The sequence below is a fragment of the Pseudonocardia sp. EC080619-01 genome (assembly GCF_001420995.1).
Classification (GTDB): domain Bacteria; phylum Actinomycetota; class Actinomycetes; order Mycobacteriales; family Pseudonocardiaceae; genus Pseudonocardia.
The window spans coordinates 4575552-4803452 of record NZ_CP012184.1 but is presented as its reverse complement, the minus strand read 5'-3'; the positions used below and the strand labels follow the sequence as shown (position 1 = coordinate 4803452).

The window sequence follows — 227901 nt, the reverse complement described above, 5'->3', positions numbered from 1 at the left end:
CAAGGTGGTGGTATCCGCCGCGGACGCGGTCGCCGACATCGGCGACGGCGCGTCGCTCGCGGTCGGCGGGTTCGGCATGTCGGGCGTCCCGACGGTGCTGATCGCCGCCCTGCTGGAGCAGGGCGCGACCGATCTGGAGACGATCTCGAACAACCTCGGCGTCGACGGCTTCGGCCTCGGCACCCTGCTGTCCGCCGGCCGGATCCGGCGCACGATCGGCTCCTACGTCGGCAACAACAAGGAGTTCGCCCGCCAGTACCTGGGCGGCGAGCTGGAGCTGGAGCTGACGCCGCAGGGCACGCTCGCCGAGCGGCTGCGCGCCGGTGGCGCGGGGATCCCGGCGTTCTACACCCCGGCCGGCGTCGGCACGCTCGTCGCCGACGGCGGCCTGCCCTGGCGCTACGCACCCGACGGCTCCGTCGCGGTCATGTCGCCCGAGAAGGAGGTCCGCGAGTTCGACGGCGTGTCCTACGTCCTCGAGCGCGCGCTGACCCCCGACTTCGGGCTGGTCCACGCCTGGAAGGGCGACCGGCACGGCAACCTCGTGTTCCGGCGTTCGGCGCGGAACTTCAACCCGGACGCGGCCGCCGCGGGCCGGGTCACGATCGCGCAGGTCGAGCACCTGGTCGAGCCGGGCGAGATCGACCCGGACCACGTGCACACCCCCGGCATCCACGTCCAGCGCGTCCTGCACGTGCCCGGCGTGGAGAAGCCGGTCGAGTTCAGGACGGTGAGCGGCTGATGGCCCTGACACGCGACGAGATGGCCGCCCGGGTCGCCGAGGAGCTCCCGGACGGGTCGTACGTGAACCTCGGCATCGGCATGCCCACCCTGGTCCCCGGGCACATCCCCGACGGCCGCACGGTGGTCCTGCACTCGGAGAACGGGATCCTCGGCGTCGGTCCCTACCCCACCGACGACGAGATCGACCCCGACCTGATCAACGCCGGCAAGGAGACCGTCACCGTCACCGACGGCGCCGCCTACTTCGGGTCCGCGGAGAGCTTCGGCCAGATCCGGGCCGGGAAGCTCGACGTCGCCGTCCTCGGCGGCATGGAGGTCGCGGCGAACGGCGATCTCGCGAACTGGTCGGTCCCCGGCAAGATGATCAAGGGGATGGGCGGCGCGATGGACCTCGTGCACGGCGCCCGGCGCGTCGTCGTGATGATGGACCACGTCTCGAAGGACGGGTCGCCGAAGATCGTCGAGCGCTGCTCGCTGCCGATCACCGGCCTGGGCTGCGTCACCCGGATCGTCACCGACCTCGCCGTCATCGACGTGACACCCGACGGTCTCGCGCTGGTCGAGACCGCCCCGGGCGTCTCCGCCGACGAGGTGCGGGAGAAGACCGGCGCCCCGCTGGCCTGACGGCTCGTGAGTGGTTGACGCGGTCCTGACCGCGTCAACCACTCACGAGCGCGCAGCGCCCACAGTCACGGGCATCCCCGTCAGCCCGCGGACCAGGGTCGACTCGCGGTAGGTCAGCTCCGACGGATCGACGGCGAGCGCGAGGTCCGGGCGCTGCGCGACCAGCTTCCCGATCGCCACCCGTCCCTCGGTGCGTGCCAGCTGGGCCCCCAGGCAGAAGTGGATGCCGTGCCCGAAGAACACCCCGCCGGACGCGACCCGGGTGATGTCGAGTTCGTCGGCCCGCTCGGTCCACGCGGGGTCCCGGTTGGCCGCGGCCAGGCCGAGCATGACCGTCGATCCGGCCGGGATGGTCACCCCGGAGTAGGTGACGTCCTCGCTCGCGAACCGCATCGGCGTGTTCGTCACCGGCGACTCGAACCGCAGGAACTCCTCCACCGCCGACGTGATCAGTGACGGGTCGTCCTGCAGCCTCGCCCGCTCCCCGGGATGGGTCAGGAGGGCCAGGACGCCGTTGCCGATCAGGTTGACCGTCGTCTCGTGCCCGGCGATGAGCAGCAGCATCGCCATGGCGACGAGCTCCTCGTGGGACAGCGTGTCGCCGTCGGCCTCGCTGACCGCGAGCAGCGACGAGAGCAGCGCGTCGTCGGGCTCGGTGCGCTTGCGCTCGATGAGCTCGCTCAGGTAGCCGTGCAGGCTGCCCATCGCGGCGAACTTCTCCTCCTGCGGCGAGTCGTCGACCATCACCGACGACCACGCGGAGAACTGGTCCCGGTCCTCCGCAGGCACGCCGAGCAGCTCACAGATCACGAGCACCGGGACGAGGAACGCGTACTCCCGCATGAGGTCGACCGGCCGGTCGGCGGGCAGCCGGTCCAGCAGCTCCTGGGTGATCTCCTCGACCCGCGGCTGCAGCTCGTTCATGCGCCGGACGGTGAACGAGCGGCTGACCAGCTTCCGCAGCCGGGTGTGGTCCGGCGGGTCCATCAGGATCATCATCGGCGTCGGCGCCGCGGCGTGCTCGTCCCGCTGGTCCGCCGGCAGCGTGTAGCGCCAGTCCTTCGACAGCCGTGGGTCGACGAACGCCTCCCGGACGTCGGCGTAGCGGGTGATCAGCCACGCCTTCCCGTCCGGCAGCGCCAGCTCGCGCACCGGCTCGTCGTCGCGCAGCGCCGCGTAGGCGGGGTGCGGGTCGGTCCAGAAGTCGCCGGAGAACAGGGCGTGCGGCTCGGTGCCGGTGGTGGTCAGCGCCATGTCCCCATGGTGCCAGCGATGGGTAAGCGACCGCTTACATCAGCCGAGACGAGTGACGGAGCACACATCCGGGTCCAGCGCGACGTCCGCCGGGGCCGGCCGCCCGAGGATCACCGACGCGGCCAGGGCGGCCAGCGCCGGGGCGGACTCGATCCCGGACCCGCCCTGCCCCGCGACGAGGTGGAAGCCGGGGTGACCGGGGCGGGCACCCAGCACCGGGGCCCGGTCCGGGGCGAACGTCCGCAGGCCGGCCCATGCGGTCCGCACCGAGCGCAGGCCCAGCGTGGTCGCCTCGCCGACCCGGTCCAGCGCGAGCGCGACGTCGAGCTCGTCGGGCCGGGCGTCGCCGGGCGGCTGCGGGGTCTCGTCGGCGGGTGACACCAGGACGGCGTCGGCCTCGGGCTTGAGGTACCAGCGCTCGGCCGCGTCCGCGATCAGCGGGAGCGGTGCTCCGCCCGGGCGGAGCACCGACGGATCGGCGACCGGGCAGGCGGCGATCGTGCGGCGGTGCGGCACCAGCCCGGCGCCGGGGACGCCCGCCAGTGCGGCCACCTCGTCGGCCCAGGCCCCGGCGGCGTCGACGACGGCGCCGGCCCGCACGACGTGCCCGGCGACCGTCCGCGCGGTCCAGCCGTCGCCGTCGCGGGCCAGCGCGCTCACCCGGGCGTCGCGCAGGACGGTGCCACCGCGGGCGCGCAGGCCGCGCCGGTAGCCGTCGTGCAGGGCCGCGGTGTCGACGTCCGCCGCGCCGGCGGTCCAGGCGGCGGCCCGGGGCGGCCGGCGCAGGACGGGTGCCCGGCGGTGCGCCTCGTCCGGGTCCAGCGCGACCGGGGCGCCCGGCTCGCCGGCCTGGTCGGCGAGCATCGCGGCCAGGGCCGCGGCGCCGTCGTCGTCGGTGCCGACGTGCAGCACCGGGCGCGGCGTCAGCAGCGGCGGGGTGCCGAGCTCGTCGGGCAGCGCGGCGAAGCGCGGCCCGGACGCCGCGATCAGCGCCCGGAACGGCCCCGACCCGTGCCCGGGGATGTAGGTCGCCGCGGACCGTGCGGTCGAGTGCACCGGCATGTCGGTCTCGGCCTCCAGCAGCACGACGCGCGCGTGCGCGGCCAGCTCGTAGGCCACCGACACACCGGCGATCCCGCCGCCGATCACGACCAGGTCCGTCAGGTGCGCGTCCACCGGCGCGACGGTAGCCGCGGAAAACCGGTGGCACGCCGTGGCGGTGGTCTCCTACCGTTCCCGCCATGCTGATCCGGTTCCTCTGAGCGGCCCGCCGGGGCTCCTCCCGCGAGTCCCCGCGCCCGCCGGCCCGTGACGTCCGTCCCCGGGCCCGGAACCGATGCCGCGCGCTCCGCCGCATCCCGCCGTCCGGCGTTCCGGCACGTCACCGGCCCTCCTCGGTCAACGTCCGACCCGTCATCACCTGGAGGCCCGTATGCGCACCACCCGATCCCGCTCCACCGCCACGCCCGGCGACACCACCACGTCCGGCGGCACCACCGTGCCGTCCCCGGCCCTCCTGCCCGGACCCTCCGCGGCGGGCCCGGACACCGGTACCACCGGCACGGGTGCCGCGACCGTGCCCGGCACCGGCGCGTCCGACCGCCCGGCCAACCGCGCCGAACGCCGTGCCGCGAAGCGCGGGAAGGGCTCCGGCGGGGCGTCCGGCCCGGCCGCGCCCCGCACCGCGGGACCGACGCCGCACGTGAAGCCCGCGCACGTCCGCACGGACTTCGCCGCCCGCCGGTCCGGCTGACCGGTCTCCGTGGCCCGTGCCCGTCACCGGGCACGGGCCACGGACCGTGATCACACCCGAGCACCACCCCCGCTGTCGGTGGCCCGTGCGACGCTGTCCGCCGTGACCGTCTCCGTCTGGTGGGCCGCGCCGGTCGAGCCCTCCTCCCGGCCCGATCTCGTCGCGCTGCTCGACGACCACGAGCGCGACCGGATGGCCGCGCTGCGCCGCGACGACGACCGCGCCCGCTACCTCGCCGCGCACGCGCTGACCCGCCTCGTCCTGGGCACGCATCTCGACGCCGATCCGGCCGGGCTCGATCTCGACCGCACCTGTCGCTGCGGCCGGCCGCACGGCAAGCCCCGGCTCACCGGCCGGCACGACGACCCCGGCTTCTCCCTCACCCACTCCGGCGCGCTCGTCGGCGTGGCGCTGGGGGCCGGGCCGGTCGGCGTCGACGTCGAGCAGCACAGGCCCCTCCCCGACCTGGACGGCCTCGCCCGGCACGCCCTCTCCCCCGCCGAGCGCGACGCGGGCGTGCTCGCGGCCGACGGGTTCCTCGTCACGTGGGCCCGGAAGGAGGCCCTGCTCAAGGCCACCGGCGAGGGCATGAGCAGCCCGATGGAGGCGATCACGCTGTCCGCGCCGGACGCCGACGCCCGCGTCCTCGACTGGCCGGATGCGGGCGGGCCGTGGTGGGTCGCCGACGTCGCCACCCCGCACCCCGACCACCCCGGCGCGGTCGCCGGTGCCGGGCACGCCGCGCCCCGGATCGACGTCGCCGACGGCGACGCGGTCCTGTCGGTGGTCCGGGGCACCATGGGGCGGTGACGACACCGGACGGGAGGAGCCCGGGCGCCCCGCGGACCGCGTCCGCCCGATGGGTGCTGCACCTCGACATGGACGCGTTCTTCGCCTCCGTCGAGCAGCTCACCCGGCCGACGCTCGCCGACCGGCCGGTGCTGGTCGGCGGGGCCGGTCCGCGCGGCGTCGTCGCCGGGGCGAGCTACCAGGCGCGGGTGTTCGGGGCGCGCTCGGCGATGCCGATGGGCCAGGCCCGGCGCCGCTGCCCGCACGCGACCGTGCTGCCGCCCCGGTTCGCGCTGTACAAGGCGATCTCCGACCAGGTGATGGGGGTGCTCGCGGAGTTCTCCCCGGTGCTGGAACCGGTGTCGGTGGACGAGGCGTTCATCGAACCGCCGGTGCTGGCCGGGGCGGATCCGGCGGCGGTCGACGAGTTCTGCACCCGGCTGCGCGCGGCGGTGCGGGAGCGGACCGGGCTGCCGGCGTCGGTCGGGGCCGGGTCCGGCAAGCAGATCGCGAAGATCGCCTCCGAGCTGGCGAAGCCGGACGGGCTGCGGGTGATCGCCCACGCCGAGCAGGAGACCGTGCTCGCCGCACTGCCGGTGCGGTCGTTGTGGGGCATCGGACCCGTCTCCGGTGAGGCGCTGCGGAAGATCGGGATCGAGACGATCGGCCAGCTCGCCGCCATGGACGGGCGCGAGGTCGCCGGGGTGCTCGGCACCGCGATGGGCACCGAGCTGCACCGGCTCGCCCGCGGGATCGACGACCGCCCGGTCGCGCCGCGCGGCGCGGCCAAGCAGATCTCCGCGGAGACCACGTTCGACACCGACCTCACCGCGATGACGGCGGTGCACGACGCCGTCGCGTCGATCTGCGTCGCGGTGCACCGGCGGCTGGTCGCCGACGGGCGCGCCGCGCGCACCGTCACCGTCAAGGCGCGGACCGGGGACTTCACGACCCACACCCGGTCGGAGACGACCCCGTTCCCCAGCCGGGACCTCGCCACGCTGACCGCGGTGGCCCGCCGGCTGGCCGACACCGCGGTCGGCGAGGGCGGGGTCCGGCTGCTCGGGGTGTCGGTGTCCGGGTTCGGCGACGAGCCGCCGCTCGCGCTGTTCGAGGCGGTCCCGTCGGAGCAGGGCTGGCGGGCGGCGACGAGCAGCGACACCGCGGAGCCGGGCGGCACCGACGCCCCGGAGCCGGGCCCCGGTGGACCGGAGCGCGGCACCGGCGGAGCAGCGGCCGCGGAGCCCGGCGTCCCGGGCGGTACCGCGACGATCGCCGGCCACGCCGTCGTCACCACCGTGGCGGCGGCGGCCGACGAGCCGGCACCGCCGACGGTCGGCCCGGGCCCCACCCGTCCGGACCGGGTGCCCGACCCGGACCGGCCGTGGGCCGCGGGCGACGACGTCCACCATCCCGAGCACGGGCACGGCTGGGTCCAGGGAGCGGGGCACGGCCGCGTGACCGTCCGGTTCGAGACGGCGCTGACCGGCCCGGGCCGCACCCGAACCCTCGACGCGTCCGACCCCGTCCTGGCCCGCGCCGATCCGCTCAGCAGCTGGCAGGCACCCGCCTGAACCCCGGTCAGCCGATCAGCGGGCTCCGGTGCGGGGGCGCGACCCGGGTCCCGGCGGGGACGCGGACATCGAGGTCCGGGCAGCAGCGTTCGAGGCCGTCCAGCACGGCGCCGAGCGCGACGTCGGACCTCGGCTCCCCCGCCACGAGCAGCACCGCGGTGCCGGACGGGGCGGCGCCCGCCCAGGTGGTGAGGCGCGCCACCGCGTCGCGCGGGGACACCCCCTCGACCCGCCACGCCTCGGCGTAGAACAGCGCGACCGACTCGGGCCCGCGGGGGAACGTGAAGACGGTGTCCGCCTCGGCGAGCAGGTCGTCGGCCCCGGAACCGGCCGGGCCGGACCCGGCGTCGGGCTCGGTGCCGAGCACGACCAGGACCGGGCGCGCGTCGTCGCTCATCGCATGACCTCCTCGAGGGTCCTCGCCCTCACCAGTGGATCTCCTGCGACGACGGCCAGTCTCCTGGCTCGCGGATCGTCACGCGTCCCCGGCCTTCCCGCCCGTGGTGGGCCGTGACCGTGGGTGGGGACGCGCTCCCCGATGACAGTGGCGGGACCGCGCCGGACTCGCACCGGCTTCCTGCACCGTCGTCGTCACCGAGCCCATCACGCGGACGGGCGAGGGTCAACCACGGCCGGTGGAGCCCACACCCCGCAGATGATCGAGGACGTCGTGCTCGGCGAGCGTGCCCAGCAGCGGGCCGTGCGGTGTCTCCCGCACCGGGAGCCCGGCCCCGCGGTGCGCCGCGAGCAGGTCCAGGACGTCGTGCACCGGGGTGTCCGGGGTGAGCGGCCCACCGGCCCCCGGCTGCGGACGCCCGTCGGCCGGGGAGGCCCCGCCGTCGTCGGCGGGGTCGAGGGGACGCATCACCTCGCCGACCGTCACCCATCGCAACGCCTCGTCGGTGGGGGTGTCGGCGGCGAGGTCGATGCCGCGCCGGAGCAGCTTGAGCGTGTAGATGTCGTCCCGCGAGACCAGGTGCGAGAGCCCGGTGGCGAGCACGACGGCCGCCATCAGCGGCAGGATCAGGGCGTAGTCGCCGGTCAGCTCGAACACGATGAGCACCGCGGTGATCGGGGCGTGCGCGGCCCCGGCGAACACCGCCGCCATCCCGACCAGCCCGAACGCCCCGGGGTCGAGGTGCAGCGCGGGGAACGCGGCCGCGGCGGCGACCCCGAACGCGGTCCCGGCCGTCCCGCCGATGAACAGCGAGGGCGCGAACACGCCGCCGGACCCGCCGATCCCGATGGTCAGGCTCGCCGCGACGATCTTGCCGATCACCAGCAGGAGCAGGAACCCGAACACGTACCGGCCCTCGATCGCCCCCTCCAGCACCGGGTAGCCGACGCCGTACATCTGCGGCAGGGCCAGCAGCAACGCCCCCAGCAACAACCCTCCGACCGCGGGGCGCAGCCACTCCGGGCCGCGCCAGACCGCGTCGCACACGTCCTCGATCCGGTAGAGGATCCGCGCGAACGCCCAGCCGAGCAGCCCGGCGAGCAGCCCGAGCAGGGCGTAGAGCGGCAGCTGCGCGGCGCTGCCCAGCTCGAAGTGCGGCAGCGTGAGGATCGCGCGGTCCCCGGCGATCAGCTCGGCGGTGACGTTCGCGGTCACCGAGCTGATCACCAGCACACCGAAGGCCTCCGCGCCGAACGACCGGAGGATCAGCTCCAGCCCGAAGACGACACCGGAGATCGGCGCGTCGAACGTCGCGGAGATCCCGCCCGCCGCCCCGCAGGCGACCATCAGCACCAGCCGGGTCGACGGCACCCGCAGCCACTGCCCGATCGCCGAGCCGAGCGCGGACCCGATCTGCACGATCGGCCCCTCCCTGCCGACCGAGCCGCCGGTGCCGATGCAGATCCCGGACGCGAGCGCCTTCACCCCGGCCACCGTCGCCGGGATCCGGCCGCCGCGGCGCGCGACCGCGACCATCACCTCGGGGACGCCGTGCCCGCGGGCCTCCGGTGCGAACCGCTGGACCAGCGGCCCGTACACGAGCCCGCCGAGCACCGGCGCGACCAGCAGGAACCAGACCCCCAGCGCGGGCAGGTGCTCCGACGGGACGCGCCCTGCGCCGGAGTAGTCCTCCCGTCCGGTGACCAGCCAGGTCACACCGAGGATCAGCTCGTGGAACAGCACCGAGCCCACCCCGGCTCCGACGCCGATGATCACGGCGAGGCCGACCAGGCCGGGCCTGGTACCGACGAGCGCCCGGTGCAGCGCACGGAGGGCCGGGCGGGGGGCTGCGGCGACGGCGCTCACCGGGCTGCCCCGCCCTGGTCGTCCTGCTCGCCCACGGACAGCGGGGCGACGGCCCAGTCCGTCTCGGGCACCTCGCCCGCCGCGGCGGCGAACGTCCGCAGCGCGTCGCGCACGGCGGTCCGTTCCCCCGCAGGCAGCGTCGCGAGCAGCCGGTGCATCTCCGCACGACGGCGCCGGGTCACCTCCCGGACCAGGTCCCGGCCGGCGCCGCTGAGCGCGACGGCGACCTCCCGGCGGTCCGCACCGGTCCGGGTGCGCTCCGCCAGCCCGCGGGCCACCAGGCGGTCGCACATCCGGGTCGCGGTGGACGCCGACACCGCCAGCGCCACGGCCAGGTCCGCCGGGCGCCGGGTGCCGTGCTGGGCCAGGACGACCAGCGCCCGGTACTGGGGCACGGTCACGTCCTCGCCCGCGTGCTCACCGGCGGCGGCCAGGGACCGGGCCACCACCGAGAGCATCGCGCGGCTCGCGGTCATGACCGCGTCCACGACGTCGTCGATCTCGTCCGTCACGCCCTCATCGTTGCACACTGCAAAGTTGCAGTGTGCACGGATCAGTCGGCGACGGGTGCCTCCAGGCCCGCCACGGGCCCGATGACGATGATCGCGGGCGGGCTCACCTCGGCCTCGGCGGCGACCTTCTCGGCCGTCTCCAGGGTGGCGCGCACGGTGCGCTGGATGCGGGTGGTGCCGTCCTGCACGATCAGCACCGGGGTGTCCGCGGCGCGGCCGTGCGTGATCAGCGCGTCGGCGAACCGCCCGAGCCGCTCGACGGCCATCATCAGCACGATCGTGCCGGTCATCCGGCCCAGCGCGGTCCAGTCGGTGAGGCTGCGCGGGTCGTCCGGCGCGACGTGCCCGGAGACCACGACGATCTCGTGCGCCACCCCGCGGTGGGTCACGGGCGTCCCGGCGACGGCGGGTGCCGCGAACGCGCTGGTGATGCCGGGGACGACGGTGACCGGCACCCCGGCCGCGGCGCAGGCCTGGACCTCCTCGAACCCGCGTCCGTAGACGAACGGGTCGCCGCCCTTCAGCCGGACGACGAACCGGCCGGCCCGCGCGTTCTCGACCAGCAGCTCGTTGATCTTCTCCTGGGCCATGGCGCGGCCGTAGGGGATCTTGGAGGCGTCGATCACCTCGACGTCGGGCGGGAGCTCGTCCATGAGGTCGCGCGGGCCGAGCCGGTCGGCGACGACGACCTGTGCCCGGGACAGCAGCCGCCGTCCGCGGACCGTGATCAGCTCGGGATCGCCGGGCCCGCCGCCGACGAGCGCGACGCCCGCCTGCGGGAGCTCGGCGTCCTCGTCGACGACGCCGGACTGCAGCGCCTCCACCAGCGCGGTGCGCACGGCCGCGGAACGGCGGTGCGCACCCCGGGCCAGGACGCCGACGGTCAGCCCGTCGTGCAGGCCGGTGGCCGGGGTGACGGCGGTGCCGCGGCTGCCGTCGTCGGCCCGGACGCAGAAGACCCGTCGCCGCTCGGCCTCGGCGGTGACCGCCTCGTTGACGGACGCGTCGTCGGTGGCGGCGATGGCGTACCAGGCGCCGTCGAGGTCGCCGTCGGCGTACCCGCGGGCGGACCAGGTGATCTCACCGGCCGACACCATGCCCTCGACCGCCGGCGTGACCTCGGGCGAGACGACCTCGACCACGGCCCCGGCGGCGATCAGACGGGCGGTGCGGCGCTGCGCGACCTGCCCCCCGCCGACGACGACGACCCGTCGCCCGGACAGGTCCAGGCCGACCAGATACTGCTCGTGCTGCGCGCTCAACGACGTTCCTCTCCCGGGTGGTCCGCGCCCGGACGTGGGTTCCGCGCCGACGGCGAGGTCCGGCTCCCGGGCCCGCGGACCCGGTCACGGCGGCGGGACCGCCCCGGACTCTCACCGGGTTCCCGCTCGACGGCGACGATCGAGGATAACGACCGACGCATGCGTGTCCGCCCCACGGAGGCCAACCCCACACCACCGGCCAGGGTCGGATCCCCTTCCCTCCGTCCCGGGTTCGCACGGGATCGCTCGCCTCGCACGGGATCGGATCCCGTGCGAGCGGAGAAACTCCGTGCGAACAGGGGCGGGGAACCGAGGGGCGAGGGGCGGGTCAGGGGCGGCGGGCGACGGCGGCGGTCACGCCTGTGCCGGTGGTCTTGGGCACCACGAGCTCCGCGCCGGGGCCCGCGGCCAGGAGCGCCGCCGCCTCGGCGACCCCGGGCGTCCCGGTGGCGGCGGCGACCCGCGCGCTGGGGTGCGGCACCACGACCCCGGCCAGCTCGGTCGCGGTGAACCCCCGCGGCACCCGGGGTGCGACGGCCGCGCGCAGGCCGGGCTCGCCGGCCCGCCGGTCCAGGGTGGCGACGTCCGCGGAGGCCAGGTCCAGCCCGTGCCCCGCCGCGACCCGGTCCAGGAGCCGGCGCACCGCGTCCTCGGAGCATCCCGGCCGCGCCCCGATCCCGACGACGAGCCCGTCCGGACTCCCCGTGGTCACGGCCGGCCCGGCACGCACCGCCGGGGCAGGACCGCACCGATCCGCGGCCGGGGCCCCGCAGCCCCCGGGCAGGGCGACGCGGCCCCCGGCACGGCGACGCGGGCACCGGTCACGGCGATGCAGGCACCGGTCACAGCGACGCGGGCGCTGCTCACGGTGACGCGGGCGCCGTCGTCGCCCCGCGTGCGGCGGCGACGAACCGGGCCACCGCCTCCGGGACGCCCGCCGGGTGGGTGTGCAGGAACGAGGCGTGCACCCCGTCCACGACGTACCCCTCGGGCTCGCCGCCGCGCCACACCCAGGCCGGTGCCGCCCCGGCCCGCGGGGTGACGGCGCAGCGGTGGAACTCGTGCGCCCCGACCCGGGCACCCGCCGGGAACGGCGCGGACCCGGAGACGGCGACGGCGTCCCGGTAGCCCAGGGTGAGTCGTGGGGTCATCGCGGCGGACGCGTCGAGCACCCCGCACATCGGGGTCCCGTCGAGGTCCCGGCACAGGTAGAGGAGCCCACCGCACTCGGCGTGCACCGGCGCCCCGGAGGCCGCGAGCCGCGCCACCCCGGACCGCAGCGACGCGTTCTCCCCGAGCGCACCGACGTGCTCCTCGGGGAACCCGCCGGGCAGGACGAGCGCCGCCGTCCGGTCCGGCAGCGACGGGTCCCGCAGCGGGTCGACGACCGCCACCTCGGCCCCGGCCGCGGCCAGCAGCTCGGCGTGCTCCGCGTACCCGAACCCGAACGCGGGCCCACCGGCCAGTGCGACGACGGGCCGCTTCCCCGCACCCGGTACGGGGCCCGCCGCGGCGGTCTCGGCCGCCGGGTCCCACGCCGGGCCGTCCGGCAGCGGCCGGGCGAGTGCGAGCACCGCGTCGAGGTCGACGTGCGCCGCCACCAGCTCCGCCATCGCGTCCACCGCAGCGGTCGCGGCGGACCCGTGCTCGGCGGCGGTGACCAGCCCGAGGTGCCGGGAGGGCACGGCCAGCTCAGCGCGCCGCGGCACGGCGCCCAGCACCGGCAGGCCGACCTCGTCGGCCGCGGCCCGGCACACCTCGGTGTGCCGGTCGGAGCCGACCCGGTTCAGGATCACACCCGCGACCTGCACGGACGGGTCGAACGACCGGAACCCGTGCAGCAGCGCGGCGAGCGAGCGGGACTGCCCGCGCACGTCGACGACGAGCACCACCGGCGCTCCCAGCGCGGACGCGACCTGCGCGGTCGATCCGGCGCCGTCGGCGATCCGCCCGTCGAACAGGCCCATCACGCCCTCGACGACGGCGACGTCGGCCCCGGCCGCCCCGTGCCGGGCCAGCGGCGCGAGCCGGTGGGTGCCCTGCAGCACGACGTCGAGGTTCCGGCCCGGACGCCCGGCGGCCAGGGTGTGGTAGCCCGGGTCGATGTAGTCCGGCCCGACCTTGAACGGGGCGACGCGGGTCCCGCGCCGGCTCAGGGCCGCCATCAGACCGGTGGAGATGGTCGTCTTCCCGCTGCCCGACGACGGCGCCGCGACCACGACCGCCCGGGTCGGGTTCACCACTCGATCCCCCGCTGCCCCTTCTGGCCGGCGTCCATCGGGTGCTTGACCTTCGTCGTCTCCATGACCAGGTCGGCGGCGTCGACCAGGGCCTGCGGCGCGTCCCGCCCGGTGATGATCACGTGCTGCTGCCCGGGCCGGTTCGCCAGCACCTCGACGACCTCGTCGGTGTCGATCCAGCCCCACTTCAGCGGGTAGGTGAACTCGTCGAGCACGTAGACCCGGTGCCGCTCGTCGGCGATCCGGCGGCGGATCTCGGCCCAGCCCTCGCGGGCGTCGTCGGCGTGGTCGGTCTCGGTCCCCTGCTTGCGCGTCCAGGACCAGCCCGAGCCCATCTTGTGCCACTCGACGGGCCCGCCCTGGCCGGTGTCGTCGTGCAGCTTCCCGAGGGCGCGGAACGCCTCCTCCTCGCCGACCTTCCACTTCGCCGACTTCACGAACTGGAACACGCCGATCGGCCAGCCCTGGTTCCAGCCGCGCAGCGCCATCCCGAACGCGGCGGTCGACTTGCCCTTCATGACGCCGGTGTGCACCACCAGCAGCGGGCGGTTGCGGCGCTGGCGGGTGGTCAGCCCGTCGGCGGGGGTGACGCTCACCTGTCCCTGCGGCACGGTCGTTCTCCCTTCACGCGGCCTGAGCGGTGCGGGCGGAGCGCACGAGGTCGCCCACGCTGTCGGCGGTCAGCTCGTCGAGGGTCACCAGCTCGCCACCGGCCGCGGCGGCCAGCGGCGCGGCCAGCCCGAGCCGGACGTGCCCGCCCTCGCAGTCGACGACGACGGTGTGCACCCCGTCGGCGGCCAGCAGACCGGCGGCGCGGCGGGCGTCCGACACCGGGTCGCCGCCGTCGCGGGCGGGCACGGTGGCACGACCGTCGGTGAGCAGCACGACCAGCGGGCGGCGGCGCGGGTCCCGGCGGCGCTCGGCGTCGAGCACGGCGCGCGCCTTCAGCAGCCCTCCGGCGAGCGGGGTGCGCCCGCCGGTACGCAGCTTCGCGAGGCGCTGCTGCGCGGTCGGGACCGACGACGTCGGCGGCAGCGCGAGCTCCGCCGCGCGGCCCCGGAACGTCACCAGCCCGACCTTGTCCCGGCGCTGGTAGGCGTCACGGAGCAGGCCGAGCACCCCACCGGAGACCGCCGTCATCCGCTTCCGCGCGGCCATCGAGCCCGACGCGTCGACGACGAACAGCACGAGGTTGCCCTCCCGCCCCTCGCGCTGGGCGCGGCGCAGGTCGGTGCGGTGGACGAGCAGGCCCGGCCCGCTGCGCCCGCGCGTGGCCTGGTGCGGCGCCGCGGCGAGAACCGTGGCGGGCAGGTGCAGGTCGGCGGCGCGGGTCGTGCCGGAACCGGTCGGGCGGACGACGCGGCCGGTGTCGGTCCGGGCCCGCGACCGGCGGCCGGGCGCGCCGGCGCCCAGGCCCGGGACGGTGAACTTGCGGACGGTGGCCCGGCGCAGCCGTGCGGTGTCCCCGAGGACGACGGCGCGGCCCTCGCCGTCGTCGCCGCCCTGCGGGGTGCCGTCGGCCGGGTCCGGTGCGGGGGCGTCGGATCCCTGCGGGCCCTCCTCGCCCTCCTGGCCGCCGCCGGCGTCGTCGCGGGGCGCCGCCGGGTCGCCACCGGTCCCCGATCCGTCCGCCCCACCGGGATCGGTCCCGGGTGCGTCCGGGGCGCCGCCGTCGGAGCCACCCGGACCGTCGGGGCCGCCGTCGCCCGGGTCCTGGTCGCCGCCGGGCCCCCCGTCGTCCGGGCCGCCGTCCGGGTCGTCGTCCGGGTCGTCGTCCGGGTCGTCGGGGCCGTCGTCGGGGTCGTCGTCCGGGCCCAGGTGGTCCTCGGCGTCCCGCAGGGCCTCGTCGAGGTCCTTCTCGTCGAGGCCGGGCTCGTCGAACGGATCGCGGCGGCGGCGGTGCGGCAGCGCGAGCCGGGCGGCGACGCGGACGTCGTCCTCCGTCACCGCCGTCCGGCCCTCCCAGGCGGCGTGTGCGGCGGCGGCGCGGGTGATGACGAGATCGGCGCGCATGCCGTCGACGTCGAACCGGGCGCAGACGAACGCGATCCGCTCCAGCTCCCGGTCGGAGACGCGGACGGACCCGACGCGCTCCTGGGCGGCGCGCAGCCGCCCGGCGGTCGCGGCCTCGTCGCCGGCGTAGCGGGCCGTGAACCCGGCGGGGTCGTCCTCGAACGCCATCCGCCGCCGGGTCACCTCGACCCGGGTCGCGACGTCGCGCGACGCCCGCACCTCCACCGTCAGCCCGAACCGGTCGAGCAGCTGCGGACGCAGCTCGCCCTCCTCCGGGTTCATCGTCCCGACCAGCAGGAACCGGGCCGCGTGCGAGACGGAGACGCCGTCGCGCTCGACGTGCGCACGGCCCATCGCGGCCGCGTCCAGCAGCAGGTCGACGAGGTGGTCGTGCAGGAGGTTGACCTCGTCGACGTAGAGCACCCCGCGGTGGGCGTCGGCGAGCAGGCCGGGCTGGTAGGCGCGGCGGCCCTCGGACAGCGCCCGCTCCAGGTCCAGGGAACCGACGAGACGGTCCTCGGTGGCTCCGACCGGCAGCTCCACGAGCCGTGCGGGCCGGGTGGACGCGGCGGGCTCCGCGGCGTGCGGGCCGTCCGGGCACCCCGGGTCGGGGGCGGCGGGGTCGCAGCCGAACCGGCAGCCGTCGACGACGTCGTGCTCCGGCAGCAAGGCGGCCAGTGCGCGCACCGCGGTCGACTTGGCGGTGCCCTTCTCCCCGCGCACCAGCACCCCGCCGACGCCCGGGTGGACGGCGTTGAGCAGCAACGCCAGCCGCAGGTCGTCGTGCCCGACGACGGCGGAGAACGGGAAGCGGGGGGTGGTGCCGGCCGTGCTCGTCGAACTCACCCGCGTGAGGCTGCCAGACCGGACGCCAGCACCGGGAGGTCCGGCGGCGCTCCGTGTCCGATCACATGTTCAAGTGTGGACGTATCGAGATGATGTTCGACCAGGTCGGCGAGCAGATCGACCTGCCGGGTCCGCTCGGCGTAGAACGACGTGTCGTCGGCCACCCGGAAGCCGTCCCGCCCGGCCTCGGCGGCGAGCCGGGTGAGCAGCAGCCTGCGGAACCCGTCGTTCTCGGCGAGGCCGTGCCAGTGCGTGCCGAGCACGCCGCCGCGGTCGGAGCCCTCCCCGGCGCCGTCGACCAGCGCGGGGTCACCGGAGCGCACGACACGGCCGTGATGGATCTCGTAGCCGGTCACCGGCTCACCCCAGGCGGTCGCGGTGGGCGTGCCGAGGTGCTTGACCGGGTCGAACGCGATGTCGAGATCGAGCAGCCCGAGCCCGTCGACGACGGTGCCCGCCTCCGCCTCGGCGCCGTCCGGATCGGCGATCGTGCGGCCCAGCATCTGGTACCCGCCGCAGATCCCCAGCACCGGACGCCCGGCGGCGGCGTGCGCGCGCACCGCGTCCGCCATCCCGGACGCGTGCAGCCACGCCAGGTCGGACACGGTGGACTTCGACCCCGGCAGGACGACGACGTCGGTGTCCGCGATCCGGGACGGCTCGGACACGTACCGGACGGCGACGCCCGGCTCGCAGGCCAGCGCCTCGGCGTCGGTGGCGTTGGAGATCCGCGGGAACCGGACCACCGAGACCCGCAGCCACTGCTCGCCCCGCTGGGGCGCCGGGCTCCCGAGCACGCCGTCAGCGACCGCGGACAGCGAGTCCTCGGCATCGAGCCAGAGCCCCTCGGCGAACGGGAGCACCCCGAGCGTCGGCCGCCCGGTGAGCACCCGCAGCTGCTCCAGGCCCGGTTCGAGGAGGCGCGGGTCCCCGCGGAACTTGTTGATCACGAACCCGGCGACGAGCGCCTGGTCGGCCGGGTCGAGGACGGCGAGCGTGCCGAACAGGTGCGCGAGGACGCCGCCCCGGTCGATGTCCCCCACGACGAGCACCGGCAGGTCGTTGCGGCGCGCCAGGCCCATGTTCGCGAGGTCGGTGGCCCGCAGGTTGATCTCCGCGGGTGAGCCGGCGCCCTCGCAGACGACGACGTCGTAGCGGCTGCGCAGTTCCGCCAGCGACGCGGCGACGACGTCCGACAGCGCGGCCGTCCGGTGCCGGTAGGACAGCGCCGAGACCTGCCCGTCGGCGCGCCCCCGCACCACGACCTGCGACGTCCGGTCGCTGCCCGGCTTGAGCAGGACCGGGTTCAGGTCGACGCCCGGGGCGATCCCGCAGGCGAACGCCTGCATGGCCTGGGCCCGCCCGATCTCGCCACCGTCCGGGGTGACGACGGAGTTGTTGCTCATGTTCTGCGCCTTGAACGGCGCGACCCGGACGCCGCGCCGGTGCAGGAACCGGCAGATCCCCGCGACGAGCGCGCTCTTGCCCGCGTCCGAGGTCGTACCGGCGACGAGCACGGCACCCGTGAGGTCGGTGCCCGGAGGATCAGCAGCCACGGCGATCAGTATCCCCGCGCCCCCCGACTACCCTGGACGGCGTGCGTTTCCTGCTGCGGCCCGGCTGGCTCGCCTTCATCGGCGTCGTCTGCGCCTTCGTGGTGCTCTGCTACACGTTGCTCGCACCGTGGCAGTTCGACCGGGAGGCCGAGCGGGACGCGCAGAACCGCGCCATCGCCGCCGCCGACGCGACGCCGGCGGTCCCCTTCGCCGAGCTGGTCCCGCCGGGCCAGGGCGTGTCCGGCGACGACATCTGGCGCCGCGTCGACCTGACCGGCACCTACGAGCGCGACGCCGAGACGCTGGTCCGGCTCCGCGTCGTCGACGGCGCCCCGGCCTACGAGGTGCTGACACCGCTGCGGCTCGCCGACGGCCGTCTCGTCGTCGTCAACCGGGGGTCGGTCGCGGCCGGCGACGGCGGCGTCGTCCCCGGGTACGCGCCGGCCCCGTCCGGTCAGGTCACCGTCGAGGGACGGCTGCGCCTGAACGAGAGCGACCCGCAGGGCCGCCCGCCGCTGCTCGAGGGCGGCACCCACCAGATCTACGCGGCGGACTCCCGGGCGCTCGCCGGTGCGACCGGCGCGTCCCCGCTCGAGGGTGTCGTCTCGCTGGAGGAGGGGCAGGCCGGGGTGCTGACCCCGATCCCGATCGCCCCGCCCGGCGGCGGCGCGCCGTTCAGCAACTTCTCCTACGCCCTGCAGTGGCTGACCTTCGGCGTGGTCGCGCTCGTCGCGCTGGGGATCTTCATCCGGCTGGAGATGCTGCAGCGACGCGGGAGGCGCGAGAGCCGGGGCAGCCTGCGCGACCAGCTCTCCGGCCGCGACGGCTACTCCGCCGACGAACCCCGCGCCGACCGGGACGAGCACACGCCCAGCGGGACCTGACCCGGCTTTCCCCGGCGCTCGACCGTGCGCCGCGCGGGCGCGCGGGCCAGGAGCCGACGTCGAATGTCGGGCGCGCCGGAGGCAGGCGGGCCGGGCCGGGCCGGGCGGGCCAGGGCCAGGGCCAGGGCCCGGTCGGGGGCCAGGACCACTTCACCGAGAATCGCTTCCTCAGGAAGCGATCTCCCCCGAGTGCGTCCCTCCACGAGGGCGGGACGCCACGTCCGGACTGCTCCGCCGCCGGTCTGCCGGGCACGAGCCCGGTCGCTCCCGAGGGCCCGGACGATACCCCACCGCTCAGGCACGGGACCGACGGCACGAGGACCTGTTCCGAGATCGCTGCCTGAGGAAGCGATTCCACGGAACCCCCTCACCTCGGCCGGGACGCGCGCTCGACGGACGGCCCGAGTCGCCGACCGCCGAGCCACCGAGTCGCCGGGTGGCCGGGTCGCCGGGAGCCGGGAGCCGGGGCGCCGGGAGCCGGGAGCCGGGAGCCGGGTCCGCCGGAGCCGGTCACCCCGCCCGCACCCACGCCACGCCGACCGCCACCACCCCCGCTGCCGCGGCGACCAGGCGGGAGAGGCGGGCCGCGCGGTGCAGGTCCGGGACGCGGGGTGGGTCGCCGTCGCCCAGGGCGGGGCGCTCCTCGACGCCGTAGGCGTAGGTCGTCGTCCCGCCCAGCCGCAGGCCCAGGGCGCCGGCGGCGGTCGCCTCGACCGGGCCGGCGTTCGGGCTGGGGTGGCCCGCGGCGTCCCGGCGCCAGGTCCGGGCGGCGTCCCGCGGGCTGCCGCCGACCAGCGGCGCCAGCGCGACCGTCAGGACCGCCGTCACGCGCGACGGGACCAGGTTGACCAGGTCGTCGAGGCGCGCCGCGGCCCATCCGAAGCGCTCGTACCTCGCCGACCGGTAGCCGACCATCGCGTCCAGGGTGTTCACGGCGCGGTAGCCGAGGAGCCCGGGCACCCCGGCGACGGCGCCCCAGACCAGCGGGCCGACGACCGCGTCCGAGGTGTTCTCCGCCAGCGACTCGACGCCGGCGCGGGCCATCCCGTCGGCGTCGAGCAGCTCCGGGTCGCGGGCGCAGAGGCTCGGGATCCGGGCGCGGGCCGCGGCGAGGTCATCCGCGTCCAGCGCGGTGGCGAGCGCCGATCCCTCCCGGACCAGCGAGCTGCCGCCGAGCACCGCCCAGGTCGCGGCCGCCGTCACGAACACCGTCGGGGCCGGCGAGCGGGCCGCGCCGCGCCACAGGCCGTGCCGGGGACCCCGCCGGAAACCGCGCCGGAGAGCGTGCTCGGCCAGCGCACCGGCCGCGACCGTCCCGCCGACCAGGACCGTCGTGTAGGCGGCCCCGGCGGCGCGGGAGTCGCGGTACAGGCGCCGCTCCAGACCTGCGGCGAGCGTCCCGAAACCGGCCACCGGATGCCCGCGCCGGGGATCACCCAGCACCGCGTCGGCGAGGATCCCGATCATCAGTCCGGCCGCCCGGCCCCGTGCACGCACGACGACGACCGTAGATCGGCACGCCGGAGGCACAGCAGGCAGGATCAGCGGCATGCGCACGGACCTGAAGCCGGCCGAGGTGGGCGCCGGCCCGTTCTACAAGCTGCTGACCAGCGTCGTCGTCCCCCGGCCGATCGCCTGGGTGTCGACCCGCTCCGCGGACGGTGTCGACAACCTGGCCCCGCACTCGTTCTTCACCGTGTCCTGCGTCGACCCGCCGATGGTCCAGTTCACCTCGGTCGGGAAGAAGGACTCGCTGCGGAACGTGTCGGAGACCCGGGAGTTCGTGGTCTGCCTGGCCGGCGAGCCGATGTTCGAGAAGATCAACGCGACGGCCACCGACTTCCCCTCCGACATCAGCGAGTTCTCCTCGGTGGGCCTGACCCCGGAGCCGAGCGCGACCGTCGCGCCGTACCGGGTCGCCGAGTCACCGGTCGCGCTGGAGTGCGATCTGCACGCCAACATCGAGCTCGGCAACTCGACGGTCGTGATCGGCCGGGTCACCCACGCCGCGATCGACGAGAGCGTGTTCGTGACCGACGAGCGCGGCAACAGCCTGCCCGACGTCCGCCGGCTCGCCCCGCTGGCCCGCCTGGGGCGCAACGAGTGGTCCCGGCTCGGGGAGATCATCGAGATCACCCGCATCCCGTACCGGGAGTGGCCGGGCCACTACGAGAGCTGACGCCGGGCCCGCCGCGCGGCGCCTACAGCGTGTACTCCTTCGGCGGCTGCGCGGCCGGGTCGGCGTGGATCTCGCCCTCGCGGCCGCGCAGCTCGACCCGGCGGATCTTGCCGGAGATCGTCTTCGGGAGCTCGAAGAACTCCAGCCGCCGGACGCGCTTGTACGGCGCGAGGTTGTCGTAGGCGAACTGCAGGATCGCCTTCGCGGTCTCCTCGTTCGCCTCGTACCCCTTCGCGGGCACGACGTAGGCCTTCGGGACGGCGAGACGCACCGGGTCCGGCGACGGCACGACCGCGGCCTCCGCGACGGCCGGGTGCTCGATCAGCACGCTCTCCAGCTCGAACGGGCTGATCCGGTAGTCGCTGGCCTTGAACACGTCGTCGGCGCGGCCGACGTAGGTGATGTAGCCGTTCTCGTCGCGGGAGCCGACGTCGCCGGTGTGGTAGAAGCCGCCGGCCATCGCCTCGGCGTTGCGCTCGGGGTCGTCGGCGTAGCCGACCATCAGCCCGGTCGGCCGGTGGTCGAGGTCCAGGCAGATCTCGCCCTCGTCGGCCCTCGCGCCGGTGGCCGGGTCGACCAGCGCGACGACGAAGCCCGGGATCGGCCGCCCCATCGAGCCCGGCTTCACCGGCTGCCCGGGCGGGTTGCCGATCTGCACGCTCGACTCGGTCTGCCCGAACCCGTCCCGGATCCGCAGCCCCCAGGACCGCTCGACCTGCTCGATCACCTCGGGGTTGAGCGGCTCCCCGGCACCGACCACCTTCGACGGCGGCGTCGCCAGCCCGGACAGGTCGGCCTGGATCAGCATCCGCCACACCGTCGGCGGAGCGCAGAAGCTGTCGACGCCGCAGGAGTCGAGCACCGACAGGACGGACTCGGCGTCGAACTTCGCGTAGTTCATGACCAGCACCGTCGCCTCGGCGATCCACGGTGCGAACACGTTCGACCAGGCGTGCTTGGCCCAGCCCGGCGAGGAGATGTTCAGGTGGACGTCGCCGGGCTCCAGCCCGATCCAGTACATCGTGGACAGGTGCCCGACCGGGTAGGACGTGTGCGTGTGCTCCACCAGCTTCGGCTTCGCCGTCGTGCCGGAGGTGAAGTAGAGGAGCAGCGTGTCGGACGCCTTCGTGACACCGTCCGCCTCGAACACCGCCGACGCGGCGTACGCCTCGGCGGAGTAGTCGCGCCAGCCGTTCACCACCCCGCGCACCGCGATGCGGGTGTAGTCACCGTCGACGGCGTCGAACTTCGCGGCGTCACCCGCCCCGACGACGACGTGCCGCGCCCCGCCGCGGTCCACCCGGTCCTGCAGGTCGGCGGGGGTGAGCAGGGTCGTGGCGGGGATGACGACCGCGCCGAGCTTCATCGCCGCCAGCAGCGTCTCCCACAGCTCCAGCTGGTTGCCGAGCATCAGGATGATCCGGTCGCCGCGGGCGACGCCCTGGGCACGCAGCCAGTTCGCGACCCGGTTCGAGCGCTCGGCCAGCTCCGCGTAGGTCCAGTACGCCTGCGAGCCGTCCTGCTCGACGATCCACAGTGCCCGCCGGGCGCCCCGCTCCGGGTCGGCGGCGACCACGTCGAAGTGGTCCAGCGCGAAGTTGAACTCGTCGAGCTCCGGCCAGCGGAAGTCCCGGTAGGCGGTCTCGTAGTCCTCGCGGTGGGTCAGCAGGAAGTCGCGGGCGGCGAGGAACTTCTCCGTCGCCGCGGTACCGGTGGCAGACGCCATGGGTGTGCACCTCGTCGGGCTCGTGGGTCGTGCGCGCGGGGACCGGTCCCCGGCCGTCCCCGGCGACCCTAATCACTGCGGCCCGGCCGTGGGGACCGCGACGCCCGACCGACACCGATCACCGGAACGAGACCACGCTGCCTGCCGCAACGGTCAGGTCGAAGATCGTAAGGTGCCCCTGTGACCGCGCCGGACCTGCCGAGGGTGACGCCGTCCGCCCGATCCGTCCGGGGGCCGTCGCGGGCCGGGTTGTCGCGCGTCCGGGTCGGGAACCTCGGACCACGGTTGCTGCTGCGCACCGCGTTCGTCGGCGTCGCGCTGCTCGTCCTCGTCCTGCTGCTGAGCGGCTGCGGGAACGGCGAGCTGCCTGCCAGGACCACGGCCCCGGCGACGCCGTCACCGACGGCGGGCCCGACCCCCTCACCGTCGCCGTCACCGACCCGCACCACCCCCGCCCCGGAGACGACCCGTCCGACGACCGAGGCACCGCCGAGCGACCGGAGCGGTGGCACGGGCGGCACGGGTGGTGAGGGCGGCACCGGCGGAAGTGCCCCGCAGCCGGGCGCGGCCCCGCCGCTGTGGCCGGCGGGCGACGCGGCCACTGCGAAGCGGATGCAGCAGCAGGCCGACGACGGCGGCGACCCGTGGCTGCTGGACCCGGAGGAGGTCGCGATCTCCTACGTCGGTGCGGAGCTGGGCTACCGCGACCCGTCGATGACGGAGCTCGCGCCGGGACGGTTCGCCGTCACCGACGGCCGGTCCGCGGCGAAGTCCACGGTGTCGCTGGAGCAGACCGTCCGGAAGGGCCCCGGCGGGATCTGGCTGGTCACCCGCGTCGACCGGTACTGATCCGGTACTGGTCCGGTACTGGTCCGGTACCGGTCCGGCACTCACCGCCGGGATCCGGTCACGCACGCGGCGTCACCGGATCCGATGACCATCCGGAGGAGTCGCTCCGGGTGCGGTCGCTCGTTACACCCATTGCGCCACATCAGTACCGTGAGGTGAACGACAGGTGACGCGAACGGGTGAATCAGCGCGAAAGTTGCAGCGCCGGGGCGGCCCCCGGCGATGTTCCTGGTGAGACCGGCGCACGACGTCCCGGTCCGGCGGGGTTCCAGGAGGGGTGGGCACGATGACCAGCGACTCGATCCAGCAGGACGTCTTCACCGTGTTGCACGGTCAGGCGTCGCCGATCGTGAGCCGCTGGGCGTACCGCGCGTCGGACCCGTTCGCGATCTCGTTCTCGGTGCGCCGTTCGACCGACCGGTGGATCGAGTGGCTGGTCGCCCGCGACCTCGTGATCGAGGGCCTGACCACGCCCACCGGTATCGGCGACATCCGGATGGCACCGCGCCGCGTCGACGGCTACGACGTCGTGGAGATCGAGATCCGGTCCGACGGCGGCTCCGCGGTCCTCGAGGTCGACCGTGACCTGCTGGCCCAGTTCGTCGACGCGACGCTGGAGATCGTCGATCTCGGCGAGGAGAACGACCACCTGGACATCGACACGGCCATCGCGCGCCTCACCGGCAGCGCGGCCTGACGATCACGGACGAGCGCTCCGCGGAGCGCGCCCCGGGGGATCGCACGAGGGCCCCGGACCGGCTGACCGGTCCGGGGCCCTCGTGCCCGGCGCCGCTACGGCCTCAGCGCTGCTCGGCCCACTCGGGGTCGGTGTCGGCGTCCCACTCGGCGTCCGCGGCGGCCTCGTCGGCCCGGTCGGCGTCCTCGTCCAGCTGGGCGCTGACCTCGGGGTCCCCGGCCGGGCTGTCGTCGGTGACCGGCTCGATTCCCACGTCGGCGTCGTGGACGGCCGCCTCCTCGGCACTGGCCGCGCCGCCGTCGATCCCGACCTCGGACGCCGCCCCGTCGACGGCGGGTTCCCCGGCCGGCGAGTCGGTGGCGTTCACCAGCCGCCCGGACCGGTCGCCCGCGTCGGCGGGCAGCTCGTCGGGGACCTCCTTGGCCAGCCGCTCGTCGAGGGTCTCGCCCTCGCGCTCGCCCGCCGGGGTCACGGCGTTGTCGTCGACGCCGTACGGCCGGTCCGGCGGGATGTAACCGGAGTCGAGCGGGTCGGCCCCCGAGGGGCCGGTCAGCGCCTCGTCGGTGTCCAGCTGCATCGCCGACGCCATGTCGGGCGCCTCGGGCTGGAACTCGTTCTCGTCGCCTGCGGCCATCAGAAGTGCGTCTCCTCGGGTGTCGTTCTCGTCGTCGTCAGCAGGTACCCGGGGGCGTGCCGCGTCATGCGCCGCCCGCCGGGCGCTACCGTCCGTCCACCGGATCACCACCGCACGGCGTCCCGCCGAGAGGAGCACCACCCGTGACCGCCGCCCCCTCCGCCCGCTCCGGCGAGGCCACCCGGCGCGCGTTGCTCGCCGCGGCCGCGGACCTGTTCACCGAGCACGGCTACGACCGGACGTCGGTGCGGGCCATCGCCGAGCGGGCCGGGGTGAACCAGGCGCTGCTGTTCCGCCACTTCGGCAGCAAGGACGCGCTCTACGCCCGGGTCGCCGCCGAACGCGCCCTGGCCGTCCTGAGCGACGGACCGCCCGAGGAGCTGCTCGAACGGACCCTGCGCTCGATCCTCGACCGCGGCTCCGGGCCCGAGCACGACGTCTTCGGTTCCCTGGTCAGGTCCGCCGGAACCTCGGAGGCCGCGGCCGCGGTCCGGGTCGAGCTCGCGGGTGCCTTCACCGCGGCGTTCGCCGCGCAGGCCACCGGCGCCGCCGACGAGCGGGAGGCGGCGCTGCGGGCCGAGCTGCTGCTGACCTGGCTGCTCGGCCTGAGCCTCGCGCACCCGCTGCTGCCCGACGGCGCGATCGGGACCGCCGACCCGGACGCCGTCATGGACCACGTCACCCGGACCGCGTCGGCGCTGCTGACCGGCTCCGTCACCCGGTGAGGCGGTCGACCTCGGCGCGGAACCGTTCCCGCTGCTCCGCGGTCTCCCGGGTCCGTCCGAGGTAGTGCGCGGGGCGGGCGGCCCGATCGTGCCAGAACCGGCCCGTCCCGATCTCCGACGACGGCGCCGCGGCCAGCCAGACGACCGTGTCCGCGCCCTGGGCGGGGGTCCGCAGCACCGGCCCGACGACCGCGTCGAACAGCGGCAGCGACCCGGTGACGCCCGGTGTCCGGGCCCAGCCCGGATGCATCGCGTGCACCGTGATCCCGCGCGGCCCCAGCTCCTCGGCGAGCTGCCCGGTGAGGACGACCTGCATCCGCTTGGTGCGCGCGTAGGCGGCGGTGCCGCCGTAGTCGCCGCGGGTGAACTGGAGGTCGTCGTCGCGCAGCGGCTGCGCGTACATCCCGCCCGACGACACGACGACCACCCGCGAGTCGGTGCCCGAGCGCTCCGCACCCGCGGCGAGCGTGTCCGCGAGCAGCCGGGTCAGGAGCAGCGGCCCGAGGACGTGCACGGCGAGCGTCAGCTCGTTGCCCTCGGAGGTCTCGGAGCGCTCCTTCGGCAGCAGGCCCGCGTTGTGCACGAGCAGGTCCAGCGCCTCGACCTCGGTGGCGAAGCGGGTGGCGAAGGCGCGGACGTCGGCCAGCTCCCCCAGGTCGCAGACCTGCACCGGCAGCCGGTCCCGGGACAGGCCGGGGACGGCGGCGACGATGCGGTCCTGCGCCGCCCGTCCCTTGTCCGGTGACCGGACCAGCAGGTGCACGGTGGCGCCGAGCCGGACCAGCCCGGTCGCCATGGCCTCCCCCAGACCGCCACCGGCGCCGGTGACCAGCGCCGTGCGGCCGGCCAGCGCCCCGCGCGGGGGGTCGGCCCGGCCCCCGGACCAGGTCCGTCGGCGGATCAGGTGGCCGATCCTCGAGTAGCCCGGGACCAGGGTGCGGTCGAGGACGGTGTCCAGCACGCTCAGCACACCACCGATCCGACCACAGCGGTCCCGGGCCCGCCCGATGATCTAGCCCGCCAGGCCGGGACCGGAGACGTACGGGACGCTCGACACGTTCGCCGTCGGCAGCTTCGGCACCGCGTTCGTCACCGGGTCCGCGGTGGAGATCCGCTCCATCTCGCCGCAGCTCGACAGCGAGTACGACAGCGGGTTCACCGGCGGGGCGGTCGCCTTGTCGAAGCCGTGCTCGACCTTCCGGATCGACATCGTGCCGCCGGTGAGCTTGTACATGTTCCCGGACGGGTTCGGCGCGTCCAGGGTGCCGTTGCCGTTCTCGTCGACCTCCCACTCGCCCACCGTCTGGCCACCGGGCACCGGGTTCGTGCCGTCGAGGATGCACGGGTTGTTGTTGGTGGCGCTGGAGGTGGCGCCGTAGAAGAAGCTGACGTACTCCGCGTCCGGGTCCATGCCGGTGGCGGTCGCGGTGACGGTGTCGTCGTCGACGGACGCCTGCCCGCTGACACCGTCGGTGTTCTTCGAGTCGAGGCTGAACTCGGTCGGCCCGGTGCCCGGACCGCCGACGACGCCCGCGACGTCCGGCAGCCCGCCCAGCCCGGAGTAGTCCGGCAGCCCGGCGGCCTCGGCGACACCGGACAGGTCCGGCAGCGGTCCGTCCGCGCCGGTCAGCGGGGACGTGTCGGGCAGTCCGGCGATCTCGTTGAGGCCGTCGAGTGCACCGCTGGTGGTGACGCCGGGGACGTCGGGGAGCTCGTCGGTGCTGCCGTCCGTGACCCCGGGGATCGACGGCAGCTCGGGCAGCGACGGCAGGTCCGCGAGCCCCGCGATGCCGTCGGGGAGCCCACCGACGTCGGTACCGGTGTCGGTGCCGATGGCACTGCCGGTCAGTCCCATCGCGGTGTCGACCAGGCCGCCGGCCTGCTGCGCGCCGGGGACCTGCCCGCTCGCGCCGGCGAGGGTCTCGGCCGGGTCGGGCAGCGACGTGAGCGGGGACGTCGCGGTGTCCAGGTCGGGGGCCTTCCCGAGCCCGGTGGTGAGGTCGTTCAGGCCGGGGACGGCGCCGAGCGGGCCCGCGTCCGGAGCCGCGGCGTCCGGGGTGGACGGCGCGTCGCCGGACTGCTGCACGCCCGTCGCAGCCCCGGCGCCCTCGGCGGCGCTGTCCTCGGTGGAGGCGCCCTCGGCGGACCCGGAGTCGGGCGCACCGCCGGTCGGGCCGCCGCCGGTCGCGCTGCCGCCGGTCGGGCCGCCGCCGGTCACGCCGGAGAGCGCGTCGAGCGGGGAGCCGCCCTGCCCGCCGAGCGCGTCCAACGGGGAACCGCCCTCCCCGCCGAGCGCGCCGGTGACGCCGCCGAGCACGTCCGTCGGGGCCGCACCGCCGGAGCCTCCGCTGCCGCCCGCGGAGTCCGTGCTGCCGCTGCTCGCCCCGCCGTCCGTGCCGCCGCTGCCACCGCCGGAGCTGTCCTCGCCGCTGCTGCTGCCGCCGCTGTCCTTGCTGCCGGCCGCTCCGCTGTCCTTGCCGCTGTCCTTGCCGCTGTCCTTGCCGCCGGCCGCACCGCTGTCCGTGCCACCGCCGACGCCGGGGAGCGCATCGGTCGGGGATCCGCCGCCGGTGACGCCGGACAGGACGTCGGTGCCGGGGAGGCCGTCCAGCAGGCCACCGCCGGAGCCCCCGGTGGAACCGGACGAGGGTGCGCCGGAGCTCCCCGCGTCCGAACCGGTCGTGCCCGAGCTGCTCGCGTCCTTCCCGGAATCGGAGCCGCTCGGGTCCGCGCCGGAGCCCGAGTCCTTCCCGGAGCCCGAGCTCGCTTCCGTGCCGGACGCCGAGCCGCCGGAACCTGCACCGTCCGACGAGCCCGACCCGCCGAGACCGGGGGCCGCTCCCCCGGTCAGCCCGCCGAGCGCGCCGGTCAGCCCGTCGGTTGCGCCGGAGCCGGACTGGTCGCCCGACCCCGAGCCGTCCGACGACGCACCGGAACCGGACGCACCGGAGTCCTTCCCTGACGAGCCCGCGCTGCCCGAGCCCTCACCACCGGAGTCCTTGCCGGACGAGCCGCTTCCGCCGGAGTCCTTGCCGCCCGACCCCGAGCTGCTCGATGCCGACTCCGTGGAGCCGGAACCACCCGAGCCCGAGTCCTCCGAGTCCGAGTCCTTCGAACCCGAATCCTTCGAGCCCGAGTCCTTCGAACCCGAATCCTTCGAGCCCGAGTCCTTCGAACCGGAACCGTCCGAACCGGAGTCGCCCGATCCCGAGGACGACCCACCGCCGGCCCCCATGACCGACCCGACGACGTCGTCACCGGTCACCGCGTCCGACAGCCCGCCGAGCGAGGAGGACGAGCCGGACGACCCGGTCTCGCACTCGCCGTCCTCCGGCGTGCTCCCGTCCGGGCAGTCGGCGGAGGACGAGCCGCTGTCGTCGCCGGATCCGGAGCCCTCCCCCGCGAAGGCCGTGCCGGCCGTTCCGCCGGAGGTCAGAAGGACCGCGGTCAGCGCCGCGGGCGCGGCGATCCGCCGGCCCACGCCGGACGAGGGTGCGGCGTGGCGGCGCCGGACCTCCGGCCGCGCGGCCGCGACGAGGCGCTTGCCGACTCGGGTGTGCTTACCCATCTCGAGCAGTCCTTCCGGTCGCCGGGGGGCGACGCGCTGGGGAGCATCGGAGGACGGCGCGGGCGACCGGCGCGGCCGGGTGCGGGAGCACCCGTGGGAGCGGCCGGAGCGTGCCGGTTCGCCCGGCTCGTCCGGTCGGCGACGTTAGGTAACCCGCGGGCCACAGGTTGCGTTCCTGAGAGGGTGACGACGACCGGAGCGATCATCCGACAGCGCGGCACGACGAACGCACGGGACATTGCGCCGAACAGCGCAACGATCTACGACGAACACGCTGAGTGTTCTCAGGTTCGCCGGATGTCCCCATGGATCAACGACCGGACCCGCTCATGGTGACGGTTCGTCGCAGGAATTCCTGCGCTCACGTCCCGGACGGGTGACGGCGAGCGTCAGCGGACCTGCTCGTGTACCGCCTCGAGGTTGCGCTCCATGCCGGCCTGCCACTCCCGCAGCCGGCCGGCGACGATGCGCTCCTCCAGCTCGGGACGGGTCGCGATCACCTCGGTCAGCCCGGACGGCCCCGGCCCCATCCGCGCCCACTGGCGCAGCCGGGTACCGCCGTCGTCGGGGGTCAGCTCGAAGCGCCAGACGGCGGCGGCCCCGCCGTCCTGGTCGGGCTCGACCGTCCACTCGAAGACCCGGCCCGGCTCCCAGCCGGTCACCGTGGAGACGGTCGTCCACTCACCGCGGGCATCGTGCCGGTGCTCGCCACGGATCCGGGCGCCGGGGCCCGGCGCGGCGTCGCCGACCCACGCGGCGCGCTGCATCTCGGTGGAGACCCCGCTGAGGAAGCCGAGATCGGTCACCAGCTCCCACACCGCCACCGGATCGGCGTCGACCCGGGTCTCGGCCTCGGTGGTGGGCCCGTCGGCGTAGCGCATTACGACCTCCTCGTCGGCTGCGCGGTGCTCAGCGCTCGTCGGCGCCCCGCCGCAGCAGGTAGGTGTCCATGATCCATCCCTTGCGCTCGCGGGCGGCGGCACGGACCTCCGCGATCTCGCCGGCGACCTCGTCCAGCGGGCCCTCGACCAGCAGCTCGTCCGGGGTGCCGAGGTAGGCGCCCCAGTAGATGTGCAGGTCGGCGCGCTGCTCGGGCGGGAGGCCGGCGAAGGCGGTGCGGCCGTCGAGCATGACGACGACGTCGTCGACGTCGTCGGGCATCCCCTCGGCGATCCGGCGCCCGGTCGTGATCAGGACGGAGCGGCCGACCCGGTTGAGGATCAGCCGGTGCGCCGCGGCGAGCGCGGCCACGCTGGAGATCCCGGCGACGGACTCGACCGACCACTCGCCGTCGATGCCGTCGAGCACCCGGTCGAGCAGGCGCAGGGTGCCGTCGTAGAGCGACGGGTCGCCCCAGACCAGGAAGGCGCCGACCTCGCCGTCGGCGAGCTCGGTCGTCAGCATCTGCCGGTACAGCTCGGCACGCCGGTCCTGCCAGTCGACGACGACGTCGCGGTACCGCCCGTCGTCGTGCTCGACCTCGGTGCCGCGGTCGCGGTCCACCTCGGGCGCGGTGACGAGCCGGTACCCGCCCTCGGGCCGGTGCCGGTCGAGGATCCCGGTGCGCAGTGCCCGGAGGTCGTCCTTGACGTCGCCCTTGTCGATGACGAAGACGACGTCGGCCCGCCGCAGGGCGGACACCGCCTGGAGGGTGAGGTGCTCCGGGTCACCCGCCCCGATTCCGATCACCAGCACCGTACGCACGACGTGACCGTAATGGACGCACGACGGCCCGCCGCGCTCCCCCGACCGGCCGCAGCGTGGAGCGACCGTCGCCCGATGCGCGCAGCGTTCCGATCCGTCACCGACCGTCGTCACTCGGTAGTGTCGTCCGGACCGCCGACCGATGTCCCTACCGCCCCGGGAGGGAAGAAGACCGTGAAGATCGGACATGTCGTCGAGTCCCTCGACCCTCGTGGCTGCGCGGCCGCGCTGGCAGACCTGGCCGAGGCCGCACCCGGCGCCGGCTACGAGATCGTCGTGGTCGCACTCGCCCCGTCCGACACGACCGGGATCGCGACCCGTCTCGCCCGGGCCGGCACGCCGCCGGTCGAGCTGAACGTGGCGCCGTGGGACCCGCGCGGGGTCCTGCGGGTCGTCGCCGCCTTCCGCGAGCGCGGGGTCGATCTCGTGCACACCCACGGCCTGCGGCCCGACGTCGTCGGCTCGGCCGCCGCGGCCCGGCTCCGGGTCCCCGCGGTCTCGACGCTGCACCACATCCACGAGCAGCCTGCCGACCGCGGCGACCAGCTCCGCCGGACGGCGAAGACGCTGGCCCGGCGCCGGTTCATGACACGCACGATCGCGACCTCGGTGCTGCAGCGGGACTGGTACCGGCGGGTCGCAGGCTCCACCGCCGGGCTGTCGGTGATCCCGGACGGTGCGGCCGACCCCGGTGTGGGGACCCCCGACGCCGCCGCCCGGCTGCGCCGCGGGCTCGGGGTCGACGAGAACGAGGTCGTCGCCGTGTCGGTCGCGCCGATGCGGCGCGGACAGGGCCAGGACATGCTGCTCGACGCCGTCGCCGAGATACCGCCGGACGAGCCGCTCACCGTCGTCCTGGGCGGTGACGGACCGCTGCGTCCGTGGCTGGAGTCCCGGGTGGCGGGCGACGACGCCCTGTCCGGCCGGGTCGCCTTCCGCCGCAGCACCGACCCGGTCGAGCTGCTGCGGGCGGCCGACGTGCAGCTGCACACCACCCGGCACGACACGATGCCGCGGATGCTGGTGCTCGGGCACGGCACCGGTACGCCCGCCGTCGCGACCCGGGTCGGCGGGATCCCGGAGATCGTCACCCGGCACACCGGTGCGCTGGCCCCGGTGGTGTCGTCGCGGATCGCCGACGAGCTGGTGCGTCTGACCCGCGACCCGGAGCTGCGCGCCCGGTACGGGGCGGCGGCCCGGCAGCGGTTCCTCGACCGCTTCGAGGCGTCCGGCTGGGCCGCGCAGCTCGGCGACGTCTACCGCAGCGCCCTCGGGCACGCCGACGCCCCGGCGCCCGCCGAGCTGGACACCCCGGAACCGGTCGGGCCCGCCGGCTCGTGAGTGGAGAAGTCGGTTCCGGCCGACTTCTCCACTCACGAGCCGGAGGCCCCCACAGGATTGCTCAACGCCCCGAGCCCCTCGATCTCGACGGTCACGAGGTCCCCCGGCGCCATCGGGCCCACCCCGGCCGGGCTGCCGGTGAGCACGACGTCGCCGGGCTGCAGCGTGATCCACCGCGTCACCCAGGCCAGGATCTCGGGCACCGAGAAGATCATCTTTCCGGTGTCGGACTCCTGCACCACCCGGTCTCCGAGCCGGGTCCGCACGGCACGCGGCCGGTCGGCGGGGCCGTCGTCGTCACCGGTCTCGATCCACGGGCCGAGCGGGAGGAAGGTGTCGGCGCTCTTCGCCCTGGTCCACTGGCCGTCGGACCGCCAGTCGTGTGCGGTGACATCGTTGGCGCAGGTCAGGCCGTAGACGTGGGCCATCGCATCGCGCTCGATGACCCTCCGGGCGGTCCGCCCGATCACGACCGCGAGCTCGCCCTCGTACTCCAGCCGCTCCACCTCGGCCGGGCGCAGGACCGTCTGCCCCGGCGCGGCGAGGGCGTTCGGTGCCTTCAGGAACAGCGCGGGCTGCTCCGGCCAGGCGCGCCCCTTCTCCTCGACCTGGCAGGCATAGTTGCTGCCGACGCACACGATGGTGCGCGGGTCGCACGGAGCGAGCAGTGCCACGTCGTCCAGCCTGCCCGCGACCTCGCCCGGCCCGGCCGGGCCGAGCTCGCGCACCAGGTCGCCGTCCGCCGAGGACTCCACGCTCCCCCGCCGGGCCGCGCCGCCGGCGTCCCGGTACCGCACGACGCGCACGCGTCAGCCCTCCAGCGCGGTGCGGACGAGCTCCAGCGGGTGCCAGGCGGTCCGCCCGACGCCGTGGAAGATCTGCTGCCGGCAGGAGACCCCGGTGGCGGCGACGAGGGTGTCGGCGGGCTCGGCCTCGATCGCCGGGAACAGCCGGTCCCGGCCGACCGCCATCGACGTCTCGTAGTGCTCGGCCTCGAACCCGAACGACCCGGCCATCCCGCAGCACCCGGAGTCGATCTCGGACACCTCCAGGCCGGGGATCCGGCGCAGCAGGGCCAGGGTCGCGGCGGTGCCGACCTCGGCCTTCTGGTGGCAGTGCCCGTGGAAGACCACCCGCCGCCCACTCAGCCCGGACCGCTCGGGCAGCACGAGGCGGCCGTCGTCGATCGCGGCGACCAGCAGCTCCTCGACCTGCTGCACCCGGCCGGCGACCTGCTCCGCATCGGGGGTGTTCCCGAGCAGCGACAGCGTCTCGTCCCGCAGGGTGAACACACACGACGGCTCGCAGCCGACGATCGGTGATCCCGGCGCGGTGTCCCGGGCCAGCGAGGTGACCAGCCCGGACGCCTTGCGACGGGCGTCGTCGAGCATGCCCTTGGACAGGCTGGACCGCCCGCAGCAGCCGCCACCGGCGAGCTCGACGGTCCATCCGGCACGTTCGAGGAGCTCGATCGCGGCGCGCCCGATGTGCGGCTCGGTGTAGGTGGTGAAGGAGTCGGCGAGCCAGTTCACGGTGCCGGCGCTGCCCGGCGCGGGCCGGTCCCGGCGCCGGTTCCAGCGCACCAGGTTGTCCCGGACGAACCGGGGCATCGGCCGGGCCGCGGTGATCCCGACGGTGCGCTCCATGAGCGCCCGCAGCGGGCGGACCCGGTCGGGCAGGTTCGACAGCGGCGCCGTCGCCGACCCGAGCCGGTTCAGTGCCCGGATCCCGCCGAAGATCCGCGAGCGCAGCGGCGTGCCGTGCTGCTCGTGGTGGTGGTGCAGCGCCTCCGACTTCAGCGACGCCATGTCGACGCTCATCGGGCACTCGCTCTTGCACGCCTTGCAGCCCAGGCACAGGTCGAGGATCTCGTGCAGCCGCTCGTCGCCGAGCGCGGCGGCCGGGTCCGGCTCGGACAGCGCCTTGACCAGCGCGTTCGCCCGGCCCCGCGTGGAGTGCTCCTCCTGCAGCGTGACCTGGTAGGACGGGCACATCACCCCGGCCGTCGTCTTGCGGCACAGGCCGATGTTCATGCACCGGTCCGCCACGTCCCGCATCCCCGCGCCCGGCCCGCCGATCACCTCGAACGACAGCGCCGTGGTCAGCGGCGGTGCGGGCGGCAGGGCGTCGCGGTCGCGCAGGTTGTCGGTCATCGGCGGCGCGTCGACGATCTTGCCGGGGTTCATGACACCGGCCGGGTCGAAGATCCGCTTGACCCGCTGCATCGCCTCGTAGAGCTCGTCGCCGAAGATCTCCCGGTTGAACTCCGAGCGGGCGAGGCCGTCGCCGTGCTCGCTGGAGTTGACGCCGCCGTACTCGGCGACCAGGTCCTTGACCTTCTCGGCGACCACCCGCATCGTCTCGACCTGCTCCGGGTCGGTGAGGTCGACGAAGGGCCGGATGTGCAGGCAGCCGACCGAGCAGTGGCCGTAGAAGCCGGCCTCCAGCCCGTGGGCGTCGAGGATCGCGGCGAACCGCTCCGTGTACTCGGCCAGGTGCTCGGGCGCGACCGCGGTGTCCTCGATGAACGCCAGCGGGCGCTTCGTCCCCTCACCGGCGGCCATCAGCAGGCCGAGGCTGGACTTGCGGACCTTCAGCAGCGCCGCCTGCTCGGCCGGGGTGACCAGCTTGAGCGTGTGGTACCCGTGCCCGTGCTCGGCCCACAGGGCGGCGACGGCGTCGACCTTCGCGGACAGCTCGTCGATCTCGTCGCCGGAGAAGGACACGAACAGCAGCGCCGCCGGGTCGCCGACGAGGTGGTTGCCCAGGTCGGCGTACTCGATCTTCTTCCGGGACAGGTCGAGGATCGTCTTGTCCATCATCTCGACCTGGTGCGGCGCGCAGCTCAGCGCGTCCAGGGTCGCCGAGATCGCGCCGTGCGTGGTGTCGAAGTGCCCGACCGCGTACACGGTGCGCTTCGGCTTCGGCACCAGGTCGACGACGGCGCGGGTGGCCAGCACCAGCGTCCCCTCCGCCCCGACGACGAACTTCGCCAGGTCGAACGGGTTGGCCTCGCCGTAGCCGGCGAGCCGGTCCAGCCGGTACCCGCAGGCCCGCCGCCAGAACAGCGGCATGCCCTCCGCGATGGCCTTCTCGTGCGCGGTGACCAGCTCCGGCAGCTCCCGGTAGATCCGGCCCTCGAGGGTGTCGGCCGCCGCACGCCGCAGCCGCTCGGCCTCGTCGACCGGTTCGAGCCGGGCGGTCGAGCCGTCGGACAGCACGACGTCCAGCGCCCGGATGTGGTCGATCGTCATCCCGAAGGTGAGCGACCCGCTGCCCGCCGAGTTGTTGCCGAGCATCCCGCCGATCGTCGCCCGGTTGCTGGTGGAGGTGTCCGGTCCGAACATCAGCCCGTGCTCGGCGGCGCGCGCGTTGAGCTGGTCCTGCACCACCCCCACCTCGACGACGGCGGTGCGCGCCTCCGGGTCGATCTCGACGATCCGGTTGAGGTGCCGGGACATGTCCAGCACCAGGCCGGGGCCGACGGTCTGCCCCGCGAGGCTGGTGCCTGCCCCGCGCGGGACCACCGGGACGCCGAACTCGCCCGCGATACGGACGGCCGCGGCGACGTCGTCGTGCGTGCGGGGGAAGACCACACCGAGCGGCATGATCGAGTACATGCTGGCGTCCCGGGAGAACAGGTGCCGGGAGTAGTCGTCGAAGGCGACCTCACCGGTCACGCGGGCGCGCAGGGCGTCCTCGAGTCCGGTGGAGGCGGGGGCCGGGCGGGCGGGACGGGTCAGCTCGGCGGTCATCGGTGGTGGGTCCTCTCGCGACGATGCGACGGGTGGTGCTCCTGCGACGCGGGCCGGCGGGGGCTCAGCCGGACTGCAGGCGCTCCAGCGCGGCGTCGAGGCCGCCCGGGTCGATCTTCACGCCGGCCAGGTTCAGCCCCATCTGGACGCCGGCCAGGGTCCCGGCCAGCGTGAGGTCGTTGAACGAGCCGAGGTGCCCGATCCGGAAGACCTTCCCGGCGAGCTTGCCCAGCCCGGCGCCGAGCGACATGTCGTAGCGGTCGAGGATGATCGCGCGGACCTTGTCGGCGTCGACGTCGGCGGGGACCAGCACCGCGGTGAGCGCGCCGGAGTGTTCCCGCTCGTCGAGGCAGAGGACCTCCAGGCCCCAGCCGCGGACGGCGGCGCGGGTCGCCTCGGCGTGCCGGGTGTGCCGGGCGAAGACGTTCTCCAGGCCCTCGTCGTAGAGCAGGCGCAGCGCCTCGCGCAGCCCGTACATGAGGTTGGTGTTGGGCGTGTAGGGGAAGAAGCCGCGCTCGTTGGCGGCCAGCATCGGGGCCCAGTCCCAGAACGTCCGGGGCAGCCGCGCGGTGCGGGAGGCCTCGAGGGCCTTGTCGCTGACCGCGTTGAAGCTCATGCCCGGCGGCAGCATGAGGCCCTTCTGGGAGCCGGACACCGTCACGTCGACGCCCCACTCGTCGTGCCGGTAGTCGATCGACCCCAGCGAGGAGATGGTGTCGACCAGCAGCAGGGCGGGGTGCTCGGCGGCGTCGATGGCCGCCCGGATCTCCGGCACCCGGCTGGTGACGCCGGTGGAGGTCTCGTTGTGCACCACGCAGACCGCCTTGATGCGGTGCGCGGTGTCGGCGGCGAGCCGCTCGGCGACGACGGCGGGGTCCGCGCCGTGCCGCCAGTCGCCCGGCACGAAGTCGACCTCCAGGCCCAGCCCGCGGGCCATCTCCTGCCAGAGCGTGGCGAAGTGACCGGTCTCGAACGTCAGCACGGCGTCGCCGGGGCTCAGCGTGTTGACCAGCGCCGCCTCCCAGGCACCCGTGCCGGTCGCCGGGTAGATGACCACGGGGTTCGTGGTGCCGAACACCGGCCGGATGTCGCGGAGCAGCTCCTGGCCGAGTGCCTGGAAGTCGGGCCCGCGGTGGTCGATCGTCGGCGCCGACATCGCCCGCAGCACGCTGTCCGGGACGTTCGTGGGACCGGGGATCTGCAGGAAGTGGCGGCCTGCTGCGTACGTCATTGTGCGTCCTCCACGCTCGGTGCCGAGTGCTTCCGCATCACGAAATCTCGGTCTCGCCAGTAGACGGTATACCGTCTACTGTCTTCCGTCGAGAGGTCAGAACCGAGTCCCGTCCGAGCCCGAACGACCCGCCACCGCCGGCCTGCAGCACCGGGTTGACGCCCGAGTGTGATCCGGCTGATACTCCAAAAGGAATTGATTTTCCGCGATGCGGAAAACTGTGCGGCCGCACCGAGGCGACCGTTCGCACGTCCCTGCCTGAGTCAGTGCCGACCACAGAGGATCGCGATGTCCATACAACTCATCACCGTCGTGGCGCTAGCCCTGGTGTTCCTGATCGCCACCGTTCTCCCGGTCCACATGGGTGCGCTCGCCTTCGTCGCCGCATTCATCGTCGGCACCGCGTTCGTCGGCGAGGACACCGACGACATCGTCTCCGGATTCCCGGGTGACCTCTTCGTCATCCTGGTCGGCGTCACGCTGCTGTTCGCGATCGCGAAGGGCAACGGCACCGTCGATCGCCTGGTACAGCTGGCCGTCCGTGCCGTGGGTGGCCGGATCGCCCTGATCCCGTGGGTGATGTTCCTGGTCACCGCGGTGCTGACGGCGGTCGGTGCGGTCGTCCCCGCCGCGGTCGCGATCATCGCGCCGATCGGCATGGGATTCGCGCTCCACTACCGCATCAATCCGATGATGATGGGTCTGCTCATCATCAACGGTGCGAGTGCGGGCGGGTTCTCGCCGATGAGCATCTTCGGCAGCATCGTGAACGGCGTCGTCGACCGGAATGCGCTCCCGAGCAGCCCGGTCCTGCTGTTCGTGTCGTCGTTCCTGTTCAACCTGCTGCTCAGCGTGGTGGTGTTCTTCCTGTTCGGCGGGCGCGAGCTGATCCGCCGTTCCAACGCGGCCGCCGCGACCGCGTCGGAGGACCGGATCGCGCTCGCCGCGGAGCCGGCCACGTCGGTGGCGCTCGGCGGCGGCGGGTCGGGCACGCACCGGCACCACTCCACCGGGGGCTCCGGCGACGCCCCCGCGACCGGTGGCGGCGACCCGGGCGACACCGGCAGCTCCGACGGCCCGGACGGACGGAGCGGCCCCGGCGGCACGGACGGACCGATCGGCGAGCCGGACCACGGCCCGCTGACCCGCGACCACATCTTCACCATCATCGGCCTGGTGGCCCTCGCCGTCGGCGCGCTGGCGTTCGGCCTCGACGTCGGCTTCACCGCCCTCACCGTCGCCGCCGTGCTCTCGCTGATCTCGCCGTCGTCGGCGAAGGCCGCCGTCGGGCAGGTCGCCTGGCCGACCGTGCTGCTGATCTGCGGCATCGTGACGTTCGTGTCGCTCATGGAGCGGGTCGGGACGATCGACTGGCTCGGCAACCTGGTGACCCAGATCGGCTGGCCGCTGCTCGCGGCGATCATCATCTGCCTGATCGGCGCGATCGTCTCCGCCTTCGCCTCCACCACCGGCATCCTCGGCGCCCTGATCCCGCTCGCGGTGCCGTTCCTGCTGGCCGGTGAGGTCGGCGCGGTCGGGCTGATCATCGCCCTCGCGATCTCGTCGTCGGTCGTCGACTCGTCGCCGTTCTCCACCAGCGGCGCACTGGTGGTGGCGAACGCGCCGGGCGAGGAGACCGACAAGGTCTTCCGCGGGCTGATGATCTGGGGCTTCAGCATGTGCGCGGTCGCCCCGCTCGCCACCTGGCTGATCTTCGTCGTCCCGGGCTGGGGCTGAGGCACCCGATGACGACGGCGCCCAGCACCGGGAGCGGGACGGCCGGTGTCCAGTCGATCGCCCGTGCCTTCCAGGTGCTCGGCGTGATGGCCGACGCCGACGGCGAGCTCACGATCAGCGAGCTCGCCGAGGCGTCGGGCCTCCCGCTCCCGACCATCCACCGGATCGTGCGGACCATGCTCGATCTCGGCTACGCGCACCAGCTGACCAACCGGCGCTACACCCTCGGTCCCCGGTTGATCGGGCTCGGGGACCGGGCGTCACGGGTGCTCGGGGTGCGGGCGGGCGCGGACCTGCGGTCGCTCGCCGAGGAGATCGGCGAGACGGCGAACATGGCGGTGCTGGACGGCGAACGCGCCGTCTACACCGCGCAGGTCCCGTCCCGGCACTCCATGCGGATGTTCACCGAGGTCGGGCGACGGGTGCACCTGCACAGCACCGGGGTGGGCAAGGCCCTGCTCGCCCAGCTCGACGACGACGAGGTGCGCCGCCTGCTCCGCAGCGCGGGGACGCCGGTGATGACCGGCCGCACGATCGTCGACACCGATCTCCTGCTGGCCGAGCTCGCCGGGATCCGGCGGGCCGGCCGGGCCATCGACGACGAGGAGCAGGAGCTGGGCGTCTTCTGCGTCGCCGTCCCCGTGCCCGGCGCTCCGGTCCCGACGGCGGTGTCGGTGTCGGGACCGGTGCAGCGGTTCACACACGACCGCGCCGCGGAGGCGGACACGCTGCTGCGCCGGGCCGCCGAACGGATCGGCGGACTGTTCGGGTGAGCCGTCCCGGCGGCGGGTCACCGCAGGGCGCGCCGCGCGGCGAGCCACTCCTCCGACTCGGGGGTGCCGCCGTCGAGCTGGTCGACCACGTCGAGCAGGAACGAGCCGTGACCGTGCTCGGCCAGCGCCCGGCGGGCGTCCTCCGGGTCGCCGGCCTCGATCACCTCGAGCAGCTCGCGGTGCCGCTCCACGTTGTCCAGCAGCGTCTCCACGTCGCGGCGGGCGGCCCGGTTCAGCGCGAAGCACAGCAGCATCTGGAACGACAGCGACCGGTAGGTCTCGGTGATCCGCGAGTGCCCCGCGAGGGCCACGATCTCCAGGTGGAAGTCGAACTTCCGCTGCATGAAACGGGTCTCGTCGCCGGCCCGCCCCGCGGCCTCGAACACCCGCAGGGCCTCCCGGCAGCGCTCCAGCCGGGCCTCCGACCGCACCGGCAGCGCGAGCTGGACGGCGAACGACTCCAGCTCCTCGCGCAGCGTCACGATCTCGAAGACGTCGTGCCGGGTCAGGGTGCGGACGGTGGCGCCGCGCCGCGGGTGGGTCACGACGAGCCCCTCGTGCGCGAGGGTCTGCAACGCCTCACGCAGCGGCGGCCGGGACACCCCCAGCCGCTCGGTGAGGCGGGCCTCGACCAGGCGCTCGCCCAGCGCGAGCTCGCCGGAGAAGATCATCCCGCGCAGGGCGTCGGTGGCCAGCACGGCCATGCTCGGCGGCGCGACGATCCGCCGCCGGTCCTCCGGCTCCACCGCCGTCATCGGCATCGCCCCCTTCGCCACTGTTCTGTATACCGTATATCGAGCCGGACCGTCGGCTCCGAGGAGGTCGCAGATGTCCACCGCACCACCCCTGCAGGGAGTGCTCGTACTCGAGATCGGCGCGTTCATGGCGGCGCCGTTCGCCACGATGCAGCTGGCCGACCTCGGCGCGCGCGTCGTCAAGATCGAGCCGCCGGGCATCGGCGACCCGACCCGGTCGGCGGGCCCGTTCCTCGACGGTGAGAGCTCGCCGTTCCTGCGGCTCAACAGGAACAAGGAGTCGGTCGTCCTCGACCTCAAGGACGAGGCCGGCCGCGACGCCTTCCTCGCACTGGTGGACCGGGCCGACGTCGTCGTCGAGAACCTGCGGCCGGGCGCGATGGACCGGCTCGGTCTCGGGTACGCGGCGCTGAGCGCACGGCGCCCCGAGCTCGTGTACGCCTCCGCGTCCGGCTGGGGCCAGGACGGTCCCGCGGCCGGGCGGCCGGGCCTGGACATCATGGCCCAGGCGGCCAGCGGCCTGATGAGCGTGACGGGCACCGAGGGCGGCGATCCCGTCAAGGTCGGCGTGCCGGTCTGCGACCTGGTCACCGCGCTGTACGTCGCGCTGGCCGTCACCGCCGCGCTGCGCGAGCGGGACCGGTCGGGCTCCGGGCAGCACGTCGACGTCTCGCTGCTGGAGTCCGGTGCGTCGCTGGCGGTCTGGGAGGCCGGGATGTACTTCGGCGACGGCGAGGTCCCCGTCCGGCAGGGGTCGGCGCACCAGCGCTACGCGCCCTACCAGGCGGTGCGGACCGGAGACGGGCACGTGACGGTCGGCGCGAACACCGAGCGCCTCTGGTCGGCGCTGTGCTCGGCGCTCGGACTGCAGGAGCTGGAGTCCGACCCGCGCTTCGCCGACACCCCGGGCCGGCTCGCCGCGAAGGACGCGCTGATCGCCCGGATCGAGGCGGTCACCACCACCATGACCTCGGCGGAGGTCCTCGCGGCGCTCGACGACGCCGGGGTCCCCTGTGCCGCCATCGCCGGCTACGACGAGGTGTTCACCGACCACGTCCTGACCGAGCGCGGCTTCTTCTGGGACGCCGAGCACCCGGAGCTGGGCGAGGTACGCCAGCTCGGCTCGCCGATGCGGTTCTCCCGCACCCCGGCCCGCCGCGGCAACGCCGGCCCGTCGCTCGGGTCGGCGACCGACGACGTGCTCGCCGAGCTGCCCCAGCCGGCGCAGGGAGGACGACGATGAGCGACGCAACCACCGCGCTCGACGCCGGGGTGCTCACCCTGACGTTCCGCCGCGCGGCCCAGCACAACGCCCTGACCTGGGACATGTACGCGGCGCTGGTCGATGCCTGCGAGCGCGCCGACGCCGACGACGAGGTCCGAGCGCTCGTCGTGCGCGGCGACGGCGGCCGGGCCTTCGTCGCCGGCACCGACATCGGGCAGTTCGCCGCCTTCACCTCCGGGGCCGACGGCGTCGCCTACGAGAAGCGGGTCACCGAGGTCCTGGACCGGATCCGGGCGGTGCAGGTGCCGACGGTGTCGGCGGTCGAGGGGTACTGCGTCGGCGGCGGCCTGGGCATCGCCTGCGCCACCGACCTGCGGATCGCGACGCCGGGCTCCCGGTTCGGCGTGCCCATCGCGCGGACGCTGGGGAACTGCCTCTCGGCCCGCACGCTCGACCTCCTCGTCGAGTCGCTGGGCCGCGCGCTGACCGCGGACCTGCTGCTCACCGCGCGGTTCCTGGAGACCGACGAGGCAAGGCGGGTCCCGGGCTTCCTGCACGCGGTCGTCGACGACCTCGACGCCGGGCTCGCGGAGCTGACCCCCCGGCTGACCGGCGGTGCGCCGCTGACGATCTGGGCGACCAAGGAGCTCCTCCGCGGCCGGGCCGACGGGCCGGACCGGGACGACTCCGCGGTCGTCGAGCGGGTCTACGGCTCGGCCGACTTCCGGGCGGCCGTCGCCGCTTTCGGGGACCGCCGTCCACCCACCTGGACCGGGAACTGACCGGGCCCGGCGGCACCCGTCCGGCCGGGTGCCGCCGGGTGACCCCCGGCCCCGTCCCGTCACCCGATCGCACCGACCGCTCGTCGTGGACGGTCGCTGCGACCGCCCCGACGGACCAGTACGCCCGCCGTTCGGCGGTCGATCCGCACGCGGATCGCGCGGGAGACGCCGTTCGTCGCACGCACGCGAGCCGGGCAGGCATGTGAGTCACGGACCGGTTACGGTCCTGGGTGCTGGTCGACGAGATGTCGGCTGGTGCGCCCGGTCGGCCGCCTGCTCCCCCGCCCGCCGACACTCCCCCTGGCGCCCACCCCAGCATGCGGCGGGGGCGGACACGATGTCCGGCTCGACCCCCGAGAGCCGGTGTCCGCGTGGCGGCGAGGACACGAATGACCACTGCACTGCGCCCCGGCGACACCCCCGACGTCGCCGGAACCGAGATCCCCCGTCGCCGGCGCGACCGTGACGCGACCGCCGGCATCTCCGCCTCCGAGCTGCTCGCCCGGTACTCCGACGCCGGCTTCGACGCCCCGACCTCCGGCGGCCGCCGCGCGGCCCGCGAGAACGGCACCGGCGCCTTCGGCCCGGCGATCGAGCGGATCGACACCCCGCCGACCGGCCTGCCGGTCGTGCCCGGCGACACCGTCGGGACCGGCGGGAGCGACGACACCGTCGTCACCCGCGACGTCCCCGCCGGCGTCACCTCCCGCTCCGCCGTCGGCCTCGTCCGCGGCACCTCGGAGACCGGCCCGTTCGGCACCCGGCCCCGCGCCGTCGCCGCGACGATGTCGGCCACCCTCGTCGGCGCCACCGCCGTGATGGGCGTGGTGACCTCGCTCGGCGCGCCGGACGACACCCCGGTCGACCCCGCGGCGAACATGGACCTCGCCCAGGCCGACAACCAGTCCACGATGCAGCTCTCCGTGCCGGCCGCCGGTTCCGAGCAGGGCGGCCCGGGGACGAGCGAGGCCGCGTCCTCGTTGAGCACCGGCCTGGAGCACGTCACCTCCGCCGTCCCGCAGGCCTTCGAGCAGGCCGACGCCGCCCGGATCGCCGCGGTCGCGAAGAAGGACGCCGAGGAGAAGGCCGCCGAGGCCGAGGAGAAGGCCCGGTCGAGCGCCCGCGACGGCGCGGGCTCCGGCGAGGTGTCGGGCGACCCCGTCACCGACCTCACCGGCTCCGCGAACGGCCTGCAGGCGCTGGCCGCCGCCAAGACCAAGCTCGGCACCCCGTACCAGTGGGGCGCCACCGGCCCGAGCGCGTTCGACTGCTCCGGCCTGATGGTGTGGGCGTTCGAGAAGGTCGGCGTCGACCTCCCGCGCACGTCGAGCGCGCAGGCCGACATGGACGGCGAGTCCGTCTCGAAGAGCGACCTCAAGCCCGGCGACGTGGTGTTCTTCTACTCGCCGGTGAGCCACGTGGGCATCTACGCGGGCAACGGCAAGATCCTGCACGCGTCCACGAGCGGCGAGCCGGTGAAGTACTCCGACATCGACGCGATGCCGTTCAACAGCGCGGTCCGGGTCTGACCGACCCACCCCCGAGACGTCCGAGGCCGGTGCCCCTGGGGAGGGGCACCGGCCTCGACGCATGTCCGGGGCCGCCCGGGGTCAGAGCTCGCGCAGCCGCTCCGCGACCGCCTCGGGCAGCACGTCCGAGATGAAGGCGCCCGCACCGGACTCCGACCCGGCCAGATACTTGATCTTGCCAGGGGCCCGGCGGATCGAGTGCACGCGCAGGTGCAGCCGGGCGTCGGCACGGCCGTCGGACTCCCGTACGGGGGCCTGGTTCCAGCCCGCGACGTAGGGCAGCTCGTCGTCGTAGAGCGCGTCGAGCCGGCGCAGCAGGTCCAGGTAGACGTGCGGGAACTCGGCCCGCTGCGCCTCGTCGAGCGCGGGCAGGTCGGGCGTGGGCCGGTGCGGGTACAGGTGCACCTCGACCGGCCAGCGCGCGGCCGCCGGCACGAACGCCGTCCAGTGCTCCCCGGAGACGACGACCCGCTCCCCCGCGCGCTCCTCGGCGAGCAGCGAGTCGAACAGGTTCTCCCCGGTCGCCTCCCGGTGCGCGGCGACGTGGGCGAGCATCCGCTGCGGGAACGGCGGGACGTAGGGATAGGCGTAGATCTGGCCGTGCGGGTGCGACAGCGTCACGCCGATCTCGGCGCCGCGGTTCTCGAACGGGAACACGTAGCGGACCCCGGGACGCGCGCCGAGCTCCGCGGTCCGGTCCGCCCACGCCTCCAGCACCAGCCGCACCCGTTCCGGGGGGAGACGGGAGAACGGGACCGAGTGGTCGTCGGTGAAGCAGACGACCTCGCACCGCCCCGACGCCGCCTCGGGCACCTCGCCCGGCACCGGGAGCGGCGCCCCCGGGGCGGACCCGAACGACGGGAACCGGTTCTCGAAGGCGACCACGCCGTACTCGGGCGACGGGACCTCGGTCAGCCGACCGTCGCGGCTCGGGCAGAGCGGGCACTGGTCGGCCGGGGGCTTGTACGTGCGGTCCTGCCGGTGCGCGGCGATCGCCACCCACTCCCCCGCCAGCGCGTCGTAGCGCAGCTGCGAGGCCGGGGTGACCCGCGGCAGGTCCCGCCGGTCGACGAGATCGGCGGGATCGCGGGGCGGGTGACCGGGGCCGTCGAACCAGAGGATCTCCCGGCCGTCGGCCATCCGTGTCGAGAGCTTCTGCACCGTCATGCCTACTTCCCGGGGTCAGCGATGATCAGGCGGTCCACCTCGCCCTCGAGGACCGCACGGTCGGTGTCGGCCAGGCCGGCGTCGGTGACCAGCACGTCGGCCTCGTCGAGGTCGGCGATGGTGGAGATGCCGACCGTGCCCCACTTGGTGTGGTCGGCGACGACGACGAGCTGCTGACCGGCGTCGACGAGCGCGCGGTTGGTGTCGCGCTCGGTCAGGTTCGGGGTCGAGAACCCGGCCGCCGCGCTCATCCCGTGCACGCCGAGGAACACGATCTCCAGGTTCAGCGAGCGGAGCGCGGCGATCGCGACCGGTCCGACCAGGGCCTCCGACGGCGTCCGCACCCCGCCGGTGAGGATCACCGTGGTGCCGCGGGACTCGGCGCCGCCGGTGTGCAGCGCCTCGGCGACGGCGAGCGAGTTGGTGACCACGGTCAGGCGCGGGATCCTCGCCAGCCGGTGCGCGAGCCGCCACGTCGTCGTCCCGGCGGACAGGCCGACCGCCGAGCCGGGCGTCACGAGCTCCGCGGCCTCGGCGGCGATCGCGTCCTTCTCCTCCAGCTCCCGGACCGACTTCGCGGAGAACCCGGGTTCCTCGGTGGTGTGCTCGCCGATCGCCGTCGCACCGCCGTGCACCTTGTCCACCAGCCGGCGACGCGCCAGGACGTCGAGGTCACGCCGCACCGTCATCTCGGAGACCCCGAGGTGCTCGGCGAGCTCGGAGACGCGGACCGCACCGCGGGTGCGGACCTCGTCGACGATGACCTCGCGCCGCTGTTCGGCGAGCAGGCTCATCGTCCGGGGCTCCCGGCGGGAATCGACGTCACCCGCACACAATGCAACAAATACGAACGGTCAGCAAGCGGGCGCAGAGAATGCGGGACCCGATTATGTGGACTCCGATCATCACGCAAGGGTCTCAACTTCGCGCGAAAGTGTTCACTTCTGTCCGAGTGCGGTCTAGCTTGTGCGGTGGCTCGCGCACCGTGTCGTCGCCCGGGCCGGTTGGACGTACGCACTCGACGGCGAGGAGCTTCCGAGATGGATCACCGCGAGACGGCCCCCGGGCGGGCCCCGGAGGCGTTGCGGGAGGTCGCGGCATGACCGCTCAGGACGTCCTGCGCCTCAACCCGAACCTCGTCGACTACCTGCTGGTCGCCTTCTACTTCGTGCTGGTGCTCGGCATCGGCTACGCGGCCCGGCGCTCGGTGTCGTCGAGCCTCGACTTCCTGCTGTCCGGCCGGTCGATGCCGGCCTGGATCACCGGTCTGGCCTTCATCTCGGCCAACCTGGGCGCGATCGAGCTCATCGGCATGGTGGCCAACGGCGCGCAGTACGGCGTGCCGACGGTGCACTACTACTGGCTCGGCGCCATCCCGGCGATGGTGTTCCTCGGCATCGTGATGATGCCGTTCTACTACGGCTCCCAGGCCCGCAGCGTCCCGGAGTTCCTGCTCAAGCGGTTCAACCGGACCACCCAGCGGGTGCAGGCCGTGATCTTCGCGGTGGCCTCGATCCTGATCGCGGGCGTCAACCTGTTCTCGCTCGGCCTGGTGCTCGAGGCGCTGCTCGGCTGGTCGCTGTACCTGGCCATCCCGGTCGCGGCCGTCGTGGTCCTCGGGTACATCAGCCTGGGCGGCCTCTCCGCGGCGATCTACACCGAGGTCCTGCAGTTCTTCGTGATCCTCGCGCTGCTGATCCCGCTGACCGTCGCCGGGCTGAACCGGGTCGGCGGCTGGGACGGCCTGACCAGGGCGGTGACCGAGGGCCCCAGCGGGGGCGCCGACCTCAACGCCTGGCCGGGCACGCCGCTGACCGAGATCGCGAACCCGTTCCTGTCCGTGCTGGGCATCGTGTTCGGTCTCGGCTTCGTGCTCTCGTTCGGCTACTGGACGACGAACTTCGCCGAGGTCCAGCGCGCACTGTCGGCCAAGAGCATGTCCGCGGCCCGGCGCACCCCGATCATCGGCGCGTTCCCGAAGGCGCTGGTCGTGCTGGTCATCGTGACCCCCGGCATGATCGCCGCGATCCTGGTCCCGCAGATCAGCGCGGTGAAGGAGGGCGGCGGTGAGGCCGTCGACGGCATCACCTACAACAACGCGCTGTCGCTGCTGATGAAGGAGGTCCTGCCGAACGGCATCCTCGGCGTCGCGATCGCCGGCCTGCTGGCCGCGTTCATGGCGGGCATGGCGGCGAACATCAGCTCGTTCAACACCGTGTTCACCTACGACATCTGGCAGGACTGGCTCCGGCCGGACCGCCCGGACCGGTACTACCTGCAGGTGGGCCGGATGGTGACGATCATCGGCTGCGTGCTGGCGATCGGTACGGCGTTCATCGCCTCGGGCTCCGAGAACCTGATGGACTACATCCAGTCGCTGTTCAGCTTCTTCAACGCACCGCTGTTCGCGATCTTCATCCTGGGCCTGTTCTGGAAGCGGATGACCGGTCCGTCGGCCTGGATCGGCCTGCTGTCCGGCACCACGGCCGCGGTGCTCGTCGACGTCCTGGTGCGCACCGAGGTGTGGCAGATGTCCAGCCAGGCCGGCAGCTTCGTCGGCGCGATCGCCGCGTTCGTCGTCGGTGTCGGCGTCGCCGCCGGGGTGTCGATGGTGAGCACCCCGAAGCCGGACGCCGAGCTGGTCGGTCTGGTCTGGAGCCTGACGTCCAAGGAGGCCCGCACGCACTCCTCGGAGGGCGACGACGCGGGCTGGTACCGGTCGCCCATGGTCCTGGGAGCCTTGGTGCTCGCCCTGACCGTGGTTCTCTACATCATCGTCGGCTGACCGGAGGGAGACCAGAGATGACCGAGGACAACTCCGGCGGCGTCGACCCCGGGACCGGCGACCGGGCCGGGACCGACGCCCCGATCTCGACCACCGCGACCAACCTGTTCGACCTGCGCTCGGTGATCGCGCTGCTGTTCGGGGTCTACGGCCTCGTCCTGCTGATCGTCGGGCTGGTCTCCGGGAACGATCCGGAGAACCTGGCGAAGACCGGCGGGACGAACCTCAACCTCGACACCGGCATCGCGATGCTGGTCGTCGGCGCGCTGTTCGTGCTGTGGGTGCGGCTGCGGCCGCTGAAGATCCCCTCGCGGGACGACGGCGAGGACTGAGCGCCGCTCCGCCCTCGGGCGCCCGTGACGGCGGCCGGTGGGCCGGGGGTCAGCGACCCCGGCCCGCCGGCGTCGGGTAGACCGGGTTGAACGCCTGCAGGGTGTAGGCGTCGATCCGGCGGGCGATCGTGCCGAGGCCGCTACGGAGGACGCGGAGGGTGTCGCTCATGGGTGTGGGTCCCTTCTTCTCCCGGAGGTCCCGGATCTCCGGGACCGCTCTCGTGCCGGGAGGGGCGGCACCGCCGGGTGGGGCGGAGCCCCTCACCGGACACGACCAGTCTGCACTGAATCGATCCCGTGGCGCCGCCGATGGCGAGCGCCGTCACGGTGTGACCCGGAGCGCGTCGTGCGGGTGATCGCCCGCGACGGGGTGCACGAGATCGAGATCCAGCGCTCCCGCTTCGTGTGCACCGTGGCCCGCACCGGCACGGTCGAGGCCGCGACCGCCGTGATCGAGCGGGTCCGGCGGGCCGGACCGGACGCCACCCACCACTGCACCGCCCTGCGGATCGGCGACCCGGCCACCGGGGACCTCACCGCCCGCTCGAACGACGACGGCGAACCCTCGGGCACCGCAGGCGTCCCGATGCTGGAGGTGCTGGCCCGGCGCGGGCTCACCGACGTCGTCGCCGTCGTGTCCCGCTGGTTCGGCGGCACCAAGCTCGGCGCGGGCGGCCTGGTCCGGGCCTACTCCGGCGCGCTGGCCGAGACCCTCGACACCGTCGGGGAGCTGCGCCGGGTCCGGCACCGCGAGCTGCTGCTCGCCGTGCCGCACGACCGGGCCGGGCGCCTCGAGCACGACCTGCGCCACTCCGCCTACCGGCTCTGCGACGTCGAGCACGGCGCGGACGTCACGCTGACCGTGGCCGTCGCCGAGGACGACGTCGACGGGTTCGGCGACTGGCTCGCCGAGCACACGGGCGGCTCGGTCGAGGCCCTCGACGCCGGCCCGCGCGAGCTCTACCTACCCTGAGCCGGTGGAGATCAGGGACGCGACCGACGACGACTGGCCGGCGATCTGGGCGGTACTGCGCCCGATCTTCGCCGAGGGCCGGACCTACACCGTGCCGGTCGACGCCGGCGAGACGTGGGCACGCGGCATGTGGATGCTCCCGCCGCCCGGGCGGGTCGTCGTGGCCGTCGACGACGGCGTGGTGGTCGGCACCGCCAAGACCGGCCCGAACCAGCCCGGCCCCGGCTCGCACGTGGCCACCGCGAGCTTCGCCGTCGACCCGGAGCGGGCCGGGCGCGGTACCGGGCGCGCACTGGGTGAGCACGTCGTCGCGCTGGCCGGCTCCCTCGGGTACACGGCGATGCAGTTCAACGCGGTCGTCGCGACCAACACCCGGGCCGTCGCGCTGTGGCACTCGCTCGGGTTCGCGACGGTCGGGATCGTGCCGGACGCGTTCCGGCTCCCCGACGGGTCGACGACCGGCCTGCACGTGATGCACCGCAGGCTGGACCCCACTTCCGTGCAGAGTTAGCCGCACCTACACTCCGTCTTCGCCGGACCTTCACACCACGGGGGGCGACCATGGCGACGGTGCGTACCGACGGCCCCGGGACCGACTCCGGGACCGTCACGGTCGAGCAGCTGCGCCGCCGCGGCTGGCGCGGCCGCCTGGTCGTGCTCGGCCCGGCGTTCGTCGCCGCGGTCGCCTACGTCGATCCCGGCAACTTCGCCACCAACTTCTCGGCCGGCGCCGGCTACGGCTACCTGCTGGTCTGGGTGATCGTCGTCGCCAACCTGATGGCGATGCTGATCCAGTCGCTGTCGGCGAAGCTCGGCCTCGCCACCGGCAAGAACCTGCCCGAGCTGTGCCGGGAGCACCTGTCCCGGTGGGGCACCCGGTTCATGTGGGCGCAGGCCGAGCTGGTCGCGATCGCCACCGACCTCGCCGAGGTGATCGGCGGCGCGGTCGCGCTGCACCTGCTGTTCGGGATCCCGCTGTTCACCGGCGGCCTGATCACCGGTGTGATCGCGTTCGCGCTGCTGGGCCTGCAGTCGCGCGGGCACCGGCCGTTCGAGCGGGCGATCGTGTTCCTGCTCGCGATCATCCTGGTCGGGCTGACGTCGACGCTGTTCCGCACCGACGTCGATCCCGGCGGGGTCGCCGCCGGTCTCGTCCCGGGCTTCGCGGGTCTGGACTCGCTCGTGCTCGCCACCGGCATCCTCGGCGCGACCGTCATGCCGCACGTGATCTACCTGCACTCGGCACTGACCCAGAAGCGGCTGGTGGCGCGCTCCCCGGAGGACACCCGCTTCCTGCTGCGCACCGGCCGGACCGACATCGTGCTCGGGATGGGCCTGGCCGGGCTGGTCAACCTGTCGATGCTGGTCGTCGCGGCCGCGCTGTTCTTCGGCACCGACGTGCCCGGCACCGACACCCTGGAGGGGATTTTCGCCGGGCTCGGGACCGAGCTCGACACCGTCGCGGCCTACGGGTTCGCGATCGCGCTGCTGGCGTCCGGGTTCGCCTCGTCCGGGGTGGGGACCTACGCCGGGCAGGTGATCATGGCCGGGTTCCTGCGCCGGCGGATCCCGCTGCTGCTGCGCCGGCTGCTCACGCTCGCCCCGGCACTCGTCGTGCTCGGCTTCGACATCGACCCGACGCAGGCGCTCGTCCTGTCGCAGGTGGTGCTCTCGTTCGGGATCCCGTTCGCGCTGGCCCCGCTGGTGTGGCTGACGGCGAAGCGGTCGGTGATGGGCGACCTGGTGAACCACCGGGCCACGACGGCCGCGGCCGTCGTCGTCACCGCGATCGTGGTGGCGCTGAACGGCGTGCTGCTCTGGCAGACGTTCTCCGGGACGGGCTGACACCGTCTCGCCTACCCCGGGCGCCCGCATCCCCGCTGGTCCGGACGGTGGCTGTGACGCCACGGGCCCTGCCCCAGCATGGGTGGGACCGGCCCGGTGCGGGCCCCGTGAAGCGTCGGAGCAGCGGATGCGTCCTCGTGCCGAGTGGTGCCGGAACCCGCCCGGGCGTGGGCCCGTGGGCGTGCTCGTGGCCGTCCTCCTCCTGGTGAGCGGGTGCGCGGCGGGTGCCGCACCCCCGTCGACGGCCGGCGCCCCGCCGGCCGCACCGACACCGACCCCGTCACCGGCCGTCCCGGGCGGCCCGCCGGTGCTGCGGACGATCGACCCCGCAGCGCTGCAGGACGCCGTCGACCGGACCGCCGCACAGCTGATGGTCCCCGGCGCCGTGGTGGAGGTCCGCACCCCGCAGGGAGCGTTCACCGCCACCACCGGCACGACCCGGCGCGGCGCCACGGACCGGCCGGACGGCGCCACCCGGGTCCGGATCGCCTCCATCACCAAGACCCTGACCGCCGCGGTGGTCGTCCAGCTCGCGCAGGAGGGCAGGCTGCGGCTCGACGACCCGGTGTCGGCCCACGTCCCGGGCGTCCCCGGCGGCGGGGACATCACGGTCGCCGACCTGCTGACGATGCGCAGCGGGCTGTACGGGTTCACCGGCGACCCCGGGTTCGCGGCGACCCTCGACGCCGATCCCGGGAAGGTCTGGACGCCGCAGGAGACGCTGGCGATCGCGTACCGGCACCCGCCGCTGTTCCCGCCCGGCACCGCCTACGACTACAGCAACACGAACTACACCCTGCTCGGCCTGGTCGTCGAGCAGGTCGAGGGCAGGCCGCTGGGCCAGGTGTACCGGGACCGGCTGCTCGATCCGCTCGGCCTGCGGGCGACGTACCTCCCGGCGGCCACGGACGCGTCGTTGCCCGACCCGTACTCGCACGGCTACATGTACGGCGGGTCGGCGTACGCGCTGGTGGACGTGCCGTACCCGCCGGAGGTGCAGGCCGCGGCGCGGGCGGGGACGCTGGCGCCCGTCGACCACACCCACCAGAACCCGTCCTACGCCTGGGCGGCGGGCGGCGTGGTGTCCACCGCCGACGACCTCGCCGCCTGGATCCGGGCACTGGCCGGGGGCCGGGTCTTCGACGCCGCGACCCAGGAGCGGTGGGCCGGCAGCCCGCGCCCCGCGGACCCGGCCGAGCCCGACGCATCCCAGTACGGGTACGGCATCGAACGCCAGACACTCGCCCCCGGCGCCACCATGTACTTCCACTTCGGCGAGATGCCGGGCTACAACGCCTTCGCCGGCCACGACCCGGTCAACGACGTGACGCTGGTGATCTGGAGCAACCTGACCGTCGGGCTCGACGGCCGGCAGACCGCGAACACCCTGCTGCTGGAGGTCGCCCGGCAGGTCTACCAGCTCGACGAAGCACCGGCTCCGGCGGCGCCGACCAGCACGGGGTGACGCCCGGGGTCAGCGGCCCCGCCACACGGGGTCGCGCTTCTCGGCGAACGCGGCGGCGCCCTCGCGGGCGTCCTCGGAGGTCAGGACCGGGCCGACGACGTCGTCGTGCCGGGCCCAGCGGTCGTCGCCCCAGTCCGGGCTCTCCAGCACCACCCGCTTCGACGCCGCGACGCCGAGCGGCCCGTTCACCGCGATCCGCGCGGCCAGCTCCAGGGCGGCGTCGAGCGCGCCGCCGTCGTCGACGACCCGGTTGACCAGACCGGCGGCCTCGGCGCGGGCGGCGTCGATCGGGTCGCCGGTCAGCAGCATCTCCAGGGCCAGCGCCCGCGGCACCCGGTTCGCCAGCTCCAGCGCGCCACCGGCCGCGGCGACCAGCGACCGCTTCACCTCCGGCACCCCGAAGCGGGCGCCACGGGCGGCGACGACGAGGTCGCACGCCAGCATCAGCTCGAAGCCGCCTGCCAGCGCCCAGCCCTCGACGGCGGCGATCATCGGCTTGCGCGGCGGCCGCTGGGTGATCCCGCACAGCCCGCGGCCGGGCAGCGAGGGCCGCTCGCCCTTCAGGAACGCCTTGAGGTCCATCCCGGCGGAGAACACCCCGCCCGCGCCGGTGAGGACCCCGGCGCGCAGGTCGCCGTCGGCGTCGAGCTCGTCGACGGCCGCGGCCACCGCCGTCGCGACGTTCTCGTTGAGGGCGTTCTTCGCGCGGGGCCGGTTGATGGTGATCACCTGGACGCCGTCGCGGCGCTCCACCAGGACCTCGGACTCGGAAACGGTCAGCTCTGACTGCTCGGTCATGGCGCCACTCTAGAACGCCGGGGCCACCACGGGCACCGAGTGCTCCCAGTCGGCGAGCAGCGTGCGCAGCGCGGTCACCAGCGCCAGCGGCTGGTCGATCATGACGTGGTGCCCGGCTCCGGGGATCTCGACGACCGGGGCCGCGCGGCCCATCCGGTCGACGACCATCTCCCCCATGTCCGCCGGGACGAGCCCGTACTCGGCGCGGAACAGCGCGATCCGGCACCCGGGCCGCCCGAGCTCGCCGGGCGTCAGCCCGATCCCGCCGAAGATCTTCGGGTCGAACTTCCAGCTCCAGCCGCCGTCGACGGCACGGATGCTGTGCTCCGCGATGTGGCGGTGCACCCACGGCAGGTCGCCGTCCTGCTCGGGGACGGTGCGGAAACGGGCGAGCAGCGCGTCGCGGTCGGTGTGCACGCGGGCCGGGCCGAACGCCCGCCGCTGCCGGGCGGCCCGCTCCTCGGGGGAGCGCTCCCGCACCGGGGAGTCCACCGCGACCGCACCCGCGAGCTCCTCGCCGTGGCGCAGGGCCGCGGTGAGCGTGACGAAGCCGCCCATGCTGTGCCCGATCAGCGTCGGACGCTCACCCAGGCCGGCCGCGCCGATCACCCCGCGCAGCTCGGCCGCCCACCGGTCCAGGTCGTAGGACGGGGCGCGCCCGGAGTCGCCGTGCCCGGACAGGTCCACGGCGACGACCCGCCGGGAGCCCTCCACCAGCAACGGCGCCACGTGGTCCCACCAGCGCGCGTGCGCGGCCCCGCCGTGTACCAGCAGGACGCCGGGACCGCCCGGCTCGCCCCAGGTGCGGTAGACGATCGGGACGCCGTCCACCTCGACCTGCCCGGTGCCGGCCGGCGTGGCGACCGCCGAGGTGAACCATGCGGGCGGCTGGTCGGACACACGCGCCTCCGATCGACGGGTACGGATCCGCCGAACCTACCTCCTCCCCACTTCTGGCTACGCCCCGTAACGATGCGGCGGACCCGGGCGAACCGGTCCGCAACAGTCGCGGCAGGGCGGAGGAGCCATGGGCGATACGACGACCGGGACCGTCCTGCGCGCCCTGCCCCGGGACCGGGTCGCCTGGTCCCGGGTGGACCGGACGCTGTCCGCCGCACTCACCGCGCTCGCGACCGACGTGCACGCGCCCGCCGCGGCCGGCGGCGCCCTGCGAGCATGGCGGCAGCTGTCCGGACCGTTGCGCGCGGCCCAGGCCCGCCCGGGCTACCGGCCCGGGCCGTGCCCGGACCTGTGCCTGGTCGCCGTCTCCCCCGCCGACTGCGACGCCCTGGGACGGCTGGCCCGCGCGCTGGGACGGCTGCTGCTCCCGGGCGCGGAGCCCGGCCCGGTGGCCGCGCTCGACCGGGCGGCCGGGTGCGCCCGCACGACGGCCGAGGACCTCGTCGTCGGGCTGGCCCGCGCGCACGGCCTGCTCGACCTCGACCACGGGCCCGACGGCGAGCTGCTCTACGCCCTCGCGGGCGTCCGGGCGGCCGGGCCCGCGGTGCGCGCGGCGCACGACCGGGTCACCGGCCGGGTCGCGACGATGTGGGCGGCGGGTGAGCGCGCCGGCCGCCCTTGACAGGCAAGTACATACTTGCCTATAAAGGGTCCGTGGACGCGGACCCGGAGCTGTTCAAGGCGATCGGGGACGCGACGCGGCGCATCATCCTGGACGAGCTGACCGAGCGGGACGGGCAGACCCTGTTCGAGATCTGCGGCCGACTCTCCATGAAGCACGGCCTGGGCTCGACCCGCCAGGCCGTCTCCCAGCACCTCGCGGTGCTGGAACAGGCCGGCCTGGTGCGCACCCGCCGCCAGGGCCGGTACAAGTTCCACCACATCGACGCGCGCCCGCTGCGCGCGATCGCCGAACGGTGGCCCGTCGACCGCGAAGGACCCCTCCCATGATCCGCATCAACGTCACCAGCGTGCTGGTCGACGACCAGGCCAAGGCGCTCGCCTTCTACACCGACAAGCTCGGCTTCGTCCCGAAGACCGACGTGCCCGCGGGCGACGCGCGGTGGCTCACCGTGGTCTCCCCCGCCGACCCGGACGGCGTCGAGCTGCTGCTGGAGCCGGACGGGCACCCCGCCGCCGGCCCGTTCAAGAAGGCCCTGACCGCCGACGGCATCCCCTTCACCCAGTTCGCCGTCGACGACGTGTACGCCGAGGTCGAGCGCCTCAAGGGATTGGGTGTCGAGTTCACCCAGGAGGCCACCGACCTGGGCCCCGTCGTGGTCGCCGTCCTCGACGACACCTGCGGGAACCTGATCCAGCTCGCCACCATGAAGTAGCACCCCCTGGCGTCTTGTTGACAGATTTTCTACGATGACGCGGTGTCTCACAGTGCGGTGACGAGCTCCGACGGACTCCGGCTGGCCGTCGAGGAGCGTGGTGACCCGTCCCGGCCGACCGTCGTCGCGGTGCACGGCTACCCCGACGACCGGCACGTCTGGGACGGTGTCGCCGAGCTCCTGGCGGCCGACCACCACGTCGTCACCTACGACGTGCGGGGCCACGGAGACTCGGAGGCCCCCGCCGGCCCGGCCGGGTACGACCTGGAACTGCTCGGCGCCGACCTGCGCGCGGTGTGCGACGCCGTGTCCCCCGGCGAGCCGGTGCACCTGCTCGCCCACGACTGGGGCGCCATCCAGACCTGGCACGCGGTCACCGGGACCGTCCTGGCCGGGCGGGTCGCGTCCTTCACCTCGATCTCCGGGCCGTGCCTGGACCACGTCGCGCTGTTCCTGCGCCGCCGGTCCCCGCGCGACCTGCGGGCGGTCCTGAAGCAGGCCGCGCACTCCTGGTACACGCTGTTCTTCCGGTTGCCGGTGGTGCCGGAGCTTGCCGTGCGCAGCGGGTTCCTCGGGGGGCTGCTGACCCGCCGCGAGCGGATCCCGCGGCCCGCGGTGCGCGACGCCGTCAACGGGCTGGAGCTGTACCGGCACAACCTCCCGCGCCGCCTCGGGCGTCCCGAGCCGCGCCGGACCGACGTCCCGGTGCAGGTCCTCGCTCCGCGCGGCGACGCGTACGTGACGCCCGCACTGGCGACGAGCGCGGCGGAGTTCGCCCCCGACCTGCGGGTGCGCTACCTGCCCGGCGGGCACTGGGTGGTCCGGCAGCGGCCGGAGGTGATCGCCCGGTGCACGGCGGAGATGGTCGCCGGCGCCACCGCGACCGGCACCACCGGGGAGGGCGGGCCCGCCCTCGCCCGCGCACGCTCCCGGGGCACCGCACTGGTCGCCTCCGGCGGGCGCCGGGACCGGGCCGTGCGCTGGGACGGCGGGCTCGCCGTCGTCACCGGGGCGGGCAGCGGGATCGGCCGCGCGACCGCGCTCGCGTTCGCCGCCCGGGGCTCCCGCGTCGTCGTCGCGGACCTGTCCGCCGACGGCGCCGCGGAGACCGTGGCGCAGGTCGAGCGGGCCGGGGGCCGAGCGGTCGCGCACACCGTCGACGTGGCCGACGACACCGCCGTCGCCGAGCTCGCCGGCCGGGTCGCCGCCGAGCACGGGGTGCCCGACGTCGTCGTCAACAACGCGGGGATCGCCGTCGCCGGGCCGTTCGCCGAGACGACGCTGGCCGAGTGGCAGCGCATCGTCGACGTGAACCTGTGGGGCGTCGTGCACTGCTGCCGGCACTTCGGGGCGCTGCTGACCGAGCACGGCGAGGGCGGCCACATCGTCAACACGGCGTCGGCGGCGGCCTTCCTCCCGTCCCGCGCGCTGCCCGCCTACGCGACCACCAAGGCGGCCGTGCTGATGCTGTCCGAGTGCCTGCGCGCCGAGCTGGCGGACGCCGGCGTCGGGGTCACGGCCCTGTGCCCGGGCTTCGTCGACACCCCGATCACCGCGCACACCCGGTTCGCCGGGACCGGCGACGACGAGCAGGACGCCCGCCGCCACGCGGCCGGCGCCGCCTACGCACGGCGCGGCTACACCCCCGAGCGGGTCGCCCGGCGGCTCGTCCGGGCCGTCGAGGGCGACCTGCCGCTCGCCCCCGTCACCGCCGAGGCACACGCCGGGCTGCTGGCGTCGCGCCTGGCCCCGGGCCTGCTGCGCGCCGTCGCCCGCGTCGACGGCGGCACCGGCCGTCCGTCACCGACCCCCGCCCGGGAGGAGCACCGCCGATGAGCACTGCCGACGACGACCGGATCGCCCTGCACGCCCGCGACGTCCGGTTCGACTTCTCCACCCTCCGCACCGACTGGATCCCCGGCGAGCCGTTCGCCTCGCACCTCATCGACGTGCTGCACCTGCTGCTGCCCGAGGGCGAGCGGTGGTTCGTCGAGGTCTTCTCGCAGGCGCTGCCACACGTGCACGACGAGGCACTCGCCGAGGACGTCCGCGGGTTCATCGGACAGGAGGCGATGCACGCGACGTCGCACCAGGGGGCACTGGACCACCTGCTCGACGCCGGTGTGGACGTCTCGCGGTACGTCGAGCAGGTCGAATGGATCTTCAACGACCTGCTGGGCGACCGCGGGCTGACCGGCGACGACGCCCGCGAGTGGCTGGTCGAGCGGGTCGGGCTGATCGCGGCGATCGAGCACTTCACGGCGGTGCTCGGGGAGTGGGTGCTGCACTCCCCCGAGCTCGACGCCGCCGGTGCGGACCCGCAGATGCTCGACATGCTGCGCTGGCACGGCGCCGAGGAGGTCGAGCACCGCAGCGTCGCGCACGACCTCTACGTCCATCTCGACGGCCGGTACCTGCGCCGCATCCGGTCGATGGTCGTCAGCGGCCCGGCGCTGGCGAAGCTCTGGGCCGACGGCACCCGCCAGCTCTGCGCGCGCGACCCGCAGCTGCGCGGCACCCCGCAGCGGCGGGTGCGGCTGCGGGACTACCTGCGGGCGTCGCGGCGCGGCCTGGTTCCGGGACCGTGGATGTTCACCCGCGCCGTGCTGACCTACCTGAGCCCGCGCTTCCATCCCGCCCGGCACGGTGACACCGACGCCGCGGTGGCCTACCTGGCGCTCTCCCCCGCAGCGCGCCGCGCCGAGGGCGGGGAGCACCCGGAGACCGGCGGCACGGCATGAGCGTCGCCCCGCCGCCGTACCCGAACCGGGCCGCGACCACGCTGTCGGCGGTGACGACGCTCGCGCAGCGGCTCTCGGCCCGCGGCGCCCGGCGCCGCCGCCCGTCGGACCCGGTGGACCGGACGCTGCTCGTCGAGGTCCGGTCGGTGCACCGGCCGTGCCCTGACGTCGCGTCGCTCGAACTGGTGCCGGCCGGCCCCGCGCCGCTGCCCGGCTGGCGGCCCGGCGCACACGTCGACGTCGAGCTGCCGTCCGGGCGGCTGCGCCAGTACTCGCTGTGCGGGGACCCGGCCGACCGGTCGGTGTACCGGATCGCGGTGCGCGCGGTCCCCGGCGGGACGGGTTCCGCCGAGGTGCACGGGCTCGTGCCCGGGGCCCGGCTGCGGCTGCACGGGCCGCGCAACGCGTTCCCGCTGGCCGCCGCTCCCGGGTACCTGTTCCTGGCCGGTGGCATCGGGATCACACCGATCGCGCCGATGGTGCGTGCCGTCCACGCGGCGGGCCTGCCGTGGCGGCTGGTCCACACCGGACGCGACCTCGGGTCGATGCCGCTGTCCGCCGAGCTCGCCGCGCTCGACCCGCGGCGGGTGGTCCGCCGCCCGGACGACGACCGCGGCGCGCCCGGCGCGGACGAGCTGCTCTCGGCGGGCACCGCCGACGACGTCACCGCCGTCTACTGCTGCGGCCCGCCCGCGATGATCGAGACGGTGCGCCGCGCGCTGCCCGCGGTGCGCCGGTTCCACTCCGAGCGGTTCTCCCCGCCCCCGATCCGGGACGGCAGGCCCTTCACCGTGCAGGTCGCGGGCGGTCCGGAGATCGCGGTGCCCGCGGACCGGACGGCGCTGGACGCGGTGCGCGAGGTGCGCCCGGACGTCCCGTACTCGTGCCGGCAGGGCTTCTGCGGCACCTGCCACGTCCCGCTGCTGGCGGGCACGACGACCGGTGACCCGGCCGGTCCCGGCCGGACCGCGCTGTGCGTCGGCCGGGCGGAGGGCGACCGTGTCGTCGTCGACCTCGGTCGCTAGACCCGGCCGGTCCGTACCCTCTGGGGTGATGGCGACGACCCCGACCCGTTCACCCCGGCGCATGACGCCCGAGGCCCGGCGTGCACAGCTCGTGTCCGCCGCGCTGGACCTCTACGGCCGCCGGTCGCCCGAGGAGGTCGCGATCGAGGACGTCACCCGGGCCGCGGACGTCTCCCGGGCGTTGTTCTACCGCTACTTCTCGAGCATGGAGGAGCTGCACGTCGCGGCGCTGGGCAGCGTCGCCGACGAGCTGATCGAGCGGGTCGCCTTGCCCGCCGACGGGCCGCTCGCCGAGCAGCTCGGTGAGGCGCTGGACGTGTTCCTCGACGTCGTGCAGCGTCACGGCAGCGCCTACGTGGCGCTGCTGCGCAGCGGGTCGGTGATCTCGACCGGCGCGACCGACGCGCTGGTCGACGGCGTCCGGGACCACATCGTCGACCTGCTGTGCGTGCGCGGCGGGGTCCCGGGACCGTCCCGGCTGCAGCTGATGACGCTGCGCGGCTGGGTGGCACTCGTCGAGGGATCGGCCCTGTCCTGGCTGGAGGCGGACCGCGAGCCCGACCGCGACCGGCTGCGGGGCTGGCTGGTCGAGCAGCTGTTCGCGATGCTCGCGGTGACGGTCCGCTGCGACGACGGGCCCGGCGCTCAGGAGGGCGCGACGATGCCCAGCGCGTTCGGCACCAGCCGGTAGGCGTCCTCCGAGGGCCGGTTCACGACCTGCCCGCCGAACACCATCGTCGAGGACCCGCCGCCGTCGAGGTTGACGCCGTCGACCGCGCCCGCCCGGCGCAGCTGCTCCGCGGTCTCGCTGAGGGTCGTGCCGACGCTGGTGGACTCACGCCCGTCGGTGGTGACGAGCACGAGCCGGCCGTCGCCGGTGATCCCGGCGGCGCTGCGCGGGTCCCGGGAGGCCGTGTCGAGGCCGGGGACGGGGGCGCCGTCGCGCAGGATCGGGCTGCCCCCGACGGCGGTCTCGGGCGCCGCACCCGACTCGGCGACGGCGCGCGAACGGACCGTGACCCGGTCGCCGACGGCGAGGCCGCGCAGCGCGGCCGCGCCCTCGTCGCGACCGGCGAGGATCCGGTCGCCGGGCGGGACCGGCCCGGCGCCGGGCGGGCGGACCTCGGCGACGGCGCCGTCGCGGACCACCACCTCGATCCGGTCCGGGGCGCACGGCGCGTCGCGGTCGGTGTCGCTGCCGCACAGGGCCGCGTTGCGGTCGCCGTTCCAGTCGGAGGTGAACAGGCCGATGCCGCCGACGGGGACGGCGTAGGCGTTCAGGGTGCGGATCGTCAGCGGCCCGTCCGGGCCGGTGACCGAGGCGGCGAGGGTGACGCGGTCGATCCGCGGGGTCCCGCCCGCGTCGACGGCGAGCACGTCGCCCGGCTCGCTGCCCGGCACGGCCGGAGCGAGCCGGCGGCCGGGCGGGACGGCCGAGGTCAGGAGCGTGCCGTCACGCACCGACGGCCCGGCCGGGGCGTTGCTGCGCGAGAGGTCGAAGAAGTCCCCGTTGACGGCGGCGAGGGCGCCACCGCGCGCGGCGTGTGCGGGCACGTCGGAGCGGTCACCGACGGTCGCACCGGTCAGGAGGGTGGCCCGCACGCCGTCGCGCCGCAGGTCGGCGACGACGACGTCGGTGGTCACCGGGCCGGCCGGGGTGTCGATCCGCTCCTCGCGGTGGGTGACGGCGGGGGCTGCGGGGCGCGGCGCGGGCGCCGCCTCCGGGCCCGGCACCGGCGCGGGCGCGGCGGGTGCGGGCGCGGCGGCGGGGCGCACGGTGCTCCCGTCAGTGCCGGCGGATCCGGCGGCCCGGTGGGTGCCGTGGGTCTGCCCGGGGACCGCGGCCGGGGCGGCGAGCGCGGCACCGGCGGGTGCCGGGGCCGGCGCGACCGGGGCGGCGAGGACGGGGACCAGCGCGGCGAGCGCGACCGCCGTCAGTGCCCCGGAGCTCCGGTGACCCACCCGACCCGACATGACCGCTCCCCCCGATCGCCGTTCCGACGGGGTCGAGATGATCATGCCGGGTGCGGGGAACGGTGGAGCCGTGTCCGCATTTCACCCGGCCGTGGGTAGTCCGCCCGTGGCCGGCTGCGACCGCGCTCACCGGGGCACGGGTTCAGAGCTTGCGGTACCCCGCACCCGGGTGGTCCCCCGCGAGCCGGGCGCCGTCGCCGGTGCCGTAGCGCTCGCGCAGGGTCGGGCCGCCGGCGTCGGCCGCGGCGGGCATCCGGCCGCGGCGGCGCAGCTCCGGCACGACGTGGGTGACGATGTCGCGCATGGTGCCCGGGGTGACCGCGTAGGCGAGGTTGAAGCCGTCGAGGTCGGCCTCGTCCGCCCACCGCTCCAGCTCGTCGGCCACCGTCGCCCCGGACCCGACGACGACCGGTCCGCGCCCGCCGACGGTGATGAACTCCGCGAGCTCGGAGACCGTCCAGTCCCGGTCCGGGCCGGTGAAGGACGCCAGCGCGGACCGGGTCGACTCGGTCTGCACGTACTCCAGCTTCTGGCCCGGCTCCGCACCGGACAGGTCCACACCGGACCAGCCGCCGAACAGCGCCAGCGCCGCCTGCGGGTCGGTCAGCTCCAGGTACTCGCGCAGGGTGGCGTGCGCCGCGTCGTCGGTCTCCCCCGCGATCGCCGTGAGCATCCCGAAGACCTTCACCGACCGTGGGTCCCGGCCCGCCCGCTCGGCCTCGGCGCGGACGGCGTCCACCGAGCGCCGCACCACGGCGGGCGATGGCCCGGACACGAACACGGCCTCGGCGTGCGTCCCGGCGAAGCGGGCACCCCGTGGCGAGGCGCCTGCCTGGAAGATGACCGGGGTGCGCTGCGGAGACGGCTCGGTCAGGAACGCACCGGGCACGTCGAACCAGCGGCCGTGGTGCGCGATGTCGTGCACCCGGTCCGGCTCGGTGAACACGCCCCGCTCCGCGTCCCGGACGACGGCGTCGTCGGCCCAGGAGCCCTCCCACAGCTTGTAGCAGACCTCCAGGAACTCCTCCGCGAGCTCGTAGCGCTCGTCGTGCGGGATCTGCCCGGACCGGCCGAGGTTGCGTGCCGCGGAGTCCAGGTAGGACGTCACGACGTTCCACGCGACCCGGCCGCGGGTGAGGTGGTCGAGGGTGGCGAACCGGCGGGCCAGCGCGTACGGGTGCTCGTAGGCGACCGAGACCGTCACCCCGAACCCGAGCCGCGACGTCACCCCCGCCATCGCCGGGACCAGCAGCAGCGGGTCGGCCAGCGGGACCTGCGCGGCCGCACGGACGGCGGCGTCCCGGGACCCGCCGTAGACGTCGTACACACCGAGGACGTCGGCGAGGAACAGTGCGTCGAACCCGCCCTCCTCCAGCATCGTCGCCAGCGACGTCCAGTGCTCCAGGTCGGTGTAGCGGTACCCCTCGTCGGACGGGTGCCGCCAGAGTCCGGCGGACTGGTGGCCCACACAGGCCATGTCGAAGGCGTTCAGCAGGATGCGGCCGGTCATGCGGCGACCCTCTCATCACGGCGCAGACCGGCCCGGTGGGTCTCGGGCAGCAGGACCGTCGAGCCGATGCAGAGCGCGAACAGCAGCCCGAAGTACCCCCAGATCAGCCACGGGCGCCCGTCGCCCGCCAGCAGCAGCGCGGTCGCGACCAGCGGCGTCGTCCCGCCGATCACCGACCCGATCTGGTAGCCGAGCGAGGCGCCGCTGTAGCGGAGCCGGGTGTCGAACAGCTCGCCGTACCAGGCGGCCTGCGGGCCGTACATCGCGTCGTGGAACAGGTTCACCAGCACGACCATGCCGACCACGACCATCACGGTGGACCCGGTGTCGAGCAGCAGGAAGAACCCGCCGAGGAACAGCGGCGCGCCGATCGCGCCGATCAGGTAGACGGGCTTGCGGCCGACCCGGTCGGAGAGCATCGCCCAGAGCGGAGTCGAGAACAGCCCGATCGCCGACGCGATGATCACGGCGGTCAGCCCGGCGCTCTCGGCGGCGTCGGTGCCCTGCGCGAGGTAGGTCAGCGCGAACGTCGTCGCCAGGATGTAGACGGAGTTCTGCGCGATCCGGCTGCCGATCGTCAGCAGCACGGTCCGCCAGTCGGTGCGCAGCACCTCCAGCACCGGGCGGCGGGACAGCGTGCCGGAGTCGCGGGCGGCGGTGAACACGGCCGGGTCGGCCAGGGTCAGCCGGATCGCGAGGCCGACGATCACCAGCACGAAGCTGAGCAGGAACGGGATCCGCCAGGCACCGGCGAGGAACGCCTCCTTCCCGGCGATCGCGAGCACCGACGCGTACACACCGGACGCGAGCAGCATCCCCGCCGACGACCCGATCTGCGGGAAGCTGCCGTAGAAGCCGCGGCGGCGGGCGTGCTGCTCGCCGTCGGCGTGCTCGACGGCCATCAGCACCGCACCGGCCCACTCGGCACCGACGGCGAGCCCCTGGACCAGCCGCAGCACGACGAGCAGGACCGGGGCGAGCAGCCCCGCCGTCGGGTAGGTGGGCAGCAGCCCGATCAGCGTGGTCGCCGCGCCCATCAGGACCAGCGACCCCACCAGCACCGACCGGCGTCCGACCCGGTCCCCGAGGTGCCCCGCGACGACGGCACCGATCGGCCGCGCACCGAACCCGGCGGCGTAGGTCGCGAACGACGCGAGCACGCCGGCCGCGGGATCGACGTCGGTGAAGAACAGCGGCGCGAAGACCAGCGCGGCGGCGGTGGCGTAGAGGTAGAAGTCGTACCACTCGATGGTGGTGCCGATGAGGCTGGCGACGGCGGCGCGGCGCGGGGACGCACCGGGACGTGCGGACGTGCTGGACACGGGTGACCTGCCGGGAGGTGGGAGGGCCCCGGCCGGGAGACGGCCCGGGGGCTGGATGGTGACGACGCGGCGTCAGCGACAGGCGTGCGACGACAGGCGGCCGTGGTCCAGCCACCGCCTGCGGGTCAGCTCCGTGCGCTCCACAGGGCCCAGCCGAACAGACCGGACACCTCCGGCGCAACGGAGAGTGAGCAGCACCGCGTGCGGCTCACCGGGTGTGGCGTGACGGCGGGGCCCCGTCGCGGGTACGGGCGTGCAGGTCGGCCCAGGCGGCGACGCCCAGGTCGCGGGGCAGCGCGCGGGCGCCGATCCCGCACGTGGCGGCCCAGTCGCGGGCGACCCGCCGCCCGTACCGCCGCCCGACGACGTCGACGACCCCGCGGCCGCGCCCGCCGAACACCGCGTCGACGAGACGCTGGTATCCCCCCGCCGGACCGTCCACCAGCGGCCGGTCCCGGCGGGCGATCTCCAGGATCCCGCCGTCCACCGACGGGACGGGCCGGAACGACCGCGCGGGCACCCGCCCGTGCAGCCGGAACTCGTACCAGGGCCACCAGCGCGCGGTCAGCGCCGTCGTGCCCCCGACCGCGGCCCGCTTGCGGGCGACCTCCCACTGCAACAGGAGCAGCGCGTGCCCCCACCGCGGCGCCGCGAGGAGCCGGCGCAGCAGCGGGGTGGTGAGCGCGTACGGGACGTTGGAGACGACGTCGACCGCGCGGCCCAGCGGCTCCCGGACGAGGTCGCCGTGGCGGACGTCGACGGCGGTGCCGAACCGCTCCCCCAGCCGGGAAGCCCGGTACGGGTCCAGCTCGACCGCGGTGACCGGCCGGCCGAGGTCGAGCAGGGCGGCGGTGAGGGCGCCGTCGCCCGCGCCGAGCTCGAGGAGCGGGCGCGGCGGCCAGCCGGCGGCGACCGCGGCCAGCGCGGCCGGGACGGCGGGATCGGCGAGGAAGTTCTGGCCGTGCTCGTGCCGGCCGAGCGGGGTGGGACGGGTGCGACGGGTCGTCAACGGGGGCTCCCGGGTGGGGAGCCGGACGCGCGCGAGAGGGCGCCGCCCGGCAGGGGTACAGGACCGGCTGCGGGGACGGCGGTGCCGCGGAGAGGTGCTGGGCGCCGCCGTCAGGCGACGCGCAGGCGCATGAAGGCTGCCACGGCCCGGACGTTAGCCGGGCCGTGGCGGCCACGCACCGGGGTTTCAGTCCGTCAGGTCGCCGGGCCGGCCGGGCCAGGGCTCGACGACGTGGTCCGGGTAGTCCTCCGTCACGGTCGCCGGGAACTCCGGCGGCCGCTTCTCCAGGAACGACACGACCCCCTCGGCGGCGTCGCGGCCCTGGCCGAGGTGGTGGATGGCCGCGGAGTCGGCGCGGTGCGCGTCCCACGGGCTCGGCGCGCCGAGCATCCCCCACAGCAGCTGGCGGGTCAGCGCGACCGACACCGCGGACGTGTTCTCCGCGATCTCGGTGGCGATGGCCCGTGCCGTGGCCAGGAGCTCGCCGTCGTCGACGACGCGGGACACCAGCCCGCCGGCGTGCGCCTCGGCGGCGTCGAACACCCGGCCGGTCGCGGCCCACTCCATCGCCTGCGAGATCCCGACGATCCTGGGCAGGAACCAGCTCGACGCCGCCTCCGGCACCAGGCCGCGGCGGGCGAAGACGAACCCGAACCGCGCCGACGACGCGGCCAGCCGGATGTCGGCGGGCAGCGTCATCGTCGCCCCGATCCCGACGGCCGGGCCGTTGACGGCGGCGATCACCGGTGTCCGCAGCGAGGCCATCCGCATCGTGACGGTGCCGCCGCCGTCGCGCGGCACGTCGCCGATCCGGCCGACCCGGGCCCGGTCCGCGGCGCGCTGCGGGTCGTTCGCGTCGAACGACGCTCCGCCGCGGCCCAGGTCGGCACCGGCGCAGAACCCGCGGCCGCGGCCGGTCAGGACGATCGCGCGGACCCCGTCGTCGGCGTCGGCGAGGTCGTAGGCGGCGATCAGCTCGCGGGCCATCGTCGCGGTGAAGGCGTTGAGCCGGTCCGGGCGGTCCAGGGTGATCGTGGCGACCCGGTCCTCGACGTCGTAGGCGATCTCGGTGAACTCGGAAGCGACGGTGCTCATGCCCGCCGAGTCTGCCGTGCGTGATCACCCACGACGAGCCCCGAACCGCCGCGTCCGCACGGTCACGCCGCCGTCCGGGCGTCCCCCGGCCAGCGCCGCGGCGCGGATGCAGGCGTGCGTCCACATGTTGAGCTGCACCTCCTTCGCCACCCGGAGGTGGTTGTAGAGCAGGTGCGAGAGCCGGTCCCCGGGCCGCGCCCAGGACTCGATCGAGAAGACCAGCCGGTCGCCGTCGCTCCGCACGGCGAACGTGATCCGGCCGGCCTCGAGGTGCCCGCGCAGGGTGACGAACGTGAAGCTCGTCGGGTCGGCGGCGCACACCCGGACCGGTCCGTCCCAGGGGCCGGGCATCCGGATGAGGAACTCGTCACCGACGGCCGTCCGGCCGGGCGTGCCGCGGGTGCGGCGGAACACCGCGAACTCCGGCGACCACCGGTCGTGGTTCGCCGCGAGCCGCTCCATCAGCTGTTCCGGGCCCAGCGAGGAGCCCCGGATCCGGACCGAGTAGCGACGGTGCAGCAACGTGCCGCGCCCGTCCTCGGGGCGCTGGACACGCTCGTCGCCGGCGCCGTGGGGAGCCGGCGGTGGCAGGTCGGACCGGTCCCCCACGACGTCGCTGCGGTGGACCGGCGTGGTCCGCCAGAAGTACCGCCAGGACACCAGGACGAGTGCCACCGGCCACCGGGCGAGCGCGGCGACCCGCCGGGAGCGCCGGTCGCCGGTCACCGGTGGGGTGCGGGTGTGCGTCGGGTTCGTCATCGCACCGGGGTGTACCCGGCCCGCGGGCGGGGAACCTTCCGGACATGACGGTCGGATCGGTGGTGCGCCGGAGCGGGTTGCGCGGCGCGCACCTGCAGTGGATCTCGCTCGGCTCGGTGGGGCTGTCCATCGGGTTGTGGTTGCGCGCCAAGACGGTCGACCAGGACGAGCGCGGCAACGCCGAGCGGCGGGCGGTGTTCGTGGGGTTGTGGCCGTCGATGCTGTGGATGATCGGCGACTCGATGCGGCGTGAGGAGCGGCGGTCCTGAGCGGCGTGCGCAGGAACCGTCCCGATCCCGAGCGCCGCCGCGCCGACCTCGACGGCCTCGCCGCCCGCGCGGTGAACTTCGACGCGGCCGACGCGCCGGTCACCGCGTCGGACCGGCGCTGGCACGTCGACCACGGCCGCGCCCTCGTCGGCTCCGAGCCGCCCGGCGACCCCGTTCCCGACGGCGACTGGGAACGGGCGTGCGCCGTGGTGCGCGGCTACCAGTTCACCGACCACCACCGGCTGCGCGGCGTGTTCCGCCCGGCCGACCCGCTGCTCGGCCGGGACATGCTGCTGGAGGGCCGGTTCGGGCCGCTGCGGTTCCACCTGGGCGTCCGGGTGACGGACGTCGTCGACACCACCCGCGACGGGAAGCGGATCTGGGGCTGGACCTACGAGACGCTCGACGGGCACCTCGAACGCGGCCGGCTCACCTACGAGGTGGTGAAGGACCTGGCGGACGGCGAGGTGGAGTTCGTCATCCGCGCCTTCTCCCGGCCCGCCCGGATCCCGAACCCGTTCTACCGCCTGGGTTTCGGGCTGTTCGGGCGCGCGGTGCAGCTGGAGTTCTACCATCGGGCGGGACAGCGGGTCCGGGACCTGCTCGCCGGGGCCCGGAGCGGCCACCCGCTGCCGGAGCCCGTGCCGGGACCGGACGGGGTGACCGTCGCCCCGGCGGGGAGTCCCCGCGCGGCGACCGACCTCGTCGCCCACCTCGTCCGCCACCCGGGGGCGTGACAGGTCACGTGGCCATGGAAGTGAGGGTCACCTAACATGGACTCCGAGATGCGACGTCCGAATCCCCTCCGCTGGCTGGCCTACGCCTTCGGTGCCCGCCTGCCCGAGCGGCACCACCGGTGGGTCCTGCACGACGTCACCTGCCGCACCTGGGTGCTGCGCCACCTCGCCCGCACGACCGTCCAGCTGCTCCCGCTGCTGGTCGTGCTGTACCTGGTCGTCCCCGGCCCGCCCTGGGTGCGGCTGGGCGCGATCGTGTCGGGCGCCCTGATCGGCTACTTCTACTCGGCCGTCTACACCGTCGAGGCGTGCGAGACGCGGGTGATGAAGGCCGGCTACCCGGTCGGTGCGGCCGCCGCGACGCGGGAGGCGCGGCGCTCCGAGCAGCACGTCACCGAGCGCCTGCGGCACGACGAGCTGCACCGCGACGAGCGCAGCCGGCAGGACCGCGCGGGCTGACCCCACCGGCCTCGACGCGGTCCTCGCCGCGCACGACGTGACGGTGGCCTACCTGTTCGGGTCGCGCGCCGAGGGCGTGCCCGGCCCGACAGCGATCACGACGTCGCGGTGTTGTTCGGACGCGACGACCTCTCCCTCGACGCCACCGAGCGGCTCGCGGCGGATCTCGCGGCGGTGCTCGGTACCCGGGTCGACGTCGTCGACCTCGCCCGTGCGGGTCTGGAGCTGCGGGGGCGGGTCGCCGAGGCCGGCCGCCTGCTGTACAGCGCCGACGACGCCGTCCGGGCCCGGTTCGAGGTCGACGCCCGGATGCGCTGGATCGAGTTCCGCCCCGTCGTCGAGCAGACCACGCGGTCCTTCCTCGCCCGGGTCGCCCGGGACGGTCTGCGCTGAACCGCCGGATCCCGCACGCACGACGGCCCGGACCGTGGGGTCCGGGCCGTCGTGACGCTCGTCGTGGAGCGGTCGCCGCTCAGGGGACGACGACCGGCCCGGTGGTCGGCGCCGGGTCGTCGGCCCAGCGGTGCCCGGACTCGCGGGGGGTGACGCCCTCGTCGGCCCAGGCCGTGAGCAGCTGCGCGACCTTGCTGTGCATCACCGTGCGGAGCCGGTCGAACGAGTTCTCCGGGACGTCGTCGACCTCGCCCAGCAGCAGCCACCAGGCCCAGGCGACCGCACCGGCGTTGGCGACGAAGTCCGGCAGCACCGGCACGCCCCGGGCGGCCAGCATGGCCTCGGCCTCCGGCGTGGTGGCGGCGTTCGCGGCCTCGACGACCACCCGCGCCCGGACGTCGAACGAGTTGTCCGGCGTGATCGCGTAGGAGATCGCGGCCGGGACGAGGATGTCGGCGTCGGCGGCCAGGATCGCGGGCCGCGGCAGCTGCTCCACGCCGGCGGGCAGCCGGGTCCGGTCGATCTCGCCGTAGCCGTCGCGGAGGTCCAGCAGCACCGGGACGTCCAGGCCGTCCGCGCAGTGCAGGGTGCCCGCGGCGTCGGCCACCGTGGTGACCTTCACCCCGGCCTCGTGCAGGTAGTAGGCGGCCGCGCCGCCCATCGTGCCGACGCCCTGGATCGCGACGGTGGTCTCGGCGGGGATCTGGCCCCAGGACACGGCGGCGGCGAGACAGGCGTGCGCGACGCCGTACCCGCCGATCACGTCCCCGAGCTCGAAGCCGCCCTCGACCTTCGCGGTCAGACCGGTGCGGACACGCTCCAGGGTGGCGGCCGGGTCGGCCGCCCGGCTGATCGCGGCGTGGTAGCTCTGGCCCAGGCCGAGCCGCTCGAAGACCTCGTCGATCAGGTGCTGCGGGACGCCCAGGTCCTCCGCGGTGACCCAGTGCGCGTCGATCCACGGGCGCATGGCCTCGCAGAAGCGCTCGAGCACCTCGACGGCCCGCGGGTCCTTGGGGTCGAAGTCGATGCCGCCCTTGGCCCCGCCGATCGGCAGGTCGAAGGTGGCGGTCTTGTTGGCCATGCCGCGGGCCAGGTCCTCGACCTCGCTCAGCGTGCAGCCGGCGCGCATCCGGGTGCCGCCGGTGGCGAGCCCCGCCCGCAGGGTGTGCACCACGAGGTAGCCGACGGCGCCGGTGACCGAGTCGTTCCACTGCAGCCGCATGTAGGGCTCGGAACGGCGGATCGCGGGGGCGACGGCCGGAGCCGGGACACCGGCGGCCGGAACGGTCTGCGCGGCAACCTGCGGGGTGCCTCCGGCCGGGTTCTGCATCGTCGTCATGGCGACCCACCTCCTCGTCGTGCTCTACCGGTCACCGCCGCCACCGAGGGGTGGACGCCGGCCACGTCATCGCCTGTCCGGACCTCGTCGTCCACCCGGTCGGCGGCCTGCCGTGCCGGTGGGGCCAGCCTGGGGCCGGATCCCGCCCGGCGTCCATTTACGGATCATTCACGGCGGTGTTCACCGTTCCTGCACAACGCCTAGGCTCGCCGCCATGGACCTGTCGCTGCCGCGCCTGCGGATGCTGCGTGAGCTGCACCGGCGGGGGACGATCACCGCCGCCGCGACGGCCCTGCACTACACCGCGTCCGCGGTGTCCCAGCAGCTCGCGCAGCTCGAACGCGACGTCGGGACCAGGCTGTTCGAGCGCCGCGGGCGCCGGGTCCAGCTCACAGCCGGGGTGTGGGCGTCGGTGGCGTCCGGCCTGCTCCCCGACGCACTCACCGCGCTGGCCCGGACCCATCCGGGAGTCGAGGTACGCACCCGCGAGCTCGCCCCGGAGGAGACGGCGGCCGCGGTCCGCGACGGCGAGCTCGACCTGTCGTTCGTCATCGACTACTCGAACTACCCGATGACCTGGGACAAGGGCCTGGAGCGGGCGGTGATCGCGGTCGAGCGGCTCTACGCGGCGGTCCCCGCCGGTGCGGTGCCGACGGCCAGCGTGACGCTCGCCGAGCTCGCCGAGCACCCGTGGATCGTGTCCCCGGCACGCTCGCACTTCGGGCACGCGGTACGGCTCGCCTTCCAGGCCGCCGGTTTCCGGCCGCGGATCGACCACGAGGTCGAGGAACAGGCGACCGCGATGGCGATGGTCGCCGCCGGCCTGGGCGTGACGCTGGTGACCGACCTCGGGCTCGCGCTGCGTCCCCCGGGGGTCGACGTCGTCGCGCTCGGGGACACGCTCACCCGCACGGTATCCCTCGCCTACCGGACCGGCTCGGCGCGCCGCGCGGCGCTGATGCTGGTCGTCGACGCCGTCCGCACCTCGGCGGCGGAGAAGGGACTCGGCGCCGACACCACGCTGCCCGTCCCGGCACCGGCCCCGGCACCGGAGGAGCCCGCCCCCGCGGAGCTCGGCACGGAGGGCGCACAGCTCGGCCTCGGCTGAGAACGGGGTCACCCGGAAGAACACCCGAACCGATCGGGCGGGGAATTCCGAACAACCGGCGTGCAGACCGGAGAACTGGAGCGGGTGAACGGGGACACACCCGTTCTCGGCCGGTCCGTCGCGATCGCGGTGGAACTGCTCGGGATCGTCGCGGCCGTCGCGGCCGGGCATCTCACGGCCGGTACTCTGTCGCCGTCGTCGTCCCCGTTCGTCTCGGTCGGTGACGCCGTCGTCCGGCTGTCCCCGCAGCCGGTCGTCGAGTTCGGGAAGTCCGTCTTCGGCACGGCCGACAAGCCCGTCCTCCTCGCCGGTGTCGGGGTCCTGCTGGTGGTCGCCGGCGCGGTCGCCGGGCTCGCCGCCCGCCGGCGTCCCGCCGCCGGGACGGCGGCGGTCACCGCGCTCGCGGCCGTGCTGACCGCCCCGGCGCTGCGGCCCGCCGATGTCGCCGCCCCGGTGGCCGCGCTGGTCGCCGGCGTCGTCGTGCAGCGCGGCCTGCACCGCCTCGCCCGCGCCGCGGCCGCGACGACGGCCCCCGGCGGTCCCGGTCACCGGGTCGGCCGTCGTACGGTGCTGGCCGGTGCGTCCGCGGCCGTGCTCGCCGGTTCTCTCGCGGCCGGCGGCGCGGGGGCGGTCCTCGCGTCGACCGGACGCGGCATCGCCGGCTCCCGCGAGGCGCTGACGCGCAGGCTCGCCGCGGCCCGGTTCGCGGAGCGGGCGCCGGCGATCCCCGCGTCCGCGGCGTTCCCGGAGCTCGGCACGGGCCCCTTCCTCACCCCGAACGTCGACTTCTACCGGATCGACGTGTCGCTGCAGATCCCCGCGGTCCGCGCCGAGGAGTGGACACTGCGGATCCACGGCCGGGTGCGGCGTGAGCTCACCCTGACCGTCGAGGACCTGCTCTCCCGGCCACTGGTCGAGCGCACGATCACGATGACCTGCGTCTCCAACACCGTCGGCGGGAACCTCGTCTCCACGGCGAACTTCGTCGGCGTCGAGCTGGCCCCGCTGCTGCGCGAGGCGGGGGTCGAGCCCGGCGCAGACCAGATCGTGTCCACCAGCCGCGACGGCTGGACCGCGGGCACCCCGACCGGCACCGTCCTCGAACCCGGCCGCGGCGCGCTGCTGGCACTGGGCATGAACGGGGAGGCGCTGCCCGTCGAGCACGGGTTCCCGGTGCGGATGGTGGTGCCCGGCCTCTACGGCTACGTCTCGGCCACCAAGTGGCTCGCCGACATCGAGCTCACCACGTTCGCCGAGCGCAGCGTCTACTGGCGCGACCGCGGCTGGGCCGAGCGCGCCCCGATCAAGACCCAGTGCCGGATCGACGCGCCCGCCGGGTTCGCCCGGCTCGCGCCGGGCCGGGTGCAGGTCGCGGGCGTCGCCTGGGCGCAGCCGGTCGGGGTCGCGGGCGTCGAGGTCCGGGCCGACGACGGGCCGTGGGTCCCGGCCGAGCTCGCCACCGAGGTCGGACCCGCCACCTGGCGGATGTGGCGGGCCGAGCTCGATCTCGCCCCCGGCAGCCACACCCTCACCGCGCGCGCCACCGACCGGGACGGCCGCACCCAGACCGAGGTCCGCGCCGACCCGATCCCGGACGGCGCGACCGGCAGGCCGATGGTGATCGTCTCCGTCGGCTGAACCGCGACAGGAACCCGTTCCCGTCGTTTCCCGGATCCGCCGTGCCCTTTTCCGGAACCGCCGGGAATTCCTCCGCAAAATCTTCGGAGGATTGTCCGGGGAAACCGAACCGGAGCACCTGGGGACACCGAACAACTCACCGACCAGCGACGGCGGCCACGCCGTCGGCATTCGAAAGGAATCGACAGATGCGCGCCACCCGCACCCTGGCCACCGTCGGCCTGCTCGCCACCCTGTCCCTCGGTCTCGCCGCGTGCGGTGGTGGCGCGGAGCCGGCCGCCCCGGCGGCCCCCGCCCCGTCCTCGTCGGCCGCGGCCGCACCGGCGGCGGACGGTGTCACCACCAACGACGACGTCGTCGGCCCGGCCTGCGGGCAGCTGCCGCAGGGCGACGAGCCGGGCTCGCTCGACTCGATGGGCCCGCAGCCCGTCGCGACCGCGGCGGGCACCAACCCGCTGCTCACCACCCTGGTCACGGCGGTCGGGAAGGTCCCGGGCCTGGCCGACACCCTGAACCAGCAGCAGGCGATCACCGTCTTCGCCCCGGCGAACGACGCCTTCACCGCCGTCCAGCAGCAGCTGGGCGAGGAGAAGTTCGACGCGCTGCTGGCCGACACCGACCAGCTGCAGGGCCTGCTCAGCTACCACGTCACCCCGGAGCGCCTGGACGCCGCGGGCCTGGTGCAGAAGAAGACCGTGACCGAGCTGGCGGGTGGTGACCTCACCATCGGCGGCACGCCGGAGGCCCCGACCGTCACCGACGGGCAGGGCAACACCGCCAACGTCCTGTGCGGCAACATCCCCACCGCGAACGCCACCGTGTTCGTGATCGACAAGGTCCTGATGCCGAAGGCGGGCTGATCCACCGGTCCGGCGACGGCGCGGGTCCGGGGCACTCCGCCCCGGGCCCGCGCCGTCGTGCGGACCCGGCCCCGCCCGGGCACGGTGGATCATGCCGCCCCGCCCGCGGACACCGACGACGCCGACCCGGAAGACGATGACCAGCCCGTCCCCCACCGACCGCCCCGGCCACGGCCGGCCGCCGTCGCGCGCGCTCGTCCTGGCCACCCTCCTGTCCGGCGTCCTGGCCGTGGTGCTCGCCGCCCTCGTGCCGTTCGCGCCGGTCGAGACCCGGGACACGACGGTCACCTGGCCGCAGGCCGGCGAGCTGCCGTCGTCGACGACGGCGGCGTTCCAGCCCACCGCGCCCGAGTCGGTGCGGGTGACGGTGCCCTGCCCGGTGCTGCGTGCCGCGCAGGACCGGGGCGGGGCGACGACCGTGGTGTCCACCGAGCGGCCGGGCACACCCGGGACCGGGTTCACCGTGCTGACCGACGGCGGTGACGTCCGGGTGCAGGCCGGGGGCCGGGAACTGGTGCGCGAGCCGATACCCGGCGGCGATGCCTGTGGCGTGCTGCTCACCGCCGACGCCGGCGGCGCCCGGGTCACCCTCGGCGACGCCGCACCGCGGACGTTCCCCGGCGACGTCGTCCGGACCGTCGCGGCCTTCACCACCGACCTGGCCCCGGCGGACGCCGAGGGCCTGCAGGTCACCGCCCGCACCGCCAACTGGTTCGAGGCCGCCCCGACCGGGACGAAGCTGGTCCTGCTCGGCCTGCAGTGGGCGTCCGCGGCCACCGCGCTGGTCCTGCTCGCCCGGCTCGCCGGGGACCGTCTCCGCCGGCACCGAGGTGCATGGCGGTTGTGGCGGGCCCGGCTCGCGGCGCTGCGGACTCCGTCCGGGGCGGGGCGGACCGTCGCCGACGTCCTGGTCGTGGGCACGCTCGCGGTCTGGACCGTGATCGGCCCACTGAGCACCGACGACGGGTTCACCGAGGCCATCGCCCGCAACACCACGGGCGACGACTTCGGGAACGTCTACCGCTGGGGCAACGCGTCCGAGGCGCCGTACACGCTGGTGATCCGGATGGTCCAGGCGCTGGCCGGCGCCGGGGTGGGCCCGCTCGGGCTGCGGGTCCCGTCGGTGCTGGCCGGGATCGCGGTGTGGCTGCTGCTGTCCCGGGTGGCGCTGCCCGCCGTGCTGCCCCGCCTGCACCGCCGGGCGTGGGTGCGCGGCACGCTCGTCGTCGCGTTGCTGGCGTGGTGGCTCCCGCTGAACCTGGGGGTCCGTCCGGAGCCGTTCGCGGCGCTGGCCGTCACGGCCGCCCTGTGCTGCGCACTGCGGGCGGTCGCCCGGCCGGGTGGCCGGGCCGGGCTCTGGACGTCGGGCGCGGCGCTGGCGTCCGGGCTGGCGCTGGCGGTGACGCCGTCGGCGCTGACCCTCGCCGGGCCACTGTTGCTGCTGGTCCCGGCCCTGTGGCGGCGGTTCGCCGGGCGCGGCGGGCCCGGCCCGCGCGCCGCGACCCTCACCGGGGCCGCCGCGACGGTCGCGGCGGCCGGGATCGCGGCGGCGGGCGCGGTCGTCGTGTTCACCGGGCAGAGCTTCTACACGGTGGCACGAGCGACGGAGATGCACGCGTTCTACGGGCCCGCTGTCGCCTGGTTCTCCGAGATCCGCCGGTGGGAGTACCTGCTCGGGTTCGACAACGAGCAGGGCGGGCTGGGCCGCCGGCTCCCGGTGCTGCTGACGATCGCGCTGCTCGTGGCCGCGCTGCCCCTGGTCGCGCGCGGCGCGCACCGGTGGACCGCGGGACTGCGCCGGACGCCGGTGCCGCTGGTCGGCGTCGCGCTGGGGTTCGTGCTGCTCACGCCGTCGCCGTCGAAGTGGACGCACTACTTCGGCACGCTCGCCGGGGTCGGGGCGCTCGCCGTCGTCGCGGGGGTGGCGCTGGTCGTCGCGGCCGCGCGCAGGCCCGCCGACGCGACGGTGCGGGGCGCCGCCGCGGCCGGCACCGTCGCGGCGGTCGTGCTGACGGCGCTGGTGTTCGCCGGGCGCAACGACTGGTTCCTGTGGTCGGGGTGGGGCGTCCCGCGGCTCGACGGGCCGTTCGAGCCGCTGGACTCCCCCGCCGTCTGGCTGCTCGTGGCGGTGCTCGTGCTCGCCGGGACGCTCCTCGCGGTCCGGCCCGTGCCGCGGGCGGCGGCGATGCTGCCCGCCGGTGTCGTGGTGACCGCGCTGGTCACCGGGGTCGCCGTGGTGGTCGGCTCGCTCGCCGTCGCACCCCTGCGGCAGGACGGCGGCTACTCGGTCGGCGCCCAGATGTGGGACGAGCTCACCGGCCGCGGCGGCTGCGGGATCCTCGACCACGTGACCGTCCCGCGGGACGGCGGCGCGCTCGCGGCCGCGGGCGGCGAGGACACCCTGACGGGGTTCACCGAGGGCGGCGGGTGGCCGCAGCCCCCGCCGGACGGCGGCACCGGCTGGGGCAGCCGCGACGGCGGCCCGGGGACGACCGGCGAGCTCACCAGCCGCTGGTACTCCGTCCCGGCGGGACCACCGGACCGGGAGCTGACGGTCGACGTGGCCGGGCGGACCGGTCAGGGCAACGTCGTCGAGCTCGAGTACGCCCGGGCCGGGTCCGCGGAGCCGGACGGCGCGCTGCCGCTCGACGACACCGCGACGTCCGACGACGCCCGCGCCGACTACCCGTCCGAGCGGGTCGAGGAGGCCACCCCGCTGGACCGGCCGGGGTGGCGCGGGGTGCGCGTCACCGTCGGCGAGCTGCCGGAGGGGACCGACCGGGTCCGCGTGCACGCGGTCGACGACACCACCGACGCCGGCGGCTGGGTCGCCGTCGCGGCGCCGCGGCTGGTCGAGCCGGCACCGGTGGTGCCGATGCTGCGCGACGCCGACGGCCCCGTCTACGTCGACTGGTCCATCCTCTGGTCGGCACCCTGCCTGCGGGACCTGCCGGCGGTGCGGGCCGGGCTGGTGCAGACGCCCCGCTATCTGGTGCTGGGGCCGTCGTCGCTCGGGTTCGCCCTCGACGTCTCCTTCACCGGCGCCGCCGGGGGCAGCTTCGCCGCGATGCGCCGGACCACCACCGAGTCGGTGATCGGCACCCGGGTCGACACCGCCGACGACCCCGAGCAGGACGACTGGGGGCGGGTCACCCGGATCGACACGGACCTCGCCGTCGACGCCTACGACGTCCGGTCCGACAGGGTGTCGCGCTGGGGCTGGGAGGGCGACCGTTCGCCCCTGGGCCGTCCGGAGCTCCCGCCGCCCTGAGCCCGTCCGCTCGGAGGGGCCGGTGCCGGGACACCACTGATAGACAGGTGCGGATACCTGCACGCAAGGAGCAAGGGAGCTTCATCGTGGCTTTCCCCGGACTGCAGCACGTCGCGCTGACCGTGGGCGACATCGAGCGCAGCACGAAGTGGTACTCGGCCCTGTTCGGCGCCGATCCGGTACTGGTCGAGGACGAGGAGGGCGGCCGCTTCCACCACACCGTCTTCGCGCTGGACGGCGGCATGCTGTTCGGCCTGCACACCCACCAGGGGCGCGAGTCGAAGGACTCCTTCGACGAGGAGCGCACCGGCCTGGACCACGTCGGGTTCGCCGTCGGCTCGCAGGCCGAGCTGGAACAGTGGGCGCAGAAGCTGACCGACCTGGGCATCGCGCACGGCGGCGTCAAGAAGGGGCACTACGGCAGCGGGCTCTCGTTCCGCGACCCGGACAACATCGCGCTCGAGTTCTTCGCGTTCCCGGAGGGCTGACCCGGACCGGGACCCCGGTGCGACGGCGGCCGTGTCCGGACACGGCCGCCGCCGTACCACCGTGCGGACGCGCGCTTGCCCGGCGGCGGCGGTCCGCGATCGAATCATGCGGTGATGCGCACCCGGCTCGAACCGTTCTGGCCCAGCCGTCGCATCACCGCGTTCGACGAGCTCTGTCGGTGGGCCGCGTAGCGACCCCGGCACCGACTCCCGGGTCGCGGCGCGGCCGTCCCCGTGCCCAGGTCCGCGGGCACGACGCCCGCGATCACCGACCCACCGTCAGGGAGCCACCGTGTCCGTCACCGACGATCTGCTCGCGAACAACGCCCGCTACGCCGAGAGCTTCTCCGGCCCGCTGCCCCTCCCGCCGGCGAAGAAGGTCGCCGTCGTCGCCTGCATGGACGCCCGGCTGGACGTCTACCGCATCCTCGGCCTGAACGAGGGCGAGGCGCACGTCATCCGCAACGCCGGCGGTGTCGTCACCGACGACGAGATCCGCTCGCTGGCCATCAGCCAGCGGCTGCTGGGGACCGAGGAGATCATCCTCATCCACCACACCGACTGCGGGATGCTGACCTTCACCGACGACGACTTCAAGAAGTCCGTCCAGGACGACACCGGGATCAAGCCGGAGTGGGCCGCCGAGGCCTTTCCCGACCTCGACGGCGACGTCCGCCAGTCGATCGCCCGGATCACGGCCAACCCGTTCGTCCCGCGGAAGGACTCGGTCCGCGGCTTCGTCTTCGACGTCGCGACCGGGAAGCTGAACGAGGTCGTCTGAGGCCCCGCGACCCCGGACGGCCCGGCCCCGCGAGCGTGCGGGGCCGGGCCGTCCGGTGTGCGGGATCAGGCCGTCCGGGGACGGCGGCGCAGCGCGTTGCGCGCCACCGCCAGCTGCTGCGCGACCTCGGCGGTGATCAGCTCGGCGTGCAGCACGTCGGCGCGGTCGGAGACCCCGTCGGGGCCTGCGGTGCGCAGCGCGCGGTGCCGCCGGACGAGGGCCTCCAGGCTGTCGAGCAGCCGGGTCCCGGGATCGGTCGTCGCCCCCGGCGGGGGCAGGGTCGGTGCACTCATCGTGTCTGTCTCCTGTGGTCTCAGGGTGCCTCGGGGATCGGGTCGATCACCTCGGCGGACAGCGCGTGGTGCACACCCGCACGTAGTCGATGACTCGCCGCCGGGACAGGACGGTGCGGGTCAAGTCACCACCCCCGCCCGTCTACCGGCGATCGCAGCGAGAAGCTCCCGGGTGTGGTCGTCCCGCGGGTCGTCGAACAGCTCGGCGGTGGGCCGCAGCTCACGCAGCCGGCCGTCCCGCAGGACGCCGGTGCGGTGCGCCACCCGCCGGACCACGGCGAGGTCGTGCGAGATGAAGAGGTAGGCGAGCCCGTCGCGTTCCTGCAGCTCGGCGAGCAGCTCCAGCACCTGGGCCTGGACCGACACGTCGAGCGCGGACACCGGCTCGTCGCAGACGACGAGGTCCGGGGACAGCGCCAGCGCCCTGGCGATCGCGACCCGCTGCCGCTGCCCGCCGGAGAGCTCCGCGGGACGCCGGTCGAGCACGCCGGCGGGCAGGGCCACCCGGCCGACGAGCTCGGCGGCCCGCGCGTCCTGCTCGGCGGCGGTGCCCACGCCGAACGCACGCAGCGGCTCGGTGACGGTCTCGCGCACCGCGAAGCGCGGGTCCAGCGACGCGTACGGGTTCTGGTAGATCAGCTGGGCCCGCCGACGCAGCGCCCGCCACTCCCCGCCGCGGACGGTGGTGACGTCGTCGCCGCCGATCAGGACCCGACCCGAGGTGGGGTCCTCCATGCGCAGCAGCAGCCGCGCCGTCGTCGACTTCCCGGAGCCGGACTCGCCCACCAGGGCGAGGGTCTCGCCGCGCGCGACGGTGAAGGACACGCCGTCGACCGCCCGGTGGGTGCGGCGCCGCCACTCCCCCCGCCGCCGCGGCAGCGGGAACTCCTTCACCAGGTCGCGCACCTCGGCGACCGGCGCCGCACCCGCTGCGACGGGTGCCGGGGCGGGCGGGGCGGTCACAGCCAGGCCGGGCGCGGCGGCCAGCAGCTCCCGGGTGTAGGGATCGGCCGCATCGGCGAGCAGTGCGGACGGCACGCCCTGCTCCACGACCCGCCCCTCCCGCATGACGACGATCCGATCGGCCCGGTCGGCGGCGACGGCCAGGTCGTGCGTGATCAGCAGCAGCGCGGTCCCGAGGTCGCGGCGCAGCGTGTCCAGGTGGTCGAGGATCCGCCGGGCGACGGTGGCGTCGAGTGCGCTGGTCGGCTCGTCCGCGATCACCAGGGACGGTCCGGCGGCGATCGCGATCGCGATCAGCACCCGCTGCCGCATCCCGCCCGACAGCTCGTGCGGGTACTGCCCGGCCCGGGTCCCGGGGTCCGGCAGCCCGGCCTGCTCCAGCAGCTCCACGGCGCGCGCGGGTGCCGACCGCCGGTCCGCGAGCCCGTGCGCGCGCAGCACCTCGGCGACCTGCGCGCCCACCCTCTGCACCGGGTTGAGCGCGACGCCCGGGTCCTGCGGGACGAGCCCGATCCCGGCACCGCGGACGGTGCGGTACCGCTTCTCCGGGAGCCCGGTCAGCTCCCGGCCGTCGAGGGTGACGGTGCCCGCGGTGACGGCGCCGGCCTCCGGGAGCAGCCCGATCACGGCCTGGGCGAGCGTGGACTTGCCCGACCCGGACTCCCCGACGACGGCGACGACCTCCCCGGGCCCGACGTCCAGGTCGATCCCGCGCACGGCGTGCACCGGGCCCGCGCTGCCGCGGTAGGTCACCTCCAGGCCGCGGACCTGCAGCAACGCGCTCACCGCGACCGCCCCCACTCGCCGTCCAGCGCGCGGGAGATCCGGTTGACCGACAGCACGGTGGCCGCGACGACGAGGCCGGGCATCGCGCAGATCCACCAGGCTGTCGCCAGGTAGTTGCGGCCGTCGGCGACGAGCGATCCCCACTCGGAGGCAGGTGGCGGGGCGCCGTAGCCGAGGAACGACAGCGCCGAGACGGCCAGGATCGCGAGCCCGAACTCGAGCACGGCGAGTACCGCGACCGGTCCGGCGGCGTTCGGCAGGACGTGCCGCAGCAGCGAGGTGTACCAGCGGGTCCCGACCGCGCGGGCCGCCTCGACGTAGAGCGAGCGACGCACCCGCAACGTCTCCGCCCGCATCACCCGGGCGAAGCTCGCGATGCTCGCCACCCCGACCGCGATCGCTACCTTGACGGTGCCGAACCCGAGTGCGGTGATCAGCGCCAGCGACAGCAGGATCGCCGGGATCGCGAGCAGCACGTCGACACCGCGCATGAGGATCTCGTCGACCCAGCCGCCGGCGAAGCCGGCGAGCAGCCCGATCGCGCCGCCGACGACGAGCGCGACGGCCACCGCGATCACCGTGGCCTGCAGCGACAGCGACGCGCCGTGCACCACCCGGGTCCAGATGTCGCGGCCGAGATGATCGGTGCCGAACCAGTGGCCCGGCCCCGGGGGCAGCATCCGCTGCGCGGTGTCGCCGATCGCGGGGTCACCGGGCGCGAGCACCGACGGCACGAACGCGGCGACGAGCACCAGCAGCACGACGGCGACGGCCGCGACCAGGCCGGGCCTGCCACGGAGGAACCGGCCGAGCCGGGCCGGCGCACCACCACGCCGCCCGGCCCGGCGCGGCTCCACGCGACCGGTGGAGCCGGTACCGGTCGCGAGATCGGGGGTGGCGCGGTCCAGGAGCGTCATCGGGTCCCTCCGGCGGCGACGGTGGTGGTGGCGATGCGCGGGTCGAGCAGCGGGTACGCGAGGTCCACGAGCAGGTTCACGACGACGAACGCGAGCGCCGCGAACAGCACCACGCCCTGCACGACCGGGATGTCCTGCGCACCCACCGAGGCGACGGTGAGCCGGCCGAGGCCGGGCCGGGTGAAGACGGTCTCGACGACCACCGACCCGGCGAGCAGGTTCCCGACGACGTAGCCCAGCACCGTCAGGGCGGGGATCGCCGCGTTGCCCAGCGCGTGCCGCAGGTGCACCGCCGCCTCTCCGATGCCCTTGGCGCGGGCGGTCGTCACGAACGGAGCCTCCAGCGACCGTTCGAGGCTCTTCGCCAGCACCTGTGCGATCAGGGCACCGGTCGGCAGCCCGAGCGTGATCGCCGGCAGCACCAGCGACCCGGGCCCGCGGTCGCCGACCGACGGGAGCCAGCCGAGCCGGAACGAGAACAGCTGCACCAGCATCAGCCCGACCCAGAACACCGGCATCGACACCGCCAGCGACGGCAGCGACCACAGCAGCTGCCGCAGCCGCCCGGACCGGGTCCAGGTCGCGGCGACCGCGACCGCGGTCCCGCCGGCGACGGCGACGAGCAGGCCCACCCCGGCCATCTGCAGCGTCGGCGGCAGCGCGTCGGCGACCGCGGACCGGACGTCCTGCCCGGTCGCGAACGACGTGCCGAGGTCACCCTGCAGCGCGGCCCACAGCCTGGTGACGTACTGGACCGCCGGCGGCTGGTCCAGGCCGTAGCGGGCACGCAGCGCGTCGAGCTCCGCCGGCGTGGGCGGCTCCCCGTCGGACGCCCCGGCCATCGTCGCGACCGGGTCGCCGGGCAGCAGGTAGAGCACGACGAACGACACCGTCCACGCGGCCCAGAGGACGACGGCGGCGAGCCCGAGCCGGCGAAGCAGGTACGCGGTACTCACACCGCCTCCGAGGGAACGATCACGTCACGCCGGCGGGTCATCGCGCGTCGGACTTCCAGGCGTCGTGCAGCTGGATCCGCGAGGAGGCGTCGAAGGTGACGCCGTGCGCGTCCGGACCGACGCCGAGCACCGTGGTGAGCTCGACGACCGGCGCAGTGTCGAAGCGCTCGGCGAGCAGCCGCTGTGCCTGCCCGGCCAGGTCCGCGCGCCGCACGGGGTCCACGGTGGAGGCCTGCTCCACGAGCGGGGCCTGCAGCGGCCCGGCCGGGAGCCGGTAGCGGTTCGCCCCCTCGGTCCCGTACGTCGAGCGCAGGATGTCCGGGTCGGCCCGGGTCAGGTTGCCCCAGGCGGCGACGAAGTCACCGCCGTCGAGGACGGCCTGGGTCTCGGCGATCTGGACCTCGCGCAGCTGGAGGTCGACCCCGATCCGGCGCAGCTGCTGCTGGATCAGCTCGAGTGCGGGCTTCGTGGTCCCGATGTTCTGCGCGAACGTCAGCGGCACGGTGAGCTTCTGCGCCCCCTTCGCCCGGATGCCGTCCGGACCGGGCACCCACCCCGCACGGTCCAGCGCGGCCGTCGCCGCGGCCGGGTCGTACCCGACGAGTGCCGACAGGTCGGCGTAGGACGGCGTTGTCGACGACAGCGCGCTCGTCGCCGCACGGGTCCGGCCCGGGTAGACGGCGGCGACGACCTCGTCGCGGTCGATGCCCCGCGACAACGCCTCGCGGACCGCCGGATCGGCACCCAGCGGGGTGGCCTGGTTGAACGTGATGCCGAACGGCAGGCCGGGGTTCGGCCGGGCCGGGAGCTGCACGCCGGCCGCGGTCAGCGGGGCCTCGTCCTGCTGCCCGACGCTGGCGATCGCGTCGACCTCACCGGACTGGACGCTGCCCGCCCGCACCCCGGACTCCGGGACGACACGGAACTCGGCCCGGTCGAGGAAGGCCTCGCCGGGGTGGCCGAACAGCGACGAGCCCCAGTCGTAGCCCGCCCGCTTCGCGAGCACGGTGACGTCGTCCTTCGCGTAGCGCTCGAGGGTGAAGGGCCCGGACCCGACGACGCCGGCGCACCGGTCGTCGTCGGACCGGGCGGCGTCGGCCGGGGACAGCAGGCCGAGGCTGTGCGTTGAGGTGCCCTGCAGGAACTGGACGTTGGGCTCGGAGAACCGCACGGTGAACTCGGTCGGGCTCGTGACGTCGGTCCCGGTGTACCCGGCGAGATATCCCTTGGGCAGGCTGCCGCGGGCGCCGAGCTCCGGCACCCGGTCGAAGTTCGCCTTCACCGCGGCCGCGTCGACCGGGGCACCGTCGGAGAACGTCGCGCCCGGGCGGAGGGTGAACGTCCACGCCGTCGCGTCGGCGTTCGACGACCAGCGCGTCGCCAGCCAGGGGACGACCGCACCCGTCTCCGGGTCCTGGTCGGTGAGCGAGTCGACGACCTGGCGCAGGGCGTAGATCGAGTCGTTGCTCTGCACCTGCTGCGGGTCGGCGCAGCCCTGGTCCGACGACACCGCGAACACCAGGGAGCCACCCGGCCGGGGCGGGCCGGCGTCGGCGCCTGCCCCGCCGGCACCGGCACCCGACCCGCAGGCCGTGAGCGTGAGCGCGGTGGCGGCGAGCAGCACCGCCGACCGCCCGGCGGGCAGGTCGCACAGCGGGCCGCGGCGCAGCGCCGCGGGGAACCGGAGGAGCCTCATGACGCCACCGCCGGGGAGCGTCGCTCGCCGAACCGCGACGGCGGGGCCAGGCCGAGGTTCTCCCGCAGGGTCCCGCCGTCGTACCCGGTGCGGAACACACCCCGCTCCTGCAGGATCGGGACGACCCGGTCGACGATCTCGTCGAGCCCGGACGGGCTGACGTGCGAGCCGAGGATGAACCCGTCGCTGGCGTCGGCCTGGACGTAGCGGTCGATCTCGTCGGCGACGTGCTCCGGGGTCCCGACGAACACGGCCCGGTCGAACACGTGCTTGACGACCTCGCGCAGCGACCAGCCGTGGGCGTCGGCGAGCTCGCGCCAGGCCCGGACGGTGGCGTGGGCGTCCTGGGTCAGCGGGGCACGCCCCTCGATCCACGTCGGGGCCTCGGGCGTGGGGTCGACGTCGGGCAGCGGGCCGTCGGGGTCGAACGCCGACAGGTCGCGGTTCCACACCATCTCGGCGAGCACGATCGACGTCCACGGGTCGACCTGCTGGTCGTGGATGTGCGCGTGGCGCTCGCGGGCCTCGGCCCCGGTGTCGCCGAGGACGACGCCGGCGCTGGGCAGGATCCGCACCTCGCCGGGGTCGCGGCCGGCCTTGCGCACCCGGGCCTTCACGTCGTCGTAGAACGCGCGGGCCTCGTCGAACCTCTGGTAGCGGGAGAAGATCGCGTCCGCGTTGGCGGCGGCGAAGTCGCGGCCCGCGGGGGACTCGCCGGCCTGCAGGACCACCGGGTGCCCCTGCGGGCTGCGCGGGGTGGTGAACCGCCCGGCGACGTCGAACTGGTTCCCGGCGACCGCGAAGTCGCCGACCTGCCCGTCGCGCAGGAACCGCCCGGACGCCGGGTCGGCCACGACGGCGCCGGAGCCCCACGAGTCCCACAGCGCACGGACCGCCGTCAGGGTCTCCCCCCCCCCGTTCGTAGCGCTGGTGGTGGCCGAGGTACGCGCCGCGGCGGAAGTTCTCGCCGGTGGGCGCGTCGGAACTGGTGACGACGTTCCAGGCGGCGCGGCCACCCGAGAGCAGGTCGAGCGTCGCGAACTTGCGGACCAGCTCGTACGGCTCGTTGAAGGTGGAGTTGATCGTCCCGGCGAGCCCGATGTGCTCGGTGACCGCGGCGATCGAGGCGAGCACGCCGAAGGTGTCGGGACGGCCGACGACGTCCTGGTCGAAGATCTCCCCGCCGCGGGTGCGCAGCCGGAGTCCCTCGGCGAGGAACAGCAGGTCGAGCTTCCCGCGCTCCGCGGTGCGGGCCCAGTGCTCGAACGACTCCCAGGCGATGTGGCTGCCGGAGGCCGGGTCGCTCCAGACGGTGTCGTGGTTGACGCCCGGGAAGTAGGCGCCCAGCACGATCTGCTTGCGGTCGGTCCTGCTCATGCGGTCGCTCCGGCGGGGGTCGGGACGGTGGTGGGATCGGCGCCGGCGGCGTAGCGGCTGGCCGGGCGGGGCAGCCCGAACCGCTCGCGCAGGGTCCGCTCGGCGTAGGCGGTGCGGAACGCGCCACGGCGCTGCAGCTCGGGCACCAGGCCGTCGACGATCGCGTCGAGGTCGTCGGGCAGGACGGCGGGCCGCAGCCGGTAGCCGTCGAGCCCGGCCTCCCGCCAGTCCAGCAGGACGTCGGCGAGCCCGGCGGGGGTCGTGGCGAGGACCGCGGCGTCGCTCGAGAGCGGGTCGCGGGCGTCGAGCCGGGCCAGCCGGTCCCGGGCGTGGGCCTCGCTGTCACCGAGGACGACGACGAGGTCGCCGAGGATCCGCAGCGGTGGCGCCGTGCGGCCGGCGGCGCGCTCGGCGGTGCGGACCCGGTCGACGACCCGGGCGGTGTCGTCGGCGTCGTGCGGGGTCGTGAACACCACGTCGCCGGCCCTGGCCGCGAGCAGGGACGGCTCGTAGCCGTGGGCCAGCGACACGACCAGCGGCTGCCCCTGCGGCGGTCGCGGCACGATCGACGGCCCGGCGACGCGGAAGTGCTCCCCGGCGAAGTCGATCCGGTGCAGCTTCGCGCGGTCGACGAACCGGCCGGTCAGCGCGTCGCGGATCTCGGCGTCGTCCTCCCAGGAGTCCCACAGCCTGCGGACGACCTCGACGGCGTCGGCGGCCTCGGAGAACAGCTCGGCGACGAGCGCGCGTGCCTCCGGGGTGTCGAGCTCCGAGCGCCGGACGCCCGGGATCGCCCGCCGCCCGACGTGCGCGGCCTCGTCGGCGCGGACCGAGGTCTGTACCCGCCACCCGGCCCGCCCGTGCGAGTCGTGGTCCAGCGTGGACAGCGCGGAGGCGACGTGGAACGGCTCGGTGTGCGTGGTCGTGACCGTCGGCACCAGCCCGATCGACGACGTCAGCGGCGCCAGGAAGGACGCCACCAGCGACGCGTCGAGCCGGCCCTGTACCCGGTCGGTGCGGCGCTCCGCACCGGCGAGGTGGTCACCGGACTGCAGGCCGAACGCGTCCTCGAGGGTGACGAGATCGAGCAGCCCGCGCTCGGCGGTGCGGGCGAGGTCCGCCCAGTAGCGGGCGGTGAACAGCTCACCGGGCCGGGCGCCCGGCTCGCGCCAGGCGGCGGGGTGCCAGCCGGCACCGTCGAGGGCCGCCGCGAGGTGCAGCGGGCGTGCAGGGTTGTCCGATGTGGACATGAGGGCATCGCTTCCTTCACGCGGGACGCGTGACGTGGCGGGGGCGCGCGGCGGCGGGAGGGCCTGCCACGCGGAAGACGACCGGACGGGCGGTCGTGGAGCGGTCAGGCCGGACAGGCCGCGCTGGTCACGCGCAGGAGGTCCACGTGGCGCCGGTAGCGCGGGTGGTGCGTCGAGCGGGCCCGCTCCGCCGTCGACCGCATGGTTCCTCCATCGCGTCCCGGCGGGAGCACCCTCACCCGCGTGCTGCGGGGGGTTGCTGCGGCGTCGTCGAGCCGGGTCTCTCGGCCGCTCCGGATGGTGTGCCCCCTGACTGTAGGGAGCGTGGGCACGACCGTGTCAACCCGCGCGCCCGGCGAGTGATCCGCGCCGCTCGCATCGTCCCGACCGGCGGAAACACCGGGCCCGGGGAGCCGAGGATGTCCGGACACCGTTCCCGGTTTCCTGCCCGGTGGACGGTGGGTTGTCCGGAGACCCGACCACCCCGCACCCTGATCGGGTGACGACGTGCCAGGGACGGCCTTCGCGTCCCGGGCCACGTCCGCCCCGGGCCGCGGACGCGCCCACGACGAGTCCCGCCACCCGCGTGCGCCGGGCCGTCCCCGTCCTCCCGACCGGGCTCGAGGAGTTCTGGCCGAGCCGGCGCGCGCCCGCCTACAGCGAGCTCTGTCCCGGCGCGGCACGCGCCCACCGCTGAGCCGGCGCCCACCTCCTCGGACCCGCCACCGGTCGGCTCCCGCGCTCCCGCGCGGCGACCGGGGGGCAGGCCGCCCGCCGGGACCTCTCCCCCGGCCCGCCGCCACCCCGTCCCACGACCCGCCTCCCCGGCACGCCGTGCTCCCGGCCGGCCGGCGACCCGCGCCCGGCGCGCGGGTCACCACCACGGAAGGACCCCAGTCCGCGATGTCCCCGCACGTCCTGCACCCCGGCTCCCGGGTGCGCACCGCCGCCGTCCTGCTCACTCTGCTCACCACGCTCGGCGTGCTGGCCGGCTGCTCGCGCGCCGACGAGGGCTCGTCGGCCGCACCGGCCGAGACCTCCCCCGCCGCCGAGGTCCGCCTCGGGTACTTCCCGAACATCACCCACGCGCCCGCCCTGATCGGGGTGGAGCAGGGCCTGTTCACCGCGGAGCTCGGGAACACGACGCTCACCCCGCAGACGTTCAACGCCGGTCCCGACCAGGTCAACGCACTCCTCGGTGGCTCGATCGACGTCGCGTTCATCGGCTCCGGCCCGGCGATCAACGCGTTCACGAAGTCGAACGGGGAGGCCGTGCGCCTCGTCGCCGGGTCCACCTCCGCCGGCGCGCAGCTCGTGACCTCACCGGACATCACCTCGCCCGAGCGGCTCAAGGGCAAGGTCATCGCGACGCCGCAGCTGGGCAACACCCAGGACATCGCGCTGAAGACCTGGCTGAAGGAGAACGGTCTCCCGATCGGCGAGGGCCCGGACGCCGTGACCGTGCAGAACATCGAGAACCCGCAGACCCTCGACCTGTTCAAGCAGGGCAAGGTCGCCGGTGGCTGGCTGCCCGAGCCGTGGAGCTCCCGGCTGGTCGACGCGGGCGCGAAGGTCCTGCTGGACGAGAAGAGCCTGTGGCCGGACGGGAAGTTCCCGACGACCGTGATCATCGTCCGGACCCAGTTCCTGCAGGAGCACCCGCAGACCGTCGAGGCGATCCTGCGCGGTGAGCAGAGGGCCATCGAATTCGTCCGCGACCAGCCCGACCAGGCCAGGACCATCACCAACGGCGCGATCGAGAAGATCACCGGCAGCGCGCTCCCCGCGCCGGTGCTCGACCGCGCCTTCACCGAGCTGTCGTTCGACTCCGACCCGCTCGCGTCGACCTTCCCGCAGCTGGCGAAGGACTCGGTCACCGCGGGCATCGCGGACTCCGAGCCCGACCTGACCGGGCTCCTGGCACCGGCCGCGGTCGACACCGTCCGGCAGTCGGTCGGCGAACCCGCCGTCGACCCGGCCGGGCTGGCCGCCGCGAACTGACCCGACCGACCACCACCGACGAGGGGAACCATGACCGTGCCCGTCGATGTCACGACCATCGCAGGCCACCGGCACCGGACGCGGAGCACCGCGGTCGAGCTGACCGGCGTCGGCAAGACGTTCGGCACCGGCCCGGAGGCGGTGACCGCGCTGAACGGGATCGACCTCCGGGTCGCCGACGGCGAGTTCGTCTGCCTGCTCGGCGCGTCCGGATGCGGCAAGTCGACGCTGCTCAACCTGCTCGCCGGGCTCGACGGGGCCACCGTCGGCTCGGTCGAGGTGGGGGCGGCCCGGCCGTCGTTCATGTTCCAGGAGGCCGCGCTCATGCCGTGGCTGACCGCGCTGCGGAACGTCGAGCTGCCGCTCAAGCTCGCCGGGCACGGCCGGTCCGCCCGCCGCGACCGCGCCGAGGAGCTGCTCGCCCTGGTCCGGCTCGACGGCATGGGCGGCAGGCGTCCGCACGAGCTGTCCGGCGGCATGCGGCAGCGCGTCTCGCTGGCCCGGGCGCTCGCCGCGGCCACCGGTCTCGGCGCCTCGGAGGACGCCGGGGCACCCGGCCTGCTGCTGATGGACGAGCCGTTCGCCGCGCTCGACGCGATCACCCGCGACGTCCTGCAGGGCGAGCTGCTGCGGGTGTGGCGGGCGACCGGCACGACCGTGGTGTTCGTGACCCACGACGTCCGCGAGGCCGTCCGGCTGGCCGAGCGGGTGGTGCTGCTGTCGTCCCGGCCGGGAACCGTCGTGCGCGAGTGGACGGTCCCCGCGGGCGGGCACGACGCCGAGCAGCAGGCACAGCTGCACGACGACATCACCGGACGGCTCCGGCAGGTGATCACCAGCCATGCCGCGTGACGAGCAGGGCCGGGGCGTCGGCGTCGCCGAGCACGACCGGGACTCCGCCGCCGCCGTCGCGGGGCTGGACGCCCTGGACATCCCGGTCGTCCGCACCACCCCGTGGTGGCAGCGGTTCCTGCGGGGCTGGCTGCCGCCGATCGTCGCGCTGGTGGCGATCGTCGTGGTCTGGCAGACCGTGTGGGCCTCGGCGGTGCTGCCCGAGTACAGGTTGCCCGCCCCGGGCGACGTCGGCGCCGAGTTCGGCCGGATCGTCGCCGGCGGCGAGATCTGGGGCTACGTGTGGACCTCGATCAGCAGGGCGGTGCTCGGTTTCCTGCTCGCCCTGGTGATCGCCACCCCGATCGGCCTGCTGGTGGCGAAGGTGCCGCTGGTGCGGGCCGCCATCGGACCGCTGCTCACCGGGCTGCAGTCGCTGCCGTCGGTGGCCTGGGTGCCGGCCGCGGTGCTGTGGTTCGGGCTGACCGACGCCACGATCTTCTTCGTGGTGCTGCTCGGGTCGGTGCCCTCGATCGCGAACGGCCTGGTGGCCGGGATCGACCAGGTCCCGCCGATCCTGCCGCGGGCCGGGCAGGTGCTCGGCGCGACCGGGTTCGCGATGGCCCGGTACATCCTCCTGCCGGCGGCCCTTCCCGGGTACCTCGCCGGCTGCAAGCAGGGGTGGGCGTTCTCCTGGCGGTCGCTGATGGCGGCGGAGATCATCGCCGCGGGCCCGGCGCTCGGCGTGGGCCTCGGCGCCTACCTCAAGAACGGCGCCGACGTGAACGACATCGTGAAGGTGTTCGCGGCGATCCTCCTGATCCTCATCGTCGGGATCGGGGTCGAGCTGCTGGTGTTCCGGCCGCTGGAGCGCCGGGTGCTGCGCGCCCGCGGGCTGGCGCTGTCGATCTGACGCCGGTGGGAGCGGGCGACGTGTCCGGACGGGTTCCGCACCCGCTCCCACCAGGCGAAACAGGTGACGGCAATCCCAACACCAAGGGTTGGGTTTCAGGTCCGGGCCGGTTACCGTCGACGTCGTGACCGGTTCCCTGCTGCTGACGACGCGCGAGCACATCGACCTCGCCCGCGTCGCGTCGGCCCTCTGTCGGCCCTGAGTCCGACCCGCCCGTCACCCCTCTGCCCCGCGCCGCCCCGCGGCACACCCCTCCCGGCGCTCACGGAACCCGGCCACGCTCGCCCGATCGCGCGAGCGGCGACGCAACCGGTGAGCGCCCGCCATCGCGCCTCCGCGGCTCGTGGGGGTGTGGTTCCGGCGCGCCCTTCTCCAGGAGCTTGTATGACGACCACGTCCGAACGGGCGCGCGCCCAGGCGCCGCCCGACGTCGAGACCCTCCGCACCCGGCAGACCCGGGGCCCCGCCCGGGTGCCGCGCTGGGTGGTGAAGACCGCGTCCCCGGTCCTGCTCGTCGCCCTGTGGCAGGTGCTGTCCAGCACCGGCCTGCTGCCGCGCGACGTGCTCGCCTCACCCGTCACCGTGGTGGAGACCGCGGCCGGGATGTGGGCCGACGGGGCCGTGCAGAGCGCCGTCGTCGTGTCCGGGGCGCGGGTCGTCGCCGGGATCGCGATCGGCGTGGTCACCGCCGTCGTCCTCGCGACGCTGTCCGGGCTCTTCCGGCGCGGGGAGGACGTCATCGACGCACCCGTCCAGATGCTGCGCACGGTCCCGGTGATCGGGCTGATCCCGCTGCTGATCATCTGGTTCGGCATCGGCGAGGAGCCGAAGATCGTGCTGATCGGGCTGGCCGTGACCTTCCCGCTCTACATGAACCTCTTCGGCGGCATCCGCAACGTCGACGCCACCCTCGTCGAGGCCGCCCGGACCCTCGGGCTCGGCTGGTTCGGCCAGGTCCGCCACGTGATCCTGCCGTCGGCGATGCCACAGTTCCTGGTCGGCCTGCGCTACTCGCTCGGCACGGCCTGGCTGGCGCTGGTGTTCGGCGAGACGATCAACGCCACCTCCGGCATCGGCTACGAGATGAACCGGGCCCGGGAGTTCTTCGAGACCGACGTCATCGTCGTCTGCCTGGTCCTCTACGCGCTGCTCGGCCTGGTCGGCGACGGCATCGTCCGACTCCTCGAGAGGGGGCTCCTGTCATGGCGACCGGCGTTCAGCGGGCGGTGAACCCCGTCTCGGTGCGGGGCCTGACCCGGCGTTTCGACGACCGGGCGGTCCTCGACGACCTCGACCTCGACATCCCGCCCGGCCAGTTCGTCGCGCTGCTCGGCGCCTCGGGCTGCGGCAAGTCCACCCTGCTGCGGATCCTCGCCGACCTCGACCACGACGTGACCGGTGAGGTCACCGTCGCACGGAAGCGGGCCGTCGGGTTCCAGAACCCGCGGCTGCTGCCGTGGAAGAAGGTGTGGCGCAACGTCGTCATGGGCCTGCCCGGACGCCCGGACCGGTCCCGCGCCGAGGCGGCGCTCACCGAGGTGGGGCTCGGGCACCGCATCGACGTCTGGCCGAAGGTCCTCTCCGGCGGCGAGGCCCAGCGGGCCGCGCTCGCCCGGTCCCTGGTCCGCGACCCCGACCTCCTGCTGCTCGACGAGCCGTTCTCCGCGCTCGACGCGCTCACCCGGATCACCGCCCGCGGCCTCGTCGACGAGGTCTGGCAGCGGCACCGCTGCGCGGTGCTGCTGGTGACCCACGACGTCGAGGAGGCGCTCGTGCTCGCCGACCGCGTGCTCGTCATGGACGGCGGGCGGATCGCGCACGACGCGCCCGTCGACCTCGACCGGCCCCGCGACGTCACCCACCCCGACTTCCAGCACCTGCGCGCCGACCTGCTCGGCCGCCTGGGCGTGCACTGACCACCGGAGGGACACCATGTCCGTCGAGTTCATCGGCATGATCGGGACCCAGGAGGTCTCGGAGATCCACCCCGCCGCAGGGCCGGTCGTCGACCGCGACACCGTCCGCCGGTTCGTCGCCGCCCACGAGAACGGCGGCTTCGACAAGGTGCTGGTCGGCCACTCGTCGTCCACACCGGACGGTCTGCAGGTCGCAGCGTACGGCGCCGCCCACTCCGACCGGCTCGGCTTCCTCGTCGCGCACCGGCCCGGGTTCACCGCGCCCACCCTCGCCGCCCGGCAGTACGCCACCCTCGACCACTTCTCGGGCGGTGGCCGGGTCGCGATGCACGTCATCTCCGGCGGCAGCGACACCGACCAGCGGCGCGACGGCGACTGGCTCGACAAGGAGCAGCGCTACGCCCGCACCGACGAGTACCTGTCCGTCCTCCGCCGCGCCTGGTCCGAGTCGGACGCGTTCGACCACACCGGGGAGCACTACCGGGCCGCCGGCGTGCGGCAGGAGATCCGCCCGCTCGCCCCGATCCCCCTCTACTTCGGAGGGTCCTCCGACGCCGCCTACCGGGTCGGCGGGCGACACGCCGACGTCTTCGCGCTCTGGGGCGAGCCCCTCGCGGGCACGGCCGAACAGATCACCCGCGTGCACGACGCCGCCCGCGCGGCCGGGCGCACCGAGCTGCCGCGGATCAGCGTGTCGTTCCGGCCGATCCTCGGCGACACCGAGGAGGAGGCGTGGGCGCGCGCCCACGCGGTCCGGGACGGGATCGTCGCCGCGAAGGGCGGGCACGGCTCCTTCACCGGCAGCCGGATGCGCGAGGCCGGTGCGCCGCCCAACGTCGGCTCGCAACGGCTGCTCGCCGCCGCGGAGGCCGGCGAGCTGCACGACCGCTGCCTGTGGACGGCGACCGCCGCCGCGTCCGGCGCCGCGGGCAACTCGACGGCGCTGGTCGGCACCCCGGACACCGTCGCCGCCGCGCTCGCCGACTACGTCGGCATCGGCGTCACAACCCTGCTGATCCGCGGCTACGACCCGATCGACGACACCCGCCGCTACGGCCGCGAGCTGCTGCCCGCCGTCCGTGCCGAGCTGTCCCGCCGCGGGCTCGACCGCGACGCCGCCGTGCAGGGGGTCCCGGCGTGAGCGGGCCCGCCACCGCGCCCCGCCGCACCGCACCCGCCGCGGCGACCGTGTGGGCGCCCGAGGGCACCTCGCGCGGCACCGTCGCCGTCCTGACCGGGCGCGGTGAGCACCCCGGGATCTACGCCCGGCTCGGCCGCCGCCTCGCGTCCGACGGCTGGACCGTCGCCGTCCCCGGTCCGGGTGCCGGCGACGACGCCGACGCCCTCGCCGGCGCGACCGGCGCCCGGGTGCTGCTCGGCTCCGACACCGGCGCGCTGCGGGCGTGGGAGCTCGCCGCGTCGGGCACCGTCCGGCCGGACGGTCTGGTGCTGGCCGGGCTGCCCACCGCCACGTCCCCGGCGCTGGACCACGAGGGCGAGCTCGACGCCCGCACCGCCTGCCCGGTGCACCGCGGTGTGCTCGAGGCCGACCCGGACTTCGGGTGGGGCGCGCTCGCCGAGGCCCCGCCGCCGGTACCCGCCGCGGCACTGCCCGACCTGCCGGTGCTGTGGCTGCACGGCGACGCCGACCCGGTCACCCCGGCCGCCGGGATCCGGGAGCTGGCCCGCCCCGCCGACGACGTCGCCGTCGTCGCCGACGGGGTGCACGACGTGCTGAACGACCAGTTCCACCGGATCGTCGCGGCCCGGCTCGTGCTCTTCCTGGAGCGGCTGGCCAAGGGCGCCCGGTTCGCCGAACCGCCCGCACCGGCGTCCGGCGGGTCCCGGGCCCGCCGCGCCGCGCCGCTGACCGTCTCGGCCCGGCTCGACCACGCGCTGGCCGCGCTCGCCGAGCTGGTCGACGCCGACGGCGACACCGTCACCTGCGACGCGATGTCACGTGCCCGGGGCGTCCCGCTGAACTCGCTGGTGAACGTGATGCTGCAGCTGCGCCGCGCCGGGCTCGTCACGAGCAGGCGGGGCTGCGAGGGCGGCTATCGGCTCGCCCGCCGGGCCGGCGAGATCACCGTCGCCGACGTCGTGCGCGCGACCGAGGGCGCGGTCGCCGTCCTGCGCGGCACCGGCCCGGCATCGCTGCTCTGGGCCGACCTGGAGCGCACGGTCGCCGAGTTCCTCACCGCACGCACCCTCACCGACCTGGAGCGTTCCGCCCGATGAGCACCGACTCCTTCCACCCCGACCTCGGCACCACCGTGCCCGACCACGCCCGGGTGCACCTGGTCCGCGGCGCCGACCTGTCCGGCGACACCGCCCAGACCAGCGGGATGAGCCGCCGCGAGGCGGTCAGCGGCCGCACCGTCGGCTCGTCGACGCTGTGGACCGGCGAGACGCACGTCGCCCCGGACACGAACTCCGGCGACCACCACCACGGCGAGGCGGAGACCTCGATCTACGTGGTCAGCGGACGGCCGCGGTTCGTCTTCCACGACGGCACCGGCGAGGTCGTGCTGCAGACCGAGCCGGGCGACCACGTGTTCGTCCCGCCCTTCGTCCCGCACCGCGAGGAGAACCCTGACCCGGAGCACCCGGCCGTCGTCGTCATCTCGCGCAGCACCCAGGAGGGGATCGTCGTGAACCTTCCCTCGCTCACCCCCCTCACCGATCCGGAGACCACCCCGTGACCCGCCGCCTCACCCTCCCCGCCCTGCTCGCCGCGCTCGCCCTGGTGCTCGCCGGCTGCTCCGGCGGTGCCGCGGACGACGGTCCCACCGACCTCTCGCAGGTGACACTGCGGGTCGGTGACCAGGCCGGGATCCAGCAGGCGCTCGTCGAGGCGTCCGGCGCGCTCGAAGGCACCCCCTACAAGGTCGAGTGGGCCCAGTTCCCGGCCGCCGCCCCGCTGCTCGAGGCGCTGCGCAGCGAGGCGGTCGACGTCGGCATCGCCGGCGACGCACCCACGCTGACCGCGCTCTCCTCCACCGACCGGATCAAGATCGTCACGGCGACCCGCTCGCCCAGCCAGGGCGGCCTGGCGCTGCTCGTGCCGAAGGACTCGCCCGTACGCTCGGTCGCCGACCTGCGCGGGAAGACGGTCTCGCCGACCACCCAGGGCAGCATCGGGCACTACCTGTTGCTGCGCGCCCTCGAGGAGGCCGGGGTGCCCGCGGACCAGGTGGACATCTCGTTCCTGCAGCCGGTCGACGCGGCCGCCGCGATGAACTCCGGCGCGATCGACGGGTGGTCCACCTGGGACCCGTACACCGCGGTCGCCCAGCAGGAGTCCGGCGCCCGCGTCCTGCGGGACGCGAAGGGGCTCGGCACCGGGCTCACGTTCCTCGACGCCAACACCGAGGCGCTGGAGGACCCCGGCACCCGGGCCGCGCTGACGGACTTCACCCAGCGCTACGCCCGGGCCCTGCAGTGGGCCCGGGAGAACCCGCAGGAGAACGCGGCGATCTACGCGAAGCTGACCGACCGTCCGGCCGCCGTCGCGGACCTGATGGCGCAGCGGGCGCTGCGCAGCACCGAGCCGCTGACCCCGGACCTGACGGCCGAGCTGCAGGGGGTGGCCGACCGGTACTCCGACTACGGCGTGCTCCGCAACCGGGTCGACGTCGGCTCCGCGATCGAGGACCTCGGCGCCCCCGCCGGGTCCTGACCGCACCGCCCGGTCCGGTCGCCCACGACCGGTCCCCGCCGAGATGCGGCCCAGCGTTCCGTCGTGATCGACATCCGACGCTGAGCCGCATCTCGGCGGTGGTGCGCTCACCAGGGCTCGGTGCGGGTCCACTCCGGACGCCAGCCGATGTAGCGGGGCATCACCCACACCGTGACGACGCTGATCACCGCCGTCAGTGCCAGGTAGCCGCCCGCGAGCCAGGGGCTCCCGGCACCGGCGGCGAGCAGCGCGGTGAGGATCGCCGGGGTCAGGCCCGAGGCGTAGATCCCCGACACCTGGTAGACGAGCGACAGACCGGTGTAGCGGACGTCGGCGTCGAACAGCTCGGCGTAGAGCGCGGACTGGGTGCCGGTCATCAGCGCGTACGCGACGCCGAGCTGGAACAGCAGCACCACCACGACGAGCCAGCCGACACCCGTCCCGACCAGCTGGAACGACGGGATCACCGTCAGTCCGAACAGGACCGCCCCGGTGCCGAACACGACGCGGCGGCCGTACCGGTCGGCGAGCAGCCCGGCGAGCGGGGTCACGACGGCCATCAGCAGCGCGCCCGCCGTCACCGCGACGAGGACGAGCACCCGGTCCACCCCGGCCGTCGACACCGCGTAGGTGATGACGAAGACACCCCACGTGTTGAACGCGGCGCCCTCGGCCCAGCGGGCGAGCAGGCCGGTGCCGAGCCCGCGGCGGTGCTCGCGGGTGCGGAACAGCTCGACGGCGGGGACCTTCGTCGTCGTCCCGGTCTCCTGGAGCCGGCGGAACTCCGGTGTCTCCAGGATCGTGAGCCGCACCGCGAGGCCGACGACGACCAGCAGCACCGACACGACGAACGCCGACCGCCAGCCCCAGGACAGGAACGCGTCGTCGTCGAGGAACTCGGCGAGCAGCGCGAAGGCGCCGGTTCCCAGTGCGAGGCCGAGCCCGAGGCCGATCTGCGGCACGCTGGCGTACAGGCCGCGACGCCCCTTCGGCGCGTTCTCGACGGCGGGGAGCACGGCGCCGCCCCACTCCCCGCCGACGGCGACGCCCTGCAGGATCCGCAGCAGGACCAGCAGCAACGGCGCCGCGACGCCGATCGCCGCGTACGAGGGCAGCAGTCCGATCAGGGCGGTCGCCACCCCCATCAGCAGCATCGTGACGACGAGGGTCTTCTTGCGACCGACCCGGTCGCCGACGTGCCCGAAGATCACCGCGCCGACCGGGCGGGCGACGAACCCGACGGCGAAGGTGCCGAACGCGAGGAGCGTGCCGACGGTCGGGTCGTCCGACGGGAAGAACAGCGCCGGGAAGACCAGCCCGGCCGCGGTCGCGTAGAGGAAGAAGTCGTACCACTCGATGGTCGTGCCGACGAGCGACGCGACCAGGACCTTCCGCCGCGCCGCGGGGCTGTCGTGCAGCGGCGCGGCGGGTGCGGCGGAGCTCACCGGCGGTAGTCGGCGGCGAACGGCACCGACCGGGCCGACTCGGAGTCGACGGCCGTCCCGGGGGGCGGGTCCCAGAGGCCGCGCTCGCGCAGGAGCGGCAGCACGCCCTCCCCCATCCACCAGGCCTCCTCCAGGTGCGGGTACCCGGAGAGGACGAACTCGTCGATGCCGGCGTCGTGGTACTCGGTGATCCGGTCGGCGACCTCGGCGTGCGAGCCGACGAGCGCGGTGCCGGCGCCGCCCCGGACCAGACCGACCCCGGCCCAGAGGTTGGGGGCGATGGTCAGGTCGTCGGTCGACCCGTTGTGCAGCGCGCGCATCCGCCGCTGCCCCTCCGACTCGCTCGCGGCCAGTCCCGCCTGGACGCCGGCGATCGTCTCCGGGTCGAGCGCGTCGAGCAGCTTCTGCGCCTGCGCCCACGCCTCGGCGGCGGTGTCGCGGGTGATCACGTGCAGCCGGATCCCGAACCGCACGGTGCGGCCGCGGTCGGCGGCGAGCTTGCGGATCCAGCCGACCTTCTCCCGGACCTGCTCGACCGGTTCGCCCCAGGTCAGGTAGACGTCGGCGTGCTCGGAGGCGATGTCGCCCGCGGCGGGCGACGACCCGCCGAAGTACACCGGCGGGACCGGGTCGGGCAGCCGGGACAGCGACGCCCGCTCGACGTGGAGGTGCTCGCCGTCGAGGTCGACGGTCTCCCCGCGCCACAGCCGGTTCACGACCGACAGGAACTCGCCGGTCCGCGCATAGCGGGCGTCCTTGTCGAGGAAGTCGCCGTAGGCGCGCTGCTCGGCGGACTCGCCACCGGTGACGATGTTGAGCAGCAGCCGCCCGCCCGAGTGCCGCTGGAAGGTCGCCGCCTGCTGCGCGGCGAGGGTCGGCGAGATCGCTCCGGGCCGGAACGCGACCAGGAACTTCAGCCGCTCGGTGTGCGCGACGAGCATGGCCGTGGTCAGCCAGGCGTCCTCGCACCACGCCCCGGTCGGGGTGAGCGCCCCGGTGAACCCTGCCTGCTCGGCGGCCCGCGCGACCTGGGCGAGGTAGCCGATCGAGGCCGGGCGGATGGTCCCGGCGGAGCCGGTGGCGTTGCCGTGACCACCACCGACGAGGTGGCGGCCGTCGCCCATCGTGGGCAGGAACCAGTGCATGGTGAGGGGTGCGTCGGGCACGGGAGGGGGCCTTCCGGTGGGTGCGGGCGATGTCGGGGTCCTAGGACGCCCGACACCCCTGGGCGTGCACCCGCCCGAGATCGACCCACAGCCTGCGGGTCAGCTCGCTCCCACCCATCCCCCGAGCGCAACAGGCCGACCACCGCCCGCGCAACCTCCACGCGCGATCGGTCACACGCCGTCGCGGGCCACCGGCGGTCACCCGTCAGGGCCGGGCCGGGACCCGCGGGACGGCGTCCACCAGGCGGCGGCTGTAGTCGTGCGCGGGCGCGCCGAAGACCTGCGCCGGAGGTCCGAGCTCCAGCAGCTCCCCCGCGCGCAGGACCGCCACCCGGTCCGCGACCCGCTCGACGACGGCCAGGTCGTGGCTGACGAACAGGCAGGCGAACCCGAGCTCGCGCTGCAGCCCGGCGAACAGCTCCAGCACGTCGGCCTGCACGGAGACGTCCAGGGCGCTGGTCGGCTCGTCGGCGATCAGCAGCCGCGGCGACAGCGACAGCGCCCGGGCCAGCGCGACCCGCTGCCGCTGCCCGCCGGAGAGCTCCCCCGGCCGCCGGGCGGCGAACGCCCGGGGCAGCCGCACCGACTCCAGCAGCTCGCCGACCCGGCGCTCCAGCTCGGGGCCGGGACGCGTGCCGTGCACCCGCAGCGGCTCGGCGACGGACTCGCCCACCGACTGCCGCGGGTCCAGCGAGGCCGCCGGGTCCTGGTGGACCATCGCGAGCCCGCGCCGGGCCCGGCGCAGCGCGGCCCGCGGCAGCCGGGCGAGATCGGCGCCGTCGAGCAGGACGCGGCCGCCGGAGGCCGGAAGCAGCCCGACCGCGGCCCGGCCGATCGTCGTCTTCCCGGAGCCGGACTCGCCGACCAGGCCGACGACCTCGCCGGGGTGCACGGCCACGCTCACCTCGTGCACGGCCCGGAACGCGGGACGGCCGCGCCGGGCCGGGTAGAGGATCGAGAGCTCCTCCAGCGCGAGCACCGGACCGTCGGGGCCGGACGGGCGCGGCCCGGGCACGGTGGGATCCGCGGCCGGGCCGGGCCGGTCGGCTGCGCCGGCTGCGCGGACCCCGGCGCCGCGGGCCGGGTCGTCCGGTGGCCGGGGCGCGGCGCGACGGTCCCCCAGCGAGGGCACGGCGGCCAGCAGCTCGCGGGTGTAGTCGGTGGCCGGCCGTGCGAACAGCTCGGCCACCGGCCGCTGCTCCACGACCCGCCCCCGGTGCATGACGACGACCCGGTCGGCGAGCTCGGCGACCACGCCCATGTTGTGCGTGACCAGCAGGACGCCGACACCGGTCCGGTCCCGCAGGTCGCGCAGCAGGTCGAGGATCTGGGCCTGGACGGTGACGTCGAGCGCCGTCGTCGGCTCGTCGGCGAGCAGCAGGTCCGGCTCGCCCGCCAAGGCCAGCGCGATCACCACCCGCTGCTTCTGCCCACCGGAGAGCTGGTGCGGGTAGGCCCGCACCCGGCGCTCCGGCTCCGGGAGCCCGACCAGCTCCAGCAGCTCCACCGCGCGGGCCCTGGCGTCCGCCCGCGGGACGGCGGACGTCGCCCGCAGCGCCTCCACCAGCTGCCACCCGACGGTCCGGACCGGGTTCAGCGCGGTCTGCGGCTCCTGGAACACCATCGCGGCGCTCGACCCGCGCAGCGCGTCGAGCTCCTGCTCGGAGGCGCCGAGCACCGGGCGGCCGTCGAGTGAGACCGAGCCGGTCGCCGTCGCCGTCCCCGGGAGGAGTCCGAGCACCGAGCGGGCGGTCAGCGTCTTGCCGGAGCCGGACTCCCCGACGAGCGCGACGACCTCGCCGCGCCGCACCGTCAGGTCGACGCCGTCGACGGCGGCCGTCCCGCCGAAGGAGACCCGGAGGTCGGAGATCGTGAGCACGGGGGTCATCCGGCCACCCGCCGTCCCGCCGCGAGGGCCTGGGCGACGAGCAGGAAGCCGAGCACCAGCAGGGTCACCACGACCAGCGGCCCGAGCGCCATGCCCGGGTTCACGTCGAGGTAGAGCACCGACCCGGCGATGATCGAACCGAGCGACGGGTCCGGTGGCCGGACCCCGATGCCGAGGAAGCTCATCGCGCTCTCCACGAAGACCGCGACGGACAGCGACACCGCCACCTGCACGCCGGCGGGCTCGGCGGCGTTGGGCAGGACGTGCCGGCGCAGCACCCACCACCGGCCGGCCCCGACGACCGTCGCGGCCTCCACGTAGGGCATCTCGCGCACGGCCAGCGCGGCGCCGCGCACCAGCCGTCCGAAGATCGGGATCTCGGCGACCGCGATCACGACGACGACGGCCGTCGCGCCCGGGCCGAGCACCGCGGCCAGCGCGATGGCCAGGATCAGCACCGGGAAGGCGAGCAGCACGTCGAAGGTGCGCTGTGCGACGACGTCGACGGCCGACGACAGCCCCGACACGAGTCCCACCAGGGAACCGAGGACGGCGCCGACCGGCACCGCGACCGCGATGATCTCCAGGTTCGCCCGGATGCCGAACAGGGTCCGGCTCAGCACGTCCCGGTTCACCTCGTCGGTGCCGAGCCAGTGCGCCCACGACGGCCCGACCAGGTTCGCGCCCGGGATCTGCTCCAGCGGCGGGTAGGGCGCCAGCAGCGGCGCGGCGAGCCCGGCCAGCACGACGACGCCGACGAGCACGGTGCCGACCAGCCCGCGCCCGTGCACCAGCACGCGGAGCAGGTGCGGCCGGCGGGGGGCGGCCGGGTCGGTGGCGGTGCCGGGCGGCGCCTGCGGTGCCGCGACCGGCGGCGCGGTGGGGTCGGTGACGGTCATGCGTTCCCTCCGATCCGGACGCGCGGGTCCAGGGCCGCGTGCAGGATGTCGGTGACGAGCTGGACGGCGACGAACACCGCGACGGACAACAGCAGCAGGACCTGCACGACCGGGTAGTCGCGGCGGCTGATCCCCTGCTCGACCAGCTGCCCGAGCCCCGGCCAGGTGAAGATCGCCTCGACCAGGACGGCGCCGCCGAGCAGGTTGCCGACCTGGATCCCGAGGGCGGTGAGCATCGAGGGCAGTGCCGCGGGCAGGGCGTGGGCCAGCACGATCCGCCGGCGCGGGACGCCCAGCGCCCGCGCGGTCAGCACGTAGGGCCTGCCGAGCTCGGTCCGCAGGGCCTCGACCAGGAACCGGCTGATCGCACCGGCGACCGGCAGCGCCAGGCAGAGCGCGGGAAGGACCAGGTACTGGGCGGTGATGTCCGGGCGTGCGGCGAACCCGTCGGGCGGGACGCCGCCGGACGGCAGCACCGGCAGCGTCACCGCGAACGCCAGTACGAGCAGCACCCCGGTGACGAACGGCGGCAGCGCCAGCGCGGCCGTCGTGACGCCGGTGACGACCGTGTCCACCCAGCGCGAGCGGGACAGCACCGCACCGATCCCGACGACCAGCGCGATGGCGACGGCGAGCACCAGGGCCGCGGCCGCCAGTACCAGTGTGTTGGTCAGCCCGGCGGTCACCAGCTCGCCGATCTCGCCGCCGATCAGGTACGAGCGGCCGGGGTCGCCGGTGAGCAGGGACCCGAGCCAGGCCACGTACTGCTCCCACACCGGCAGGTCCAGGCCGAGCGAGGTGCGGATCGCCTCGACGGCCTCCGGCGAGGCGTCCGGGCCGGCGAGGGTGGTCGCGGGGTCGCCGGGCACCAGCCTGAGCAGACCGAAGATCAGTACCGAGGCGACGAGCAGGACCGCGGCCGCGGAAGGCAGGCGGGACGCGACGTAGCGCAGCATCCGGTCACCCGGCCTTGAACGCGTCGGTCAGGTCGATCTCGGAACGCTTGCTCCAGGCGACGCCCTGCGCGCGGTCGGCGGCGACGTACTGGTTGAGCACCACGCCCAGCTCGATCAGGAAGAGGTTCTCCAGCAGCTGCGCGCTCAGGGCGTCGTAGGCGCGGTCCAGGCCCGCGGTGTCGGTGCCGGGGAGCTTCCACGCCGTCTCGGCCGCCTGCCGGTACGCCGGCGAGACGAAGTTCGACGCGTTCTTCTGCGCGTTGAACGGGTAGGCGCTGACGGTCAGCGTCGACGGCGTGTACTGCGCCCACGAGTGGTAGGTCGTCCAGAGCCCGGGGAACTGCGCCCCGATCAGCTGCTTGGTGAACTGGGCGGCCTCGACCGGCTGCAGCGTGGCCGTGACACCGACCTCCGCGAGGTTCGACTGCACGATCTGCGCGACCGGCTCGTGCACGGGGTGCTTGGCCTGGAACGTCAGCGGCACCGCAGGGACCGGCGGGGCCTGGGCCAGCAGCGCGCGGGCGCGGTCGAGGTCGCGGCCGTAGGTGGCGTTGCGGGACTCGTCGAACGCCGGTGAGTAGCGCGGCCACGGCAGGTTCGCCACGTACCCGGAGCCGCGCAGCACCTCGTCGACGACGCGCTGCCGGTCGACGGTGTACGCGATCGCCTGCCGGACCCGGACGTCGGACAGGCCGGGTGCGGTGACGTTGGCGCCGACGTAGGTCTGGAGCTCGGCGCCGGTGAGCGTGACGGCGTGGTAGCCGTCGGTGGCGTCGAGGGTCGCGACGTCGCGGAACGGCAGCCCGTTGACGACGTCGTAGCGGCCGGACCGGATGCCGGCCAGCAACGCCTGGGCGTCGCTCGCGATCGTCAGCTCGACGCGGTCGAGGTAGGGCCGCCCGGGATCGCGGTAGTGCTCGTTGCGGACGTAGGTGATCGAGGTGTTCGGGGTCCACGACTCGAACCGGAACGGTCCGGTGCCGATGAAGGCCTCGCCGCGGCCGAGCTGGTCGAGTGTCTCCGAGTCGACGATCGGGACGGTGTCGAGCAGGTCGAACACGTTCGACAGCGGGTGGGCGAACCCGAGGACGATCCGGTGCGGGTCCGAGGTGTCGTACGACGTGATCGCCGCCGCGGTGCTCCGCAGCTGCGGTGTCCACCTCGGATCGGCGTAGGTGCGGAGCGAGAACTCGGCGTCGGCCGAGGTGAAGGGCCGTCCCCGGGCGCCGTCGCGGCCGTGGAAGAAGACGTCGTCGCGCAGCTGGAGGGTGAGCGAGCGGCCGTCCGGGGCGAGCTCCCACGACGTCGCCAGCCGCGGCTGCGGCTCGACGCGGTCGTTCGGGTAGCGGATCAGCGTGTCGTAGACCAGGCCGATCGTGACGGTGACGCCGTCGACGGTGTTGGTGAAGAAGTTCCCGGGGACGAGGTCGGTGCGCGCGGCCAGCGCGAGCGTCCCGCCGCGGACCGGGTTCGCGGCGGCGGCGCCCGCGGCGGCCCGCTGCTCGCCGACCGCCGAGGAGCAGCCGGTCAGGCCCGCGACGGCCAGCGCGCCGAGGCCGAGCCCGCGCAGCAGGCTCCTCCGGTCGAAGGCGGGAATGTGCAGGAGCTCGGGGGTCATCGTGCGGCCTCTCGGGAGGTGGTCGGTTCCGGGCCGCGGCTCTGCGGCGGGACGGTGGTGGGTCCGGTGCCCGTGGCGTGGCGGGCGGCGGCGCGGCGGACGGTGCCGAGCGGGTCGGCGTAGATCGGGCGCAGGCCCGCGGTGCAGGCGGCGACCGCCTGCAGCGCGTGGCCGAAGGTGCCCGCCTGCAGGCTGATCGGGGGGAGCGCGGTGGCCCGCGAGAAGCTCTCCGAGACGTGCGCGAGCCCGGGCCGGTAGGCGGTGAACGCCTGCCCGGCCAGCACCACCCGGTCCGGGTTGAGCACGTCCCGGACCAGGGCGACGCCGCGTCCCAGCAGCCGGGCACGCGCGGCCAGCAGGTCGTGCGCACGCCGGTCGCCGCCCTCCGCCGCGGCGATCACCTGCTCGATCACGGGCGCGCCGACCACCCCCGCGGCGTGGGCGGCACCGGCGACCGCGGAGTCCCCGGCGGAGGCCTCCAGGCAGCCGGTGCGGCCGCAGTGGCACGGCTCGTCCCCCCCCGACGGGCAGGTGGCTGATGGTCCCGGGGCCGCCGGACGGGGCGTGCACCCGGCCGTCGACGGTGAGGACGGCGCCGACCGCCTCACGGGCGTAGACGTGCAGGGTGGTGCCCTCGTCGACGTGCGGGGACAGCAGCGCCTCGGCCCCCGCCATCGCCTCGATCTGGGGCACGACGACGACCCCCGGCAGCCCGACCCGGTCGACGATCTCGGCGAGCGGGGCGGGGTCCCAGCCCAGCCGCGGATGGCCGAGCCGGTCACGCTCCCCGGACAGCTGCCCGCCGACGACGAGCCCGACGCCGAGCACCGTCCGCCCGGGCCGGTGCGCGGCGAACCGGCGCAGCCGGGCGGCCAGCCCGGCGAGCGCCTGCGCGGGCTCCTCGTCGCGCGGGGTGGGGACGTCGGTCGCGGACAGCACGGTGCCGCGCAGGTCGCCGACGGCGAGCGTCGTGCGGTGCAGTCCCACGTGCAGCCCGAGGACGCCGAACCGGTCGGTGTCGACCTCCACCGGCACCCGGGGGCGGCCGACCGTTCCGGGGCGGACCAGGTCCGGACGCTCCCGCACCAGCCCGGCCCCGACGAGGGCGACGACCTGGCGGTTCACCGTCGCGTGCGAGAGCCCGGTGGCGGTGACGAGCTCGTCGCGGAACGGTGCGCCGGCCCGGTGCACCGCCCCGAGCACCGCGGCGGCGGCCGGGACGCCCGCCCCGGTGACGGGCTCGGGCGCGGCAGCCCGGACGACGGCACGACGGCCGGTGCGGGCCCGCTCGGCGATGGCCCGGGAGACGGCCGGGCCGGTCGGTGACGGATGGTCCTTCGATCCCGTGGCGGGGTGCGGCATGCGGGGTCCTCGTGGGCGCGGCCCGCCACCGCGCACGGGTCGGCCTCTGCGGCCCCGGGGGGGTGTGGAGGGCGAGCCGTGGCGGCGGGTGGTGGGTCCCCGTGAGTGGTTGTCGCGGTCAGGACCGCCACAACCACTCACGAGCGCGAGCGCCTACGACGGGACCGGAGCTGCTCCGGTGGCGTCGAAGCCCCGCACGGGCTCCGCGGGAGGGGGAGCCGTCAGCTGGTCAGCAGGACCGACAGAGCGCGGTGGCCGTGCGGCACAGGTCGACGTGCCGGCGCAGCACGAGGTACGGCAGCACGGCGGTGACCAGGCCGCGACGCACGCCGGGCCGCAGCCCGGGGAGGTCGCGGTCGTCACTCATGCGGGGGACGCTAGCACCGGCCGCGACCGGTGGTCGACGCCTGGAATCACGTACCGGGATCACATTGACACCGCGGTCGCACACCCTCCGCGGTACCGGTTGCGATCCCGGTGAGCCGAACCGTTGCCGCCCCGGGCCCGGCGTTCCTACCGTCGACGGCGTAGGCGAGGCCGCGGCGCCCCGGCCCCTCCGCTCCGCCGGAGGACGGCCGGCCCGCCCGCCCGTGCCACTCCCGCCGACGCCGCGCACGGCGTCCCCGGGTGATCCCTCCACGAACCGAGGAGTCCCCATGACACTGCAGGCCGACCAGCCGACCACCGCCGTCCTGCCACGGGTGAGCCGCGTCGGCGGGCGGATCGGCGCCCGCGTCGAAGGCATCCGCCTGGGTGGCGACCTGGCGCCCGAGACCGTCGCCGCGATCCGCGCCGCGCTGCTGCGCCACAAGGTGCTGTTCTTCCGCGGCCAGGACCACCTCGACGACGACTCCCACCTGGCGTTCGTCTCGCAGCTGGGCGAGCCGACGATCGCGCACCCCACCGTCCGCGGCGAGAAGACGCACATCCTCCCGGTGGACTCCGACCGCAGCAAGGCCAACAGCTGGCACACCGACGTCACCTTCGTCGACCGGATCCCGGCGATCAGCTCGCTGCGCACGCTCGACCTGCCGCCCTACGGCGGGAGCACGGTGTGGGCGAACACCGCGGCCGCCTACGAGTCGCTGCCGGTGCCGCTGAAGAACCTCGTCGACGAGCTGTGGGCGGTGCACACCAACAGCTACGACTACTCCTCGCACGCCGAGAACGCCGACACCGCGGCCGCCGACGACCGGATCGCCGCGTACCGGGCGGAGTTCCGTTCCACCACCTACGAGACTGAGCACCCGGTGGTGCGGGTGCACCCGGAGAGCGGGGAGCGGGCCCTGGTCCTGGGGCACTTCGTCCGCGAGTTCGTCGGGCTCAACTCCAAGGAGTCGCAGGCCCTGTTCCACCTGCTGCAGGACAGGGTGACCCGGCTGGAGAACACGGTGCGGTGGAACTGGGAGCCGGGCGACTTCGGGATCTTCGACAACCGCGCGACCCAGCACTACGCCGTCGCCGACTACGACGACCACCACCGCGCGCTGCGCCGGATCACCCTGGCCGGTGACATCCCGGTCTCGCCGAGCGGTGCCCGGAGCGTGGTGCGTACCGGCGATGCGTCGCACTACTCCAGCTGATCCCCCCGTGAGTGGTTATCGCGGTCCTGACCGCGATAACCACTCACGGGCCGGAGGCCGCACCATCGCGACCGCGACCCGCTCGTGGCCGCCGGAGCCGCCGCGGCGGCGCGGGCCGAACGTCGTCGTGGTCGTCGTCGACGACATGGGCTACAGCGACATCGGCCCGTTCGGCTCGGAGATCCCCACCCGCACCTGGACCGGCTCGCCGCGCGGGGCCTGACACTGTCGAACCACCACACCGCCCCGCTCTGCTCGCCTGCCCGGGCCGCGCTGCTCACCGGGCTCAACCCGCACCGCGCCGGGTTCGGCTGGGTCGCCAACGCCGATCCCGGGTTCCCCGGCATGCGGCTGGAGCTGGGCGACGACGTCGCCACCCTCGCCGAGAGCCTGCGGGCGGGCGGGTACGCGACCTTCGCCGTCGGCAAGTGGCACCTGGTCCGGGACGCGAACCTCGCTCCCGGGCGCCCGCGCGACTCGTGGCCGACCCGGCGCGGGTTCGACCGGTACCACGGCTCGCTGGAGGGCCTGAACTCCTACTTCCACCCGAACCAGGTCACCGTCGACGAGCACGCCCTCGACGTCGACGAGTACCCGCCCGGGTACCACGTCACCGAGGACCTCACCGACCGCGCGGTCGCGATGGTCTCCGAGCTGCGTGCGCACGACGCGACCAAGCCGTTCCTGCTCTACCTCGCGCACGTCGCGATGCACGGGCCGCTGCAGGCACCGGCCGCCGACGTCGCGGAGCAGGAGGGCCGCTACGCCGCCGGGTGGGACACCATCCGCGAGGCCCGGTTCGCCCGCCAGCTCGAGCGGGGACTGTTCCCGCCCGGGACCCGGCAGGCTCCGCGCAACCCCGAGCCCGGCCACGACGTCGCGGCCTGGGACTCGCTGACCGACGACGAGCGGCGCCGCTACGCCCGCTACATGGAGGTCTACGCCGCGATGGTGTCCGGGGTGGACGCCTCGCTCGGCCGGATCACCGCACTGCTGGAGTCGCTCGGCGAGCTCGACGACACGATCATCGTCTTCACCTCGGACAACGGCGCCACCGCGGAGGGCGGTGCCGAGGGCACCCGCAGCTACCTCACCCGGTTCGTGCACCACCCGGTGCCGGCGGACTGGGAGCACGACGTCGACCACGACGAGGCGCTCATCGGCACCGAGGAGCTCGGGGTGCACTACCCCCGTGGCTGGGGGCAGGTCTCGAACACGCCGTTCCGCTTCTACAAGGGACAGACCTACGCCGGCGGGGTGCGGGTACCCCTGCTGGTCTCCTGGCCGGCCGGGCCGCCGTCGGGCGGGCTGCGCCACGACTACACCTACGTCACCGACCTCGCCCCGACGCTGCTGGCGCTGGCCGGGGTGGAGTGGCTCGCCGAGCGGGCCGGCGTCCCCACCGTGGAGCCGGACGGCACCGACCTCGGCGCGTTCCTGCGCGGCGAGACCGACGTGAGCCCGCACCGCGAGCAGTACGCCGAGATGGGCGGCCACCGCGGCTACTACCGCGACGGCTGGAAGCTCCTGGCACGGCACGAGCCGGGCGCCGACATCGACGCCCCGGTCTGGGCGCTCCACGACGTGCGTACCGACCCCGCCGAGCTGGACGACCTGTCCGCGACGTACCCGGAGCGGGTCGCCGAGCTCGCCGCCGCGTGGGAGGAGGCGGCCTGGGCGAACTCGGTGTTCCCGCTGCTCGACCGGGCCGATCTCGCCGTCCGGCGGCCGGGTGAGGCCCGGCTGGCCGAGCCGGTGCGCATCCTCGCGGGGACACCGGTGCTGGAGCGCTACCGGTCCGCGCAGCTGATCGCGTTCCGGTCGTTCGAGGCCGGGATCGAGCTCGGCGGACTCGCCGCCGGCGACGAGGGTGTCCTGGTCGCGCACGGGGACGCGTTCGGCGGCTACCTCGTCGCCGTCGAGGACGGGCAGATCCTGTTGCTGCACAACTCCGGTGGCCGGGTGTCGAATGCGTACGGACCGGTGCCGGACGGCGTCCGCTCGGTGACGCTGGCCGTCACCGCCACCGCGGACCTGCGCTGGCACCTCGCCGTCTCCGCGGACGGTGCGCCGGTCACGGAGCTGCGCGACCGGTGGGCGCTGACCGGGATGGCACCGTGGACCGGCATCTCGGTGGGCCGCGACGCCCGCGGGCCGGTGTCCTGGGAGCTGCGGCGGCGCCGCGGGGTGTTCCGGTTCACCGGCGACCTGCGGGCGGTCACCTACCGGCCCGGGGAGCGGGCCGTACCGACCGGCGTCGTACGGGCCGTGACGGAGGACGCGGCGACCCGTGCCGACTGACGACGACCACCCACACGGCCGGCCCGGGTGTCCGAACACCCCTCCCACCAGGCAGAACGACGACGGCGACACCTTGGGTTCCCCGATCACGGCGGCTACCGTCGCGGGCATGACCGGCCCGGGACCGCTGACCACGCGGGGGCACATCGAGCTCGCGCGCGTGGCGTCCGCGCTGTGTCGCCGCTGACCGGTCCGGCTCCCGCGACGCGCATCGCGGCACCACCCCGGTGGACCCCGGCGTGTCCGCACCCGTCCCCGCGCCACCGTGCGCCCACCGGCCGTGACCACGCTCCCCGGCGCGTCGCCCGCCGGTGCCATCCCCGTCGAGAGGACCTCCCGTGACGACCACGGCCCACACCGCACCCGCCCCCACCGACGAGCAGCTCGACGAGCTGTTCGCCCCCGTCCTCGCCCGGATCGCCGAGGGCGCCGTGCGACGCGAGCAGGACCGCTCGCTGGCCCACGACGAGGTCGCCGCGCTGCGGGCCGCCCGCTTCGGGGCGTTGCGGGTGCCGGTCGGGCTCGGCGGTCACGGGGCCTCGGTGCGCCAGCTGTTCCGGCTGCTGGTCGACCTGGCCGCGGCCGAGTCGAACCTGCCGCAGGCGCTGCGCGTGCACTGGTACTTCGTCGAGGACCACCTGCTCGCCGAGCCGGGCCCGGAGCGGGAGCGGTGGCTGCGGGCGGTCGCCGACGGCGTGCTCGTCGGCAACGCGATCAGCGAGCCCGGGGTCGGCGCGATCGACCGGTACCGGACGACGCTGACCGGCACGGAGGGGAACCTGCGGCTCGACGGGACGAAGTACTACAGCACCGGCAGCCTGTACGCCGACCACATCCTGGTCGCCGCCGACCGCGACGGCGAGCGCGTGTCGGTGCTCGTGGACGCCGACGCGGACGGCATCACCCAGCACGACGACTGGGACGGTTTCGGGCAGCGCCTGACCGCCAGCGGCACCACCGAGTTCCACGGCGTCACGGTCCCCGACGACCGCGTGCTCGGACCGGGCTACGGGACGGCCGGGCGGACCTGGGGCACGTCGTACCTGCAGCTGGTGCAGCTGTCCGTGCTCGCCGGCATCGCCCAGCGGGCGACCGACGACGTCGCGGCCTGGGTCCGGGACCGCACCCGCACCTTCACCCACGCCCCGGCGGACCTGCCCCGGCACGATCCGCTGGTGCAGCAGGTGATCGGCCGGCTGTCGTCGACCGCGTACGCGGCGCGCACGCTCGTCGAGGACGTCGCCGGCCGGCTGGACCGGCTGTTCGCCGCCGGCGGCGACGACCCCGCGCAGCTGGACCGGGTCGAGTTCGACGTGGCGCGGGCCCAGGCGGTGATCATCCCGTCGGTGCTCGACGCCACGACCCAGCTGTTCGAGGTCGGCGGCGCCTCGATCACCTCCGAGGGGCTGCGCCTGGACCGGCACTGGCGCAACGCCCGCACGATCTCGGTGCACAACCCGCTGATCTACAAGCTGCAGGCCGTCGGGGACCACCTGCTCAACGACGCCGACCTGCCCTACGCCTGGTCGGCCGGGGCGAGGGCCTCCGGCTCGTGAGTGGTTATCGCGGTCCTGACCGCGATAACCACTCACGGGCCGCCAGGCCCACACCCACCAGCGGTGCCAGTGCCGTCGCGGCGAAGCCGAGGCCGCCGGCCGCGGCGTGCAACGGCACCCACACCAGGGGCGCCAGCGCGCCGCCGAAGAACTGGAACGACAGCGCCAGCGACGCCGCCCCCGCCCGGTTCCCGTCCGTGCTGGTCGCGGCGATCGCGTTGACCGTGGTCCGCAGCCCGGTGACGGCGACGCCGACGGCGGCGACCCCGAGCCCGAGCAGCAGCACCGACGGTCCCAGCGCCGCGACCACGAGGCCGACGGCGAGCAGCAGGTTCATCAGCACCCCGGTGCGCCACGGGCCGAGCGCGTCGAGCCGCCGGCCCAGCAGTGGCGCCGCGAGCAGCCCGGCGACGCCGAACCCCGCCGCGAGCACCCCGCGCTGCCACGGGCCGAGCCCGAAGTCCTCCTCGGCCCGCAGGATCGCCAGCACGGTGAGGCCCACCGCCGCGAAGTAGCACAGGAACGACAACGCGCAGGCGAGCGCCAGGTTCCGGTTCAGCAGTGCCCGTACCGGGGGCGGGCCGGTGGGGCGCGGGCCCGCCGTCATCGTCGGGGGCAGCACCGCCAGCACGACCGCCACCAGCGCGGGGAACGCGAACGCCAGCCGCCAGTCCAGCACCGCCGACGGCCCGGACACCAGCGGGCTCGCCGCCTGCCCGGCGGCCTGCATCCCGGCGAAGAACCCGAGCGCCCGCCCCAGGCCGGCCCGCGGCACCAGATCGGTGATCGCGGCGACGAGCAGCGGGGTCGTGAAGGCGTTGGTGACGCCCTGCAGCGCCCGTGCGGCGAGGAACCACTCGATCGTCGGGGCCAGCACGCAGCACGCGCAGGCGACGACGAACGCGATCAGCGACAGCTGCATGGTGCGGGCCCGCCCCCAGCGCTCGGCGAGCGTGCCGGACACCAGCATCACCGCGGCGAACGGGAACATGTAGGTGGTCACGGCCGCGGCCGCGACCTCCGGTGTCGTACGCAGCCCCACCGCCACCTCGTGCACCATCGGCGTGACCATGGTGCTGGCGTACGGGCCGAGGAAGCCGCCGACATAGAGCGGCCACGCCCGGACACCCGGGCGTGGCCGCGCGACGGCGGTCGCCCCGTCAGACATCCACCAGGTTCTTCACGAGCGCATCGAAGGTCCGGTCGTCGGAGATGAGTCCCCAGGACACCATCCAGTCGTAGGTGCGCTGGAACTGCGCCTCCGGGTACGGCGCCGGGTCGACGTAGCGCAGCCGGCCCAGCGGGATCTCGTGCGGCTCGACGGAGCCGAGCTCCGCCGGGATCTCCGCGGTGAGGTGGTGCAGGTAGGGCCGCGGGTCCTCGTTGATCTTCGCGACGGCCCGGACGACCGCGCGGTTGATCCGGGCGTAGGTGTCCTCGTCGACCTGCGGGCTCGCGATCTCGGCGCCGACGTAGAACGCCTCGGCGAGGACCTTGTACCCCTGCTTCTCGGCGAGGGTGATCCACGGCTCCATCAGGGCGGCGGCCTCGACGGTGCCGTCGCGCAGCGCCTCGAACCGGACCTGCGGCCCGCCGTAGTGCGCGACGGTGATCTCCTCGCGGGGCAGGAAGCCCTCCAGGGTCTGCAGGGCGACGTAGTGCGAGCCGTGGTGGAAGTTCACCGCCACGGTGACGCCGGCGAGGTCCTGCGGGTGGGTCGCCGGGTGGTCGCCGCGGACCATGATCGCCTGGCCGTTCACGGCGGCCCGCTTGGACACGACCCGGCCGCCGACCGTGGTGTCCTGGGCCCGCCGGACCTGGCCCCACTCGCAGGCCCGGTACAGCGATGCCTCGCCGCTCTCGAAGTGCGACTTCGTCTGCCCGAACGCGCTGAGCAGCTGGTGGTCCTCCAGCGGGGAGACCCCGGCGTCGGCGTAGGCCTTGGTGACGAACTCGACGTCGACGCCCTCGTCGGCGAAGAAGCCCTCGTCCTGGGCGACGAGCTGGGGCAGTGAGAACACCAGGGAGAGCAGCTCCATGGTGACCTTCGGACGCTCGGTCATGTCATGTTCCCTAAGGTCGTAGGTGTTCGGGGTTGGTGCCCCGGATGCCCGGGACGACGGGGTGTGGCTGATGAGGTGTTGTCGCTTCGGTGGCTCGGAAGGAATGGCCGCCCCGTCGTGCTGGACAGGCCTGGCCACTGATTCGGATCTGTGCGGACCGTCGCTGATTAGGGACCTGATGGCGGGTTGTCCACGGGCGTGACCTGCAACGACAGGAGCCTGCGCGTGGCGCAACGGCCAGTGATCTGGATCGGGATCGACGTCGGGAAGAGGACGCACCATGCGTGCGCGATCGATACCGACGGCAAGGTGGTGTTCTCCCGCAAGGTCAGCAACGACCAGGCCGCGATCGAGGCGTTGCTGGCCCGCGCTGCGGAAGCGGCCCAGGACGTGCGGTGGGCCATCGACCTGACCTGCAGCTATGCGGCGCTGCTGCAGGTGGTCCTCACCGCGGCCGACCAGCAGGTGGTCTATGTCCCCGGTCGGGTCGTCGACCGGATGAGCGGCGTGTTCCGGGGCGAGGCCAAGACCGACGCCCGTGACGCGAAGGTCATCGCCGAGACCGCCCGCATGCGCGGCGCCGACCTCACCACGGTCACCGCCACTGATGAGACCACTGCCGAACTGGCCCGGCTCGTGGCCCATCGCGAGGACCTGATGGCCGACTGGGTGCGCGGGGTCAACCGGCTGCGTGACCTGCTCGGGTCGATCTTTCCCGGTCTCGAGGCGGCATTCGACTATTCCACCCGCAGCGCTCTGGTGCTGGTCACCGGGTTCCAGACACCCCAGGCCCTCCGGGACGCCGGCGAGGCAGGGGTGATCGAGTACCTGCGTGCCCATCGGGCGTGGGCACCGGGTATTGCTGCGATGGCCGCCACCGCGGTCGAGGTCGCCCACGCCCAGACCGTGGCACTGCCCAGCGAGACGCGGACCGCGATCCTTGTTGCCGGCCTGGCCCGACGACTGCTGGAACTCGACCGGGAGATCAAGGACACCGACAAGCTGATCACCACCGTGTTCCGCTCCCACCCGGACGCGGCGATCATCGAGTCGCTGCCCGGTCTCGGACCCATCCTGGGCGCGGAGTTCCTCACCGCCACCCACGGCGGTGTCGGCCCTGAACTGGGCGGATTCACCTCTCCAGGGCGGCTGGCCTCCTACGCCGGACTCGTCCCGGTGCCCCAGGACTCCGGCCGGATCAGCGGGAACCTGCGTCGCCCACGACGCTACAACCGCCGCCTGCGGCGAGTGTTCTACATGGCCGCACTGTCCAGCCTCAAGGTCAATGGCCCGTCCCGGGCCTTCTACCAGCGCAAACGCAGCGAAAGAATGCTTCATACCCAGGCTCTGCTCGCCTTGGCCAGACGCCTGGTCGACGTCCTGTGGGCCCTGCTGCGTGACCGGAGGATGTTCACCATCACCGCACCACAACCCGCTATCGCGGCTTGACACGGTCATTCGGATTCCTTCCGGTGGGGCCGCCGCTCACGCGAGCGCGGTGCTGATTCGCGCCGCTCACGCGAGCGCGGCGACGATGCGGGTGTGCAGGTCGAACAGGTACGGGTCCTCGGCCGAACGCGGCCGGTCCCGCTCGATCCGGTGCTCGGCGGCGACCCGGGCGGGGCGCCCGGCCAGGACGATCACGCGGTCGGCGAGCAGCGCCGCCTCGAGAGGGTTGTGGGTGACGAGCAAACCGGTGCGCGGACGGCTCATCCACAGCTCCTGCAGCAGTAGCCGCAGCTTGCGGGCGGTGAGCTCGTCGAGGGCGCTGAACGGCTCGTCGAGCAGCACGAGATCGGGCTCGACGGCGAACGCCCTGGCCACCGCGACCCGCTGCCGCTGCCCGCCGGAGAGCACGCTCGGGTACGACCCGGCGTACGCGGTCAGACCGACGGCCTCGAGCACGGCGTCGGCGGCGTCCGGGTCCAGCCCCGCCGCCTCCAGTGCCAGGACGACGTTCTGCCGGACCGGCAGCCAGTCCAGCAGCCGGGGCTGCTGGAACACGACGCCGAGCCGCGGGTGTCCGACCTCGACGGTGCCGCGGTCGGGTGTGGTCAGACCGGCGACGACGTGCAGCAGGGTCGTCTTGCCGGTCCCGGAGGCGCCGACGAGCGCGACCAGCTCGCCCTCGGACACGGTGAGGGAGAAGTCGTCGAGGACGGTCTGCGGGGCACCGGTGCGGGCGTCGACGAAGGTCTTGCCGACCCCGTCGAGCCGGATCGCGGTGGTGGCGGGGGCACTCCGCACCGACGGTTCGCGCGCGAGCTCGCTCACACCGTCACCGCCTTCCGCCAGCGGCCGGCGCGCCGTTCGAGCCCCTGCAGGACGCCGTACTCCAGCACCGCCATGACCGCGAACAGCAGCGTCCAGGCCAGGACGGCGGCGACGTTCTGCTCGGCGAAGGCGTTGTTGAGCTGGTAGCCCACACCCGACGACATGCCGAAGACCTCGACGAGCACGATCACCTTCCAGCCCAGGGACAGGCCGAGGCGGGCCCCGGCGAACAGCGACGGCGCCAGCGCGGGCAGCCAGAGCCTGCGCAGCCGGGTGGTGCGGGAGAACCGGTAGACGTGCGCCATCTCCAGGAGGTCCGGGTCGACCGAGCGCACGCCCTGGTAGATCGTCAGCGCCAGGGCCGGCGCCGACGACAGCGCGACCGCTATCACCGGGTTGGCCAGCCCGACGCCGAACCAGATGACGCACAGCAACGCCCACACCAGGCCGGGGATGGTCAGCCCCAGCAGCACGGCGGGTTCCCCGAACCGCTGCACGAACTCGTTGCGCCCCATGGCGATCCCGGCCGCGACGGCGACGACGAAGGCCAGCGCGAAGCCGAGCGCGACCCGCAGCACGGTGATGCCGAGCTCCTGGGCGAACGAGCCGTCGACGACGATCCCGGCGAGCTCGCCCGCGATGTCACCGACACCCGGGACCAGGACCGAGTCGACCACGACCGCCATGAGCTGCCAGCCCGCCGCCGCGAGGACGACGAACAGCGCGGCCGGGCCCACGGCCCGCAGGACCCGCCGTCGTCGCACCGGCGGGGCCGCCGGGCCGCTGCCGGTACCGGCGACGGGTCCGGGGGTGGTGCCGGTGTCGCTCCCGATGCCGGTGCGGGACTCGGTTCCGGTGCTCACGGGGCCCCCAGCTCGGTCCACGGCTGCTGCGCCGGCACGGCCTTCACCAGTCCCACCCGCTGGGCGATCTCGACCTGGCGCTGCAGGTTCGCGAACGCCGTCGCACCCCATTCGACCGGGTAGACGTCGCGGAGCCGCTCGGGCAGCAACGCGATCGCCGCGCGCTCCTCGGCCGGGATGCCGTACGCCTCGTGCAGCTCGGCGAGGACGGCGGGCCGCTCCCGGATGACCTCGTGCACCCGGAGCCGCACGTCGGCGACGGCGCGGGCGGCGGGCGCGTTCCCGTCGACGAACTCCCGCAGCGCGCCCTGGCCGTTGAGGATCAGGGAGTTCGGGTCCTCGCCGGTGCCCTGTGCCCACAGCTCGCCGACGGTGGCGATCTGCCGCGCGCCGCGGCCGACCAGCCGGGTCGCGTTGGGCTCGATGGTGACGATGGCGTCGACGTCGCCGCGGTCGAACAGGGCGAGACCGGCCAGCACGGCGCCCGGGAACAGCTCGTACTCGGCGTTCAGATCGGTGCCGTTGACGGCGGCGGCGAGCTGGGTGGACCGGAACGCGTCGCTGTTGTTCGGCGGGATCGCGATCCGCTTGCCCCGCAGGTCCGCCGGGGTGCGGAAGGGGCTGTTCTCCGGCACCAGCCAGCGGACGTGGTTGTTGAGGTTCAGCGAGAACAGCACGACGTCGGAGCCGGCCTCGGCGGCGACGACCGCGCCGAGCGGGCCGAAGCTGGCGGCGTCGAGCGCGCCGGAGAGCAGCTTGTTCTGGACGTCGCCCGGGCCGGTCCCCGCGACGTAGGAGAAGTCGAGGTCGGCGAGGAAGCCGTTCTGCTCGGCGATCGGGCGGATCACCGAGCTGGCGGTGCCGCCGCCGGAGTCCTCGACCCGGGCGCTCACCCGCCCGGTGGCCCCGCCGCCACCGCAGGCGGCGAGCAGCGGGCCGACGGCCAGGCCGGCGGCGCCGAACAGGGCGGCGCGCAGGACGGTGCGCCGGTCGGTGGTCAGGGGGCGTGCGGGCATGCGGGGGCTCCGTGGGAGGGGTGGGTCCGCGCGGGCGCGCGGCGAGGGCCGGCGACGCGCACGGCGCGGCCGGGTGGGAGTGGGCGCTGGTGGCCCGGGTGTCAGGAGGGCAGCAGGCCCGGACAGGTCCCGCCGTTGATCAGGCAGAGGTCGATGTGGCGACGGCTGGTGAGGAGCCGGGGCCGGGCGCCCGTCATCGGAGCGCCTTCAGGGTCTCGTAGCCGGAGCGGCCGTCGGTGAGCCGCCAGGAGCGCATCCAGGCGTAGGTCTCGGTGAAGCGCCGCTCGGTGAAGGGGACGATGTGCGTGTAGCGGTAGTGGTCCCGGCGCAGGTCGGCCGGGTCGAGCCGGTCACCGGCCTCGGCGGCGACCAGCGGCGCCCAGCGGTCCCGGTCGGCGTTGATCAGGTCGACGGCCCGGTTCACCGCGCCGCGGTAGGCCTCCTGCTGCTCCGCGGTCAGGTGCGGGGCCACGACCTGCGAGCCCCGGTAGGCGTAGGTGCCGAGCACGTGCGCGCCGCGCACCAGCGCAGCGGACAGGAACGGCTCCATCAGCATCGTCGCGCGGGAGTCGCCGGCGAGCAGGGCGTCGAGCCGGTCGACCGGGCGGCCGCCGTGCACCAGGGTGATCCGCTGCCGGGGCACGGTGCCCTCCAGCAGGTGCAGCGCGGTGTAGTGCGACCCGGTGTACTCGTTGATCGACACCGGCACGCCGGCGACGTCGTGCGGCTCGTTGAGGTCGGGATCGAGGCTGACCAGTGCCTGGGCGACGACGGCCGCGCGCAGGTGCCCGATCCGGCCACCGCGGGCGTCGCGCTCCAGCCGGTCGATGCCGCCCCACTCGCAGACGTTGTAGACGTCGGCGCGGGACGCGGAGAACTGCGACTCCTTGTGCCGCACGGCCGGGTTGCGCAGGGCGTCGGCGGACCGGTCGGCCGCGTCCTCGAAGCGGACCGTCAGGCCCGCCTCGGCGAACAGGCCCTCGGAGACCGCGACGAGCTCGGGCAGGTCGAAGACGACGTGGTTCGGCGACACCACGATCTCGTCACGCTCGGCAGCCACGATCCGTCCTCCTTCCCCGATCCGGTGACACCACCGTAAGGAGCGACGAACAGGCCCGTCAACAGCGGTTTTGCGGGATGCGGGACACACTTCCGCAGTGCGCAATGTACGGACACGTGTCCAGAAACGACCGGTTCCGCGACCGGTTCCGCGACCGGTTCAGAACTCCCCGAACGCCATCGACACCGGCAGGCCCTCCAGTGCGTCCGCCGCGGACCGGACGAGCGCGCCGAGCCCGTCGAGGGCGTTCTCGGGCAGCCGGCTGGCCGGGCCCTGGATCTCGACGGCCATCCGCACCACGTCACCGGCGGCGACGACCGGTGCCGCCACCGCCCGCAGCGCCTCGTCGTGCGGGTCGTCGAGCACCGCGTAGCCACGGAACTGGGTGGCGAGCAGGTCGGTCTCGGCCAGCCACGCCTCGGGGCTGCCGTGTCCGGACCGGGTGAGCACGGCGGCGGCCTCGTCGAGCGGGTCGGCGCCGAACGCGACGATCGCGGCGCCGATCGCGGACTCCAGTAGCGGGACCCGCTCCCCCGGCCGGCCGGTGTAGCGCAGCGGCCGGGTCGAGGGCACCGACAGCACGACGAGGACGTCGTCGCCGCGGCGCAGGCCGATGCTCGCCGTCTCGCCGGTGCGGTCGGCCAGCTCCTTGAGCACGTCGGCGGCCTCGGGCACGCCGGAGGCGCCGAGCGACTTGCGGGCCAGGCGGAGCAGCAGCGGACCGGGCAGGAACCGGTCGGAGGCGGCGTCGCGGCAGAGCAGGTTGCCCGAGACGAGGGTGTGCGCCAGCCGGTGCACGGTGGACACCGTCATCCCGGTGATCTTGGCGATCTCGGTGGTGGTGAGGCCCTCGCCGCTGTCCACCACGAGACCGAGGACGGTCGCCGCCCGCGCGACCGACTGGATCTCCGAGCTGCGCGGTGCCGCACCGGCGTCGCGTGCACGGCCCGTCATCGGGCGGCCCTCGGCAGCGTTCTCACCACCGGCTCACCGTAGTCCGCACCCGGCGCCGTCCCCCGCCGAGGACGCGCCGGGAGCGGCGTTCACGGCACCCGCGCCACCCCGGCGGGCACGCCCGCACGGTCGCCGAACGCCCCTCGGAACCGTGCGGCCGGGTGCCGGTCCGGCAGCCGGTCGTGGCCGAAGAGCCGGCCGCGCAGCGTGCGCGCCTCGCCGTACCCGGTCTTCGCGAGACCGCGCTCCCGCAGCACGGGCAGGACGAGCTCGATGACGTCCTCGTAGCTCGTGGGCAGCCGGTGGTTGACCAGGTTGATCCCGTCGACCCCGGCGTCGCGCCAGCGCGCCAGCTCGTCGGCGACCGAGTCCGGTGTCCCGACGACCGTCTGCCCGATCATGCGGCGGCGCGCCAGGTCGGCGAGCACCGGCTCCCGGTCCGGGTGCTCGGCCCGCAGCCAGTCGACGTGCCCGCGACCGCCGTTGTTGGGGATGTCGCGCAGCGGGGTGTCGTCGGGCAGCCGGGTCCCGTCCGGGCGGATGCCCAGCGAGGCGTGCGTCCGGTACCCGGTCAGCGAGGCGTAGGCCTGCAGGTCGTCATACTTGCGCTGGGCCTCGGACGCGGTGCGGCCGACGCAGATGCTGAGGCCCTGGAAGAACTTGATGTCGTCTCCCCGGCGCCCCTCGGCCTCGGCGAGCGCCCTGGTCCGTTCGACGTGCTGCCGGGCGACCTCCGGCGAGGGCGTGCTGATGAAGACGGCCTCGGCGTGCCGGGCCGCGAAGGCGATCCCCCGCGGCGACCCGCCCGCCTGGAACAGCAGCGGCGTGCGCTGCGGGCTCGGCGAGGGCAGGTGCGGGCCCTCGACCCGGTAGCGGAGGCCGTCGTGGAAGATCTTGTGGATCTTCGCAGGGTCGGAGTACCGGCTGCCGTCGCGGTCGACGAGCAGCGCGTCGTCGTCCCAGGAGCCCTCCCACAGCTTGTAGGCGACGGTGACGTACTCCTCCGCCCACTCGTAGCGCTCGTCGTGCTCGACCAGCCCGGGGAGCCCGAAGTTGCGGGCCGCGTTCTCCTGGGTCGAGGTGACGATGTTCCAGGCGACCCGCCCCCGGGTGAGGTGGTCCAGGGTGGAGATCTGCCGGGCGAAGTTGAACGGCGGGTTCTGCATGACGTTCGACGTCGTCGCCAGCCCGATCCGCTCGGTGGTCGCGGCGAGCGCACCGAGCAGGACGGTCGGGTCGTTGCTCGGGATCTGCAGTCCCTCGTGGACGTTGTCGGTGTAGCGGCCGTCGGCCGGTCCGTAGAGCCCGGAGACGTCGGCGAAGAACATCGCGTCGAAGAGCCCGGCCTCCAGCGTGCGGCCCAGCTCGACCCAGAAGCCGAGCTGGTCGAACTCGACCTGGCGGGCGTCCGGGTGGCGCCACTGGCCGTGCTGGATGTGCGAGGGGGTGTTCATCAGGAAGGCGTTGAACAGCAGCGGTGTGCTCACGAGGAGCTCCTCTCGGCGGCGGGACGGTCGGCGGCGGGCGCGTCCGGACGCACGCCGAGGTCGCGCAGGGACGCGACGAGCCGGCGGGTGTAGGGCTGCGCCGGCGCGGTGAAGACCTGGACGGGATCGCCCTCCTCGACGACCCGGCCGTCCTTCATGACGAGCACGTGGTCGCTGAGGTGGCTGATCACCCCGAGGTCGTGCGAGATGAACAGGTAGGCGAGCCCGAACGCCTGCTGCAGGTCGACGAGCAGGTCCAGGATCTGGGCCTGGACCGACACGTCGAGCGCCGACACGGCCTCGTCGAGCACCACGACGTCCGGGTCCGGGGCGAGCGCCCGGGCGATCGCGACCCGCTGGCGCTGCCCGCCGGACAGGGTCAGCGGCCGTCGCTGGAGGACGGACGGGTCGAGCCCGACCCGGGCGACGAGATCGGCGACCCGGGCGGACCGGTCCCGCTCCGCCGGGTGGGCGTCGTGCGGGACCGCGTCGTGCAGGATCCGCCCAACGTCCCAGCGCGGGTCGAACGAGCTCAGCGGGTCCTGGGCGACGACGCCGATCGCGGTGCGCCGGTGTCGCCGGTGCCGCTCGGGCAGGCCGGACCACGGCTCACCGTGCAGCTCGACGGTGCCGCTGTCGGCCTCCTCCAGCGCCAGGGCCAGCCGTGCGGTGGTCGACTTCCCCGAACCGGACTCCCCCACCACCCCGAGCGTCGTGCCGGCGTGCAGGGTGAAGCCGATCCCGTCGACGGCGCGCAGCGTCCCGCCGTCCGGGCGCGGGAAGGTCTTCACGAGGTCGCGGGCGGCGAGCACGGGCGGGCCCGCCGCGACGGGGCCGCCGCGCCGCGACGGCAGCGGCGCCGGGGGCACCGGGGACAACCGCCGGCCGCGGGTGCCCGCTCCGGGCACCGCCTGCACGAGCGCCTGCGTGTAGGGCTCGCGCGGCGCGGTGAGGATCTCCTCCGCCGGGCCCTCCTCCACCACCCGGCCCCCGGCCATGACCAGCACGTGGTCGGCGAGGTGGGCGACCACGGACAGGTCGTGGCTGATCAGCACGAGGGTCCGGCCGGCCCGCTTGAGCTCGGCGAGGAGCTCCAGGATCTGGGCCTGGACGGTCACGTCGAGCGCGGTCGTCGGCTCGTCGGCGACGACGACGTCGGGATCGGCGGCGAGCGCGGAGGCGATGAGGGCGCGCTGCCGGAGCCCGCCGGACAGCTCGCCCGGCCGCTGCGCGGCGCGCACCTCCGGCTCGGGCACCGCGGCGTCGCGCAGCAGCTCGACGGCCGCGGCCCGGCGCCCGGCCCGCGGCACCGTGCGGTGCACGCGCAGCGCCTCGGCGATCTCCCGGCCGACCGGGCGCACCGGGTCGAGGGACACCAGCGCGTCCTGCAGGACGAAGCCGACGCGGTCGCCGCGGATCCGCCGCCAGGCGCGCTCGTCGAGGCCGCGGACGTCGCGGCCGCCGATCTCGAGCCGGTCGGCGCGGACCTCGGCGCCCGCCCCGGCGAGGCCGACGACGCTGCGCGCGCTGACGCTCTTGCCCGATCCGGACTCCCCGACGATCGCGAGGCAGGTCCCGGGGCCGGCCGAGAACGAGACGCCGTGGACGACGTCGTGGCCGCCGAACCCGACACGCAGGTTCTCGACGACGAGAGCGGGGCCCGCCGCGCCGGAGCCGGTGCCGAGCGGGGTCGGGGCGGTATCGGTGGTGGTGTCGGTGGTCGAGGTGGACATGGTCACCTTCCGGGTTCGAGACGGGTCTGCAGGGCGCGGCCGAGGGCCGTGGCGGTGACGGCGAGCGCGACGACGGCCAGCCCGGGCAGCACGACCAGCCAGCCGGCCACACCGACGTAGCCCCGGCCGGCCTCCAGCAGCGCGCCCCACTCCGACGCGGGCGGAGCGACCCCCAGCCCGAGGAACGACAGGCTCGACGACCACACCACGCACTGGCCGACGGAGAGCGCGAAGACCGCGACGAGCGGCCGGAGCGCGTTCGGCAGCACGTGCCGGGCGACGATGCGGGCACGCCGGTGACCCAGTGCCGTCGCCGCCTCCACGTACGGCGAGTTCCGCACGCCGAGCAGCTGCGCCCGCACCATCCGGGCGTAGCCGGGCGCGACCCCGGTCCCGACGGCGACGACGAGCGTGCCCGGCGCCGGCCCCAGCACCCCGACGAGCAGCAACGCCAGCAGCAGGGTGGGGAAGGCGAACAGCACGTCGATGACGCGGTCCGCCGTTGCTGCCACCGGGGCCGGCGTCAGTGTCGCGGCGAGCGCCAGCACCAGCGCGAGCACCAGCGCCACCGCCGCGGCGCCGAGCCCGATCACGAGCGACTGCCCGGTCCCGTGCACGATCCGGGTGTAGAGGTCCCGGCCGATCTCGTCGGTGCCCAGCCAGTGCGTCCACGAGGGCGGGCGCAGCGTGGCCGACAGGTCGATCGCGCGGGGGTCGCGCGGGGCGAGTACCGACGGTGCGAGCGCCGCGATGGCGAGGACGGCCGCCGCCGCGAGCGCGGGCAGTGCCCCGGCGGCGCCGCGGCGCCGCGGGCGCGGTGCCGGGGCGCTGCTGGCACCGCCCTCGGGGGGTGCCGGTGGTCGTGTCTCGGTGACGGTCACGCGTCCACCCTCGGGTCGATGAGCGGGTACAGGGCGTCGAGTACGAGGTTGATCACCACGTAGGCGATCGCGGTGAGCACGACGACGCCGGTGACGATGGGCAGGTCCTGGGACTCGACGGCGGTGACGAGCGTGCGGCCGACCCCGGTGCGGGTGAAGACCGTCTCGACGATCACGGCGCCGGAGATCGTGGCGCCCAGCGCCCACCCGGTGAGGGTCAGCGGTGCCAGCGCCGCGTGCCGTAGGACGTGGCGCAGCCGCACGGCCAGGTCGCCCGATCCGCGCAGCCGGGCCGTGAGGACGAACGGCTGGCCGAGCACCCGCTCGAACTCGGTGCGGGTGGACTGGCCGAGGAACCCGGCCAGCGGGAGGGCCAGCGTCAGTGCCGGCAGCACGAGCCCGGTCGGCCCCGATCCGCCGACGACCGGGAACCAGCCCAGCCCGAGGGCGAACACCAGCACGAGCACCACACCGAGCCAGTACTGGGGCAGGCCGGCGAGCACCGACTCGACCGCGGCACCCCAGCCGCTGACGACCGGACCGCGTCCGGCGGTGAGCAGCACCCACACGAGCATCAGCACCCAGGCCAGCACCAGCGCGGTCGCGCTGAGGGCCAGAGTCGAGGGGACCTGCTCGGAGATCACCTCCCAGACCGGCCGGTGCTGCTGGTAGGACGTGCCGAGGTCGCCGCGGGCCAGGCCCGCGAGGTAGTCGAGGTACTGGTATAGCGGTGACCGGTCGAAGCCGTACTCGGCGTTGATCGGGGCGAGCTCGTCCGGCGAGCGTTCCTGCACCTGGCCGGTGCGCAGGTTCAGCACCGCCGTGGCCCGGTCACCGGGCTGCGCGAGCTGGGCGAGGAAGGCGGCGGTCGCCGCGCCCCACACGACCAGCACCGCCGAGGCGATCCGGACCGCCCACCGGCGTGCCGCGGCACGCCCGCGGCGGGCGGGGCTCCGTTCCGGCGGGGCGGTCCCCGGCCCCGGATCAGTCGACGTGAGCGTCATGGAAGATCGGCCCTCCCTGGGACTTCTCCTGGCGCACACCGTGGAGACCGGGCCGCACGGCGAGGGTGCTCAGCCGGTCGTAGACCCCGATGGACAGCGCGCGGTCGGCGATGTATTGCTGTGCCGAGCGGTAGAGACCGGCCTGGGCGGCCGGGTCCTGCTCGGAGTTCGCCCGGACGATCAGCTGCTCCAGGGCGGGGTCGTCGTAGAAGGCGGAGTTCGCCTTGTTCGGCGAGTCCGGCAGGTCACGACGCCAGTTGACGTGCAGGATGCCGGCGTTCACCGCGGTCCAGTAGCCGATCATCAGGTCGTAGTCGCCCGGGCCCGAGTACGCACCGGCGGCGGCCGCGCTGGGCGGGTACGGGACGAGGCGGACCCGGAAGCCGACGGCCTCGGCCTGCTGCTGCAGCGCCTGGATGATCGCCGCGCCGTCCTGGTTGATCGTCCGGTTGACCGCGTACGGGAAGACGACCTCGAGCGGGCGGCCGTCGCGCTCCCGGACGCCGTCGGGGCCCGGGAGCCAGCCGGCGTCGTCGAGCAGCGCCGCAGCCGCGGCCGGGTCGTGGTCGTACCGGGCGGCGGCCCGCTCGTCGTAGCCGGGGGTGGCCCGGCTGACCGGGCCGTTGCCCTCGTACGGGATGACGCCCTTGCCGACGGCCTCGACGGCACCGCGGCGGTCCAGGCTCAGCGCGAACGCCTGGCGGACCCGCTGGTCGGTGAAGGGGCCGCGCTCGGTGTTGAAGCTGATCTGCTGTGGACGGCCGCCGGTCACGTAGCGGTGCAGCTCGAAGCCCTCGGCCTCCAGGTTGCGCCACTCGAAGGCCTGCACGTCGTACATGGCGTCGATCTCGCCGGAGCGCAGCGCAGCGGTGCGGGCCGTCGGGTCGGCGATGAACCGCCAGTCGATCCGCCGCACGTGGGCGGGACCGGTGTGCTCGGCGTTCGCCGGGGCCCAGTCGTAGTCGTCGCGCCGGAGCAGCTGGATGTCGCTGCCGCGGTTCCACCGGTCCACGACGAACGGGCCCGAGCCGATCGGCGCGGTGCAGTTCTCCTCCTCCGAGCGGGTCTCCAGCGCACGCGGGGACTGGATCCCGAAGTACGGCTGGGTCATGTTCTCGGCGAAGCGCGGGTAGGGCCGGGTGAGCCGCACCGCGACCGTGCGGTCGTCGAGGGCGTCGGCGGAGTCGAAGTAGGAGCCGATCCAGGCCTGCACGGTGGAGTTGCCGCCGTCGACCCAGTGGTCGAAGTTGCGGGCGACCGCGTCGGCGTCGACGGGGGTGCCGTCGCTGAACGTCGGGCCGTCGCGGAGGGTGAACCGCCAGGTCAGCCCGTCCGGGTCGACCCGCCACGACTCGGCCAGCCAGGGGACGACCCGGCCGTCGTCGTCGAGGGCGACCACGTTGTCCAGGATCTGGCCGGACAGGTAGGCCTGCTCGATCCAGCCGCCGTACACGCAGGGCGGCTCCTGCTGGTGCCCGTAGACGATCGTGTCCGGTGTGGACGCCGGCGCGGCGGCCGCGGGATCGGCCCCGGCGACGGGTGCGCAGGCGACCACGCACGGGAGGAGCAGGGCGGCCAGGCAGGTGAGCAGGGCGCGGCCGGGTGGCGGTCTCACGACGGGGAGTCCTCGGGGACGAGCGGGCACGGCGGTGCCCGGGCGCGAACGGGTACGCGAGGTACCGGCGTCAGCGGACCGCGCCGGTGGAGGCGTCCCGGGGGAACGGGGCCGGCGGGCGCCGGGGGACGGCGCGGCGCGGGCCCGCGCACGGCGGCGCGCTCGGGGCGCCGCCGGCGATGAGGGCCGGGATCAGCCCCGACAGCCGGCGCTCGAGGTACGCAGGAGATCGACGTGGCGTCGTGACACCCCGTGGAACATGATCCTCCCCCGTCATCCGGACGAACCCACCGTAAGGACTCGTGCTCCGGTCGTGTCAACGGCGCGGCCCCGAGTGTGATCCACGCTGCACACCGGCCCCCGGCCACGCCCGGCTCAGGTACGGACGGTGATTCCGGCGGCCCGTCCGGCGTCCCGCGGGCCCCACAGCGCGGTCGACACCTCGCGCCGCACCAGCGGCACGACCTCGGTGGCGAACCGGGTCAGTACCTCCTGCTGCCGCTCGTAGGGCAGCACCGGGTTGACCGACACCGACTGCACGTCGTGCCGGTAGGCCGCGTGGTAGTCGAGGATCTTCGCCGCGACCTGGTCCGGGCTCCCGACCAGCGCGGGGCCGGACTCCACGGCCTCCTCGACCGTCGCGAAAGAGGTCACCTTGCCGGGCCGGTCGTCCCCGGCGTGGGCGGCGCGCAGCTTCGCCGCGAAACCCTCGTACACCGGCCGGTACTCGGCGATCGCCTCCGCGTCGGTGTCGGCGAGGAACAGGCCGCCGGACCCGGAGCCGACGTAGCCGGCGGCGGGGTCGTGGCCGTGCTCGGCCAGCTTCTCCCGGTAGCGGTCGATCAGGACGCGGTAGTTCTCCCGGGGCTGCAGCGCGTTCGCCGAGAATATCGGGTCGCCCCAGCGGGCGGCCAGGTCGACGGCGGCGGTGGAGGTCGCCGAGCCGTGCCAGATCCGGAACGGGCCGTCGTAGGGCCGCGGGAACGTCGTCACCCCGGTCAGGTCCGGACGGTGCGTGCCGGACCAGTCCACCCCGGACTCCCGGAGCAGGCGCCGGAGCAGCTCGTAGTTCTCGGTGAGGTACTCGTACTGGCGGCCGAGCTCGAGACCGAACATCGGGAAGTGCCGGTCCTCGTTGCCCTTGCCGATCACGATCTCCAGCCGCCCGCCGGAGAGCTGGTCGACGGTCGCGTAGTCCTCGGCGACCCGGACCGGGTCGAGCAGCGACAGCACGGTGACGCCGGTGGAGAGCAGGATGCGGTCCGTGGCCTGGGCGATCGCGCCGAGCAGCACCGTCGGTGCCGACGACACGAACTCACCGGCGTGCCGCTCCCCGACGGCGTAGGAGTCGAAGCCCAGCCGCTCCGCGAGCACCGCCGTCTCCACCACCCGGGACAGCCGTTCGTGCACGCCGATCAGCTCACCGGTCACCGGGTGCGGGGCGTGCGGGACGATGTCGAGAACCTGGAACCTCACGGGTGATCCCTCCCGGCCGGGCCGTCCGCCGGACTCCGGCGGCGGGGTGCACCGAGGGGACCGGGCGCCGGGCGGATCGTGGGGTCCGGGGACGGCCGGTGGGCCGGGCCGTCGCACGGGCACCGGACGTCCGGGCGGCCGTCGCGACGGGGCGGTCGGCACTGCCCGCGACGGTAGCCGAGGATCCGCGGGAGGCACACCGGCGCCGCCCGGGATCCGCCGGACGCCTTGCGGTGGGGCTCCGCGGTGGCGAGGATCGAGTCGTGGTCCGAGAGCTGCGCCTGGTGGCGCGCCTGCACGTGGACCTGGGCCGCACCCGGTCCGCCCGCTGTCGCTGATCCGCACCACCGTCCGCCGCCCCGGGGCCCGCCCCGCCCGCGACACCCGGCCACCGGCCGTCGCGTGGCCGGGACCGCCCCGCCGGACGGCACCGTCCCGGCCCCCGCACCCGTGCGGCCGCCGCCCGTTCCGCTCCCGGCCGTGCCACCGCGGCCGGCCACCCGAGCGACCGGAGGTCACCGTGCCCGTCCGCCCCGCCCCACTGTCGGTCCTCGACCTGTCCCCCGTCCCGGCGGGCTCGACGGTCGCCGATGCCTTCCGCAACACTCTCGACCTGGCCCGCGCCGCGGAACGGGCCGGGTACGCCCGGTTCTGGCTGGCCGAGCACCACCTGAACCCGGGCGTCGCCGGGGCGGTGCCCGCCCTGCTCATCGGCGCGGCCGCCGCGGCGACGTCGACGATCCGGGTGGGGGCCGGGGCGGTGCAGACCGGGCACCGGACACCGCTCTCGGTGGTCGAGGAGTTCGGCACCCTCGACGGCCTGCACCCCGGCCGGATCGACCTGGGGCTGGGCCGGTCCGGCGGGCCGCGCCCGCCGTCCCGGGAACCGGATGGCCGCAGCGCCCGGACCGTCGGCGGTGTGCTGATCCCGGCACCGGTGTCGCTCGCCGGGCTGGCCGCGTCCCCGCGGTTCCGGGCCCAGGCGGAGGCGTTGCGCCAGCCCGGCGCGACGACACCGGAGTACGGCGAGCTGATCGACGCCGTCCTCGGGCTGATCGCCGGCACCCACCGCAGCTCGGAAGGCGTGCCGGTGCGGGCGGTGCCCGGTGAGGGCGCGACGGTGCAGCCGTGGGTGCTCGGCTCCAGCGGCGGGGACAGTGCCGAGGTCGCCGGGCGGCGGGGCCTGCCGTTCGCCGCGAACTACCACGTCAGCCCGGGGACGGTGCTCGACGCCGTGCAGGCCTACCGGGACGCGTTCCGGCCGTCGGCGACGCTCGGCCGGCCGCACGTGATGGTGTCGGCCGACGTCGTCGTCGGCACCGACGACGGCCACGCCGCCCGGATCGCCGCCGGTTACGGGCCCTGGGTGCACAGCATCCGCACCGGAGCCGGCGCGATCCCCTACCCGGACCCGGACGCCGCCGCGGAGCTCCCCGTGGACCCCGACCTGGTCGCCGACCGGACCGGCACCCGGTTCGTCGGCGGGCCCGCGGCCGTCGCCGACGCGCTGGCCCGGCTGCAGGAGGTGACGGGCGCCGACGAGCTGCTGGTCACGACGATCACCCACCGGCACGCCGACCGGGTGACCTCGCAGGACCTGCTGGCCCGCGAGTGGGCGTCCCGCGACCACGCGGCGTAGCGCGCTCCCGCCATGCGGGAGCCCGCGCGGGCGGCCGCGGGCAGGAGTGTCCGGACACCCGGTCCCGGATCCCGACGACCGGACGTCCGGTTGTCCCGGTCCTGACGCCCGTGTTCACCTGCGGGAGTGACCGAGCGCGAGCAGTGGTGGGGACCGGTGTCCGGTCCCGGGCACCTGCTCACCCGGCGCCGGCACGTCGACCTGCTCCGGCTCGCCGGCTGCACCTGTCGCTGACGACCCGCTCACGCACCGCGTCCACACCGCCGCGTCCGGGCCACCGCGCCGCCGTCGCCACGGCGACCGTGCCGCTCCGTCCGCGCCGCTCCGGACCCGCCCCGCCGCGCGCCACCCACCGGCGGGGTCCCACCCACCGCGTCCCGGGAGACACCCGTGTCATCGACCACCCTCGCCCGCACCGCGGGCGACCGGCGCGTCGCCGCCCACCCGGCGTCGACGACCCGCCGCCTGCCCGACCTCCGGCGGTGGATCTCACCCGTCGCGATCCTGCTGGTCTGGCAGCTCGCGTCCACCACCGGCCTGCTCGCCGAGGACGAGCTCGCCTCGCCGCTGCGGGTCGTGACCGCCGCCGTCGACGTGACGGCGAGCGGCGAGCTGCCCGAGGGCCTGCTCGTCTCGCTCGGACGGGTCGCGACCGGGCTCGTCCTGGGCCTGGTCGTCGGGGTCGGGCTGGGTCTGCTGTCCGGGCTGTCGCGGTGGGGCGACCACCTGGTGGACCCGCCGGTGCAGATGCTGCGCACCCTGCCGCACCTCGGTCTGGTGCCGCTGTTCATCCTCTGGTTCGGCATCGGTGAGCTGCCGAAGGTGCTGCTCGTCGCGCTCGGGGTGCTGTTCCCGATGTACCTCAACGTGCACGCCGGTGTCCGCGGGGTGGATCCGAAGCTCCTGGAGGCCGCGTCGGTCTCCGGGTTCACGCGGGCCGAGCGGCTGCGGCACGTGGTGCTGCCCGGCGCGATGCCCTCGACGCTGACCGGGCTGCGCCTCGCGCTCGGGATCGCCTGGTTGTCGATCATCGTCGCGGAGACGACGTCGGCCGACGCCGGGCTCGGCTACATGATCATGAACGCCCGGGAGTTCCTGCGCACCGACGTGATCGTCGTCGGGCTCGCGGTCTACGCCCTGCTGGGGCTCGGCACCGACCTGCTGGTGCGGAGGCTGGAACGGACCGTGCTGGCCTGGCGCCCCGCCGGCCCGGCGGGGGGCGACCGGTGAGCGCCCGCGTCCACGGTCTCGTCCGCGAGTTCGGGGGCCGCCGGGTCCTCGACGGTCTCGACCTGACGATCGGCCACGGCGAGTTCGTCGCCCTGCTCGGCCGCTCCGGCTCCGGCAAGTCCACCCTGCTGCGGCTGCTCGCCGGGCTCGACGGCGCCGCCGATCCCGGCGTGAGCGGCACCGTCGAGGTCCCGGGGTCGGTCGCCGTGGCCTTCCAGGAGCCGCGCCTGCTGCCCTGGCGCCCGGTCCGCGACAACCTGTCGCTCGGCCTGCACCGCGACCTGCACGGCGACACCCCGACCGGTGTGGCCGACCGGGCCCTCGCCGAGGTCGGGCTCACCGAGCGGGCCGACGCCTGGCCGCTGACGCTGTCCGGCGGCGAGGCCCAGCGCGCGTCGCTCGCCAGGGCGCTGGTCCGCGAGCCGGACCTCCTGCTGCTCGACGAGCCGTTCGGGGCGCTCGACGCGCTGACCCGGATCACCATGCACCGGCTCGTCCTGGACCTGTGGCACCGACACCGGCCCGGCGTGCTGCTGGTGACCCACGACGTCGACGAGGCGTTGCTGCTCGCCGACCGCGTGCTCGTGCTGTCCGACGGCCGGATCGGCCGCGAGCACCGGCCCGGCGAGCGCCCGCGTGACCCGGACCGGCTGTCCGCGTTGCGCCGCACCGTGCTCGACGAGCTCGGGGTGGTCGACGATGCGGCGTGAGCTCCGGCCCGCCGCACTCCTCGCGCCGGTGCTGGCCGCCGTGCTCACGCTCGCCGGGTGCTCGGGAGTCCCGGTGACCCGGCCGCCGGTCCAGCCGCCGGTGGAGGACTCCGCGCTCGGCGGCGTGACGCTCGTCGTCGGCGACCAGAAGGGCGGGTCGCAGTCACTGCTGCGCGCGGCCGGGCTGCTCGACGGCCTGCCGTACCGGGTGGAGTGGCGGACCTTCACCTCCGGGCCGCCGCTGATCGAGGCGGCCCGCGCGGGCGCGATCGACCTCGGCGGCACCGGCAACACCCCGGCGATCTTCGCGGCGGCCGCGAAGGCCCGGGTGCAGATCGTCTCGGCCAACCGCGGCAACGTCGCGAGCGACGCGGTGCTGGTGCGCGGCGACTCGCCGCTGCGCTCCGTCGAGGAGCTGCGCGGCAAGCGGATCGCCGTCGGGAAGGGCACCTCGGCGCACGGGCAGCTGCTCTACTCGTTGCGCGCCGCCGGCCTGACCCTCGACGACGTCGACCTCACCTACCTCGCCCCCGCGGACGCCTACGGGGCGTTCCGCCAGGGCGACGTCGACGCCTGGGCCGTCTGGGACCCCTACACCGCGCAGGCCGAGCTCGACGACGGCGCCCGGGTCCTCGCCGACGGCGAGGGCACCGCGAACGGGTTCGGCTTCCAGGTCGCGTCCAACGCGGCGCTCGCCGAACCGGCGAGGAGCGCCGCCGTCGGCGACCTGCTCGCCCGGATCGCGGCCGCGCAGACCTACTCCGACACCCACCGCGAGGAGCGGGCCGCGGTGTGGAGCCAGGAGACGAAGCTCCCGATCGCGGTGACCCGGCGCGCCGCCGAGCGCGGCCCGGACCTGCCCGTCCCGCTCGACGACGGCGTCGTCGCCTCCCAGCAGCAGCTGGCCGACGCGTTCACCGAGGCCGGCGTCGTCCCGGGCCGGGCGGACTTCGCCGCGTTCGTCGACCGCCGCTTCGAGGCGACCACGCTGGAGGCCGCCCGGAACGGGATCCCCGGCACCCCCACCGACACCCGAGGAGGCGCACGATGAGCGGCGCGATCGTCCCCCACTGGTTCCTGCCGACGTCCGGCGACGGCCGCACGATCGTCGCCCGGCGGCACGCCGACCGCGGCGAGGCCGGCAGCACCGCACGCGAGGCGGGCATCGACTACCTCGCCCAGATCGCCCGGGCCGCCGAGTCGCAGGGGTTCCACGGCGTGCTGACCCCGACGGGCACGTTCTGCGAGGACGCCTGGCTGACCACCGCGGCGCTGCTGCGGGAGACCCGCACGCTGCGCTACCTGGTGGCGTTCCGGCCGGGCGTCGTCTCCCCGACCCTGGCCGCCCAGCAGGCGTCGACCTACCAGCGGGTCTCCGGCGGCCGGTTGATGCTCAACATCGTCACCGGCGGCGACGCCGTCGAGCAGCAACGGTTCGGCGACCACGCCGACCACGCCGAGCGCTACGCCCGCACCGACGAGTTCCTGTCCGTGCTGCGCGGCGCGTGGGGCCCCGAGCCGTTCGACTTCGCCGGCCGGCACTACGACGTCACCGGTGCGACCACGCTCGCCCCGCCGGACCCGGTGCCGCCGGTCTACTTCGGAGGGTCGTCGGACGCGGCGCTCCCGGTCGCGGCCCGGCACGCCGACGTCTACCTGACCTGGGGCGAGCCGCCCGCGGCCGTCGCCGAGAAGATCGGGCGGGTGCGCAAGCTCGCCGACGAGCTCGGGCGCAGCCCGCGGTTCGGGATCCGGCTGCACGTGATCACCAGGGACACCGCGGAGGAGGCGTGGGCGGAGGCCGGCCGGCTGCTCGACGCGCTCGACCCGGCCGAGATCGAGCGGGCACAGGCGACCCTGCGGTCGAGCCAGTCGGTCGGCCAGCAGCGGATGCTCGCCCTGCACGGCGGGTCCCGGGACGCGCTGACGATCTCGCCGAACCTGTGGGCGGGCGTCGGGCTAGTCCGCGGCGGCGCCGGGACCGCGCTGGTGGGGTCGCACACCGAGGTGGCGGACCGGATCGCCGAGTACCACGAGATCGGCGTCGACGAGTTCGTGCTGTCCGGCTACCCGCACCTCGAGGAGGCGTACCGGGTCGGCGAGGGCGTGCTCCCCGAGCTCCGGCGCCGCGGGCTGCTGGCCGCGCCGCCCCGTTGATCCGCGGCGGGCCGCGACTGCGCCGTGAGCTTCGTCGCGGCGTCGCGGTCCGGGAGGTTCGTCCCCTGTAGGTTCGATGTCCGTGCCGACCGCCCCGCCGCGGCGGCCGCTCCCCACCCCGGGGCGGCCCGTCACCGGCGGCCCGGTCCTCCCCGTACGTCCCCCGGAGCACCCCGCTCGCGGCCAGCGTCCGGGCGCCGCCGGCCCGGCGCACGTCCCGTGCGCCGACCACCGGCATCACCGGCGCACACCACCCGACACACCGCCGCGCCGTCCCCCGCGGGCGCGATCCGCCCGCGGCCGGTGCCGAGAGGAACCCCGATGCGCCTGCTGCGCGCACTGACGTTGCTGATCCCCGCCGCCGTTCTCGCCGCGGGCTGCGCCGCGCCCGGCGAGTCGGGCTCCGGAGCCGGTGACGGGGAGGACCGGACCGTCCGGATCGGCGTCTCCGACGGCGCCGAGCCCTACTGGAACGTCTTCACGGAGAAGGCGGCCGCCGAGGGCATCACCGTCGAGCTGGTCAACTTCACCGACTACAACCAGCCGAACCCGGCGCTGTCCCAGGGCCAGCTGGACCTCAACCAGTTCCAGCACCTGCAGTACCTCGCGAACTACAACGTCCAGAACGACGACGACCTGGTGCCGGTCGGCGCGACCGCGGTCTACCCGCTGCCGCTGTACTCGGCGAAGCACACCGACCTGGCACAGATCCCGCAGGGCGGCCAGATCGTCATCCCGAACGACGCCGTCAACCAGGCCCGCGCGCTCAACGTCCTGCAGTCCGCCGGGCTGCTGCGCCTCACCGACGGCGGCACGACGACGTCGACGCCCGCCGACATCGACCGGGCCGCCTCGACGGTCACCGTCACGCCGGTCGACGCCGCCCAGACCGCGGCGAACCTGCCCAGCGCCGACGGCGCGGTCGTCAACAACAACTACGCGACCTCGGCGAACCTCACCGCCGACCAGGTGCTCTACGGCGAGGACCCGGACTCGGACGCGGCGAAGCCCTACATCAACCTCTTCGTCGCCCGCGCCGACCAGGCGCAGGACCCGGACTTCGCGACGCTGGTCCGGATCTACCACGACCAGCAGGTGCTCGACGCGGCCCGCAAGGACCTCGGCGAGGACGGTGTCTTCCGGGACAACACCCCCGAGGACCTGCAGCAGACCCTGTCCGGCATCGAGCAGCAGCTGCGGGCGGGCTGATGGGCACGCCGGCACCGCCGGCGGTCATCTCCTTCTCGGGGGCGACCCGCACGTTCCCGGCCCGCCGGGGCCCCGGGGTCACCGCCGTCGACGGCGTCGATCTCGACGTCGCCGAGGGCGGGATCACCGGCGTGATCGGCTGGTCCGGGGCGGGCAAGTCGACCCTCGTCCGGATGATCAACGCGCTGGAGCTGCCGACGTCGGGCACCGTCACGGTGCGCGGCCGGGTCACCTCGGAGCTGTCCGAGCGCGGCCTGCGCGAGCTGCGCGGCGAGGTCGGGATGATCTTCCAGCAGTTCGCGCTGCTGCAGTCCCGCACCGTGGCCGGCAACGTCGGCTACCCGCTCCGGGTCGCCGGCTGGTCCCGGGAGGCCCGCCGGGAACGGGTCGCGGAGCTGCTCGAGTTCGTCGGCCTGTCCGATCTCGCCGGGCGCTACCCGGCCCGGCTCTCCGGCGGGCAGAAGCAGCGGGTCGGGATCGCGCGGGCGCTCGCGACCTCGCCGTCGATCCTGCTCGCCGACGAGGCGACCAGCGCGCTGGACCCGGAGACCACCCGTGAGGTGCTCGCGCTGCTGCGCAGGGTCAACGCCGAGCTCGGCACCACCGTCGTCGTGATCACTCACGAGATGGAGGTGGCCGCGGCGATCTGCGACCGCGTCGTCGTCATGGAGGACGGTGCGGTCATCGAGCACGGCGACGTGTACGACGTGTTCGCCGTGCCCTCGCACCCGGCGACGAAGCGGTTCGTGCACGGCGTGCTGCAGGACGTGCCGTCCGCGGACACGGTGCAGCGGCTGCGGGAGCGCCACCCCGGACGGCTGGTGACGGTCGCCGTCGGCGGGACCGGTACCGGCGCCGCCGACGCCCAGGACGCCGTCGCCCGGATCCCCGCCGAGCACGGTGTACGCAGCACGGTCGTGCACGGCGGCATCCGCGAGCTCGCCGGGCGTCCGGTGGGCAGCCTGACCCTCGAACTGACCGGTGCCGACGCGGCCGTGCAGGCCTGCGTCGACGAGCTGTCCCGGGCCGCCCGCGTGACGGAGCTGTCCGTGAACTCCCAGGAGCCGTCCGCATGAACACCGACTGGGCCGGCCTGCAGCCGGTGCTGCTGCTGTCGATCCTGCAGACCGCCTACATGGTGTTCTGGACGATGCTGATCGCGGGCGTGCTCGGCCTGCTGCTCGGCGTCGCCCTGCACACCACCCGCGCGGGCGGGCTGTTCGCGAACCGGTTCGTGTTCACCGTGCTCAACGTGCTGGTGAACCTGGTCCGGCCGATCCCCTTCATCATCTTCATCACGGCCGTCGGGCCGGTGACGCTGCTGGTCATGGGCACGACGATCGGCACCCGGTCGGTGCTGTTCCCGATGATCGCGATGGCGACGTTCGTGATCGGCCGGATCGTCGAGCAGAACCTGGTGTCGGTCGATCCCGCCGTCGTCGAGGCGGCCCGGGCGATGGGGGCGAGCCGGTCCCGGATCGTGTGGAGCGTGCTGGTGCCCGAGGCGCTGGCCCCGCTGGTGCTCGGCTACACCTTCATCTTCGTCGCGGTCGTCGACATGTCGGCGATGGCCGGGTACGTCGGCGGTGGCGGGCTCGGCGACTTCGCGATCTCCTACGGCTACCAGCAGTTCGACTGGCCGGTGACGCTGCTGACGGTGGCGATCATCGTCGTCGTCGTCCAGCTGGCGCAGCTGGCCGGGAACACGATCGCGCGCCGGGTGTTGCACCGGTAGGACACCGTTCGAGGAGTCGGGAGGCCACCGTATGCCGCGCAAGCAGATCCATCTCGCCGCGCACTTCCCGGGCGTCAACAACACGACGGTCTGGAGCGACCCGGCGTCCGGCAGCCACATCGACTTCGACTCGTTCGCGCACTTCGCACGGACCGCGGAACGGGCGAGGTTCGACTTCCTGTTCCTCGCCGAGGGACTGCGGCTGCGCGAGCACCGCGGGGAGATCTACGACCTCGACGTCATGGGCCGGCCGGACACCTTCACGATCCTGAACGCGCTCGCGGCCGTCACGGACCGGCTGGGCCTGGCCGGGACGATCAACTCGACGTTCACCGAGCCGTACGACGTCGCCCGCCAGTTCGCGTCGCTGGACCACCTGTCCGGCGGCCGGGCCGCGTGGAACGTGGTGACGTCGTGGGACGCCTTCACCGGCGAGAACTTCCGGCGCGGCGGCTTCCTCCCGAAGGAGAAGCGGTACTCGCGGGCGAAGGAGCAGCTCGCCGCGACGGCCGCGATCTGGGACTCCCGCACGGGGCCCGAGGACCGCGGCAGGTTCGACTACACCTCCGACCAGTTCGACGTGCACGGCCGGTTCGCGCTCCCCCGCAGCCCGCAGGGCCGCCCGGTGATCCTGCAGGCCGGTGACTCGCAGGAGGGACGCGAGTTCGCCGCGGCGTCGGCGGACGCGATCTTCTCCCGGCACGCCGAGCCCGGGGCCGGGCGTGCGTTCCTCGCCGACGTGAAGGGCCGCCTGGCCCGGTACGGCCGCGGGTGGGACGACCTGAAGATCCTGCCCGCCGCGACCTACGTGCTGGGCGACACCGACGCCGAGGCCGCCGAGCGTGCCGAGGTGATCCGCTACCAGCAGGTCAGCCCGCAGACGGCGATCGTGTTCGCCGAGCAGCTGTGGAACACCGATCTGTCGGACCGCGACCCGGACGGTCCGCTGCCCGAGTTCGACCCGGTCGAGGGCGAGCTGGTCTCGCAGGGCAGGGCGAGCGTGCGGCAGTACCGGGACCCGAAGGCCGTCGCCGACCAGTGGCGGGCGCTCGCCGCCGAGAAGGGCCTCTCACTGCGCGAGACGGTCATCGAGGTGACCGGGCGGCACACCTTCGTCGGGAGCCCGGCGACGGTGGCCGGCGCGATCGACGACGCGGTGCAGACCGACGCCGCCGACGGCTACGTCCTCGTCCCGCACGTCACCCCGGGCGGGCTCGACGAGTTCGCCGACCGGGTGGTCCCGCTGCTGCAGGAGCGGGGCTCTTTCCGCACCGACTACACGGGGACGACGCTGCGCGAGCACCTCGGGCTCCCGGCCGTCGCGACGACGACCGACCCGACCGCGGCCGCCACCGCAGCGCCCGACGCCTGACGCGGTTGCGTCCGGAGCGGGCCCGGTCGCGGCGCCCGATCGCGGTCGTCCGGGGCATGGCCGGGGGCTCCCGGTTCCCGATCCGGCCCTCGGGGTCCGGCTCCCGATCCGACCCTCCGGAGCGTGGGTTCCGCGGCTGCCGAGGCTCCGGGTTCCGGGGTTACCGAGGCTCCGGGTTCCGGGGTTACCGAGGCTCCGGGTCCTGGCGCCGTCCGAACCGCCGGGACCCGGAGTTCAGTCCCGGCGCTCGTCGCCGGTCTCGCCGGTCTCGTCGGCCTTTCGGGCGCTGTCCCGCCGGGCCCGCGCGGCGATCATCGCCATGGCGAACGGGACACCCAGGAGCAACCCGAACGACAGGATGCCGGCCAGCCACTCACCGGGCACCAGCACGAGCACGATGACGCCGATCGCGACCGCCTGGAGCACCCGGTCCGCCGAGCCGTGGCCGGCGGCGGGCTGTGCCTCGGTGGTCTCGAGCGCGGTCATCCCGGTGTCGAGGTCGGGGTCCGACCTGCGCAGCTCACCCTCGAGGCCGGCGAGCGCGCGTTCCTCGTCGCGGTCGAGCGGCCGTGCGCCGTGGCGCGGGTCGGGTTCCGGCATCCCACCGGCCGGCTGCGACGGCGGTGGGGGCGGCAGTGTGGCGGACATGGCTCCTCCCCGGGGCCGGCCAGGACCGGCGGTCCGAGATTGCGACGGACCCCACCCATCGTAGCCAAACGGACAAATCTCCGCGCGGGGGATGCGGTGGGCGGGCAGACGCACCCCGTCGCCGGTCCGCGCACCCGTTGCAGCAGGTGCGCGGGCCGCTCGAAGGGTGCGTGGGGCGGCCGGCGGGTGAGTGGTGCGGCCGGTCGCGGTGGCGCGGTTCCGGACCGCGGCGGACCCGGGTCGTGCCGGGGCCGCCCCGGGCTCGCGGGGCTAGCGGCCGTCGTCGGCGGGGCGGCCGCCGGAGGTGCTGTCGACGGGCTCGTCGGCGCGCTCGCCGGAGCCGTCGGCAGCGGACCCGGCGGCGTCGGCACCGGCGGACCGGTCGGCACCGGCGGACCGATCGGCACCGGCGGACCCGGTACCCGGCTGTACGCCGGCGGAGGCCTCGGCGCCCGAGGAACCGGATGCGACCGGGGCGTCGTCCGCGCCCCCGCCCTCCGCGGCCCGGCGCCTCGACACCACGAGGCTGGCGATCGCCGCGACCGCGATGGTGCCCGTGATGACCAGCAGCGACAGCCAGATCGGCACCTCGGGCACCGGCACCGGCTGCCCGCCGTTGATGAAGGGCACGTTGTTCTCGTGCAGCGCGTGCAGGGTGAGCTTCACGCCGATGAAGGCGAGGATCACCGACAGCCCGTGTGCCAGGTAGATCAGGCGCTCCAGCAGCCCGCCGATCAGGAAGTACAGCTGGCGCAGCCCGAGCAGGGCGAAGGCGTTCGCAGTGAACACCAGGAACGGCTCCTGGGTCAGACCGAAGATCGCCGGGATCGAGTCGAACGCGAACAGCAGGTCGGTGAGACCGATCGCGACGATGACCAGGGCCATCGGGGTCAGCAGCCGCTTGCCGTCGATCCGGGTGACGAGCTTGGCGCCGTCGTACTCGGTGGAGGTCGGGAGGACCTTGCGCACCATGCGGATCAGCCGGGAGTCGCCGGCGTCCTTCTCGTCCTCGTCGTCGGCGGACAGGGCCTCCTTGATCTGGGAGTACGCCAGCCAGAACAGGATGATCGCGAACAGGTAGAACACGGCGACGAACTGCTCGATGATCACCGCGCCGACCGCGATGAACGCGCCGCGCATGACGATCGCTATCGCGATGCCGATCAGCAGCACCTTCTGCTGGTGGATCTTCGGCACGGCGAAGCTGGTCATGATCAGCAGGAAGACGAACAGGTTGTCGACCGAGAGTGCCTTCTCGGTCAGCCAGCCGGCCATGTACTCGCCGCCGTACTGCCAGCCGGAGAAGACGCCGACGCCGACGCCGAACAGCAGGGCGATCGCGATGTAGCCGGCGGACCAGATGGCCGACTCGCGCAGTGTGGGCTCGTGCGGGTCGCGGGCGTGCCCGACGAAGTCGAACACGAGCATGCCGATGACGGCGGCGAGCGTCGCCAGCCACACCCAGAGAGGGACGTTCATGTGCAGGGGCCTCCAGCGCAGGATCGGGCGCTGAAGGTCTCCTCCGCCCGGGCGACCGTGATGCGCTCGGACCGGCGCCACCGGGTCCAGCTCGTCCTGGATCCGTGATGACGGCGACGCCGTGTTCGGGAGTACTCCCCTTCTTCCCGGCGAACGCTAGGCCATGGCGTCCGGTTCCCGACACCCGCGCCGTCCGCGACGCTCGTCACATCTGTCCGTATTGCGAACTTCAGGTGAACAGGCGGGTCGGCCGGTGTCGAGGACCGCGGGCCCGGGTCAGCCGGCGGTGCGGACGGTCGCCGGGTCGTGCGCGGGCCCCTGCACGGGACGCACGGCCGGACGTGGCACCTCGGGCAGCCGGGTGACGGCGGTCCGGCCGGCGGCCGCGACACGGGCCGGGACGACCGGGGCGACCGGACGCCGTGGGGTCACCCGCGGCAGCGGCCGGGTGCCCGACACCCGCGGCTCCGGGAACGCGGCGGCCACGTGGGCCGGCCGGACCGGCAGCTCCGGGAGCACCGGCGACCCCGCACCGGTCGCCGCGGCGAGGTGCGGGTGGGACACGTCCCGGAAGGGGGTCGGGACCGGCGACGGGCGCGTGTTCCCGGTCCGGGCCGCCACGGCGTCGTCGGCGGAGGCGGAGGCGGAGGCGGAGGCGGTACGACGGCCGCGCACCGCGGCCCGTGCCGCCCGGCGCACCGCGTCGCGGGTCGGGTCGAGGTACCCGGCGAGCGCGCTGCGGTCCGGCCGGCAGAGCTCGCGGCCACGGGCGAGGTCGCCCAGCGAGCGGAGCACGACGGTCCCGATCGAGGGGAAGACCCCGCTGCCCATCGCGACGACGGTGAGCGTCACGCCCGACCCGCGCAGCGGGACGGCGACCTCGTCCGGGACGACCCGGCCACGGGTCCCCGCGGCGTCGGCACCGGCGTCGGCGACGACCAGGATCCCGCCGCGGCCGCGGACGCCCATGGCGGTGACGGCCGCACGCGTGAGCCGTGCGGATGCCGCGCCGACCGCGTCGGGCGTCGTCGCACCGGTCACCTCGCCGGTGTTCACCAGCAGCTCGACCGGCAGGCCCGGCTGGGCGATCCGCCGCTCGACGGCGGCCATCCCGGCCGGGTCGGTGAGGTCCGCGGCGAGGGTCTCGACGATCGCGCCGGTCGCCCGGCCGATCCGCTCGGCGAGGTCGGCGAGGTGGGCGGCGTCGCGCTCGACGAGGACGACCGCGTACCCGCGTTCGGCCAGCTCACGGGCGTAGGCCGCCCCGAGCCCGCTGCGTACCTCGGAGACCAGTGCTGTCGGCATGTCCCTGACGGTAGGAACCGGTCGCTGTGTGGTCACTGAGAACGGCGCGCCCCGCTGAGACCCCGCTGAGTACCCGTCGGCACCGTCCCCGATCGGCGGGACGGCCCGGCCCGATGTTTCAACGCGCATCGTTACGGCAAATGGGGTATCGAGTGCCCCGTCAATCGGGTCGCCACGACACCGACCAGCACGAGCCGAGGAGGCCGTCATGGCAGGCAAGTTCGAGGTGTACGAGGACCGCGCCGGGAAGTTCCGCTTCCGGCTGAAGGCCACCAACGGGCAGGTCGTCGCCGTCGGCGAGGCCTACGAGAGCAGGTCGGCCGCCAAGAAGGGCTGCGAGTCGGTGCAGCGCGCGGCGGACGGCGCGGAGGTCGTCGAAGCCGACTCCTGATCGACTCCCTCATGGGTGAAAAGGGGTGACGGGCAGGCCGCCCGTCACCCCCTTTCTGTCGTGCGGGCACCTCAGGCGGTCGCGCCCTGGCGCAGCACCGGGTGCCTGCCCTCCTCGAACTCCTCCACGAGCTTCGCGCAGAAGGCGTCGAGGTCGTCCGGGTTGCGGCTGGTGACCAGCCCCTCGTCGCAGACCACCTGCTCGTCGACGACGGTCGCGCCGGCGTTGCGCAGGTCGGTGCGGATGCTCGGGAACGACGTCAGCGTGCGTCCCTTCACGACGTCGGCCTCGATCAGCGTCCACGGTCCGTGACAGATCGCGCCGACCGGCTTGCCCGCCCGGAAGAACGCCTGCACGAAGGCGACCGCGGTCCCGTCGACCCGCAGGTTGTCGGGGTTCATGGTGCCGCCGGGCAGCACGAGCGCGTCGTAGTCGTCGGCCGAGACGTCGGCCACGGCCTTGTCGACCTCGAACGTGTCCGCCTTGTCGATGTCGCCGTTCATCGCCTGGATCGAGCCGGTGGACAGCGACACCAGGTCGACCCGGGCGCCCGCCTTCCTCAGCTCCTCGCGGGGCCGGGTCAGCTCCACCTGCTCGACGCCGTCCGCAGCCAGGATCGCGACCGTCCGGCCCTCGAGTTCGTTCGCCACCGTGGTTCCTCCATCGCTCGGGTGCGGTGCCTGGCCGGTGCGTTCCCGCTCACGTGCCGTCCAATCACCCGGGCCGCCTTCCGGTCGCCCGCGCGGTCGGCTACCGTCCCATCTGAGTAGCGCAGCGATACCCAGGAGCGGAGCATGGACGCGAGGCAGGCCGCAGGCGCGCAGGTGTGCTCGGTCGCGCGCACCGCGGCCCTGCTGTCCGACCCGTGGACGGTGCTCGTGGTCCGGGACCTGGGACGCGGCGTCCACCGGTTCGACGACCTGGCCCGCGGGCTGGGCGTCGCCCGCACGGTGCTGAGCCGGCGGCTGGCGACGCTGGTCGGCGACGGGCTCGCCGAGCGGGTGGAGTACCGCGACCCCGGCTCCCGGACGCGTGCGGAGTACCGGCTCACCCGGCGCGGGCAGGACCTCGGGGTCGTGCTCGCCGCGCTCATGGACTTCGGCGACCGGCACCTCGCCGGGGAGGCCGGGCCGCCGGTCGTCCGGGTGCACGACGGCTGCGGCGCCCCGGTGCGGCTGGTGAGCGTCTGTGCCGAGGGCCACCGGCTCGCCGGCGGGGACCGTGTGCTGCTCGAACCGGGCCCCGGAGCCCCCGACCACCCACCCCAGCAGGAGGACGCATGACCGCCGAGACCAGCACCCGTCGTCGCGAGCACGAGTGGTCCGACCCGCAGGCGCTCGCCGCCGCGGCCGGCGGGCTCGACGGGCTGGAGTTCCTGCGGCAGATCGTCGACGGGCGGCTCCCGGGGGCGCCGATCGCGAGCCTCGTCGGTTTCCGGGCCGTCTCGGCCGACCGCGGGACGGTCGTGTTCGCGTTCGAGCCCGCCGAGCACCAGTACAACCCGATCGGCTCGGTGCACGGCGGCGTCTACGCGACGCTGCTCGACTCGGCCTGCGGCTGCGCCGTGCACTCGACGCTGCCGGCCGGGACCGGCTACACCAGCCTCGACCTGTCCGTCCGGTTCCTGCGCCGGATCACCGCCGACACCGGCACGGTCACCTGCACCGGGCGCGTCGTGCACGCCGGCCGCCGCACCGCGCTGGCCAGGGCCGAGCTGACCGACGGCGACGGCAGGCTGCTCGGCGAGGCCACGTCGAGCTGCATGATCCTGCCCGGCGGCTGAACCGGCGGGGGCGGCCCGCGCCGCCCCCGCCCCCGCTCAGGGGAGCCGGAAGCTCGGCGCCCCGGCGGCCGGCGCGCTGACGTGGCTCTGCCGGTAGAGGTCCGACCACGGCGCCGGGGACCCGGGGAGCCCGGAGTCCTTCGCCGGGTCGTCGAGCGCGAGGTCGAGCCGCGCACCCTGCACCGTCACCTCCTGGTTCGAGACCGAGGGCAGCCAGTCGTTGGTGAGCGGGATCCCGGGCTGGACCGTCCCGATGTCGACGGCGAGCGAGTGCCCCGCGGGCAGCGTCCAGTCCATGGACTTCAGCTGCAGCCGGGTCTCGCCGGCACGCAGCACCGACACCTGCTGGTTGATCATCGTCCCGCTGCCGTCGGGGGCGACGTCGTGCAGCCGGACCATGACGTTGCCGGTCCCCCGCGCCGTCACCGTCGCGGTCGGTGTGCCGGTCAGCCGGGTGGCCGCGGCCACGGGCTCGGACCGCTGGACGAACGCGGAGGTGGCCCCGTCGTCGGTGTAGGTCCCGCCGCCGAGCCGCACGGTCGCCGTGCGGTCCGCGCGCGGCCAGCTGTCCTCGGCGCGCCAGGCGCCGGTGCTGTCCTCGACGGCGACGGCCGGGTACTGCACGGCCGGCTGGACGCCCTTCAGGTACTGGTCGTAGAACGAGAAGACCTCGTCGAACCAGCCCTCGCGGCCGAGCTCCAGGCGTCCGTCCGCGGTGCGCTCACCGCCCCGCTTGTGGTCCCACTGCCCCAGCCAGGCCCGCTGCGGGCCCTCGTGGTTCGCCAGGAACTCGGCCATGCCCTCGGCCTCGGTGTTCCACTCCAGGAAACCCTGGGTGAGGAACAACGGCGTCGTGGTGCCCTTCGCCCGCTCGGCCAGGTCCCGGACCGTCCAGGTCTCCGACTCCGGGTTCGGCTCCATGTACGACGCCGTGTTGAGGAGCGGGCACTCCGGGTGCGGCCCCGTGGGGGTGTCCCACGCGGCGTTGGCGAGGTAGCGGGGGTCGTCGTCCGGCATCTGCGGCTGCGTGGCGACCTCGTTGTAGACGGTGGGCACGGAGGTGATCGTCGACCGGGGCACGCCGCCGGAGCGCATGTTCCGCTGGATGTCCCAGATCGGCTCCTGCGCGATGACGGCCTTGAGCGCCGGGTGCTCCAGGTTGTTGCCGACCAGCGCGGTGACGCCGTCGAGCGACTTGCCGTACATCCCGACCGACCCGGTGGACCACGGCTGCGCGGCGGCCCAGTCGAGCGCGGCCCGGATGTCGGCCTGGTCGGCGGGACCGCCGATCGCCTCGGTGCAGCCGGTCGAGCCGCCGAAGCCCCGGGAGTCGACCATGACGAGCCCGTAGCCCCGCTCGAGCAGGCCGCCCTCGGCGATCAGGTCCTCGAAGCGGGCCGACGGGCCGGTGTGGGCGAACCCCTCCACGCTCAGCTGCCCGGAGTGTCCGAAGTAGCCGCCGGCGGACATCACGAGCGGGACCTTCGCGCCCTCGGGGAGGTCCTCGGGCAGCAGGACGTCCGCGTGCAGCTCGACGCCGTCGGCCGTCGGGAAGTAGTGCTGGGTCCAGCGCGCCCCCTCGGGGACGCGGTCGTTCTGCGCGTGCGTGACGGCGTCGGTGTCGGTGGCGACGGCGGCGGACCGCGCGACGGACGCGGACTGCGTGGTGGCGACGTCGCTGCAGCCCGCGAGCAGTGCCACGGACAGGGTCAGGACCCCCGCGGTCACGATCCTCCTCACGACGGCACCTCGGCCGTCAGGCCGGGCCGTGTCGCTGCCGGAGCGGCCGGGTGGTCTCGAGTGATCATGGGGGGTCTCGCCTCCTTCGCCGGTGGTGACGACAGGAGACGAGGTGCCGTAGCGGCACACTCAAGTGATCTGTGAGCCGGACCACTCCGGCGGCGTCACCCGCCGCCGGGCCCCGCGACCCGCACGGCGGCGTCGACGCAGCTCGCGGCACGGACGGCGCCGGGCGACTCCGCGGTCGTGCCGTACAGCTGCGGCCCGGGCAGATCCGGCGAGAGCGCGCGGGCGTCGTCGGTGACGGCGGCGAAGCCCTGCCGCCCGTAGGCCCACACCGCGCGGTCGCCGCCGGTCTCGCCGACGTCGGCGCCGCTCACCCGGGCGGCCAGGAACTCGACGTCGCCGCCGGGGACGGCGTAGCGCTGCGCGGCCATCCGCGCACCGTCCGGCAGCGCGCCGGCGAGGGCGTCGGCGTCGGTGTCCCGGGCGGGCGTGCACGAGGCGAGCGCGGCGGCCGGGTCGGTCGCGGCGAGGCGGGCGAAGTCCTGCGCGGCCGTCACCGCGCCGTCGATCTCCTTGCCGGCCTCGGCCTGGGCCGGCCCGACGAGCATCCCGGCCCCGACGACGACGGCGGTCAGCACCGCCGCGCCGACCAGGACGACCCCCACACACCAGGCCACGGTCCGCAGGACCAGGGACCCGGATCCGCTCATGTCGTCGACGGTAGACCGGTTTCCCGTTCCGGTCCGGACGAGAACCGGATCGGTGTCCTCATCCGGATGATCGTTCACTTCGTTCCCGGACGGGGCTGTCCCGCAGTTCGATCATGATGTAAGGAACGGTTCCGCTCCGTTCTCACAGGACGGGAGCCCCGTGGTCGTGATCGTGACCCGCGGGCCGGCCGGCGAGCCGTTCCGCGCGGCCGCGCACCTCGCCGCCGCCGATCCGGCCCGCGCCGACGAGGAGGTCCTCGCACGCGTCGAGCCAGCACACGTAGTACGGCGCCGCGGGGTCGGCGGCGATCCGCGCGACCAGCCGGTCCCGGAACGCGTCCCAGGTGATCCGGCCGCTCTCGGCGAGGGCCACCGCCATCCCGAACGCGCGGCCCTCCCACGGTTCGGCGAAGACCAGCTCGCCGTTCGCGCGGGGCGGCGCGGCCGGCCCGGACGTCTCGGCCGCGACGTTCACGGCGCCCCCACCCCGGCGACGCCCACCATCGCGTCCCGGGTGACCAGCGCCGCGAGCTCGTCCGGCATGAGGCCGCCGGTCCCGGCGGGACGGCGCGGCAGGGTCAGGTAGCGGACCTCGGCCGAGGAGTCCCACACCTCGATCCGTCGTTCCGGCGGCAGGTCGAGTCCCATCTCGCCGAGCACGGTGCGCGGCTCGCGCACCACCCGCGCCCGGTAGGCCGGGTCCTTGTACCAGCTCGGCGGCAGGCCGAGCACCGGCCACGGGTAGCACGAGCACAGCGTGCAGACGACGACGTGATGCACCTCGGCCGTCTGCTCCAGCACGACCATGTACTCGCCCTGCGGCCCGGTGAACCCGAGCGAGGCGATCGCGGCGGTGCCGTCGCGCAGCAGCCACTCCCGGTAGTCCGGGTCGGTCCAGGCACGGGCGACGACCGTCGCCCCGTTCAGCGGGCCGACGTCCTGCTCGTAGGTCCGGACGAACCCATCCATCACGGCCCGGTCGACCAGGCCGCGCTCGACGAGCAGCTCCTCGAGCGCCTCGGTGCGCAGCGCCGGGCCGGGGCGCGGCGCGGGGTCGTCGGGGGTCATCGCGGCTCCAGGTGGGACTCGGACAGGTCGGCGTGCACGGTCGCGTCCTCCGCGCCGTCGCCCCACAGCTCGCGGGCGGTGAAGGCGACCGTGTAGACGTGCTGCGGGTGCTCGCCGGCGAGGACGGCGTGGGTGTCGGGCAGGACGTGCGGCGGCCGGACGGCGGTGACGACACCGGCCCGCCCGCGCACGTAGCGGGGCAGCTTCGCCGTCGGGGCCGGTGCCTCTGCCAGGGGCCGCACCGGGTCGCCCGGCGCGAACCGCGGCGGCGACCCGATCTCGCGCAACGAACCGGGCGCGGTCGGCGCGTAGTCCGGCCGGGCGGGCTCCGGGACCGCCGGTTCGGAGACGTCCTCGCCACGCCGCGCCCGGGCCCTGGCCTCGACGGCTCCCGGTGCCAGGATCGCGGAGTCGGTGAGCATGAGCTCGGCGGCGTTCAGCCAGCGGCCGTAGTAGCCGTCGTCGAGGTAGGACGCCCGGTCGAGGCGGGAGAGCGCGTACCGGAACGCGTCGAGGTTGCGCCCGGAGATCCGTCCCATGGTCAGGACGGTCAGCGCGAACGCCCGGCCCTCCCACGGGTGCGGGAACGGCGGCTCCGGCTCGACGTCGGACGGCCGGACGACCGGTCCCCACCCGTCCGTCCCGCCGAGGTCGGCGGCGTCCACTCAGGAGCCCAGGGCCAGGACGTTGCAGACGTCGCCGCGGCCGCCGGTGGAGGTGAGCCCGCGCTGCGAGCGGATGCGTTCGGCGAGGAAGTCGGCGTCGGCACCCACACCGGAGAACCGGCCGGACCCCCATGTCCACTGCCAGGGCAGGCCGAGGAAGAACAGCCCGGGGGTGCCGGTGGTGCCGCGCTGGTGCACCGGCGCGCCGCGGCCGGTGAACACGGGCACGTCGACCCAGGAGTAGTCCTGCCGGAAACCGATGCACCAGACGACCGACGTGATCCCGGTCGAGGCCAGGTCCAGCTCGGTCGTCTCGGACGCCGGGCGCCACACCGGGGTGTAGCGCTCCTCCACCGGCGCGTCGATCCCCTGGGACTCCACGAAGCCGTCGATGGTGTCCTTGATGGACTCGCTGACCTCGTCGGCGTGGTCCAGGGACGACTCCAGGTCGGGCCGGAACCGCAGGGTGCCCGCGGTGTGGTCGGTGAGCACGCCGTAGAGCCGCATGCCCTCGGCGGCGAACCGGCGCAGGTCGACGTCGCGGCCGCCGTCGCGGCCGGTCACGTAGTGGTTGGCCTGCGCGCGGACGGCCTCCCGGCGCGGGTGCCGGGTGACGGGCATCCGGTAGTAGCCCATCTCGTCGAGCCAGTCGGTGACGTCACGGCCCCGGTAGAACCGCGCCACCCGGGGCGCGTGCCCGACGACGAGGTGCACCGCCCTGCCCTCCAGGTGCAGGTCCTCGGCGATCTGGGCCCCGGACTGCCCGGACCCCACGACCAGCACCTCGCCCGGCGGCAGCTGCCCACCGTTGCGGTACTCGTGCGACTGCACCTGGGTGATCGACGGCGGCAGCGGCTCGGACAGCGGCGGAGTGATCGGTGTGTGGTAACCGCCGGTGGCGACGACGACCTGGTCGGCCGTGCAGGTCCCGGCCGAGGTCTCGATCCGGAAGGTGCCGCGCTCGTCGCGGGTCAGCCGGGTGACGGTGACGCCCTCGCACAGCGGCGGGTCGACGAAGGCCCGGTAGGCCTCCAGGTAGTCGACGACCTCGCTGCGGACCATGAACCCGTGCGGGTCGTCACCGGCGTAGGGGAAGTCCGGCAGGTCGCACTGCCAGTTCGGCGTGACCAGGCTGAACGTGTCCCACCGGTAGGACTTCCAGGACGAGGCGACGACGTCGCGCTCCAGGACGAGGTGGTCGATCCCCCGCACGTCCAGGCACCGGCTCATCGACAGCCCGGCCTGCCCGCCGCCGACGACGACCACCGGCCAGTGCTCGCCGTCCAGGTCGGACGGCGGTGTGCGTCGCCCGTCGCGCTGTGCCACCGCGGTCATCGGACCTCCTCGATTCGGCTGAGGTGATCCACGGTCGACCCGTCGTATTTCCGGATGGTGTCGATCGGACGACCGGAATGTTGCCCGATGTTACGCAACAATTCCTTCACAAATGGCCGATCCGGAATTGTTCCCGTAGTCAGCACACAACGTTTCCGAAACGCGGCGCTGGTGTCGTTGTGACTCGCCGGACCCGGTGGGACGAACCATCGGGACCTCTCCCCGGCGCTCCCACGCGCACCGTACCCGTCACCCCCACGAGGAGCCGAACCATGACCAGCGCCGAGCTGTCCGAGATCGAGAAGAAGAGCCTCGAGGAGATCCCGCACCCCTCGCTGCCCGAGGGTTCCAGCATCTACGGCGGCACCAAGGTCTTCCCCGACCTGCAGGCCGAGGACGGCGAGACCTACTTCACCCTGGTGCACGGCATCGCCCACGAGTCCTCGGTGAGCTTCGTGGCCGTCCTGCAGGCGACCCGCGCGCTGCGCAAGGGATTCGAGTCGGCGATGTACTTCTACGGCCCCGGCTCGCTGAACTGCCTGGCGACCCGCGGGTTCCCGACCACCGGGACGTCCGCCTTCCCCGGCGAGCACAACATCAACGACCAGCTCAAGACGTTCATCGGCGAGGGCGGCAAGGTCTACTGCTGCCGCTTCGGGCTGTCGCTGCACGGTGCCCGCGAGGAGGACCTCATCGAGGGCGTCATCCCGACGCACCCGCTCGACGTCCAGGACGCGCTCATCCACTACGCCCGCAAGGGCGCGATCATCAACTCGACCTACCAGCTCTGAGAGCCCGTGAGTGGTTATCGCGGTCAGGACCGCGATAACCACTCACGACCCCAGGAGGTCCGCCGCATGTCCGCTCCGTCCCCCGACACCACCGACTCCCTCGTGCCGGCCCTGCAGGTCCGCGCCGAGATGGCCGTTCGCGGCGTGGCGATCGACCCCGACACCTCGCCGGCCTCCGGCTCCGGCTCCGGCTCCGGCTCCGGCTCCGGCACGGTCACCGAGCTCGGGTCCGTGATCCCGCTGCGCCGCCCCGGTGGCGCCGGCCCGTCGGCCGACGGCCACGTGCTCGTCGACGGGCTGAAGACCACCGTGCCGATCGTCGCGGACTCCCCGTACCGGCTCCGCGACGGCCGTCTGGTCCGCAGCGAGCCGGGCGGCGGCGTGACCGACATGGGCGTCGCCGTCGACACGGTCGCGCGACCGGCGTTCTACGACCTCACCACCGCCGACGGCGTGCCCTACGAGAAGATCGCCCGGCTGCACGGGAACGACGTGCTCGCCTCCACCGTCGTCCAGACCTGCGTGCGCTACGGCGAGTCGGACCGCTGCCGGTTCTGCGCGATCGAGCAGTCGCTGCGCTCCGGCGCCACCACCGCCGTGAAGACGCCCGAGCAGCTCGCCGAGGTCGCCGAGGCCGCCGTCCGGCTGGACGGGGTCCGCCAGATGGTGCTGACCACGGGCACGTCGAACGGCCGCGACCGCGGCTCCCGGCACCTGGTCCGCTGCGTGCGCGCGATCCGGGCCGCGGTGCCGGGACTGCCCGTCCAGGTGCAGTGCGAGCCACCCGCGCCCGGCGACATCGCCGTGATCACGTCGTTGAAGGAGGCCGGCGCGGACGCGATCGGCATCCACGTCGAGTCGCTCGACGACGACGTCCGCCGCCGCTGGATGCCCGGCAAGGCCACCGTGCCGCTCTCCCAGTACCGGGCCGCGTGGGACGAGGCGGTCCGGGTGTTCGGCCCGGACGCGGTGTCGACGTACCTCATCGTCGGGCTCGGCGAGGACCCGGACGAGCTCGTCGCCGGGGCCGCCGATCTGATCGCCCGCGGGGTCTACCCGTTCGTCGTCCCCTACCGCCCGATCCCGGGAACCCTCGCGTTCGACGACGGCGTGCCCGGCCCGGATCCCGCGCTGCTCGCCGACGTGACCTCCCGGGTCGCGGCCGAGCTGCGGGCGTCCGGCATGCGCGGCGCCGACCAGACCGCCGGCTGCGCGGCCTGCGGGGCGTGCAGCGCGCTGTCGGCGGCGGGGGGCTGAGCCGTGACCGTCCAGGACCACGGCCCGCGGCGCCCGGTGGCCCGCGGCGCCGCCGGATTCGTCACCGGCTCGCCCCGCCGGCTCACCCCGGTGTCCCGGTGGGTCGCCGACGAGCTGCTCGGCGGCCGCCCGCGCAGCGGCGCCGGCCGCACCGCCACGACGATCTCCGAGGCGCGCGCCGCCGACACGGGCGACCCCGGCGTCGCCGCCCACCGGGCGCTGCGTCGCGAGGTGTTCGGCCGGGAGCAGGGCCTGTTCCCCGACACCGGGACCGGCGACCTCGACGACCACGACGCCGACCCGCGCACCGTCGTGCTCCTGGCGCACGACGCGGCCGGGACGCTGCTCGGCGGCGTCCGGCTGGGACCGGCCGACCCGGCGGCACCGGACGTCGGGTGGTGGACCGGCAGCCGGCTCGTCGTCGCGCCGTCGGCGCGGCGGATCGCCGGTGCCCGGCTCGGCGCGGCGCTGGTCCGCGCCGCGTGCGCCCGCGCCGAGTCCGCGGGGGTGCTCCGGTTCGACGCCGACGTGCAGCTCCCGAACGCCGCGATGTTCGCCCGGCTGGGCTGGGAGCGGGTCGGCGACACCGTGACCGCCGGAGCGCCGCACGTGCGGATGCGGTGGCCGATCACCCGGGTCCGCGCCCTCGCGACGGCGACGAAGGCCCCGCTCGGGGCGCTGCTCGGCGGGCTCGGCCCGGCCGGGTTCGTCGGCGACGACGGCGCTCCCGTCCCGGGCACCGACGTCGTGGCCTGCTGCGACGCGCTCGTTCCGGCGATGGTGGAGCGCGACCCGGAGTGGGCGGGCTGGGCCGGTGTCCTGGTCAACGTCAACGATCTCGCCGCGATGGGTGCCGCCCCGGTCGGGCTGCTCGACGCGGTCGGGGCGCGGGACGCGTCGTTCGCGCACCGCGTGCTGACCGGGGTGCGGGCGGCCGCCGACGCCTACGGCGTCCCGCTGCTCGGCGGGCACACCCAGCTCGACGTCCCGGCCGCGCTGTCGCTGACCGCGCTGGGCCGCACCGCCCACCCGGTCCCGGCCGGCGGCGGCCGGACCGGGCACACGGTGCGGCTGACCACCGATCTGGGCGGCGGCTGGCGGCCCGGCTACCACGGCCGCCAGTGGGACTCGACGACGTCGCGGACCCGGGCCGAGCTGGCGGCGACGGTCGGGGCGATCGGTCCCGCCGCGAGGCACCGCCCCGCCGCCGCGAAGGACGTCTCGATGGCCGGCATCGCCGGGACGCTCGGCATGCTCGCCGAGGCGTCCGGTACCGGTGCCGTGCTCGACGTCGCCGCCGTCCCCCGCCCCGGCGGCGCGAGCGTCGGCGACTGGTTCACCTGCTTCCCCGGGTTCGGCCTGCTCACGGCGGACGACCCGGGCGCCCCCGCGATCGACGCCGGGCCGGCCGTGTCGGCCGCGTGCGGCGAGCTCGTCGCGGGGACCGGGGTCCGGCTGCGCTGGCCGGACGGCGAGGAGACCGAGGCCGTGCCCGGCGGCGTCACCGGGATGGGCCCGGCCGCCGGAGAGGAGATCGCATGACCACGACGACGTTCGCCGCCGCCGCGCAGGGCTTCGTGCGCGACCTGGACGAGGACTTCGCCCGGGTCGCGGCGACGATCGCCGAGGCCCGCTCCCGGGGCGCGGACCTGCTGGCGCTGCCCGAGGCCGCCCTGGGCGGGTACCTGTCGTCGTTGCACGGTGCCGTCGACGACGTCCCGCCGCAGCTCGACCCGGACGGGCCGGAGATCCGCAGGCTCGTCGGCCTGGCCGGGGACATGGTCGTCACCGCGGGGTTCTGCGAGGCCGGGGACGCCGCGTCCGCCGGGCTGCCGTACAACAGCTGCGTCGCCGTGACCGGCGACGGGGTGCTCGGCAGGCACCGGAAGGTGCACCAGCCGCTGGACGAGAACCACTCGTACGCCGCCGGGGACCGGTTCGCCGCGTTCGACACTCCGGTCGGGCGGATCGGCATGATGATCTGCTACGACAAGGCGTTCCCGGAGGCGGCCCGCGCCCTGGCGATGGACGGTGCGAGGACGGTGGTGTGCATGTCGGCATGGCCCGCGTCACGGACGGACCGGGCCCCGGTCCTCGCCGACGACCGCTGGGCGCGGCGGTTCGACCTGCACGACCGCGCCCGCGCGCTGGAGAACCAGATCGTGTGGGTGTCGGCGAACCAGGCCGGGACGTTCGGCGACCTGCAGCTCGTCGCGAGCGCGAAGGTCGTCGACCCGGGCGGTGAGGTGCTCGCGACGACCGGGACCGAGGCGGGGCTCGCCGTCGCGTCCGTCGACGTCGACGCCGCCGTGGAGGCCGCCCGCCGGTTCATGGGACACCTGCGCGACCGGCGTCCGGCCGCGTACGGCCCCGAACCCGTCGCCGCGGGGGCGTGAGCGGGGTGCGGGTCGCCGCGGCAGCCGCCAACTTCACCCGCGACGTCGCGTTCGACCTGGAGCGGATCGGCGTGATCATCGCGCACGCCCGCGACGCCGGGGTGTCGGTGCTCGCGCTGCCCGACGGCGCGCTCGGCGGCTACGTCCACGACCTGCGCAATCCCGACCCGACCGACCGGTCGGTGCTGCCCCCGGAGCTGGACCCGGACGGCCCCGAGGTGCGGGCCGTGGCGGAGATGGCCCGGGAGATGGTCGTCTGCCTCGGCTTCTGCGAGGCGGGCGCGGCGGAGGGCGAGCGCTACAACGCGGCGGTCTGCCTCACCGGCGACGGTGTGCTGGGCCGGCACCGGAAGGTGCACCAGCCCGCGGGGGTCGCCGCGCTGTTCGCCGCCGGTGACGGGTTCACCGCGTTCGACACCCCGGCCGGCCGGATGGGGATGCTGATCGACCACGACAAGACGTTCCCGGAGTCGGCCCGCTCGCTGGCCCTCGACGGCGCCCAGCTCATCGCCTGCCCGTCGGCGTGGCCGACGTCGCTGACCAACCGGGCGCCGCGGATGGCGCAGGACCGGCAGGCCCGGCTCTTCGATCTCTACGACCAGGCCAGGGCCGCCGAGAACCAGGTGCTGTGGCTGTCGGCGAACCAGAGCGGGCGCAACGGGTCGCTGCACTTCCTGGGCCGGGCGAAGGTCGTCGGGCCGGGTGGGGACGTCCTCGCCCGGACCTGGTCGAAGGGCGGTCTCGCGGTCGCCGACGTCGACCCGGACGCCGTGATCGGCGCGGCCAGGGCCGTGCTGCACCACCTGAAGGAACGCCGCCCCGACCTCTACCGCGACTGACGGGCGGCTGATGCGTACCGACCGGCTCCGTATCCGGCTGTCCACCTACTCGACGAAGCCGCGCGGCGGCGTGGTCCACACCCTCGCGCTGGCCGAGGCGCTGGCGGCGGCCGGGCACGACGTCGAGGTCTGGTCGCTCGCCCGCGGCGGGGACACCGGGTTCTTCCGGCGGGTGGCCCCGGACGTCGGGGTACGGCTCGTGCCGGTCCCGGACGTCGGGGTACGGCTCGTGCCGGTCCCGGACGTCGACGGCGAGTCCGTCGGCGCCCGGATCCTCCGCTCGATCGACCTGCTGGCCGACGCGCTGGGGTCCGCGCCGGAGGTGGACGTCCGGCACGCCCAGGACTGCCTGTCCGCCAACGCCGAGGGCCGCGCGCACGGCGACGGCTCGCTGCTGCGCACGGTGCATCACCTCGACGAGTTCACGACCCCCGAGCTGGCCGCCTGCCACGAGCGGGCGATCGTCTCCCCCGCCGCGCTGGTGTGCGTGTCCCGCGCGGTCGCCACGGAGGTGCGGGACGGCTGGGGACGCGACGCCACCGTGATCGGCAACGGCGTGGACGCCGCCCGGTTCGCCCGGGCCGCGGACTCCGGCGCCGGGGCGGCCTGGCGCGCGCGGTTCGGGAGCTACGTCCTCTCGGTCGGCGGGATCGAGCCGCGCAAGGGCACCGGCGACCTCGTCGAGGCGATGGCGCTGCTCCCGGACCTGCGGCTGGTCGTCGGGGGCGGCGAGACCCTGTTCGACTACCGCGACTACCGGGCCGGCGTGCTCGCCCGCGCCGACGCGCTCGGCGTGCGGCCCGAGATCCTCGGCCCCGTCGACGACGACGAGCTCCCCGGCCTGATGGCCGGTGCCGCCGCGTTCGCGTTCCCGTCGGTGAAGGAGGGCTTCGGCCTCGCCGCGATGGAGGCGCTCGCCGCCGGGGTCCCGCTCGTGACCCGGGACCTGCCGGTGCTGCGGGAGGTCTTCGACGGCGCGGCCCGGTTCGCGGCCGACCCGGCCGGGTTCGCCGCGGCGCTGCGGGCGGCGGTCGCCGAGCCGGACCCGCACCGGGAACGGGCCGGCCGGGAGCTCGCCGCGGCCCACTCGTGGGCGACGGCCGCGGACCGGCACCTGCGCCTGTACGAGGACTTCCTCGGCGCGGGGGTGCCTTGCCCGGTCCGGTAACGTGGTCGTAACACGACGCCGTGTACCGGAGGTGGCCGATGTCCGAGCAGCTCGCCGACGTCGTGCCGCTCTGCCGGGCGGTCCGCCGCGACGATCTCCCGGGGGTGCACTGCCCGCACTGCGCCTCCCCCGTCGACGACGACCTCCCCACCGTCGTGCTGACCCTGCCGGTCCCGGCGCTGCTGACCGACGGTGAGGTGCTCGCCGGGGAGCTGTGACGCCCGGCGCGGCGCTGTGACGCCCGGTGCGGCCCGGTCCGGCGACGCCCTGTGCGGCGCGGCTCAGCCCGGTCCGGCGCGGCCCGGCCCAGCCCGGTCCGGCTCGGCCCAGCCCAGTCCGGCGCAGCCCAGCCCAGTCCGGCGCAGCCCGGCCCGGCGCCGGGTACCGGACAGAATCGCTTCCCCAGGCAGCGGTTCTGCACGAGCACACCCCCCGTCCTCGGGATCGCACCTCCGAGCACCGATCCGGCCGGGACCGACCCGGCCCACCCCCGAGAGATCGCTGCCTCACGCAGCGATTCCACGGAACCCCCCTGCCCGCCGCGACCGGAGCGCCGACCACCGGCCGCCGGCCACCGGTCCGCGAGCCGGGGCGTCGCGGACCCCGCCGCCGGGCCCGCCACCGGACAGCGGCCCGGGGCGTCACCGTCGGCTGGGCGGGCCGGCCAGTGCGTCGAGCAGGGCGCGCAGATCGTCGGCCATGTCGATGCCGGCCGGGTCCCCGGACTCCCGGTCGAGCAGCCACTGGATCTGCAACCCGTCGGCGGCGGCGACCAGTAGCCGCGCGAGCCGCTCCGGGCCGAGTCCGGCGGCGCGCTCCGTGGCGCGTCCCGCGGCCGTCCCTGCCACCGGCCCTGCGGCCGGTCCTGCAACCGGCCCTGCGCTCGGCGCTGCGGCCGGTCCTGCAGTCGGCGCTGCGGCCAGCTCCTCGGCCAGCCCCGCCCGCAGACGCTCGTAGCGGCGCGCGAACCAGTCGTGGGCGGCGTGGTCGGGGTCGGTGGCCTCGGCCGAGGTGACGGCGTGCAGCCGGACGAGATCGGGCTCGGCCGCGTTCGCCGCCACGGCGTCGAGCAGCCGTCCGGTGCCGGTCCCCGTGCCGGCGCGCTCGTCGCGGGCGGCGAGGACCGCGGCCAGCAGGGCCTGCTTCGAGCCGAAGTAGTGGAACAGCGTCGGCTCGGTGACGCCGACCCGGCGGGCGATCTCCTTCGTCGACGACGCGTGGAACCCGCCCTCGGTGAACACCTCGAGGGCGGTCGCGAGGATCTGCGCGCGTCGCCGTTCCCCCTTGGCGTACCGCCCGCGGGCCCGCCCTCCGTCGTTCCCGGGTGGCGTCGTCACGCCGGTCACGCTAACCCGATCCGATCCCGAGTGTCACTCGGGATTCGACGGTACGGTCGGCGGTATGGCTCACGTCGACGAGGAACTGCTCGGCACCCTGATCGCGACGCTCGACCTCGAGCAGAAGGTCCGGCTGCTCACCGGCGCCGACTTCTGGTCGACACCCGCCGAACCGGCGATCGGGCTGCGGCGGATGGTGCTGTCGGACGGGCCGTCCGGCGTCCGTGGGGAGAGCTTCGACGAGCGGGAGCCGTCACTGTCGCTGCCGTCGTCGTCGGCGCTCGGTGCCACCTGGGACCCGGCGGCGGCCCGGCGGTACGGCTCCGCGCTCGGCGCGGAGGCCCGGCGGCAGCACGCCGACGCCGTCCTCGGCCCGACGATCAACCTGCACCGCACCCCGTACGGCGGCCGGCACTTCGAGGCGTTGTCCGAGGACCCGCTGCTCACCGGGGAGCTGGCCGCCGCCTACGTCGAGGGGCTGCAGGCGCACGGGGTCGCGGCGACGCCCAAGCACTACGTCGCCAACGACGCCGAGACCGAGCGCTTCTCGGTCGACAACCGGGTCGGCGACCGGGCGCTGCGCGAGCTGTACCTGGCCGCGTTCGAGCCGGTGGTGACCCGGGCCGGTGCGTGGGCGGTCATGTCGGCCTACAACGCGGTCAACGGCACGACGATGAGCGAGAACCCGCTGCTCGCCGAGCCGCTGACCGGCGAGTGGGGGTTCGACGGCCTGGTGATGTCGGACTGGGGCGGGGTGCGCAGCACCGAGGCGTCGGCACGCGCCGAGCAGCACCTCGTGATGCCCGGCCCGGTCTCGGCCTGGGGTGCGCGGCTCGTCGAGGCGGTCCGCGACGGCCGCGTCGGTGAGGACGTGATCGACGGGAAGGTGCGGCGACTGCTGCGTCTCGCGGCCCGGGTCGGCGCCCTCGACGGCGTCCCACCGCAGGTCACGGAGCCACCGCCCGCCGAGGACGGCGCCGCCGTCGCCCGGGAGCTGGCCGCCGCCGGATCGGTGCTGGTCCGCAACACCCGGGCGGACGGCTCCGCCGAGCTGCCGTGGGACCTCGCCGTGCCGGGGTCGGTCGCGGTGCTCGGGCACAACGCGGCCCTCGCCCGCACCCAGGGCGGTGGGAGCGCGACGGTGCGGCCCGCCGCCGTCGTCTCCCCGCTCGACGGGCTGCGGGCCGCGCTCGGCGCGGACCGGGTGCGGTACCGGCTGGGCGCGCAGGTCGCGGAGGGGGTGCAGCCGTTCGATCCGGCGTCGATCACGAATCCCGTGACCGGGGGCTCGGGGCTGCGCGCGGTGTTCCGCGACGTCGGCGGGGCCGCGTTGCGGACCGAGGACCGGCTGAGCTCCTCGCTCATCTGGATGGGCGCCGAGATCCCCGAGGGCACCGACCACGTCGAGATCGCGCTCCGCTGGGACGCCCCGGCCGGCGCCCACCGGCTCGGGGCCGCCGCGGTGGGGCACGTCGTCCTCGTTGCGGGCGGCACGACCGTGCTCGACGCCGACGGCGTCCTGACCGGCGACGAGGGGCCCGGGGCGGCCATCTTCGAGGCACCGTCGGTGACGGCCGGTGTCACCACCGACGGCCCGGTCGACCTGGTGCTGCGCTTCCGCCCGTCCGGTCAGGAGGCCGGGATGCCGCTGGTCGCGGTCACGTTCGGTGAGGAGACCGTCGTCGACGACCCGGACGCCGAGATCGCCGCAGCGGCGGCGCTGGCCGCGGGGACCGACGTCGCCGTCGTCGTGGTGGGGACGAACGACCGGATCGAGAGCGAGGGCTTCGACCGCTCCACGCTGGCGCTGCCCGGACGGCAGGACGACCTCGTCCGCGCGGTCGCCGCGGCGAACCCGCGCACCGTCGTCGTCGTGAACTCCGGCGCGCCGGTGCTCCTGCCGTGGCGTGACGAGGTCGCCGCGATCCTGCTCGGCTGGTTCGGCGGGGAGCGGTTCGGGGAGGCCGTCGCCGACGTCCTGCTGGGCGCCGCCGAGCCCGGCGGGCGGCTGCCCACGACCTGGCCGGGCACCGGCCGGGAGCGGTCGGTGCTGTCCGGGGTCCCGTCGGACGGGGTGCTGCGCTACGACGAGGGCGTGCACGCCGGGCACCGGAACTGGCTGCGCCACGGCGAGACACCGGCGTACCCCTTCGGGCACGGTCTCGGCTACACGACCTGGACCCTCGACGGCATGTCGGTCGGCCGCTGGTCGGCGGACGGGATCGACGTGACCGTGACCCTCACCAACATCGGCGACCGCCCCGGGCGCCAGGTCGTGCAGGCCTACCTGTCCCGGGACCGCAGCGACGTCGAGCGCCCGGCGCGGTGGCTCGCCGGATGGGCCGTCGTCGACGCCGCCCCGGGGACGACGACGGTGACCGTCCCGGTGTCCCGCCGCGCGTTCCGGCACCGGACGGGGACCGGCTGGGCCACCGAGCCGGGCACCTGGACGCTGCACCTCGGCTTCTCGGTGACCGACACCCCGCTGACCGCGGAGGTCACCACGACGTGACCCCCGCGGCCGGTGCGCGGGTCAGGCGTGCGCGGCCTTCAGCAGGTCCGAGCACTTCTCCCCGATCATCATCGTCGTGATGTTCGGGTTGATCGCCGGCAGGAACGGCATCGCCGACCCGTCCGCGACGCGGAGGTTCTGCACCCCCCGCACCCGCAGCTGGGGGTCCAGGACCGCGGTCCGGTCGTCGTCGGTGCCCATCTTCGCCGTGCAGGCCGGGTGGTAGACGGTGTTGTGGGTCTTCATGATGTAGTCGGCCAGCTCGTCGTTGGTGACGGCGTCCGGGCCGGGTGCCAGCTCCGCGGCGACCCACTCCTTCAGCGCCGGCTGCTCGGCGATCCGCCGCGCGAGCCGGATCCCCTCCGTCATCACGCGCATGTCGTGACCCTCGGGATCGGTGAAGTAGCGGGGGTCGACGCGGGCCCGGTCGCGGAAGTCCCGGGTGCGCAGCCGGACGGTGCCGCGCGACCGCCCGCGGGTGACGTTCGGTGTGAGGCAGAACCCGTTGTCGGTGGTCGGGTAGCCCCAGCGCAGCGTGTTCATGTCGAACGGCACCGAGCCGTAGTGCATCATCAGGTCCGGCCGGTCGAGCCGCGGGTCGGTACGGTGGAAAAGCCCGATCTCCCACCACTGCGTCGACTCGGTGACCATCGGCTTCGCGGCGTCCCAGAAGACGAGGCCCTCGACGTGGTCGTCGAGGTTCGACCCGACCCCGGGCAGGTCCGAGAGCACGTCGATGCCGAACTCGCGCAGGTGGTCGCCCGGGCCGATGCCGGACAGCATCAGCAGCTTCGGGGTGTCGATCGCACCCGCTGAGAGGATCACCTCGCGGTCGGCGAGGACGGTCTCCCGGCCCGGGCCGATCCCGCGCTGGTACTCGATCCCGGTCGCCCGGGTGCCCTCGAACAGCACCCGCGACGCCCAGCAGTCGGTCCGTACCTCGAGGTTCGGGCGCGACCCCAGGACCGGGTGCAGATACGACGCCGACGACGACGCCCGCGTCCCGTCCGGGAACGAGTTGATCTGGAAGTACCCGGCGCCGTCGGTGACGGTGTGGCCCTCGTTGAACCGCACCGTCGGCATCCCGACGTCGGCGGCCGCCGCCAGCACGGCGTTCCCGCACGGGTCCTTCGAGGGCACCTGCATGAGGTTGACCGGGCCGGAGCGACCGTGCCCGGACCACTCGCCGTCGTTGGTCTCCAGCCGGGTGATCAGCGGCCAGCACTCGTCGGCCGACCAGCCGGTCAGGCCCAGCGACGCCCACTCGTCCAGGTCCTCGCGCGGGGTCCAGAACGCGATGCACGAGTTGTGCGACGAGCACCCGCCGAGCACCTTCGCGCGGGCATGCCGCATGTGCGAGTTGCCGCGCTCCTGCGGCTCGATCGGGTAGTCCCAGTCGTAGCCGGAGTCGAGCAGGTTCATCCAGTCGGTGAGCTTCAGGATGTTGTCGTCGCCCACGTCGGACGGGCCGGCCTCCAGCAGCAGCACCCGCGTCGACGGGTCCTCCGACAGCCGCGCGGCGAGCGCACAGCCCGCCGACCCCCCGCCGACGACGACGTAGTCGAACCGGTCCGTCATGCCTTCTCCCCCATGCCTTCGGAAATCTCCTTCGCTCTGTGTTCGGGCAGGCAGCCCAGCTGGTGACGGCCCTTCAGGCGGAACCAGAGGAGCCCGGCCGACGCCACCACCCCGATGAAGATGAACGCGATGAACCGCAGCCATCCGGTGCCGTAGACCTCCTCGCGCGGCCACGCCAGGTTCAGCGCCATCGCCGCACCCCAGCACACCGCCAGGATGTTCACCGGCAGCCCGAGACGGCCGAGGGTGAAGTACCCCTTCTGCCCCTCGTCGGGCCACTGCCCGCGCAGTCGCCGGACCAGCATCGGCACCGTGACCAGCAGGTACGCGATGTAGATCATGATGATCGCCACGCTGGTGACCGCGGTGAAGACCTCCGGCACCCCGACGTTGGCGAGCAGGATCAGGATCGCCACGGCACCGATGACGATCGCCGGGACCACCGGCGTCTTGTGCTTCGGGTCGATCCGGGCCAGCAGCGCGCCCGCGGGCAGACCGTTGTCCCGGGCCATCGCGAACATCAGCCGGATCGCCGCGGTCTGCACCGCCAGCAGGCACACGAAGACGGCGATGCTGATCGTGATCAGGAAGATCCGCCCGATCGTGCCGCCGGCGACCTGGAGCAGCACCAGCTGGCCGCCGCCGTCCTTGGTGCCCAACCGCGGGTCGGACAGGTCCGGCGCCGCCAGGATGATCCCGAGCAGGATCAGCCCGCCGAGCACGAACGACGCGACGACGGCGCGCAGGATCGCCGCCGGCGCGGTCCGCCGCGGGTCGACGGTCTCCTCGCCCAGCGAGCTCGCGGTGTCGAACCCGTACATCACGTAGGCCGAGGCCAGTGCCGCCACCAGGAAGGTGCCGAAGTACCCGCCGCCCCCGGTCGTCGGCGGCGTCTCGAACAGCACCGAGACCGGGTTGTGGACGCTCAGCAGCAGCGCGACCACGATGACGACGGCGGCGATGAGCTCGATGAACACCCCGGTCGAGTTGATCCGGGCCATCAGCTTGACGCCGATCGCGTTGATCACCGTGGTGAACACGATGAGGATCGCGCCGAGCAGCACGCCGTTGACGGCGGCGGCGCCCGGGTCGGCGGCGTCCCCGACCACCTGGAAGCCCGACCAGATCTGCGGGAACGTGAGCTGGGCGGCCAGCGCGACCGCGGACAGCGACACCACCGACGCCGTGAACATCATCCAGCCGGCCATCCACGACGTCGTCGGGCCGGCGAGGCGCTTCGACCAGTTGTAGACCGACCCGGCCACCGGGTAGCGCCCGGCGAGCTCGGCGAACGACAGCGCCACCATGAACTGGCCGGCGAACACCATCGGCCACGACCACCAGTACGCGGCACCGCCGGTGCCGAAGCCGAAGTAGAACAGCTGGAACGTCCCGGTCAGGATCGAGATGTAGCTGATCCCCGCCGCGAAGCTCGAGAACTTGCCGATACTGCGGTCCAGGGTCTGGCTGTAGCCGAACTCGGCCAGCCCTCCCCCGTCCCCGTCACCACCGTGCGTCGCTGCCGGCTTCACCGGCTCCGGGCTGCTCACAACTGCACCTCACTCCTGACCCGAGAACCACCTCTGCGGCTCGGGTGCCGTGTTCTGCCAGATGTGCTTGATCTCCTGGTACTCCGCGAGCCCGGTCGGCCCGAGCTCGCGTCCGTTGCCGGAGCGGCCCATGCCGCCCCACTCCGCACCCGGGAAGTACGGGTGGAAGTCGTTGATCCAGACGGTCCCGTGCCGCAGCGCGTTCGCGACCCGGTTGGCCCGCCCCATGTCCTGGGTGAAGACCGCGCCGGCGAGTCCGTACTCGGTGTCGTTGCCGAGCCGGATCGCCTCGTCCTCGGTGGTGAAGCGCTCGACCGTCAGCAGCGGGCCGAACGTCTCCTCCTTGATCAGCCGCGAGCCCGGCGCCAGGTCGGTGATGACCGTCGGCAGGTAGAAGTAGCCGTTCTTCAGCTCGGGGGCGTCCGGGCGGGCGCCGCCGCAGCGGATCGTCGCGCCCTCCGCGCGCGCCGCGGCCACGAAGTCCTCGATCTTCGCGAGGTGCGCGGCGGAGACGAGCGGGCCGACCTCGACGCCGTCGGCCAGGCCGTCGCCCAGCCGGATCAGCTGTGCGCGCCGCACGATCTCGTCGACGACGGTGTCCGCGACCGAGTCCTCGATGATCAGCCGGGCGCCGGCCGAGCAGACCTGCCCGGAGTGCAGGAACACCGCGAGCATCGCGTAGTCCACCGCGAGCTCGACGTCGGTGTCGGCGAACACGATGTTCGGGTTCTTCCCGCCGAGCTCGACGGCGGTGCGCTTCACGGTCTCCGCGGAGGCCCTGATGATCTTCTGACCGGTGCTGAGCCCGCCGGTGAAGGACACCATGTCGACGTCCGCGTGCTCGGTCAGCGGCGCACCGACCGACGGCCCGTCCCCGAGCACGATGTTGACGACGCCCGCCGGGATCCCGACCTCCTCGCACAGCTCGACCAGCGCGATCGAGGTGAGCGGCGTGACCTCGCTCGGCTTGATCACCATGGTGTTGCCCGCGGCGATCGCCGGGGCGACCTTCCAGGACAGCTGCAGGAGCGGGTAGTTCCACGGCGTGATGAGGGCGCAGACCCCGACCGGCTCGTGCACGATCCGCGAGACGACGGTGTCGCTGCCGGTGTCGACGATCCGGCCCGCGTCCTTGTCGGCGAGACCGGCGTAGTAGCGGAAGACCGCGGTGACGTCGTCGACGTCCTGCCGTCCCTCCGCGATCGTCTTGCCCGTGTCCAGGGTCTCCGAACGGGCGATCTGCTCCCGGTCACGCACCAGCAGGTCCGCGATCCGCCCGAGGAGCGCCCCGCGCTCCCCGGCGGAGGTGGCCCGCCACGGCCCGTCGTCGAACGCGCGACGGGCGGCGGCCACCGCCCGGTCGACGTCGTCGGGCCCGGCCTGGTCCACCTCGGTGACGGTGGAGGCGTCGTAGGGGTTGATCACCGGCGCGGTTCCCGCGGAGCCGGTGGTCCAGGTTCCGTCGATGTAGAGGCTCGGCACCGGGGCAGCGTTCACCTGCGGCGGGAAGAGCGCAACCCGGTGTCGCGCCGGATGATCATGCTCACGCGCGGGCGGGCACCGCACGCTCCGGCGGGCCCGGGGGTACGGTTGCGCCATGGGCAACCCGGTGCGTACCCGTGAGTCCGGGGTGCAGTCGGTCGACCGCGCCATCACGCTCCTGGAACTCATGGCGGTCCGGGGCGAGGCGGGGGTGAGCGAGCTGGCCGCGGCGCTCGACGTGCACAAGTCGACGGCGTTCCGGCTGCTCGGCGCGCTCGAGGAGCACGGGCTCGTGGAACAGATCGGCGACCGCGGCAAGTACCGGCTCGGCTTCGGGCTGATCCCGCCGGCCGGCCGGGTCGCCGAACGCCTCGAGGTCACGACCCAGGGGCGTCCGGTCTGCGAGGAGCTGGCGTCCCGGCTCGGCGAGACCGTCAACATCGCCATCCCCGACCGCGGCTACGCGGTGAACGTCGACCAGGCCCGCGGCCCCGCGATGGTCACCACCTACAACTGGCTCGGACGCATCACCCCGATGCACAACACCTCCAGCGGGAAGGTCCTGCTGGCCGCAGCCCTGACCGAGGATCCCGACGCGATGCCGGACGACGTGCCGGCCCGCGGCCGCAAGAAGCTCACGACCGAGCTCTCACGGGTCCACGAGCTCGGCTACGCGTGGTCGATCGAGGAGTTCGAGACCGGGCTCAACGCCGTCGCCTCCCCGGTGCGGGACCACTCCGGCACCGTCGTCGCGGCGCTGTCGGTGTCCGGGCCCGCCTACCGGCTGCCTGCCGAGCGCATCGAGGAGATCACCACCGACGTCGTCGCGGCGGGCCGGGAGATCAGCCACCGGATGGGGTTCTGGCAGCACGACTGACGGCCTGCGTCAGAGGCGTTCCAGGACCGGCGGGAGGGTGCGCTCGACCTCGTCGCCGATCCGCTCGAACTCGCGCCGCAGGAACGGGGCGGCGAGCTTGAGCAGGCCCTTGAACCGCAGGTCGGCGCGGTAGGTCACGGTGCTCCCGCCGTCGTCGGTCGGCTCGACGACGAGGTCGTCGGTCGCGGTGACGGTCGCGCTCTCCCCGACGAAGACCAGCCGCGCACCGGCGGCGTCGACCAGCGTCACGTCGAGCTCGGTCTCCCTGCCGTTGAACACCGACACGGTGTGCCAGGTCGCACCGACCCCGATCGGGCCGCCGTCGTCGGACCGCGTGCACGACTTCGTGCCCGGGTCCCAGACCTCGCTGTGCCCGAAGTCGGCCAGGTAGCCGAGAACGGTCTCGGGAGGGGTGGACACCGTCATCACCCGCTGGACGCCGACCACGACGCTCCTCTCACCCCGACCCGGTCGGCGGAGATGGTCTCACGCCGCCCGAGCAAGATCGAGAGCGACGCCGGGTTGTGACCGCTGATCGCGACCGCGATCGGCTTCCGGCGTTCCGCCGCGCCGCCCGTGCCGCCCGGCGCAGACTCCGGCTCTCCGGCGGGGCGTGCCGAGCACCCGCCGGTGGACGGGAGGAGTGCCGGGTGCACGACGCCGACGGGACGGGGACCGCCCGGGTCGAACCGGAGCGGCTGGTCGCGGCCGCCGCGCGGTACGACGCGCTCGCCGCGACGCTGACCGCGGCCGCCGCGGCCGTCCCGGTGACGGTGCCCGACGCCGGGTTCGCCTCCGCCGGCGCGGCGGCGGCGCTGGACGCCGGCCTGGTCGCCGCGGTCCGAGCGGACGCCGGTCGCGCCGCCCGGACCGCCGGGGCACTGCGGGCGACGGCGACGGCCTGGCGTTCCGCGGACGACGCCGCCGCGACCTCCCTCGGCGGGTGAGAGCACCGTGCCGTCGCTCGCGGAGCTCCTCGCCGCCGATCCCGGGTCCTGGCTGCGCCGGGCCGGGGCCTGGGACCGGCTGGCGGCGACGCTGGCGGCGGAGGCCGACGACCTCGACCGTCCCGGGTCCGCGGCCCCGCCGGCGGACTGGAGCGGCGCCGACGCCGACCGGGCCCGCGCCGCCCGCGACGCGCTCTGCCGCCGGCTGCGCGCCGGTGCCGGCACCGCCGGGCACGCCGCCGGGGTGCTCGGCAGGCACGCCGGCGAGGTGCTCGCCGCCCAGCGCCGCGTGGTGCTGGCCGCGCTCGACGTGCACCCGGTGCTGGAGGTCGACCTGGTCACCGGCGGGGTGCGGCTCGCACCGGGGGCCGTCGGGTTCCCGCAGGTCCTGCAGGTGCCGGGGATGGCGCTGACCGGCGGCAGGCTCGCGCTGGACCTCCTCCGGTGGAGCAGGGCGGTCCACGAGGCCGTCTCCGACGCCGCCCGGTCCGACGCGGCGGCGACCGCCGCGCTGCGGGCCGCGTCGGCCGGCGGCGACGGGCCGGTCGTGGCGTCGCCCGCGGCGGTCCCCGCCGGGCCCGGCGCGGCCCGCGCCTGGTGGGCGGGGCTGTCCGGCGACCAGCGGGACCGGCTGACGCGCACCCGTCCCGACCTGGTCGGTGGCACCGACGGGATGCCGGTGGCCGACCGGGACCGCGCCAACCGGATCCGCCTCGACGCCGAACGCGCACGGCTGCGCTCGCTCACGGCCCGGCAGCGGCAGGCGGGAGACCCCGCGGCCGCCGCCCGCACCGGGGCCGCGCTGGCGGGGCTCGACGCCGTCGCGCAGCGGCTCGCCCGCGGCGACGCGGCGCTGCTCGACGTGGGCGCGGGCGCGGGGCCGGGGCGGGTGGTGCTCGCCGTGGGCGATCCGGAGCGCGCCGCGCACGTCCTCACCCACGTGCCGGGCACCGGGGCGGGCTGGGCGTCGGTGCCCGAGGACCTGCGGCGCGTGGAGGCGACCCGGACCGCGGCCGGGACCGACGTCGCCGCCGTGCTCTGGACCGGCTATGACGCTCCCGCCCACCTCGCGGCGGCCGCCTACGACGAGCCGGCCCGCTCCGCCGCCGGGGACCTGCGGCGGTTCCAGGACGGGCTGCGTGGCGGGCACCACGGGCCGGTGCACCTGACCGTCGTCGGCCACTCGTACGGCTCGACGGTCGCGGGGCGGGCCGCCGCCCCGGGGTTCGCCGTGGACGACGTCGTGTTCGTCGGCAGCCCCGGCGCCGGCGTCCGCCACGCCGGGGAGCTCGGCGTCCCGGCCGACCGGGTGTGGGCGACGACGGCGCAGCACGACCCGATCTCGCGGGTGCCCGGCAGCGAACTGTTCGCCACCTCGCGGGGTCTCGGGCCGAACGGGCTCGCGCACGGGGCGAACCCGGCGGCGCCCGGGTTCGGCGCCCGGATCGTCGAGTCCGCCCCCGGCGCGGCGCTGCCGCGGCGCGACGACCCCGCGACCCCGACCGACGAGTCCGCGCCCGCCTCCGCACACAGCGCGTACTGGGACCCGGGTTCGCCGAGCCTCACCGCCTTGGGGAAGATCGTTTCGGGGCGCGCGGGCGAATCATGACCCTGAGTGACGGTCAGACCGCTTTGCGAGGTGCCCGTCCGGCCATCCGGCGGCACCGCCGACGGCTCGAAGAACCAGCGATGATGCAGGTCACAGATAGTCGTCAGTCGATCAGCGACTACCCTCCCACCGGTTCGGGCAGGAGCAGTAGCATGCGGGCGTGACCGAGACCGAGAGTAAACCGGCGAGGCGTACCGGACGCCCGCCGCTGACCGACCGGGCGACGTTGCTCGCGGCTGCCCGCGACCTCGGCTTCTCCGACCTGACGGTCGGCGCCGTGACGGCCCGGGTCGGGGTCAAGTACTCGACGTTCTATCGGCACTTCCCCAGCCTGGAGTCCCTCGTGGCGGCGCTCGTCGACGACGTCGTCACCGACGACGCGTTCCCCGACACCGGGGGCCGCTGGCAGGACCAGCTCCTCGCCTTCACCGGGGCGACCTTCGACGTGATGGCCCAGCACCCCGGTCTCGCACCCGCGATGGTGCGGCTGCCGAACGCGCCGGAGGCGATGCTGGCGGCGTTCCGGCGGTGCACCGACCAGCTGATCGCGGCCGGCTTCCCGGCCGACGACGCGGTCCTCGGCGCCGGGACGGCCATGAACCTGGGCGTGCAGCCGTGGCTGAGCGCCGTCGGCGGCAGCGTGGGCGACGTCCCACGGCGTGACCAGGTGCTCGAGTCCGAGCAGCCGTTCGCACCGGAGGTCTGCGCGGTGTACCGCGACCAGGTCGACGACCCGCCCCGCGCGTGGACGCTCCGCCGGGTCGAGCTGCTGGTCGCCGGCCTGGAGACCCGCCTCGCGGGCTGAGCGCCCGCCGACGACCGGCCCGACACACGGAGACGCCCGGGGTGCTGAGCACCCCGGGCGTCTCTCGTCTGTCGGACGTCAGCCGGTCAGGAGGGCACGACCTGGTCCGCCTGCGGGCCCTTCTGGCCCTGGGTGACCTCGAAGGTCACGGCCTGACCCTCGTCCAGGCTGCGGTATCCGGAGCTCTGGATCGCGCTGAAGTGGACGAACAGGTCCTGCCCGCCTCCGTCCGGCGTGATGAACCCGTAACCCTTCTCGGCGTTGAACCACTTCACGGTTCCCTGTGGCATCCGGATGTCTCCTCGCGTATTGCCGGTACCTTCAGAGGGGACCCTAGCCCTCCTTCGCCCCGAGAGGGGCGCCGCGCCCCCAACAATGTGCGGCGCGTCGCGAGGAGGTGTCCGTTTCGTCCTGATCTTTCCGGGGATCCGGAGCGCCCGGGCCCCGTGCGCGGGCCCGTCCGTGCCGGTCAGGGACGGTCGCGGAGCTCGATGCCCGCGGGCGTCGTCGCACCGGCCAGGCCGCACGCGAGATCGAGTTCCGCGACGACGTTCTGCACGACCTGCGCGACGCCGCGCGCGCCGTCGAGCGCGAGGCCGTGCACGAACGGCCGCCCGAGCAGCACGGCCCGCGCACCGAGACGCACGGCCGTCGCCACGTCGGCGCCGGTCCGGACACCGCTGTCGAGCAGCACCGCCAGCCGGTCCCCCACCGCCGCGGCCACACCGGGCAGCGCGTCGAGCGACGCGACGGAGTGGTCGACCTGCCGTCCGCCGTGGTTGGAGACGACGACGCCGTCCGCCCCTGCGTCGGCGGCCCGGCGGGCGTCGTCGGGGTGCAGGACGCCCTTGACGACGATCGGCAGCCGGGTCCGCTCGCGGAGCCCGGCGAGATCGTCCCAGGACAGCTGCGGCCGGGAGTAGACCCGCAGGAACGTCTCCACCGCGGCACGCGGGACCGGCGAGCGCAGATTCTCCAGGAACCCGCCGGGTGCGTTCCGGGAGATCTCGACGAGGGTCCGCACCGCCTGCGGGGTGACCTTCGGCGGGGGTCCGGTCCGCGGCGCGGCCAGGGTCTCCTCGACCAGCCGCCGGAAGACCGGGTCGGAGGTGTACTGCGCGATGCCGATGCCCCGGGCGAACGGCAGGTGCCCCAGGTCGAGGTCGCGCGGACGCCAGCCGAGCATCGTCGTGTCCAGGGTGACGACGACGGCCTCGCACCCGGCGGCCTCGGCGCGGGCGAGGAAGCTGTCGACCAGCTCGTCGGAGGTGGACCAGTAGAGCTGGAACCAGGTGGGCCCACCGGCCCGGACGATCTCCTCCGTCGGTGCACCGGCCTGGTTCGAGATCACCATCGGGACGCCGGCCGCGGCGGCACCGCGGGCGACGGCGGTGTCGGCACCGCGGCGCACGAGATCGAGCGCGCCGACCGGGGCGAGCAGCAGCGGAGCGGGCAGCCTGCGGCCGAACAGCTCCACCGAGAGGTCCCGCTCGCCGACGTCGCGCAGGATCCGCGGCACGACCTCCCGGCGGGCGAAGGCCTCCCGGTTGGCGCGCATCGTCGTCTCCGCACCGGCGCCGCCGGTGACGTAGGCGTCGGCGCGGCGGCTCATCGCACGCCGGGCGCGCCGCTCCAGCTCGGCGGGGCCGGTGGGGACCCGCGGACGCGCGCCGGAGACCCCCTCGCGGTAGATCCGTTCCTGCCGCGCCCGCCCCGGTGCCGTCACGTGCCCTCCCCCGTCGGAATCGTCGGTCAGGCTACGTGCCCGCGGTGCGGGTCCGAGGCGTTGAGCCTGCGGACGACGTCGTCGTAGTCGCCGCGGGCCTCGGCGTGCCGCAGGAACCCGACCCGCTCGACGAGCACCTCGCCGTCGTCCGGCCGGGTGTCGAGGATCTGCACCACCTCGGCGACGAACTCGTCCAGCGGCATCGCGATCGGGCTCTCCCGCTGGGTCGGGAGCAGGTCGGTGGCGACCGACGGCGGCACGATCTCGTGCAGCCCCACGGTCGTGTCCGCGAGCTGGAGGCGGAGCGACTCGGTCAGCATGTGCACGGCGGCCTTGGAGGCGTTGTAGCTGGGTGTCGCGCCGAGCGGGACGAACGCGAGCCCGGAGGAGACGGTCACGATCGTCGCGGCGGGGCGGGTCCGGAAGTGCTCGACCAGCTCCCCGATCAGCCGGACCGGGCCGAGCACGTTCGTGGTCACGACCTCCTCGGCGGAGGCCACGAACCCGTCGGGGGTGTGCCAGTCCTCGACGCGCATGATCCCGGCCATCGCGACGAGGACGTCGAGGTCCGGGTGCCGGTCGAGGACCTCCGCGACGGCCGTGCGGATGCTCGCCGGGTCGGCCGTGTCGATCTCGACGGCGTCCAGACCGGGGTGCGCCGCGGTGAGCTCGTCGAGCAGTGCGCGGCGGCGGCCACCGAGGATCACGGTGTTCCCGCGCTCGCGCAGGGCGAGCGCCAGTGCCAGGCCGATCCCGCTCGTCGAGCCGGGGATGAAGACGGTGCGTCCGGTGATCTGCATGGGCACCACCGTCGCCGGGGGGACGGCGCCTCCGGCAGAGACCCGTCATCGGGGGATCACCGGTCCCTGGTCCGCCGACCGGACGGGAGCCGATACTCGGCGGCATGGACCGCGCCGCACTCGCCGACTTCCTGCGCCGGCGCCGGGAGGACCTGCGCCCCTCCGACGTCGGCCTGCCCGACGGGCCGCGCCGGCGGGCACCGGGCCTGCGTCGCGAGGAGGTCGCGTCGCTGGCGGTCATGTCGACCGACTACTACACGCGGCTGGAGCAGCAGCGCGGCCCGCAGCCGAGCGAGCAGATGCTCGCCTCGCTGGCCCGGGCGCTGCGCCTCGGCTCCGAGGAACGCGACTACCTGTTCCGGTGCGCGGGGCGCAACGCACCCGCGACGGCGCCGCTGTCCGGCCACGTCGCCCCGGCACTGCTCCGTGTGCTGGACCGGCTGCAGGACACCCCGGCCATGGTCCTGTCCGTGCTCGGCGAGACGCTCGTGCAGAACGACATGGCCCGGGCGTTGTTCGGTGACCACGCCCGGCACACCGGGCACGCCCGCAGCGAGGTCTACCGCTGGTTCACCGATCCCACCGAGCGCGAGCGCTACCCCTCCGACGACCGGGACCGGCAGAGCCGCGCACAGGTCGCGACCCTGCGCGCGGCCCTCGGGCTGCTGGGGCCGGAGTCCCGGGCCGGCGAGCTGGTCCGGGTACTGCGCGACCGCAGCCCCGAGTTCGACGGCCTCTGGGAGCTCCAGGAGGTCGGCCGCCGGTTCGCCGACCACAAGACGCTGCTGCACCCCGAGCTCGGCCCGCTCGAGGTCGACTGCCAGGTGCTGTTCACCGAGGACCGGTCGCAGGCGCTGCTCGTGCTCACCGCGGCACCGCGCAGCGAGACCGCGCGACGGTTCGAGCTCCTCGGGGTGATCGGCAGCCAGCAGTTCAGCGGGGACCGGTCCGCACCGGCAGGCTCGTGAGCCCGTGGATCAGCGTGCTCTCCCGGTGCGGGCCGGGCTCACCGCCGAGCGTCAGGTCCGGGAATCGTTCGAGCAGGGTGCGGAAGGCGACCTCGCCCTCCAGCCGGGCCAGCGGCGCGCCGACGCAGTGGTGGATGCCGTAGCCGAAGGCCAGGTGGCCCGAGGTGTCCCGGGTGACGTCGAGCCGGTCGGCGTCGGCGTAGCGCTCGGGGTCGCGGTTCGCCCCGATCAGTGAGACGAGGACGAACTGGTCGGCGGGGATCGTCGTGCCGGAGTACTCGACCGGCTCGGCGGTGAACCGGAAGGTCGCGAGGTTGACCGGGCCGTCGTAGCGCAGGAACTCCTCGACGGCGTTCGGCACGCGCTCCGGCTCGCGCCGGAGCAGGTCCCGCTGCTCGGGGTCGCGCAGCAGCGCGAGCATCCCGTTGCCGATCAGGTTGACCGTCGTCTCGTGCCCGGCGACGAGCAGCAGGAACGCCATCGCCGTCGTCTCGGCGTGGCTGAGCGAGTCACCGTCCTCCGAGGCCCGCACGATCTCGGAGAGCATGTCGTCGCCCGGGTTCGCGGACTTGTCGGCGACCAGCTCGGCGAGGAACTGCGCCATGGCGCCGGCGGCCGCCCCGCGCTCGTCGTCGCCCGCGCCGGAGAGGAGCGTGTTCGACCACTCGCGGAAGTCGTCGCGGCGGCCCTGCGGGACGCCGAGAATCTCGCAGATGACCGTCATCGGCAGCGGGAAGGCGAACTCGTCGAGCAGGTCGACGTCGGGCCCGGCGGCCTCCATCGCGTCGGCCAGCTCGTTCGCGATCTCCTCGATCCGCGGCCGCAGCCGGGCGATCGCGCGCATCGTGAAGGCCCGGCCGACGAGCTTGCGCAGCCGCGTGTGGTCGGGCGGGTCCGCGTTGAGCATGTGCTGGACCAGGGACTCGGCGAGCGCCCGGGCCGACGGGGCCTCCTCCTCGCGGGCGAGGATCTCCGGGATGCGCGCGGCGTCCTTGGCGAGCCGGCCGTCGTTGAGGGCGGCCCGGGCGTCGTCGTAGCGGGTGATCATCCAGAACGAGAGGCCGTTGGGCGCGACGGCCCGCACCACGGGCCGGTCCACCCGCAGCTCCCGGTACAGCGCGTCCGGGTCGTCGAAGAAGTCCGCCCCGAGCCGGAGCGGCTCGGTGTCCTGCGTGGTGGTCATCGTCCGCTCCGTCCGGGTGCGCGGTTCGGTCCCTTCTAGACTTGCACAGCTTGTGCAAAAATGCACTCGTGATGAAGAGGTCCTCCGCCCGCGAGCGCAACCGGCGGTCGATCCTGGACGCCGCCAGCGAGGTGCTGCGGCAGGACCCGGAGGCGACGCTCGACGACGTCGCCGCCCGGGCCGGCGTCGTCCGGCGGACGGTCTACGGGCACTTCGCCAACCGGCAGGCCCTGCTGGTCGCGCTGGTGCACGCCGCGGCTGCCGACTTCGTCGAGCAGGTCGGGGAGGTCGACACCGCCGCGGCGGACCCCGCCACGGAGCTGGCCGCCGTCGTCGTCCGGACCTGGAGCACCGCCCGGCGCAACGGCCCCCTGATCACCCTCGCCCGGCAGACGATGGACGCCGAGGTGCGGGCCGCCATGACGCCGTTCCACGCCGTCATGGCCCGGTTGATCGCACACGGCCAGCAGTCCGGGGTGTTCGCACGTCACGTCGACGCGGCGATCCTCGGCGAGGTGCTGGAGAACGGCTCGGCGACCTACCTGCGGGCGGCGGAGAGCGGGCGGTGGGACGGCGACGAGACCGACGTCGCGCTCGGGCACCTCCTCACCCTCGGCGTCCCACCGGAGGCGGCGCGGGACGCGGTCGCCCGCGCGGTGCCGGCCGCCGGACGGCGATCGCGGCATGGTCATCCGGTCCCGCGCGGATTAGGTTAGGCGACACTCATCTCCTCGGACGAACGGGTCGACTCGTGTACCTCCGCCCCGCCCTGCGGCGTCGCCTGCGCACCGCGGTACTCCTGCCCCTCGCCACCGTCCTCCTGGTGGCCGGCTGCACGTCGTCCGGGGAGCCCGCTGCCCCCGGGCCGGCGACCGACGGTGGCGGCACGTTCCCCGTGCGGATCGACCACGCCTACGGCACCACCGAGATCCCGGCCGAGCCGACGCGGGTGATCGCGCTCGGCCTGTCCGACCAGGACCCGCTGCTGGCCCTCGGCGTGACGCCGGTCGCGGTGAGCCAGTGGTACGGCGACTACCCGAGCGCGACCTGGCCGTGGGCGCAGGACGAGCTCGGAGGTGCGACGCCGGTCGTACTGAACGGCGGCGTCCGCAACGAGGAGGCTCCCCCGCTGGAGGAGATCGCCTCCCTGCAGCCGGACCTGATCCTCAGCCTCTACAACGGGACCACCCGGGAGCAGTACGACCAGCTGTCGCGGATCGCCCCGACCGTCGTCCCCGACCAGCAGTTCACGAACTTCACCGTCACCTGGCAGGAGGCCACCCGCGCCACCGGCGAGGCGCTCGGCCGCGAGCAGGAGGCGGTGGGGCTGGTGCAGCGTGTCGAGGGCCGGTTCGCCGAGGCCGCCGCGCAGAACCCGCAGTTCGCGGGGAGGACCGCCGTCGTCGCGGAGCGGTTCGAGCCGGGCGCCAGCGTCGTGCGGTCCGGCAACGACGTGCGCGCCCGGTTCTTCGGCGGGCTCGGCTTCACCGTGCCGGGCGAGATCGGCGGGATCGCGCCCGACGAGTACGGCGAGATCGACGTCTCCGACGAGCTCATGTCCGAGCTGTCCGAGGACCTGCTCGTGTGGAACATCGGCGCGTCCCCCGAGGTCCGGCCGGAGATCGAGAACAGCCCGCTCCACGCGGCGCTGCCGGTCGTGCAGCAGGGCAGGGTGCTGTGGATCGAGGACCCGGTCGTCTCCGGGGCGTTCAGCTGGGGAACGATCCTCAGCCTCGACTACGCGCTCGACGAGCTCGTCCCGCGGATCCGCGCCGTCGTCCCGCCGCAGTGAGCCCGGTGATCACGAGTCGGGAAGGGATCCGGCCACATCCGGCCGTCGCTCTTCCCGATCGGTGATCTTCGGCCGGCCGTGGCGTCCGGGTGCCTCCCGGTGGAAGATGCCGCCCTCCGATCCGGTCCGGGATCGTGCCCGTGCCCGTCAACCCGACGCTCCCGTGGTTCGACTCGACATCTTCTGCGGCGCCCACGACGCGCAGGCCCCGTTCGCACTCGTGCTCGCGGACCGCAATCCCGCGGCGCGCTTCCACCACTTCTCCTTCGGTCATCTCGGCTACTCGCACCCCGATGCCAGGCGCCGGATCATCGCGACCGTCGCGGGCTACCGGGACGCCCGCCGGTGAGCCCGGGCGCCGTCCCCGGTCCTCCGCCGTGGACCGCCACGCAGACCCACGAGAGGACCGCGACGACGACGAACACGGAGTAGACGACCCCGTACCCGGCGGCGAGCGAACCCGCCGACGCGGCGACCGGGGCGACGAGACCGGCGACGCCCCAGCCGGTGAAGACACGGCCGTAGGTCGCGCCGAACCGCCCACCGGGGACGACGTCGGAGACCGCGGCCGGGACGAGGGTCGACAGCGCGCCGTACTGGGTCCCGAGCAGGAACAGCGCCGTCAGCGCCAGGGGGCCGCCCGCCCCGGCGGCGAGCGCGACGCACACGACCACGAGCAGCGCCGAGTTCGCGTGCAGGGTCGCGCGGCGGCCCACCCGGTCCGAGACCGGTCCGGCGACCAGCCGCCCGACGACGTTGCCGAGGTTGAGCAGCACCACCGCCGACGCCACGGCCGCGGCCGGTCCGGCGAGCCGGCCGGCGAGTGCGAAGGCAGCCAGGGCCGGTGCGCTGCCGAGACCGAACCCCAGCCACAGGGCGACGACCGGGCGGCGTGGCACCCGTCCGCCGTCGGTGCCGGACGGCGCAGCCGGGGCGTCCGGGGCTTCCGGGGCGGCGCCCGGCAGCAGCACCGCGGCGGCGAGGAGGACGGCGCCGAGGACCGCGGCCAGCACGACGAAGGTCCCGCCGCGGCCGGCCACCACAAGCAGGACCGCCGCGACCGGGGCGAGGACCGCGGTCCCGACCGCGTAGGAGGCCACCACCAGCCCGAGCGCGAGCCCCCGGCCGGACCGCACGGTCCCGGCCACCCGCACCGCGGTCGCGTAGCCGAGTCCGGCGGTGGCACCGAGCACCACGCCGAACGCGATCACCAGGACGACGACCGACGTCGCCGCGGCGCTCCCGAGCAGACCGGCGACACTGCCGGCCGCCGTCACCAGTGCGAGACGGCGGGGAGCGACCGAGTCGGCGATCCGGCCGCCTGCGAGGACCCCGGCCGTGAACGCCGCGAGACCGACGGAGAAGACGCCGGCCAGCGCGGTGGTCCCGGCCCCCAGCTCACGCTGCGCCGACGCGGTGAACACGTCCCACGCGAACAGGGGGCTCACGGCGAGATCGAGCAGCACCGCGCCGGCGATCGCGCGCCGTCGGCCCATCCCGACCTCCGTCCCCCGCCGGGTGAGCCGTCACCCGGCGGGCCCTGCCGCTGGGCGGTCCGACCGGGAAGGTCTCACGACCGGGCGGTCGCGCGCTGCGTCACGCCCCACCGGGGTGCGTGTACGACGTGACGCGGGGTCAGTTCCCACCGGCGTCGAGCAGCCAGTGGTAGCGGAGCCGCAGGGCCCGTTCCGTGCTCCCCAGCGCGGCCGCGACGGCGAGCGTGATGTTGAGCCAGATCGGCAGGTGGATCGGCGACACGAAGACGCCGATGTTCTCGGCGATCGGGGGGATCCGGGAGATCGGTTCGAGGATCTGCAGGATGTTGAGCCCCAGACCGATCACGACGACGATCACCGAGACGAACCCGAGCACGCGACTCAGCCCGGGGCTCTCCCGCTCGAACCGGGCCCGGCGTCCCTCGGCCGACCTCGGGTCCGGGGTGAGCTGGTACTCCGCACCGGCCGTCGTCACGTAGTGGCACCGCTTGACGCCGAAGCTCGTCGTCGCCACCTCGATCGCGCCGCCCTCGACGGGGAAGACGGCGGGGACCTTCGACTCGGCGTGGTGGCGGCCGTCGCGGTAGAGCTGGGCCCGCACGACGCCGTCCTCCTTGTCGCCGTTGTGCCGCACGTCGACGCTGTACTCGACCGGACGGCCGTCGTCGCCCGTCAGCCGCAGGTGGAGAAGTGCCCGGCCGGTGAGCATCTGCCACCAGCGGAAGCGCTTCAACGGACGCCCGTCCCCCGGCTTCACCCGCCGGACGGCACGGTCAGGTCGCCACTGCTTGAACATGTCGTCCCCCGACGCTCGTCCGACCTGGCTAACACACTGTGTTAGCCGCTGCACCGAGAAACTAACACGTTGTGCTAGTACGATGCGAGAGGAGGTGCACCATGGAGCGTGACGACGGTGAGCCGAGCAGCCGGGACAAGGTCCTCCGCGCCGCCATGCAGATGTTCGGGGATGACCCCGGGACGAGACTGACCGTGCGGGCGGTCGCGGCCCGGGCCGGGGTGAGCACGGGATCGCTCCGCTACCACTTCCCGACCCAGCGCGAACTGCAGGACGAGGTGCTCACCCGCATCTACGACCTCGTCGTCTCCGACGACACGATCCACGACACCACGACGCCCGCCCGGGACCGGCTGGTCGGCTGCCTCCGCCAGGTGCTCGTCGGCACCGGCGTGGGCGAACAGGCGCGAGCCGCGACGCTGAAGGTCGTCCGGGAGTGGGTCGAGCCCGAGCCGACCGAGGACAACCGGGCCGCCTACCTCGCCATGGAGCGGGAGATGCAGCGACGGGTCGAGTACTGGCTGACCGTGCTGGCGAACGAGGGCGCCGTCACTGCCGACGACACCGCACGACGGGCGAAGTTCCTGCTCACCGTCGTCAACGGGCTCGGCCTGGAGCGGGCGCTGCCCGCCGAGGAGTCACTGCTGCAGACCGAGACGGACACCCTGTACACCGCCGTCGACGGAGTTCTCGGTCCGCGCGACCAGTGACCGGACCGGAGTCGCCACCCCCACCTGGCGTGGATCGGCTCCGCCCGGCCACCTCGCCCGTGCGGGAGATCGAGCCCGACGACGGCCGGGCCGCACTACCGGACGCGTGATGGCTCCTCGTCGCGGAGCAGGAGGCGCACGGCGACAGCGCCGAGCCACACCGTGGCCGGCCAGACGACCAGCCGCTCCAGGAGCCCACCCAGCTCCGGCGGACCCGCTCCCAGGAACACCACGGTGGCGGCCGCCGCGACGAGACCGAGTGCGGTACCGGTCGCGGCGAGAAGCGGACTCGGCCGCGGCAACACCCGTGCGGTGAGGAGCAGCGCGCACGGCTGCGCGACGGCGACGGGATTCGACACGAGCAGATGGAGATCCACCGACACGTCGACCGGCACCAGCCCGGTACCGATCGAGCCCAGCCCGGTGACCACCCACGCCCCGGCCGCGACGGTGCCGAGCCGGCCGGGGCGGAACGCAGGTCGGGCGAGCACCGCTCCGACGGCCATGAGGGCCCCGAAGACGACGAACGCGGTGTTCATCACCGCGTGCCACGGCGAGCAGACCGCCACCACAGCGGCGGGACCGGGGTACTCGGCGCAGGTGACCGCACCCAGCTCGCTGATCGTGCTTCCCACCAGGTCGTACGGCGCTCTCACCGTGCGGACCACGAGCAGTTCCAGCGGCAGGTAGAGCATCTGCGACGCGAGCAGCACGAGCCCGAGACGCACACGGATACCTCCGCGAGTCGCCGGCGGGCCGGATCCGCGACCGGTCGAGGACGATCTCATCGCCCCAGGATCGCGCATCCGGGGACGGGGGTGGTCCGACTTTCGACGGATCATCGGATCCACGACGGCGTGCGACCTCGAGAAGGCGGGCAGGGTGTCGCGGAGACACATCGACCCCCGGAACCCGATGAGCGGGGGTTCACTGGGGGCCGATCGCAGCCGAACCTGTTCTGTGAGTCTCTGACCTGGGGAATGTGCTCCTCCGACTGGACTCGAACCAGTAACCGCCCGATTAACAGTCGGGTGCTCTGCCATTGAGCTACGGAGGACCGCTTGTCGCCGCCCTGAACACTCGTCCCGGCGACGGATCAAACTCTACAACACCCTCCGGACCCGTCTCGCAACCCCCCGTTCGGCCGCTGTTGTCGCAGGTCGGGACCCGATCCGGGTACCACCCCGGCGCCCCGCGGCACCCGGGTACGGTCGCGGTCGGAGGTGAGGGGAATGGTCAGGTTCCTCGTGGGAGTCGCGGTCGGGTACGTCCTCGGCACCAGAGCCGGGCACGAGCGGTACGAGCAGTTGGTGCGTGCCTACCACCGGGCCGTGGACCATCCCGTGGTGCAGGGCGCGGCGGGAGTCGCGCAGGCGGGCGTGGAGGGCGCGATCGGCAAGGTGCGTGGCGAGCGCGCCGACGGCGACGGGCACTCCTGAGGCACCTCGCGGCGGGCGGTCAGTGTTTCCGGGCCACCGCGAAGACACGGCGGAACGGGAACCAGGTGCTGCCGTCGGCGCTCGGCGGGTAGGCCGCGCGCAACCGCGGGGCGAGCTCGTCGACGAAGGCGGCGTAGGCGTCGTCGTCGAGGGCGTCGCGCACGGGCCGCAGCGCCGTGCCGGAGATCCAGCGCAGGACCGGGTCGTCGCCCTCGAGTCGCTGCAGGTAGGTCGTCTCCCACGCGTCGACCACGGCCCCGGAGTGCGCGAGCAGGTCCGCGTAGCCGAGCGGGTCCAGGACGGTCTCGTCGCCGCGCAGCAGGATCCGTGCGCGCCAGCGGGGCTGCGCCGCCACCTCGCGGGTGAGGACGTGTGAGGGCGCGCCGAAGTTGCCGGGCACCTGCATCGCGAGCCACGCCCCGGGAGCCAACGCGGCGATCCACCGGCGCAGGACGTCGGCGTGCTCGGGCACCCACTGCAGCACCGCGTTGCTGACGAGCACGCCGGTGTCCCGTGGCGGGGTCCAGTCCCGGACGTCGGTCAGTGCCGCGTCGACGCCCGCCGACCGCGCGGCCTCGACCATGTCCGGCGACGAGTCGAACGCGTCGACCGTCGCGTCCGGCCAGCGCCGGGACAACAGGCCGGTGAGGTGGCCCGGCCCGCAACCCGCGTCCACGACCCGCGGCAGCCCGGGATCGACCGCGCCGACCCGCGCGAGGAGGTCGACGAACGGGCGGGAGCGGTGGTCGTCGAACGCCCGGTAGAGCTCGGGGTCCCAGCTCGCGGCCGTCACCTCGGCGCCCTCACCCGGCGTCGCCTCCGGGCAGCCGGTCCGCGATGCCCTCGGCGAGCCGCCGGACGGCCACCGGGTCGGTGCCGGTGTCCGGCCGGACCTGGACGATCAGCCCGTCCCGTCCCGGGATCCTGCGCTGGAGCACCCACGCCCCGCCGCCGGGGAGCTCGCGCCGGTTGCGGGACCGGATCGACTGGTCGACCCGGTCCCGGACCGCCTGGGGCACCTTCCCGGGCTCCGGGAGTCGGAACCGCTGCGGCACGGCGTCGGACAGCAGCTCCGTGCCGGGGGCGATCTCCTCGGCGGTCGTCGGCGTCACCACCAGCGCCGTCCTGTCCCACGTCGCCTTCGCGATCTCGTGCCAGCCGATCCGCTCCCCCGCGGGCGGCCAGACCCCCCAGGACGTGACGACGAGCGTCCCGCCACCCGCGACCGTCGCCACGGCGACGACCGCCTCCTCGCTCCCCAGCCGGTCGGCGACGGCGGCGGGAACCGGGTCCCGGCCGAACAGCCGGCCCCAGAACCCGCTCACGACGCGACCCCGGCGGCCTGCTCGCGCAGCTGGATCTTGTACTGCTCCAGCGGGACGAGCACGCCGAACAGGTCCATGTACTCGTCGTGGTCGGTCTCGGAGTTGGTCCGCTGCAGCTGCGACTTGAGATCGGCGATCTCGCGCTCGACCAGGCCGAGCCGTACCCCGGCGAGGACGCCGTTGACGTAGCGGAGCTCGTCGGTGTTCCGCTTGGGGAGCTCCAGTCCCTCGACGGCGAGCTCGCTGACCAGCCGTTTCACGTCGTCGGTCGCGATCTCGGCGACGACGGCGTCGAGCCACTCCGGCCCCTCCAGCCCGGCTCCCACCCCACCCGCTCCGAGGATCGCCCGCTGCACCGCGGCGAACTGCGGGTGGGTGAAACCGGCCTCGGGGAGCTCGTCGAACCCGGGCCCGACGACGCCGGGGATCTGCAGGGCGGCCTTGAGCGCCTCGCGCTGCAGGTGCAGCTGCGTGTCGTCGCGCTTCGGGGCGGGGAGCGGCGCCCGGCGGCGCGACCGGCCCTCGGCCGGGCCCCCTGCCGTCTCGCGTACCCGCCGCACGACGACGGCGATGTCGTCCCACCCGACCCAGCCGGCCAGCCGGCGGGCGTACTCGTCGCGCAGGTCCTCCCGCTTGATCTTGGCGACGATCGGGACGGTCTGCTGCAGCGCCGCGACCCGGCCCTCGGCGGTCTCCAGCCGGTGGTTGCGCAGCTCGGTGCGGATCGCGAACTCGAACAGCGGCTCCCGGCGGGCGACGAGGTCCTTCACCGCGGCGTCGCCGTGGTTGTGCCGCAGCTCGCAGGGGTCCTGGCCGTCGGCGGCGATCGCGACGTAGGTCTGCGTCGCGAAGCTCTGGTCGCCCTCGAACGCCTTCTGCGCGGCCTTCTGGCCGGCGTCGTCGCCGTCGAAGGTGAAGATCACCTCGCCGCGGTCGAACGAGTCGTCGCCGATCAGCCTGCGGATGACCGAGATGTGCTCGGAACCGAACGCCGTGCCGCAGGACGCGACGGCCGTCGGCACCCCGGCCAGGTGCATCGCCATGACGTCGGTGTAGCCCTCGACGACGACGACCTGGCGCGACTTCGCGATCTCCCGCTTGGCCTGGTCGAGCCCGAACAGCACGTGCGTCTTGCGGTAGACCGGCGTCTCGGAGGTGTTGAGGTACTTGGCCTCGATGCCGTCGTCGTCGAACAGGCGGCGGGCACCGAACCCGACGACGTCGCCGCCGAGGTCGCGGATCGGCCACAGCAGCCGCCGGTGGAACCGGTCGATCGCGCCGCGGCGGCCCTCCTTCGCGATCCCGGACTTGATCAGCTCGTCGAGCTGGTAGCCCTGCCCGAGCAGGTGCTTGGTGACGGTGTCCCAGCCGGCTGGCGCGTAGCCGCACCCGAACTTCTCGGCGGCGGCCAGGTCGAACCCGCGCTCGGACAGGAACTGCATCGCGGCCCGGCCGGCCGGGGTGCGCAGCTGTTCGGCGTAGAACTCGGCGGCCTTGCGGTTGATCTCCAGCAGCCGGGAGCGGGTACCGCGGTCCCGCTGGACCGACGACCCGCCGCCCTCGTAGGTCAGCCGGACCCCGCACCGGTCGGCGAGCCGCTCGACCGCCTCCGGGAAGCCGATGACCTCCATCTTCATCACGAAGTCGATCACGCTGCCGTGCTCGCCGCAGCCGAAGCAGTGGAACGTGCCGTGCGAGGGGCGGACGTTGAACGAAGGGGTCTTCTCGTCGTGGAAGGGGCAGAGCCCCTTCAGCGAGCCGGCACCGGCGCGGCGGAGCGCGACGTACTCCTCGACGATCTCCTCGACCCGGACACGGTTCCGGACCTCGGTGATGTCAGCGTCCCGGATCCGTCCTGCCACGGCTCCGATTCTAGGCCCGCCGGTTCAGCTCCGGGGCGCGGTCCCGACCGGCGCCGGATCGGCGGCCTCGACGGCCCGCCTGCGGGCGCCCGGGAGCCTGCCGAGACCGACGAACATCCCGACGAGCGCGATGCACAGACCCAGCACGGCCTGCACCGTGAGCGGCTCGCCGAGGATCGGGACCGCGCACAGCGCCGTCGTCGCCGGGACCAGGTTGAGCAGCGACGACACGAAGACCGTCGAGCGCCAGCGCAGCAGCAGGAACATCAGTACGAAGGCCCCGGCCGAGTTGAAGATCCCGAGCCAGCCGACGGCCAGCCACCCCCCGGCCGACGACGGCAGCCATCCCGCCCCGAGGAACGGCCAGGCGGCCAGGGTGGCCACCAGCGACGTCCCCATCTGGACGACGACGCTCGTCACGACGGGCGTCCGGTCGTTGAACCGCTTCTGGTAGAGCGTGCCGGCGGTCAGCGAGAGCATCCCGAGGACGGGGAAGACGACGTCGCCGCCGATGCCGCCGCCCAGGTCGTCGGCGAGCACGACGTAGACGCCCACCGCGCCGATCAGCAGCCCGAGGACCGGCGCGACGCCGAGCCGGGTCGCGAGCAGCAGCGGCGTCAGCAGCCCGACCAGCAGCGGCGCCATGCCCAGGATCAGGCTGGACAGCCCGGCGGGCACGCCCGACGACAGTCCGGTGTAGACGAACGAGAACTGCCCGACCTGCAGCAGCAGCGCGGTGACGCCGAGGTGCATCCAGGCACGGCCGCACGGGAGCCCGGGCCGCAGCACCAGGGCGGCGGCGAGCATCACCGCCAGCGCGATCACGAACCGCCAGAGCAGGACCGTGGGGACCTCCATGTACCCGGTCGCGATCTTGCCCGCGATGAAGCCGGACGCCCAGAGCGGGACGAAGAGCACGGCCAGCACGGGAACGAGCCAACGCGGGAAGGTCACCCCACTACTTCAACGCATTGCTAAAGATATCGGCAAGCGGAGGTGGGCGGGACCTCACCGGTGGCGCCGTAGCACGACCCGGACCACCCCGAGCGAGCTTTCACACAGAGTGACGACCCGCGCGGCGTGTCCGCCGCCCGCCGCCGATCGCGTCGGTGAACATCGCTCCGTGCGTGGTCGTCGTGGTCGTCAGGGGCATCGGGGTCGTCGGGTGAGAGCCGCAGGGGTGCTGGCGGCGGTGCTGGTGGTGGCGGGCTGCGGAGCGCCGGGGTCCTTCGCGGACCTGGCGGCCGCCGGCACCGGGGTGGTCGAGACGGACGTGGTCGAGGCGGGGGTGGCGGCGCCGTCGTCGCCGGACGGCCACGCCGCGGCGCCCGCCGCGGGGAACGCGTCGGCGGCGCTCGCGGGCCTGCAGGTCAAGGGCCGGGCCCCGAAGACCGGGTACGCCCGCGACGAGTTCGGGCGCCGCTGGGCCGACATCGACCGAGACGGCTGCGACCAGCGCAACCAGGTCCTCGCCCGCGACATGGACCGTGAGACGTTCAAGGCGGGCACCCGCGACTGCGTCGTGCTGACCGGCTCCCTGCGCGACTCCTACACCGCGACGACGATCTCCTTCACCCGCGGCCAGGGCACCAGCGACAAGGTCCAGATCGACCACGTCGTCGCCCTGTCGGACGCCTGGCAGAAGGGCGCCCAGCAGCTCGACGAGGCCACCCGCGAGCGGATCGGGAACGACCCGCTCAACCTCGTCGCCGTCGACGGCCCGACCAACGGCCGCAAGGGCGACGGCGACGCCGCCACCTGGCTCCCGCCGGACCGCGGGTACCGGTGCGCCTACGTCGCCCGCCAGGTCGCGGTGAAGACCAAGTACCGGCTCTGGGTCACCGCCGCGGAGCGGGACGCGATCGACCGGGTGCTGCGGACCTGCCCCGACCGGTCGGTCCCGACCGAGGCCGATGCGGCGAAGCCGGCGGTCAGCCTGCGCTGACCGCGCGCCCGCCCCGGTCGCGACCGCACAGCTCGCGGTGCCACGCGATCGCCTGCGGGTCGGTGAGCAGCGCGACCTGGTCGACGACGACCCGCAGGCGGGCCCGGTCGTCGGGGGCGGCCGCCCAGTCCTCGGCCCGGACCGGGTCCAGGCCGGCCGGGCCCCGCCCGGCCAGGGTCGCGACCAGCTCGTGGAGCAGCTCCCGCTGGCGGGACTGCATCGCCAGCCGCTGCGGGTCGCTCATCACGTAGCGGGTCGCGAGCGCCTTGAGCAGCACGACCTCGGCCTCGGCCCGCGCCGGGACGACCAGCCCGGCACGGTGCCGGGCCAGCGGTGCGTCGCCGTGGGCGTCGAGGGTCGCGTCGGTGGCGGCCAGCGCGAACCGCCCGACCAGCTCGGACGTCATCCGCTTCATGGCGACCAGGTCGTCACCGGCCGCGGTGCGCACGTCGAACCCGCGGACGGCCCGGACCACCGGCAGCGCGTCGAGCCGGGCCGCGGCCTCGGTGCAGGCGGCCGCGTCCGCCCCGAACCCGGCCGCGGCCTCGGCCGCGAGCGCCTCCCGCTCGGCCCGCGACGACAGCACGGCGAGATCCATCCGGCCGGCCAGCACCGCGTCCTCGACGTCGTGCACGGAGTACGCGACGTCGTCGGCCCAGTCCATGACCTGGGCCTCCGTGCTCCGCACGCCCGGGCGGGCACCCAGCCGCACCCATTCCAGCGCGGCGGCGTCGTCGGCGTAGGCGCCGAACTTCCGCTCCGCGCCGCGGCGCGGCCACGGGTACTTGGTGGACGCGTCGAGGGTGGCGCGGGTGAGGTTGAGCCCGCCGGGCACGCGGCCGTCGACCGAGCGGGACTTCGGCTCCAGCCGGGTCAGGATCCGCAACGTCTGCGCGTTGCCCTCGAACCCGCCGCACGCCGCTCCGGCCTCGTCGAGAGCACGTTCACCGTTGTGCCCGAACGGCGGATGACCGATGTCGTGCGCGAGCCCCGCGGCGTCCACGACGTCCGGGTCCAGACCCAGCTCCTCGGCGATCCCGCGCCCGATCTGGGCGACCTCCAGCGAGTGCGTCAACCGCGTCCGCGGGATGCCGGTGACCTCGGCGCCCTCCCCCGGCCCGACGACCTGGGTCTTGCCGGCCAGCCGGCGCAGGGCCGCGGAGTGCAGCACCCGCGCCCGGTCACGGGAGAACGGGCTGCGCCGCTCCACCCGGCCGCGCTCACCGAGCCCGGACCCCTTGGGCGGCTCGGGGTGCCTGCGCTCGGCGTCGGCCGGGGTGTAGCCCGGGTCCACGGACGAGGTCATCCCTGGCCGCTGCTCGCGGTGTCGACCGAGGCGTGGGTCAGCTCGTAGAACAGCAGCGCCCCGGTCTCGCGGTAGATGTAGTGGAACTGGGTCTCCCGGGTCTGGACCATCGGTCCGCTGCGGGTCGGCGACGTCCACGCCTCCAGCCCGGCGTCGCGGGCCATCGTGCGGGCGCGCAGGCTGTGCCACGGGTCCGACACGAGCAGCGCCGACTCCCAGCCCTGCTCGCGCGCGGTCCCGGCGACGGCCTGCAGGCTGCCGAGCGTGTCGACGCCCTCCGGCACCGCCTCGACCGCGGTGCTCGGCAGGCCCTGCTCGATGAGCCACTCCCGACTGGCCTCGGCCTCGGTGTAGCGGTCACCGGACTGCCCGCCGCCGACCGTGACGATCCGCGGGGCCACACCGTCGCGGTAGAGGTCCTCCGCGTGTCGCAGCCGGGCCGCGAGCACCGCGCTCGGCTCACCGTTGTACTGCGCCGCCCCGAGCACGATCACGGCGTCGACCGGGCGCTGGTCGTCGATCCGGGCGACCTGCCACACCCGCAGCGCGGTCACGCCGACCACGGCGATCAGCATCACGAGACCGCCGACCACCAGCCGGGCGCCCCAGGTCATCCCGGTGCGGACCGGACCGGGCGGCGGTGCGGACGGCCGCGCGGACGGGCGGCCGGCGGGCGGCGACCCGCCGAGGCCGCGACGGGAGGAGGGCGCGCTCATCCGCCGATCCGCCCCGTCGTCCCGGCCAGCACGGACGCCGAGCGCCCGGCCCGCAGCGCGATCACCTCGGCGACGATCGACACCGCCGTCTCGGCCGGGGTGCGGGCACCGAGGTCCAGCCCGACCGGCCCGTGGATCGCGGCGAGCGCGTCGGCGTCGGCACCGGCGGCGAGCAGCCGCTCGCGGCGTGCGGCCTGGGTGCGGCGGGAGCCGAGCGCACCGAGGAAGCCGCGCCCGTGGGCGAGCCCGTCCTGCAGGATCGCGTCGAACGCCGGGTCGTGGTCGAGCAGGACCAGCACGTCGGCGTCGGAGAAGGCGGCGACGGCGGCGCGGGCGTCGTCGAGGGTGGTCACGGTCCGCGCGGACCAGCCGAGCAGCCCGGACTGGGCCTGCAACGCGGCACCGAGCGCGCCCTCGCCGACGACCAGCATCGACGGCACCGGCACCCACAGGTCGATCAGCACGTCGACGCCGTCGGCGGTGACCCGCTCGGTGGTCGTGGCCCCGCGCCGGAGCAGGGTGCGGGCCTCACCGGCCGCGGCGGCGGTGACGGCGCCCAGGTCGCCGTGCTCCTCGGTCAGCTCCGGGCCGGTCAGCACGAGCGCGGCGGCGCCGTCGGACCGTGACAGCAGTGCTGCCGGGCGGGCGTTCTCCAGCGCCTCGCCGAGCGCGGCCGCCGGACCGTGCGGCAGCGGGTGGCCGAGCAGCGTCGCCCCGCCCGCACAGGCGAGCCCGGCGGCCACCGCGGACGCCTCGGCGACCTGCGCCTCCCGGACGCTCGTCGCTCCCCCGGCGGCCTCGGCCGCCAGCGGGTGCGCCGAGTCGTCGAGCGCCCCCAGGTAGAGGCTGCCGGACACCTCGCCGGCCGGGGTGCCCGCGATCAGCTGGCCGGACTCGACGGAGCCGAAGCCGTGCCGGTCGAGCACCCGGACGACGCCGATCCCGCCGGCGCCCCCGGACGCCCAGCGGAGCAGCGCGGCACCGAGCGCGCGCCGCGGATCCGCCGTGGCCTGCGTCGTGGGAGTGGTCACGCCGTCAGGGTAACGACGGGGTCTGACAGGACGCTGAGAGCTGCGTACGCGGCGCCGCCGAGCGTGTCGGATCCAGCAGTGGACGGTGTTCCCGCAGGTGAGCGGATGTCCGGTACCGCCGTTCGGGCGAGAGAGAGGTGACCGGGACGACGGAGCCGCCCCGGAACCGTACGATTCCGGCACGCGTTGTACGCGTCGTACGCCCATCCGATTTCGAGTCAGGAGTCATGGACCCCAGCGACAGTCCCGGCGCCGTCCGCCCCACACCCGGACGGCGACCCCGCACCGCCCTCGTCCCCGCGCGCACGGCCCTCCGGCCCGCCCGCCCCGATGACCGGGTGGTGACGCTCCGGTGATCGGCACGATCCTCGGCATCCTGCTCGGCATCCTCGTCGTCCTCGCGATCACCGCGTTGACCGGCTACTTCGTGGCCCAGGAGTTCGGCTACATGGCCGTCGACCGGTCCCGGCTCAAGGCCAGGGCCGCCGAGGGCGACGCCGGCGCCGCACGCGCCCTCGACATCACCCGCCGGACGTCGTTCATGCTGTCCGGCGCCCAGCTGGGCATCACCGTCACCGGTCTGCTCGTCGGTTACGTCGCCGAACCGCTGATCGGCGACGGCATCGGCGAGCTGCTCGGCGTGGTGAACGTGCCGGCCGGCGTCGGCGCCGCGATCGGCATCGCGTTCGCGCTGCTGCTCTCGACCGTCGTCCAGATGGTCTTCGGCGAGCTGTTCCCGAAGAACCTGGCGATCGCCCGCCCGGAGCCGGTGGCCCGCGCGCTCGCGCTGTCCACCAAGACCTACCTGGCGATCTTCGGCTGGATCATCAAGATCTTCGACGCCGCGTCCAACGTGCTGCTCAGGGCACTGCGGATCGAGCCGGTGCACGACGTCGAGCACTCCGCCACCCGGCGTGACCTCGAGGCGATCATCGACGACTCGAAGGACTCCGGTGACATCGACCCGGAGCTCGCGACGCTGCTGGACCGCGCGGTCGACTTCAGCGACCGCACGGCGCGCGCGGCGATGATCCCGCGGCCGCGGGTGTCCTGGGTCCGCGACGACGCCACGGTGGAGAGCCTGATCGGGCAGATGGCGGTGCAGCACTCCCGCTACCCGGTGCTCGGCACCCCGCCGGACGCCGCCGACCCGGAGAACGCGATGGAGCTCGTCGGCGTCGTCTGCCTCAAGGACGTGCTGGCGCTGTCCGAGCGCCTCGGTGGGCGCAGCTTCGCCGAGGTCCGGGTCTCCGAGCTCATGCGGGTGCCGGTGCTGGTGCCCTCGTCGCTGCCGCTGCCGCAGGTGCTGGCCCGGCTGCGCGAGGAGGACGAGGAGCTCGCCTGCGTGCTCGACGAGTACGGCGGCCTGGCCGGCGTGATCACCGTCGAGGACGTGGCCGAGGAGCTCGTCGGCGAGATCACCGACGAGCACGACCAGGCGGGCACCGACCAGGCCACCGCGGCCGGCGACGGCTGGGTCGTGCCCGGCGACCGGCACGTCGACGAGGTCGGCAGGCTGATCGACGCCGAGCTGCCCGACGGCGACTACCAGACCGTCGGCGGCCTGGTGATGGCCGAGCTGCAGAGGCTGCCGGAGACCGGTGACGAGGTCACCGTCGTCATCCCCGCCGACAACCCGGACGACGACGACCGCGCCCTGCGCCTGACGGTGCAGGAGGTGGACCGCCGCGTCCCCGCCGCGGTCCACCTGGTCTGGACCGAACCGGCCACCAGTTCCGACGACGAGCAGGAGGTGCGCGCATGAGCACCGTCGAGATCGTCGTCTCCGTCGCGCTCATCGCGGCGAGCGCGTTCTTCGTGGCGGTCGAGTTCGCACTCGTCGCCGCGCGCAACTACCGCCTGGAGGAGGCCGCGCAGACCTCGGCGTCGGCGCGTGCCGCCCTGCGCAGCGCGAAGGACATCTCGCTGCTGCTGGCCGGGTCCCAGCTCGGCATCACGCTGTGCGTGCTGGGTCTGGGTGCGGTCACCAAGCCGGCCGTCGACTACGCGCTGCGCCCGATCCTGGAGGGCTGGGGGCTGCCCGGCGGCGTCGCGGGCGTCGTGTCGTTCGTGATCTCCCTGATCGTCGTGACGTTCCTGCACCTCGTCGTCGGTGAGATGGCGCCGAAGTCCTGGGCGATCTCGCACCCGGAGCGCTCGGCGATCATGCTGGCGATCCCGATGCGGGCGTTCATGGTCGTCGCCCGGCCGCTGCTCCTGCTGCTCAACGGCGCGGCGAACCGCTGCCTGCGTGCCGTCGGTGTCGAGCCGGTCGACGAGATGGCGTCCGGCCGCAACGCCGACGACCTGCGTGAGCTCGTCGACCACTCGGCGAAGACCGGCGCGCTCGACCAGGAGCACCGTGACCAGCTGGTCACCGCGCTGGAGCTGGAGCGCACCCCGCTGCGGGATCTGGCGCACGAGCCGTCCGGGGTGTCGGCCGACGACGACGTCAGCACCGTCCAGGACACCGCCCGGCGCACCGGGCACCTGCGGCTGATCGTCCGCGACGGCGAGACACCCGTCGGCTACGTCCACGTCCGGGACACGCTGACCCGCGATCCCGGCACCCGGGCCCGCGACCTGATGCGCCCGGTGCTCACCCTGCCGGGTGACACGCTCTACCACACGGCGGTGAACACGATGCGCGACCAGCGTGCGCATCTGGCGCTGGTGGAGTCCGACGGCAGGCAGGTCGGCATCGTCACCCTGTCCGACCTGGTGGAACGACTGCTACCCGAACCGGTGTAGGACGTCCCCCGGACCGGGTACCGGCGCTGCGCCCGGTCCGGGACCGTCCTACTCTGGGCCGCCTTCCGTAGCCACTTCCCGTGGGAGGTCCCACCGATGACCGCACCGTCGCTCCGTCCGGCCGAGCTGGACGACGCAGCGCTCACCCGGCTGAAGCAGCTCGAGGACCGGATCGGCGGGCCGCTGGTGGCCTACCGTCCGGAGTCGCCGTACGCGGCGCTCAGCGAGGACGACCTCGCCGAGGTCCGCCGGACCGAGAACGAGCTCGGCGTGCAGCTGCTGGCCTACCGGGCCTGACCGGCCCCCGACACGAGAACGCCCCGCCCGGGGTCCGGGCGGGGCGTTCTCGTGCGCGGGTGCTCAGCAGCCGAGCAGGCGGGTCGCCAGCCAGGTCTCGACCTGGTCGAGCGCGACGCGCTCCTGGGCCATCGAGTCCCGCTCGCGGATGGTGACGGCCTGGTCGGTGAGGGTGTCGAAGTCGACCGTGATGCAGAACGGGGTGCCGATCTCGTCCTGACGACGGTAGCGGCGGCCGATGGCGCCGGCGTCGTCGAAGTCGACGTTCCAGTTCTTCCGCAGCTGCGCGGCCAGGTCCTTCGCCTTGGGCGACAGGTCGGCGTTGCGCGACAGGGGCAGCACCGCGGCCTTGACCGGGGCGAGCCGGCGGTCGAGCTTCAGCACGACCCGCTTGTCGACGCCACCCTTCGCGTTGGGCGCCTCGTCCTCGGTGTAGGCCTCGATGAGGAAGGCCATCATCGACCGGCCGACACCGGCCGCCGGCTCGATCACGTACGGCTTGTACCGGGTGTCGGTGGCCTGGTCGTAGAACGACAGGTCGACGCCGGAGTGGTTCGAGTGCGCCGTCAGGTCGAAGTCCGTGCGGTTCGCGATGCCCTCGAGCTCGCCCCACTCCTGGCCGGTGAAGTTGAACCGGTACTCGATGTCGACGGTGCGCTTCGAGTAGTGGGAGAGCTTCTCCTTGGCGTGCTCGTAGTGCCGCAGGTTGTCCGGGGAGATGCCCAGGTCGGTGTACCAGCGGGTGCGCTCGTCGATCCAGTACTGGTGCAGCTCCTCGTCGCTGCCCGGCTCGACGAAGTACTCCATCTCCATCTGCTCGAACTCGCGGGTGCGGAAGATGAAGTTGCCCGGGGTGATCTCGTTGCGGAAGCTCTTGCCGATCTGGCCGATGCCGAACGGCGGCTTCTTGCGCGAGGTCGTCTGCACGTTCAGGAAGTTCACGAAGATGCCCTGCGCGGTCTCCGGGCGCAGGTAGTGCAGCCCCTCCTCGGACTCCACCGGGCCGAGGAAGGTCTTCAGCATCATGTTGAACTCGCGGGGCGCCGTGAACTGCCCGCGGGTGCCGCAGTTCGGGCAGGGGACCTCGGAAAGGTCGTTCTGGTCGGCCTGCTCCGGGTCGCGGCCCTTGCGCTCGGCGAACTCCTCGGCGAGCTGGTCGGCGCGGTAGCGCTTGTGGCAGGACTCGCACTCGACCAGCGGGTCGGAGAACGTACCGACGTGGCCGGAGGCGACCCAGGTCTGGCGCGGCAGGATGACCGAAGAGTCCAGGCCGACGACGTCGTCGCGGCCGGTCACCACGGTCTTCCACCACTGGCGCTTGATGTTGTCCTTCAGCTCGACGCCGAGGGGTCCGTAGTCCCACGCCGACCGCGTACCGCCGTAGATCTCGCCGGAGGCGAAGACGAATCCGCGCCGCTTGGTCAGCGCGACAATGGTCTCGATCTTGGCGGAGGTCGGCTTGCTGGCCACAGCGGTACTCCAGGAACGTGGTTCGGACTCTCCCACCGGCAGGGCGGCCAGAGGGGCGTCCCAGATTACCGACCCGCCGTCACCGCATCTCTCCCGCCCGGCCACGCACCTCGCGCCCGGCCCGTGCGCAGCTCGCGCCGCGGCCCGCGCTCGGCTCGCCCTCGTCCGCCGGACGCTCACTGGTTCCGCCGCCGCTCACGCGATCGGGCGAGCGTTGCCGGAACTCGTGAGCGTCTGCGGCTCCAGCAGGGAGCGCAGCCTCGTGGTCACCTCGTCGAAGTGGTCGATGTCGTGCCAGGTCCAGCGGACCACGGTCCGGACGGCCGGCTGTGCCCGCAGCGCGTCCTCCCGCCGCTTCTCCCGCAGGACCGCGTCGGCCACGGTCTCCCCCGGACGCAGCGACCTGCCGTACTTCTCCATGCCGTCGAACTCGCCGACGACGCCGTGCTCCGGCCACCAGAAATCGACCTGCCCGACGAAGCCCCCGGACCGGTCCCGCACGACGTGCTGCAGGCGGGGCGCCGGCACGCCCTGTACCTGCATGCGGACCCTGCTCCGCGACTCCCCCGGGCCGTCGGCGCGCCCGTCGGCGAACGCGGCGACCGCCCGTGCCGGGCCCGCACCCCGGCGGCCGGCGGCCCGCCCGACGGCGTCGGCGACCTCGACCTCCGTGCAGAGCCCCCGGAACAGTGCGGCGTCGGCGATCGGCACCGACGTCTCGAACGGTGCGGTCCGCGCCACGTCGACGACCGTGCGCGCGGCGGAGGTCACCGGGACCCCGCCGACCGTGGTGACGTCCCCGTCCGGGAGCGGGGCCGCGCTCAGGCACACACGAGCCGTGCTCCGGCCACCCCCGGAACGGTCACGGGTGACGTGGACCCGGCGCAGCTGCACGCCCCACACCGGCAGGTCCTGCAGGACCGCCGCGGACAGACCGCTGACGACGGCGCCCGGCCCGAGCAGGGGCAGCGTCGCCTCGACGAGCAGCCGGTGGCACTCCACCGCGCTGCGTCGGCGAGGGTCGTCGGCGTCGAGGTAGGCGCCGGGGCGTACCCGCCACAGCGTTCCGCGCCCGATCGCGGAGCGGACCTCCTCGTCGGTGCGGCCCTCCGCGAGGAGCCTGCGTCTCAGGTGCAGTTCGCCCATGCCACGACCCTGCCGCCGCGACACGCCCCTGTACCGACGACCTGCGAACCTGTGGACACGGCACCGACTTGTGGACAACCGCCACCACCCCCAGCGGTCCCGGCGGGTCCGGGCGCCCACCGGTCGGGCCGACCCTGACCGACCCGCCGGCGCTCACCGGACCGCCTGTGCTCACCGGACCGTCTGTGCTCACCGGACCGTCTGTGCTCACCGGACCGTCTGTGCTCACCGGATCCGTGGGGCTTCAGCAGATCCGTGGGTGCGGAACGGATCCGTGGGCCCACCGTCTCCGCACACGCTCGCCGGTTCCGCCGATGCTCACCGGATCGCGTGAGCGCCGCCAGAATCCGCGAGCCGCGCTGCTCACCGGATCCGCAGACGCTCACCGACTACGCCGCCGCTCACCGGATCGCGTGAGCGCCCCCGCATTCCGCGAGCGCCGCCGCACCCGCGAGCGCCGCCGGAATCCGCGAGCGCCGCCGGATCGCGTGAGCGGCGCCGGATCGCGTGAGCGCCGCCAGAACCCGTGAGCGTTGCCAGAACTCGCGAGGCGCACTGCCCACCAGATCCGCTGACGCTCACCAGATCCGCCGACGCTTACCCGATCGCGCGAGCGCCGCCCGATCAAGTGAGCGCCGCCCACCCCCGCGGGCGGTGCCCACACCCGCGAAGGGTGCCCGAACCCGCGAGCGACGCCAGATCCCGCGCGCCGCACCATCCACCGCATCCGCACACGCTCACCAGATACGCCGACGCTCACCCGATCGCGCGAGCGGCACCGGAACCCGTGAGCGTTGCCGGGGCTCTGGAGTCCCTGGGCGGCAACGGGCCCTCGGAGGCGCCGGGATCGGTGGGGGCCAGGATCCGTGGGCGCCGGGGCCCTCGGTGGCGCCGGGATCCGTGGGCGCCGGGATCCGTGGGCGCCGGGATCCGTCAGTGCCGGGATCCGTCAGTGCCTGGATCCGTCACTTGCCGAGGCGGGTTCGACGGAGCGGCGCGCCGGGAACGGGCCGGCGCCGGGGCTGGGGCCAGGGCGGGAGCGGAGCCGGAGCCGGAGCCGGAGCGGCGAGGGGCGCGTCAGTCGGTCAGGAGGCTCGGGTGGTGGGTGACCGTCGTGCCGGGGGGTGCCGAGATGCGGGTCTCGTAGGTCGCCTCGGTGGTCGTGTCCGCCTCGGCCAGCAGCGGGTGCACGTGTTCCCGGACCGCGAACGGGCCCAGGGCGCGGCGGTAGGCGTCGACCGAGTCGAACCGGACGGTCAGCACCCACTGTTCCGGGTCCTCGATCGCCCGGCCCACCTCACCGCCGCGGTACCCCCGCTGGGCGGCCAGCAGCTCGAGGGCCCTGGCGGCCCGGGCGGTGAAGCCGGCGGCACCGGCGGGCGACACGGAGAACCGGCAGACCAGCAGCACCCCGCGACGATAACGAACACGCCTACCATGTCGGGTGCGGTCGGCACTGCTCTTTCGGTGCCGGGGGTGTGACCGCCGCCCCCGGGGACGGGACGGTCATCTGATGTCAGCCGCGACGGAGGCGACCCGGGCCCCCGACGACCACTCCGGGGACCACCACCCCGCGCCCGAGCCGGGCCCCGTCCGTGACCAACGCACCCTGGCCGCCGCGGGCGACCTGCTGCGGGCGCTGGCCGCGCCGGTCCGGATCGCGATCGTCCTGCAGCTCCTGGAACACTCGCGCTGCGTCCACGACCTGGTCGACGCGCTGGGTGTCGCCCAGCCGCTGATCAGCCAGCACCTGCGGGTGCTCAAGTCGGCGGGCGTGGTCGAGGGTGAGCGCAAGGGACGCGAGGTGCTCTACTCGCTGGTGGACGATCATCTCGCGCACATCGTGGTGGACGCGGTGGCACACGTGGAGGAGGGCCCGTGACGGACCAGGCGGTGCAGGACGGGCCGACGCGGTCGACAGCCGGTCCGCGCGGCATCCGGGCGACCCGGCAACGCGCCGCGGTGACGGCGCTGCTCGACCGGATCGAGGACTTCCGGTCCGCCCAGGAGATCCACGAGGAGCTCCGCCGCACCGGCGAGGGCATCGGCCTGACCACGGTCTACCGGACCCTGCAGACGCTCGCCGAGGGCGGCGAGGTCGACGTGCTGCGGACCGCGTCCGGCGAGGCCGTCTACCGCCGGTGCGAGACCGAGCACCACCACCATCACCTGGTGTGCCGCCGGTGCGGCGCCGCCGTCGAGATCGAGGGCCCCGCCGTCGAGTCGTGGACCCAGTCCGTCGCCGAGCAGCACGGCTTCACCGAGGTGTCGCACACCCTGGAGATCTTCGGGCTGTGCGGGCGCTGCACCGCCGCACGCGAGTCCTGACCCGCCACGAGGAGTCCCTCAGCAGGGGAGTTCCGGGCGCGGGTCCGGCGTCGGCGCCCACCGGCCGTCGACGATCGCGTAGGTCCAGGACGGCCCCCGCCGCGCCAGCCGGTCCAGCGCCCCGACCAGCCGGTCGACGTCGTCCGCGGTCGTGCGCAGCCCGAGCGAGGCGCGGACCGCGTCGCCCCCGGTGAGCCTGTCCAGCAGCGGGTGCGCGCAGAACCGGCCGTCACGCACGCCGATCCCGTGCTCCGCCGAGAGCGCCGCCGCGACCAGCCCGGCCGGCAGGTCGCCCAGGGTGAAGGAGACGGTGGCGGTCCGGTCGCCGGCGTCGTCGAACGCGGACAGGGTCCGCAGACCCGGCACCGTGGCGAGACCGGCCCGCAGCCGCTGCGCGAGCGCCCGCTCGTGCGCCGGGACGACGTCGTCGATCAGCGGCTCGAGCTCCCGGCAGGCCGCGCCCAGCGCCGCCGCACCCAGCACGTTCGGCGTGCCGCCCTCGTGCCGCTGCGGCGCGGGCAGCCACTCCGTACGGGTGGTGTCGCCGTCGACCGCGACCGAGCGGACCGCGCCGCCCCCGGCCAGGTGCGGTTCGGCGGCGTCGAGCCAGTCCCGGCGTCCGACCAGGACACCGGCGCCGTAGGGGGCGTAGAGCTTGTGCCCGGACAGCGCGACGTAGTCCGCGCCCCAGCCCGCGAGATCGACCCGCCGGTGCGGGGCGAGCTGGGCGGCGTCGACGCAGACCCGGGCGCCCGCCGCGTGCGCGATCGCGGCGATGTCGGCGACCGGCAGCAGCTCACCGGTCACGTTGGACGCGCCGGTCACGGCGACCAGCGCCGCGTCCGGCCGCGCGGTGAGCTCGGCACGCAGCGCGTCCAGGGCGGCGGCGACGGTCCGCCCGGCGCGGACGACGCGGTGCTCGGAGTGCCGCCAGGCCAGCAGCGTCGCGTGGTGCTCGAGATCGAGGGTCACGACGGGGCCGGGGACGGCGCGGGCGAGCAGGCCGAGCGCGTCGGTGGTGTTCCGGGTGAACACGGCGACGTCGCCGGGGCGGGCCCGGACGAACCGCGCGACGTCGGTGCGGGCCTGCTCCACCAGGGAGGTGCAGACCCGCGAGGTCCAGCCCGCGCCGCGGTGCACGCTGCCGTAGCGGGGCAGCACCTCGGCGACGTGTGCGGCGACCGCCTCGAGCGCGGGCGCCGACGCGGCGGAGTCGAGGTCGCAGTAGCGGACGTGGGTGCCGTCGACCAGGGGGACGGTCAGGTCGGCGCCGACGACGCGCGGCAGCGCGCCGGCGGGCGTAGTACGGGTGGTGGCGACGGTGTCGCGCAGCAGGGCAGCGGTCATGATCCGGCCTCCGGATCTCGGGGACCCGGAGCCCGGTACGGCGAGCTCGGATCCGCGCTTGCCGGCGCGGGTGTCGCGACGGCCCGGTCATCACCCGGGGCACCCCGCCGCGGAGGAGGGTTGCCGGCCAGCAAGCCGGGGCTTCGCGCTGGCACTCGTGACCTTCGGGCCGAGACGCTAGCACGCGGGCCGTCCGGACCCGGTCGCGGTGCGTGCCACGTCACCGGACGTCTCATAACGCGACACCGTGCCCCCGCCCGCGCGGCTAGCGTCGGGCATTCGGAGCTTCGGACGTTCGGAGGTGGGTCGACGATGACCGACACGCAGCAGGACGGTGCGCCCGCGGCGCCGACATCGGTACGCCGGATCGACGTCCCGGAGTCGGGTGAGCTGGCCCAGCTGGCGGGTGTCCTCGACGACCTGCAGTACGTCCTGCGGTGCTGCGAGCACCTGGTCACCACGCTCGGCGGCCCGGAGTCCGGCCCGGTGCGGGTGGAGTCCGATCCCGCACTCGTCGAGGCGTTATGGACCGGCGCCGTGACCGGCTACGTGCGGTGCTTCTCCGGGCGGACCAGGACCCTGACGAAGGACGACCTGGGTGAGCTGGAGCTGGACGGCGACGTCACGGCCTTCCACGACATGGTGCTCACCCTGCGGGACCACTACGCGTCGCGGCACGTGAACCCGCGCGAGTCGTACACGATCGGCGTGGCCCAGTCGAACGACGGCAGCCCGCGCGGCGTCGCGATCGTCTCGACGCCCCGCCCGCAGGTCGACGAGACGACGGTCCGGCTGCTCGGCCGGGTCGCCTACGGACTGTCCGCGCTGGTCGACGCCCGGATGACCAGATCGCAGAACGACGTCCTCGGCGTCGCGCGGGACATGTCCCCCGCGCAGCTCTCGGCACTCCCGATCATGCACCTGTCCGGCGGGGACGACGGAGACGGCGGGACCGGCGCCGGGTGAGGTGATCCACCGGCCCGGACGTGCATGGAACGGCGCGCAGCGGCAACACCCCCCAGGACACGCACGAACCGTCCGAGGAGGAACGACCGGATGACCGCCCGCACGACCACCCCCGACGCCGTCCACGCCGCCCTGGACGGGGTGACGTTCCCGGCAGGCAAGGACGAGCTGGCCGCCGGCGCCGAGCGCAACGGCGCCGACGCCCGCACGACCGAGGCGATCCGCGCCGTGCCGGCCGAGGACTACCGGTCCGCCGCCGACGTCGTCGCCGCGGTCGACACCGCCGACGAGTCCGAGGAGGAGACCGAGCAGCTCCGCAAGCAGCGGCGGACCGAGCACACCCACGGCGGACTGTCCGAGGCCACCAAGGACGTCGACCCGGTCAACCCGATCGAGGAGGAGCTGGGCACCAACCGCAAGAAGTGAGTGCCCGGTACGCCGCCGTCCGGTGACCTCCCGGTCCCGGGCGGCGGCTCAGGACTCCACGAGCTCGGCGCGCATGCTCGACGCCGACGACACGACGAGCATCAGCAGCGTCCCCATCGGCTGTTCCTCGAGTCCGACGGCCGGGAACGCGTAGCGCAGGGTCACGTCCCAGCCGTGCTCGCCCTGCACCACCCGTGGGGTCCCGAAGAGCCCCTCGCCGACACCCGTCCCGACCCGGCGGGGCACGTCGTCGTCGGCCAGGTCCCAGGCGACGACACAGGTGATGTTGAGGACCGGCAGGCCCTCCTCCAGCTCGGTGCCCTGGACCACGCACAGCACCCCGCCGTGCGCGAAGGTGAGGGCGCCGTCGTCGTCCACCTGGACGTCGTGGAACCGCTCCAGCGCCGCGCGGGCGGTCGCGAGCATGCCCTCGATCACGGTGTCGGTCATGACGCCCCCGCACTGTCGACGGCGCCGCCGAAGCGGCGGTCCCTGCGCGCGTAGATCTCGATCGCCTCCCAGATGTGCCTGCGGTCGAAGTCCGGGAACAGCGTGTCCAGGAAGACCATCTCGGCGTAGGCGGACTGCCAGAGCAGGAAGTTCGACGTCCGCTGTTCCCCCGACGACCGCACGAACAGGTCGACGTCGGGCATGTCCGGCTCGTCGAGGTGCCGCGCGAGCATCCGCTCGTCGATCTTGTCCGGTTTGATCTTCCCCTCGGCCGCGAGCCGCGCGAGGTGCCGGACCGAGTCGACGATCTCGGCGCGGCCGCCGTAGTTCACACACATCGTGAGGTTGAGGACGTCGTTGTGCTTCGTCCGCTCCTCCGCGACCTCGAGCTCCTTGATGACCGAGCGCCAGAGCCGCGGGCGGCGGCCCGCCCAGCGGACCCGCACACCCATCTCGTGCATCTCGTCGACCCGGCGGCGGATGACGTCGCGGTTGAACCCCATCAGGAACCGGACCTCGTCGGGGCTGCGGCGCCAGTTCTCGGTGGAGAAGGCGTAGGCCGACAGCCACGTCACCCCGATGTCGATGCAGCCGCGGGCGACGTCCATCAGGGACGCCTCGCCGCGCTTGTGCCCCTCCGTGCGGGGCAGGCCGCGGGCGTTGGCCCAGCGGCCGTTGCCGTCCATCACGAGGGCGACGTGGCGCGGCACCAGCTCCGGTGGGATCGCCGGGGGCCGTGCACCGGACGGGTGCGGCGGTGGGGGCTGGAACGGCACGACCTCACCCTACGTCCGCCGCCCGGCCGGACCGCCCGGCAGGCCCCGGGCCGCTCAGATCCGGAACTGCTCGTCGGGCTCCTCGCGCTCGGGCCAGGCGGGGACCTCCGAGTCCTCCAGGCGCTCCACCGTCTCGCGCAGGTCCCGCATCCCGCGGTGCCCGCGGACGCGGTCGGACTCGGACAGCGGGTCGGACTCGTCCGGCCGGATCACCGGCAGCATCGGGATCGCGGGCCAGGCGCCGTCGTCGGTGCGGGTGCGGACCTGGCGCATCGCGCGGGTGGGACCGTCCTGCGGGGACTCCGGCAGCACCTCGGTGCGCACCGGGATCTGCTGGGTCGGCGGGACGGGGATCCGCTGGGTCGTCGCGGGGAGCCGGCGGGTGGTGCTCTCGGCTCGTCCGTCGCCGTCCCGCGGGGTGTGGGGTCGGGTCACGACTACCTCTCCGTCGACGGGCTGGGGTCCCGTCGATCACAGGAGCGTAACGAGATCGGCGCCCGGTCGCCCACCCACGACGGGATTCACCCGGTGGAGTCGGCGGGTGCGACACGCAACGCGACCGGCGGTGGTACCGGGACACCGGCGCCGGCGGGTGGGACCGTTCGTCGGCCCGGTCCGGCCTTTCGGCGGCCCTGCCGCACAACGCATCCGACCGGACGGACGCACGACGTACCGCCTGCCGGGTCAGTCGGTTGCGGCGTCCGGGGTCTCCGGACCGGCGGGGACGGCCGGTTCCGGCTCCCGCGTGCGGGCCCGGCGGTCGACCAGCGGCAGGGATCGCAGCTGCCGTTCCAGGTGCCACTGCAGGTGCGCGGCCACCAGCCCGCTCGCCTCCCGCCGGTTCGGCGTCGCCGAGGCGTCGGCGGTCGCCCAGTCACCGTGCAGCAGGGCCTCGAGCAGGGACACGGTCTCCGTCGCCGGGGTGACCGAGCCGGGCGGGCGGCAGCGCGGGCACACCATTCCGCCCCCGGCGACGGTGAAGGCCCGGTGCGGCCCGGGCGTCGCGCACCGGGCGCACTCCGACAGCGACGGCGCCCATCCGGCGTGGCTCATCGCGCGCAGCAGGAACGCGTCGAGCACCAGCGCGGGTTCCCGGACGCCGTCGGCCAGCGCCCGCGTCGCCCCGAGCAGCAGCAGGTACACCCGCAGCGCGGGCTCGCCCTCCTCGGACACCAGCCGGTCCGCGGTCTCCAGGATCGCGCAGCCGCACGAGTACGCCGACCAGTCCGCGACGACGGCGGGCGCGAACGCGTCGACGGTCTGCGCCTGGGTGACGACGTCGAGGGTGCGGCCGGTGTAGCACTGCACGTCGACGTGGTTGAACGGCTCCAGCCGCGCCCCCCACCGGGACCGGGTGCGCCGGACGCCCTTCGCGACGACCCGGATCTTGCCCCGCTGCTTCGTCAGCATGGTGACGATCCGGTCGGCCTCGCCGAGCTTCTGCACGCGCAGCACCAGACCGGTGTCGCGGTAGAGCTGGGCCATGCGCCCAGCCTAGAGCGTGCTCAGAAGCCCAGCTTGCGCAGCTGCTTGGGATCCCGCTGCCAGTCCTCCGCGATCTTCACGTGCAGGTCCAGGTGCACCCGGGTGCCCAGCAGCTTCTCGATCTGCCGGCGGGCGTCGGTGCCGACCTGCTTGAGCCGGGCGCCGCCGCGGCCGATCACGATGCCCTTCTGGCTGGACCGCTCCACGTAGATGATCGCGTAGATCTCCAGGAGGTCCTTCTTCGCGATCGTCTCCTCGACGACGACGGCGATCGAGTGCGGGAGCTCGTCCCGCACGCCCTCCAGCGCGGCCTCCCGCACGAGCTCGGCGACGAGCACGTCCTCCGGCTCGTCGGTCAGGTCGCCGTCCGGGTAGAGCTGCGGGCCCTCCGGCAGCCGCGCGACCAGCAGGTCCGCCAGCAGCTGCACCTGGTAGCCGGACTGCGCGCTGGTCGGGACGATCTCGGCGAAGTCCATCAGCCCGGAGACCTCGGTGAGCCGCTCCGCGACCTGCTCCGGGCGGGCCAGGTCGGTCTTGGTGACGACCGCGACCACCGGCGTGTGCGTCGCGATCTTCCGCAGCTCCTCGGCGATGAACCGGTCGCCCTTGCCGACCTTCTCGTTCGCCGGGACGCAGAACCCGACGACGTCGACCTCGGCCCAGGTCTCGCGCACCAGGTCGTTCAGCCGGGACCCGAGCAGCGTGCGCGGCCGGTGCAGGCCGGGGGTGTCGACCAGGACGATCTGGGCGTCCGGGCGGTGCACGATCCCGCGGATCGTGTGCCGGGTGGTCTGTGGCCGCGACGAGGTGATCGCGACCTTCTGGCCGACCAGCGCGTTGGTCAGCGTGGACTTGCCGGCGTTGGGCCGGCCCACGAAGCAGGCGAAGCCGGAGCGGAAGGTCCCGGCGGGCTGGGGGACGGTCACGACGCGCCCAGCCTGTCCAGGATCTCGCGCCCGATCGGCAGGGCCGCCGTCGCCGCCGGGGACGGCGCGTTCAGCACGTGCAGGATCGAGCCCGCACCGCCGGTGCCGGCCGGGCCCGGCTGGTCGAGGAACAGGAAGTCGTCGACCAGGGTCCCGTCGGCCTTCACCGCCTGGGCACGGACACCGGCGCCGGCGGGATGCAGGTCCTCGGCCCGCACGTCGGGCAGCATCCGCCGGATCTGGCGGACCATCGCCTCCTTCGAGAGCGAGCGCCGGACCTCGCCGATCCCGTACCGCCAGTGCTTCTGCGCGACCTTGATCATGCCCGGGTAGGTGAGCGTGCCGAGCAGCTCCTTCGGCTTGACCGTGCCCCAGGAGTAGCCCTCGCGGGCCATGGCTAGCACGGCGTTCGGGCCGGCGTGCACGTGGCCGTCGATGCCGCGGGTCGCGTGCACCCCGAGGAACGGGAACGCCGGGTCCGGAACCGGGTAGATCAGGCCGCGGACCAGCGAGGCCGCCTGCTCGGAGAAGCCCGAGTACTCCCCGCGGAACGGCACGATCCGCACGCCCGGGTCGGCCCCGGCCAGCGTCGCGAGCTCGTCGCAGCGCAGCCCGCCGCAGACCACGACCCGCGAGCCGAGCAGGTCGCCGCGGTCGGTGCGGACGACGACGTCGGACGGCCGGCGCGCGAACCCCGTCACCGTGCGGCCCAGGTGCACCTCGCCGCCGTTCTTCTCGATCAGCTCGCCGAGCTTCTCGGCGACCGAGCGGTAGTCGCAGATGCCGGTGGAGGGCACCCACAGCGCGGCGAGCCCGCGGACGTCGGGCTCGTAGTCCCGGATCCCGTTCTCGTCGAGGCGGTGGTTCTCGACGCCGTTGGCCGCGCCGCGGCGGGCGAGCTCGTCGAGCCGCGGCAGCTCCTCGGGCTCGGTGGCGACGACGAGCTTCCCGCACACCTGGTGCGGCAGGTCGTGCTCACGGCAGAACGCGACCGTCTCCGCGCACCCGGCGACGGCGAGGCGTGCCTTGTACCCGCCGGGCGCGTAGTAGAGCCCGGAGTGGATGACGTTGGAGTTGTTGCCGGTCTGGTGGTTCGCGAGGCGGGACTCCCGCTCGACGACGGCGACCGACAGCCCGGACCGCGTCGCGGCGTAGGCGGTGGCCAGCCCGACGATCCCCCCGCCGACGACCACCAGGTCGTGCGACGGCGTCGCGGGCAGCCCCGTCACGCGGCACGCTCCACGGTCGGGGCGGACGTGCGTGCAGCCATCGGTTCCTCCTCCGGCCCGCGGGTCGCGGGTCCGTCTCCAGCTCGTCGTGCTCCCGGCGCGGGGAGCGGTGTCATGCGCGGCGTGCGGCGTCGCCGGTGTGCTCGGTCGGGTCGCCGGCGACCGGGTCGGGGACGTCGCCGTCGGGACCGCCGGTGCCGGATCCACCCGTGTCGTCGGCGTCGTCGTCCTCGGCCGGGACCAGCGGGCTGACCAGCACCGAGGTGATCCGGATGCGGCCGCGCGCGTCCTTGCCGCCCTCGCCCTCCAGCCGCAGAAGGCCCTCGACCTCGGCGGTCGCCCCCGGCAGGGGGACCTTGCCGAGCCGCTGGGCGAGCAGGCCACCGACCGTGTCGACGTCGGCCGCCTCCAGCGCCTCACGCAGCTCGTCCTCCCGCGGGGTGCCGCGGAACCGGCCGGAGAAGAGCTCCTCGAGGTCCTCGACCGGCACCCGGGCGGCGACCCGGAACGCCCCCTCGGGGAGCTCGGAGACCTCCGGGACCTCCTCGGTGTCGTACTCGTCGGTGATCTCGCCGACGATCTCCTCGAGGATGTCCTCGATCGTGACGACACCGGCCGTGCCGCCGTACTCGTCGACGACGACGGCCATGTGGTTGCGGGTGCGCTGCATCTCGCGCATCAGCTCGTCGCTGCGCTTGGAGTCCGGCACGAACGCGGCCGGTCGGATGATCTCGACCAGCGACTTCTGCGGGGCGCCGCGGAACTGCGCGTCGTCGCGGGCCCGCACCAGGTCCTTGAGGTAGGCGACGCCGATGACGTCGTCGATGCCCTCGCCGAGCACCGGGATGCGGGAGTAGCCGCTCTTCAGCGCGAGCCGCAGCACCTTGTCGACCGGGGTGTCGCGCTCGGTCCAGATCACGTCCGGGCGCGGCACCATGATCTCCCGGACCGGGGTCTCCCCCAGCTCGAACACCGAGTGGATCATCTTGCGCTCGCCCTCGTCGACGACGCCGCGGTTGCTGGCCATGTCGACCAGCTCGCGCAGCTCGACCTCGGTCGAGAACGGGCCCTCCCGGAAGCCGGGGCCCGGCGTGATCGCGTTGCCGATGAGGATCAGCAGCGACGCCAGCGGCGAGAGCACCGTGCCGAGCGCGCGGATCGGGGCGGCGAGCAGCAGCCCGATCCGGTACGGGTGCTGACGCCCGAGCGTCCGCGGGCCCACGCCGATCAGGACGTAGCTGGCCAGCACCATGATCACGCCGGTGAGCACCAGGCCGATCCACGGCGCGGAGAACAGCGGGGCCAGCGCGACCGCCAGCAGGACGACGGCGACCGTCTCGCAGGTCACCCGCAGCAGCATCAGCAGGTTGACGTGCCGCGGACGGTCGGCGACGACGGCGCTGAGCGCCCGGCCACCGGCACGCCCGGCCCGGACGACGGCGTCCACCCGGGCCCGCGAGATCGACATCAGGGCCGAGTCCGCGGCGGCGAACACCCCGGCCAGCAGTACGAGCAGGATCGTCGTGACGATCAGCCAGACGGTGGTCACTTCTCCTCCGGAGCGGCGTGATCGGGGTGCGGCGTCATGAGGGGCCGGATCACCGGCCCTGTTCGTCCTCGAAGCCGGCGGCGCCCATCAGGCGGTCGTCGCTGCGGCGCTGGGCGTCACGGGCCCGGACCTTCGCCCGGTCGTCGTTCCAGCGGACCAGCAACCGGTTCTGCAGCGCGAACATCTCGCGCTCGTCGTCCGGCTCGAGGTGGTCGTAGCCGAGCAGGTGCAGGATCCCGTGCACGGTGAGGAGGTGCAGCTCGTCGGCCAGGGTGTGCCCGGCCTTGCGGGCCTGGTCGCGGGCGAACGCCGGGCAGAGGACGACGTCGCCCAGCAGCGCGGGCCCGAGATCGGGGGCGTCCGGGCGGCGGCCGTCGTCGGCGAGCGAGTCCATCGGGAACGCCATGACGTCCGTCGGGCCCGGCTCGTCCATCCAGCGGACGTGCAGTTCCTCCATCGCGTCCAGAGCGACTGCGGTGATCGCCAGCTCAGCGGCCGGGTTCACCTTCATCGCGTCCAGCGCGTACCGGGCGACCGACACGATCTGTGCCTCGTCGATCGCGATCCCGGACTCGTTGACGACCTCGATGCTCACGCCGGCGCCGCCTCAACCCACCTGTCTCGTTCCGTCTGGTCGAGACCAGCGTAGTCGGGCGCACGAACGGGCCCGGCGGGGCCCGCTCACCGGGCCCGGAGCGACCACCGCGCGTCGGCACGACGGTCGCCGTGCGTCACCGGCGGCGGCCGCCGTGCCGGGTCGGCGGACCGTTGCGGGGCGCCCCGTTCCCACCGCCGACGGCGGCCCGGCGCTCGGAGACGGCGTCGAACCGCGCGTAGGCGTCGACGATGTCGGACACGAGCCGGTGCCGGACGACGTCGGCGCTGTCGAGGTGCGAGAAGTGCACGTCGTCGACGCCGTCGAGGATGTCCTGCACGACGGCGAGCCCGGAGCGGGAGCTGCCGGGCAGGTCGACCTGGGTGATGTCGCCGGTCACCACGATCTTCGAGCCGAAGCCGAGCCGGGTGAGGAACATCTTCATCTGCTCGGGCGTCGTGTTCTGCGCCTCGTCGAGGATGATGAACGCGTCGTTCAGGGTGCGGCCACGCATGTAGGCCAGCGGCGCGACCTCGATCGTCCCGGCGGCCATCAGCTTCGGGATGGACTCCGGGTCGATCATGTCGTGCAGCGCGTCGTAGAGCGGCCGCAGGTAGGGGTCGATCTTCTCGAACAGCGTGCCGGGCAGGTAGCCGAGCCGCTCACCCGCCTCGACGGCCGGCCGGGTCAGGATGATCCGGTTGACCTGCTTGGCCTGCAGCGCCTGGACGGCCTTCGCCATCGCGAGGTACGTCTTGCCGGTACCCGCCGGGCCGATCCCGAAGACGATCGTGTGCGAGTCGATGGCGTCGACGTAGCGCTTCTGGTTGAGCGTCTTCGGCCGGATCGTCTTCCCGCGCCGGGACAGGATGTCGAGGCTGAGGACCTCGGCCGGGGACTCGCCGATCCGGTCGCGCGTGGGGGCCTCCGCGTCGGACAGCATCGACACGGTGCGCCGCACGGTGTCGGCGCCGACCAGCTGGCCACGCTCGGCGAGCGTGATGAGCTCGGCGAAGACCCGCTCGGCGAACGCGACGTCGGCCGGTTCCCCGGAGAGGGTCAGCTCGTTGCCGCGCACGTGGACGTCGGCGACCAGCTCCTCCTCCGCGGCACGCAGGCTCTCGTCGCGGGAACCGAGGAGTGCGAGCAGGGCGGTGTCCGGCACGGCCATCCTCGACCGGACGGTCCCGCCCTGATCGGTGTCGGACCGCAGGTCGGTCCGGGATGCGGGGCCGGGTTCGGTGCCGGTCAAGAGTGCGATCGCCTGCCTCGGGAGTCGGTGTGCCTGAGCGCCCGCCGATGGTACCCGCCGGGCACCGTCCGTCACCCGCGGATTCCGGCTATCCGGCCAGGCCCTCCAGCGCCCGCAGCGCGGCCGTCCATGCCGGGTGCGCGACGTCGATGAGCTGCAGGTGGTCGGCCCCGTCGACCCGCACGAGCTCGGCCCGGTCCCCAGCCGCCGTCGCCGCCTCGACGAACCGTTCGCTCTGCGCGATCGGCACCACCTCGTCGGCGGTGCCGTGCACGCAGACCGTCGGCACCCCCAGCGGCAACGCCTCCGCCGGGCTCGTGGCCCGGTACCGCGCCGGGTCGCTCGCCGGGGTGGCCGCCACGAGATCGGCGACGGCGCCGCCGTCGGCCCCGCTCCGCCGGGCCGTCGCCAGGTCCAGCACGCCGGCCTGGGAGATCACGCCGGCCGGCCGGACGACGGGTGCCGCACCCGGTTCCCCCGGTACCAGCCGGGCCCGCATCGCCAGCCAGGCCGCGAGATGACCACCGGCGGAGTGCCCCAGGACGAACACCCGCCGCAGGTCGATCCGGGTGCTCCCGACCTCCGCGAGCCGGTCCGTGGCGAGCGCGACGTCGTCGAACGTGGAGGGCCACCCACCGCCGCCACCGACCCGCCGGTACTCGATGTTCCAGGTGACGAACCCGGCCGCGACCAGCGCCGACGCGATCGGCCGCATCAGCGAGAGGTCGGTCCCGGTGCGCCAGAAACCGCCGTGCACGACGACGACGGTCGCCCGTGGCAACCCGCGGGTCCGCGGGAAGGTGAGCTCCCCGAACTGGTCCGGCTGCCCGCCGTAGGCGATCCGCTCGGGCGCGGGCGCGGCGGTCGTCGGCGCGGCGGAGCCGCCCCCGCCACGGTCCCCGCCGCCGCCACCGTCGCCGCTGTCACCACCGCACGCGGCGAGCAGCGGGGACGCGAGGACGCCACCGACGAGGAGCCCGAAGTCACGACGACCGATCCGTCGGCTGTGGTCCGCATCACGCACGGTGCGGATCATGGCAGGTGATCGGGACGAGGACGAGTGGAACGGCGGGCGTAGCGGCTCGGCCGGGCGTAGCGGCTCGGCCGGGCGTAGCGGCTCGGCCGGGCGTAGCGGCTCGGGCGGGCGTAGGAGCGCAGCCGTCGGCAGGAGCGCAGGCGACGAGGCGCCGAGCAACGCCGTGCCCTTCTCCGGAATCGCTGCCTGAGGAAGCGATCTCGCGGGAGGACCACCCCGATCCCGTCGGGACACCGGCCCCGGGACTCGACCCACGCCACCGCCCAGAGCACGGCCCGAGGACCGAAGCCGGACTCCGAGATCGCTTCCCAGGGAAGCGATCTCGCAGAAGTCCTCCCCGGGGCCTCGCCGGGAGCCCCTCGGGGGCGCCCCGGGCGGTGACACCCGCTCAGCCGCTCCAGCGCCCGGTCCGGACCGCCAGCGCGCCGAGCGCGACGCAGGCGGCGGTCGAGGCGCGCAGCACCTCGGGGCCCATCCGGACCGGGACGGCGCCGGCGTCGGCGAGCAGGGCGAGCTCGTGGTCGTCCACCCCGCCCTCGGGGCCGACGGCCAGCAGGACCTCCCCCGCGTCGGGCAGGGGGACGTCGGCGAGGCCGGTGCCGGCGGACTCGTGCAGCACCAGCGCCACGTCGGCGTCGGCGACCCGCCGGGCCAGCTGCCGGGTCGTGACGGGGTCGCCCACCTCGGGCTGCCAGGGCCGCCGGGCCTGTTTGGCGGCCTCCCGCACCGTCGACCGCCAGCGTGCCAGTGCCTTCGCGCCGCGCGGGCCGTCGTCCCAGCGTGCGACGCAGCGCGACGCCCTCCACGGCAGGATCCCGTCGGCGCCGGCCTCGGTCGCGGTCTCGACGGCCAGCTCGCCGCGGTCGCCCTTCACGAGCGCCTGCGCGACGACGACCCGGACCGCGGGCGGCGGGGTCCGCAGCGTCTCCAGGACGCGCAGCGAGAGCGCGTCCTTCCCCTCGGGGGCGACGACCTCGGCGTGCGCGAGGCCCCCGCGGCCGTCGGACAGCACCAGTGCCTCGCCGGGGCGGAGCCGGCGCACCGTCGCGGCGTGCCGGCCCTCCGGCCCGTCCAGCAGCGTCCTGCCGCCGGGCCCGGGGAGGGCGCCGACGTCGTCGACCAGGAACAGCGGCGCCGTGGTCACCGGTCGCCGGCCCGCACCGTCAGCGTCCCCAGGTGTCGCGGAGCCGCGAGAAGAGCCCGTGCCCGTTGCGGGCGCCCCCGACGAGGTCGGGCTGCTCCTCGCCGCGCAGCTTCGCGAGCTGGCGGAGGAGGTCGGTCTGCTCCTTGTCCAGGCGGGCCGGGACCGCGACCTCGACGTGCACGAGCAGGTCACCGTGGCCGTCGACCCGTCCGGTGGACCGCAGCCGGGGCATCCCCTTGCCGCGGAGCGTGCGGATCGTGCCGTGCTGGGTGCCCGCCTCGATGTCGAGCTCCTGCACGACGCCGTCGAGCAGGGTCAGCGGCAGCGTCGTGCCGAGCGCGGCGGCCGTCATCGGCAGCGGCAGCGTGCAGTGGAGGTCCGAACCGTCGCGGGTGAAGATCTCGTGCGGCGCCTCCTCCACCTCGACGTAGAGGTCACCGGCCGGGCCGCCGCCGGCACCGATCTCGCCCTGGCCCGCGAGCCGGACCCGCATGCCCTCGGCGACGCCCGCCGGGATCTTGACCGCCACGGTGCGCCGCGAGCGGACCCGGCCGTCGCCGGAGCACTGCCGGCAGGGGTCGGGGATCACCTCGCCGAACCCGCGGCAGGTCGGGCACGGGCGCGCCGTGACGACCTGCCCCAGGAACGACCGCTGGACGCTCTGGATCTCACCGGACCCGCCGCAGGTGTCGCAGGCGGTCGGGTGGGTGCCCTCCGCGCAGCCGGAGCCCTGGCACAGGGTGCACAGGACAGCGGTGTCGACGGTCAGGTCGCGCTGGATGCCCGCGGCGCAGTCCTCGAGCGTCAGCTCCATCCGGATCAGGGCGTCGGCGCCGGGCTGCACCCGGCTGCGCGGTCCCCGCCCGCGTCCGCCGGCGGCCGAACCGCCGAAGAACGCGTCCATGATGTCGCTGAAGCCGCCGAATCCGGCGAACGGGTCGCCCCCGCCCGCGCCGCCACCGGCGCCACCGCGTGGGTCGAGCGGGTCACCGCCGAGGTCGACGATCCGTCGCTTCTCCGGGTCGGTCAGGACCTCGTAGGCCGTGCTGACCTCCCGGAACCGCTCCTGCGCCGCCGCGTCCGGGTTGACGTCGGGGTGCAGCTCGCGGGCGAGCTTCCGGTACGCCCGCTTGATCTCCGAGGCGTCGGCGCCGTGCTCGACGCCCAGGATCCCGTAGTAGTCGCGTGCCACCTGGTGTCTCGTCCTCTGGGTTTCTTCGACGCACCACTGCCGTGGTGCCGATGGTCATTGCGGGCGCAGCTCTTCAGCGCCCCGTCAGGATGTCACCCACGTACCGCGCGACCGCATGCACCGCCGAGATGGTGCCGGGGTAGTCCATCCGGGTCGGTCCGACGACGCCCATGCCCCCCAGCGGTGTCCCCGCCCCGTACCCGACGGTGACGACCGACGCCGTGCGGAGGTCCTCGGCCTCGTTCTCCTCGCCGATCCGCACCGTGACCAGGCCGGAGTCCTGCGAGGCAGCGAGCAGCCGCATGACCACGACCTGCTCCTCCAGCGCCTCCAGCACCTGGCGCAGCGATCCGGGGAAGTCGGCGTTGCTGCGGGTGAGGTTCGCGGTTCCCCCGAGCACCATGCGCTCCTCGGGGTGCTCGACCAGGGTCTCGATGAGCACCGTCGCCACCTGGGTGAGTGTCATGCGCAGGTCGTCCGGGCCCGTGTCGGGCAGCTCGGCGACGGCGGCCGAGGCCTCGGCGAGCTTCCGCCCGCCCAGCGCGTTGCCCAGGATCTCCCGCAGCCGGGCGACGTCGGCCTCGGCGAGCACGTCGCCGAGATCAACCACCCGCTGGTCGACCCGCCCGGTGTCGGTGATCAGCACCAGCATCAGGCGGGCCGGGGTGAGCTGGACGACCTCGAGGTGCCGCACCGTCGACCGGGTGAGCGTCGGGTACTGGACGACGGCGACCTGCCGGGTCAGCTGCGCGAGCAGCCGGACCGACCGGCGCAGGACGTCGTCGAGGTCGACGGCCCCGTCCAGGAACGTCTGCACGGCCCGCCGCTCGGCCGTCGACAGCGGCTTGACCTGCGAGATGCGGTCCACGAACTGGCGGTAGCCCTTGTCCGTCGGGATCCGCCCGGCGCTCGTGTGCGGCTGCGCGATCAGCCCGTCCTCCTCGAGGACGGCCATGTCGTTGCGCACGGTGGCGCTCGACACACCGAGGTTGTGCCGGTCGACGATCGCCTTGGAACCGACCGGTTCCTGCGTCGACACGTAGTCGGCGACGATGGCCCGCAACACGGCGAACCGCCGCTCGTCGGCGTTCATCTCCTCGCACCTCCCCCGGCGCATCCCGCTCACCCGGTGTACCTCGTCCAGTCTAGGCGCCGCCACGACGCCCCGGCCGGACCCGCGACCGGCCGGGGCGGTCTCAGACCCGGACCGGGCCCTCCTCGGCGAGCAGCAGGTCGGTCACGACCCGGTCGGCCAGCAGGCGTCCCCGGTCGGTGAGGACGGCCCGTCCGGCGTCGTGCGCGGCCGGTTCCAGCAGCCCGTCACCGGCGGCGCGGGACGCGGCGGCCCGTCCGCCGTCGTCGAGCAGGCCGAGCGGCATGCCCTCGGCCAGCCGCAGCCGCAGCATGACGCTCTCGGTGTGCCGCTCGGCAGGGGTCAGCTCCTCGCGGCCGGCCTCCGGGACCGCGCCGTCGGCGAGCAGCCCGGCCCAGCGTGCCGGGTGCTTGACGTTCCACCAGCGGGTCCCGGCCAGGTGCGAGTGCGCGCCGGGGCCGACGCCCCACCAGTCGCCGTCGCGCCAGTAGCCCAGGTTGTGCCGGCACTCGGCGCCGGGCAGTGACCAGTTCGACACCTCGTACCAGCGCAGGCCCGCGTCCCGCAGCCGCGCGTCGAGCAGCTCGTAGCGGGTGGCGGCGACGTCGTCGTCCGGGGCGGGCAGCTCGCCGCGGCGGACCCGGCGGGCGAGCGCGGTGCCGTCCTCGACGATCAGCGCGTAGGCCGAGACGTGGTCGACGCCCGCCTCGAGGACGGCGTCGGCCGAGCGTCGCAGGTCGTCGTCCGTCTCGCCGGGGGTCGCGTAGATCAGGTCCAGGTTGACGTGCCCGAACCCCGCGGCCCGGGCCTCCCGTGCCGCATCGACGGCACGGCCGGGGGTGTGCGTGCGGTCCAGGACGGCGAGCACGTGCCGGGCCGCCGACTGCATCCCCAGCGAGACGCGGGTGTAGCCGCCGTCGCGGATCCCGGCGAAGAACTCCGGCGACGTCGACTCGGGGTTCGACTCGGTGGTGACCTCGCAGCCCGGTGCCACCCGGAACTCCGACCGGATCGCCGCCATGACCGCGGACAACCGGTCCGCGCCGAGCAGCGAGGGCGTGCCGCCGCCGACGAACACCGTCTCCACCGTGCGGTCGCCGACGGTCCGGGCGGCCAGTGCGATCTCCCGCCGGGCCGCCTCCAGCCAGCCCTCCGGCGACGACGCGTCACCCGCCAGCTCGGAGGCGGTGTAGGTGTTGAAGTCGCAGTAGCCGCAGCGGGTCGCGCAGAAGGGCACGTGGACGTAGATCCCGAAGGGCGGCGCGGCGGTCACGTCCGACGAGTGTGCCACCCGTTCCCGCCCGGCCCCGGGTGTGACCCCACTCCCAGGATGCGGACGCGTCGTTGGCCGCGGTCCGGACACCGTGCGATGCTGGTCGACGTGCACGCGCTCCGTCTCCGCCTCGTGGCCCGCCGCCACGTGGACCTGAACCGGACCCGCAGCGCGCTCTGTCGCCGTCCCTCCTGACGGCCTGCCACCTCTCTCCCCGGGCCGCGTTCCGCCCTGTCCCGGGCCGGAGTGCGCCCGGTCCCGACACCACCGGAGCACCCACCACATGGCGCCCACGACGTCCGCACCCGGCCGCACACGCGGTCAGGGCCAGTGGAAGCTCGGCTACCGCGAGCCGCTCAACCCCAACGAGCGGAGCAAGCGCGACGACAACCCGCTCAACGTCCGCTCCCGGATCGAGAACATCTACGCCAAGCGCGGCTTCGACTCGATCGACCCGGCCGACCTGCGCGGCCGCTTCCGCTGGATGGGTCTCTACACCCAGCGCAAGCCGGGCATCGACGGTGGCCGGACCGCGGCCCTGGAGCCCGAGGAGCTGGACGACGAGTACTTCATGATGCGGGTCCGCCTCGACGGTGGTTCCGTGTCGGTCGCGCAGCTCCGTGCGCTCGGCGAGGTCTCGCGGGACTACGGCCGTGACACCGCCGACGTCACCGACCGGGAGAACATCCAGTACCACTGGATCCGGGTCGAGGACGTCCCCGCGATCTGGAACACGATCGAGCCGCTCGGCATGCAGACCACCGAGGCCTGCGGCGACTGCCCGCGCGTCGTGCTCGGGTCGCCGGTGGCCGGTGTCTCCGCCGACGAGGTGGTCGACCCGACCCCGGCGATCGACGAGATCGTCGAGCGCTTCATCGGCGACCGCGAGCTGTCGAACCTGCCGCGCAAGTTCAAGACCGCGATCTCCTGGCAGCAGGACGTCGCGCACGAGGTCAACGACATCTCCTTCGTCGGCGTCGAGCACCCCGAGCACGGACCCGGCTTCGACCTGTGGGTCGGCGGCGGACTGTCGACCAACCCGAAGATCGCGCAGCGGCTCGGGGTCTGGGTGCCGCTCGCCGACGTGCCCGACGTGTGGCACGGCGTCGTCCAGGTCTTCCGGGACTACGGCTACCGCCGGCTGCGGCACCGCGCCCGGATCAAGTTCCTCATCGCCGACTGGGGCCCGGAGAAGTTCCGCCAGGTGCTCGAGGACGAGTACCTGGGGAAGAAGCTCTCCGACGGCCCGGCGCCGGCGATCCCGGAGCGCCCGATCGACCACGTCGGCGTGTACAAGCAGAAGGACGGCCGCAACTACGTCGGCGTCGCCCCGCCGTCCGGGCGGGTCTCCGGCACCACGCTGGTCGCGGTCGCCGAGGCGGCCGAGCGGGCCGGGTCGGACCGGATCCGGTTCACGCCGTACCAGAAGATCGTCGTGCTGGACGTGGCCGACGACAAGCTCGACGGCCTGATCGCCGACCTCAACCACCTCGGGCTGCCCGCGCGGCCGTCGACCTGGCGCCGCGCCACGATGGCCTGCACCGGCATCGAGTTCTGCAAGCTCGCGATCGTCGAGACCAAGGAGCGTGCGATCCGGCTGGTCGAGGACCTGGAGAAGCGGCTCGCCGACGTCGTCCCGGACGTCCCGATCTCGCTGCACCTCAACGGCTGCCCGAACGCGTGCGCCCGGACCCAGGTCGCCGACATCGGGCTCAAGGGCCAGATCGTCACCGACGCCGACGGCAACCAGGTCGAGGGCTTCCAGGTGCACCTGGGCGGCGGGCTGGGCCTCGACGCCGGGTTCGGCCGGAAGCTCCGCGGCCTCAAGGTGACGAGCGCCGAGCTGGGCCCCTACGTCGAGCGGATCGTCCGGAACTTCGCCGCGCAGCGCGACGGCGACGAGCGGTTCGCGCAGTGGGTGCTGCGGGCCGAGGAGGCTGATCTGAAGTGAGCGGATCCGAGCGTGCCGCCACGTTCTACTGCCCGTACTGCGGCGAGGAGGACCTCCGGCCGGCCGAGCGGTCGGAGAAGGTCCCCGGTGCCGCCTGGTGGTGTGCCGGATGCCTGCGCACGTTCGTCGTGACGTTCGTCGGCATCGGCGTGCCCGAGACCTCAGGAGCGGAGTCATGAGTGTTGCTCTGGAGACCGACCTGCGCGCGACCGCGGAACGCGGAGCCGAGGAGCTGGGCCCGGACGCGACCGCGCAGCAGCTGCTCACGTGGGCCGCGGAGACCTTCGGTGACCGGCTGATCGTCGCGTCCAACATGCAGGACGCGACGCTCGTCGACCTGGCGTACCGGGCCAAGCCCGACGTGCGGATCCTCTTCCTGGAGACGGGTTACCACTTCGCCGAGACCATCGGCACCCGCGACGCCGTCGACTCCGTCTACCCGGAGCTGACGATCGTGAACGCGCAGGCCGAGCGGTCCGTCGCCGAGCAGGACGCCGAGTTCGGCAAGGACCTGTTCGCCCGCGAGCCGGACCGCTGCTGTGCGATGCGCAAGGTCGCCCCGCTGCAGGACACCCTGGCCGGGTACGACGCGTGGGTCACCGGCGTCCGGCGGGTGGAGGCGCCCACCCGGGCGAACACCCCGCTGATCACCTACGACGACAAGTTCGGCCTGGTCAAGATCAACCCGATCGCGGCCTGGAGCGACGAGGACATGGACCGCTACGTGGCCGAGCACGGCGTCCTGGTCAACCCGCTGGTCGACGCCGGGTACCCGAGCATCGGCTGCGCGCCCTGCACGGTGAAGCCGAAGCCGGGCGAGGACCCGCGTTCCGGCCGCTGGGCGGGCCGGACCAAGACCGAGTGCGGCCTGCACGCATGACCACCCCCACTTCTACGAGGGAGCTGACGTGACCGCCGCTGTCACGACACCGAAGCTGGACGCGCTCGACGCGCTCGAGTCGGAGGCGATCCACGTCTTCCGCGAGGTCGCCGGCGAGTTCGACCGGCCGGTGATCCTGTTCTCCGGTGGCAAGGACTCGACGCTGCTGGTGCACCTGGCGGCGAAGGCGTTCGCGCCGGCGCCCGTCCCGTTCCCGCTGCTGCACGTCGACACCGGGCACAACTACCCGGAGGTCATCGAGTTCCGGGACCGGATCGCCGCGCAGCTGAACCTGCGGCTCGAGGTGGCCCGGGTCGAGGACTACCTGGCGGACGGCCGGCTGGTCGAGCGCGCCGACGGGACCCGCAACCCGCTGCAGACCCAGCCGCTGCTCGACGCGATCACCGAGCACCGCTTCGACGCCGTGTTCGGCGGTGGCCGCCGGGACGAGGAACGCGCCCGCGCCAAGGAGCGGATCATGTCGCTGCGCGACGCGTTCGGCCGCTGGGACCCGCGCAAGCAGCGCCCGGAGCTGTGGAACCTCTACAACGGACGGCACGCCCCCGGCGAGCACGTCCGCGTCTTCCCGATCTCGAACTGGACCGAGCTCGACGTCTGGCGCTACATCCGGCGCGAGGGCATCGAGCTGCCGTCGATCTACTACGCCCACGACCGCGAGGTCTTCCGGCGCGACGGCATGTGGCTCGCCGAGGGGCCGTGGGGCGGCCCGCGCGACGGCGAGTCCCTGGAGTCGCGCACGGTCCGCTACCGGACCGTCGGCGACGGCTCCTGCACCGGCGCCGTCGAGTCGACGGCGACCACCCTGGACGAGGTGATCGCCGAGGTCACCGCGTCGCGACTCACCGAGCGCGGCGCCACCCGGGCCGACGACCGGCTCTCCGAGGCCGCCATGGAGGACCGCAAGAAGGAGGGCTACTTCTGATGGTCGACTCGGCCAACCCGCGGGACCTCCTGCGCTTCGCCACGGCGGGCTCCGTCGACGACGGCAAGTCCACTCTCGTCGGACGCCTGCTCTACGACACGAAGTCGGTGCTCGCCGACCAGATCGAGGCCGTCGAGCGCGCCTCGGTCGACAAGGGCATGACCACACCGGACCTGTCGCTGCTCGTCGACGGCCTGCGCGCGGAGCGCGAGCAGGGCATCACGATCGACGTCGCGTACCGGTACTTCGGCACCCCGACCCGGGAGTTCGTGCTCGCCGACACCCCGGGCCACGTGCAGTACACCCGCAACACCGTCACCGGTGCGTCGACCGCGGAGCTGGCGGTGCTGCTGGTCGACGCCCGCAACGGCGTCGTCTCCCAGACCCGCCGGCACGCCGCGGTGCTGTCGCTGCTGCGGGTGCCGCGTCTCGTCCTCGCGATCAACAAGATCGACCTCATCGACTACGACGAGGCCAAGATCCGCGACATCGCGACCGAGTTCACCGAGCTCACCCGCTCGCTGGGCTTCGACGAGAGCACCGTCGAGGTCATCCCGGTCTCGGCGCTGGTCGGTGACAACGTCGCCTCCCGCAGCGCGAACACCCCCTGGTACGAGGGCCCGACGCTGCTGGAGCACCTGGAGTCGGTCCCCGTCGACGGGCCCGACGCCGACGCCCCGTTCCGGCTGCCGGTGCAGTACGTGATCCGTCCCCGGACGGACGACCTGCACGACTACCGGGGCTACGCCGGCCAGGTCGCCTCGGGCACGGTGCGGGCCGGCGACGACGTCGTCGTCCTGCCGGAGGGGCACCGCACCACGGTCGCCGAGGTGCGCACCGCCGACGGCCCGCTCGACGCCGCCGGCGCCGGCCTCTCGGTCACGGTCCTGCTCACCGACGACATCGACGCCCCGCGCGGCGCGCTGATCGCGGCGGCGTACGACGCCCCGGAGGTCACCTCCGAGGTCGACGCGACGCTGTGCTGGCTCGCCGAGAAGCCGCTGGTCCCGGGGGCGCGGCTGCTGCTCAAGCACGGCACCCGCACCACCCAGGTGATCGTCGGCGGGCTGGTGTCCCGGCTGGACACCGAGACGGTGTCCTACACCGGCGCCCCGGAACAGCTGGAGATCAACGACATCGGCCGGGTGAGCCTGCGGGTCGCCGACCCGTTGCCGGTCGATCCCTACGCCCGGATCCGGACGACCGGTGGCTTCGTCCTGATCGACCCGCCGACCGGCAACACGCTCGCCGCCGGCCTGGTCGGGGACCCGCTCGCCTCGGTCCCCGCCGCGACGGGCTGACGCCCGCCGACCGTCCACGGCCCCCGTACCTCGCGGTGCGGGGGCCGTCGTCGTGGGCGCCCGGGGCGCCGGGCGAGTGGGATGGACCACCCCGGCCCGCCGGGTGGGAGGCCCACGCCGACCGACGACCGCGTCGTCGCTGGTCAGAGGCGTGCGACACGAGGTGTCCGTACAGGTTGGACGCCGTCCCGCAGCGCGGACGACCGGTTGTCCCGACCGGGTCGGCGTTTCACGATGGTGGGGTGACCGAGCGCCGCGCAGACCCGACCCCCGCGTCGGCCTCGCACCCCGCGGCGTCGCGGCACCTCGTCGCACACCTGGAGCGGTTCTGGCCGTCCCGTCGACTGGACGCCTTCGACGAGTTCTGTCGCGGCTGCTGACCACGCCGCTGTCCGGACACCACCGCCCGTCCCGCAGGCCCTGACCTGCCGTCGACCGGGCGTGTCCGGCGCGACTGCGCACCCGTCCCGCTCCGTCCCGCACCACCACCCGAGAGAGACCACGCATCATCATGCGCACCCTCATCGTGTTCGCCGTCGTCGGACTGCTCGCCCAGCTCGTCGACGGCGCCCTGGGCATGGCCTACGGCGTCACCTCCACCAGCCTCCTGCTCGTGGCCGGCATCAACCCGGCCACCGCGAGTGCCTCGGTCCACCTCGCCGAGGTGGGGACGACGCTGGCGTCCGGCGCCGCGCACTGGCGCTTCGGCAACGTGGACTGGAAGCTCGTCCTGAAGCTGGGCGTGCCCGGCGCGGTCGGCGCCTTCCTCGGCGCGACGGCCCTGTCGGCGCTGTCCACCGAGAACGCGGCGCCGTACATGTCCGGCATCCTGCTCGCGCTGGGCGTCTACATCCTGCTGCGGTTCTCGGTGCGGCCGCCGAAGGTCGCCACCGCACGCCGGTCGCCGCACGGGGCGAAGTTCCTGTCGCCGCTCGGCCTGGTCGCCGGGTTCGTCGACGCCTCCGGTGGCGGCGGCTGGGGCCCGGTCTCGACCCCCGCGCTGCTGGGCGCCGGCAAGACCGCGCCGCGCACCGTCGTCGGGTCGGTGGACACCTCGGAGTTCATGGTCGCGGTGGCCGCGAGCCTCGGCTTCCTGATCGGCATCGGCCACGAGGTCCTCGACCCCTACACCATCGGCGGGCTGCTGATCGGCGGCATCCTCGCCGCGCCGCTGGCCGCCTGGCTGGTCACGAAGATCCCGGCGCCGGTGCTGGGCACCGCGGTCGGCGGGATCATCATCCTCACCAACGCCCGCACCATCCTGAAGGCGCTCGACGTCGGCACGGTGACGACCGTCGCGACCTACGTCGTGGTCGTCGCGGCCTGGATCACCGCGGTCTCGGTGGCCGTGACGAAGCTCCGGCGCAGCCGCGAGGAGGGCGCGGCGCTGCCGGCCGAGGCCGAGCCGGTCGCCTCGCGGGACTGACCCGGCACCGGGGCCGTTCCGCCCGTCGCCGGAGCGCCGCGCGCGACCCCTCGGGCCTGCGTGCGGCGGTCAGGCCGCGGGGGTCGCGCGCGCGGCCGCTCCCGGCAGGGCACCCAGGACGGCGCGGGCGACGGCGTCGTTGTAGCGCAGGCTCTGCGCGTTCATCCCGGGACGCGTGAAGGCGCCCGCGACCTTGACCGTGGTGTGCGGCCCGACCGCGAACCGCCGCTCGTGCACCGCGCCGGACGCGGTGTGCAGGGCGCCGTCGGCCGGGCGCACCGACAACAGGCCGGTGTTGCGCAGCGGGGTGCCGTCGTCGTCGTGCAGGACCTCTTCGACCGCCTGGCCGGCCGCCAGCAGCCCGGCCAGCAGCGGGTCGGACGTCCGGGACAGGCTCGGGTCCGGCAGCCGCGCGTCGACGAGCACCGGCGCCGTCACCGGCTCCGCCCCGTCGAGGGTGGAGCTGGTCGCGTGGAACCCGGCGTGGTCGAGGGTGACGTCCATGCCGGCGCCGAGGAACTTCAGGTGCCCGCCGCGGGACAGCGCGAGCAGCTCGCGGACCCGGAAACCGGGCGGGCCGGAGGCGACCGAGTTGAAGAAGCTCTGCCACCAGGGCAGGTCCCGCGCGCGTGACCGCGGCGAGAGCACGCCGGACCCGGCGAGCCGGGTCGTCTCGGTGTAGACCGACAGCATCGCGACGAACGCGCCCAGGTGCGGGGTGTGCCGGTCGTCGACGTGCTGCCGCAGGTCCTCGGCGATCCGCTCGCGCACCAGTGGCTGCAGGGTGCCGAGATCCGGCGCCCGCACACCGTCGAGCGGCCGGTCCAGCGCGGTCAGGTCGAGCCGGTCCAGCGGGTCGGGGACGGTCGTCGCGATCAGCCCTGCCTCCTCCGGCGACCCGTGCGGGACCTCGTCGAACCGCGCGGCGAACTCGTCCCAGCCGGTGCGGACGCGGTCCGGGTGGCCGTGGAACAGCTCGTGGTACCAGCCCCGGCCGATCTCCTTGGCCATCAGCGGCCACACCTGCTCGCGCATGTCCACGGGCCCGCCGCCGTCGATCAGGCGGTCGGTGACCTCGGGGGTGAGGAAGTGCGGCACCGTGGGGCGCCCGCCGCGCAGCTGGTAGTGCGTCTTGGAGTGGTAGGTCGCGCCGCGCGGGGACCCGGCGACCAGCACCGGCTCCCGGCCGGACGGGACGTAGCGGAGCTGGTCGGGATCGTCGGCGTCGGGCACGAAGCGTCCACCGCGGCCCTCGAACAGGAGCGCCGCGAGGTCGACGAACGCCAGCCCCAGCCCGCGGGCCAGCACGGTCTCCCCCGGCGCGATCACCGACAGGTCCGAGTCCGACGTCTGTTCCGGGGGCAGGTAGCGCAACCCCAGCTCCCCGGCCCGGTCGCGGAGCGCGCACTCCTCGCCCGTCGGCGTGGCGTCGAGGTGCCCGGAGGCGAGGACGACGGCGTCGGCCCGCAGCGTGCGGCCGTCCGCCAGTCCGACGAGCTGGTCGTCGCCGTCCTCGGTGAGGGACTCGGCGGTGGTGCGGTGGAGGTGGATCCGCATCCCGGCGGGGGCGCGGGCGATCACCTCGCGCAGCACCGCGGACAGGTAGTGGCTCTGCAGCCGGCGGGTGGGGAACGTCGACGCCGTCACCGTCGCGAGCTCGGCCGCCGCCTCGGCGCCGAGCTCGGTCTCCGGGTCGCCGTGTCCGCGCAGCTCCTGGGCCCACTCCCAGAACGACGGGCCGGGCGCGATCGGCCCGTCGCAGACCACCGAGTCGTCGGTCCACATCGTGACGTCGGCGGCCATCGAGTTCATCGCCAGCAGCGGGGACTGGGCGTGCCGCCAGATCCGGCCGGCCCCGGCCGGGTAGGGATCGACGAGATGGACGTCGAGCCCGGGCCCGCCGAGCGCGTCGCCGCAGAGCCCGGGGGCACCGGCGACCATCCGCTCGAGGACACCGGCGCCGCGCGGGCCGGCGCCGACGACGACGACCTCGGGTGCGCGGTGCTCGTTCTCCGGACGGGACATGGACGCTCCTGGTGTGGGCCGACGGGCGGGTGCCGCGTCGTCACACACCGGGGCGCAGCCGGCAGAGGTCCAGGTGCCTGCGCTTCACCAGGCGGAGGTCCACACCTGTCACGGTAGGTCACACCTCCCCTCCCGGCCGGCTGTCGTCTCCCTCGGACAACACCACCGGGGGGCGGTGGATTCCGCACCACCGCGCCGGTCAGGCCGCCGGGCCGGCCAGGGTGACGTGCAGCGGCCGGTCGGTTCCGCCGGCGGCCACGACCGCGTCGGCGAGGATCGCGGTGACGACCTCGTGCGTCCCGGGGTCGGCGGCCCGCAGCGGCCCGTCCTCCCAGACGAGCTCGACGGGCCCGGCGGGCAGCCAGGACAGGTCGCGCACGCACTCCTCGAGGGCGTCGAGGTTGTGGCCGTAGTAGGCGGGGAAGCTCAGGGCCCGGCCGAACGCCGACAGGGTGGTGGTCCGGTCCGCGGCCCCGTCGACGACGGCGACCAGGCCCGCCCGTCCCCTCGCCGTCTCGACCGCGGGGGTGGTTCCGGCGGGCTCACGAGGCAGCGTCGTCACGCCGAGACGTCTACCACGACGAACGACGCGTAGTGGTCGGACGTGTAGTAGTACTCGCCGTCCGATCCGGTGACGATCCGGCGCGCGCCGCGATGGCTCAGGCCCGGCGTCTCGACGGTGTACTCGGAGTAGTGGCCCGAGGACTTCGGCGGCAGGATGCCCTCCCGGTTCTGGAAGGTCGTCCCGTCCTGCGAGTACGGGAACGGCCCGCCCTGCCGGATCAGGTCGTAGGTGTCGCGGGCCTCGGCCGGCAGGGACGACAGCCCGCGCACCGGCAGGCCCGACTCCTCGCCCGGCACGGCGGCAGGGGCGACGGCCGAGACCCCAGCGGGGACGGCGGGGGCCGCCGACGCGGCGGCGGGGAGGGCGAGGCCCAGCGCACCGAGCAGCGCCGCCAGGAGGACGACGACCAGGGCGCGCGGACCGCGCGCCGACGGGGTGACGATCATGTTCCGGACGCTAGGACGGTCACCCGTTCCGGTACAGATCTCGCGACGAACCGCCATCGACCGGTCACGTGGCGTTTCCGCATTCGCCCCGGTATCGACCTGCCGCTCGCCCGCCGGGCGATGATCCGGGCCCAGGACCGGCGATGATCACGACCGGTCACCGACTTGTGGCACCCGGTCACCGTGTCCTGCGTCGCACCCGTGTTCTACGGGACGTAAAACTCGGCTGACACGGGTACAACGGAGTCGAGACACTGGATCGATCGCGAAACCCACGACCCGACCCTCCCCCGACACGTTCAACGGAGAACGTCGCATGACCGCAGAGCTGACCCGCCCCGTCGACGCAGTACCGGCGGCCGGCCCCGAGCCCGCCGAGCCGCCGCAGGAGCGCACGCGCGTGGACCGTCTGCTGGACTCGCTCGACGACCTGGTCCGCCGGCACCGCGCGCTCGCCACCCACGACGGCGCCTCCGCCGACCTGCACGCCGAGCTCATCGCCGCCGAGCTCGACCAGCAGATCGCCGTCCTGCGCACCGTGCCGCGCCAGCACCACCGCTGACCGGCCTCACATCTCGGCGGCCGCCGGGATGATCTCCGAGCCGAACACCCGCAGCGGCTCGATCTCCGAGACACCGGGCACCATGGTGTGCACGTGCTGCACGCCGAGCGCCGCGTAACCGCGGAGCTCCTCGACCGTGGCCTTCGGGTCGGCCGGGTCGAGCCGTGCCATCACCGTCTTCTCGATCTCGTCGTAGTCGCGCCCGACCTCCTCGCAGCGGGTGCGCAGGACGTCCAGCTTGTGCTCCAGGTCGGGGCCGCCGAACAGGTTGCAGGCGTCGGCGTACCGGGCGACCATCCGCAGCGTCTTCTTCTCGCCCCCGCCGCCGATCAGGATCGGGGGGCGCGGGCGTCGCACCGGCTGCGGGACGTTCATCGTCCGGGTCAGCGTGTAGTGCTCGCCGTCGAAGGGGCCGTCGTCGTCGCTCCACATCTGCAGCGCGATCCGCAGCGTCTCCTCCAGCCGCTCGAACCGCTCGGCGGTGGGCGGGAAGAACAGGCCGAGCCCGGCGGCCTCCTCGTCGTTCCAGGCGGCGCCGATGCCCAGCCAGGCCCGCCCCTTGCTCAGCACGTCGAGCGTGGTCACGCACTTCACCAGCAGGCCGGGGTCCCGGTAGGTCACGCCGGTGACCCAGGTCAGCAGATCGACCTTCTCGGTCCGTGCCGCCAGGTAGCCCAGCGTCGTGTACGCCTCGAGCATGTCGTTCTCGATCGGCCCGACCGGGCGGATCTGCCAGACGTGGTCCATCACGCTCACCCGCGCGAAGCCCTGCTCCTCGGCCGCGACGGCGATCCGTGTGAGATCGTCGGCGAGTCCGGTGGGGCCGGACGGCCAGGTGAAGTCCGCGATGTGCAGTCCGATCTTCACGTGCACTCCTCATCCCATAAACGGAGGACTCTCCGTTTGAAGCGTAGACCCGTCCGGGTGTGCGCCGCCAGCCGGCTTCGTACGGGCCCCCCTCACCGGTTCGGCGTCGCCGGCGTCGCGTCCCTCATGTCGCGCACGACCGATCGGCTGCGGTTGACTGGCCGGGTGACCGATCTCGTGCGACGGCTGCACCTCGACCTGGCACGGACCCAGGGCGCGACCTGTCGGGCCTCCTGACCCGCCCCGTCCCCCGCAGTCCCGAGCACAGGAGATCCCCATGCCCCTCGTCACCTTCGCCGTCAGCGGCCAGGGCACCGGCGTCGCGCAGACCGTCGCGGTCGACGGCGCCGACTACACCATCGAGACCGACGCCTACCCCGCCTTCGGCGGCAAGGACGAGCACCCCAGCCCGCTCGCCTACACGCTGGCGTCGCTGTCGTCGTGCAACCAGGTCACCAGCGCGATCGTCGCCCAGGAGCTCGGCATCACGATCGAGCACGTCCGGTTCGACGTCGCGGCCGACTTCAACCCGACGACGATGACCACCGGCACGCACCGCGACGGCGAGACCACCTTCCAGAACCTCCGGGTCGACGCCCGGATCGCCTCCGACGCGACCGACGACCAGCTGCAGCGGCTGGCCGAGGAGACCGAGCGGCGCTGCCCGGTGTCCCAGCTCTTCGCACTGGCCGGTGTGACGATCACCAGCAACTGGGCCAGGGCCTGACGGCGCTACGGTGCCGGGTGTGAGTGACGCACCCGGCACCGACGCCGCAGAAGACGCCGCAGAACTGGTCCACCTCGACGTCGCCGACGGGGTCGCGACGATCACCCTGGACTCCCCGCACAACCGCAACGCGCTGTCCGCGCAGCTGCGCCGGGAGCTGATCGCCCACCTCGACGCGGCGATCGCCGACGACGCCGTCCGCGTGCTCGTCCTGACCCACACCGGCACCGTGTTCTGTGCAGGGATGGACCTGAAGGAGTCCCGGGGCGCGGGCGCCGAGCAGCAGGGCGTCACCGAGGTCCCGCGGATCCTGACGACGCTCTGGGACTCCCCCAAGCCCGTGGTCGCCCGGCTCGCCGGACCGGCCCGCGCGGGGGGCGTCGGCATCGTGGCGGCGTGCGACGTCGCGGTGGCGGCCGAGCGGGCGACGTTCGCGTTCTCCGAGGTCCGGATCGGTGTAGTCCCGGCGGTGATCTCGGTGACCGTGCTGCCGCGACTCTCCGCACGCGCCGCACACGAGCTCTTCCTCACCGGCGAGACGTTCGACGCCCGCCGCGCCGCCGGCATCGGCCTGATCAACAGCGCGGTGCCGGACGACGACCTCGACGCCGAGGTCGGGCGCTACACCGGCATGCTCCGGCTCGGTGCCCCCGGCGCCCTCGCCGGGGCGAAGGCGATGCTGCGCCGGGAGCGGCCCGCGATGGCGGAGGACTTCGCGGCGATGAACGCGCTGTCGGCGTCGTACTTCGCCTCCGAGGAGGGTCAGGAGGGCATCCGCGCCTTCGGGGAGAAGCGCTCGCCGTCCTGGGTGGAGGACTGACCCGGGTCTCTCCGCCGGTCGGTGTCTACCCTGGGACCATGACCGTCCCGGCGCCCGTCGTCACCACCGACCCGGATGCGGCCCTGGACCTGCTGGCCGGACGCCGGCTCGTCGCCCTCACCGGCGCGGGACTGTCCACCGACTCCGGCATCCCCGACTACCGGGGGCCGGGATCACGGCCGCGGAACCCGATGACGTACTCGGAGTTCGTCTCCGGCGAGGCCGCGCAGCGCCGGTACTGGGCGCGCAGCCACGTCGGCTGGGGCCGGATGCGCCGCGCCGACCCGAACCCGGGGCACGTCGCGCTCGCCGCGCTGGAGGCCGCCGGGATCGTCGACGGGCTGATCACGCAGAACGTCGACGGGCTGCACGGCGTGGCCGGGCACCGCGGCGTCATCGACCTGCACGGCCGGATCGACGAGGTCGTCTGCCTGGACTGCCGCCGGATCACCCCGCGCGACGTCCTGCAGTCGCGGCTGACGGCGCTGAACCCGGGGTTCACCGAGGCGCACAGCGCGGAGGTCGAGACCGCACCGGACGGCGACGCGGCCGTCGAGATCACCGACGGGTTCCGGATCGCACCGTGCGCGGCCTGCGGCGGGGTGCTGAAGCCGCACGTCGTGTTCTTCGGCGAGAACGTCCCGAAGGACCGGGTGGCCCGCTGCTACGCGCTGGTCGGCTCGCTCACCCCGGACGACGGCGCGCTGCTCGTCGCCGGGTCCTCGCTGCAGGTGATGTCCGGGCTGCGCTTCGTCCGCGCGTGCCGGCGGGCCGGGGTGCCGGTCGTGATCGTGAACCGCGGGATCACCCGCGGGGACGAACTCGCCGACCTGCGGGTCGACGCGGGCTGCTCGGAGACCCTGGGCGCCCTGGCCGCGCAGCCGGTCTGAGAGCCCTCAGGACTCCTGGTCCGGCGCCCGGTCGAAGCGGCGGGTCGCCCGGTCGATCCCGATCGCGACGAGCGCGCAGAGCGGCAGGACCACGACGGTCACGAACACGGTCTGGAACACGAACGGCAGCTGGGTCAGCCACAGCTCGAACGCGTCCCAGGCGTCGATGATCGTGCGCACACTCCACACGGTAGTACGTGCCCGCACGCGTTAGGTTCGGACCCATGTTCGCCGTGTACGCCAGTGAGCCCAACGCCGACGCTCCGCTCGACTCCCTCGTCGTGGGCGAGCGGCCCGACCCCCAGGTCCCGGACGGCTGGGTGTCCGTGAACGTCTCCGCCGCCAGCCTCAACATGCACGACCTGTGGACCCTGCGCGGGGTCGGCATCAAGCCCGACCAGTTCCCGATGATCCTCGGCTGCGACGGCGCCGGGACCCTCGACGACGGCACCGAGGTCGTCCTCTACCCCATCATCGGCGACCCGGACTGGCGCGGCGACGAGACCCTCGACCCCAAGCGGACCCTGCTCACCGAGCGCCACCAGGGAACGATGGCCGACAAGGTGATCGTCCCGGCGCGCAACGCCGTCCCCGCCCCGACGGGGCTCACCCCCTCGCAGGGCGCCGTGCTCGGCACCGCCTGGCTGACCGCGTACCGGATGCTGTTCACCAAGTCCGGCCTGAAGCCGGGGCAGACCGTGCTCGTGCAGGGCGCGTCCGGCGGCGTCTCGACGGCGCTGGTCCAGCTCGGCCGGGCGGCCGGGTTCCAGGTGTGGGTCACCGGCCGGGACGAGGAGAAGCGCGCGCTGGCCGAGCGGCTCGGCGCGCACGCCACGTTCGAGTCCGGGGCCAAGCTGCCCGGCAAGGTCGACGCCGTCATGGAGTCGGTCGGCGAGGCCACCTGGAAGCACTCGATGCGGGCGCTGCGCCCCGGTGGGCGGATCGTCATCTGCGGCTCGACCTCGGGACCGAACCCGCCGGCGGACCTGCAGCGGCTGTTCTTCCTGCAGCTCGAGGTCGTCGGCTCGACGATGGGGACCCGGCAGGAGCTCGCCGATCTCATGGAGTTCGTCGCGACGGCCGGCATCGCCCCGGAGATCGGGACCGAGCTGCCGATGGACGACGCGCGGAAGGCGTTCGAGGCGATGTCGGCCGGGCAGACCGCCGGAAAGATCGTCCTCACGCGCTGATCGGCAGGGGGCATCGCGCCGCGGCTCCGAACCGTTACGAGATGCGGGTGTGATCCATTCGTAATCCGTACGGACCCCGGCGCGCGGTATGAATCTCCCCTGGTCGAACGGCGGTCCGTCACCGCAGTGTGACGACCGCCCGGCGCTCGTGAACGGTTTTCCCAGCACAGTGTCGGATTTCGGGCGAACGGCAAGTACAGTCCGTCATCGTGACCGAGCCTTTCAGTCGACGGGCGTCGGGGACTGCCACCATGGCGGCCCCGACGCCTGGAGCCGCGGGTGTCGTCGAGTTCCTGGACCGGGTCGACCACGCCGTGGCCACAGCCCTGTCCACCAACCCCTCTGCGACCGACGTCAGCCGTGACGGCTGGCGCGTCCTGTTGATGCTCGCCCGCGGCACCGGCCGCAGCATGGGCGAGGTCGCCGGACACACCGCGCTGCCCGCCCCGACGGCCACCCGCATCGTGGACCGCCTGGTCGAGAAGAAGCTGGCCTACCGGTCGGCCGACCCGCTCGACCGGCGTCGCGTGCTGGTGCACCTGTCGGCGGAGGGGCGCACCGTCGTCGAGTCGGTGTGCCAGCGCGTGCAGCGCATCCTCTCCCCGCGACGCTCCCCCGCCCGCCCCGCCCCGTGCGACAGCACGATCCCCGGCCCGCGCGCAGGCTCGGTCATGTAGAGCTCCCTGCTCCCCGCGCCCCCACCACGTACACCACGGGCCCGGACCCCCTCGGGGATCCGGGCCCGTCCTGCGTCCCGGTGCTACTTCTTCGGCTTCTCGGCGGCGGTCGCCTGGCCGCCACCGGTGGACAGCGCCGCCACGAAGGCCTCCTGCGGGACGTCGACCCGGCCGATCGTCTTCATCCGCTTCTTGCCCTCCTTCTGCTTCTCCAGCAGCTTGCGCTTCCGGCTGATGTCACCGCCGTAGCACTTGGCGAGGACGTCCTTGCGGATCGCGCGGATCGTCTCGCGGGCGATGATCCGCGAGCCGACGGCGGCCTGGATCGGGATCTCGTACTGCTGGCGCGGGATGAGCTCGCGCAGCTTCGTCGCCATCGAGGTGCCGTAGGAGTACGCCGACTCCTTGTGCACGATCGCCGAGAACGCGTCGACCGCCTCGCCCTGCAGCAGGATGTCGACCTTCACCAGGTCGGCCACCTGGTCGCCGGCCTCCTCGTAGTCGAGGCTGGCGTAGCCACGGGTGCGGGACTTCAGAGCGTCGAAGAAGTCGAAGATGATCTCGCCGAGGGGCATCGTGTAGCGCAGCTCGACGCGGGACTCGGACAGGTAGTCCATCCCGCCGAGCTGGCCGCGACGGCTCTGGCAGAGTTCCATGACGGTGCCGACGAACTCCGACGGCACCAGGATGGTGATCTTGGTGATCGGCTCGCGGACCTCGGCGACCTTGCCGACCGGCCAGTCGCTGGGGTTGGTGACCTCCATCTCGACGCCGTCGTCGGTGGTCACGTCGTAGACGACGTTCGGGGCCGTCGAGATCAGGTCGAGGCCGTACTCGCGCTCCAGCCGGTCACGGGTGATCTCCAGGTGGAGCAGGCCCAGGAACCCGCAGCGGAACCCGAAGCCCAGCGCCGCCGACGTCTCCGGCTCGTAGGTGAGCGCGGCGTCGTTGAGCTGCAGCTTGTCCAGCGCCTCGCGCAGGTCGGGGTACTGCGAGCCGTCGATCGGGTAGAGCCCGGAGTAGACCATCGGCTTCGGCTCGCGGTACCCGGTCAGCGGTGTCTCGGCGCCGCGGCGCTTGGAGGTGACGGTGTCACCGACCTTGGACTGGCGGACGTCCTTCACACCGGTGATGAGGTAGCCGACCTCGCCGACGCCGAGGCCGTCCGACGGCTTGGGCTCCGGGGAGACGATGCCGATCTCCAGCAGCTCGTGCTCGGCACCGGTGGACATCATCTTGATCCTCTCGCGCGGCGAGAGCTTCCCGTCCACGACGCGGACGTAGGTCACCACGCCGCGGTAGGTGTCGTAGACCGAGTCGAAGATCATCGCCCGGGCCGGGCCGTCCGCGTCGCCGACGGGGTGCGGGACCTGCGCGACGACGGCGTCCAGCACCGCCTCGACGCCCTCCCCGGTCTTGGCCGAGCAGCGCAGCACGTCCTCCGGGTCGCAGCCGGTGATGTGCGCGATCTCCGCGGCGTACTTCTCGGGGTCGGCAGCCGGCAGGTCGATCTTGTTGAGGACCGGGATGATGTGGAGGTCCTTCTCCATGGCCAGGTAGAGGTTGGCCAGGGTCTGCGCCTCGATCCCCTGTGCGGCGTCGACCAGCAGGATCGCACCCTCACACGCCTCCAGCGCGCGGGACACCTCGTAGGTGAAGTCCACGTGGCCGGGGGTGTCGATGAGGTGCAGGACGTGCTCGGTCGGCTCGCCGTCGGCGTTCTTCGCCGTCCA

At 74.4% G+C, this 227901-nt stretch carries 221 protein-coding genes, 1 tRNA gene, 1 pseudogene and 3 riboswitches (2 of these 226 running past the window's edge); of the genes and pseudogenes, 106 read left to right on the top strand and 117 right to left on the bottom strand.

Translation table 11 applies throughout. The annotated features are described in order from the left end of the window. On the top strand, positions 1-742 hold the 3' portion of the coding sequence (locus AD017_RS22540; protein WP_060575478.1) for a CoA transferase subunit A. Its footprint begins 5 nt before the window's first position; only the last 742 of its 747 coding nucleotides appear in the window; its start codon lies off the left edge, out of view; its stop codon occupies positions 740-742. Then, positions 742-1368 carry a 3-oxoacid CoA-transferase subunit B gene (locus AD017_RS22535; RefSeq protein ID WP_060575477.1) on the top strand — a complete coding sequence of 209 codons (627 nt, stop codon included), beginning with the start codon at positions 742-744 and terminating at the stop codon, positions 1366-1368. The genes AD017_RS22540 and AD017_RS22535 overlap by 1 nt, the downstream gene beginning before the upstream one ends. Before the next feature lie 42 nt (positions 1369-1410). Here the strand turns inward: AD017_RS22535 and AD017_RS22530 are convergent, their stop codons facing one another. Together AD017_RS22530 and AD017_RS22525 are read right to left on the bottom strand one after the other, a co-directional pair. Further along, the gene (locus tag AD017_RS22530) at positions 1411-2622 is read right to left on the bottom strand and encodes a cytochrome P450 (RefSeq protein WP_060575476.1); all 1212 of its coding nucleotides are present in this window, start codon (positions 2620-2622) and stop codon (positions 1411-1413) included. A 39-nt stretch (positions 2623-2661) separates the two neighbouring features. Next, on the bottom strand, positions 2662-3798 hold the full coding sequence (locus AD017_RS22525; RefSeq protein WP_060575474.1) for an FAD-binding oxidoreductase: 1137 nt from the start codon (positions 3796-3798) through the stop codon (positions 2662-2664). A 256-nt stretch (positions 3799-4054) separates the two neighbouring features. Here AD017_RS22525 and AD017_RS22520 point away from each other — a divergent pair, with 256 nt between their 5' ends. The 3 genes from AD017_RS22520 to AD017_RS22510 all read left to right on the top strand — a co-directional run bounded on the left by AD017_RS22520 (position 4055) and on the right by AD017_RS22510 (position 6738). Next, positions 4055-4375: a hypothetical protein gene (locus tag AD017_RS22520; protein ID WP_060575472.1), complete on the top strand. Its 321-nt coding sequence runs from the start codon at positions 4055-4057 to the stop codon at positions 4373-4375. A gap of 102 nt (positions 4376-4477) precedes the next feature. Then, on the top strand, positions 4478-5185 hold the full coding sequence (locus AD017_RS22515) for a 4'-phosphopantetheinyl transferase superfamily protein (RefSeq protein WP_227012556.1): 708 nt from the start codon (positions 4478-4480) through the stop codon (positions 5183-5185). Further along, entirely contained in the window at positions 5182-6738 is a 1557-nt protein-coding gene (locus tag AD017_RS22510; RefSeq protein WP_227012555.1) for a DNA polymerase IV, read from the top strand. The genes AD017_RS22515 and AD017_RS22510 overlap by 4 nt, the downstream gene beginning before the upstream one ends. Before the next feature lie 7 nt (positions 6739-6745). On the opposite strand, the gene AD017_RS22505 is transcribed toward AD017_RS22510, so the two are convergent. The 9 genes from AD017_RS22505 to AD017_RS22465 form a co-directional block, all read right to left on the bottom strand. Continuing rightward, entirely contained in the window at positions 6746-7135 is a 390-nt protein-coding gene (locus AD017_RS22505; RefSeq protein ID WP_060575469.1) for a hypothetical protein, read from the bottom strand. A 35-nt stretch (positions 7136-7170) separates the two neighbouring features. Continuing rightward, positions 7171-7358: riboswitch (cobalamin riboswitch) on the bottom strand. Between the two features lie 2 nt (positions 7359-7360). Then, complete coding sequence (locus tag AD017_RS22500; protein WP_060575468.1) at positions 7361-9001, bottom strand: chloride channel protein; 1641 nt, start codon at positions 8999-9001, stop codon at positions 7361-7363. Further along, positions 8998-9513: a MarR family winged helix-turn-helix transcriptional regulator gene (locus tag AD017_RS22495; RefSeq protein ID WP_010230287.1), complete on the bottom strand. Its 516-nt coding sequence runs from the start codon at positions 9511-9513 to the stop codon at positions 8998-9000. Before AD017_RS22495 ends, AD017_RS22500 begins: the two co-directional genes overlap by 4 nt. 41 nt (positions 9514-9554) lie before the next feature. Then, entirely contained in the window at positions 9555-10775 is a 1221-nt protein-coding gene (gene cobA, locus AD017_RS22490; protein WP_060575466.1) for a uroporphyrinogen-III C-methyltransferase, read from the bottom strand. 55 nt (positions 10776-10830) lie between these two features. After that, a riboswitch (cobalamin riboswitch) is annotated at positions 10831-10902 on the bottom strand. 201 nt (positions 10903-11103) lie between these two features. Continuing rightward, positions 11104-11487 carry a cobalamin biosynthesis protein gene (locus AD017_RS22485; protein WP_060576543.1) on the bottom strand — a complete coding sequence of 128 codons (384 nt, stop codon included), beginning with the start codon at positions 11485-11487 and terminating at the stop codon, positions 11104-11106. A 151-nt stretch (positions 11488-11638) separates the two neighbouring features. Then, a complete protein-coding gene (locus AD017_RS22480; protein ID WP_193408767.1) occupies positions 11639-13015 on the bottom strand; it encodes a cobyrinate a,c-diamide synthase in 1377 nt (458 codons plus the stop codon). Continuing rightward, complete coding sequence (cobO, locus tag AD017_RS35845; protein WP_029239795.1) at positions 13012-13626, bottom strand: cob(I)yrinic acid a,c-diamide adenosyltransferase; 615 nt, start codon at positions 13624-13626, stop codon at positions 13012-13014. The genes AD017_RS22480 and cobO overlap by 4 nt, the downstream gene beginning before the upstream one ends. Positions 13627-13639: 13 nt before the next feature. Then, positions 13640-15874, bottom strand: coding sequence for a putative cobaltochelatase (locus AD017_RS22470; RefSeq protein ID WP_060575463.1), 2235 nt, complete (start codon positions 15872-15874; stop codon positions 13640-13642). Further along, positions 15871-17430: a cobyric acid synthase gene (locus AD017_RS22465; RefSeq protein WP_060575461.1), complete on the bottom strand. Its 1560-nt coding sequence runs from the start codon at positions 17428-17430 to the stop codon at positions 15871-15873. Before AD017_RS22465 ends, AD017_RS22470 begins: the two co-directional genes overlap by 4 nt. 41 nt (positions 17431-17471) lie before the next feature. Here AD017_RS22465 and AD017_RS22460 point away from each other — a divergent pair, with 41 nt between their 5' ends. Further along, complete coding sequence (locus AD017_RS22460) at positions 17472-18314, top strand: SURF1 family protein (RefSeq protein WP_060575459.1); 843 nt, start codon at positions 17472-17474, stop codon at positions 18312-18314. Between the two features lie 510 nt (positions 18315-18824). Here AD017_RS22460 and AD017_RS22455 read toward each other — a convergent pair. After that, a complete protein-coding gene (locus AD017_RS22455) occupies positions 18825-19781 on the bottom strand; it encodes a cobalamin biosynthesis protein (RefSeq protein WP_060576542.1) in 957 nt (318 codons plus the stop codon). A gap of 82 nt (positions 19782-19863) precedes the next feature. On the opposite strand from AD017_RS22455, the gene AD017_RS22450 reads away from it, so the two are divergent. Then, complete coding sequence (locus AD017_RS22450; protein WP_060575458.1) at positions 19864-20493, top strand: flavin reductase family protein; 630 nt, start codon at positions 19864-19866, stop codon at positions 20491-20493. A gap of 22 nt (positions 20494-20515) precedes the next feature. Here AD017_RS22450 and AD017_RS22445 read toward each other — a convergent pair whose 3' ends face one another. After that, positions 20516-22219 (bottom strand): AMP-binding protein, encoded by a 1704-nt coding sequence (locus tag AD017_RS22445; protein ID WP_060575456.1) that lies wholly within the window; start codon positions 22217-22219, stop codon positions 20516-20518. Between the two features lie 180 nt (positions 22220-22399). Between AD017_RS22445 and AD017_RS22440 the strand changes: the two genes are divergently transcribed. Together AD017_RS22440 and AD017_RS22435 are read left to right on the top strand one after the other, a co-directional pair. Then, on the top strand, positions 22400-23068 hold the full coding sequence (locus AD017_RS22440; protein WP_060575454.1) for a hypothetical protein: 669 nt from the start codon (positions 22400-22402) through the stop codon (positions 23066-23068). Between the two features lie 286 nt (positions 23069-23354). Next, complete coding sequence (locus tag AD017_RS22435) at positions 23355-23765, top strand: SsgA family sporulation/cell division regulator (protein ID WP_033199627.1); 411 nt, start codon at positions 23355-23357, stop codon at positions 23763-23765. A gap of 103 nt (positions 23766-23868) precedes the next feature. Here the strand turns inward: AD017_RS22435 and AD017_RS22430 are convergent, their stop codons facing one another. Then, complete coding sequence (locus AD017_RS22430; protein WP_060575452.1) at positions 23869-24399, bottom strand: DUF5709 domain-containing protein; 531 nt, start codon at positions 24397-24399, stop codon at positions 23869-23871. 143 nt (positions 24400-24542) lie between these two features. Here AD017_RS22430 and AD017_RS22425 point away from each other — a divergent pair, with 143 nt between their 5' ends. Continuing rightward, positions 24543-25124 carry a TetR/AcrR family transcriptional regulator gene (locus tag AD017_RS22425; RefSeq protein ID WP_010230930.1) on the top strand — a complete coding sequence of 194 codons (582 nt, stop codon included), beginning with the start codon at positions 24543-24545 and terminating at the stop codon, positions 25122-25124. On the opposite strand, the gene AD017_RS22420 is transcribed toward AD017_RS22425, so the two are convergent. From AD017_RS22420 to cobF, 4 genes are all read right to left on the bottom strand, one after another. Beyond that, the gene (locus AD017_RS22420) at positions 25114-26103 is read right to left on the bottom strand and encodes an SDR family NAD(P)-dependent oxidoreductase (protein ID WP_060575450.1); all 990 of its coding nucleotides are present in this window, start codon (positions 26101-26103) and stop codon (positions 25114-25116) included. The genes AD017_RS22425 and AD017_RS22420 overlap by 11 nt on opposite strands. A gap of 33 nt (positions 26104-26136) precedes the next feature. Next, a complete protein-coding gene (locus AD017_RS22415) occupies positions 26137-28692 on the bottom strand; it encodes a hypothetical protein (protein ID WP_060575448.1) in 2556 nt (851 codons plus the stop codon). Positions 28693-29081: 389 nt separating this feature from the next. Then, the gene (locus AD017_RS22410; protein ID WP_060575446.1) at positions 29082-29573 is read right to left on the bottom strand and encodes an SRPBCC family protein; all 492 of its coding nucleotides are present in this window, start codon (positions 29571-29573) and stop codon (positions 29082-29084) included. Positions 29574-29601: 28 nt separating this feature from the next. After that, positions 29602-30396, bottom strand: a complete 795-nt coding sequence (gene cobF, locus AD017_RS22405; RefSeq protein WP_060575444.1) for a precorrin-6A synthase (deacetylating) — start codon at positions 30394-30396, stop codon at positions 29602-29604. A gap of 174 nt (positions 30397-30570) precedes the next feature. On the opposite strand from cobF, the gene AD017_RS22400 reads away from it, so the two are divergent. Beyond that, a complete protein-coding gene (locus tag AD017_RS22400; protein ID WP_010240001.1) occupies positions 30571-31737 on the top strand; it encodes a glycosyltransferase family 4 protein in 1167 nt (388 codons plus the stop codon). 32 nt (positions 31738-31769) lie between these two features. Here the strand turns inward: AD017_RS22400 and AD017_RS22395 are convergent, their stop codons facing one another. From AD017_RS22395 to AD017_RS22385, 3 genes are all read right to left on the bottom strand, one after another. After that, positions 31770-32543: a fumarylacetoacetate hydrolase family protein gene (locus AD017_RS22395; RefSeq protein WP_010239999.1), complete on the bottom strand. Its 774-nt coding sequence runs from the start codon at positions 32541-32543 to the stop codon at positions 31770-31772. A 3-nt stretch (positions 32544-32546) separates the two neighbouring features. Next, a complete protein-coding gene (locus AD017_RS22390; protein WP_060575442.1) occupies positions 32547-35492 on the bottom strand; it encodes an FAD-binding and (Fe-S)-binding domain-containing protein in 2946 nt (981 codons plus the stop codon). 64 nt (positions 35493-35556) lie between these two features. Continuing rightward, complete coding sequence (locus AD017_RS22385; RefSeq protein WP_010239996.1) at positions 35557-36723, bottom strand: alanine--glyoxylate aminotransferase family protein; 1167 nt, start codon at positions 36721-36723, stop codon at positions 35557-35559. A gap of 288 nt (positions 36724-37011) precedes the next feature. Here AD017_RS22385 and AD017_RS22380 point away from each other — a divergent pair, with 288 nt between their 5' ends. Both AD017_RS22380 and AD017_RS22375 read left to right on the top strand, forming a co-directional pair. Next, positions 37012-38460, top strand: coding sequence for an SLC13 family permease (locus AD017_RS22380; RefSeq protein WP_060575441.1), 1449 nt, complete (start codon positions 37012-37014; stop codon positions 38458-38460). 8 nt (positions 38461-38468) lie between these two features. Next, entirely contained in the window at positions 38469-39233 is a 765-nt protein-coding gene (locus AD017_RS22375; RefSeq protein WP_010239990.1) for an IclR family transcriptional regulator, read from the top strand. Positions 39234-39250: 17 nt separating this feature from the next. Here the strand turns inward: AD017_RS22375 and AD017_RS22370 are convergent, their stop codons facing one another. After that, the gene (locus tag AD017_RS22370) at positions 39251-39994 is read right to left on the bottom strand and encodes a GntR family transcriptional regulator (protein ID WP_010239987.1); all 744 of its coding nucleotides are present in this window, start codon (positions 39992-39994) and stop codon (positions 39251-39253) included. Positions 39995-40061: 67 nt separating this feature from the next. On the opposite strand from AD017_RS22370, the gene AD017_RS22365 reads away from it, so the two are divergent. The 3 genes from AD017_RS22365 to AD017_RS36525 all read left to right on the top strand — a co-directional run bounded on the left by AD017_RS22365 (position 40062) and on the right by AD017_RS36525 (position 43524). After that, a complete protein-coding gene (locus AD017_RS22365) occupies positions 40062-41231 on the top strand; it encodes a CaiB/BaiF CoA-transferase family protein (protein ID WP_060575439.1) in 1170 nt (389 codons plus the stop codon). After that, complete coding sequence (locus AD017_RS22360) at positions 41228-41995, top strand: enoyl-CoA hydratase (RefSeq protein ID WP_060575437.1); 768 nt, start codon at positions 41228-41230, stop codon at positions 41993-41995. Before AD017_RS22365 ends, AD017_RS22360 begins: the two co-directional genes overlap by 4 nt. A 389-nt stretch (positions 41996-42384) precedes the next feature. After that, positions 42385-43524 carry a C40 family peptidase gene (locus tag AD017_RS36525; RefSeq protein WP_060575434.1) on the top strand — a complete coding sequence of 380 codons (1140 nt, stop codon included), beginning with the start codon at positions 42385-42387 and terminating at the stop codon, positions 43522-43524. Between the two features lie 81 nt (positions 43525-43605). On the opposite strand, the gene galT is transcribed toward AD017_RS36525, so the two are convergent. Both galT and AD017_RS22345 read right to left on the bottom strand, forming a co-directional pair. Beyond that, positions 43606-44685, bottom strand: coding sequence for a galactose-1-phosphate uridylyltransferase (galT, locus tag AD017_RS22350; protein WP_029239869.1), 1080 nt, complete (start codon positions 44683-44685; stop codon positions 43606-43608). An 8-nt stretch (positions 44686-44693) separates the two neighbouring features. Next, the gene (locus AD017_RS22345; protein WP_010239972.1) at positions 44694-45485 is read right to left on the bottom strand and encodes a DeoR/GlpR family DNA-binding transcription regulator; all 792 of its coding nucleotides are present in this window, start codon (positions 45483-45485) and stop codon (positions 44694-44696) included. A gap of 305 nt (positions 45486-45790) precedes the next feature. Between AD017_RS22345 and AD017_RS22340 the strand changes: the two genes are divergently transcribed. The 6 genes from AD017_RS22340 to AD017_RS22315 all read left to right on the top strand — a co-directional run bounded on the left by AD017_RS22340 (position 45791) and on the right by AD017_RS22315 (position 52091). Then, entirely contained in the window at positions 45791-47476 is a 1686-nt protein-coding gene (locus tag AD017_RS22340; RefSeq protein WP_060575432.1) for a sodium:solute symporter family protein, read from the top strand. A gap of 17 nt (positions 47477-47493) precedes the next feature. Beyond that, the gene (locus AD017_RS22335; protein ID WP_010239966.1) at positions 47494-47808 is read left to right on the top strand and encodes a hypothetical protein; all 315 of its coding nucleotides are present in this window, start codon (positions 47494-47496) and stop codon (positions 47806-47808) included. A gap of 346 nt (positions 47809-48154) precedes the next feature. Further along, positions 48155-48781 carry a YigZ family protein gene (locus tag AD017_RS22330; RefSeq protein WP_060575430.1) on the top strand — a complete coding sequence of 209 codons (627 nt, stop codon included), beginning with the start codon at positions 48155-48157 and terminating at the stop codon, positions 48779-48781. Between the two features lie 4 nt (positions 48782-48785). Next, the gene (locus AD017_RS22325; RefSeq protein WP_010239958.1) at positions 48786-49292 is read left to right on the top strand and encodes a GNAT family N-acetyltransferase; all 507 of its coding nucleotides are present in this window, start codon (positions 48786-48788) and stop codon (positions 49290-49292) included. Positions 49293-49342: 50 nt separating this feature from the next. After that, positions 49343-50626 (top strand): Nramp family divalent metal transporter, encoded by a 1284-nt coding sequence (locus tag AD017_RS22320; protein ID WP_060575428.1) that lies wholly within the window; start codon positions 49343-49345, stop codon positions 50624-50626. Positions 50627-50801: 175 nt separating this feature from the next. Further along, positions 50802-52091, top strand: a complete 1290-nt coding sequence (locus AD017_RS22315; RefSeq protein ID WP_082398866.1) for a serine hydrolase — start codon at positions 50802-50804, stop codon at positions 52089-52091. Between the two features lie 9 nt (positions 52092-52100). Here the strand turns inward: AD017_RS22315 and AD017_RS22310 are convergent, their stop codons facing one another. Together AD017_RS22310 and AD017_RS22305 are read right to left on the bottom strand one after the other, a co-directional pair. Beyond that, positions 52101-52889 (bottom strand): crotonase/enoyl-CoA hydratase family protein, encoded by a 789-nt coding sequence (locus AD017_RS22310; RefSeq protein ID WP_010239949.1) that lies wholly within the window; start codon positions 52887-52889, stop codon positions 52101-52103. Positions 52890-52898: 9 nt separating this feature from the next. Continuing rightward, positions 52899-53789 carry an alpha/beta fold hydrolase gene (locus AD017_RS22305; protein ID WP_010239947.1) on the bottom strand — a complete coding sequence of 297 codons (891 nt, stop codon included), beginning with the start codon at positions 53787-53789 and terminating at the stop codon, positions 52899-52901. A gap of 127 nt (positions 53790-53916) precedes the next feature. Between AD017_RS22305 and AD017_RS22300 the strand changes: the two genes are divergently transcribed. Genes AD017_RS22300 through AD017_RS22270 form a run of 7 tightly spaced genes read left to right on the top strand, consistent with a single transcriptional unit; the run spans position 53917 to position 59643 of the window. Continuing rightward, complete coding sequence (locus tag AD017_RS22300; protein ID WP_060575426.1) at positions 53917-54471, top strand: hypothetical protein; 555 nt, start codon at positions 53917-53919, stop codon at positions 54469-54471. A gap of 32 nt (positions 54472-54503) precedes the next feature. After that, positions 54504-54800 (top strand): helix-turn-helix transcriptional regulator, encoded by a 297-nt coding sequence (locus AD017_RS22295; protein WP_060575425.1) that lies wholly within the window; start codon positions 54504-54506, stop codon positions 54798-54800. Then, positions 54797-55186 (top strand): VOC family protein, encoded by a 390-nt coding sequence (locus tag AD017_RS22290; protein WP_060575423.1) that lies wholly within the window; start codon positions 54797-54799, stop codon positions 55184-55186. Before AD017_RS22295 ends, AD017_RS22290 begins: the two co-directional genes overlap by 4 nt. A gap of 42 nt (positions 55187-55228) precedes the next feature. Next, complete coding sequence (locus tag AD017_RS22285; protein ID WP_227012825.1) at positions 55229-57022, top strand: SDR family oxidoreductase; 1794 nt, start codon at positions 55229-55231, stop codon at positions 57020-57022. Further along, positions 57019-57927 carry a metal-dependent hydrolase gene (locus AD017_RS22280; RefSeq protein WP_010237342.1) on the top strand — a complete coding sequence of 303 codons (909 nt, stop codon included), beginning with the start codon at positions 57019-57021 and terminating at the stop codon, positions 57925-57927. The genes AD017_RS22285 and AD017_RS22280 overlap by 4 nt, the downstream gene beginning before the upstream one ends. After that, a complete protein-coding gene (locus AD017_RS22275) occupies positions 57924-58952 on the top strand; it encodes a PDR/VanB family oxidoreductase (protein ID WP_010237344.1) in 1029 nt (342 codons plus the stop codon). The genes AD017_RS22280 and AD017_RS22275 overlap by 4 nt, the downstream gene beginning before the upstream one ends. A 28-nt stretch (positions 58953-58980) precedes the next feature. Beyond that, positions 58981-59643 carry a TetR/AcrR family transcriptional regulator gene (locus tag AD017_RS22270; protein WP_227012824.1) on the top strand — a complete coding sequence of 221 codons (663 nt, stop codon included), beginning with the start codon at positions 58981-58983 and terminating at the stop codon, positions 59641-59643. Here AD017_RS22270 and AD017_RS22265 read toward each other — a convergent pair. From AD017_RS22265 to AD017_RS22240, 6 genes are all read right to left on the bottom strand, one after another. Next, complete coding sequence (locus AD017_RS22265) at positions 59598-60926, bottom strand: phosphodiester glycosidase family protein (RefSeq protein WP_145982568.1); 1329 nt, start codon at positions 60924-60926, stop codon at positions 59598-59600. The genes AD017_RS22270 and AD017_RS22265 overlap by 46 nt on opposite strands. 142 nt (positions 60927-61068) lie before the next feature. Beyond that, a complete protein-coding gene (locus AD017_RS22260) occupies positions 61069-62436 on the bottom strand; it encodes an LLM class flavin-dependent oxidoreductase (RefSeq protein WP_060575419.1) in 1368 nt (455 codons plus the stop codon). Further along, positions 62433-63758 carry an MFS transporter gene (locus AD017_RS22255; RefSeq protein WP_010226272.1) on the bottom strand — a complete coding sequence of 442 codons (1326 nt, stop codon included), beginning with the start codon at positions 63756-63758 and terminating at the stop codon, positions 62433-62435. Before AD017_RS22255 ends, AD017_RS22260 begins: the two co-directional genes overlap by 4 nt. Before the next feature lie 208 nt (positions 63759-63966). Next, positions 63967-64767 (bottom strand): rRNA adenine dimethyltransferase family protein, encoded by an 801-nt coding sequence (locus AD017_RS22250; RefSeq protein ID WP_060575418.1) that lies wholly within the window; start codon positions 64765-64767, stop codon positions 63967-63969. 186 nt (positions 64768-64953) lie between these two features. Continuing rightward, positions 64954-65862, bottom strand: coding sequence for an enoyl-CoA hydratase-related protein (locus AD017_RS22245; RefSeq protein WP_010226274.1), 909 nt, complete (start codon positions 65860-65862; stop codon positions 64954-64956). Positions 65863-65886: 24 nt separating this feature from the next. Further along, on the bottom strand, positions 65887-66621 hold the full coding sequence (locus tag AD017_RS22240) for a DUF1990 family protein (RefSeq protein ID WP_060575417.1): 735 nt from the start codon (positions 66619-66621) through the stop codon (positions 65887-65889). Between the two features lie 44 nt (positions 66622-66665). Here AD017_RS22240 and AD017_RS22235 point away from each other — a divergent pair, with 44 nt between their 5' ends. From AD017_RS22235 to AD017_RS34670, 4 genes are all read left to right on the top strand, one after another. Beyond that, entirely contained in the window at positions 66666-66890 is a 225-nt protein-coding gene (locus tag AD017_RS22235) for a hypothetical protein (RefSeq protein WP_060575415.1), read from the top strand. Positions 66891-66895: 5 nt separating this feature from the next. Next, the gene (locus AD017_RS22230; protein WP_010226277.1) at positions 66896-67627 is read left to right on the top strand and encodes a DUF1990 family protein; all 732 of its coding nucleotides are present in this window, start codon (positions 66896-66898) and stop codon (positions 67625-67627) included. 48 nt (positions 67628-67675) lie between these two features. Beyond that, the gene (locus AD017_RS22225) at positions 67676-68086 is read left to right on the top strand and encodes a DUF5313 family protein (RefSeq protein ID WP_139316820.1); all 411 of its coding nucleotides are present in this window, start codon (positions 67676-67678) and stop codon (positions 68084-68086) included. A gap of 108 nt (positions 68087-68194) precedes the next feature. Continuing rightward, the gene (locus AD017_RS34670) at positions 68195-68479 is read left to right on the top strand and encodes a hypothetical protein (protein ID WP_060575413.1); all 285 of its coding nucleotides are present in this window, start codon (positions 68195-68197) and stop codon (positions 68477-68479) included. Between the two features lie 79 nt (positions 68480-68558). Here the strand turns inward: AD017_RS34670 and AD017_RS22215 are convergent, their stop codons facing one another. Beyond that, on the bottom strand, positions 68559-69818 hold the full coding sequence (locus AD017_RS22215; protein ID WP_174521761.1) for a Glu/Leu/Phe/Val dehydrogenase dimerization domain-containing protein: 1260 nt from the start codon (positions 69816-69818) through the stop codon (positions 68559-68561). A gap of 214 nt (positions 69819-70032) precedes the next feature. Between AD017_RS22215 and AD017_RS22210 the strand changes: the two genes are divergently transcribed. From AD017_RS22210 to AD017_RS22185, 6 genes are all read left to right on the top strand, one after another. Beyond that, positions 70033-70926, top strand: a complete 894-nt coding sequence (locus tag AD017_RS22210; protein ID WP_060575411.1) for a LysR family transcriptional regulator — start codon at positions 70033-70035, stop codon at positions 70924-70926. 60 nt (positions 70927-70986) lie between these two features. Next, a complete protein-coding gene (locus AD017_RS22205) occupies positions 70987-72564 on the top strand; it encodes a molybdopterin-dependent oxidoreductase (RefSeq protein ID WP_369821683.1) in 1578 nt (525 codons plus the stop codon). Between the two features lie 188 nt (positions 72565-72752). Beyond that, a complete protein-coding gene (locus AD017_RS22200; RefSeq protein WP_060575409.1) occupies positions 72753-73424 on the top strand; it encodes a fasciclin domain-containing protein in 672 nt (223 codons plus the stop codon). 136 nt (positions 73425-73560) lie between these two features. Next, entirely contained in the window at positions 73561-76695 is a 3135-nt protein-coding gene (locus AD017_RS22195) for an arabinosyltransferase domain-containing protein (RefSeq protein WP_060575408.1), read from the top strand. 86 nt (positions 76696-76781) lie between these two features. Continuing rightward, on the top strand, positions 76782-77183 hold the full coding sequence (locus tag AD017_RS22190) for a VOC family protein (protein WP_010232037.1): 402 nt from the start codon (positions 76782-76784) through the stop codon (positions 77181-77183). Positions 77184-77475: 292 nt separating this feature from the next. Continuing rightward, the gene (locus tag AD017_RS22185; RefSeq protein WP_010232036.1) at positions 77476-77964 is read left to right on the top strand and encodes a carbonic anhydrase; all 489 of its coding nucleotides are present in this window, start codon (positions 77476-77478) and stop codon (positions 77962-77964) included. Positions 77965-78029: 65 nt separating this feature from the next. Here the strand turns inward: AD017_RS22185 and AD017_RS22180 are convergent, their stop codons facing one another. The 8 genes and pseudogenes from AD017_RS22180 to AD017_RS37510 form a co-directional block, all read right to left on the bottom strand. Further along, positions 78030-78257: a hypothetical protein gene (locus AD017_RS22180; RefSeq protein WP_010232034.1), complete on the bottom strand. Its 228-nt coding sequence runs from the start codon at positions 78255-78257 to the stop codon at positions 78030-78032. 120 nt (positions 78258-78377) lie between these two features. Next, positions 78378-80006: an ABC transporter ATP-binding protein gene (locus tag AD017_RS22175; protein ID WP_202968895.1), complete on the bottom strand. Its 1629-nt coding sequence runs from the start codon at positions 80004-80006 to the stop codon at positions 78378-78380. Then, a complete protein-coding gene (locus AD017_RS22170) occupies positions 80003-80923 on the bottom strand; it encodes an ABC transporter permease (protein WP_082398864.1) in 921 nt (306 codons plus the stop codon). The genes AD017_RS22175 and AD017_RS22170 overlap by 4 nt, the downstream gene beginning before the upstream one ends. Then, positions 80920-81879: an ABC transporter permease gene (locus AD017_RS22165; protein WP_060575406.1), complete on the bottom strand. Its 960-nt coding sequence runs from the start codon at positions 81877-81879 to the stop codon at positions 80920-80922. Before AD017_RS22165 ends, AD017_RS22170 begins: the two co-directional genes overlap by 4 nt. A gap of 37 nt (positions 81880-81916) precedes the next feature. Then, a complete protein-coding gene (locus AD017_RS22160; RefSeq protein WP_082538281.1) occupies positions 81917-83575 on the bottom strand; it encodes an ABC transporter substrate-binding protein in 1659 nt (552 codons plus the stop codon). Next, positions 83572-84952, bottom strand: a pseudogene (locus tag AD017_RS22155) (NtaA/DmoA family FMN-dependent monooxygenase). Before AD017_RS22155 ends, AD017_RS22160 begins: the two are co-directional and overlap by 4 nt. Further along, complete coding sequence (locus tag AD017_RS22150) at positions 84949-86202, bottom strand: LLM class flavin-dependent oxidoreductase (protein WP_060575405.1); 1254 nt, start codon at positions 86200-86202, stop codon at positions 84949-84951. The pseudogene AD017_RS22155 and the gene AD017_RS22150 overlap by 4 nt, the downstream one beginning before the upstream one ends. 104 nt (positions 86203-86306) lie before the next feature. Further along, a complete protein-coding gene (locus AD017_RS37510) occupies positions 86307-86405 on the bottom strand; it encodes a putative leader peptide (protein ID WP_349675477.1) in 99 nt (32 codons plus the stop codon). A 700-nt stretch (positions 86406-87105) separates the two neighbouring features. On the opposite strand from AD017_RS37510, the gene AD017_RS22145 reads away from it, so the two are divergent. The 10 genes from AD017_RS22145 (at position 87106) to AD017_RS22105 (ending at position 95542) form a co-directional block, all read left to right on the top strand. Continuing rightward, the gene (locus AD017_RS22145; protein WP_082398863.1) at positions 87106-88203 is read left to right on the top strand and encodes an ABC transporter substrate-binding protein; all 1098 of its coding nucleotides are present in this window, start codon (positions 87106-87108) and stop codon (positions 88201-88203) included. A 30-nt stretch (positions 88204-88233) separates the two neighbouring features. Then, on the top strand, positions 88234-89055 hold the full coding sequence (locus AD017_RS22140; RefSeq protein ID WP_060575404.1) for an ABC transporter ATP-binding protein: 822 nt from the start codon (positions 88234-88236) through the stop codon (positions 89053-89055). Continuing rightward, entirely contained in the window at positions 89045-89947 is a 903-nt protein-coding gene (locus AD017_RS22135) for an ABC transporter permease (protein ID WP_060575403.1), read from the top strand. Before AD017_RS22140 ends, AD017_RS22135 begins: the two co-directional genes overlap by 11 nt. A gap of 124 nt (positions 89948-90071) precedes the next feature. Then, complete coding sequence (locus tag AD017_RS37505) at positions 90072-90149, top strand: putative leader peptide (protein WP_369821698.1); 78 nt, start codon at positions 90072-90074, stop codon at positions 90147-90149. 182 nt (positions 90150-90331) lie between these two features. Beyond that, positions 90332-91177 (top strand): ABC transporter permease, encoded by an 846-nt coding sequence (locus AD017_RS22130; protein ID WP_010232032.1) that lies wholly within the window; start codon positions 90332-90334, stop codon positions 91175-91177. Next, entirely contained in the window at positions 91150-91863 is a 714-nt protein-coding gene (locus AD017_RS22125) for an ABC transporter ATP-binding protein (RefSeq protein ID WP_010232030.1), read from the top strand. The genes AD017_RS22130 and AD017_RS22125 overlap by 28 nt, the downstream gene beginning before the upstream one ends. Before the next feature lie 16 nt (positions 91864-91879). Continuing rightward, positions 91880-93004, top strand: coding sequence for an LLM class flavin-dependent oxidoreductase (locus AD017_RS22120; protein WP_060575401.1), 1125 nt, complete (start codon positions 91880-91882; stop codon positions 93002-93004). Next, positions 93001-94101, top strand: a complete 1101-nt coding sequence (locus AD017_RS22115; protein WP_060575399.1) for an Rrf2 family transcriptional regulator — start codon at positions 93001-93003, stop codon at positions 94099-94101. The genes AD017_RS22120 and AD017_RS22115 overlap by 4 nt, the downstream gene beginning before the upstream one ends. Further along, positions 94098-94565 carry a cupin domain-containing protein gene (locus AD017_RS22110; protein WP_060575398.1) on the top strand — a complete coding sequence of 156 codons (468 nt, stop codon included), beginning with the start codon at positions 94098-94100 and terminating at the stop codon, positions 94563-94565. The genes AD017_RS22115 and AD017_RS22110 overlap by 4 nt, the downstream gene beginning before the upstream one ends. Further along, positions 94562-95542, top strand: a complete 981-nt coding sequence (locus AD017_RS22105) for an ABC transporter substrate-binding protein (protein ID WP_060575396.1) — start codon at positions 94562-94564, stop codon at positions 95540-95542. The genes AD017_RS22110 and AD017_RS22105 overlap by 4 nt, the downstream gene beginning before the upstream one ends. A 107-nt stretch (positions 95543-95649) precedes the next feature. Here AD017_RS22105 and AD017_RS22100 read toward each other — a convergent pair whose 3' ends face one another. The 7 genes from AD017_RS22100 to AD017_RS36515 all read right to left on the bottom strand — a co-directional run bounded on the left by AD017_RS22100 (position 95650) and on the right by AD017_RS36515 (position 104122). After that, entirely contained in the window at positions 95650-96987 is a 1338-nt protein-coding gene (locus tag AD017_RS22100; RefSeq protein ID WP_060575394.1) for an MFS transporter, read from the bottom strand. Next, positions 96984-98132: an LLM class flavin-dependent oxidoreductase gene (locus AD017_RS22095; RefSeq protein ID WP_060576535.1), complete on the bottom strand. Its 1149-nt coding sequence runs from the start codon at positions 98130-98132 to the stop codon at positions 96984-96986. The genes AD017_RS22100 and AD017_RS22095 overlap by 4 nt, the downstream gene beginning before the upstream one ends. 226 nt (positions 98133-98358) lie before the next feature. Further along, on the bottom strand, positions 98359-100041 hold the full coding sequence (locus tag AD017_RS22090; RefSeq protein WP_060575393.1) for an ABC transporter ATP-binding protein: 1683 nt from the start codon (positions 100039-100041) through the stop codon (positions 98359-98361). Beyond that, positions 100038-100940 (bottom strand): ABC transporter permease, encoded by a 903-nt coding sequence (locus AD017_RS22085; protein WP_060575391.1) that lies wholly within the window; start codon positions 100938-100940, stop codon positions 100038-100040. Before AD017_RS22085 ends, AD017_RS22090 begins: the two co-directional genes overlap by 4 nt. Continuing rightward, positions 100937-101896, bottom strand: a complete 960-nt coding sequence (locus AD017_RS22080; RefSeq protein ID WP_060575389.1) for an ABC transporter permease — start codon at positions 101894-101896, stop codon at positions 100937-100939. Before AD017_RS22080 ends, AD017_RS22085 begins: the two co-directional genes overlap by 4 nt. A 4-nt stretch (positions 101897-101900) precedes the next feature. Beyond that, positions 101901-103514, bottom strand: a complete 1614-nt coding sequence (locus AD017_RS36520) for an ABC transporter substrate-binding protein (protein ID WP_060575388.1) — start codon at positions 103512-103514, stop codon at positions 101901-101903. Continuing rightward, positions 103511-104122 carry an ROK family protein gene (locus AD017_RS36515; RefSeq protein WP_060575386.1) on the bottom strand — a complete coding sequence of 204 codons (612 nt, stop codon included), beginning with the start codon at positions 104120-104122 and terminating at the stop codon, positions 103511-103513. Before AD017_RS36515 ends, AD017_RS36520 begins: the two co-directional genes overlap by 4 nt. A gap of 34 nt (positions 104123-104156) precedes the next feature. On the opposite strand from AD017_RS36515, the gene AD017_RS36510 reads away from it, so the two are divergent. After that, entirely contained in the window at positions 104157-104840 is a 684-nt protein-coding gene (locus tag AD017_RS36510) for a hypothetical protein (RefSeq protein ID WP_227013346.1), read from the top strand. A gap of 265 nt (positions 104841-105105) precedes the next feature. Here AD017_RS36510 and AD017_RS35435 read toward each other — a convergent pair whose 3' ends face one another. After that, complete coding sequence (locus AD017_RS35435) at positions 105106-105243, bottom strand: putative leader peptide (RefSeq protein WP_168170459.1); 138 nt, start codon at positions 105241-105243, stop codon at positions 105106-105108. Positions 105244-105532: 289 nt separating this feature from the next. On the opposite strand from AD017_RS35435, the gene AD017_RS22060 reads away from it, so the two are divergent. The 3 genes from AD017_RS22060 to AD017_RS22045 all read left to right on the top strand — a co-directional run bounded on the left by AD017_RS22060 (position 105533) and on the right by AD017_RS22045 (position 110316). Continuing rightward, positions 105533-106459 (top strand): TauD/TfdA family dioxygenase, encoded by a 927-nt coding sequence (locus tag AD017_RS22060; protein ID WP_060575383.1) that lies wholly within the window; start codon positions 105533-105535, stop codon positions 106457-106459. Positions 106460-106543: 84 nt separating this feature from the next. Beyond that, the gene (locus AD017_RS22055) at positions 106544-108760 is read left to right on the top strand and encodes an arylsulfatase (protein ID WP_202968893.1); all 2217 of its coding nucleotides are present in this window, start codon (positions 106544-106546) and stop codon (positions 108758-108760) included. Between the two features lie 338 nt (positions 108761-109098). After that, positions 109099-110316: an acyl-CoA dehydrogenase family protein gene (locus tag AD017_RS22045; protein ID WP_060575379.1), complete on the top strand. Its 1218-nt coding sequence runs from the start codon at positions 109099-109101 to the stop codon at positions 110314-110316. Positions 110317-110320: 4 nt separating this feature from the next. Here AD017_RS22045 and AD017_RS22040 read toward each other — a convergent pair whose 3' ends face one another. Beyond that, the gene (locus AD017_RS22040; protein WP_060575378.1) at positions 110321-111484 is read right to left on the bottom strand and encodes an MFS transporter; all 1164 of its coding nucleotides are present in this window, start codon (positions 111482-111484) and stop codon (positions 110321-110323) included. Next, positions 111477-112379, bottom strand: a complete 903-nt coding sequence (locus AD017_RS22035) for an ABC transporter substrate-binding protein (protein ID WP_060575376.1) — start codon at positions 112377-112379, stop codon at positions 111477-111479. Before AD017_RS22035 ends, AD017_RS22040 begins: the two co-directional genes overlap by 8 nt. Before the next feature lie 225 nt (positions 112380-112604). Between AD017_RS22035 and AD017_RS22030 the strand changes: the two genes are divergently transcribed. Then, a complete protein-coding gene (locus AD017_RS22030) occupies positions 112605-113828 on the top strand; it encodes an IS110 family transposase (protein ID WP_060572134.1) in 1224 nt (407 codons plus the stop codon). A 66-nt stretch (positions 113829-113894) separates the two neighbouring features. Here AD017_RS22030 and AD017_RS22025 read toward each other — a convergent pair whose 3' ends face one another. The 12 genes from AD017_RS22025 to AD017_RS21975 all read right to left on the bottom strand — a co-directional run bounded on the left by AD017_RS22025 (position 113895) and on the right by AD017_RS21975 (position 126742). Continuing rightward, entirely contained in the window at positions 113895-114653 is a 759-nt protein-coding gene (locus AD017_RS22025; protein ID WP_060575375.1) for an ABC transporter ATP-binding protein, read from the bottom strand. Beyond that, entirely contained in the window at positions 114650-115516 is an 867-nt protein-coding gene (locus AD017_RS22020; RefSeq protein ID WP_227012822.1) for an ABC transporter permease, read from the bottom strand. The genes AD017_RS22025 and AD017_RS22020 overlap by 4 nt, the downstream gene beginning before the upstream one ends. Then, positions 115513-116532, bottom strand: coding sequence for an ABC transporter substrate-binding protein (locus AD017_RS22015; protein ID WP_060575373.1), 1020 nt, complete (start codon positions 116530-116532; stop codon positions 115513-115515). Before AD017_RS22015 ends, AD017_RS22020 begins: the two co-directional genes overlap by 4 nt. A gap of 193 nt (positions 116533-116725) precedes the next feature. Next, positions 116726-117592, bottom strand: coding sequence for an ABC transporter substrate-binding protein (locus AD017_RS22010; RefSeq protein ID WP_060575371.1), 867 nt, complete (start codon positions 117590-117592; stop codon positions 116726-116728). 159 nt (positions 117593-117751) lie between these two features. Beyond that, on the bottom strand, positions 117752-118546 hold the full coding sequence (locus AD017_RS22005; RefSeq protein WP_060575369.1) for an IclR family transcriptional regulator: 795 nt from the start codon (positions 118544-118546) through the stop codon (positions 117752-117754). Between the two features lie 89 nt (positions 118547-118635). Beyond that, positions 118636-120033: an LLM class flavin-dependent oxidoreductase gene (locus AD017_RS22000; RefSeq protein ID WP_227012821.1), complete on the bottom strand. Its 1398-nt coding sequence runs from the start codon at positions 120031-120033 to the stop codon at positions 118636-118638. After that, positions 120030-121766 (bottom strand): ABC transporter ATP-binding protein, encoded by a 1737-nt coding sequence (locus tag AD017_RS21995; RefSeq protein ID WP_082538279.1) that lies wholly within the window; start codon positions 121764-121766, stop codon positions 120030-120032. The genes AD017_RS22000 and AD017_RS21995 overlap by 4 nt, the downstream gene beginning before the upstream one ends. 2 nt (positions 121767-121768) lie before the next feature. Continuing rightward, the gene (locus AD017_RS21990; protein ID WP_060575368.1) at positions 121769-122647 is read right to left on the bottom strand and encodes an ABC transporter permease; all 879 of its coding nucleotides are present in this window, start codon (positions 122645-122647) and stop codon (positions 121769-121771) included. Then, entirely contained in the window at positions 122644-123651 is a 1008-nt protein-coding gene (locus AD017_RS21985) for an ABC transporter permease (protein WP_060575366.1), read from the bottom strand. Before AD017_RS21985 ends, AD017_RS21990 begins: the two co-directional genes overlap by 4 nt. Further along, positions 123632-125266, bottom strand: coding sequence for an ABC transporter substrate-binding protein (locus tag AD017_RS21980; protein ID WP_060575363.1), 1635 nt, complete (start codon positions 125264-125266; stop codon positions 123632-123634). The genes AD017_RS21985 and AD017_RS21980 overlap by 20 nt, the downstream gene beginning before the upstream one ends. A 192-nt stretch (positions 125267-125458) precedes the next feature. Further along, on the bottom strand, positions 125459-125527 hold the full coding sequence (locus tag AD017_RS37500) for a putative leader peptide (protein ID WP_369821697.1): 69 nt from the start codon (positions 125525-125527) through the stop codon (positions 125459-125461). A 114-nt stretch (positions 125528-125641) separates the two neighbouring features. Continuing rightward, on the bottom strand, positions 125642-126742 hold the full coding sequence (locus AD017_RS21975; protein WP_060575361.1) for an LLM class flavin-dependent oxidoreductase: 1101 nt from the start codon (positions 126740-126742) through the stop codon (positions 125642-125644). A gap of 520 nt (positions 126743-127262) precedes the next feature. Here AD017_RS21975 and AD017_RS21965 point away from each other — a divergent pair. The 10 genes from AD017_RS21965 (at position 127263) to AD017_RS21925 (ending at position 136794) form a co-directional block, all read left to right on the top strand. Then, positions 127263-128381: an LLM class flavin-dependent oxidoreductase gene (locus AD017_RS21965; RefSeq protein ID WP_060575358.1), complete on the top strand. Its 1119-nt coding sequence runs from the start codon at positions 127263-127265 to the stop codon at positions 128379-128381. A gap of 126 nt (positions 128382-128507) precedes the next feature. After that, entirely contained in the window at positions 128508-128615 is a 108-nt protein-coding gene (locus tag AD017_RS37495; RefSeq protein ID WP_010243110.1) for a putative leader peptide, read from the top strand. A gap of 156 nt (positions 128616-128771) precedes the next feature. Then, positions 128772-129611 carry an ABC transporter permease subunit gene (locus AD017_RS21960; RefSeq protein ID WP_060575357.1) on the top strand — a complete coding sequence of 280 codons (840 nt, stop codon included), beginning with the start codon at positions 128772-128774 and terminating at the stop codon, positions 129609-129611. Continuing rightward, on the top strand, positions 129608-130321 hold the full coding sequence (locus AD017_RS21955; protein WP_145982567.1) for an ABC transporter ATP-binding protein: 714 nt from the start codon (positions 129608-129610) through the stop codon (positions 130319-130321). The genes AD017_RS21960 and AD017_RS21955 overlap by 4 nt, the downstream gene beginning before the upstream one ends. Continuing rightward, positions 130311-131372 (top strand): ABC transporter substrate-binding protein, encoded by a 1062-nt coding sequence (locus AD017_RS21950; protein ID WP_060575354.1) that lies wholly within the window; start codon positions 130311-130313, stop codon positions 131370-131372. Before AD017_RS21955 ends, AD017_RS21950 begins: the two co-directional genes overlap by 11 nt. Further along, a complete protein-coding gene (locus AD017_RS21945) occupies positions 131369-132478 on the top strand; it encodes an LLM class flavin-dependent oxidoreductase (protein WP_060575353.1) in 1110 nt (369 codons plus the stop codon). Before AD017_RS21950 ends, AD017_RS21945 begins: the two co-directional genes overlap by 4 nt. 321 nt (positions 132479-132799) lie before the next feature. Continuing rightward, positions 132800-133687, top strand: coding sequence for a MetQ/NlpA family ABC transporter substrate-binding protein (locus AD017_RS21940; protein ID WP_010243120.1), 888 nt, complete (start codon positions 132800-132802; stop codon positions 133685-133687). Continuing rightward, a complete protein-coding gene (locus tag AD017_RS21935; RefSeq protein WP_060575351.1) occupies positions 133687-134763 on the top strand; it encodes a methionine ABC transporter ATP-binding protein in 1077 nt (358 codons plus the stop codon). The genes AD017_RS21940 and AD017_RS21935 overlap by 1 nt, the downstream gene beginning before the upstream one ends. Further along, positions 134760-135422, top strand: a complete 663-nt coding sequence (locus AD017_RS21930) for a methionine ABC transporter permease (RefSeq protein ID WP_060575349.1) — start codon at positions 134760-134762, stop codon at positions 135420-135422. Before AD017_RS21935 ends, AD017_RS21930 begins: the two co-directional genes overlap by 4 nt. A gap of 31 nt (positions 135423-135453) precedes the next feature. Beyond that, positions 135454-136794 (top strand): NtaA/DmoA family FMN-dependent monooxygenase, encoded by a 1341-nt coding sequence (locus AD017_RS21925; protein ID WP_060575347.1) that lies wholly within the window; start codon positions 135454-135456, stop codon positions 136792-136794. Between the two features lie 234 nt (positions 136795-137028). Here the strand turns inward: AD017_RS21925 and AD017_RS21920 are convergent, their stop codons facing one another. The 3 genes from AD017_RS21920 to AD017_RS21910 all read right to left on the bottom strand — a co-directional run bounded on the left by AD017_RS21920 (position 137029) and on the right by AD017_RS21910 (position 140226). Beyond that, a complete protein-coding gene (locus AD017_RS21920) occupies positions 137029-137442 on the bottom strand; it encodes a DUF3040 domain-containing protein (protein ID WP_060575345.1) in 414 nt (137 codons plus the stop codon). 270 nt (positions 137443-137712) lie between these two features. Next, on the bottom strand, positions 137713-138921 hold the full coding sequence (locus AD017_RS21915; protein ID WP_082538278.1) for a TerC family protein: 1209 nt from the start codon (positions 138919-138921) through the stop codon (positions 137713-137715). A gap of 276 nt (positions 138922-139197) precedes the next feature. Further along, positions 139198-140226 carry an SDR family oxidoreductase gene (locus AD017_RS21910; RefSeq protein WP_060575343.1) on the bottom strand — a complete coding sequence of 343 codons (1029 nt, stop codon included), beginning with the start codon at positions 140224-140226 and terminating at the stop codon, positions 139198-139200. A gap of 208 nt (positions 140227-140434) precedes the next feature. On the opposite strand from AD017_RS21910, the gene AD017_RS21905 reads away from it, so the two are divergent. After that, positions 140435-140617 (top strand): DUF1508 domain-containing protein, encoded by a 183-nt coding sequence (locus AD017_RS21905; protein ID WP_010241459.1) that lies wholly within the window; start codon positions 140435-140437, stop codon positions 140615-140617. A gap of 71 nt (positions 140618-140688) precedes the next feature. On the opposite strand, the gene AD017_RS21900 is transcribed toward AD017_RS21905, so the two are convergent. Beyond that, a complete protein-coding gene (locus tag AD017_RS21900) occupies positions 140689-141267 on the bottom strand; it encodes a type 1 glutamine amidotransferase domain-containing protein (protein WP_010241456.1) in 579 nt (192 codons plus the stop codon). Between the two features lie 144 nt (positions 141268-141411). Between AD017_RS21900 and AD017_RS21895 the strand changes: the two genes are divergently transcribed. Further along, on the top strand, positions 141412-141900 hold the full coding sequence (locus AD017_RS21895) for a helix-turn-helix domain-containing protein (protein WP_010241453.1): 489 nt from the start codon (positions 141412-141414) through the stop codon (positions 141898-141900). Further along, the gene (locus tag AD017_RS21890; RefSeq protein ID WP_010241451.1) at positions 141897-142400 is read left to right on the top strand and encodes a PaaI family thioesterase; all 504 of its coding nucleotides are present in this window, start codon (positions 141897-141899) and stop codon (positions 142398-142400) included. Before AD017_RS21895 ends, AD017_RS21890 begins: the two co-directional genes overlap by 4 nt. Positions 142401-142436: 36 nt before the next feature. On the opposite strand, the gene AD017_RS21885 is transcribed toward AD017_RS21890, so the two are convergent. The 6 genes from AD017_RS21885 to AD017_RS21860 all read right to left on the bottom strand — a co-directional run bounded on the left by AD017_RS21885 (position 142437) and on the right by AD017_RS21860 (position 147924). Then, entirely contained in the window at positions 142437-144140 is a 1704-nt protein-coding gene (locus AD017_RS21885) for a CocE/NonD family hydrolase (protein WP_227012820.1), read from the bottom strand. A gap of 164 nt (positions 144141-144304) precedes the next feature. Beyond that, complete coding sequence (locus tag AD017_RS21880; RefSeq protein WP_060575339.1) at positions 144305-144856, bottom strand: hypothetical protein; 552 nt, start codon at positions 144854-144856, stop codon at positions 144305-144307. A gap of 142 nt (positions 144857-144998) precedes the next feature. Beyond that, entirely contained in the window at positions 144999-145331 is a 333-nt protein-coding gene (locus tag AD017_RS21875) for a nitrile hydratase accessory protein (protein ID WP_060575337.1), read from the bottom strand. Beyond that, on the bottom strand, positions 145328-145924 hold the full coding sequence (gene nthA / locus AD017_RS21870; RefSeq protein ID WP_060575335.1) for a nitrile hydratase subunit alpha: 597 nt from the start codon (positions 145922-145924) through the stop codon (positions 145328-145330). Before nthA ends, AD017_RS21875 begins: the two co-directional genes overlap by 4 nt. After that, positions 145921-146589, bottom strand: coding sequence for an SH3-like domain-containing protein (locus AD017_RS21865; RefSeq protein ID WP_060575333.1), 669 nt, complete (start codon positions 146587-146589; stop codon positions 145921-145923). The genes nthA and AD017_RS21865 overlap by 4 nt, the downstream gene beginning before the upstream one ends. Beyond that, positions 146590-147924 carry an MSMEG_0569 family flavin-dependent oxidoreductase gene (locus tag AD017_RS21860; protein WP_060575332.1) on the bottom strand — a complete coding sequence of 445 codons (1335 nt, stop codon included), beginning with the start codon at positions 147922-147924 and terminating at the stop codon, positions 146590-146592. It abuts the gene before it with no gap. Positions 147925-148196: 272 nt separating this feature from the next. Here AD017_RS21860 and AD017_RS21855 point away from each other — a divergent pair, with 272 nt between their 5' ends. The 7 genes from AD017_RS21855 (at position 148197) to AD017_RS21825 (ending at position 154593) form a co-directional block, all read left to right on the top strand. Further along, the gene (locus AD017_RS21855; RefSeq protein WP_060575330.1) at positions 148197-148715 is read left to right on the top strand and encodes an MSMEG_0572/Sll0783 family nitrogen starvation response protein; all 519 of its coding nucleotides are present in this window, start codon (positions 148197-148199) and stop codon (positions 148713-148715) included. A 66-nt stretch (positions 148716-148781) separates the two neighbouring features. Further along, positions 148782-149972, top strand: coding sequence for an MSMEG_0568 family radical SAM protein (locus AD017_RS21850; protein WP_227013345.1), 1191 nt, complete (start codon positions 148782-148784; stop codon positions 149970-149972). A 3-nt stretch (positions 149973-149975) separates the two neighbouring features. Continuing rightward, positions 149976-151514, top strand: a complete 1539-nt coding sequence (locus AD017_RS21845) for an MSMEG_0567/sll0787 family protein (protein WP_227012818.1) — start codon at positions 149976-149978, stop codon at positions 151512-151514. Continuing rightward, entirely contained in the window at positions 151511-152368 is an 858-nt protein-coding gene (locus AD017_RS21840) for a carbon-nitrogen hydrolase family protein (protein ID WP_060575328.1), read from the top strand. Before AD017_RS21845 ends, AD017_RS21840 begins: the two co-directional genes overlap by 4 nt. Next, entirely contained in the window at positions 152365-153207 is an 843-nt protein-coding gene (locus AD017_RS21835; protein WP_060575326.1) for a carbon-nitrogen hydrolase family protein, read from the top strand. Before AD017_RS21840 ends, AD017_RS21835 begins: the two co-directional genes overlap by 4 nt. Before the next feature lie 10 nt (positions 153208-153217). Then, positions 153218-154375 (top strand): MSMEG_0565 family glycosyltransferase, encoded by a 1158-nt coding sequence (locus AD017_RS21830; protein ID WP_060575324.1) that lies wholly within the window; start codon positions 153218-153220, stop codon positions 154373-154375. Positions 154376-154413: 38 nt separating this feature from the next. Then, positions 154414-154593 (top strand): hypothetical protein, encoded by a 180-nt coding sequence (locus tag AD017_RS21825; protein WP_060575322.1) that lies wholly within the window; start codon positions 154414-154416, stop codon positions 154591-154593. Between the two features lie 423 nt (positions 154594-155016). On the opposite strand, the gene AD017_RS21820 is transcribed toward AD017_RS21825, so the two are convergent. Then, positions 155017-155712 (bottom strand): TetR/AcrR family transcriptional regulator, encoded by a 696-nt coding sequence (locus tag AD017_RS21820; protein WP_082399339.1) that lies wholly within the window; start codon positions 155710-155712, stop codon positions 155017-155019. Between the two features lie 64 nt (positions 155713-155776). Between AD017_RS21820 and AD017_RS21815 the strand changes: the two genes are divergently transcribed. Continuing rightward, positions 155777-158224: a glycoside hydrolase family 3 C-terminal domain-containing protein gene (locus tag AD017_RS21815; protein WP_060575318.1), complete on the top strand. Its 2448-nt coding sequence runs from the start codon at positions 155777-155779 to the stop codon at positions 158222-158224. A gap of 21 nt (positions 158225-158245) precedes the next feature. Here AD017_RS21815 and AD017_RS21810 read toward each other — a convergent pair whose 3' ends face one another. From AD017_RS21810 to AD017_RS21800, 3 genes are read right to left on the bottom strand one after another with little or no spacing between them, the layout of a single operon-like run. Further along, positions 158246-159802, bottom strand: coding sequence for a GMC family oxidoreductase (locus AD017_RS21810; RefSeq protein WP_060575316.1), 1557 nt, complete (start codon positions 159800-159802; stop codon positions 158246-158248). Continuing rightward, complete coding sequence (locus AD017_RS21805) at positions 159799-161352, bottom strand: APC family permease (protein WP_060575314.1); 1554 nt, start codon at positions 161350-161352, stop codon at positions 159799-159801. Before AD017_RS21805 ends, AD017_RS21810 begins: the two co-directional genes overlap by 4 nt. Positions 161353-161361: 9 nt before the next feature. After that, on the bottom strand, positions 161362-162834 hold the full coding sequence (locus AD017_RS21800) for an aldehyde dehydrogenase family protein (RefSeq protein WP_033198836.1): 1473 nt from the start codon (positions 162832-162834) through the stop codon (positions 161362-161364). A 115-nt stretch (positions 162835-162949) separates the two neighbouring features. Here AD017_RS21800 and AD017_RS21795 point away from each other — a divergent pair, with 115 nt between their 5' ends. Continuing rightward, on the top strand, positions 162950-163711 hold the full coding sequence (locus tag AD017_RS21795) for an IclR family transcriptional regulator (RefSeq protein WP_060575312.1): 762 nt from the start codon (positions 162950-162952) through the stop codon (positions 163709-163711). A gap of 9 nt (positions 163712-163720) precedes the next feature. On the opposite strand, the gene AD017_RS21790 is transcribed toward AD017_RS21795, so the two are convergent. Then, positions 163721-164158, bottom strand: coding sequence for an SRPBCC family protein (locus tag AD017_RS21790; RefSeq protein ID WP_010225502.1), 438 nt, complete (start codon positions 164156-164158; stop codon positions 163721-163723). Between the two features lie 203 nt (positions 164159-164361). On the opposite strand from AD017_RS21790, the gene AD017_RS21780 reads away from it, so the two are divergent. The 3 genes from AD017_RS21780 to AD017_RS21770 all read left to right on the top strand — a co-directional run bounded on the left by AD017_RS21780 (position 164362) and on the right by AD017_RS21770 (position 167072). Beyond that, positions 164362-164658 (top strand): hypothetical protein, encoded by a 297-nt coding sequence (locus tag AD017_RS21780; protein ID WP_060575311.1) that lies wholly within the window; start codon positions 164362-164364, stop codon positions 164656-164658. A 7-nt stretch (positions 164659-164665) separates the two neighbouring features. Continuing rightward, complete coding sequence (locus AD017_RS21775; protein ID WP_060575309.1) at positions 164666-166267, top strand: alpha/beta hydrolase; 1602 nt, start codon at positions 164666-164668, stop codon at positions 166265-166267. A gap of 160 nt (positions 166268-166427) precedes the next feature. Next, on the top strand, positions 166428-167072 hold the full coding sequence (locus AD017_RS21770; protein ID WP_010224267.1) for a TetR/AcrR family transcriptional regulator: 645 nt from the start codon (positions 166428-166430) through the stop codon (positions 167070-167072). A gap of 86 nt (positions 167073-167158) precedes the next feature. Here the strand turns inward: AD017_RS21770 and AD017_RS21765 are convergent, their stop codons facing one another. The 3 genes from AD017_RS21765 to AD017_RS21755 form a co-directional block, all read right to left on the bottom strand. Then, on the bottom strand, positions 167159-167362 hold the full coding sequence (locus AD017_RS21765) for a cold-shock protein (RefSeq protein ID WP_010224265.1): 204 nt from the start codon (positions 167360-167362) through the stop codon (positions 167159-167161). A gap of 179 nt (positions 167363-167541) precedes the next feature. After that, entirely contained in the window at positions 167542-168798 is a 1257-nt protein-coding gene (locus tag AD017_RS21760; protein ID WP_060575308.1) for an alpha-hydroxy-acid oxidizing protein, read from the bottom strand. Between the two features lie 26 nt (positions 168799-168824). Next, the gene (locus AD017_RS21755; RefSeq protein WP_060575307.1) at positions 168825-169598 is read right to left on the bottom strand and encodes an SDR family oxidoreductase; all 774 of its coding nucleotides are present in this window, start codon (positions 169596-169598) and stop codon (positions 168825-168827) included. Positions 169599-169702: 104 nt separating this feature from the next. Here AD017_RS21755 and AD017_RS21750 point away from each other — a divergent pair, with 104 nt between their 5' ends. Beyond that, positions 169703-170566: a helix-turn-helix transcriptional regulator gene (locus AD017_RS21750; protein WP_060575306.1), complete on the top strand. Its 864-nt coding sequence runs from the start codon at positions 169703-169705 to the stop codon at positions 170564-170566. On the opposite strand, the gene AD017_RS21745 is transcribed toward AD017_RS21750, so the two are convergent. Beyond that, complete coding sequence (locus AD017_RS21745) at positions 170532-171749, bottom strand: cytochrome P450 (protein WP_060575305.1); 1218 nt, start codon at positions 171747-171749, stop codon at positions 170532-170534. The two genes, AD017_RS21750 and AD017_RS21745, sit on opposite strands and share 35 nt — an antisense overlap. 71 nt (positions 171750-171820) lie before the next feature. Between AD017_RS21745 and AD017_RS21740 the strand changes: the two genes are divergently transcribed. The 3 genes from AD017_RS21740 to AD017_RS21730 all read left to right on the top strand — a co-directional run bounded on the left by AD017_RS21740 (position 171821) and on the right by AD017_RS21730 (position 173890). Next, a complete protein-coding gene (locus tag AD017_RS21740; protein WP_010224255.1) occupies positions 171821-172465 on the top strand; it encodes a TetR/AcrR family transcriptional regulator in 645 nt (214 codons plus the stop codon). 35 nt (positions 172466-172500) lie between these two features. After that, positions 172501-173541: an iron-siderophore ABC transporter substrate-binding protein gene (locus AD017_RS21735; RefSeq protein ID WP_060575304.1), complete on the top strand. Its 1041-nt coding sequence runs from the start codon at positions 172501-172503 to the stop codon at positions 173539-173541. A 163-nt stretch (positions 173542-173704) separates the two neighbouring features. Beyond that, the gene (locus tag AD017_RS21730) at positions 173705-173890 is read left to right on the top strand and encodes a hypothetical protein (RefSeq protein WP_060575303.1); all 186 of its coding nucleotides are present in this window, start codon (positions 173705-173707) and stop codon (positions 173888-173890) included. Here AD017_RS21730 and AD017_RS21725 read toward each other — a convergent pair. After that, positions 173850-175037 (bottom strand): MFS transporter, encoded by a 1188-nt coding sequence (locus AD017_RS21725; RefSeq protein WP_060575302.1) that lies wholly within the window; start codon positions 175035-175037, stop codon positions 173850-173852. The genes AD017_RS21730 and AD017_RS21725 overlap by 41 nt on opposite strands. A 139-nt stretch (positions 175038-175176) precedes the next feature. After that, positions 175177-175794 carry a hypothetical protein gene (locus AD017_RS21720; RefSeq protein ID WP_227012815.1) on the bottom strand — a complete coding sequence of 206 codons (618 nt, stop codon included), beginning with the start codon at positions 175792-175794 and terminating at the stop codon, positions 175177-175179. A 140-nt stretch (positions 175795-175934) separates the two neighbouring features. Here AD017_RS21720 and AD017_RS21715 point away from each other — a divergent pair, with 140 nt between their 5' ends. Beyond that, the gene (locus AD017_RS21715; RefSeq protein WP_060575300.1) at positions 175935-176543 is read left to right on the top strand and encodes a TetR/AcrR family transcriptional regulator; all 609 of its coding nucleotides are present in this window, start codon (positions 175935-175937) and stop codon (positions 176541-176543) included. Between the two features lie 95 nt (positions 176544-176638). Here the strand turns inward: AD017_RS21715 and AD017_RS21710 are convergent, their stop codons facing one another. Both AD017_RS21710 and AD017_RS21705 read right to left on the bottom strand, forming a co-directional pair. After that, complete coding sequence (locus tag AD017_RS21710; RefSeq protein WP_060575299.1) at positions 176639-177271, bottom strand: DUF998 domain-containing protein; 633 nt, start codon at positions 177269-177271, stop codon at positions 176639-176641. 257 nt (positions 177272-177528) lie between these two features. Then, positions 177529-177600, bottom strand: a tRNA-Asn gene (locus AD017_RS21705). Positions 177601-177775: 175 nt separating this feature from the next. Between AD017_RS21705 and AD017_RS21700 the strand changes: the two genes are divergently transcribed. Next, positions 177776-177982 (top strand): hypothetical protein, encoded by a 207-nt coding sequence (locus AD017_RS21700; protein WP_010224239.1) that lies wholly within the window; start codon positions 177776-177778, stop codon positions 177980-177982. A 19-nt stretch (positions 177983-178001) separates the two neighbouring features. Here the strand turns inward: AD017_RS21700 and AD017_RS21695 are convergent, their stop codons facing one another. The 4 genes from AD017_RS21695 to AD017_RS21680 are packed head-to-tail and all read right to left on the bottom strand — an operon-like array spanning position 178002 to position 182123. Then, positions 178002-178775 carry a trans-aconitate 2-methyltransferase gene (locus tag AD017_RS21695; protein WP_060575298.1) on the bottom strand — a complete coding sequence of 258 codons (774 nt, stop codon included), beginning with the start codon at positions 178773-178775 and terminating at the stop codon, positions 178002-178004. A 10-nt stretch (positions 178776-178785) separates the two neighbouring features. Continuing rightward, positions 178786-179307 (bottom strand): hypothetical protein, encoded by a 522-nt coding sequence (locus tag AD017_RS21690; RefSeq protein ID WP_010224235.1) that lies wholly within the window; start codon positions 179305-179307, stop codon positions 178786-178788. Beyond that, positions 179304-181169 carry a DNA primase gene (dnaG, locus tag AD017_RS21685; protein WP_060575297.1) on the bottom strand — a complete coding sequence of 622 codons (1866 nt, stop codon included), beginning with the start codon at positions 181167-181169 and terminating at the stop codon, positions 179304-179306. The genes AD017_RS21690 and dnaG overlap by 4 nt, the downstream gene beginning before the upstream one ends. 24 nt (positions 181170-181193) lie before the next feature. Then, a complete protein-coding gene (locus AD017_RS21680; RefSeq protein WP_060575296.1) occupies positions 181194-182123 on the bottom strand; it encodes a DMT family transporter in 930 nt (309 codons plus the stop codon). A gap of 211 nt (positions 182124-182334) precedes the next feature. Here AD017_RS21680 and AD017_RS21675 point away from each other — a divergent pair, with 211 nt between their 5' ends. Further along, positions 182335-183114 (top strand): HNH endonuclease family protein, encoded by a 780-nt coding sequence (locus AD017_RS21675; RefSeq protein WP_227012814.1) that lies wholly within the window; start codon positions 182335-182337, stop codon positions 183112-183114. Here AD017_RS21675 and AD017_RS21670 read toward each other — a convergent pair. From AD017_RS21670 to AD017_RS21660, 3 genes are all read right to left on the bottom strand, one after another. Further along, a complete protein-coding gene (locus AD017_RS21670) occupies positions 183101-184420 on the bottom strand; it encodes a deoxyguanosinetriphosphate triphosphohydrolase (protein WP_060575295.1) in 1320 nt (439 codons plus the stop codon). The two genes, AD017_RS21675 and AD017_RS21670, sit on opposite strands and share 14 nt — an antisense overlap. Then, complete coding sequence (locus tag AD017_RS21665) at positions 184417-185034, bottom strand: YdcF family protein (RefSeq protein WP_029239822.1); 618 nt, start codon at positions 185032-185034, stop codon at positions 184417-184419. Before AD017_RS21665 ends, AD017_RS21670 begins: the two co-directional genes overlap by 4 nt. 98 nt (positions 185035-185132) lie before the next feature. Next, positions 185133-186167: an XdhC family protein gene (locus tag AD017_RS21660; protein WP_227012813.1), complete on the bottom strand. Its 1035-nt coding sequence runs from the start codon at positions 186165-186167 to the stop codon at positions 185133-185135. Positions 186168-186519: 352 nt separating this feature from the next. Here AD017_RS21660 and AD017_RS21655 point away from each other — a divergent pair, with 352 nt between their 5' ends. The 3 genes from AD017_RS21655 (at position 186520) to AD017_RS21645 (ending at position 189215) form a co-directional block, all read left to right on the top strand. Continuing rightward, entirely contained in the window at positions 186520-187932 is a 1413-nt protein-coding gene (locus AD017_RS21655) for a hemolysin family protein (protein WP_010227449.1), read from the top strand. Beyond that, positions 187929-188918, top strand: coding sequence for a hemolysin family protein (locus tag AD017_RS21650; RefSeq protein WP_060575294.1), 990 nt, complete (start codon positions 187929-187931; stop codon positions 188916-188918). Before AD017_RS21655 ends, AD017_RS21650 begins: the two co-directional genes overlap by 4 nt. A 96-nt stretch (positions 188919-189014) precedes the next feature. Further along, positions 189015-189215 carry a hypothetical protein gene (locus AD017_RS21645; protein ID WP_010227453.1) on the top strand — a complete coding sequence of 67 codons (201 nt, stop codon included), beginning with the start codon at positions 189015-189017 and terminating at the stop codon, positions 189213-189215. Positions 189216-189278: 63 nt separating this feature from the next. On the opposite strand, the gene AD017_RS21640 is transcribed toward AD017_RS21645, so the two are convergent. The 3 genes from AD017_RS21640 to AD017_RS21630 all read right to left on the bottom strand — a co-directional run bounded on the left by AD017_RS21640 (position 189279) and on the right by AD017_RS21630 (position 193241). Beyond that, positions 189279-190685 carry a glycine--tRNA ligase gene (locus AD017_RS21640; protein ID WP_010227455.1) on the bottom strand — a complete coding sequence of 469 codons (1407 nt, stop codon included), beginning with the start codon at positions 190683-190685 and terminating at the stop codon, positions 189279-189281. Between the two features lie 195 nt (positions 190686-190880). Beyond that, the gene (locus AD017_RS21635) at positions 190881-191831 is read right to left on the bottom strand and encodes a hypothetical protein (protein ID WP_060575293.1); all 951 of its coding nucleotides are present in this window, start codon (positions 191829-191831) and stop codon (positions 190881-190883) included. A gap of 1077 nt (positions 191832-192908) precedes the next feature. After that, positions 192909-193241: an antibiotic biosynthesis monooxygenase gene (locus tag AD017_RS21630; RefSeq protein ID WP_010226208.1), complete on the bottom strand. Its 333-nt coding sequence runs from the start codon at positions 193239-193241 to the stop codon at positions 192909-192911. A gap of 103 nt (positions 193242-193344) precedes the next feature. Here AD017_RS21630 and AD017_RS21625 point away from each other — a divergent pair, with 103 nt between their 5' ends. Further along, positions 193345-193713: a helix-turn-helix transcriptional regulator gene (locus AD017_RS21625; RefSeq protein WP_010226206.1), complete on the top strand. Its 369-nt coding sequence runs from the start codon at positions 193345-193347 to the stop codon at positions 193711-193713. Beyond that, positions 193710-194159, top strand: coding sequence for a Fur family transcriptional regulator (locus AD017_RS21620; RefSeq protein WP_010226204.1), 450 nt, complete (start codon positions 193710-193712; stop codon positions 194157-194159). Before AD017_RS21625 ends, AD017_RS21620 begins: the two co-directional genes overlap by 4 nt. Positions 194160-194177: 18 nt before the next feature. On the opposite strand, the gene AD017_RS21615 is transcribed toward AD017_RS21620, so the two are convergent. Continuing rightward, the gene (locus tag AD017_RS21615) at positions 194178-195506 is read right to left on the bottom strand and encodes an aminotransferase class V-fold PLP-dependent enzyme (RefSeq protein ID WP_060575292.1); all 1329 of its coding nucleotides are present in this window, start codon (positions 195504-195506) and stop codon (positions 194178-194180) included. A 49-nt stretch (positions 195507-195555) separates the two neighbouring features. Next, a riboswitch (SAM riboswitch) is annotated at positions 195556-195669 on the bottom strand. Between the two features lie 149 nt (positions 195670-195818). Between AD017_RS21615 and AD017_RS21610 the strand changes: the two genes are divergently transcribed. Both AD017_RS21610 and AD017_RS21605 read left to right on the top strand, forming a co-directional pair. Beyond that, on the top strand, positions 195819-196472 hold the full coding sequence (locus AD017_RS21610; protein ID WP_060575291.1) for a hypothetical protein: 654 nt from the start codon (positions 195819-195821) through the stop codon (positions 196470-196472). A 90-nt stretch (positions 196473-196562) separates the two neighbouring features. Further along, a complete protein-coding gene (locus AD017_RS21605; protein ID WP_010226198.1) occupies positions 196563-196898 on the top strand; it encodes a DUF2795 domain-containing protein in 336 nt (111 codons plus the stop codon). 48 nt (positions 196899-196946) lie between these two features. Here the strand turns inward: AD017_RS21605 and AD017_RS21600 are convergent, their stop codons facing one another. From AD017_RS21600 to hemW, 14 genes are all read right to left on the bottom strand, one after another. Then, positions 196947-197348: a hypothetical protein gene (locus tag AD017_RS21600; protein WP_010226197.1), complete on the bottom strand. Its 402-nt coding sequence runs from the start codon at positions 197346-197348 to the stop codon at positions 196947-196949. Then, positions 197345-198124, bottom strand: coding sequence for an isoprenyl transferase (locus tag AD017_RS21595; protein ID WP_060575290.1), 780 nt, complete (start codon positions 198122-198124; stop codon positions 197345-197347). Before AD017_RS21595 ends, AD017_RS21600 begins: the two co-directional genes overlap by 4 nt. 54 nt (positions 198125-198178) lie before the next feature. Continuing rightward, complete coding sequence (locus AD017_RS21590; protein WP_010226193.1) at positions 198179-198559, bottom strand: hypothetical protein; 381 nt, start codon at positions 198557-198559, stop codon at positions 198179-198181. A gap of 249 nt (positions 198560-198808) precedes the next feature. Further along, entirely contained in the window at positions 198809-199609 is an 801-nt protein-coding gene (recO, locus tag AD017_RS21585) for a DNA repair protein RecO (RefSeq protein ID WP_060575289.1), read from the bottom strand. Positions 199610-199629: 20 nt separating this feature from the next. Then, complete coding sequence (gene era, locus AD017_RS21580; RefSeq protein ID WP_010226189.1) at positions 199630-200535, bottom strand: GTPase Era; 906 nt, start codon at positions 200533-200535, stop codon at positions 199630-199632. Continuing rightward, positions 200532-201764, bottom strand: coding sequence for an L-2-hydroxyglutarate oxidase (gene lhgO, locus AD017_RS21575; RefSeq protein WP_060575288.1), 1233 nt, complete (start codon positions 201762-201764; stop codon positions 200532-200534). Before lhgO ends, era begins: the two co-directional genes overlap by 4 nt. Positions 201765-201876: 112 nt before the next feature. Next, positions 201877-203313 carry a hemolysin family protein gene (locus tag AD017_RS21570; RefSeq protein ID WP_060575287.1) on the bottom strand — a complete coding sequence of 479 codons (1437 nt, stop codon included), beginning with the start codon at positions 203311-203313 and terminating at the stop codon, positions 201877-201879. A gap of 49 nt (positions 203314-203362) precedes the next feature. Then, entirely contained in the window at positions 203363-203908 is a 546-nt protein-coding gene (gene ybeY / locus AD017_RS21565) for an rRNA maturation RNase YbeY (RefSeq protein WP_010226183.1), read from the bottom strand. Positions 203909-204044: 136 nt separating this feature from the next. Further along, entirely contained in the window at positions 204045-205160 is a 1116-nt protein-coding gene (locus AD017_RS21560) for a PhoH family protein (protein ID WP_010226182.1), read from the bottom strand. A gap of 88 nt (positions 205161-205248) precedes the next feature. Next, a complete protein-coding gene (locus tag AD017_RS21555; protein WP_238591959.1) occupies positions 205249-206184 on the bottom strand; it encodes a S9 family peptidase in 936 nt (311 codons plus the stop codon). Positions 206185-206584: 400 nt separating this feature from the next. After that, positions 206585-207340 (bottom strand): 16S rRNA (uracil(1498)-N(3))-methyltransferase, encoded by a 756-nt coding sequence (locus tag AD017_RS21550; RefSeq protein ID WP_060575286.1) that lies wholly within the window; start codon positions 207338-207340, stop codon positions 206585-206587. A 19-nt stretch (positions 207341-207359) separates the two neighbouring features. Further along, positions 207360-208532, bottom strand: coding sequence for a molecular chaperone DnaJ (dnaJ, locus tag AD017_RS21545; protein WP_010226174.1), 1173 nt, complete (start codon positions 208530-208532; stop codon positions 207360-207362). A gap of 73 nt (positions 208533-208605) precedes the next feature. Then, positions 208606-209625 (bottom strand): heat-inducible transcriptional repressor HrcA, encoded by a 1020-nt coding sequence (gene hrcA, locus AD017_RS21540; RefSeq protein WP_010226172.1) that lies wholly within the window; start codon positions 209623-209625, stop codon positions 208606-208608. Positions 209626-209728: 103 nt separating this feature from the next. Beyond that, entirely contained in the window at positions 209729-210916 is a 1188-nt protein-coding gene (hemW, locus tag AD017_RS21535; protein WP_060575285.1) for a radical SAM family heme chaperone HemW, read from the bottom strand. Between the two features lie 265 nt (positions 210917-211181). Between hemW and AD017_RS21530 the strand changes: the two genes are divergently transcribed. From AD017_RS21530 to AD017_RS21505, 7 genes are all read left to right on the top strand, one after another. After that, positions 211182-212849 (top strand): nitrite/sulfite reductase, encoded by a 1668-nt coding sequence (locus tag AD017_RS21530; RefSeq protein ID WP_060575284.1) that lies wholly within the window; start codon positions 211182-211184, stop codon positions 212847-212849. After that, the gene (locus AD017_RS21525; RefSeq protein ID WP_010226165.1) at positions 212846-213028 is read left to right on the top strand and encodes a hypothetical protein; all 183 of its coding nucleotides are present in this window, start codon (positions 212846-212848) and stop codon (positions 213026-213028) included. Before AD017_RS21530 ends, AD017_RS21525 begins: the two co-directional genes overlap by 4 nt. After that, complete coding sequence (locus AD017_RS21520) at positions 213025-213729, top strand: phosphoadenylyl-sulfate reductase (RefSeq protein ID WP_010226163.1); 705 nt, start codon at positions 213025-213027, stop codon at positions 213727-213729. The genes AD017_RS21525 and AD017_RS21520 overlap by 4 nt, the downstream gene beginning before the upstream one ends. A gap of 28 nt (positions 213730-213757) precedes the next feature. After that, positions 213758-214672: a sulfate adenylyltransferase subunit CysD gene (cysD, locus tag AD017_RS21515; protein WP_010226161.1), complete on the top strand. Its 915-nt coding sequence runs from the start codon at positions 213758-213760 to the stop codon at positions 214670-214672. After that, complete coding sequence (locus AD017_RS21510) at positions 214672-215973, top strand: sulfate adenylyltransferase subunit 1 (protein WP_060575283.1); 1302 nt, start codon at positions 214672-214674, stop codon at positions 215971-215973. The genes cysD and AD017_RS21510 overlap by 1 nt, the downstream gene beginning before the upstream one ends. Positions 215974-216215: 242 nt before the next feature. Next, positions 216216-216353: a hypothetical protein gene (locus AD017_RS35430; protein WP_010226157.1), complete on the top strand. Its 138-nt coding sequence runs from the start codon at positions 216216-216218 to the stop codon at positions 216351-216353. Between the two features lie 131 nt (positions 216354-216484). Next, the gene (locus tag AD017_RS21505) at positions 216485-217399 is read left to right on the top strand and encodes a sulfite exporter TauE/SafE family protein (RefSeq protein ID WP_010226155.1); all 915 of its coding nucleotides are present in this window, start codon (positions 216485-216487) and stop codon (positions 217397-217399) included. Positions 217400-217468: 69 nt separating this feature from the next. On the opposite strand, the gene AD017_RS21500 is transcribed toward AD017_RS21505, so the two are convergent. The 3 genes from AD017_RS21500 to AD017_RS21490 all read right to left on the bottom strand — a co-directional run bounded on the left by AD017_RS21500 (position 217469) and on the right by AD017_RS21490 (position 220435). After that, positions 217469-219424: an FAD/NAD(P)-binding domain-containing protein gene (locus tag AD017_RS21500; protein WP_060575282.1), complete on the bottom strand. Its 1956-nt coding sequence runs from the start codon at positions 219422-219424 to the stop codon at positions 217469-217471. A 199-nt stretch (positions 219425-219623) separates the two neighbouring features. Next, a complete protein-coding gene (locus AD017_RS21495; protein ID WP_010233853.1) occupies positions 219624-219986 on the bottom strand; it encodes a barstar family protein in 363 nt (120 codons plus the stop codon). Beyond that, on the bottom strand, positions 219983-220435 hold the full coding sequence (locus tag AD017_RS21490; RefSeq protein WP_060575281.1) for a ribonuclease domain-containing protein: 453 nt from the start codon (positions 220433-220435) through the stop codon (positions 219983-219985). The genes AD017_RS21495 and AD017_RS21490 overlap by 4 nt, the downstream gene beginning before the upstream one ends. A 316-nt stretch (positions 220436-220751) precedes the next feature. Between AD017_RS21490 and AD017_RS21485 the strand changes: the two genes are divergently transcribed. Then, positions 220752-220997, top strand: coding sequence for a hypothetical protein (locus AD017_RS21485; RefSeq protein ID WP_010233846.1), 246 nt, complete (start codon positions 220752-220754; stop codon positions 220995-220997). 6 nt (positions 220998-221003) lie between these two features. Here AD017_RS21485 and AD017_RS21480 read toward each other — a convergent pair whose 3' ends face one another. Then, complete coding sequence (locus AD017_RS21480) at positions 221004-221864, bottom strand: LLM class F420-dependent oxidoreductase (RefSeq protein WP_060575280.1); 861 nt, start codon at positions 221862-221864, stop codon at positions 221004-221006. A gap of 277 nt (positions 221865-222141) precedes the next feature. Between AD017_RS21480 and AD017_RS21470 the strand changes: the two genes are divergently transcribed. Genes AD017_RS21470 through AD017_RS21460 form a run of 3 tightly spaced genes read left to right on the top strand, consistent with a single transcriptional unit; the run spans position 222142 to position 224301 of the window. Further along, positions 222142-222591, top strand: coding sequence for an OsmC family protein (locus tag AD017_RS21470; protein WP_060575278.1), 450 nt, complete (start codon positions 222142-222144; stop codon positions 222589-222591). Positions 222592-222601: 10 nt separating this feature from the next. Then, the gene (locus tag AD017_RS21465; RefSeq protein ID WP_082398855.1) at positions 222602-223411 is read left to right on the top strand and encodes an enoyl-CoA hydratase-related protein; all 810 of its coding nucleotides are present in this window, start codon (positions 222602-222604) and stop codon (positions 223409-223411) included. Positions 223412-223449: 38 nt separating this feature from the next. After that, positions 223450-224301 carry an NAD-dependent protein deacetylase gene (locus tag AD017_RS21460; RefSeq protein ID WP_060575276.1) on the top strand — a complete coding sequence of 284 codons (852 nt, stop codon included), beginning with the start codon at positions 223450-223452 and terminating at the stop codon, positions 224299-224301. Positions 224302-224307: 6 nt separating this feature from the next. Here the strand turns inward: AD017_RS21460 and AD017_RS35425 are convergent, their stop codons facing one another. Next, entirely contained in the window at positions 224308-224481 is a 174-nt protein-coding gene (locus AD017_RS35425) for a hypothetical protein (RefSeq protein ID WP_010233832.1), read from the bottom strand. Between the two features lie 44 nt (positions 224482-224525). Between AD017_RS35425 and AD017_RS21455 the strand changes: the two genes are divergently transcribed. Both AD017_RS21455 and AD017_RS21450 read left to right on the top strand, forming a co-directional pair. Continuing rightward, positions 224526-225491, top strand: a complete 966-nt coding sequence (locus tag AD017_RS21455; RefSeq protein WP_010233829.1) for a zinc-binding dehydrogenase — start codon at positions 224526-224528, stop codon at positions 225489-225491. 251 nt (positions 225492-225742) lie between these two features. Then, positions 225743-226168, top strand: coding sequence for a MarR family winged helix-turn-helix transcriptional regulator (locus AD017_RS21450; RefSeq protein ID WP_010233827.1), 426 nt, complete (start codon positions 225743-225745; stop codon positions 226166-226168). Between the two features lie 83 nt (positions 226169-226251). Here AD017_RS21450 and lepA read toward each other — a convergent pair whose 3' ends face one another. Continuing rightward, positions 226252-227901, bottom strand: partial view of a translation elongation factor 4 gene (lepA, locus tag AD017_RS21445; protein WP_060575275.1) — the 3' portion only. Its footprint extends 219 nt past the window's final position; only the last 1650 of its 1869 coding nucleotides appear in the window; the start codon falls outside the window, past its right edge; the stop codon is at positions 226252-226254.

Coding starts and splice junctions, on each gene's coding strand:
- AD017_RS22335 (WP_010239966.1), top strand. CDS start 47,494: ATGACCGAGGACAACTCCGGCGGCGTCGACCCCGGGACCGGCGACCGG.
- AD017_RS22455 (WP_060576542.1), bottom strand. CDS start 19,781: ATGATCGGGATCCTCGCCGACGCGGTGCTGGGTGATCCCCGGCGCGGG.
- AD017_RS21945 (WP_060575353.1), top strand. CDS start 131,369: ATGAGCGGCGCGATCGTCCCCCACTGGTTCCTGCCGACGTCCGGCGAC.
- AD017_RS22265 (WP_145982568.1), bottom strand. CDS start 60,926: ATGTCGGGTCGGGTGGGTCACCGGAGCTCCGGGGCACTGACGGCGGTC.
- AD017_RS36525 (WP_060575434.1), top strand. CDS start 42,385: ATGACCACTGCACTGCGCCCCGGCGACACCCCCGACGTCGCCGGAACC.
- AD017_RS22450 (WP_060575458.1), top strand. CDS start 19,864: ATGCGCACGGACCTGAAGCCGGCCGAGGTGGGCGCCGGCCCGTTCTAC.
- AD017_RS22340 (WP_060575432.1), top strand. CDS start 45,791: ATGACCGCTCAGGACGTCCTGCGCCTCAACCCGAACCTCGTCGACTAC.
- AD017_RS21600 (WP_010226197.1), bottom strand. CDS start 197,348: ATGACCGACACCGTGATCGAGGGCATGCTCGCGACCGCCCGCGCGGCG.
- AD017_RS21755 (WP_060575307.1), bottom strand. CDS start 169,598: ATGCAGATCACCGGACGCACCGTCTTCATCCCCGGCTCGACGAGCGGG.
- AD017_RS21700 (WP_010224239.1), top strand. CDS start 177,776: ATGGTCAGGTTCCTCGTGGGAGTCGCGGTCGGGTACGTCCTCGGCACC.
- AD017_RS21925 (WP_060575347.1), top strand. CDS start 135,454: ATGCCGCGCAAGCAGATCCATCTCGCCGCGCACTTCCCGGGCGTCAAC.
- AD017_RS21715 (WP_060575300.1), top strand. CDS start 175,935: ATGGAGCGTGACGACGGTGAGCCGAGCAGCCGGGACAAGGTCCTCCGC.
- AD017_RS22150 (WP_060575405.1), bottom strand. CDS start 86,202: ATGTCCACATCGGACAACCCTGCACGCCCGCTGCACCTCGCGGCGGCC.
- AD017_RS21740 (WP_010224255.1), top strand. CDS start 171,821: ATGAAGAGGTCCTCCGCCCGCGAGCGCAACCGGCGGTCGATCCTGGAC.
- AD017_RS21610 (WP_060575291.1), top strand. CDS start 195,819: ATGACCGACACGCAGCAGGACGGTGCGCCCGCGGCGCCGACATCGGTA.
- AD017_RS21930 (WP_060575349.1), top strand. CDS start 134,760: ATGAACACCGACTGGGCCGGCCTGCAGCCGGTGCTGCTGCTGTCGATC.
- AD017_RS22280 (WP_010237342.1), top strand. CDS start 57,019: ATGAGCACTGCCGACGACGACCGGATCGCCCTGCACGCCCGCGACGTC.
- AD017_RS22140 (WP_060575404.1), top strand. CDS start 88,234: ATGACCGTGCCCGTCGATGTCACGACCATCGCAGGCCACCGGCACCGG.
- AD017_RS22535 (WP_060575477.1), top strand. CDS start 742: ATGGCCCTGACACGCGACGAGATGGCCGCCCGGGTCGCCGAGGAGCTC.
- AD017_RS22270 (WP_227012824.1), top strand. CDS start 58,981: ATGGCGACGACCCCGACCCGTTCACCCCGGCGCATGACGCCCGAGGCC.
- AD017_RS22200 (WP_060575409.1), top strand. CDS start 72,753: ATGCGCGCCACCCGCACCCTGGCCACCGTCGGCCTGCTCGCCACCCTG.
- AD017_RS22135 (WP_060575403.1), top strand. CDS start 89,045: ATGCCGCGTGACGAGCAGGGCCGGGGCGTCGGCGTCGCCGAGCACGAC.
- AD017_RS22390 (WP_060575442.1), bottom strand. CDS start 35,492: ATGACCGCCGAGCTGACCCGTCCCGCCCGCCCGGCCCCCGCCTCCACC.
- AD017_RS21460 (WP_060575276.1), top strand. CDS start 223,450: ATGACCGTCCCGGCGCCCGTCGTCACCACCGACCCGGATGCGGCCCTG.
- AD017_RS21910 (WP_060575343.1), bottom strand. CDS start 140,226: ATGCCGACAGCACTGGTCTCCGAGGTACGCAGCGGGCTCGGGGCGGCC.
- AD017_RS22160 (WP_082538281.1), bottom strand. CDS start 83,575: ATGAGGCTCCTCCGGTTCCCCGCGGCGCTGCGCCGCGGCCCGCTGTGC.
- nthA (WP_060575335.1), bottom strand. CDS start 145,924: ATGACCCCCGACGACCCCGCGCCGCGCCCCGGCCCGGCGCTGCGCACC.
- AD017_RS21950 (WP_060575354.1), top strand. CDS start 130,311: ATGCGGCGTGAGCTCCGGCCCGCCGCACTCCTCGCGCCGGTGCTGGCC.
- AD017_RS21810 (WP_060575316.1), bottom strand. CDS start 159,802: ATGACGGACCGGTTCGACTACGTCGTCGTCGGCGGGGGGTCGGCGGGC.
- AD017_RS21860 (WP_060575332.1), bottom strand. CDS start 147,924: ATGACCGCGGTGGCACAGCGCGACGGGCGACGCACACCGCCGTCCGAC.
- AD017_RS21895 (WP_010241453.1), top strand. CDS start 141,412: ATGGACGCGAGGCAGGCCGCAGGCGCGCAGGTGTGCTCGGTCGCGCGC.
- AD017_RS22245 (WP_010226274.1), bottom strand. CDS start 65,862: ATGAGCACCGTCGCTTCCGAGTTCACCGAGATCGCCTACGACGTCGAG.
- AD017_RS22530 (WP_060575476.1), bottom strand. CDS start 2,622: ATGGCGCTGACCACCACCGGCACCGAGCCGCACGCCCTGTTCTCCGGC.
- AD017_RS21490 (WP_060575281.1), bottom strand. CDS start 220,435: ATGATCGTCACCCCGTCGGCGCGCGGTCCGCGCGCCCTGGTCGTCGTC.
- AD017_RS22300 (WP_060575426.1), top strand. CDS start 53,917: ATGGGCGATACGACGACCGGGACCGTCCTGCGCGCCCTGCCCCGGGAC.
- AD017_RS21890 (WP_010241451.1), top strand. CDS start 141,897: ATGACCGCCGAGACCAGCACCCGTCGTCGCGAGCACGAGTGGTCCGAC.
- AD017_RS22095 (WP_060576535.1), bottom strand. CDS start 98,132: ATGCACTGGTTCCTGCCCACGATGGGCGACGGCCGCCACCTCGTCGGT.
- AD017_RS36520 (WP_060575388.1), bottom strand. CDS start 103,514: ATGACCCCCGAGCTCCTGCACATTCCCGCCTTCGACCGGAGGAGCCTG.
- hrcA (WP_010226172.1), bottom strand. CDS start 209,625: ATGAACGCCGACGAGCGGCGGTTCGCCGTGTTGCGGGCCATCGTCGCC.
- AD017_RS21665 (WP_029239822.1), bottom strand. CDS start 185,034: ATGACCTGGGGCGCCCGGCTGGTGGTCGGCGGTCTCGTGATGCTGATC.
- AD017_RS21825 (WP_060575322.1), top strand. CDS start 154,414: ATGTCCGAGCAGCTCGCCGACGTCGTGCCGCTCTGCCGGGCGGTCCGC.
- AD017_RS22210 (WP_060575411.1), top strand. CDS start 70,033: ATGGACCTGTCGCTGCCGCGCCTGCGGATGCTGCGTGAGCTGCACCGG.
- AD017_RS22505 (WP_060575469.1), bottom strand. CDS start 7,135: ATGAGCGACGACGCGCGCCCGGTCCTGGTCGTGCTCGGCACCGAGCCC.
- AD017_RS21855 (WP_060575330.1), top strand. CDS start 148,197: ATGACCAGCGCCGAGCTGTCCGAGATCGAGAAGAAGAGCCTCGAGGAG.
- AD017_RS22005 (WP_060575369.1), bottom strand. CDS start 118,546: ATGACGGGCCGTGCACGCGACGCCGGTGCGGCACCGCGCAGCTCGGAG.
- AD017_RS22320 (WP_060575428.1), top strand. CDS start 49,343: ATGGCGACGGTGCGTACCGACGGCCCCGGGACCGACTCCGGGACCGTC.
- AD017_RS21500 (WP_060575282.1), bottom strand. CDS start 219,424: ATGTCCCGTCCGGAGAACGAGCACCGCGCACCCGAGGTCGTCGTCGTC.
- AD017_RS22225 (WP_139316820.1), top strand. CDS start 67,676: ATGCGACGTCCGAATCCCCTCCGCTGGCTGGCCTACGCCTTCGGTGCC.
- AD017_RS21920 (WP_060575345.1), bottom strand. CDS start 137,442: ATGTCCGCCACACTGCCGCCCCCACCGCCGTCGCAGCCGGCCGGTGGG.
- AD017_RS21750 (WP_060575306.1), top strand. CDS start 169,703: ATGGACCGCGCCGCACTCGCCGACTTCCTGCGCCGGCGCCGGGAGGAC.
- AD017_RS21840 (WP_060575328.1), top strand. CDS start 151,511: ATGACCACGACGACGTTCGCCGCCGCCGCGCAGGGCTTCGTGCGCGAC.
- AD017_RS22080 (WP_060575389.1), bottom strand. CDS start 101,896: ATGCTGCGCTACGTCGCGTCCCGCCTGCCTTCCGCGGCCGCGGTCCTG.
- AD017_RS21765 (WP_010224265.1), bottom strand. CDS start 167,362: ATGCCACAGGGAACCGTGAAGTGGTTCAACGCCGAGAAGGGTTACGGG.
- AD017_RS22310 (WP_010239949.1), bottom strand. CDS start 52,889: ATGACCGAGCAGTCAGAGCTGACCGTTTCCGAGTCCGAGGTCCTGGTG.
- AD017_RS21880 (WP_060575339.1), bottom strand. CDS start 144,856: ATGAGCGGATCCGGGTCCCTGGTCCTGCGGACCGTGGCCTGGTGTGTG.
- AD017_RS22375 (WP_010239990.1), top strand. CDS start 38,469: ATGACGACGGCGCCCAGCACCGGGAGCGGGACGGCCGGTGTCCAGTCG.
- AD017_RS22520 (WP_060575472.1), top strand. CDS start 4,055: ATGCGCACCACCCGATCCCGCTCCACCGCCACGCCCGGCGACACCACC.
- AD017_RS22410 (WP_060575446.1), bottom strand. CDS start 29,573: ATGCGCTACGCCGACGGGCCCACCACCGAGGCCGAGACCCGGGTCGAC.
- AD017_RS21455 (WP_010233829.1), top strand. CDS start 224,526: ATGTTCGCCGTGTACGCCAGTGAGCCCAACGCCGACGCTCCGCTCGAC.
- AD017_RS21625 (WP_010226206.1), top strand. CDS start 193,345: ATGTCAGCCGCGACGGAGGCGACCCGGGCCCCCGACGACCACTCCGGG.
- AD017_RS22345 (WP_010239972.1), bottom strand. CDS start 45,485: ATGAGCCTGCTCGCCGAACAGCGGCGCGAGGTCATCGTCGACGAGGTC.
- AD017_RS22290 (WP_060575423.1), top strand. CDS start 54,797: ATGATCCGCATCAACGTCACCAGCGTGCTGGTCGACGACCAGGCCAAG.
- AD017_RS22040 (WP_060575378.1), bottom strand. CDS start 111,484: ATGTCTGACGGGGCGACCGCCGTCGCGCGGCCACGCCCGGGTGTCCGG.
- AD017_RS21615 (WP_060575292.1), bottom strand. CDS start 195,506: ATGACCGCTGCCCTGCTGCGCGACACCGTCGCCACCACCCGTACTACG.
- AD017_RS22125 (WP_010232030.1), top strand. CDS start 91,150: ATGGCGACCGGCGTTCAGCGGGCGGTGAACCCCGTCTCGGTGCGGGGC.
- AD017_RS37510 (WP_349675477.1), bottom strand. CDS start 86,405: ATGCGGTCGACGGCGGAGCGGGCCCGCTCGACGCACCACCCGCGCTAC.
- AD017_RS22130 (WP_010232032.1), top strand. CDS start 90,332: ATGACGACCACGTCCGAACGGGCGCGCGCCCAGGCGCCGCCCGACGTC.
- AD017_RS22260 (WP_060575419.1), bottom strand. CDS start 62,436: ATGACCGGCCGCATCCTGCTGAACGCCTTCGACATGGCCTGTGTGGGC.
- AD017_RS22235 (WP_060575415.1), top strand. CDS start 66,666: ATGACGGTCGGATCGGTGGTGCGCCGGAGCGGGTTGCGCGGCGCGCAC.
- AD017_RS22430 (WP_060575452.1), bottom strand. CDS start 24,399: ATGGCCGCAGGCGACGAGAACGAGTTCCAGCCCGAGGCGCCCGACATG.
- AD017_RS35435 (WP_168170459.1), bottom strand. CDS start 105,243: ATGAGTGACGACCGCGACCTCCCCGGGCTGCGGCCCGGCGTGCGTCGC.
- AD017_RS22360 (WP_060575437.1), top strand. CDS start 41,228: ATGAGCGACGCAACCACCGCGCTCGACGCCGGGGTGCTCACCCTGACG.
- AD017_RS21915 (WP_082538278.1), bottom strand. CDS start 138,921: ATGAACGTCCCTCTCTGGGTGTGGCTGGCGACGCTCGCCGCCGTCATC.
- AD017_RS21815 (WP_060575318.1), top strand. CDS start 155,777: ATGGCTCACGTCGACGAGGAACTGCTCGGCACCCTGATCGCGACGCTC.
- AD017_RS22215 (WP_174521761.1), bottom strand. CDS start 69,818: ATGACGACGATGCAGAACCCGGCCGGAGGCACCCCGCAGGTTGCCGCG.
- AD017_RS21605 (WP_010226198.1), top strand. CDS start 196,563: ATGACCGCCCGCACGACCACCCCCGACGCCGTCCACGCCGCCCTGGAC.
- AD017_RS21795 (WP_060575312.1), top strand. CDS start 162,950: ATGGGCAACCCGGTGCGTACCCGTGAGTCCGGGGTGCAGTCGGTCGAC.
- AD017_RS22275 (WP_010237344.1), top strand. CDS start 57,924: ATGAGCGTCGCCCCGCCGCCGTACCCGAACCGGGCCGCGACCACGCTG.
- AD017_RS21505 (WP_010226155.1), top strand. CDS start 216,485: ATGCGCACCCTCATCGTGTTCGCCGTCGTCGGACTGCTCGCCCAGCTC.
- AD017_RS22015 (WP_060575373.1), bottom strand. CDS start 116,532: ATGCCCGCACGCCCCCTGACCACCGACCGGCGCACCGTCCTGCGCGCC.
- AD017_RS21850 (WP_227013345.1), top strand. CDS start 148,782: ATGTCCGCTCCGTCCCCCGACACCACCGACTCCCTCGTGCCGGCCCTG.
- AD017_RS22370 (WP_010239987.1), bottom strand. CDS start 39,994: ATGCCGATGACGGCGGTGGAGCCGGAGGACCGGCGGCGGATCGTCGCG.
- AD017_RS22445 (WP_060575456.1), bottom strand. CDS start 22,219: ATGGCGTCTGCCACCGGTACCGCGGCGACGGAGAAGTTCCTCGCCGCC.
- AD017_RS21725 (WP_060575302.1), bottom strand. CDS start 175,037: ATGGGCCGACGGCGCGCGATCGCCGGCGCGGTGCTGCTCGATCTCGCC.
- AD017_RS22090 (WP_060575393.1), bottom strand. CDS start 100,041: ATGACCCCCGTGCTCACGATCTCCGACCTCCGGGTCTCCTTCGGCGGG.
- AD017_RS21635 (WP_060575293.1), bottom strand. CDS start 191,831: ATGGGCGAACTGCACCTGAGACGCAGGCTCCTCGCGGAGGGCCGCACC.
- AD017_RS22170 (WP_082398864.1), bottom strand. CDS start 80,923: ATGACGCTCCTGGACCGCGCCACCCCCGATCTCGCGACCGGTACCGGC.
- AD017_RS21670 (WP_060575295.1), bottom strand. CDS start 184,420: ATGACCTCGTCCGTGGACCCGGGCTACACCCCGGCCGACGCCGAGCGC.
- AD017_RS21645 (WP_010227453.1), top strand. CDS start 189,015: ATGACCGCACCGTCGCTCCGTCCGGCCGAGCTGGACGACGCAGCGCTC.
- AD017_RS22385 (WP_010239996.1), bottom strand. CDS start 36,723: ATGACGTACGCAGCAGGCCGCCACTTCCTGCAGATCCCCGGTCCCACG.
- AD017_RS22435 (WP_033199627.1), top strand. CDS start 23,355: ATGACCAGCGACTCGATCCAGCAGGACGTCTTCACCGTGTTGCACGGT.
- AD017_RS22110 (WP_060575398.1), top strand. CDS start 94,098: ATGAGCACCGACTCCTTCCACCCCGACCTCGGCACCACCGTGCCCGAC.
- AD017_RS22145 (WP_082398863.1), top strand. CDS start 87,106: ATGTCCCCGCACGTCCTGCACCCCGGCTCCCGGGTGCGCACCGCCGCC.
- AD017_RS21905 (WP_010241459.1), top strand. CDS start 140,435: ATGGCAGGCAAGTTCGAGGTGTACGAGGACCGCGCCGGGAAGTTCCGC.
- AD017_RS22380 (WP_060575441.1), top strand. CDS start 37,012: ATGTCCATACAACTCATCACCGTCGTGGCGCTAGCCCTGGTGTTCCTG.
- AD017_RS22120 (WP_060575401.1), top strand. CDS start 91,880: ATGTCCGTCGAGTTCATCGGCATGATCGGGACCCAGGAGGTCTCGGAG.
- AD017_RS22365 (WP_060575439.1), top strand. CDS start 40,062: ATGTCCACCGCACCACCCCTGCAGGGAGTGCTCGTACTCGAGATCGGC.
- AD017_RS21745 (WP_060575305.1), bottom strand. CDS start 171,749: ATGACCACCACGCAGGACACCGAGCCGCTCCGGCTCGGGGCGGACTTC.
- AD017_RS21520 (WP_010226163.1), top strand. CDS start 213,025: ATGAGTGTTGCTCTGGAGACCGACCTGCGCGCGACCGCGGAACGCGGA.
- AD017_RS21530 (WP_060575284.1), top strand. CDS start 211,182: ATGGCGCCCACGACGTCCGCACCCGGCCGCACACGCGGTCAGGGCCAG.
- AD017_RS21450 (WP_010233827.1), top strand. CDS start 225,743: ATGGCGGCCCCGACGCCTGGAGCCGCGGGTGTCGTCGAGTTCCTGGAC.
- AD017_RS21935 (WP_060575351.1), top strand. CDS start 133,687: ATGGGCACGCCGGCACCGCCGGCGGTCATCTCCTTCTCGGGGGCGACC.
- AD017_RS22195 (WP_060575408.1), top strand. CDS start 73,561: ATGACCAGCCCGTCCCCCACCGACCGCCCCGGCCACGGCCGGCCGCCG.
- AD017_RS22240 (WP_060575417.1), bottom strand. CDS start 66,621: ATGACGAACCCGACGCACACCCGCACCCCACCGGTGACCGGCGACCGG.
- AD017_RS22035 (WP_060575376.1), bottom strand. CDS start 112,379: ATGACCGAGCGTCCGAAGGTCACCATGGAGCTGCTCTCCCTGGTGTTC.
- AD017_RS21995 (WP_082538279.1), bottom strand. CDS start 121,766: ATGTCCACCTCGACCACCGACACCACCACCGATACCGCCCCGACCCCG.
- AD017_RS22180 (WP_010232034.1), bottom strand. CDS start 78,257: ATGAGTGCACCGACCCTGCCCCCGCCGGGGGCGACGACCGATCCCGGG.
- AD017_RS21485 (WP_010233846.1), top strand. CDS start 220,752: ATGACCGCAGAGCTGACCCGCCCCGTCGACGCAGTACCGGCGGCCGGC.
- AD017_RS22060 (WP_060575383.1), top strand. CDS start 105,533: ATGACACTGCAGGCCGACCAGCCGACCACCGCCGTCCTGCCACGGGTG.
- AD017_RS22085 (WP_060575391.1), bottom strand. CDS start 100,940: ATGACCGTCACCGACCCCACCGCGCCGCCGGTCGCGGCACCGCAGGCG.
- AD017_RS21985 (WP_060575366.1), bottom strand. CDS start 123,651: ATGACGCTCACGTCGACTGATCCGGGGCCGGGGACCGCCCCGCCGGAA.
- AD017_RS21650 (WP_060575294.1), top strand. CDS start 187,929: ATGAGCACCGTCGAGATCGTCGTCTCCGTCGCGCTCATCGCGGCGAGC.
- AD017_RS21940 (WP_010243120.1), top strand. CDS start 132,800: ATGCGCCTGCTGCGCGCACTGACGTTGCTGATCCCCGCCGCCGTTCTC.
- AD017_RS21470 (WP_060575278.1), top strand. CDS start 222,142: ATGCCCCTCGTCACCTTCGCCGTCAGCGGCCAGGGCACCGGCGTCGCG.
- AD017_RS21510 (WP_060575283.1), top strand. CDS start 214,672: ATGGTCGACTCGGCCAACCCGCGGGACCTCCTGCGCTTCGCCACGGCG.
- recO (WP_060575289.1), bottom strand. CDS start 199,609: ATGGCCCAGCTCTACCGCGACACCGGTCTGGTGCTGCGCGTGCAGAAG.
- AD017_RS21830 (WP_060575324.1), top strand. CDS start 153,218: ATGCGTACCGACCGGCTCCGTATCCGGCTGTCCACCTACTCGACGAAG.
- AD017_RS22415 (WP_060575448.1), bottom strand. CDS start 28,692: ATGGGTAAGCACACCCGAGTCGGCAAGCGCCTCGTCGCGGCCGCGCGG.